We start from the raw sequence: 226601 nt of genomic DNA on the forward strand, positions 1-226601 counted from the left end.
CGTCGGCCGGATCCTGCTCCCGATGCTGCCCAGCCGCCTCAGTGGCCGGGTGGCCAGCAGGGCGGTGCGGTCCCTGGGCCGGCGCCACCGCTCGGTGGACGGCCTGCGCCGGGTCGGCTCCGCCATCGCGCGGGTCGGGACCGACCTGTTCGCGTTCGGCGACGACGTGCCGGCGGCGTACGTCGACTTCGTCGACGAGATGCTCTCGGCCACGCCGTTCGAGGTCGTGGCGGAGTTCTTCCCGAGCTTCAGCAGCCTGGACAAGTTCCACATCGTCGAGGTCCTCGGCCGCGTGCCGACCGCCATCATCTGCGGCACCGAGGACCGGCTCACCTCGCTCGGCCACAGCCGCAAGCTGCACCAGCGCATCGCCGGCTCCCGGCTGCTCGAGTGCGAGGGCGCCGGGCACATGGTCCCCCTCGAGCGCCATGACCAGGTCACCGCCGAGCTCGACCAGCTGATCACGGCCGCGTCCACGCGGCTCGCGGGCCGGTGACGCTCACCGTCCGCCGCGTCGGCCACGAGTCGGCCGAGGTGGTCCACCACATCGTCCACGAGGCCTTCGCCGGCCGGCCGCCGCTGGACCCGCCGGCCGACGCGCTCAGCGAGACCATCGACTCGATCGGGACCCGCCTCGCCCTCAACGGCGGGCTCGTGGCCCGCGTGGGCGACGAGCCCGTCGGCGCGCTCCTCTTCGACCCGGTGGGGGACTCGGTCTACCTGCGCCGCTTCGGGGTGCTGCCCGCGGCCCAGGGCCACGGTGTCGCCGCCGCGATGGTCGACGCGGCCGTCGAGGCGTGGCCCGGCAAGGCCCGGCTCTCGGTGGTGGCCCGCGAGGAGCTGCCCGCGACGGTGGCCTTCTGGCAGCGCCGCGGCTTCGCCCAGGCCGATCGCCGCTGGCCCTACGTCGAGCTCTCCCGGCCCCTGCCCAGGACCTTCGACGTCGCGAAGGCGGAGGACATGCGGGCCCTGGGGGTCCGCATCGCCGGTGAGCTGCGCGCCGGTGACCTGCTGGTGCTCTCGGGCGGCCTCGGGGCAGGCAAGACGACGTTCACGCAAGGCCTCGGCGAAGGGCTGAAGGTGCGCGGTGGGGTCACCTCGCCGACGTTCGTCATCGCCCGCGTCCACCCCTCGCTGGGGGGCGGGCCCGACCTGGTCCACGTCGACGCCTACCGCCTCGGTGGCCTGGAGGAGCTGGACGACCTGGACCTCGACACCTCGCTCGACGAGGCGGTCACGGTCGTCGAGTGGGGCGAGGGCATGGCCGAAGGGCTCTCGGACTCCCGGCTCGAGGTGCGCATCACCCGCTCCGCCGAGGCCGACGGAGATCTCGACCCGCGACGGGTCGAGGTACTCGGCGTCGGCACCCGCTGGGCCAACTGAGTAGGTTCGGTCCGTGCTGCTCGCCTTCGACACCGCCTCGCCCACCGTCGCCGTCGCCCTCCACGACGGCGAGGACGTGGTCGTGGAGCTGACCTCCGAGCGGTCGATGAAGCACGGCGAGCAGCTGGCCCCGCTCATCGAGAGGGCGCTCGAGCAGGCGGCGCTCGTGCGCCAGGACCTCACCGCGATCGCCGTCGGCGTCGGCCCCGGCCCGTTCACCGGCCTGCGGGTCGGCCTCGTGACCGCTCGCACCCTCGCCTACGTCCTCGAGCTGCCGGTCTACGGCGTGTGCTCGCTGGACGTCCTCGCCGCCGAGGCGGCCCAGCGCCTGCCGGGGCCGTTCGTGGTGGCCACCGACGCGCGGCGCAAGGAGGTCTACCTGGCGTCGTACGACGACGGTGGGGTGCGCCAGTCCGGTCCGGCCGTGGCCAAGCCGGACACCGTCGCCACCGAGCTGCCGGTGGTCGGCGAGGGCGGCGCCCTCTACCCGACGGCGTTCCCGGGCCACACCGGTCCGCTGCGGCCCAGCGCCGGCTGGCTGGCCCGCGTGGTGGCCGAGGAGCTGGCGGAGCTCTACGACCCCGACCCGCTCTACCTGCGCCGTCCCGACGCGGAGACCCCGCGGCCCCCGAAGCGGGTGTCGTGATCCGCCCCGTGATCCGCCCCGTCATCCGCCCTGCCACCGCCGAGGACGTGACGGCGATCGCCGACCTCGAGTCCGAGGCCCTCGGTGAGGACGCCTGGTCCGAGGGCCTGGTCCGTGAGGGGGTCGCGGGCAACCTGCCCACCGTGCACTACGTGGTCGCCGACGACGGCGAGCTGGCCGGGTACGCCGTCGCGAGCGTCGTGGCCGACATCGCGGAGCTGCAGCGGATCGCCGTACGCGACGACCGGCGCCGCAGCGGCGTGGCCTCCGCCCTGCTCGACGCCGTCGTGGCGCTCGCCGACGCCGGGGGAGCCGACCGGCTGTTGCTCGAGGTGCGCGAGACGAACGCGCCGGCGCGGGCGTTCTACGCCGACCGCGGCTTCGTCGAGGTCGACCGCCGCCCGCGCTACTACCGCGACGGAGCGCCGGCGCTCGTGATGCGCCGACCGCTCGGCGCGGCCGGCGGGGGAGGATGGACCCCGTGAAGCAGGAGCCACTCGTCCTCGGCATCGAGACCTCGTGCGACGAGACCGGGGTCGGCATCGTCCGCGGCCACACGCTGCTCGCCGACGCGGTCGCGAGCAGCGTGGAGGAGCACGCCCGGTTCGGCGGCGTCGTACCCGAGGTCGCCAGCCGCGCCCACCTGGAGGCGATGGTGCCCACCATCGAGCGGGCGTGCGAGACCTCCGGCATCGCGCTGCGCGACGTCGACGCGATCGCGGTCACCCACGGGCCGGGGCTGGCCGGCGCGCTGCTCGTCGGGGTCGCCGCCGCCAAGGCGCTGGCGCTGGGGCTCGGCAAGCCGATCTACGGCGTCAACCACCTCGCCGCCCACGTCGCGGTGGACCAGCTCGAGCACGGCGCGCTGCCGGAGCCGTGCCTGGCGCTGCTGGTCAGCGGCGGGCACTCCAGCCTGCTCCGGGTCACCGACGTGACGACCGGCGTCGATCCCCTCGGCACGACCATCGACGACGCGGCGGGGGAGGCCTTCGACAAGGTCGCCCGGCTGCTCGGGCTGCCCTTCCCCGGGGGGCCCCACATCGACCGGGTGGCCCGCGAGGGCGACCGCGTCGCGATCGACTTCCCGCGCGGCCTGACCGGCAGGCGCGACCTCGAGCGGCACCGCTTCGACTTCTCGTTCTCCGGCCTCAAGACGGCCGTGGCGCGCTGGGTGGAGGCCAAGGAGCGCGCCGGCGAGCGGGTCCCCGTCAACGACGTCGCCGCGAGCTTCCAGGAGGCGGTCTGCGACGTTCTCGTACGCAAGGCGCTGGACGCCGCCGCCAGCGAGGGCATCGAGGACCTGCTGATCGGCGGCGGGGTCGCCGCCAACTCCCGTCTGCGGGCCATGGCCGAGGAGCGCGCCGGCCGCCTCGGCATCCGCGTGCGGGTGCCGAGGCCCGGGCTGTGCACCGACAACGGCGCCATGGTGGCCGCGCTCGGTGCGGAGATGGTAGCCAGGGGGCGCCCCGCGTCCCCGCTAGACCTGCCCGCCGACTCCAGCCTCCCGGTCACCGAGGTCCTGGCCGGAGGGTCCTGACAGAGCGGCAGGCGCGCCCCGCTATCTGCCCCGGGAGCGTATCCCGGGGCAGATAGCGCGACGTGCCTGCCGAAGGTGGCCGTCAGTCGATGACGCCCGGCGCGGCGTCCGCGTCGTCGATCCAGTCCTGGCCATCGTCGAAGAGGTCGCGATCGCCACGACGCTCCTGCTCGTCCTTGCCGCGGCCGCGACCGGTGCCCGCCGCGGCTGCGCCACCGCGACCGCCAGCTCCGCCGCCTGCGACGCCCCGCCCGCCCGCGGCGCCGCGTCCGCCCGCGCCGCGTCCGCCCGCACCGCCGCCGGGGCTCACCGCTGCTCCGCGACCGCCGGCGCCGCGACCGGCGCCGGCTCCGCCACCGGGGCTCGCGGCCGCTCCGCGGCCGAGGGCGCCGGCGGCACCGGCACGTGAGCTGGCGCCGATCGGCCGGCCGGCCGCGGAGCCGGCAGTCGCGGCATGGACGCCCGCGACGCGGCTCATCGCCCCGCGGATGCCGGCGACAGCCGCGCCCGCGAGTCCGCCTCCCGCGATCGCCCCGGCGGCCGCCGACGGGAAGCCGCCTGAGCCGCCACCGCCGCCGATGGCTCCGGGCCCGCCCGGAGTCGTGGGGACGGCGCCGGGCGGCAGCCCCGGAGGCTGCGTCGTCGTGGGCGTGGGCTGGAGGCCGGGAGGCTCGGTGGGCGGCTCGTGCACCGGCACCTCCTGGATCGGCGGCGGGGGGAAGCCGCAGATGTTGTCATCCGGGGGGACCACCTGGATCCCGTGGTGCGGGTTGCTGCCGATGGAGGCGTGGTCGGTGGTACGCGGCGGGCGCGTGCTGCCACCGGGGGGCAGGCCGCCGCTGGGAGGCACGTACGGCGAGGGGTCCGCCGGAGTGGCGGGCTGCTCGGGGTCCGGGATGCCGTGGATGGCCTTCATCGTCTCCGTGGCCGAGCCGAAGTCCGTGTCGATCCGGTCGGCCAGCTGGCGCGCGATGTTCTCGCGCGCCTCGAAGGCGTCGCTGAACGACTGCATCTTCTCCTGGTGCTGAGTCTGTGCCGGGAGGTCGGAGCCGTCCTTGGGTCCCGGCGGCGGCCGGTACGGGCCGGGGTTGGGCGGCTGCGGGTAGTAGTGGTTCATCTCGGACTTGCCGACCCGGGCGGCGACGATGGCGCCGTGGGCCACGCCGAGCGCCTCGTTGCCCATGATCAGCTCGTCCTGCTTGGCGCGCATGCCCTTCGCGGACGTGCGGAAGGCCTTGGCCATCGCGGGGCCGGTCTGGCCGCCCAGGCTGCTCTCGAGCCCGGAGGCGTGCTCGAGAGCCATGGCGACGCTGTTGAGCAGGTTCGCGCACCGGCGCCACTCTCGGGCGCTGGCGGCCACCACGTCCTCGGACGCGCCGGCGAGGGCCGTCTCGAGCCGCTGCTGCTGGGGGCCGGTGACCATCAGCCGTCCTCCTTGGGTGCCGCGCAGGAGTTGTTGGTGGTGACGTCGGGCGCCGTGAGGCACGGCTGATAGGCCTCGACCGTGCTGAGCAGGGTGCTCGAGGCGCTCGCCGACGCCTCGTCGGCGTTCGCGAAGCTGGCCACGTAGGTCTCGATGCCCTGCCGGTAGCCGTTGAGCCCGGTCATCATGTCGTGCATCGCCTGGCGCACCTTGGCGTGCGCGAGCTCGGTGTGGTGCGCGAGCTCGCTGCCGCTCTGGGAGCCGCCGAACGCCCCGGGAGGCACGTCGTCGAAGGGGGCACTGCTCAGCCCCTCGACCCCGCTGTCGAGGATCGAGACGATGGCCTTGATGGTGGCGTCGTCCACCTCGATGACTTGCAGGAGGCCTGCGATGCCGCCGACAGCCGGAGCGATCCCGACGGCGTTGACGGCCGTGGTGGCCGCCATCAACCCAGTGGTGGCCTGGGTGTAGTCACCCTGTGCTGCCATGACCTTCTCCTCGGTCTGGGGTGTGTCGTGAACGGTGTCAGCCCCGCCTACCCGCCCCGGAGCGCACTCAAACGTGATCGACCCAGGGTCTCCCGGCAGCGGAGTAGGGAGCGCGGTCGACGGCCCGCCTACGAGCCTCGGATCCGGCTAGCATGTGCGCCCAACGCCAACGAAGGAGTGTCGAGTGGTGCGCAATCTCGGATCCGTGACGGCCCTGGCCGTCGTCCTGATGCTGGCCGCCGGCTGCTCCGACGACGAGCCATCGGCCGCTCCGGACCCGTCGCCCACGGTGTCGGGCAGCGAATCCGGCGCGGTCAGCCCCTCGCCGACCCCGCCCTCGCCCAGCGTGGAGCCGGCGGCCGGGCCGGAGCTGCGCGTGAAGCGGTTCAGCGTGCGCGCACCCGAGGGCTGGGAGATCAGTCCCGAGGGCGATCCCTACACGGCCCAGGCCTTCGCGACCGGGGGCATCGACACGCTGTTCATCGGCGAGTACCCCGACCTCGCCCAGGGCACCATGAGCGTCGAGGACTCGGCCCGGGCGCGCATGCGCAGTGCGGTCTACCGCCAGCAGCCGAAGCTCCAGCCGTACGTCACCGTCGGCGGAGACAAGTGGTACCACATCGCCGGGCAGATCGATGCCGCCTCCTACCTGCTCGACTACGGCACCGTCAAGGACGGTCTGAGCCTCTCGGTGGTGCTGACCTTCACCCTCGACGTCCCGGCGGAGGAGCGCGAGCGGATCGCCCAGGCCGTGCTCGCCACCGTCACCGTCGACTGAGGAGGGCTCACCCGAGCAGCACGTAGTCGCTGAAGTCCTGAGTGCCGGGGCCACCGGCGACGACCTTCTCGACCGTGCCGTCGCCGCGAAGGCGCCAGATGCTCCACGCGCCCGGGTCGCGCTCGAACACCGTGGCCACGAGCGAGCCGTCGTCGGCCCAGTCCTCGTCGGCCACGACGCCGTCGGGGTCGAGCCGGGCTGCCAGCTCGCCGCCCCCGTCGATGATGCCGACGTACGGACGGCTGAGTCCGTCGTGGTAGGCCTCCGAGACGGCCACGAGGTCACCCGTGGGGTCGAGGTCGAGCAACGAGTAGGCGCACGTGTCGTAGGTGTAGCCGGTGGTCGCGGTGCCGTAGAGCGCGTAGCAGGCCTCGGCGCCCTCGGCGGACAGCTGCACCGCCACCGTCCCGTCCTCGGCGGCGTCCGCCACGTCGATCGGCGCCGGGTCGGCGTCCACCGCGTCGCGCAGCGAGCCGTCGGCCCCGAGCACCTGCGCAGGCCCGCCGCTGCCGTCGGTGAGGTAGAGCCGGCACCCGGTGTCGTCGCGTCCGCAGTCGCCGACCAGCGCGGTCGGGCTCAGGTCGGCCTCGAGGCCACGGGCGACGGTCCGGCTCCGGCCGTCCGAGCGCACGACCAGCTCGCCCGCGGTCGTGAGGTAGGCGATCGCGGTGCTCTGCTCGTTGGCGACGGGGCCCGAGAGCACGCCGCGCACGGTGTCGGTGACCTCCCCGTCCTCGTCCACCAGCTCGAGCACGTCGATGCCGGTGTCGTCGTCGTTGCGGGCGCCGACCAGCAGGCCGTCGAGCACGACGCCGAACGAGTAGGCGGAGGGGACCTCGACCGGGGGAGCCTCCGAGCGCACCCAGGTGCGGCCGTCGAGGTAGTCGACTCCGAGGCCCGAGCCGCCGGTGTCGACACCCTCGGAGGGGGGCAAGGTGGGGTCGGCACTCTGGCTCGCGGGCGGCAGGTCGCGGTCGGTGCGGCCGGTGAGGCCCTGCCCGGCCACGACGGCGAGCGGCACCAGGACCGCCGCGACCGCCAGGACGCTGGCGGCGGCGAGACGCCGGGTACGCCTGATGCGCGAGGCGCGGCCCTTCACCTGATCGAGGGAGAAGGGGGCGTCGTCGAGGCCCCGCACGCGGTCCCCCAGCTCACGGCGCACCTCGGACTCCCAGCGGTCGATGCTCATTGCTCCTCCTCCCGGTGGGCAGGGCTCAGGTCGGACGGGACGCGGTCACGCAGCGCGGCGAGCGCACGACTGCACTGCGACTTCACGGTGCCGACCGAGATGCCGAGGATGTCGGCGGTCTCGGCCTCCGTCAGCTGCTCGTAGTAGCGCAGCACCACCACGGCGCGGGCCTTCTGCGGCAGGGTCTGCACGACGTCCCACAGTGCGGAGCTCAGCCCCTCGTCGTAGGCGTCGCTGACGGCGCGGTCCGGGATGGTCTCGGCGGCGAACTCCCGGCGCTTCCAGCCGCGGCGCCACAGCGAGTTGTTCTCGTTGACCATGATCCGGCGGACATAGGCGTCCACCGAGCCGCGGTCGCGCACCTTGTCCCAGGCCAGGTAGAGCTTGGCCAGCGAGGTCTGCAGGACGTCCTCGGCCTGGTGCCGGTCTCCGGTGAGCAGGTACGCCGTCCGCAGGAGCTGCGGCTGGCGTGCGTTCAGGTACGCCGCGAACTCCTCGTCACGGTCGGCCGAGCGGGCGCTCATGCGCCCAGTCTCGGGGGTTGGCCGCGCCGAGAGCGGCACGGTCGTCGCGGCGTGGTCCACGTGTCGAAGACGCCAACCGCCCCGAGATGGTTGCAATCTCCCGGAAGTGGCCGGGATGGACGTGCGCGTCCTCACGTCCGCCTCCGCACCCCACCCTGACCGCGGGGCCCTTACGGTTGCAGGGAGCACGAGCCCACCACAGGGACAGGACGAAGGAGCACGGATGCAGCAGGTCAAGGCGGTCGTCGCACGAGCCAAGGGTCAGCCCACCGAGGTGGTGACCATCAACGTGCCCGACCCGGGGCCGGGCGAGGCGCTGGTGAAGGTGCAGGCGTGCGGGGTGTGCCACACCGACCTGCACTACCGCGAGGGCGGGATCAACGACGACTTCCCGTTCCTGCTCGGCCACGAGGCCGCGGGCGTGGTCGAGGCCGTGGGCCCGGACGTGACGACGGTGGCGCCGGGGGACTTCGTGGTCCTCAACTGGCGCGCGGTGTGCGGCGACTGTCGTGCGTGTGACCGCGGGGAGCCGCAGTACTGCTTCGCCACCCACAACGCGACGCAGAAGATGACGCTCGAGGACGGCACCGAGCTGAGCCCCGCGCTGGGCATCGGCGCGTTCGCGGAGAAGACCCTGGTGGCGGCCGGCCAGTGCACCAAGGTCGACCCGTCGGCGCGCCCGGCCGCGGCCGGCCTGCTGGGCTGCGGCGTCATGGCCGGCATCGGCGCGGCGATCAACACCGGTGCGGTGACCCGGGGCAAGACCGTCGCGGTCATCGGCTGCGGCGGTGTCGGGGTGGCCGCGGTCGCCGGGTCGGCGCTGGCGGGCGCGTCGAAGGTCATCGCCGTGGACATCGACCCGAAGAAGCTCGAGAAGGCAAAGGAGCTGGGCGCGACGCACACCGTCGACTCCTCGCAGGTCGACCCGGTGACGGCGATTCAGGAGCTGACCGGCGGCTTCGGCGCCGACGTCGTGATCGAGGCCGTGGGCCGCCCGGAGACGTGGAAGCAGGCGTTCTACGCGCGCGACCTCGCCGGGACCGTCGTCCTGGTCGGGGTGCCGACGCCCGACATGGTGATGCCCGAGATCCCGCTCATCGACGTCTTCGGCCGCGGCGGCTCGCTCAAGTCCAGCTGGTACGGCGACTGTCTGCCGAGCCGCGACTTCCCGCTGCTGGTCGACCTCTACCAGCAGGGCCGGCTCGACCTGGACGCCTTCGTGACCGAGGAGGTCGGCCTCGGCGACGTCGAGGCGGCGTTCGAGCGGATGCACCGCGGCGACGTGCTGCGCAGCGTGGTGATCCTGTGAGCGAGGCGAGAGCGCGCATCGACCACGCCGTCTCGTCGGGCACGTTCAGCCTGGACGGGCAGACCTTCGACGTCGACAACAACATCTGGGTGGTCGGCGACGACACCGAGTGTGTCGTCATCGACGCGCCGCACTCGGTCGAGGACATCCTCGCGGTCGTGGGGGAGCGCACGGTCAAGGCGATCCTGCTCACCCATGCCCACGACGACCACTGCCGGGTCGCACCGGCGCTGCGCGAGCGCGTCGTCGCGCCGATCATGCTGCACCCGGACGACAAGCCGCTCTGGGAGCTCACGCACACCGACGAGCTCTGGGACCTCGACCTGGCCGACGGGACCGAGATCGAGGTCGCCGGGACGACCCTGCGGGTGCTGCACACGCCGGGGCACGCGCCGGGCGCGGTCTGCTTCTACGCGCCCGAGCTGGGCTGCGTGTTCACCGGTGACACCCTCTTCCACGGCGGGCCCGGGGCGACCGGCCGCTCGTTCAGCGACGAGGACCTGATCGTGGACTCGATCCGCACCCAGCTCTTCGCGCTGCCCGACGACACCGTCGTCCACACCGGCCACGGCGATGACACGACCATCGCAGCCGAGAAGGCGGCGCTGGCCTGACCCGGCCCGTCCCGCCGGCCGCAGAGGTCCCGGCGGGACGGGACCATCGTCCTTCGGGATGCTGGACCTTCAGCACTGAGCACCGGCCTCCGGGATCCGTAGATTTCGTGGTGTCGCGAATGACATCAGGTCTTCGCAAGCAACAGGAGGACGTCATGCGCTCCACTCTCGACAAGTTGATCTCCGGTACCGGCCTGCTCCTCGCGGCCGTGCTCCTCGTCGCGGGAGGCCTGCTCACGTGGGCGAACGTGTTCATCGGAGACCAGGTCGAGGAGCAGCTGCTGGCCCAGGACATCGTGATGCCCGAGGGTCCCGCCCTCGGCGGCCTGAGCGACGAGAGCGTCGAGGCGCTCGAGGAGTTCGCCGGCTCGCCGATGGACACCGGTGCCGAGGCTCGTGCCTACGCCGACCACTACATCCAGTCCCACATGAACTCCAGCGGCGAGGAGCTCGCGGGCGAGCCGCAGACGTACTCGGAGGCCAGCAACAAGGCTCGTGAGCTCGGCGCCGCCCTCGCGGAGAACCCCGAGGCCAGCCAGGAGCAGATCGACGAGGCGGCCGCCTGGGGCGAGCTGCGTGAGTCGCTCTTCATGGGCAGCACGCTGCGCGGCCTGCTCCTCTACGCCTACGCCTTCGCCACCATGGGCGTGATCGCCGGGTACGCCGCCGTCGCCTCCTTCGTCGGCGCGGGTGTCCTCCTGGTCCTGGGCCTGCTGGGCCTGCGGCACGCCGGCCGGATCAAGGCGAACGAGGCCACCGCCACCGCCTGACCACTGCGCTCGACCACGGACCTGTCGCCCTCACGGGCGGCAGGTCCGTTGCGGTTGCGGTGGTGGTTGCCGGTGACGTGGGACTTGCGTCGCCGCCGCCCTGCCCGGCTCAGAACGGGTCGACGAGCAGGGCCGTGCCCTGACCGCCCACGCGGGTCAGCACGATGGTGGCCTCGTCGTCGCCGACCAGCGCCAGCCGCTTGCGCAGCTGCTCCGGGACCACCTCGACGCCCCGCTTCTTGATCGTGAGGCGGCCGATGCCCCGCTCGCGCAGGGCGGCGCGCAGCGCCTTCTCGCGGTACGGCAGCTCCGCGACGACCCGGTAGCCGCGCGCGAACGGCGTACGGAAGGAGCCGTCGGAGGTGACGTAGGCGATGTGCTCGTCGAGCAGCCCGCCGTCCACGCCGGCGGCGACCGCGGTCACGAGCCCGGCGCGGATGACGGCACCGTCCGGCTCGTACAGGTACTCGCCGACGGCGCGGACCTCGCCGCCCGGGTCGTCCTCGTCCGTGAGGGTCGCCAGCCCGCCGCGCCCGATCACGGTGGCACGGCGGCGTACGGTCGCCAGCCGGCCCGACCAGAGGGCCGCCTCCTTGACCTCACCGTGGTCGCTCACCCACTCGGCCTCCACGCCCTCGGGCACGAGCGCGTGCGGGATGCCGGGCGCGACCTTGACGCAGGAGTCGCGGCGCAGGAGCCCTTCGACGAACGGCCACGGCGGCGCCCAGTCGTCGACGTCGAACGTCCGGCCACGCGCGGTACGGCGGGCCGGGTCGGCGAAGGCGACGTCGAAGGGGCGGGTGTCGATCTCGGTGGCGTCGGCCACCGCGACGGCGCCGCCGAGGTCGAGGGCGGCCAGATTGGCCTCCGCCACCGCCACCCGGACCGGGTCGAGATCGACCCCGGCGCACACGATGCCGACCCGCGCGGCGGCGAGCAGGTCGCCGCCGATGCCGCAGCCGAGGTCGACGAGGCTCTGGGCGCGAAACGCCGCCAGGCGTCCCGCGCGGTGGTCCGCGACCGCCGCACGCGTGGCCTGCTCGAGGCCGTCCGGGGTGAAGTACATCCGTGCGGCCAGGTCGCCGAACTTGGCCACGGCCCGCTCGCGCAGCCGCACCTGTGTCAGTGCGGCCGCGGCGTGCTCGGCGCTCGCCGAGCGTCGCAACGCGGTCTGGGCGCGCAGCGGGTCCGGCTCGTCGAGCGCGCCCGCCGTGGCCAGCAGCCGCTGGCCCGGCTCGGTGAGCAGCCAGCGAAACGAGTCGAGGTCCACCCCGTGATCCTGTCAGGCCGGGTCTGCCGCGGCGACGGCAGCGGAACCTTCTGCGCGGACCCGACTCCTGCTGCGCCGGCGTCCCGTGCGCTCAGGAGGCGATTCGGGCGCCGCCGTCCATCGTCAGGATCTCCCCGGTGACATAGGCCGCGTGGTCGCTGGCGAGGTAGACGATGCCGCTCGCCACCTCGGAGGCCTTGGCCAGGCGCGGGATCAAGGTCTTGTGGCCGAGCACGGACTTGTCGTCCAGGCCGATGATCCCCTGCATCATCGGGGAGTCGGGCGCCGTGCGGCTCCCGGAGCTGACGTGCGCCGGGTCGTCGGGCCGCGTGCCGTAGGGCGAGACCGCGTTGACCGTGATGCCGTGCGCCGCGGTCTCCCTGGCCAGGGTCCGCGTGAAGGTGTGGATCGCGCCCTTGGCCGCCGAGTACACGGACATGAGCGAGTCACCGATGTCGGCCGCGGTGGAGCCGACGTGGACCACCCGCCCACGGCCCTGCGCGATCATGTGGGGCAGCACCGCCTGCGTGACGTGCAGGACGCTGGTGAGGTTCCACGAGAGGTCGAGCTCCCACGTGGCGGGATCGCTGTCGACGAAGGCGGCCACCGAGGCGATGTTGCCCGCGGCCGTCACCAGCACGTCGATGGCTCCGAACCGCTGCACCGCAGCCTCGACCATCGCGTCCACCTGGGCGCGGTCGGTGACGTCGCAGGAGACCCAGAGCCCCTGGCCGCCGGCCCGCTCGACGTCCGCGACCACCTCGAGCCCCTTCTCCTCGTTGCGCCCGACCACGACGACGTTCGCCCCTTCGGACGCCAACGCCGTGCAGGTGGCGCGCCCGATGTTGGCGGTGCCGCCCGTGACGACGGCCGTGCGGCCACTCAGTCCCATGTCCATGACGTCTCGGTTCTCCCAAGCCTTGAGCGGGGACGGTTCCGCGACCTCGTCGACATCCGTCCGCGAATAGGTACGCGGTCTCCACCAGCTCGATCCGGATGCCGTCCGGGCCGAGCAGGCACAGCACCCGCAAGCTGTCGTAGGTGCCCAGACCCTACGTCTCCGGCTCGCCCACCGCGGGTACGTCCACGCCGAGGGAGTTGCGGGCCTCGGGCAGCCCCCTTCTGGCACTCTCCTGGCCTGAGTGCTAGTTTCGTTGTTGGCACTCTCACCATGAGGGTGCCAGAGCTTGCAGTGTGGTGCGACCCCCGCGACGGCGTACCTCCCCGCAAGCCCCAACGTGGGGAGGACGCCGTCCTCCCGGTAGAGCAACCCAGAGTCAGAGAAAGTGGAGGTCGACACCGTGTCGGTCAACATCAAGCCTCTCGAGGACCGCATCGTCGTGAAGCCGCTCGACGCCGAGCAGACCACGGCGTCCGGCCTGGTCATCCCGGACACCGCGAAGGAGAAGCCCCAGGAGGGCGAGGTCGTGGCCGTAGGCCCCGGCCGCTTCAACGAGGACGGCGACGAGCGCATCCCCATGGACATCTCCGTGGGCGACAAGGTCATCTACAGCAAGTACGGCGGCACCGAGGTCAAGTACGGCGGCGAGGAGTTCCTCATCCTCTCCGGCCGCGACGTCCTCGCGATCGTTTCCTGATTTTCTTCCGGGTCGTGTGCCTGAGGACGCGCTCAGGCGCGCTCCTCGGCACACGACCCGATTTCATTTGACCTAGGAGAACCATGCCCAAGATCCTGGAGTTCGACGAGAACGCCCGCCGCTCCCTCGAGCGCGGCGTCGACGCTCTCGCCAACGCCGTCAAGGTGACGCTCGGCCCCAAGGGCCGCTACGTCGTCCTCGACAAGAAGTGGGGAGCCCCCACGATCACCAACGACGGCGTCACCGTCGCCCGTGAGATCGAGCTGGACGACCCGTTCGAGAACCTGGGGGCGCAGCTCACCAAGGAGGTCGCCACCAAGACGAACGACATCGCCGGTGACGGCACCACGACGGCCACCGTGCTGGCGCAGGCGATGGTCCACGAGGGCCTGCGCGCCGTCGCGGCCGGTGCCAACCCGATGAGCCTCAAGCGCGGCATGGACAAGGCGACCGCCGCGGTGGGCGAGGCCCTGCGCGAGGCCGCCCGCGAGGTCGACTCGGTCGAGGACATGGCCTCGGTGGCCACGATCTCGAGCCGTGACGCCCACATCGGCGACCTGCTCTCGCAGGCCTTCGACAAGGTCGGCAAGGACGGTGTCATCACCGTCGAGGAGTCCAACACCATGGGCACCGAGCTGGACTTCACCGAGGGGATGCAGTTCGACAAGGGCTACATCTCGTCGTACTTCGTCACCGACACCGAGCGCATGGAGGCCGTCCTCGACGACCCCTACATCCTCCTGCACCAGGGCAAGATCTCGGCGATCGCCGAGCTGCTGCCGCTGCTGGAGAAGGTCATCCAGGCCGGCAAGCCGCTCTTCATTCTGGCCGAGGACGTCGACGGGGAGGCGCTGTCGACCCTGGTGGTCAACAAGATCCGCGGCACGTTCAACGCCGTGGCGGTCAAGGCACCGGCCTTCGGTGACCGTCGCAAGGCGATGATGCAGGACATCGCGACCCTGACCGGCGGTCAGGTCATCGCGCCCGAGGTCGGCCTCAAGCTCGACCAGATCGGCCTGGAGGCGCTCGGCACCGCGCGCCGCGTCGTCATCACCAAGGACGACACCACGATCGTCGACGGCGGCGGCGACGCCTCCGAGGTCGAGGGCCGCGTCAACCAGATCAAGGCCGAGATCGAGAACACCGACTCCGACTGGGACCGCGAGAAGCTCCAGGAGCGTCTCGCCAAGCTCGCCGGCGGCGTCTGCGTCATCAAGGTCGGCGCGCACACCGAGGTCGAGCTCAAGGAGAAGAAGCACCGCATCGAGGACGCCGTCTCCGCGACGCGCGCCGCGATCGAGGAGGGCATCGTCGCCGGTGGCGGCTCGGCCCTCATCCACGCGGTCAAGGTCCTCGAGGACGACCTCGGCCTGACCGGCGACGAGGCGGCGGGTGTCCGCATCGTCCGCAAGTCGGCCGACGAGCCGCTGCGCTGGATCGCCGAGAACGGCGGCGTCAACGGCTACGTCGTGACCACCAAGGTCCGCGAGCTCGGCGTCGGCAACGGCTACAACGCCGCGACCGACGAGTACGGCGACCTGGTCGCCCAGGGTGTCCTGGACCCGGTCAAGGTCACCCGCTCGGCGCTCGTCAACGCCAGCTCGATCGCGGGCATGCTGCTCACGACCGAGACCCTGATCGTCGACAAGCCCGAGGACGAGGACGACGCTCCGGCCGCCGGCCACGGGCACGGCCACGGCCACTGATCCACCGCACCTCCCGCTGACCCGTCAGAAACTTTCTGACGGGTCAGCGGCATTTCGGTGCAGTTGGTGACGGGTCGGCGTGGACGGGTGGAGACGTAGCGCCGGTGAAACAGGACGGACGCCGTCCGGCAACCTGCGCCGGGCACAGTCGGGCCATGTTGTGGAGAGTGCGAGCGACACTGCCCGAGCGGCCGGGGGCCCTCGCGGCGCTCGCGGCGGAGTGTGGAGCGGCGGGCGTGAACATCCTGGGGGTGCAGGTGTTCCCCGGCGTCGAGGCGGTGACCGACGAGCTGGTCCTGAGCACGCCCGACTCCTGGGACGAGGCGGACCTCACCGGGCTCGTCGGCCGCGCCGGCGGGCTGTCCGTGAGCGCGGCCACCTGCACGGAGGCGGCGCTCACCGACCAGCCGACCCGCTACGTGCAGGCCGCGCGCGGGGTGCTCGAGGCGCCGTCGTCCTTCCCGGAGGTGGTTGCGGCGCTCTTCGACGCGGATGTCGTGCCGAGCGGCAGCGCCCAGGACGTCATGGAGATGGCCGTGGGGGACGTGCAGGTGCAGATCCGCCGCAGCGCCCCGTTCACCGCCACCGAGCACGCGCGCGGCGCGGCGATGGCCGACCTGGTCAGCGACGTGCTCGCCCGGGAGCACCATCCGTCGCCCCGGCTCTCCGACCACCGACGGATGGGCGAGGGCAGCCTGCCCGACTACCACGTGGAGGGCCGCTCCGCGGTGGCCACCATCGAGGGCACCCGGGTCGGCGTCGCCACCCTGCTCGCCGCCGAGCCGGACCTGCCCGACGTACTGCCGGTCGACCTGGAGGTCGACGCGGCGTGGCAGCGTCGCGGCATCGGCACCCGCCTGCTCGGGGACGCCGCCAGGCTCGCCAACGGCCTGGGCGCCGAGGCCATCCTGCTCACCACTCGCTCGGACAACCAGGCCGTCATGCCGATGGTGATGGCCGCCGGGATGCGGGGGCGGATCCGGATGGCCGGCGAGGTGCTGACGGTGCGGATCACCGTGCGTGATCTGCGTCCCCTGGCGGTCACCCGGCCGTGAGCCGCCCTCGCGGAGGCGGACTAGACTGCGATGGTGGAACTCCCTGACAAGTTCGCCGCGCTGGGCCTGACCTACGACGATGTCCTCCTGCTGCCGGGCCACTCCGACCTGGCGCCCGACGAGATCGACACGAGCACCCGCCTCACCCGGGAGCTGACGATCCAGGTCCCGCTCGTGAGCGCGGCCATGGACACCGTCACCGAGTCGCGCATGGCCATCGCGATGGCCCGCCAGGGCGGCTTGGGCGTGCTGCACCGCAACCTGTCCATCGAGGACCAGGCCTACCAGGTCGACCTCGTGAAGCGGACCCAGACCGGGATCATCTCCAACCCGGTCACGATCGGTCCGGACGCGACGCTGGAGGAGCTCGACGCCATCTGCGGCGAGTACCGCGTCTCCGGGCTGCCGGTCGTCGACACCGACAACCGCCTGCTCGGGATCTGCACCAACCGCGACCTGCGCTTCACCCCCGTGGCGGAGTGGGCCACCACCAAGGTCGACGAGGTCATGACGCCGATGCCGCTCGTGACGGGCCACGTCGGGATCTCGCGGGAGGACGCGACCATGCTGCTGCGCCAGCACAAGCGCGAGCGGCTCCCGCTGGTCGACGACCAGGGACGTCTGGGCGGGCTCATCACGGTCAAGGACTTCGTGAAGTCCGAGCAGTTCCCGAAGGCCTCCAAGGACGGCGACGGTCGGCTCATGGTCGGGGCCGCGATCGGCTACTTCGGTGACGCCTGGCAGCGCGCCACCACGCTCATCGAGGCGGGCGCGGACGTGCTCGTCGCCGACACGGCCCACGGCTACGTCCGGATGCTTCTCGAGATGGTCGAGCGGCTCAAGAAGGACCCCGCCACCCGCCACGTGCAGGTCATCGGCGGCAACGTCGCCACCCGCGAGGGCGCCCAGGCTTTCGTCGACGCCGGCGCGGACGCGATCAAGGTGGGCGTCGGGCCGGGCTCGATCTGCACCACCCGCGTGGTCACCGGTGTCGGCGCCCCCCAGGTCACCGCGGTCTACGAGGCCTCGCTGGCTGCCAAGCCCGCCGGCGTACCGGTCATCGCCGACGGCGGCATGAAGCACTCCGGCGAGATCGCCAAGGCCCTGGTCGCCGGCGCCGACACGGTGATGCTCGGCTCGCTGCTGGCCGGCTGCGAGGAGAGCCCGGGGGACCTGGTCTTCGTCAACGGCAAGCAGTACAAGTCCTACCGCGGCATGGGATCGCTCGGAGCGATGTCCAGTCGTGGGAAGAAGTCCTACTCTAAGGACCGCTACTTCCAGGCCGAGGTGCTCACCGACGACAAGCTCGTGCCCGAGGGCATCGAGGGCCAGGTCGCCTTCCGCGGGCCGCTCGCGGCGGTCGCCCACCAGCTGATCGGCGGTCTCAACCAGTCGATGTTCTACGTCGGCGCCCGCACCGTCCCGGAGCTCCAGGAGAAGGGCCGGTTCGTGCGCATCACCTCGGCCTCCCTCAAGGAGAGCCACCCGCACGACGTGCAGATGACCGTCGAGGCGCCCAACTACTCGGGTCACTGATTCGGCGGATCCTCGCCGGCCGGGCACGGGAGATCGCCGACATGGGCGACGCGACTCGGCCAGTGCGGCGGACCCGTGGGAAACTTCGGCCATGACCGAGATCCAGATCGGCCAGGCCAAGCGCGGCCGGCGTGCCTACTCCTTCGACGACATCGCGATCGTCCCCTCGCGCCGCACGCGAGACCCCGAAGAGGTCAGCATCGACTGGCAGATCGACGCCTACCGCTTCGGGCTCCCGGTCCTCGCCGCGCCGATGGACTCGGTGATGTCGCCGGAGACGGCGGTGGCGCTGGGCCGGTTCGGTGGCCTCGGGGTGCTGAACCTCGAGGGGCTGTGGACGCGGTACGAGGACCCGCTCTCGCTGCTCGAGGAGGTGTCCGGCCTCCAGGGCATCGACGCCACGGCGCGGATGCAGGAGATCTACGCCGAGCCGGTCAAGGCCGAGCTCATCACGCACCGGCTCCGCGAGGTCCGCGACGCCGGGGTCACGGTCGCCGGATCCCTGTCGCCGCAGCGCACCAAGGAGTTCGCCAAGGTCGTGGTCGACGCCGGCGTCGACATGTTCGTCATCCGCGGTACGACGGTCAGCGCCGAGCACGTCTCGTCCCAGGCGGAGCCGCTGAACCTCAAGGAGTTCATCTACGAGCTCGACGTACCGGTCATCGTGGGCGGCTGCGCCACCCACCAGGCCGCCCTGCACCTGATGCGCACGGGCGCCGCCGGCGTACTGGTGGGCTTCGGCGGCGGCGCCGCCCACACCACGCGCACGGTGCTCGGCGTGGCCGTGCCGATGGCCTCGGCCGTGGCCGACGTCGCCGCCGCCCGCCGCGACTACCTGGATGAGTCCGGAGGCCGCTACGTCCACGTGATCGCCGACGGCTCGATCGGCAAGTCGGGCGACATCGCCAAGGCGATCGCGTGCGGGGCCGACGCGGTCATGGTCGGCTCGCCGTTCGCGCGGGCCACCGACGCCCCCGGCGGCGGCTTCCACTGGGGCGCCGAGGCGCACCACGCGGACCTGCCGCGCGGCCAGCGCGTGGAGTTCGACCGGGTCGGCACGCTGGAGGAGATCCTGTTCGGCCCCTCGCGCGTGGCCGACGGCACCATGAACCTGATCGGCGCCCTCAAGCGCGCCATGGCCACGACCGGGTACACCGACCTCAAGGAGTTCCAGCGCGTCGAGGTCGTCGTCGAGTAGTGAGCGCCCCCGCACCGGTCGTCATCCACACCGACGGCGCCTGTATCCCCAACCCCGGCCCCGGAGGCTGGGGAGCCCTGCTGCAGCAGGGCAGCCACGAGCTCGAGCTCTGCGGTGGCGAGGCCGGCGAGACGACGAACAACCGCATGGAGCTCATGGCACCGATCCGGGCACTGGAGGCCCTCAAGCGGCGATCGGTCGTGCAGATCCACACCGACAGCACCTACGTGCGCAACGGCATTACGAAGTGGGTGGTCGGCTGGTCCGGCAACGGCTGGAAGACCTCGGCCAAGCAGCCGGTCAAGAACGTCGACCTCTGGCAGCAGCTCGTCGCCGCGTGCGCCGAGCACGAGGTCGAGTGGCACTGGATCAAGGGGCACGCCGGGCACGAGGGCAACGAGCGCGCCGACCGCCTCGCCGCCCGGGGGCTGACCGAGGCGGTCGCGGCCGCACGCGGCAGCTGACCGCCCCTGCCGCCCACCGGCGTCATACGTCCGTCATCTGCCCCTTGCGACAATGGGGGCATGAGCCCGCCTCTCGTACCTCCGTCCGCGCTCGGCCCGGAGGCCCGCGACCGGTCGCTGGCCGCGATGAGTGGCCTCGCAGGCGAGGCCGAGCTCGACGTGCTGGTGGTCGGTGGTGGCGTCGTGGGGGCTGGCACCGCCCTGGACGCCGTGACCCGCGGGCTGAGCACCGGCCTGGTCGAGCAGCGCGACCTCGCCAGCGGAACCAGCAGCCGCAGCAGCAAGCTCGTCCACGGTGGCCTGCGCTACCTGGAGATGCTCGACTTCGGGCTGGTGCGCGAGGCGCTGCAGGAGCGAGGCCTCCTGCTGACCCGCCTCGCCCCGCACCTGGTGCGGCCGGTGTCGTTCCTCTACCCACTCACCCACCGCGGTTGGGAGCGCCCGTACGTCGGCGCCGGCCTGGCGCTGTACGACGGCATGGCGATGCTGGGCAGCTCGGACATGGGCGTGCCGCGCCACCGGCACCTCTCGCGCAAGCAGGTCAGCCGGATCGCACCCGACTTCAGGCCGGACGCGCTCGCCGGCGCCATCCAGTACTGGGACTGCCAGGTGGACGACGCCCGGTTGGTGCTGTCGCTGGCCCGCACCGCGGCGGGGCTCGGTGCGCACGTGGCCACGCGGGTCCGCGTCACCGGCTTCCTCCGCGAGGGCGAGCGGGTCGTGGGCGTGACGGCGCGGGACCTGGAGGCCGGACGCGAGCTGGAGATCCGCGCCCGCGTGGTCGTCAACGCCGCCGGGGTCTGGACCGACGAGATCCAGGACCTCGTCGGCGGTCGCGGCGCGCTGCGCGTCCAGGCCAGCAAGGGCGTGCACATCGTCGTGCCCAGGGACCGGATCCGGTCCGAGGCCGGGTTCATCGTGCGCACCGAGAAGTCGGTCCTGTTCGTGATCCCCTGGGGCCGGCACTGGATCATCGGCACCACCGACACCCCCTGGGACCTCGACAAGGCCCATCCCGCCGCCAGCCGGGCCGACATCGACTACATCCTCGACCACGTCAACGCGATTCTGCGTGAGCCGCTGGACCATGACGACGTGGTGGGAGTCTGGGCCGGGCTGCGCCCGCTGCTGTCCGGCGAGTCCGAGCCCACCTCGAAGATCTCGCGCGAGCACACCGTCGTCACGCCGGTCCCGGGCCTGGTGATGATCGCCGGCGGCAAGCTCACGACGTACCGGGTGATGGCGCGCGACGCCATCGACGCCGCCGCCCACTCGCTGCGCACCACGGTCAACCTGACCGTGCGCCAGTCGATCACCGACCGGGTGCCGCTGCTCGGCGCCGACGGGTTCGAGACCCGCTCCAACCAGCGCGTCCTCCTGGCGCGCCGCTCCGGGCTGCACGTCGCCCGCATCGACCACCTCCTCGGCAGGTACGGCGGTCAGGTCGACGACCTGCTCGCGCTGGTCGCCTCGGACCCGGCGCTCGGCGAGCCGCTGACGGGAGCCGAGGACTACCTCGCGGCCGAGGTGGTCTACGCCGTCACCCATGAGGCCGCACGCCACCTCGACGACGTCTTGACCCGGCGTACCCGGATCTCCATCGAGACCTTCGACCGCGGCGTCGCCGCCGCCCCCCACGCCGCCCGGCTCATGGCCGGTGCCCTCGGCTGGGACGACGCCCGCGTCATCGACGAGGTCGACCACTACCTGCGCCGCGTCGAGGCCGAGCGCCGGAGCCAGCTCATGCTCACCGACCAGGAGGCTGACGAGGCGCGGGTGCGCGCGCCGGACATCGTCTGAGCAGGGTTATCAGCATCTGCTGGGATCCCGGCGCTGCTGGGCCAGAAAAGCACCCCAGAAGCACCGGGTTATCAGCAGATGCTGATAACCCTGCCCGGCGCACCCCGTTGACAACTAGAACACGTTCCACCCATGCTGACGGGTGTCAAGTGAGACCCACGTCACAGGGGAGTGCGAGTGAGCCAGGTGCCACCGCCCGCGGACATGACGTTGCAGCGCTCGAGCCGGGACGCCACCTCGGTACCGACGGCGCTCGCGGGCTGGCTGGCCACACTGCTCGTCGACGGCGCCGAGCCGCGCGTGACGCTGCACTCCGGCGTCGACGCCAACGGGATGTCCTCGGAGACGCTGCCACTCGACGTGGACTGGAGCGAGGACGGCGCTGCGCGCCACGGCGAGTACGTCGCCCGGGTCGCGCCGGCCGCGGCGGACTTCCCGGTCTTCCCCAGGTACGAGCTGCAGGACCAGTACGACGCGATGCGGATCGTCGCCGAGCGCTCGGAGGTGCCGGTGCCGGCCGTGAGGTGGATGGAGCCGACGGGAGCGGTGCTGGGCACCCCGTTCTTCCTGATGGACCGCGTCGACGGGTTGATCCCGCAGGACGTGCTGCCCTACAACTTCGGCGACAACTGGCTCCACGACGCCGGCGAGGACGACCAGCGCCGGCTGCAGGACGCCAGCGTCGGGCTGCTGGCGGGCCTGCACGCCATCCCCGACCCGCAGACCACCTTCGCCTTCCTCGACCCGGCCCGCCATGGCCACGAGGGCGGATCCCTGCTGGAGCGGACCCTCGCCCGGACGGTGGCCTGGTACGACTTCGCCCAGGCCGACATCGGCCCCAGTCCTCTGGTGGAGCGCGCGCTCGCGTGGCTGCGGCTCCACCTCCCGACAGCACCGGACGGCGAGGCAGTCCTGTGCTGGGGCGACGCGCGCATCGGCAACACCATCTACCGCGACTTCACTCCGGTCGCGGTGCTCGACTGGGAGATGGCCGCGATCGGCCCGCGCCAGCTGGACGTGTCGTGGATGCTCTTCGCCCACCAGGTCTTCGAGACGATCACCGGGATGCTCGGGCTGCCGGGCATGCCGCACTTCCTGCGCGAGGAGGACGTCGTCGCCGAGTACGAGCGGCTCACGGGCGCGAGCCTCGGCGACCTCACCTGGTACCACGTCTACAACGGACTGCAGTGGTGCATCGTCTTCATGCGCACCGGCGCCCGGCAGATCCACTTCGGCGAGATCCAGCGTCCCGAGGACATCGAGACGCTCTTCCACTGCAAGCCTCTGGTCGAGCGCATCCTCGACGAGGCGGGGGCGTAACCGGCCATGGTCAGCCACCTCGACGAGTATCCGATCCACCAGGCGCCGTTGCCCGTGACCTGGGCGGCGAGCAGTGACCGGAACTTCTACGACCGCTGCTACTTCAACGCCCACGACCGCACCGGCGACATCTTCGTCATCACCGGTGCCGGCTACTACCCGAACCTCGGCACCAAGGACGCCTTCGTCCTGGTCCGTCGCGGCGACGAGCAGACCGCCGTGCACCTGGGCGACGCGATCGACGACGACCGCCTGCACCAGCACGTCGGTGGCTACCGGATCGAGGTGGTCGAGCCGCTGCGCAGGCTGCGGCTGGTCCTCGAGGAGACCGAGGGCGTCGCGATGGACCTGACCTGGGAGGGCTCCTTCGAGGTCCTGCAGGAGCAGCCGCACATCATGCGCGCCGGCAGCCGGGTCACCTTGGACGCCCAGCGGTTCGCCCAGGTCGGGACCTGGGAGGGGTCGATCTCGATCGACGGCGAGGACATCGCCGTGGACGCGAACCGCTGGGTCGGCACCCGGGACCGGTCCTGGGGGATCCGGCCGGTGGGGGAGGCCGAGCCGCCGGGCCGGCCCGCCGACCCGCCGTTCGAGGGCCTGTGGTGGCTCTACGTGCCGATGCGCTTCGACGACTTCGCGATCATCCTGATCCTCCAGGAGGACCCCAGCGGCCACCGGGTCCTTAACGACTGCACCCGGGTCTGGAAGGACGGCCGGGTCGAGCAGCTGGGCTGGCCGCTGGTGACGGTCCGCTACGCCTCGGGCACCCGGATCCCCACCGGTGCGACCATCCGCTGCACGACCCCCGACGGCAAGCCGCTCGACCTCGAGGTCGAGTCCCGGCTGGCGGTGCCGCTCCACGTGGGCGGCGGCTACGGCGGCGACTCGGACTGGACCCACGGCATGTGGAAGGGCCCCGGCTTCACCGAGCGCCGTACCTATGACCTCACCGCCGACGACGTGGCGAGCCGGGTGATGTTCGGCGTGATCGACCACGTCGGGCGTGCCACCTGCGACGGCGCCGAGGGCTGGGGCCTCTTCGAGCACGGCGCGATCGGGCGGCACGACCCCAGCGGATTCGCCGACTTCTTCACCCTCGCCCCCTGACCACACACCAGGACCTCGAAGGACATCTGATGACGAGCTTGGACCGCGACAGCTTCTTCATCGACGGCGGCTGGGCCGCTCCGACCGGCAGCGGGCTGCTGGAGGTGGTCTCGCCCCACTCCGAGCAGGTCGTGGCCACCGTGCCTGAGGGGACGACCGCCGACATCGACGCCGCGGTCGCGGCAGCGCGGCGCGCCTTCGACGAGGGTCCCTGGCCGCGGATGAGCCCGGCCGAGAGGATCGCCGTGGTCGAGGCGTTCTCGGGCCTCTACGCCGGGCGGCTGGCCGAGATGGCCGACCTGATCACCCTCGAGATGGGCTCGCCGACGTCGTTCTCCAACCTGGCGCAGTCGCCGGCGCCGTGGATGCAGATCGAGGCGTTCCTGGCCATCGCGCGCGAGTTCGGCTGGGAGGAGACCCGGCCGGGCGCCCTCGGCACGCCCGTGATGGTGCGTCACGAGCCGGTGGGGGTGGTCGCGGCGATCGCGCCGTGGAACGTCCCGCAGTTCACGATCATGTCCAAGGTCGTCCCGGCGCTGCTCGCCGGCTGCACGGTGGTGGTCAAGCCGGCGCCGGAGACACCGCTCGACACCTACCTGATGGCCGAGCTGCTGCAGGAGGCCGGCGTTCCCGCCGGTGTGGTCAACATCGTCGCCGCCGGGCGCGAGGTGGGCGAGCACCTGGTCGCCCACCCCGGCATCGACAAGGTCGCCTTCACCGGCTCGACCGCGGCGGGGCGCAGGATCGCGTCCGTCTGCGGCGAGCAGCTCAAGCGGGTCAGCCTCGAGCTCGGGGGCAAGTCGGCCGCGATCGTCCTGGACGACGCCGACCTGGCCGCCACCGTCGAGGGGCTGAAGTTCACCGCGCTCATGAACTCCGGGCAGGCCTGCGTCGCGCAGACGCGCATCCTCGCCAGCCGGGCCCACTACGCCACCGTCGTCGACGCCCTCGCCGAGGCCGTGTCCGGGATGCAGGTCGGCGACCCCGCGGACCCCGCCACGGAGGTCGGGCCGATGGTCGCGCAGCGCCAGCAGGAGCGGGTGGAGAAGTACATCGCGCTGGGTCAGGAGGAGGGCGCCCGCCTCGTCGTCGGTGGCAACGGCATGCCGGAGGGGCTCGACCGCGGCTGGTACGTCCGGCCCACCGTCTTCGCCGTCGTCGACAACCGCATGCGCATCGCCCAGGAGGAGATCTTCGGGCCGGTGCTCTCGGTGATCGCCTACGACGACGTCGACGATGCCGTACGGATCGCCAACGACTCCGACTACGGACTGGCCGGCACGGTCTGGACCGGCGATCGCGAGGCCGGCCTCGACGTCGCTCGTCGGGTGCGGGCCGGCACCTACGGCGTCAACACCTACACGATGGACTTCGCCGCGCCCTTCGGTGGCTTCAAGGCCTCGGGCGTGGGTCGCGAGTTCGGTCCGGAGGGCCTGGCTCAGTACACCGAGCTGAAGTCGGTCTACCTGGAGTCCTGAGCGGCCGGCCGGCTTTGTAACTCACCGTTACGACCTCTGTCATGCCCGCACAAGGGTGCGGAACAGGAAGTAACGGTGAGTTACAAGCGAGGCGGCCGGCTCGCCGGCGGTAGGCAGGGAGACGCCCCTCACATACCCTCGGTACATGAGCGCCTCTGAACCCCAGTCCACCGGCGGGGTCGGCCCGATCACCACGGGCCCTGCGGACCCCGAGCACGACCCGACCGCCTCCTACGCACTGGAGCGGGGGTACGTCGACTCGCTCACCGCGCGCCTGTGCGCCACCTCGGGCGAGTCCCTGGCGGTCTTCTCCCCGCTCAACGGCGCGCCCCTGGCCTCCATCCCGCAGTCCTCCGAGGACGACGTCGCCGAGGCGTTCTCCCGGGCCCGGCGGGCCCAGGAGGCGTGGGCGCAGACCCCGCTCGACCACCGCGCGGCGATGCTGCTGCGGCTGCACGACCTGGTCCTGGACCGCCAGGAGGAGATCATCGACCTGATCGTGTGGGAGTCGGGCAAGGCCCGCAAGCACGCGTTCGACGAGCCGCTCCACATCGCGCTGACCGCGCGCTACTACGCGCGCACCGCCCACCAGCACCTCGGCACCAAGCGCAGGCTCGGGGTCGTGCCCGGCCTCACCCGCGTCGAGGTCAACCAGGTGCCCAAGGGCGTGGTCGGCGTCATCTCGCCGTGGAACTACCCCTTCACGATGGCCCTCTGCGACGGGCTGCCCGCCCTGCTCGCCGGCAACGCGGTCGTCGTCAAGCCCGACGCCCAGACCATGCTGTCGGCGCTGCTGGCGGCGCGCCTGCTCGACGAGGCCGGGTTCCCGGCCGACCTGTGGCAGGTCGTGGCCGGCCCGGGCTCCGAGGTGGGCCCGCAGCTGATCGCGCGCGCCGACTACATCTGCTTCACCGGCTCGACCGCCACCGGGCGGTCCGTGGCCAAGGCCTGCGCGGAGCGCCTGATCGGTGCCTCGCTGGAGCTCGGCGGCAAGAACCCCCTGCTGGTGCTGCGCGACGCCGACCTGGAGAAGGCCGCGGAGGGCGCGGTCCGGGCCAGCTTCTCCAACGCCGGCCAGCTCTGCGTCTCGATGGAGCGGCTGTTCGTGGCCGACCAGGTCTACGACCGCTTCGTCGACCGCTTCGTCGCCCGCACCGAGGCGATGACCCTGGGCGCGACCCTCGACTGGGGCAACGACATGGGCTCGCTGGTCTCGCAGGCCCAGCTGGACGCGGTCGTCGCCCACGTCGACGACGCGGTCGCCAAGGGCGCACGAGTGCTGGCCGGTGGCCGTGCCCGCCCCGACCTCGGGCCGTACTTCTACGAGCCGACGATCCTCGAGGGCGTCACGCCCGACATGGCGTGCTTCGGGCGTGAGACCTTCGGACCGGTCGTGTCGCTGTACCGCTTCCACGACGAGGCCGACGCGGTGGCGCGCGCCAACGAGGGGGAGTACGGGCTCAACGCCTCTATCTACAGCCAGGACGGCGCCCGGGCGCGTGCGATCGCCCGCTGGATCAAGTGCGGCACGGTCAACATCAACGAGGCCTTCGGTGCCACGTTCGCCAGCATCGACTCCCCGATGGGCGGGATGCGCCAGTCGGGCGTGGGGCGGCGCCAGGGCAGCGAGGGCGTCCTGCGCTACACCGAGTCGCAGTCCGTCGCGACCCAACGGCTGGTCCGCTTCGCGCCCATGCTGGGGATGTCCGATGAGACCTACGGCAAGGTCATGACGGCCAACCTGCGCCTCATGAAGAAGCTGGGCCGCGCATGACCCAGGACGGGTACGACTACGACGTCCTGGTCATCGGCTCCGGCTTCGGAGGATCCGTCGCCGCGCTCCGGCTCACGGAGAAGGGCTACCGCGTCGGCGTGATCGAGGCCGGCCCCCGGCTCGAGGACCACGACTTCTCCTCGGGCACCCTCGACCTGAAGCGCTACCTGTGGGCCCCGGCCCTCGGGATGTACGGCATCCAGCGCATCGACGCGGTCCGGGACACGATGATCGTGGCGGGCGCCGGCGTGGGCGGCGGCTCGCTCGTCTACGCCAACACGCTCTACGAGCCCCTCCAGCAGTTCTACGACGACCCGCAGTGGGCGGGCATCACGAGCTGGAAGGACGAGCTCGCGCCGTACTACGACCAGGCCAAGCGGATGCTGGGCGTCGTCGAGAACCCCGTCCACACGGCCGCCGACGAGGTCATGCACCAGGTCGCCGAGGAGATGGGCGTGGCCGACACCTTCCACCCCACCCCGGTCGGGGTCTTCTTCGGTGGGCCCGGCCAGGAGGCCGGGACCTCGGTGGCGGACCCGTTCTTCGGTGGCGAGGGGCCGGAGCGCAGGACCTGCCTCAACTGTGGCGAGTGCATGTCCGGCTGCCGGCACAACGCCAAGAACACCCTGGTCAAGAACTATCTCTACCTCGCAGAGAAGCGCGGGGCGAGGGTGCTGCCGCTCAGCACCGTCACCCGGCTCCGCCCGCGTGAGGGCGGCGGCTACGAGGTGCGCATCAAGTTCACCAAGGCGCGCCGGGCCACCGCCCGGACGACGCGCACGCTCACCGCCCAGCACGTCGTCATGGCCGCCGCCGCGCTCGGCACCCAGAAGCTGCTGCACCGGATGAAGGACGAGGGCCACCTTCCGGACCTCTCCGACCGCCTCGGCTACCTCTCGCGCACCAACTCCGAGTCGATCCTCGGCGCGATCGCACCGAAGAGCCGGGGCACCGACTTCACCCACGGCGTCGCGATCACCTCGAGCTTCCACCCCGACGAGCACACCCACGTCGAGCCGGTGCGCTACGGCAAGGGCTTCAACACCATGTCGATGCTGCAGACCGTCCTGACCGACGGCGACGGCAACGGTCCCCGGTGGCGCACCTGGCTCAAGGAGATCTGGACCCAGAAGGCCAACGTCCTCGAGCTCTACGACCTGGCGCACTGGTCCGAGCGCACGGTCATCGCCCTGGTGATGCAGAGCCTGGACAACTCCATCACCACCTTCGGCAAGCGCGGCCGGCTCACCGGCCGCTGGCGCATGTCGTCGCGGCAGGGCCACGGCGCCCCCAACCCCACCTGGATCCCCGTGGCCAACGAGGTCGTACGGCGCATGGCCGCGGTGCTGGGGGGCACGCCGGGCAGCAGCATCGGGGAGCCGTTCAACATGCCGCTGACCGCCCACTTCATCGGCGGCTGCGCGATCGGGACCGAGCCCGACAACGGCGTGGTCGACCCCTACCAGCGGGTCTTCAACTACCCGGGCCTGCACGTGGCGGACGGGTCGGCCATCTCGGCCAACCTGGGCGTCAACCCCTCGCTGACCATCACCGCCCAGGCCGAGCGGGCGATGGCGCTGTGGCCCAACAAGGGCGAGACCGATCCGCGCCCGGAGCTCGGCGGCGACTACGTCCGGGTCGACCCGGTGGCGCCGGTGGCTCCCGCCGTGCCGGCGAGCGCGCCGGCCGCGCTGCGACTGCCGATCGTCCAGGTCACCTGAGCCGGGCCCGGGCCGCCCTGCGCACACGACCCAGGGCCCGGCCGGGGAGGGAGGGTGGCCGGGCCCTGGTCGTCCGCGCTGCTGCGCTGCAGCGCCGGGACCGCGGAAGCCGGCCGTGGAGGGAGCCGTTCGGGCCGGGTTCCATCCCTCCAACGACGTGGCGCAGGGCTGGTTACGTCGCGGGGAGGCGTCGACCCCGCCGGGCGAGCCCCCGGCCACCGAGCACGCTCGATACGCTGGCCCCATGACGCAGCCCGCGGAGCACGATCTGGTTCTGGTGGTCGACTTCGGGGCGCAGTACGCGCAGCTGATCGCCCGCCGCGTGCGTGAGGCGCGCGTCTACTCCGAGATCGTGCCGCACCACATGCCGGTCGCCGACATGCTGGCCCGCAACCCGAAGGCGATCATCCTCTCCGGCGGCCCGGCCTCGGTCTACACGCCAGGCGCCCCTCAGCTCGACCCCGCGCTCGTCGACGGCCGGGTGCCGGTCTTCGGCATCTGCTACGGCTTCATGGCCATGGCCCAGGCGCTCGGCGGCACGGTGGCTCACACCGGCCAGCGCGAGTACGGTCGCACCGAGGTCGAGGTGCTCGAGCCCGGCACGCTGCTGGGTGCCGTGCCTGCCACGCTCACCTCCTGGATGTCGCACGGCGACGAGGTCGTGGCGGCGCCCGACGGCTTCACCGTCAACGCCCGCTCGCCGCGCGCCACCGTGGCGGCGTTCGAGCACGTCGAGCGTCAGCTCGCCGGGGTCCAGTGGCACCCCGAGGTGATGCACAGCGAGCACGGCCAGGCCGTGCTGGAGCACTTCCTGATCGACATCGCCGGCTGCCGGCCCACCTGGACGATGGTCAACATCGTCGAGGAGCAGATCGAGTCGATCCGGGCCCAGATCGGCGACCGCGGCCAGGCCATCTGCGGGCTCTCGGGCGGCGTCGACTCCGCCGTCGCGGCCGCGATCGTGCAGCGCGCGATCGGTGACCGCCTGACCTGCGTCTACGTCGACCACGGGCTGATGCGCAAGGGCGAGACCGAGCAGGTCGAGCGGGACTTCGTCGCCGCGACCGGGGTCGACCTCAAGGTCGTCGACGCCGAGAAGCAGTTCCTCGACGCGCTGGTCGGGGTCAGCGACCCGGAGCAGAAGCGCAAGATCATCGGCCGCGAGTTCATCCGGGTCTTCGAGGCGGCCGAGGCCGAGATCCTCGCCGACGCGGTCTCCGGCGACGACGGCGACAAGGTCGCGTTCCTGGTGCAGGGCACGCTCTACCCCGACGTCGTCGAGTCCGGCGGCGGTGCGGGCGCCTCCAACATCAAGTCGCACCACAACGTCGGCGGGCTGCCCGACGACCTCGAGTTCGAGCTCGTGGAGCCGCTACGGACCCTGTTCAAGGACGAGGTCCGGCTGATGGGGGAGCAGCTGGGGCTGCCCGCCGAGATCGTGCACCGTCAGCCGTTCCCCGGCCCCGGGCTGGGCATCCGGATCATCGGCGAGGTGACCCGCGAGCGCCTGGACCTCCTGCGCGAGGCCGACGCCATCGCCCGCGAGGAGTTGACGCGCGCAGGGCTCGACCGCGACATCTGGCAGATGCCGGTCGTGCTGCTCGCCGACGTCCGCTCGGTGGGCGTCCAGGGGGACGGCCGGACCTACGGGCACCCCGTCGTGCTGCGCCCCGTCACCTCCGAGGACGCGATGACCGCCGACTGGGCGCGGCTGCCGTACGACGTGATGGAGCGGATATCGACCCGCATCACCAACGAGGTGAGCGAGGTCAACCGGGTCACCATCGACATCACGTCGAAGCCGCCCGGCACCATCGAGTGGGAGTAGCAACCGCAGTCGTCCGCCGCGTGTGAGTTGAGCGATCCCGCCCCGCGTCTCGCTCGATCCGATAGCGTGGCGGGCATGTCGCTCCCTCGATTCAGGTCCTCGCGCGCCCTCGTGATCGCGGCGGTGGCGGCCCTCGCGGTCGCGCCGGCCGTGGCGAACGCCGCCATGATCAACGGCTCCAACACCGCCAACAAGCTGGTCGGGACGCCCCGCGCCGACCGGATCAACGCCCAGGGCGGCAGCGACACGGTCAAGGCGCGCGGCGGCAACGACACCCTCAACGGCGGCCCCGGCAACGACAAGCTCTACGGCGAGGGCGGCGCGGACAAGTTCAGCGACACCTCGGGCGACGACCTCCACGTGGGTGGGCCCGGCAACGACAAGTTCATTGACAAGCGTGGCAACGACACGATGAAGGGCGGCGGTGGCAACGACCGGATCGCCTCGGGTCCGGGCCGCGACCTCCTGACCGGCGACGCCGGCAACGACTTCCTCAACGGCGGCGACGGCGACGACCGCCTCGACGGCGGCGTGGGCGACGACACACTCACCGCCAGCACAGGCGCCGACACCCTGCTCGGCGGTGCGGGCAACGACCGCGCCGACGCCGGTCCCGACAACGATGCGGTGGACGGCGGCGCGGGTGTCGACCGGCTGTTCGGCCAGGCCGGCAACGACGTCATCCACGCCGGGCCGGGGGACGACCGCGGTCCGCGCAGTGGCAACGCCGGCACCGACTTCGCGACGCGCGTCAACGGCGGCGCTGGCAACGACCGGCTCTACGGAGACGACGGCAACGACGGCATGGCCGGCATGGCGGGCGATGACATGCTCGACGGCGGGACCGGCGAGGACCAGCTGATGGGTGGTGCGGGCGTCGACCGGATCTTCGGTGGAGACGGGCGCGACGAGCTCGACGGCGACGCCGGCCACGACATCCTGGACGCCGGCCCGGGCGACGACTCGTGCCCGGGGTTCGACGCGAACTACGAGCCTCAGCCCAACGTCTGCGACCTCAACACCACCGGCGATGAGGGCGACGACATCATCTACCCGGGCTCGGGCGTTGACAACGTCTTCGGGGAGCAGGGCTTCGACACCATCGTTGTGACCAACGACGGGGCCTATGACCGGCTGTTCTGCGTCGACGGCGCGTCCGAGCCGAACCTGCCCCCCAACGGTGGCCGGCTCCTGGCCATGGGCTCGCTGGACCCGCTCGACGACCCCAGGCGCTGTGAGGTGGACGTCATCGAGACCCGCGAGGAGGCCGTGGCGAAGAACGTCGCCGTGCTGTGGGACCACGCCATGGGCGTCTCGACGCGCACCAGCGCCCGTGCCCAGCTCTGGGCCGCCAGGCACGCGTACCTCGGGTGACCCCGCTGCCGGGATGACCGTTTGTCCCGGCTCGGGGAGGGGCACCGGGTCGGCATGACCCAGCAACCCCACCCGGCGTCCGAGGAGCCGATCGGCGCCCTGGTGCACCGCCTGTCCGAGCAGATCCCGGACCTGGTCCGCAGCGAGCTGCGCCTGGCACAGGTCGAGCTGGCCGAGAAGGGCAAGCGCGCCGGTGCCGGCGCCGGGTTGTTCGGCGCCGCGGGGCTGCTGGCCCTCCTCGGGGCCGCGACCCTGGTCGCCACCGCGGTGCTCGCCCTCGACCTGGTCCTGCCGGCCTGGGCGGCCGCCCTCATCGTCGCGGTCGTGCTCCTCGCGGCCGCCGGTGTCGCCGCGCTGGTCGGCAAGAAGGAGATCCAGACCGCCACGCCCGCCGCCCCCGAGCGGGCGATCGCCGGCGTCAAGGAAGACGTCGCCGTCGTGAAGGGACAGCACTGATGTCCGACAACGGCCCTACCCCCGAGGAGATCGAGGCCGACATCGCGCGCCAGCGCGAGGCCCTGGCCGAGACCGTCGACGCGCTGCAGCACAAGCTCGACGTCAAGACCCGCGCGAAGGGCAAGGCCACCGAGCTCAAGGAGCGCGCGACCACCGACACCGGCGCCGTGCGCCCGGACCTCGCCGCGGGCGCCGCGGCGGGCGTGGTCCTGCTCGTCGCCCTCGTGGTGTGGCGCCGCCGTCACCGCTGACCCGGATTTGCCCCACCCCTCGAACGAAGGAGCACCCCCCCATGAAGAAGATCCCTCTCCTCGCCGCCGCCGCGGTCGGCTACGTCCTCGGCAGCAAGGCCGGCCGGGGTCGCTACGAGCAGATCCGCTCGGGCGCGCAGAAGATCGCCGAGAACCCCAAGGTCCAGGCGGCCACCTCCAAGGCGCAGGAGGCCGTGGCCTCGCAGGCCGCGGCGGCCGCGGACGTCGCCAAGGAGAAGGTCACCGACGTCGCCTCCGCGGCCGCCGACAAGGTGCGTCACGACACCTCGGTCAACCCGGCGCCCTGAGTCGGTTCAGCGGCCGGCGCCGCCGAGCAGGGGCGAGGCCGAGAGCCGCTCCACCAGGTCGCCCGGCGTGTCGTAGACCTCGGTGCACCCGGCCTCGCGCAGCTCGGCCTCGGTGATGCCGCCGGTGAGGACGCCGATGCACGCCACTTTGGCCTCGGCCCCCGCACGCGCATCCCACACGGCGTCGCCGATGAGGACGGCGCACTCGGGGGCGGCGCCCACGGCCTGCAGGGCCTGGCTCACCAGGTCACCGGCGGGCTTGCTGTGCTCGGCGTCCGAGCCCGACACCGTGTCCATCAGCAGGCGCTGGGCTCCCTCGACCAGGTCGAGCATCGGCTGGGCCTGGTCGCGCTCGCCCGAGCTGGCCAGGACCAGCCGCAGGCCCCGGTCGTGCAGGGCCTCGAGCATGGCGGCGGCCCCCGGGGTCGCGGTGATCTCGCCGAAGCGCTGGCCCAGGTGGTGGGCGTGCCGCCGGCGTACCTCGTCGCCCATCGCCCGCTCGACGGGGTCGCCCGCGACGTGGGCGACGAGCCGGTCGCTGCCCATGCCGATGGCGCGGTGGATGTGGTGCGAGGCGACGTGGACGCCGACGTCGCGGAACGCCGCGTGCCAGCAGAGGGCGTGCACGTAGACCGAGTCCACGAGGGTCCCGTCCAGGTCGAGGACGACGGTGTCGATGGTGCTGTTCAATGAATCCTCCTGTGGTCGACGGCCGACTCTTCCACGGTGGGTCCGCGAGCAGGTTCACCCCGAACGGTGGTGTCGCCCGCAGGGGCCCCCTGGCTAGGTTCAAGGGAGTCGATGAAGGGAGCTGCCATGCCGGCGGACAAGAAGCCCGGGCCCAGCGTCAAGGACGACGAGCTGTACGAGAAGCTCCGCGACGAGGGCAACAGCAAGGAGAAGTCGGCGCGCATCGCCAACGCCGCCGCGGCCTCCTCGCGCTCGGAGGTCGGACATCGCGGTGGGCAGTCGGGCTCGTACGACGACTGGACGGTCGACGACCTGCGCAAGCGGGCCGCCGAGCTGGACGTCGAAGGCCGGTCCTCGATGTCGAAGGACGAGCTGATCGACGCGCTGCGCCACCACTGATCGTGCCGGCGCGGGCCGAAGGGCTGACGGCCGCCGCCGTGGGGTACCGGACGGCATGGACACCGAGAAGCTGCAAGCAGTGCAGGCCGTCGTCGACCGCGTCACCTCCTGGCAGGACGGGGCCACCGAGGGCACCGTCGAGGAGGAGCTGCGCAAGGGGGCCGGCGAGGTCGGCGTCGAGCTCTCCGAGGACGAGGTGAGCCAGCTCGCCGATGCCATCGAGTCCCGGCACGGGGCGGTCCAGGCCTCCGAGGTGCTCTCCTGATCGGCCCGGACCCGGACCACGTGCGGCCCGAGGCGGCGTCTTGGACGCCACCGTCGGTGCCCTCGGCAGCCTCTCGGAGGCGCTCGAGGCGGTGGAGGCCGCCCGAGGGCACCTCTACGCCTTCCACCGCCTCTGCGGCACCGCGGACCTCACCCTCGGGGACGCCGTCGAGAAGCTGCGCGAGGCCGGCCACGGCGACCTGGCCGACCGGGTCGCCGACGAGCTGGTCGGCCGCAACGTCCTGGAGGGGCGGTGGTCGTTCCAGATCGTCGAGGACTACGACGACCACTACTGGTCGGCGTTCCGTGAGATCGAGCGCGCCGCGCGCGAGGAGCTCGTGCAGGGCCGTCGACACCTGTACGAGTCGGAGATGAAGGAGGACCGCCGCACCCACGGGCGGCGCCACCACGAGTCCCGCCCCGGCGACGCCGTCGAAGCGTAGGGTGCAGCATGACCCGCGCGATCCACCATCTCGACCTCTGGGTCAGCGACCCCGAGCGGGCCGCCGACGAGTGGGGCTGGCTGCTCGGCGAGCTGGCCTGGGAGATCGACATCGAGGGCTCGTCGTGGGTCCACCCCGACGGGACCTACCTCTTCCTGGAGCGCTCGGCCGATCAGGTCGACGAGCCGCACGACCGGCTTCGTCCCGGGCTCAACCACATCGCGCTGCACATCGAGAGCCGTGAGCGGCTGGACCGCGTGCGGTCCGAGTCGTCGGCGCACGGCTGGCACGAGCTGTTCGCCGACCGCTACCCGCACGCCGGTGGGGAGCAGCACGTGGCGCTGTACGTCGAGAGCTCTGAGGGCTTCGAGGTCGAGATCGTCGTCGCCGAGTGAGACCTACCAGCGACGGGTCGCGGTGCGTGACGCGCGACCCGGCGCCGGACCGGCCTAGCTGTTGAAGATGCTGTATCCGCCGGGGCCGACCGCGAGGCCGACGATGATCAGCACGATGCCCCACAGGGTCTCGCCCTTGAACAGCTGGAAGATGCCGGCGATGACCAGGATCACCGCGAGGATCCAGAGGATGAAACCCATGACTTGCTCCTGACGTTGGTGGTGCGCGGACGCGATCGTCGCGGTCCCGTCCGTCAGTACCCGCGCCGCTCCAGACGTAGTCAGGATGACCCTTGACTTAAGTTCGAGTCGCGTACTTAATGGGGGGCATGACTCTGGTGCTGGGCGTCGACTCCTCGACGCAGTCGACCAAGGCGGTCCTGGTGGACGCGGCCGACGGCACCGTCGTCGCCGAGCGCTCCGCCCCTCACCCCGACGGCACCGAGGTCGACCCACGCGCCTGGCTGGCGGCGTACGACGACGCCACGGCCGGCCTCGTGGAGCGGGCCGAGGCGCTCGCGGTCGGCGGCCAGCAGCACGGGATGGTGGCGCTCGGGAAGGACGGACAGCCGGTCCGGGACGCCCTGCTGTGGAACGACACCCGCTCGGCCGACGCCGCGCGCACGCTGGTGGGGGAGATGGGTGGGCCGGACGCCTGCGCCGCAGCGGTCGGCAGCGTCCTGGTGGCCTCGTTCACGGCGAGCAAGCTGCGCTGGCTGCGCGACCACGAGCCCGAGGCGGCGGCCGCCGTACGCGAGGTCCTGCTGCCGCACGACTACGTCTCCCGCCACGCCGCGGCGCCCGGCACGCCCGCCTTCACCGACCGCGGCGACGCGTCCGGGACCGGCTACTTCGACGCCACGACCGGCGCCTGGCGCCGCGACCTGGCGGCCGCCGCGCTGGGTCACGAGGTGGGACTGCCCCGCGTCGCGGCCGACGGCGCGGCCGCCGCCGAGACCGCCGCCGGTCAGAAGCTCGGCCCCGGCACCGGCGACAACATGGCAGCCGCCCTGGGCCTGGGCCTCGGTCCGGGCGACGTACTGGTCTCGATCGGCACCTCCGGGGTGGCCTCTGCCGTCAGCGCGACCCCGGTCGCCGACGGCACCGGCACGGTCACGGGCTTCGCCGACGCGGCCGGCGGCTACCTGCCGATGGTCACCACGATGAACGCCGCGCGGATCCTCTCGCTGCAGGCGCGGTGGCTCGGGGTCGACCTGGATGCCCTCGCCGACCTGGCGCTGGCCTCCGAGCCGGGGGCGCGAGGCGTGACCCTGCTGCCGTACTACGGCGGCGAGCGCACCCCCAACCGTCCGACCGCGGTCGGCACCTGGACCGGGCTGAGCGACGCCACCACCCGCGAGGACCTGGCCCGCGCGGCGTTCGAGGCGCTCCTGTGCTCGCTCGCCGACGCCGTGGACCACCTCGCCGCCGCCACGGGCGTCCAGCCGGCCCGGGTGCTGCTCGTCGGCGGCGCGACCCGCAGCCCGGCGGTCCGCGCGCTCGCGCCGGCCATCCTGGGCCGGCCGGTGACGCTGCCCCCGGCGGGGGAGTACGTCGCCCGCGGCGCCGCCCGGCAGGCCGCCTGGGCACTGGCCGGTACCTCCGCCCCGCCGTCCTGGGCACTGGCCGACACCGTCGAGCTCGAGGCCGAGTCCACCCCGCACGTCCGCGACACCTACGCCCGACTCCGTGACCGCACCGGCACGTGGTCCTGATCCCACCCAGCACACGAGAGGCACTCTCATGACGACCCAGATCCCCGCCCCCACCCCCGAGGACAAGTTCTCCTTCGGGCTGTGGACCATCGGCTGGACGGCCCGCGACCCGTTCGGCGACGCGACGCGCGCGCCGATGGACCCCGTGCACGCGCTCGAGAAGCTCGCCGGCCTCGGCGCCTACGGCGTGAACTTCCACGACGACGACCTGATCCCGTTCGGCAGTGACGACGCCTCGCGCGCGGCCATCATCGAGCGGTTCAAGAAGGGCCTGGCCGACACCGGTCTGGCCGTGACCACGGCCACCACGAACCTGTTCACCCACCCGGTGTTCAAGGACGGTGGCTTCACCTCCAACCTGCGCGACGTACGCCGCTTCGCGATCCGCAAGGTGATGCGCAACATCGACCTCGCCGCCGAGCTGGGCGCGGAGATCTACGTGGCGTGGGGCGGTCGTGAGGGCGCGGAGTACGGCGCCTCGAAGGACGTCGCCGCGGCGCTCGACCGCTACAAGGAGGCCTTCGACGTGCTCGGTCAGTACGTCGTCGACCAGGGCTACGACCTCCGGTTCGCGATCGAGCCCAAGCCCAACGAGCCGCGCGGCGACATCCTGCTGCCGACCATCGGGCACGCACTGGCCTTCATCGAGACCCTCGAGCGCCCCGAGCTGGTCGGCGTCAACCCGGAGATCGGGCACGAGGAGATGGCCGGGCTCAACGCCGCCCACGGCTACGCGCAGGCGCTGTGGCAGGGCAAGCTCTTCCACATCGACCTCAACGGCCAGCACGGCCCGAAGTACGACCAGGACCTGCGCTTCGGCGCCGGCAACGTGCGGGGCGCCTTCTGGGTCGTCGACACCCTGCTCGCCGGCGGGTACGACGGCACTGTCCACTTCGACTACAAGCCGACCCGCACCGACGGCGAGGGGGGCGTCTGGGCCTCGGCCGAGGCCTGCATGACCAACTACCTCATCCTGCGCGAGAAGGCGCGGGCCTTCCGCGCCGACCCGGAGGTGCAGGAGGCCCTGGCCGCCGCCGCGCTGCCCGAGCTCGCGCAGCCCACGATGGGCGAGGGCGAGAGCTGGCAGCAGCTGCAGGAGTGGGAGCTGCCCGACGTCGAGGCGCTCGCTGCGCGCGACGCCGGCTTCGAGCGCCTGGACCAGCTCGCGCTGGAGCACCTGTACGGCGTGCGCGGCTGAGGATGGGGCCTGCGACCGGGTCGGACCTCCCGGCCAGCACCGAGGGGCTCCGGCGCCGCAACACCTCGCTGGTGCTGCGCAGCCTGCGCCAGCAGGGCCCGGCGACCCGCGCGGAGCTCGCCAAGCGCACCGGCCTGGCCAAGGCGACGGTCGGGGTCATCGTGGGCGGGCTCGCCGACGTCGCCGCGGTCGACGAGTCCGACTCCGTGCCGGGCGGCCGGGGCCGTCCGGGCCGCCCGGTCACCTTGACCGGCGGAGGACTGCTCGGCCTCGGGCTGGAGCTCAACGTCGACTACGTCTCGGCGGTGCTGCTGGACCTCGGCGGTCGGGTGCGCCTCAGCGAGACCCGGCCGGCCAGCGACGCCGCGCGGGTCCCGGCTCTGCTCGACCTCGCCCGTGACGTCGTACGGCGTGAGCCGGCGGGGCGGATCGTGGGCGCCATGGTCGCCGTACCCGGACTCGTGCGCGGTGACGACCGGTCCGTGGCCTGGACGCCGAACCTGGACGCGACCGGGCTCGCCTCCGACGTCGAGGCCGCGCTGGGTGGCCGGTGCCCGGTGTCAGTGGGCAACGACGCCAACTGCGCGGCGTACGCGGAGTCCCACCACGGGGCGGCCACCGGCGTGGCGCACGCGCTCTACCTCACCGGCACCGTCGGGATCGGCGCCGGGATCGTGAGCGACGGTCGGCTCCAGCGGGGCTCGACCGGCTTCGCGGGGGAGGTGGGCCACATGCCGATCGGCGACTCCACCGCCGTGTGCGGCTGTGGCCGGCGCGGGTGCTGGGAGGCGTCGGTGGGCCTGCACGCGATGCTCGCGGCCGTCGGCATGCCCGAGCTCGACACCCCCGTGCGCTCCGCGGAGGCGGTCGCCGCGCGCGCCGCCGACGACCCCGGCGTGCGTCACGCCCTCACCCGGCTCGGGGAGGACCTCGGGCTCGGCCTGGCCATCCTCGCCAACGTGCTCGACCCCGAGGTGGTCGTGCTCGGCGGCTACTTCGTGCCGCTGGGCGAGCACGTGCTCGCTCCTGCCCGCCGCTCGCTCGACGAGCGGCTGCCCTCGGCCGCGCAGCGCCGCCCCGACCTGCGCCTGAGCACCCTGGGCATGGAGGCCGCCGCCCTCGGTGCCGCCGAGCTCGCCCTCGAGGGCGTCTTCGCCGGCGATGTCCCCGTCACCTGAGCGGGTCAGCCGGCGAGGGTGGGGCCGACGCCGGTGAGGGCGGTGCCGAGACCGGCGACGGGGTCGACGAAGAGCGGCTCGAGGGCGATCTCGGCGGCGCCGAGCAGGACCGAGTCGGCGCCGAGGCCGGGCAGGGTCAGGGTGACCGACTCCAGGGGAGCGGGCAGTGAGCGCTCGGCCAGCGCGACGTGGACGTCGCCGCGCACCAGTCGGAACAGCTCGCGGAAGTAGCCGCCCAGCACGACCACGCGCGGGTTGAAGGCGTTGACGATGCTGGCCAGGCCGTGGCCGAGGTGGGTGCCGATGACGCGCAGCTCGGGGGTGGGCTCGCGGAACGCCTCGAGCGCCTCGCCCAGCTGGGCGACCTGGTGCTGGGGGTAGCCGATCGCGGTCGCGATGGCATGCGCCCCGACCTCGGTCTCCCAGCAGCCGAGGTTGCCGCAGTGGCAGAGCTGGCCGGAGGGGTTGAAGCTCAGGTGGCCGACCTCGCCGGCGTACCCGCCCGCACCCTCGAGCCGGAACCCTCCGGTGATAACGCCGGCACCGACGCCGACGTTGCCGGAGACGTAGATGAGGTCGTCGATGCCGACCCCCGCGCCGCGGTAGTGCTCGGCGAGCGCACCGAGGTCCGCGTCGTTGGCGACCAGCACCGGGACGTCGACGCCGAGCGCCGCCAGGATGATCGACCCGAACGACACGTCGTGCCACTCCAGGTTGGGCGCCAGGCGGATCAGCCCGTCGCCGCGGCGGACCAGGCCGGGCACGCTGACGCCGATCCCTACTAGCGGTGCCTTGTCGGGGGCGTCGGCGACGACCTCGCGGATCAGGGAGGCGACGGTGCCTCCGACCTGCCAGGCCTCGCTGCCGTCCGTGATCGGGGCGCCCGTGCGCTGCTGGATGACGCCGCCGAGCCCGACCCGGGCCACCACGACGCGGTCGACCCCCAGGTCCACGGCGATCACGAACGGGCCGCACTCCGAGAGCCCGACGCCGGCCGAGGGACGACCGGCGCCGGTGCGCGGATGGGCGGGCAGGGCCCGCTCGGTCACGCCCAACGACTCCAGCTCGCCGACCAGCCCCGCGATGGTGCTGCGGTTCAGCCCCATCTGCAGGGTCAGGTCGGCCCGCGACATCGTGCCCGCACGGTGGACGTGGCGCAGCAGGGTGCCCAGGTTGTGTCGCCGGACCCCCTCCTGGTTCGTCCCGAGTCCGGAGCGCTGACGGCTCATGATGTCGGCCTAGACGCCCGCCGCGGAGCGACGGCGGCGCGAGATGGCGTCCACGCTGGCCGCCAGCAGCAGCACCCCGCCGGTCACCAGGAGGTTGATGTAGGCCGCCTGGTTGAGCAGCCCCAGCCCGTTCGGGATGGACGCGATGACCAGACCGCCGATGACGGCGTCGATCGCCCGGCCGCGACCCCCGAAGAGGCTGGTGCCGCCGATGACGGCGGCGGCCACGGCGTACAGCAGCTCGTTGCCGCCGCCCGAGCCCGGCGAGACCTTGCCGGTGTACGACGCCGACAGGATCCCGCTGACGGCGGCCATGCCCGAGCAGATGACGAACGCGGAGATCTTGATGCGGGTCACGTTGATGCCGGCGCGGCGCGCCGCCTCGGCGTTCCCGCCCACCGCGTAGAGGTGCCGCCCGAAGCGGGTCCTGGTGAGCACGAAGGTCCAGAACAGCAGCAGCGCGACCACCACTGGCAGGACCCAGGGGATGCCGCTGATGTTGAACAGCCGGGGGTTGGGGGCGCGGTTGGTGCTCAGCAGCGCGGTGACCCCGAGCACGATCACGGCGAGGACGACGATCTGGAGGATCACCAGGGGCAGGGGCTGGTGCACCAGGCCTTGGGCCGAGCGGGACCGGTAGCGCCACAGGGCGAGAGCTGCGAAGCCGAGGACGATCACCACGGCCGCGATCCAGCCGGCCGTCACCGGCACGTTCTTGATCGACAGGCCGCGCAGCACCTCGTCGTTGAAGCGCAGCGAGCCGCCGGAGCCGATCAGCTTCAGCGGGACGGCCTGGAGGGCGAGGAAGAAGGCCAGGGTGACGACGAACGAGGGGATGCCCAGGAGTGCCACGAGCGACCCGATCGCCACGCCGATGACGGCACCGACCGCGATGCCGGCGAGCGTGGCCAGCCACCACGTCCAGTCGTGGTCGATCAGAACCAGCGCCGTGACGGTGGCGGCGGCGCCGCCCGCCACGCCGGCGGACAGGTCGATCTCGCCCAGCAGCAGGACGAAGACCAGGCCCATGGCCAGCACGATGATGGAGGCGGCCTGGATGGCCAGGTTGCCGAGGTTGTACATCGTGAGGAAGCGGTCGTGCAGCGACGAGAACACCACGAAGAGCACCAGCAGCCCGAGGACGGCGGGCAGCGAGCCCATGTCGCCGCCCCGGAGGCGGTTGAGGTAGTCGCGCGCCGAGTCGGCGACGGTCACCGCCTGGCGGGTGTCGCTGGAGAAGGCGCCGTCGTCGGCCTTCGCGGGCGTGTCGGATTCGACAGTCATGATGAGTGGTCTCCTGGTCAGACGGTCGCGGTCGCGGGGTTCTCGGCGATGCCGAGGTTCCCGGAGCGCCCGGCGGTGATGAGCTCGACGATCTGCCCGTGGGTGACGTCCTTGACGAGGACGTCGGCCGCCACACGGCCGAGGTAGAGGGCGGTGAGGCGGTCGGCGACCTCCATGACGTCGCCCATGTTGTGCGAGATCAGCACCACGCCCAGGCCGCGGTCGGCCAGACGACGGACCAGGTCCAGGACCTGGCGGGTCTGCGCGACTCCGAGGGCGGCGGTCGGCTCGTCGAGGAGCACGACCTTGGAGTTCCAGAGCACGGCCTTGGCGATGGCGACGGTCTGGCGCTGGCCGCCGGAGAGGCTGGCGACGTGCTGGCGCACGGACTTCACCGTGCGCACCGAGAGCGACGACAGGGTCTCGCGTGCGCGAGACTCCATGGACACCTCGTCCAACACGATCCCGTGGGTCTCCTCGCGGCCCAGGAACATGTTCTCGACGATGTCGAGGTTGTCGCACAGTGCGAGGTCCTGGTAGACGATCTCGACGCCGAGAGCGGCGACGTCACGGGGGCCGTGCACGGCGACCGAGTGGCCCTCGAACAGGTACTCGCCGGTGTCGCGGCCGTAGATGCCGGCGATGATCTTGACCAGGGTCGACTTGCCGGCTCCGTTGTCGCCGACGAGGGCGGTCACCTGGCCGGGGTAGACGGCGAAGTCGACGTCGTGCAGCACGTGCGCGACGCCGAAGCTCTTGTTGACCCCGCGCAGCTCGAGCAGCGGTTGTGTCATGCCCACTCTCCTCAGAAGCGTTGTTCGGTGAGCCGATCGGCGTCCGGGCCGAGTGTGGCCCGGACGCCGATCGGTGCAGGTGCCCCGGCGGTGGCCAGGACGTCCTTCAGGTCAAGCGGTCAGGAGATCCCGGCCTCGGTGCACATCGCGGCGTACTCGCCGGAGCACACGTCCTCCATCTTCTGTCCACCGTCGGCGATCACGTCACCCACGTTGTCCTTGGTGATGGACTGCGGCTCCAGCAGGATCGAGGGGACCTCGCTGTCGTCGGAGGAGTCGACCGTGGTGCCGGTGGTCTCGGCGTCCTCGCCGTTGACCAGCGCGATGGCGGTCTCGGCCAGCGCGTTGGCCTCCTGCGTGGCGGACTTGTAGACCGTCATGCACTGGGTGCCGGCGAGGACGTTCTGCAGGCCCTCGACGGTGGCGTCCTGACCCGTGACCGGGACCTTGCCGGCCAGTCCGTTGCCCTCGAGGATGCCGATGGCGGCGCCACCGAGACCGTCGTTGGCCGCGAGCACGCCGTCGACCTTGCCGTCAGCGGCGGTGTAGAGCTGCTGGAAGATCGTCGCCGCCTGCTCGTTGTCCCAGTCGGGGACGGCCTGCTCGCCGACGACCTTGAAGCTGGTCATCTCGTCGAGCACGCTGTGCGCGCCCTCGGCGAAGAGCGTGGCGTTGTTGTCCGTGGGCGAGCCGTTGAGGTAGACGATGTTGGCGGCCTTGTCACCGAGGCAGTCCGCGAGACCCTGACCCTGCAGTTCGCCGACCACGGTGTTGTCGAACGACACGTAGTACTCCGCGGAGCCGCCCAGCGTGAGGCGGTCGTAGTCGATGGTCGCGACACCGGCGGTCTTGGCCTTCTCCTGGATGGCGGCGCCTGACTCGGAGTCGAGGTTGACGATCGCCAGCACGGTCACGCCGTCGCCGATCATGGTGTCCGCGATCTGGGTCATCTTCCCCGCGTCGCCCTCGGCGTTCTGGATCACCGCGTCGACTCCGGCCTCCTCGAAGGCCGCCTCGAGGGCCGGCCGGTCCGCGGTCTCCCAGCGGACCGAGGACTCGGTGTCGGGCAGGATCACGCCGACCTTGCCCTCGGCGGCGCTGCCGCCCCCGCCGCCCCCGCTGTCGTCCGAGGCCCCGTCGTCATTGCCGCACGCCGACAGGGTGAGGGCGACGCCCATGAGCCCTGCGACTACCAAACTGTGCTTTCGCTTCACGCGAACCGCCTCCTCGCGGTGTTGGGCGCGGCCTCCCCCAAAGAAAGTTGCGCCTGTTTGTTGTCTCGCACAACATAAAGAGTGATCGCGGTCACGTCTACCCGCGCCCCAGAACGTGTCCGATTTGTGTCCTGGCGCGGGGGAGCGCTGGTCTGGACCGCCCTGGCGCGGTCGACCGTGGTCGGCTAGTGCGGTCGAGTTTGTTGTCTGCTACGCCGATGGGACGGCGGCGACGGGGCGCTCAGCGTGACGCGTAGAGCGTCGTGCGCTCGCGGACCGGGCGGCCGATGCCGGCACCGATCTCCTGGAGCTCGGCCACGGTCTTGGCCGAGCCGTGCTCGGAGCCCGCCATGCGGGAGATGGTCTCCTCCATGAGGGTCCCGCCGACGTCGTTGCACCCGGCGTTCAGCATGGCCTGCGTGCCCTCGGTGCCGAGCTTGACCCACGAGGTCTGGATGTTCGAGATCCGCCCGTGCAGCAGGATCCGGGCCATCGCGTGCACCGCGAGGTTGTCGCGCATGGTGGGCCCGGGCCGGGCGACACCGGCGAGGTAGATCGGGGAGGAGGTGTGCACGAACGGCAGCGGGACGAACTCGGTGAACCCGCCCGTCTCGTCCTGGATCCGGGTGAGCACCCGCAGGTGGTTGACCCAGTGGCGCGGATTGTCGACGTGGCCGTACATCATCGTCGAGGTGGTCGGGATGCCGACCCGGTGCGCGGTGGAGACCACCTCGATCCAGGTCCGGGTGGGGAGCTTGCCCTTGGTCAGCACCCAGCGGACCTCGTCGTCGAGGATCTCCGCGGCGGTGCCGGGCAGCGATCCGAGTCCGGCCTCACGAGCCTTGATCAGGAAGTCCTCGATCGACAGGCCGGTGCGCGCGGTGCCGTTGACGACCTCCATCGGGGAGAAGGCGTGCACGTGCATGTCGGGGATGCGGCGCTTGACCGCGGCCACCAGGTCGAAGTACGCCGTCGCCGGCAGCTCGGGGTCGATCCCGCCCTGCATGCAGACCTCGGTCGCGCCCAGGTCCCAGGCCTCGGCGGCGCGGTCGGCGACCTCGTCGAGGGACAGCGTGTAGGCGTCGGCGTCGGTGCGGCGCTGGGCGAAGGCGCAGAAGCGGCACCCGACGTAGCAGACGTTGGTGAAGTTGATGTTGCGGTTGACGACGTAGGTGACGGTCTCGCCCACCGCCTCGCGGCGGAGGTCGTCGGCGAGCCGGGTGACCTGCTCGAGCAGCGCCCCCTCGGCGCTCATCAGCGTGTAGGCGTGCTCGTCGGAGAGGCCGCCCGGGTCGGCCTCCGCGGCGGCCATCGCCTCGCGGCCCTCGGCGTGCAGCACCGCCGGCGCCCCGGTCGTCCCGGCCGCCTCCTTGACCGAGCCCCAGTCGCCGTAGACGTCGGCGAAGTCGGAGCGGCGGTCCTCGCTGCGGCCCCCACCGGGTCCCTGCGCGTCGACGGCGACATGAAGGTCGGTGCGCCCCACGCTCGCGAAGCCTCCGTCGGGCTCCTGCCACGGCAGCCCGACCGGCCGCGCGCCGGGCCGCGCGAGGCCGTCCTCGGTCGCCAACGCGGCCACGTGGGCCGAGACCCGCGGGTCCAGCCACGGCTCGCCGGCGCGGACGTACTCGGGGTGCACGGTCAATCGGGCCTGCAGCTCGAACCCGCACTGCGCCGTGATCTCCCGCAGCCGCTCGAGCGACGGCCAGGGGCGCTCGGGGTTGACGTGGTCGGGCGTCAGCGGCGAGACCCCGCCCCAGTCGTCGACCCCGGCGGCGAGCAGGGCCCGGCACTCGGCCAGGTCGACGAGGTTGGGCGGCGCCTGGACCCGCGCCTTGGGTCCGAGCACGAGGCGGGTGACCGCGATGACCGCGCGGTAGTCGTCGAGCCCGAGGTCGTCGGCGTGGCGCATCGCGGTGTCGGGCTTGGCGCGGAAGTTCTGGACGATGACCTCCTGCACGGCCCCGAACTGGGTCGAGACCTTGCGCAGCGCGAAGATCGTCTCGGCCCGCTCCTGGAGCGTCTCGCCGATGCCGACCAGCAGTCCGGTCGTGAACGGGATCGAGAGCCGGCCGGCGTCCTCGAGGACCCGCAGTCGGACCGCGGGGTCCTTGTCCGGGGAGCCGTAGTGCGCCTCGCCCTTGGTCTCGAACAGCCGCCGGCTGGTGGTCTCGAGCATCATCCCCATCGACGGCGAGACCGGCTTGAGCCGGTTCATCTCCTCCCACGACATGACGCCGGGGTTGAGGTGGGGCAGCAGGCCGGTCTCCTCCAGCACCCGCACGGCCATCGCGCGGACGTAGGCGAGCGTGGAGTCGTAGCCCTGGGAGTCCAACCACTCCCGGGCCTCGGGCCAGCGGTTCTCGGGGCGGTCGCCCAGCGTGAACAGCGCCTCCAGGCAGCCCAGCTCGGCGCCCTGACGCGCGACCTCGAGGATCTCGTCGGGGGACAGGAACATCTCGTGGCCGGCCCGACGCAGCTGGCCCGGCGACTCCACGAACGTGCAGTAGTGGCAGCGGTCGCGGCACAGCTTGGTGACCGGGATGAAGACCTTGGGGGAGTACGTGACCACCCCGCGCCCGTCCGCCTGGCGGCCGGCCGCGACCAGGCCGGCGTCGCGCACTCGCCCGGCCGCCGCGGTCAGCCGGTCGAGGTCCTCGCCGCGTGCCGCCAGCAGGACCGTCGCCTCCGCCACGTCCAGCGCGGCCGCCCGCTCCGCGCGCGCCAGGGCGCGACGGATCTGCTGGGGGGTCGGCTGCTCGGTCACTGCGCCCAGGATAGGCACGCGCGGGCTGGGGGAGACCCCCGGCCCACCGGCTGGAACCGGGCGCCTGTCGTTCAGACCGGGACCTTCTCCGTCGCCCCCGGCGCCTCGGCCGTGGTGACCTCGTGGCCGGCTCGGTCCAGCGTGCTCGGCCACCAGATCCTTCCCCCCAGATCGAGGTTGATGGCGGTGACCAGGACCGAGCGGACGATCATGGTGTCCAGCAGGACCCCGAGGGCGACCGCCACCCCGAGCTGGGCCAGGAAGACCAGCGGCAGCGAGCCGAGGACCAGGAAGGTCGCCGCGAGCACCACGCCCGCGGAGGTGATCACCCCGCCGGTCGAGGAGAGGGCGATCAGCGAGCCGCGCCTGGTCCCGTGCTTGACGGTCTCCTCGCGGACCCGGGTCATCAGGAAGATGTTGTAGTCGATCCCGAGGGCGACCAGGAAGACGAAGGCGAACAGGGGGAACCCCGGGTCGGCGTGGGCGAAGCCCTCGTTGACCTCGAACAGCCCGATCCGGGTGAACACCTCCGAGAAGATCAGGGCGGAGATCCCCAGGGCGGCGCCGAACGACAGGATCACGGTGCCGATCAGGATCAGCGGCGCGACCAGGGCTCGGAGCAGGATCATCAGGATCAGCAGCACGACGGCCAGGACGATCGGGATGATCACCCGGTTGTCGCGCTCGGAGGCGATCTTGGTGTCGAGGTAGAAGGCCGAGCCGCCACCCACCAGCGCGTCGGCCCCGTCGATGCTCGACGCGGCCTCGCGCGCCGCCTCGACGGCGTCGAAGGAGGCGGTCGAGGACATGTCGCTCTCCAGCGTGGCGGTGAAGAACGACCGGCCGTCCCCGATGTCCTGGGGCTGGCCGGCGTCGCCCAGCCCGTCGACGTCGGACAGGGCCTGGGCCACGTCCGGCGCCCGGTCGCTGTCGGCGACGACCTGCACGGTGTTGGAGGTGTCGGCGAGGCCGTGCTCCGCGAGCAGGCTCTGGCCGGCGATGGAGTCGAACTCCTGGGTGTACTGCTCGTCCTGGGCCAGACCCGACGGGTCGAGCTTGAACAGCCCGAGGCAGGCGAGCAGCAGCAGCCCGGTCGTCACCATCCACACCCGGCGGGGGTGCGGGCGGATCCAGCGGCCGACCTTGGCCCAGAACCCGGTGCCGGTGGGCTCGGCGGAGCCGAAGGTGGGCCGTCGTGGCCAGAAGATCCACCGGCCGCAGATCACCAGGAGGGCCGGCAGCAGGGTCACCATGACCAGGAAGGTCACCGACACCCCGACCGCCAGCACCGGACCGAGACCAGCGGTGGAGTTGAGGTCGGAGAAGACCAGGCACAGCAGGCCGATGACCACGGTGGCGGCGCTGGCCAGGATGGCCGGGGTGGCCCGGTGCAGGGCGACGGCCATGGCCTCGTGGCGGTCCTCGTGGCGGCGCAGCTCCTCGCGGTAGCGCGCGACCAGGAGCAGCGCGTAGTCGGTGCCGGCGCCGATCACCAGGATGCCGAGGATGGCCTGGCTCTGGCCGTTGACCGTGAGGTCGGCGTACTTGGCCAGCAGGTAGACCACCCCGCCGGAGATCATGTACGCGAAGACGGCCGAGATGATCGGCAGCAGCCACAGGACGGGGCTGCGGTAGGTGAACAGCAAGATGACGACCACCACGATCAGGGTGGCGAAGATCAGGTTGGTGTCGATGCCCTCGAAGGCCTCCGACGCGTCGGCGGCCTGCCCGCCCGAGCCGGCGAGGTGCACCGTCACCCCGTCGAGCTGGGCGATGTCGCGCACCTCCGCCGCGGCGTCCGGCATCTTCATCCAGCCGTCGTCGCCGAAGTTGAACGTGAACGCCAGGTTGGCGACCTCGCCGTCCTCGGCCACCAGCTGGACCGGCGCGCCGGCCTGCTCGGCGGTGTTGGGCGAGAGCACCCCCGCGTCGGTGACCCCGTCGATCTCGGCGATCTCGGCCGCCTGCTCGTCCATCGCCGCGAGGTCCTCGTCGGTGAGCCCGCCCTCGCGGTGGTAGACGACCAGGGTCTGGATGTCGTTGGGGTCGACGGTGCCGGTGAGCTCCTCCAGCACCTTGGTCGACTCGGCAGACTCGGGCAGCCAGGAGGAGGCCTCGTTGTTCTGCACGTCGATGAGCTGGGCGTTGAGCGGGGCCATCAGCCCGACGATGACGACTGCTCCGGCGAGCACGATCCACTTGGTGACCTTGCTGGTGAGCCTGCCGGCGATCTGACGATGCATGAGGGGGAGCCTCTCAGTGGGCGCGGACGGTCCGCATCAGGGATTTCCCCGATCTGACTCCGGGGTCGCCGCCAACTCATCGGCGACCCCGCCTGTGACCTGCGGTTGTTCTCCTGACACCGGGGGCGGTCACGCTGGGACCCGCCCGCCGCACTGGTCTGGACCAGTCGGGCCCTCAGCCGTAGAGGCGCTCCAGCACGTCGGAGTACTTCTGGTTGACCACCCGTCGCTTGAGCTTGAGGGTCGGGGTCAGCTCCTCGGACTCCGCGGTCCACTCCACGGGCAGGAGCTCGAAGGCCTTGACCTGCTCGGGTCGCGAGAGCCGCTCGTTGGCGGAGTCGACGGCCGCCTGGGCCATCGCCAGGATCTCCGGCCGCTGCGCCAGGTCGGCCAGGTCCTGGAACTCCACGCCCAGCTGCTGGGCCACCGCGGGTGCCACCTCGGAGTCCAGCGTGAGGATGGCGACGACGTACGGCCGGGCGTCGCCGACGGCCATCGCGTGGCCGATGATCGGCGACTCCTTGAGGTAGTTCTCGATGTTGGACGGCGCGATGTTCTTGCCCGCGGAGGTGATGATCAGCTCCTTCTTGCGGTCGACGATCGAGAAGAACCCGTCCTCGTCGACGGTGCCGATGTCGCCGGTGTGGACCCACCCGTCCTCGTCGATCAGCGCGCGCGTCGCCTCTTCCTGCCGGTGGTAGCCGGAGGTGTTGACCGGGCCGCGGACCAGCACCTCGCCGTCGTCGCCGAGGCGGAGCTCCATGCCGGGCGTGGCCCTGCCGACGGTGCCGAGCTTGAAGCCGCTGGGACCGTTGGCCGTGACGGCACCGCAGGTCTCGGTCATGCCGTAGACGTCGTAGACCTTGAGCCCGAGGCCGGCCATGAACCTGGCGACCTCGAGCGGCATCGGGGCGGCTGCTGAGGCCGCCCAGGTCACCTGGTCGAGGCCGAGCAGCAGCTTGAGGAAGCCCAGGATCGCGGCGTCGGCGGCCTGGTAGGCCTCGTCGATCTCCGGGGTCATCGTGGCGCCGTACTCCTGTGCCTCCACCCAGGCCAGCGCGGCGGCCATCGAGTCCTGGACCATCTTCACGTTGGCGGGGTCGGGGTCGGCCGCGAGCTTCGCGGACAGGCCGGTCTTGATCTTCTCCCACACCCGCGGCACGCCGAAGAACGCCGTCGGGTGCACCTCGCCCAGGGCGGCGAGGAGCTCGCTGGGATCGCCGATGCAGTGGATGTGGCCGCCGACGAACTGGGGACCGTAGATGCCCAGCACCCGCTCGGCGATGTGGGCGAAGGGCAGGTAGCTGACCTGGCGCTGACCGCCCTCCAGGCCGGCCGCCTCGAGGGTGCTGAGGGCCTCGTAGAGCACGTTGAAGTGGCTGAGGACCACGCCCTTGGGGTTGCCGGTCGTGCCCGAGGTGTAGAGGATCGTCGCCGCCGAGTCCGGGGTCAGCTCGCCTCGGCGGGACTCGACCTCCTCGGCGTGGTCGGCGCGGTAGGCCCTCCCGGACGCGACCAGGTCGTCCCAGGTCGTGAAGCGGTCACCCTGGGGCGCGGCGGCGGCGTCGATCAGGACCACCCGGCGAACGCTTGCGGACTCGTCGAGGGCGCGACCCCAGCGGGCGAGGTGGTCGGCGTTCTCGAGGATCACGACGGTGGGCTCGGCGTGGCCGGCGACGAAGGCGACCTGCTCGGCGGAGAGCGTGTTGTAGATCGACATCGGGGTCGCGGCGGCGTGCACGCTGCCGAGGTCGGCCAGCACGTGCTCGATGCGGTTGGTCGCCATCACGGCGACTGTGTCGCCGCGGGCCACGCCGAGCTCCATCAGCCCGGCGGCGACGTCCAGGGCGCCCTCGCGGACCTCGCGCCACGTGAGGGTGCGCCAGGCCTCGTCGCCGACGCGGTGGTGCCGGTCGGAGTACGCCGGCTGGTCGGCGTACTGGGTCACCGTCCGCAGGAGGGCGTCGGCCAGGGTCTGGCCGGCGATGGCCGCCTCGATGCGTGCGCGCTCGGCCAGGACGTCGTTGCTCATCGGGTCTCCTCGGGGTCGGCTGCCGCCAGTGTGGCCTGCGCCACACTCCCGGACAAGGCTCGCCGAGGAACCGCGCTCAGATGCCGAGGCTGCGCCCGATGATCTCCTTCTGGATCTCGGTGGTGCCGCCGTAGATGGTCTGGATCCGGCTGTCCACGAAGGCCCGCGCGATCGGGTACTCCATCATGTAGCCGTAGCCGCCGTGCAGCTGGACGCCGCGGTCGACGATCTTGGTCTGGAGCTCGGTGGTCCACCACTTGGCCATCGAGGCCAGCGTGGTGTCGACGTCGCCGGCGTTGAGCCGCATCACGCAGTCGTTGACGAAGACCCGGGCGATGTGGGCCTCGGTCGCCATCTCCGCGAGCATGAAGCGGGTGTTCTGGAACTTGCCGATGGGCCGGCCGAAGGCCTCGCGCTCCTTGGCGTAGTCCAGGCACAGGCGCAGCACGTGCTCGCAGGCCGCCACCGCCATCGTGGCGATGGAGATCCGCTCCTGCGGCAGGTTCACCATCAGCGAGATGAAGCCCGAGCCCTCCTCGCCGAGGAGGTTCTCCTTGGGCACCTCGACGTCGTTGAAGAACAGCTCGGCGGTGTCCTGCGCCTTCATGCCGACCTTGTCGAGGTTGCGGCCGCGCTCGAAGCCGGCCATGCCCCGCTCGACCACGAGCAGGCTGATGCCCTGGTGCCCGGCCTCGGGGTCGGTGCGGCAGACCACGATGACCAGGTCGGACAGGATGCCGTTGCTGATGAAGGTCTTGGAGCCGTTGAGGACGTAGTGGTCGCCCTTGTCGACGGCGCTGGTCCGGATGCCCTGCAGGTCCGAGCCGGCACCGGGCTCGGTCATGGCGATCGCCGAGATCAGCTCGCCGCTGACCAGGCCAGGCAGCCAGCGCCGCTTCTGCTCCTCGGTGCCGAGCTGGCTGATGTACGGCACGATGATGTCGGTGTGGACCGGGAAGCCGGGTCCGCTGGCGCCGACGCGGCACATCTCCTCGGCGACGATCATGTTGTAGCGGAAGTCCTTGACCCCGGCGCCGCCGTACTCCTCCTCGACGTCGAAGCACAGCAGCCCCTGCTGGCCGGCCTTCGCCCACACCTCGCGGCTCACCTGGCCGTCGCGCTCCCACTCCTCGTGGTGGGGGACGACCTCCTTCGCCAGGAAGGAGCGCACGGTGGCGCGGAAGTCCTCGTGCTCCTGCTCGCAGATCGTCGGGCTGTCGGGCATCGGGGCCTCCGGGGAGTGGCGGATGGTCGGTTCCAGCACCACTGTGACAGCAACACTGTCAGCATTCAAGGCGCGTCTCGACGACTCGCCCGCCGCGCTGCTCATCGTCGACGAGCTCGCCGCCCGCGGGGTGGAGGAGCTCCAGCTCGAAGAGGCTGGCCGGCGCCGGCACTCCGACGAGGACGCGGCCCGTCTGGAGCACACCGCCAACCCGCCTGCGCCGGCCGACGCTCGAGGCAGTCGTCTCCGGCTTCCAGCGGCCGCCACCGAGGTCATCACCCGCTCCCGGCGCCGCGAGTAGCGCATACTGGCTCCTCCGAACGGCTCGGGATGCGCGACGGCCCGGGCGCTGCGAGGGACGAGCGAGGAGAGTCGGGTCTTTGAGCCGCGTGAGCGAGCCCCACCGGGGCAGGGTCGTGGTCATGCTGGTGCGCGGCGACGAGACGTCGGTTGCCGAGCGGCTCGCCCGCACCGAGTACGCCGAGGGCCGGGTGCTGACGGTGGCGGGCGTCGAGGCCCACGAGCGACTGCGACGGCTGCCGCGCGTCGACGTCGTCGTGGACACGCGCAGCGACCGGCCCCTGGTGCAGTGGCGGTCCTGGAGACGGTTGTTCTTCCACCTGGTGCACGACGGCGAGTGGGTCGTCGCGCGGCGCGAGGGCGACGAGGTGTTCTCGGACCGCCTCGCGCACCTGCTGCTCCGCGAGGGGCTGCGCCGACAGCGCGCGGAGCTCGCTCGCGCCGTCGGAGCGATCCGAGCGACCCCCACCCGGGTGGTCCTCACCAAGGCCGGTGACCACTGGTTCAAGCTGCGCGACGCCGAGGCGCAGGAGGTGCTGCGCGAGCGCGCCCCTGACCTCGCCGTGACCGAGCTGGCCCATCGCCCCGGCGGTCGCCTGGAGTCCCGCTCCACCAGCCACGGCTTCGACGAGGAGGGCTTCGCCGCGCCGATCGAGTACCCGCCGCTCCTCCTGCGGCGCTACGACGGCGCGTTGTCGCTCGGCGAGGGCGTGGTGCCCCGGCACGGCCGCTCCCTGCTGCCGGACGCATACCGCTGGCACCTGCAGGACGTCCCGGTCAACAAGCGGCTCGTGGACATCGACGCCGACTGGGCCCGTCCCCGGCCCGAGGACCTGCGCGAGGGGCCTCGGCTGGACGGCAGCTTCTACTACCTGGACTACAAGAACCCGGGGCACTACGGACACCTGATGACCGAGGCGGTCTCACGGCTGTGGGGCTGGGACGTCGCCAAGCAGGACGACCCGGACCTCCGGCTCCTGCTCCGCCGCGGCCCCAAGCACCCGCAGGCGGTCGAGGACCGTCCCGAGTCGACCATCCTCGCGGCCTACGGCGTGGCCGCGTCCGACGTGACGTGGGTCGAGGGCTCGGTGTCGGTGGAGCACCTGGTGGGCCTGACCCCCATGTGGCACAACAAGTCGCCCTACTCCGCGCACCCGGAAATCCGCGCGGTCTGGGAGCGGATCGCGGACGGGCTGGCGGCCGCCGAGCCCACCGCGGTGGCGGGACTGCCGGCGCGCCGGATCTTCGTGACCCGGCACGAGGGCAAGCGACGGTGCCGCAACGTGGCGGAGGTGGACGCGTTCTTCGAGGCTCACGGGTTCACCCTGGTCCGTCCCGGCACGATGTCGCTGGCGCAGCAGGCCGCGACCTTCGCCGCCGCGGAGGTGGTGGCCGGCTTCGGCGGCACCGGCATGTTCAACCTGTGCTACGCGCGGCGCCTTCAGCACCTGGTGGTGCTCAACCACACGTCGTACGACGCCCGCAACGAGCAGTTGTTCGCCGCCGTGCACGGTGCCCGCTCGGACTTCTTCTGGAGCGAACCGGACATCCCGCACCCAGAGAGCGGCTGGTCCTACGAGGCGTTCCAGTCCCCGTGGGCCTTCGACCTCGACCGCAACCGGGCAGCCCTGCAGGCCGTCCTGGACTCGCCGGCCTGACGCCGCGTGTGGCCTGGTGCCCGGCGCCCGGTTAGGGTCCGGCCGTGAAGACGTTCCTCCTGGGACCCGGCTGCCAGAAGGGCGGGACCACCTGGCTGTACCAGTACCTCAAGGCGTCGCCGCAGTTCGCGCACGGATACCGCAAGGAGTACCACGTCTTCGACGCCCGGGACCTGCCCTCGGAAAGCCGGACCCGCGAGAAGGTCATCCGGCTGGCGGAGGAGTCCATCGAGCTCCTACGCCGGGGCGAGACCGGTGCCGCCGACGTGCTGCACCGGCTGAGCATGGTCGCCAACCCGCGCTTCTACTTCGACTACTTCACCGGGCTGCTGCACCAGCGAGACGACCACCTGGTGACCGGCGACTTCACGCCCGACTACGCCCTGCTCTCGGTGGCCCAGATGCGGACCATCCGCCGGGGCTTCGAGCGACGGGGCGTCCGCGCGGCTGCGGTGTTCCTGCTGCGCGACCCGGTCGAGCGCACGTGGTCCCAGGTGCGGATGCAGGACGCACGCGAGCCGGGTCGCTTCTCGGAGCCGAGCGAGGTGGTGCTGCAGCGCCGGCACGCGGACCCCGTCTACGCGCTGCGCAACCAGTACCAGGACACGGTGCGCGTCCTCGACGAGGTCTTCGGCGAGGACGTCCACTACGAGTTCTACGAGCGCCTCTTCACCGACCGCGCCGTCGGCGCGATCTGCCGTTTCGCCGGGATCGACCAGCATCCCGGCGACTTCGGCACGGTGCTCAACAGCGCCGGGCGGTCGACCGCTGCCGTCCCGGAGGACATCACCCGCGAGGTGGCCGAGCGCTACCGGCACGTCTACACCGCGGTTGCCGCGCGGTTCCCGGACACCGACCTGCGCGAGCTGTGGCCGAGTGCGCGCTTCGTGCTCGACTGACGCGCGCGGCCCCTGGGTCAGCTCACCCACTCCTTGACCTGGGCGATGGTGGCGGCCGGGTCGTCGGAGGCGGGGGAGACCGAGAGGCTCGTGACGCCGGCCTCGGCGAAGGCGGCGATGCGCTCCTTGACGTACGACGCCGGGCCGACCAGGTTGCCGGCCTCGAGCCACTCGAGGGGCACCAGGGCCTCGGCGTCGCGCTTGTGGCCGTCGAGGTAGAGGTCCTGGATCTGCTTGGCCTCCTTCTCGTAGCCGTACTGGCAGGCGAGGTCGTTGTAGAAGTTCTTGCCGCGGGCGCCCATGCCGCCGACGTACAGCGCGTACATGGGGCGCATGAAGTCGAGCATCCCCTTCACGTCGTCGCCGATCGCGACCATGCCGCCCGCGTTGATCTGCAGCGGGCCGAGCTCGGGGGAGCGCTTCGCCGCGCCCTTGGCGAGGGCGTCGCCCCAGACGTCCTTGGCCTTCTCGGGGTGGAACAGGAACGGCAGCCAGCCGTCGGCGACCTCGGCGGCCATCGCGACGTTCTTGTCACCCAGTGCCGCCACCCACAGCGGGACCGAGGACCGCTCGGGCCGGTTGAGGAGCTTGAGCGGCTTGCCGAGACCGAGGCCCTGGTCCGCGGGGAGGGGGAGCGTGAAGATGCCGTCGTGGACGAGGGCCTCGCGTCGCAGGCCCATCCGGATGATCTCGATGATCTCGCGGGTCCGGCCCAGCGGCTTGTCGTAGGGCAGCCCGTGGAAGCCCTCGATGACCTGCGGCCCGGAGGCGCCGAGGCCGATGACGGCCCGGCCGCCCGACACGTTGTCGAGACCTGCCGCGGTCTGCAGCAGCGCGCCCGGCGTGCGCGAGTAGACGTTGAGGATGCCCGCGCCGATCTCGACGGTCTCGGTCTTGGCCGCCAGGTAGCCCATGAGGGTGGGCGCGTCGAAGCCGTAGGGCTCGGCCACCCAGATCGTGTCCAGCCCGGCCTTCTCCAGCGACGCCACCTGGTCGGCGGACTCGCGCGGGTTGCCGGCGTAGACGAGCGGCATGGACAGCTTCATGGGGTCCCCTGGGGTCGGCGTGGATGACAGCGTCACTGTGACAAGGCCGTCGTCACGATGGCAAGCCGGGGTATGCCCAGGTTCCGAGGGATGATCCGGACCGGGACGCGGGCGGGTGCGGTGAGATAGTGCAGGCCCGTCCACTGCACCTGAGGAGCCTGCCTGTGTCGACCTATCGCATCGCCGTGATCGGTGGAACGGGCCCCCAGGGCAGGGGACTCGGCTATCGCTTCGCCCGCCACGGGCACACGGTCGTGCTCGGCTCGCGCGCCGCCGAGAAGGCGGTCCCCGTCGCCGAGGAGGTCGCTGCCCGCCTGGCCGGCGTCGAGGGCGCGGGCGAGGTCACCGGGGCGGCCAACGCCGACGCCTGCGCTGCGGCCGACGTCGTCCTGCTCGCCGTGCCGTACGACGGTCACGACGAGCTGGTCGCGACGCTGCCCCTGGCCGGCAAGGTCGTGGTCTCCTGCGTCAACCCGCTGGCCTTCGACAAGCAGGGCCCGCACGGGCGGATCATCGACGACGGTGCGGGCTCCGCGGCCGAGTCGGCCCAACGGATCGCTCCCGACGCGACCGTGGTCGGTGCGTTCCACCACGTCTCCGCGGTGACCCTCTGGGGAGACCGGGAGGTCATCGACGACGAGGACGTGCTGGTGTGCGGCGACTCCGCCGACGCGAAGGCGGTGGCCATCGAGCTGGCCCGCAGCGTGACCGGCCGCGACGGCATCGACGCGGGCGCGCTGCGCCTGGCGCGGCAGCTGGAGCCGTTGACGGCCGTCCTGATCTCGATCAACAAGCGCTACAAGGTGCACTCCGGGATCCGCATCTCCGGGCTGTCGGGTCACGCCTGACCTGAGGCAACCGCCCCGGACGGGGCGTCAGTGCCGCCCGTTCCAGCTGTCCCACAGTGCGGCGTACGAGCCGCCGGCCGCCACCAGCTCGTCGTGCGAGCCCAGCTCGGAGACGACGCCGTCCTCGACGACCGCGACCCGGTCCGCGTCGTGCGCGGAGAACAGCCGGTGCGCGATCGCGATGACCGTGCGGCCCTCGAGCACCGCCGCGAGCGAGCGCTCCAGGTGCCGTGCCGCGCTCGGGTCGATCAGCGACGTCGCCTCGTCCAGCACCAGCGTGTGCGGGTCGGCGAGCACCAGCCGGGCCAGGGCGATCTGCTGCGCCTGAGCCGCGCTGACCGTCCGGCCGCCGGAGCCGACGACCGTGTCGAGCCCGTCCGGCAGAGCGTCGACCCAGTCCAGCGCGTCCACGGCCGCGAGCGAGGCGCGGATGTCCTCGTCGTCGGCCCCGGGCGGCGCCGCGAGGGCGAGGTTCTCGCGCAGGGTGCCGACGAAGACGTGGTGCTCCTGGGTCACCAGTGCGACGTGGCCGCGCAGCTCCTGCAGGGGCAGCTCGACGAGCCCGACGCCGCCCACGGTCACCGATCCGGTGCGGGGTGGGTGGATGCCCGCCAGCAGTCGGCCCAGCGTCGACTTGCCGGCGCCCGACGGACCCACCATGGCGATCCGCTCGCCGACGCCGACGCGCAGGTCGACGCCGTGCAGCACGTCGCGCCCCTCGACGTAGGAGAACCGCACGTCCCGGGCCTCCAGCTCCTCGCCGTCGGGCTGCGCGCCCGAGGCCGTACGGTCGTCGGGCACCTGCGCCACCCCGAGCAGCCGGGACAGCGAGGCGGCGCCCATCTGCAGCTCGTCGAGGATCGACACGATGCGGTCGACCGGGTCGATGAGCATCTGCACGTAGAGCGTGGCCGCGGTGACGTCGCCGAGGGAGACCTGCCCCTGGGTGTAGAGGTAGCCGCCGAAGAGGAGCGTGGCCACGGTCGGGATCAGGTAGCTGATCTCCATGGAGGGGAAGAACACCGTCCGCAGGTGCAGGGTGTAGCGCTCGGCGTCGTAGGACTCAGCGATGTCGCGGTCGACGGCGGCGATCCGCTCCTCGCCCAGGCCCAGGGCCTCGACGGTGCGCGCCCCCTCGACGGTCTCGGTGAGGGACGCGTTGATGGCGGAGTACGACGCGCTCTCGCGCAGGTAGCCGTCCTTGGCCCGGGCGAGGTACCAGCGCAGGCCGATGACCAGGGGCGGCACGCCGAGCAGGCACGGCAGCGCCACCCACCAGCCCACGCTGACGGCCGCGGCGAACGTCAGCACGGCGGTGACCACGGCGATCGTCCACTCCGGCAGGGCCATCCGCACCGACCACCCGAGCTGCTCGACGTCCCGGCTTGTGCGGGTGAGCAGGTCACCTGAGCCGGCCGACTCGACGACGCCCACCGGCAGTGCCAGAGCGTTGCCGACGAAGTCCTCGCGCAGCTCGGCGAGGACCTGCTCGCCGAGGACCTGGCTGACGTAGCGCGCGAAGCGCGTCAGCACCGTCTGCAGGATCAGGAAGCCCGCCAGCAATGCGACGACCCGGTCCACCTGACCCACGGTGGTGCCCCGCTCGACGGCCTCGACGAGGTCGCCGAGCAGGCGCGGTGCGGCCAGCGCGGCGCCAGCGGCCAGGACGTGCAGGGAGAGCGCGCCCCAGACCAGGCGGGGATGGCGGCGCACCAGCGCCCGCACGTAGCGGCGCATGACGCCGACACCCGCGATCGGCAGGGTCGTGCCGACGCTCATGGCAGCCCGCCCGCGACGACGAGCTCGGTCTCGCGCGTGACGACGGCCCGGTAGCGGGCGTGGGTGCGCAACAGCTCGCTGTGGGTGCCGGTCGCGACGACGACGCCGTCCTCCAGGAAGGCCACCTCGTCGACGGCGTCGAGCATGAGCGGGCTGCTGGAGGTGACGACGGTGGTGCGGCCGGCCCGCTGCTCGCGCAGGCGGCTCGCGATCCGGGCCTCGGTGTGCGCGTCCACGGCGGAGGTGGGCTCCACGAGCACCAGGACCTCCGGGTCGAGGGTGAGGACCCGGGCCAGCACCAGGCGCTGTCGCTGACCGCCGGAGAAGCTGCGGCCCCGCTCGGTGACCACCGTGTCGAGCCCTTCGGGCAGCGCTTCGAGGATGTCGTCGGAGGACGCCGCCGCCAGTGCTCGCGCGAGGGTGCCGTCGTGGCGCGCGGTCCCGGTCACGTCGAGCCGGTCGGCCAGTCGGCCGGAGAAGAGCGTCGCGCCCGTGTCGGACACCACGATCCGGCGGCGTACGTCGGTCCGGCTGAGGGCGGTCAGCGCGACGCCGCCGAGGCTGACGTCGTCGTCGACCTCGGCCGCGCAGAGGCCCAGCCGGTCGGCGAGGGCCGCCGAGTCGTCGGGCTGCTCGCTGACGACGGCGACCAGCGAGCCGGGGCGCACGCGCAGGCCGCTGCGGCGGTCGTGCAGCTCGCCGCCTGGAGCGGGGGGCTGCGCCGGCACCTCGGGCTCGACGACGTCCGGGGTCAGCGCCAGGACCCGGCACACCCGGCGGGCGGAGACCCGCCCGCGGATGAACTTGTTGGCGTACTCGGTCGCCGTGCGCAGCGGGATCATCAGGAAGGCGGAGTAGCCGTAGAACGCCACGAGCTCGCCCGGCGTGATCGTGCCCGCCACGGCGTACCGGGCGCCGATCCAGACGATCACCACGACGAACAGGCCGGGCAGGAAGACCTGCAGGGCCTCGAGCATCGACTGCAGCTTGGCGACCTCGACGCCGGCGCGGCGGGTGGTCTGGCTCTCGCGGCGGTAGCGGTCGTGGAAGACCTGCTCGCCGCCGATGCCGCGCAGGACCCGCAGCCCGCCGACGATGTCGGTGGCGGTGTTGGACAGGTGACCCATCAGCTCGCGCTGGCGGGTGCTGCGCCGCTGGAGGGGGGCGAGCAGCGGCCCGACCAGGAGCATCAGCAGCGGCACGCCCAGCAGCACGACCAGCCCGAGCGTCACGGAGGTCTGCAGCAGGATCACCGCGACCAGGAGGAAGGAGACGACGGCGCCCGCGAAGCGCGCGCTGACGTCCATGACCTGGCCCAGGTGGGAGATGTCGCTGGTGCCGATCGCGACGACCTCGCCGGTCGAGACCTTGCGGGGCAGCGTGCCCCCGAGGTGGACGGTGTGCCGGGCGACCAGCTGGACGGTCGTGTAGGCGGCGGTGAGCCAGTTGGTCACCGCGAACCGGTGTCGCATGATGCCGGCGGCGGCCTGCACCAGGCCGATCAGGGCGAGCAGCCCGGCGTAGCGCAGGAGAGCGTCCCCGTCGCGGTCGGCGACCCCGCGGTCGATGGCGCGGCCGATCACCGCGGGCATGACCGCCTGGGCGCTCATCCAGACGATGCCGAAGGCCATGCCGCCGGCGAGGGTGCGCCCCTGGCTGCGCGCGAGCCACCACAGGAACCGATCGGGAGACCGGTGATCCGCGATCCCGGGATGGTCGAGGGGGAGGCGGCGCACTTACCTGAGAGTACGGTCCGCGAACCCCCTTCCGCGAACCGATAAACCGCTGTCAGCGTGCGAGGTCCGTCACTGTCTCCGCGCCGGGCAGCAGGGCCAGCAGCTCGCCGGGCAGCAGCAGCTTGGAGCCCCTCGTCCCGGAGCCGATGACGGCCGTCTCGATCGCGGTCGCCCGCTCGTCCACGAGCACCCGCCACGCCTGCGGCAGGCCGAGCGGCGTGATGCCGCCGTACTCCATGCCCGACTCCGCGACCGCGCGCTCCATCGGCAGGAAGGAGCACTTGCGCACCCCGAGCAGCCGGCGCACGACGTTGTTGACGTCGGCCCGGGTGTCCGCGCGCACCACGCACGCCGCCACCCGCTCGACCCCGTCGCGGCGCCCGGCCACGAGCACGCAGTTGGCGCTGGCCCCGGGCGGTACGCCGTAGGCCTCACCGAAGGCCGCGGTGTCGGCCAGCTCCGCGTCGATCGGCGTGACCGCCAGCGAGCCCGCGTAGGGCCAGGTCCCCAGCGCCGCCGCCACCGGGGGAGCGAGCAGCTCGGGGTGGTCGACGGCCGGCAGGGGACGCAGGGTTCCGAGGGTCGGCAGGCTCACGGACCCATCCTGCCAACGCCGCCTACCGGTCGCCGTCCCCGGGCGTCACCCAGCCGCGCTGCCGAACGGCGTGGCGGCGCCTCCCGGTGACGGCCACCGCGGCCAGGCCGGCCGCTCCGGCCAGCACCCACGGGACCGGCAGCAGCCAGCGCACGTGGTCGCCCTCGACCACGTCGTTGGCGATCAGCGACCAGACCAGCGCCAGGCCCAGGAAGGCGATGCCCATGACCAGGTGGCCGACGTTGACGGGGTGCCGGCCGGACTCGGCCGGCCCGTGGGTCTCGCTCATCGGGTGCTCCTGTGGGTGTCGACCACGATCTCGCCGAAGGTGACCTCGGCGTCGAGGTGGAGGAGGGGGACGTCGTCGCCGCCGTCGTGGAAGTGGCTGTCCGAGCCGTCGTGCTCGTCACCGAAGAGGGTGGTGCGCCCCCCGGCGTCGATGACCGCGTCGGCGTCGACGTCGAGGCCGTCGGGGACCAGCACCACGATCCGGCCAAAGGTCGACTCCAGGTCGATGGTGCGCCCGTCCAGGCCGTCGAGGTCCTCGACCTCGCGCAGGTCGAGCACGATCTCACCCGCGTTGACCTGGTAGCGGTCGTCGACCTCCGCCGCGGTCTGCGGGGTGTCGCGGACGTGGCCGCCGTCGACCTCCTCGAAGACGGTCGCCGCGGCGGTGGCGAGCGCCGCGACCAGGCCGACCGCGATCAGCCCGCCGGCGCGGCCGTAGAAGGCGCCGAGCAGCAGCATCGCGCCGGTGATCCCCAGCGCCAGGGCCGGGTAGCTGGAGTCGCTGACCGTGGCGCCGGCCAGATCCACGATCCCCAGCACCCCCTCGGCGAGTGCGATCAGCGCCAGGGTGAACCAGAACAACAGCGGCCCCCGGCGGCGCGGTGGGCGCGGGTGGGGCGGCACCGGGGCCGGCACGTACGCCGGGTACGCGGCGGGCGGGTAGGCCGCCGCGGCCGCTCCCGGTGCCGCCCCGGATGCGTCACCGGGTGCGTCACCGGGCATGACACCGGGCGTGACACCGGGCCGGGCGGGGGGAGCGGCATAGGGAGGCGGGACCGGCCGGTCGCCGCGCACCGCCATGACCGCCACGGCGACCAGCCCGAGCACCGCCAGCGGCCACGGGAAGCTCCAGCCGCCGAACGATTCGCTCACCAGGGCGAGGGCCGCGACGAGGCCGGCGAGCCACAGCGCGAACGTGCGGCTGCGCTCGTCGAGCCGCACGGTCGCGTCCTGGGTGCGCTCGTCGGGGACCAGCAGCCAGCACGCGCCGTACCCGATCAGGCCGGCGCCGCCGAAGAACGACAGCACGACGAACGACACCCGCAGGATGGTCGGGTCGATGTCGAGATGGCGGGCCAGCCCGCCTGCGACGCCGGCGATCTTCCGGTCGTAGGCGGAGCGGCGCAGACGGCCCAGGTCGCGCATCTCGTCGCGGGTGACGCGCGGACCCTCATGCGGCCCGGGGTCGCTGGATCCCGAGGGCGCAACGGGTGGTGTCGTGGTCATGGCTCCAGCCTGGTGGGGATCCCGCCTCCCCGCCATCGGGGAGGCCCCTGATCCTGGCACGCCCCGAGCCCTGCGGTCTCAGGGTCGGACCGGGGTCGAACCTCATGTGGCGCAGCCGCTCGCTGTGTGACGATGAGAGCACGATGAGCACCGCCCCTGCGCCGCCCCGGCCCGAGCTCCGACCGGACGTCCGCCGCGCCTTCCGCGACACCCACGAGCCGATCATCGGCGGCGTGGCGTCCGGGCTGGCGCGCCACTTCCAGGTGCCGGTGCTCTGGGTGCGCGCCGCCTTCGTCGTGAGCGTGTTCATGGGCGGCCTCGGCATCTTCATGTACGCCGGCCTGTGGCTGATGCTGCCGGCCGAGCCGCCCTTCGCCCCGGCCGCTCCCGGCCTGGAGAGCGCGACCCGGGGCGGTCGGCGCCCCGGCCGGATCCGCCGCCTCACCGACGTCGGTCCGGTGATCGCCCTGTCCGCCCTCGGGCTGGGGCTGATCCTGGTCGTGGAGGCGGTGTTCGGCGACGGGGCGGTCGTCTGGCCGGTCGCGATCGGGATCGTCGGGGTGGCCCTGCTGTGGCGCCAGGCCGACGAGGCCCAGCGCGAACGGTGGCAGGACACCACCGGGCGGGTGGACCCGCTGCGGGTGATCTTCGGCAACGGCGGCTGGGCGTCGTACGCGCGGGTCGGGGCCGGCGTGGTCCTCCTGCTGTCGGCGTGCTTCATGTTCGGCTTCGACAACGGCTCGCTGCAGCAGGCCCGCGGTGCCCTGATCGCGGGCGGGCTCGGCCTGGTCGGGCTGCTGCTGGTGGTGGGCCCGTGGGTCTACCGGCTGACCTCCGAGCTGACCGACGAGCGCACCGAGCGGATCCGCACCCAGGAGCGCGCCGACGTCGCGGCCCACCTGCACGACTCGGTGCTCCAGACCCTCGCCCTCATCCAGAAGAACCCCGGCGACGCGGCGACCGTGGCCAAGCTGGCCCGCGCCCAGGAGCGTGACCTACGGGCCTGGCTCTACGCCGGCGAGGCCACCGACGAGCGCAGCCTGGCCAGTGCCCTGCGCGGGGTGGCCGCGGAGGTCGAGGACGCCCACGGCATCTCCGTCGACGTCGTCAACGTCGGAGACTGCGACATGGCCGAGCCGCTGCGGCCCGTCGTCGCCGCCGCCCGCGAGGCGCTGACCAACGCGGCCAAGCACGCCGGGGCGGGGCGCATCGACGTGTACGCCGAGGTCACGCCCGGCGCGGTCGACATCTTCGTGCGCGACCGCGGGCCGGGGTTCGACCCCGCCGCGGTCCCCGAGGACCGCTACGGCGTACGGCACAGCATCATCGACCGCATGCAGCGCCACGGCGGCATCGCCGAGATCCGCTCCGGTGCCGCGGGCTCCGAAGTCCGGCTGCACCTGCCACGCCCCGTCCAGGAGGAACCCGATGCTTGACCCGACCCCCGTGCGCGTTGTGATCGTCGACGACCACGCCATGTTCCGCAGCGGCGTCCGTGCCGAGCTGGTGAGCACCGGCGCCGGCCAGGTGGAGGTGCTCGCCGAGGCCGCCGACGTCGACGAGGCCATCGCGGCGGTCCTCGCCCACCGGCCCGACGTCGTCCTGCTCGACGTGCACCTGCCCGGCGGCGGCGGCGTGGAGGTCATGCGCCGGCTCGCCCTGGCCCCGACCGCCCCGACCTCCGGGGCCCCCGAGGCGCGACCGCCCCGCTTCCTCGCGTTGTCGGTCAGCGACGCCGCCGAGGACGTCATCGGCACGATCCGCGGTGGCGCGCGCGGCTACGTCACCAAGACGATCACCGGCGCCGAGCTCGTCTCCGCGATCCGGCGGGTGGCGGACGGCGACGCGGTGTTCTCCCCGCGGCTGGCCGGCTTCGTGCTCGACGCGTTCGCGGGCTCCATCGACGTCGCGGCCGTCGACGAGGACCTGGACCGCCTCACCGAGCGCGAGCGCGAGGTCATGCGGCTGATCGCGCGCGGCTACTCCTACAAGGAGGTCGCCAAGGAGCTGTTCATCTCGATCAAGACCGTCGAGACCCACATGTCCTCGGTGCTGCGCAAGCTGCAGCTCTCCTCGCGCCATGAGCTCAGCCGGTGGGCCTCGGAGCGCCGGCTGCTCTGAGGCACGCGGAGCCCTGATCGCCGCCGGGTTTTGGGGGGCGGGCGGCGGGGTATGGGGGCTTGACGCGTCGCCCGAACCAGGAGGCCCCTGTGAGCACTGCGAGTCCTGACACCACGGCAGAGCCAGACGGGGGCGAGGAGCTCAAGCGGACCATCACCGGTCGCCTTCTCTTCTTCTACACCCTGGGCGACGTGCTGGGCTCGGGGATCTACGTCCTCATCGGGCTGGTGGCCGCGGCCGTCGGCGGCGCCTTCTGGATCGCGTTCGCCCTCGGCGTGACGGTCGCGGCGATCACCGGGGCGGCGTACGCCGAGCTGGTGACGAAGTATCCCCAGGCGGCGGGTGCGTCGCTCTACGTCAACAAGGCCTTCGGCAACCGCCCGCTCACCTTCCTGATCACCGTCTCCTTCCTCGCCGCGAGCATGGCGGCATCCGGCTCGCTGGCGGTGGGCTTCGCCTCCTACTTCGACACCCTCTGGTCCGGCCCACCGGCCCTGATCGTCTCCCTGGTCTTCGTGGCGCTGCTCGTGGTGGTCAACTTCATCGGCATCACCGAGTCGGTGTGGATGAACATGCTGATGACCTTCGTCGAGGTGGGCGGCCTGGTCGTGGTGCTCGTGATCGGCATCGTCTTCATCTTCCAGGGAGATGCCGACTTCGGCGTGCTCACCCAGATCGACACGTCCGGTGACTACGGCAGCCCCGCACTGGCGGTCCTGGCCGGCATCTCGTTCTCGTTCTTCGCGATGACCGGCTTCGAGAACACCGCCAACGTCGCCGAGGAGACGGTCGACCCGTACAAGGCGTTCCCGCGTTCGCTGGTCGGCGGCATGATCGTGGCGGGAGTTGTCTACGTCCTGGTCTCGATGGCCGCCGCCCTGACCGTGCCGACCGAGACACTGGCTACGTCGGACGCGGCGCTGCTCGAGGTGGTCGAGGCTGGCATCCTGCCGATCTCCACCAGCTTCATGAGCACGCTGTTCTCCGTCATCGCGCTGATCGCCATCACCAACACCACGCTGGTCACCATCGTCACCCAGCCGCGTGTCCTCTACGGAATGGCTCGTGAGGACGTCGTTCCTGCCGTTTTCGCGAAGATCCACCCCACCCGACGCAGCCCCTGGGTGGGCCTGATCTTCTCCGGTGCCGTCGTCGGCGCGCTGCTGGTCATCGGGACCCTGCTCACCGAGGCCGGCGGCGGCATCGATCTGGTCGGTCGCCTCGCCACCGTCACGGTCGTCCTGCTGCTGGCGATCTACGCCCTCGTGATCGTCGCCTGCCTCAAGCTGCGCGGGCAGGACGAGGACGGACCGTTCTTCCGCGCCAACACCCCCCTGCTGGTCGTGGGTCTGGTCGGCAACCTGGCGATCCTCTACTTCACGATCTACGACGACCCCCACTCGCTGATCTGGTGTGCGGGCCTGCTCGGTGTCGGCCTCGTGCTCTTCCTCGCGGAGTACTTCTTCGGCAATCGAGACCGACCAAGCGACATCGAGCCCGGCACCGCCGCCGCGGACAAGGAGATCTGACATGCACGTCATCGTCGCCACCGACGGGTCCCGCCAGTCCCTGGCCGCGGCCAAGCACCTCAAGTCGTTCGCCGACCCCGACAAGATCGAGACGATCTCGGTGGTCGCCGTGATCCGCCCCTACGCCGCCGTCGCCTTCGCCGACGACCTGGCCCCTGTCGACAAGGCGGGTGGGACGTTCGACTCGCTGTCCTTCCGGGCCGCTGCCGAGAGCGCCACCCAGGCCGTCGCGAAGGTATTCGAGGGGTGGGGCCCGAAGGTGCAGACCCGCATCCGTAGCGGCTCGCCCGCGGCCGAGATCATCAAGGCCGCCAAGCAGTACGAGGCCGGCCTGGTCGTCGTGGCCGCCGGCAGCCGCGGCCTCAGCGACACGGTCCTGCTCGGCAGCACGGCCCAGCGCGTCCAGCACTCCGCGCCCTGCCCGGTGCTCGTCGTACGGCCGGCTCCACGCAAGCGGAAGAAGAAGTAGCGCGGCCGCCGTACTTGACGTGGGTCACGCGGCGGGGCCGCGGCTGGGGAGCCGCCGGCCGGCCGCCGCGGCCGATCACTAGGGTTCGGCCATGGAAACCTTGCGCCAGATCCTTCTGATCATCCACCTGCTGGGCTTCGCCGCGCTCTTCGGCGGTCTCATCGTGCAGGCCGGCTCCGCGACCAAGGTGGTCAACGGGGCCATGCGCGACGGCGCCGGCACGGCCTTCCTCGCCGGCCTGGCCCTCGTCGGCGTCCTCGAGGCCGGCGACGGCGACGTCAACCACGCCAAGGTCGGGGTCAAGCTCCTCATCGGCCTGGTCGTGCTGATCCTGGTCATGGCCAACCTCCGCAAGGAGCGGATCCCCCAGGGCCTCTGGCTCGGCCTCCTCGCCCTCTCCGTCGCCAACGTCGCCGTCGCCGTCCTCTGGTCCTCCGCGCACGCCTAGGCCCCGGAGCGCCGCCGACACCCACCCCGGGGGTGCGCGCACGTAGGCTGGAGGCAGGATGAGTACGCCGTCGTCAGCAGCAGCCCAAGCAGCCCAGTTCGCGTTCCCCGGCATGGACCGGCACACCGCGGAGGAGGCCCGCACCTCCCCTCGTGGACCCTCGCGCGAGGAGCTGCTCGAAGGGCTCAACGAGCCGCAGCGCGCGGCCGTCACCCATGCCGGCAGCCCGCTGCTCGTGGTGGCCGGGGCCGGGTCGGGCAAGACCCGCGTCCTGACCCGGCGCATCGCCTGGATCATCTCCGAGCGCAAGGCCCACCCCGGCTCGATCCTGGCGATCACGTTCACCAACAAGGCCGCGGGCGAGATGAAGGAGCGCGTCGAGGAGCTGGTCGGCAAGCGCGCGCGGATCATGTGGGTCAGCACGTTCCACTCCGCCTGCGTCCGGATCCTGCGCAAGGAGATCGACAAGCTCGGCTTCAAGTCGAGCTTCTCCATCTACGACGCCGCCGACCAGAAGCGCCTGATGAGCCTGGTCATCAAGGACCTCGATCTCGACGCGAAGAGGTTCCAGCCCGGCCCGGTGCTCCACTGGGTCAGCAACCACAAGAACGAGCTGCGCGACCCCGAGGAGTTCGCCAAGGACACCCACAACCACGTGGAGGAGCAGTACGCCGCGGCGTACGCCCTCTACCAGCGGCGCCTGCGCGAGGCCAACGCCCTCGACTTCGACGACCTGATCATGATGACGGTGCACCTCCTGCAGGCCTTCCCGGAGGTCCGCGAGACCTATCGGCGCCGGTTCCGCCACGTCCTGGTCGACGAGTACCAGGACACCAACCACGCCCAGTACGCCCTCATCCACCAACTCTGCGCCGACAACCCGGAGCTGGTGGAGGGCGAGGAGCGCGTGGAGCCGGCCGAGCTGATGGTCGTTGGCGACGCCGACCAGTCGATCTACGCGTTCCGCGGCGCCAACATCCGCAACATCATGGACTTCGAGCAGGACTTCCCCAACGCCACCTCCATCCTGCTCGAGCAGAACTACCGCTCCACCCAGACAATCCTCACCGCGGCCAACTCCGTCATCGGGCACAACAAGGGCCGCAAACCCAAGCGGCTGTGGTCCGACGCCGGCGACGGCGAGCGGATCGTCGGGTACGTCGCCGACGACGAGCACGACGAGGCGCGGTTCGTGTCGGAGGAGATCGACAAGCTCGTGGATGGGGGCGGCCGGGCCGGCGACGTGGCGGTGTTCTACCGCACCAACGCCCAGTCGCGGGTGTTCGAGGAGGTGTTCATCCGCACCGGACAGCCCTACAAGGTGGTCGGCGGCGTGCGCTTCTACGAGCGTCGCGAGGTGCGCGACGCCCTCGCCTACCTGCGGATGCTCGCCAACGCCGACGACCAGGTGTCGCTGCGCCGGATCCTCAACACCCCCAAGCGGGGCATCGGCGACCGGGCGGTCGCCTGCGTCAGCCTCCTCGCGGAGCGTGACGGCCTGACCTTCTGGGAGGCGCTGCGCCGGGCCGACCGCGCGCCGGGGCTCGCCACGCGCTCGCTCACCCAGATCAAGGCCTTCGTGGCGATGGTGGAGGAGCTGCAGTCGATGGTGGAGGCCGGCGAGCGCGCCGACGTCATCCTCGAGTCGGTGCTCGCCCGCTCCGGCTATCTCGCCGAGCTCGAGGCCTCCGACGACCCCCAGGACGCGACCCGGCTGGAGAACCTCGCCGAGCTCGTCGCGGTCGCCCGCGAGTTCTCCGACGACCCGGTGCCCGGTCCCTCCGCCGACCCCGCCGACGTCGATGCCGGTCTGGTCGCGCCCGGACTCGTGGACTTCCTGGAGCGCGTCGCGCTCGTCGCCGACACCGACCAGATCCCCGACGACGACGGAGACCAGGGCGTGGTCACGCTCATGACGCTCCACACCGCCAAGGGCCTGGAGTTCCCGGTGGTCTTCCTGACCGGCCTCGAGGACGGCGTCTTCCCGCACGCCCGCTCGCTCGGGGACCAGCCCGAGCTGGAGGAGGAGCGGCGCCTGGCCTACGTCGGCGTCACCCGCGCGCGCGAGCGGCTCTACATCTCCCGTGCCGTGGTCCGCTCCGCCTGGGGCGCCCCCTCGCACAACCCCGGCTCCCGGTTCCTCGACGAGCTGCCGGTCGACCTGGTCGACTGGCGCCGCACCGAGGCGGCCCAGACCCGCTGGGGACGGCCCAACCTCGCTGACGGATCACCGGCCAGCATGAGCTCGCCGACCGCGGCGGGGCGGCGCAACTTCTCCTCGGCCGCCGCGCGTGCCGACGCCGCGGCCAAGGCCAAGCCCGCCCGGGAGATCCCGTCGCTGGAGCCGGGCGATCGGGTCGTCCACGACTCTTTCGGCATGGGCACCGTCGTCGCGCTGGAAGGCAGTGCCGACAAGGCCGTGGCCTCGATCGACTTCGGCTCCGAGGGCGTCAAGCGGCTGCTGCTGCGCTACGCGCCCGTCGAGAAGCTGTGAGCGTGCCGAGCCTGCGAGGCACGGGCGCAGCTTGATGGTCGTCGACCGGCGTGTCGAGACGCCGTAAGCCGAAGGATCGACCCCCGGAAGGACGTCAGAAGGTCGCGCCGTGGACCAGGAAGGCCTGGTACGGGTCGACCGGGTCGCCGCCGCCCGGACGGACCTCGATGTGCAGGTGCGAGCCGGTGACGTGGCCGGTGGTGCCGACGGTCCCGATGGTCTCGCCGGCGCGGACGACGTCGCCGTCGCTGACGAAGATGTCGGTCTGGTGGCAGAACCAGATCTCGGTGCCGTCCTCGAGCGTGAGCACGGTCTTGTTGCCGTAGGCGCCGTCGGAGCCGGTGGAGGTGATCACGCCGTTGGCCACCGCGTAGATCGGGTCACCGGTCTCGCCGTTGAAGTCGAGGCCGGTGTGGTAGCTCGACCAGAGGCCGTACTCGCCGTAGCGGGCCGTCAGGCTGATGTTGTCGAGCGGCATCACCCAGCGGTTGAGCGCGATCTCGCCGGCGCGGGCCTCGGCCTGCTTGGCGAACTGCGCGAGCGCGGCGTTGCGCTGCTTGGCCTGCTGCTCGGCAGCGGCCACGAGCTCGTTGTCGGCGGTGTCGGCGAGGGCGTCGCGGCGCGAGTCACGGCTGACCTGCTGCTCGCGGTCGCCGAGGAACACGCTTCCGGTGCCGCTGGCACCGGACAGGGCGCTGGCCTGACGTACGCCGGTGTCGGCGCTGGCGGCCAGGTCGGGACCGGTCGAGGTGAGGGCGCCGCCCACGGCGACGGCCAGGGTGGCGACGCCGACCAGCACCGGGACCGAGGGGAGGCCCTTGTACAGGGAGCCACGGGATCCGGCGTGCTTGACCGCCTTGCGGGAGCCGGGCGCGCGGCGGACCACCACGACGGGGAGCTCGGCGGTGGTCGCGGCAGCGGCCTCGACGGCCACGGACGCGAGCACCTGGGTGCGGAGCTCGGCCTGGGCGACCGGCTCGACCGGGCGCGCGACGCGGCGACCGACGTAGGTGCTGGGCCCGTCGACGGCCGGCGACTCACCAGACTGGCTGGAGTGGCTGCTGGAATGACTCGTGGGAGTCCCCGAGGGTCGACGGCGCGAGCCGCTTCGATCCGCCCGGTGGCTACCCATGAATAGTCGCTCCGTGTCGTTGAGGGGTGTCGCGCTCGGTCATTGGCGCGCACCTGATGGGGCCCGGCGAGCGCGGAAGCCAGAACTGTAACGGATGGCTCAGGGACCCGAAAATCCCGCCGGGACCAGTGTGGAGAACTCCCGGCGTCCTGTCTGGAGAACGGCCCAGCCGGTGTCTTGTTACCCGTCGGTCGTATGCCCCGCATCACGTCGGGCGGGCTCGTCGTAGGGCCGGGGGCGGGACTAGGGTGCCGGGGATACCCCAAGCACGGCGAGCAGCCGGCCAGGCTACCCGCTCAATACGAGGACACGGTGGATCAGTGGATCTGATGGAATTTCAGGCGAAGGAGCTCTTCGCCAAGCACGACGTCCCGGGCACGCCCGGCATCGTCGCCACGACGCCCGCCGAGGCACGCGCGGCCGCCGAGAAGCTCGGCGTCTGCGTCGTCAAGGCCCAGGTCAAGGCGGGCGGTCGCGGCAAGGCCGGCGGCGTCAAGCTCGCCAAGACCCCCGATGAGGCCGAGGAGCACGCCACGGCGATCCTGGGCATGGAGATCAAGGGCCTCACGGTCCACCGCGTGCTGATCGCCCCGGCCGCGAGCATCCAGGAGGAGTACTACTTCTCCTTCCTGCTCGACCGCGCCAACCGTCAGTACCTCTGCATCGCCAGCGTCGAGGGTGGTGTCGAGATCGAGGAGGTCGCGAAGACCAACCCCGACGCCGTCAAGCAGATCCCGATCAACGCCGGCACCGGCGTCGACGAGGCCAAGGCCCGCGAGATCGTCGCGGAGGCCGGCTTCCCGGAGCCGCTCGTCGAGCAGGCCGTGACCACGGTCCTGAACCTGTGGAAGGTCTTCGTCGAGGAGGACGCGACCCTGGTCGAGGTCAACCCGCTCGCCCGCCTCGAGGGCGACGTGCTGGAGGCCCTCGACGGCAAGGTGTCGCTGGACGAGAACGCCGAGTTCCGCCACGAGGACCACGCGCAGTTCGAGGACAAGGACGCCGCGGACCCGCTCGAGGCCAAGGCGAAGGCCAAGGGCCTCAACTACGTCAAGCTCGACGGCGAGGTCGGCATCATCGGCAACGGCGCGGGCCTGGTCATGTCGACCCTCGACGTCGTCGCGTACGCCGGTGAGGGCCACGGCGGCGTCAAGCCCGCCAACTTCCTGGACATCGGCGGCGGCGCCAACGCGCAGGTCATGGCCGACGGCCTGGACGTGATCCTGAACGACTCACAGGTCAAGAGCGTGTTCGTGAACGTCTTCGGCGGCATCACCGCCTGTGACGAGGTCGCCAACGGCATCAAGGGCGCGCTGGAGATCCTCGGCGACGAGGCCACCAAGCCGCTGGTCGTCCGGCTCGACGGGAACAACGTGGAGGAGGGCCGCCGGATCCTCGACGAGCTCAACCACCCGCTGGTCACCCAGGTCGACACGATGGACGGAGCGGCCGACAAGGCCGCCGAGCTCGCGAACGCGTAAGGACGAAGACATGTCTATCTACCTCAACAAGGACTCCAAGATCATCGTCCAGGGCATGACGGGCGGCATGGGCTCCAAGCACACCACCCTGATGGTCCAGGCCGGCTCGAACATCGTCGGCGGCGTCAACGCGCGCAAGGCCGGTACGTCGGTCGAGCTCGCCGGCCAGGAGCTGCCGGTCTTCGGCAGCGTCGCCGAGGCCATGAAGGAGACCGGCGCCGACGTGTCGGTCGTCTTCGTGCCGCCGGCGTTCACCAAGGACGCCTGCATCGAGGCCATCGACGCGGGCATCGGCCTTCTCGTGGTCATCACCGAGGGCGTGCCGGTGCAGGACACGGCCGAGGTCTGGGCCTACCTGGACGGCAAGTCCACGCGGATGATCGGCCCCAACTGCCCGGGCATCATCACCCCCGGCGAGTCGCTGGCCGGCATCACCCCGCACACCATCGCGGGCACCGGCCCGGTCGGCCTGGTGTCGAAGTCCGGGACGCTGACCTACCAGATGATGTACGAGCTGCGGGACTTCGGCTTCTCCACCGCCATCGGCATCGGCGGCGACCCGATCGTCGGGACCACCCACATCGACGCCCTCGCGGCGTTCGAGGCGGACCCGGACACCAAGGCGATCGTCATGATCGGCGAGATCGGCGGCGACGCCGAGGAGCGCGCCGCGGCGTACATCAAGGACCACGTGACCAAGCCGGTCGTCGGCTACGTCGCGGGCTTCACGGCCCCCGAGGGCAAGACCATGGGCCACGCCGGCGCCATCGTCTCCGGCTCCTCGGGCACCGCGCAGGCCAAGAAGGAGGCCCTCGAGGCCGTCGGCGTGAAGGTCGGCAAGACGCCCTCCGAGACCGCCCAGCTCATGCGGGACATCCTGCAGAGCCTGTAGCACCGCCCGACCCGCTGACCCGTCAGAAACTCATCTGACGGGTCAGCGGCATTTTGCGATAGTTGGTGACGGGTCGGCCGGCGGTGCGGTCACGGCGCACAACGCGGCGACGACGTCCTGGAGCCCGGTGGGTCGCCGTACGACGCCGGGCGCCTCGTAGGTGCTGAAGGTGGACGCGGCCAGCAGGGCGGGTCCCACCCGGGTGAGGTGCACGACCTCCGCGCCGGGGCTGCTGGTGTAGGTGCGGACGGCGACGATGCCGTCCTGACCGGCCCGCCACGGTGAGACCGTGGTGATGGTCTGGTGCTCGGCTCCTGGTCCGGACTCGACCCGCGGACAGTCCAGGGCGGAGTCGGTCAGGTTGTCGAGCACGCGGGCGGCGGCCGCCTCGTCGGGGTACAGGACGACCTCCCGCGTCTCCTCGAGCCTGCGGCCGGCCGCGAAGGCCGACAGCGAGTCGGCGCGCCCGTCCTCCGCGAACGGCGAGCCGGTGCCGCAGAAGTCCAGGACGGACAGGCCCAGCCCGCCGCGCTCGGCCGTCACCGGCTTCCCGCGCTCGTCCTCGCCCATGCCGACGGTGAGGTCGAGCCCGTCGGGCAGGCGCGGAGCCTCGGCCGTGCGGGCCGGGGAAGGGGCGACGGGGTCCCGCTCGGAGCGAGTCTCGCCGCCGGCGAGGACGGCGCCGCCCGCGGCGACCACCACGACCGCGGCGGCCGCGGCGAGCGCGGCGCCCGCCGTACGACGGCGCCGGTGGCGCTCGCCGAGGCGCCGCACCTCGGCGGGCGGCAGGGGGTTCCGGGGAGCTCCCGGGTCGAAGCTCTCGAGCTCGTCGATGGGGTCACGCACGGGTCACTCCCTCCTCGAGGCCGCCGGGGCCGTGTGGCTCGTCGGCGAGCAGTGCCGCGAGGGCCGCGCGGCCCCGGCTGAGCCGGGCCTTGATGGTGCCCTCGGGGACGCCGACCTCGTGGGCCACCGCCTGGACCGGCAGGTCCGCGAGGTGGTGCAGGACGAGGGCCTGGCGCTGAGCCTGCGGCAGCCGCCTGAGCGCCGCGACGAGCGCGACGTGCGACTCATCGGGCGGCGGCGCCTGGGTGGCGGCACCGAGCGCCCGGTCCGGTGGTCGGCGCGAGCGCGTCGTACGCCGCCAGCGGCTCACCGCGAGGCGGTAGGCGGTGGTGCGGACCCACGCCTCGGGAGAGCGCGCCGTCTCGAGCTGACGACGATGTGCCCAGGCCCGGACGAAAGCCTCCTGGACACACTCCTGCGCCTCGTCACGGTCTCCGATCATCGCGTAGAGCTGAGCGGTAACGCGCGTGAACGACGCCGAGTAGAGGTCGTCGAACTGACGCTCGTCCATCGACTGTCCCGTCTCGCGCTGCCTGGTGGTGCGGTCGGGAGGGATACGCCCTCGAGGTCGCCACGGTTGCATGCCGGCCCGGGGAATCCCCGGATCAGGTGCGGTCGGGGGCGGGCAGCCGGCCCAGGCGGTCGAGCGCCCGCTCGGCCAGGCCGACGAAGGTGCCGTCGGCCATCTGGGCTCCCCGGGCCGGGACGAAGCCGAGCTGGGCGACGGCGGTGCCGTGGCGCAGGACGGCCATCCAGTAGGTCACCGACTCGGAGTCGGAGATCTCCGTGGTGAGCTGCCAGACCGACAGGTCGGTGGTCGCGGTGTCGCGGTGGGCGACCCGGGTCACGTCGGTGCCGAGGTCCTCGTCCGGGCAGGCCGCCAGCCGGGTACGGATCTGCTCCACGAACCTCCCGGCCCGCTTGAGCGGCAGCGCGCCCACGGTCTCGGTCAGGCCGAAGCGGTCGGGCAGGCCGGCCTTGGGGATCACGAACGTGCGCGTGGCGGTGTTGCTGAACTTCGCACCCTCGAACGCGCCGCTGAACCGGGCACTCTCGCACCTGGTGGCGGCGGGGTTCTCGTCGGCGCGCACGGGCGGGGTGCCCGCCCAGGGTCGGTCGACGCCGCCGACCGGCGGCAGGTCCAGCTCGGCCAGCATCGCGGGCAGCCTGCCGACCGGCAGCGGCGGCACCGGGACCAGCCGCGCCCGCTGCGTGCAGGCGCCGGCCTCCGGCAGCGCGCACAGCCCGCTGACGGCCGACCCGAGCAGCCGGCCCCCCGCGTCCACATCGGGGCGGGCGTCGTCGCGGATCCGAGAGGAGATCGTCGTCACGTAGCGTCCGGTGCGGGCGACGCCGACCGTGACGGTCTCCACCGGCCGCGCCCACGAGCGCAGGGTGAACAGCATCGCCTGGTCGCCGACGCCCTCGACGCGGCGCGTGGAGAGCAACTGGACGCGCTCGACCCGGCAGCCGGCATACCAGCCGAGGGCCGTGCGGTAGGCCGCGACGGCGGCCTTGGGGGAGCGCGACGCCTCCGCGACCTGGACCACCGAGGCCGGCGGGCGCTTCTGGGTGCGCGGGGCGGTGAAGGTGCGCACCAGCGCGGCCCGGCCGCGGGGGTCGGCGTAGCGCTCGCGCTGGCAGAGGGTGGCCATCCCGGTGCCCTCGGAGTTGTCCGTGGTCTCGCCCTCGGTCCAGCTGCGACGCTCCTGGCCCACGGAGGCCTGGGCGACGGTGAGCAGGCTCTCGGGGGGCAGCACCACCTCCGGTGGCCCGCCGCCGAGCTGGGGTCGGTCGGGGCCTGCTGCGCCCGTGCGGTCGAAGTCGAGCGAGGGACGCACGCCGGTGGCGTCGGTGATGAGGGAGCCGCTCAGCAGGAACGCCGCGACGAGGGCGACGACGCCGGCCGTCGTGTGCGTGCGCCGCCGGGCCGCACCTGCCCGCCGTACGATCGGCGCCCGCGGGAAGCGCACCGCGCTCACGATCGGTGCGAGGCCCTGCAGCATCAGCGGGATCTCGCCCGCGGCGACCTCGCGCGCCAGCGCGAACTGCGCGGCGCCGCTCTGCAGCTCCCGCTCGGCCTGCTCGAGCGGTACCCCGATCTCGCGGGCCATCTGGGGCATGGACACGTCGGCGAGCTGGGTGAGCAGGAGCGCCTTGCGCTGCAGGACCGTCAGCGTGGCGAGGGCGTCCAGGGTGGCGCGCACCTCGGGGTCGATCTGCTTGTCGCGGTGCCACAGCCGCGCGGTGTGGCGGCGCTGGGCGTGCCGCCACGCGTGCGGGCGGACGGCCGCCTCCGGGTCGTCGAGCTGGGAGATCTTGCGCCAGTGGTGCCAGGCCACGATGTAGGAGTCGCGCACGGCCGTGCGGGCCGCGGTGAGGTCGCCGGTCAGGGCGTACGTCTGCAGCAGCAGTCGCTCGCCGGTCTCGCGGTAGAACGCGTCGAACGCGTCAGGGTCCCTCATGGCCGGACAACCGTACGCGAGCCCGGGTGGCCCGCCAAAGTGCCCGGGGTCGGCGTGGGAGCGCGGTACGCCGTGGCGCCCGCGTGATGATGAAACGGCCATGACCTCACTGCTGCCCTCCACGCGAAGTTCGTCGACCCGGGACCGCAGACGCTCCGAGGCCGAGGTCGCCCGCGACCTGGCCACCCGCCGGCCGCTGGTCCTGCTGGCCGCGCTGGGCGGGATCGCCGCCGCCGTCAGCACCCTCCTGGTGTGCCTCGCCGTCGGCGTCGTCGGCTGGTTCCTGACCGACGCCGGGGCCCATGGCACCCCGCGCGACGGGCTGCGCTCCGGCGCCCTGGGCTGGCTGCTGGCGCATGGGTCCGGGGTGAGCGTCCAGGGCGCGGTCGTCACCGTCGTGCCGCTCGGCGTCACCCTGCTCTGTGCCTGGGCGATCTGGCGGGTCGGGCACCGGGTCGGGGAGTCGGTCTCCGGGCACGGCCCGGACGCCACCCGGATCGCCGACGGCGAGCGGGACCTCACCGTCCCGGTGGCCGCCATGGTGTTCGCGCTGGGGTACGTCGCCACCGCTCTCGTCGCGGTCCGGCTGGCCGGCACTCCGGCGACCGCACCCGACACCGGCCGGGTGGTGCTCTGGTCGCTGGTGCTCACCGTGCTCGCGGGCGGCTCTGCGATCGCCGTCGGCTCCGGACGGGCCGCGATCTGGGCCTCGTTCGTGCCGGCGTGGGCGCGTGCGGCGCTCGCGGGCTGCCGGCGGATCCTGGTCACCTGGCTGGTCGTCTCGCTCGCGACGTTCGCGGTGGCGCTGGCGCTGGACTTCAGCACGGCCGTCAACGTCATGTCGCAGCTGCACACCGACGCCGGCGACGCGACCCTGTTCACCCTGCTCAGCGCGATGCTGCTGCCCAACGCCACGATCTTCTCCGGCGCCTACCTGCTGGGCCCCGGCTTCACCGTCGGCGTCGGCACCCTGGTCTCGCCGGGCGCCGTCGTGGTCGGGCCGCTGCCGATGTTCCCGCTGCTGGCCGCCCTGCCCGACGCGGGGCCGCCGGCGGGCTGGACGACGTACCTCGTGGCCGTGCCGGTCCTGGTCGCCGCGCTCGGCGCCGCCTGGGCGCAGCGCCGGGTGCCGACCCTGCGCTGGGAGGAGGGCGCCGTGCGCGGCCTCGCCGGCGGCGTCCTGGCCGGGCTGGTCTTCGGCGTCCTGGCCGCCGTCGCCGGAGGCGCGGCCGGACCGGGCCGGATGCGCGACGTCGGCCCGCTCGCCTTCGACGTGCTCGTCTACGCCGTCGCGGCGTTCGGCATCGGCGCGCTGCTGGGCGGACTGGCGACGACCTGGTGGCAGCGCCGCGGGGCGGACGCCGACGAGCCCGCCTGAGCCCGGCGCTCTAGGATCGGGCGCGTGCCAGCCCCCGCCCGTCTCGTCGTGCTCGTGTCGGGCTCCGGCACCAACCTGCAGGCGCTCCTCGACGCCTGCCAGGATCCCGCCTACGGTGCGCGGGTGGTCGCGGTCGGCGCCGACCGCGACGACATCGAGGGTCTGGCCCGCGCCGACCGCGCCGGCGTCCCGACCTTCGTCAAGCGGGTCCAGGACTTCTCCACGCGCGAGCACTGGGACCGCGCCATGGCCGAGACCGTCGCGGCCTTCGAGCCCGACCTGGTGGTGCTCGCCGGGTTCATGAAGCTGGTGGGCCAGGAGTTCCACGACCGCTTCGGTGGGCGCGTCGTCAACACCCACCCCGCGCTGTCGCCGTCCTTCCCGGGGATGCGCGGCCCCGCCGACGCCCTGGAGTACGGCGTGAAGATCACCGGCTGCACGCTGTTCGTCGTCGACGACGGGGTCGACACCGGTCCGATCGTGGCGCAGCGTGCGGTGGAGGTGGCCGACGACGACACCGTCGAGTCGCTGCACGAGCGGATCAAGGGCGCGGAGCGGGGGATGCTCGTCGAGACCGTCGGCCGCATGGCGCGCGAGGGGTACACCGTCGAGGGCCGCGCGGTGCGGTTCGGCGGAGCGGGCTCATCCCGATAGGCTGCTGCCACACGACTGGCGCGGGTGGGCAACCACCGGGGAGTGATCGTGGTACGGCCATCGTCCGCCTGGGTGGCCCTCCTTTCTCTCGACCGAGGAGTGCACCCTGTGAGCGACGACCTGCAGATCCCCATCAGGCGGGCCCTGATCTCCGTCTACGACAAGTCCGACCTCGAGGAGCTCGTCCGCGGGCTGCACGACGCCGGCGTGGCCCTGGTGTCGACCGGCGGCTCCGCGGCGCTCATCGACGGCCTCGGGCTGCCGGTGACCAAGGTCGAGGACCTCACCGGCTTCCCCGAGTGCCTCGACGGCCGGGTCAAGACCCTGCACCCCCGCGTGCACGCCGGCATCCTCGCCGACCGCCGCCTGGAGTCCCACGTCGCGCAGCTCGCGGAGCTCGACGTCGAGCCCTTCGACCTGGTCGTCGTCAACCTCTACCCGTTCCGCGAGACCGTCGCGTCGGGCGCCTCGCCCGACGAGGTCGTCGAGCAGATCGACATCGGCGGGCCCTCCATGGTCCGCGCCGCCGCCAAGAACCACCCGTCGGTCGCCGTCGTCACCTCGCCCTCCGCCTACGGCGACGTGCTGTCCGCGGTCGGTGCCGGCGGCTTCACGCTGGCCCAGCGCAAGCGGCTCGCGGCCGAGGCCTTCGCCCACACGGCGTCGTACGACGTGGCGGTGGCGAGCTGGTTCGCCTCCGGCTACGCCGGCGGCGACGACGCCTGGCCGGCGTTCGCGGGGGAGACCTGGACCCGGTCCGCGGTCCTGCGCTACGGCGAGAACCCGCACCAGGGCGCCGCGCTCTACGTCGACGGCACCGGCGGCCTCGCGGGCGCCGAGCAGCTGCACGGCAAGGAGATGTCCTACAACAACTACGTCGACACCGACGCCGCGCGACGTGCCGCCGCGGACTTCGACGAGCCCGCGGTCGCGATCATCAAGCACGCCAACCCGTGCGGCATCGCGGTCGGCGCCGACGTGGCCGAGGCGCACCGTCGTGCGCACGCCTGCGACCCGGTCTCGGCGTTCGGCGGCGTGATCGCGGCCAACCGCCCCGTGTCCGTGGCGATGGCCGAGCAGGTGGCCGAGGTGTTCACCGAGGTCATCGTGGCGCCGGCGTACGAGGACGGCGCGGTGGAGGTGCTGCAGGGCAAGAAGAACATCCGGATCCTGGTCTGCGAGCAGCCCGCCGGCGAGCGGCGCACCGAGCTGCGCCAGATCAGCGGCGGCATGCTCGTGCAGGAGCGCGACCACGTCGACGCCGACGGCGACGACCCGGCCGCCTGGACGCTCGCGGCCGGCGAGGCCGCCGCGCCGGAGGTGCTGGCGGACCTGGCGTTCGCCTGGAAGGCCTGCCGGGCGGTGAAGTCCAACGCGATCCTGCTGGCCAAGGACGGCGCCTCGGTCGGCGTCGGCATGGGGCAGGTCAACCGCGTCGACTCCTGCCGCCTCGCGGTCGAGCGCGCGGGGGAGCGGGCCGCCGGCTCGGTCGCCGCCTCCGACGCGTTCTTCCCGTTCGAGGACGGGCCGCAGGTGCTGATCGACGCCGGCGTCACGGCCATCGTGCAGCCGGGCGGGTCGATGCGCGACCAGCTCACCATCGACGCGGCCACGGCCGCCGGCGTCACCATGTACTTCACCGGCACCCGGCACTTCTTCCACTGAGGGGCGACAGCAGATGACCGCACAGCGACTGGACGGGTCCGCGACCCTCAAGGTGATCAAGGCCGAGCTGACCGAGCGGGTGCGCGTGCTCAACGAGCGTGGCGTCTTCCCCGGTCTCGGTACGGTGCTGGTGGGCGACGACCCGGGCTCGCACTGGTACGTCGGCGCCAAGCACAAGGACTGCGCCGAGATCGGCATCGAGTCGATCCGCCGCGACCTGCCGGCCACCAGCACCCAGGCCGAGGTGGAGGCGGTGATCGACGAGCTCAACGCCGATCCCGCCTGCACCGGCTTCCTGGTCCAGCAGCCGACCGGCCTCGACGAGTTCGCGCTGCTCTCGCGCGTCGACGCCGACAAGGACGTCGACGGGCTGCACCCGATGAACCTCGGCAAGCTGGTGCTCGGTGAGTCCGGCTCGCTGCCGTGCACGCCGATCGGCTGCATCGAGCTGCTGCGCCGCCACGGCGTGCAGCTCAACGGTGCCGAGGTCGTCGTGGTGGGGCGTGGACTGACGGTCGGCCGACCGCTGGGGCTGCTGCTGACGCGGCGCTCGGAGAACGCCACCACCACCCTGTGCCACACCGGCACCCGCGACCTCGCCGCGCATGTCCGGGGCGCCGACGTGGTCGTCGCGGCCGCCGGCGTACCGGGGATCATCACCGGCGACATGGTCAAGCCCGGCGCCGCCGTGCTCGACGTCGGGGTGTCGCGCGTCGACGGCAAGATCGCCGGCGACGTGGCCGAGGACGTGTGGGACGTCGCGGGCTGGGTCTCGCCCAACCCCGGGGGCGTCGGGCCCATGACGCGCGCCATGCTGCTGACCAACATCGTGACGATGGCCGAGAAGGCTGCCGGACTGTGACCGAGGGCCCGCTCCCCGACGACCGCCTCCCGCAGGAGCCGGTCGACGCGGACGAGCCCCCAGCGGCATCCGACGAGCGCCGCTACCCGTCCACCATCGGCGGTGCGTTCTACCTCGTGATCCTGCTGACGACCGCGGTCGGGTTCGTCATCGTCGTCACCGGCGACTGGCGGGTGGGCATCCGGTGGCTGGCCCTGTCGCTCGTCGCCGCATCGGCGGCCCGGCTGGTGCTGCCCGAGCGCGACGCCGGCATGCTCGCCGTACGCGACCGCTGGTTCGACTGCGTGCTCCTGGCCGGCGTCGGTGCCGCCCTGCTGTTCCTGGCGCAGACGATCCCTGACCAGCCGGTCTGAGCGGCGAAGGCGTGAGTTTCACCGGGTGCCCGGTGAAACTCACGCCTTCCTGATGAAACTTCGTACGGGAGGCACCAGATTCACCGGGTGCCCGGTGAATCTCGGGGCCGATGGGTCAGATGAGACCCAACTCGGTGACGGCCTGGCGCTCGTCGTCGAGCTCGGCGGTGGACGCGTCGATGCGTCCGCGCGAGAACTCATCGATCTCGAGACCCTGGACGATCTCCCAGTCGCCGTCCTTGGTGGTGACGGGGAACGAGGAGACCAGGCCCTCCGGGACGCCGTAGGAGCCGTCGGAGACGACGGCCATGGAAACCCAGTCGTCGGCGGCGGAGCCGAGCAGCCAGTCGCGGGCGGCGTCGACGGTGGCGGAGGCGGCCGAGGCGGCCGAGGACGAGCCGCGGGCCTCGATGATCGCGGCGCCGCGCTTGGCGACGGTCGGGATGAAGTCGTTCTCGATCCAGGCCTGGTCGCCCACGACCTCGGCGGCGTTGCGGCCGCCGATCTCGGCGTGGAACAGGTCGGGGTACTGGGTCGCGGAGTGGTTGCCCCAGATCGTCATCTTCTTGATGTCGGTGACGGCCGCGCCGGTCTTGGCCGCGAGCTGGGAGATCGCGCGGTTGTGGTCCAGGCGGGTCAGCGCCGAGAAGCGCTCCTGCGGGATGTCGGGGGCGTTCTTCAGCGCGATGAGCGCGTTGGTGTTGGCCGGGTTGCCGGTCACGCCGATGCGCACGTCGTCGGCGGCGACGGCGTTGAGCGCCTTGCCCTGGGCGGTGAAGATCGCGCCGTTGGCCGAGAGCAGGTCGCCGCGCTCCATGCCCGGGCCGCGGGGGCGGGCGCCGACCAGGAGGGCGAGGTTGACGCCGTCGAAGATCTTCTCGGCGTCGTCGCCGATCTCGATGCCGGCGAGGTTCGGGAAGGCGCAGTCGTCGAGCTCCATCACGACGCCCTCGAGCGTCTTCAGCGCGGGCGTGATCTCGAGCAGCCGCAGCTCGATGGGGCGGTCGCCGAGCAGCGAGCCGCTCGCGAGACGGAAGAGCAGGCTGTAGCCGATCTGGCCGGCGGCACCGGTGACGGCGACCTTCAACGGGGCTGAGCTCACAGGGACTCCTAGGCGAGGACGAGGAAGGGGAACCCTTCCGACGCTAGCAGCGGTGAGGCGCCCCGAGTGACCGGGGTCGCAGCCGTGAGAGACGATGGCGCCATGACTCGCGCGGCTCCCCGACACGCCGTACGGCGCACGCTCGCGACCGCGGCGTCCCTGGCCGCGCTCGCCACGGTGGGACTGGTCTCCGGCTGCAGCAGCGCCTCGCCGTCCAGCCCGCCGGCTGGGGTCGACGAGCTGACCGTCCCCACGCCGAGCCCCGACCCCGACGACTTCGTCGACGTGATCGACAACCCGTGGCTGCCGCTGGCCGCGGGCGCGCAGTGGTCCTACGACCTGGCTGACGCCCCCGGGGGAGTGCGGGTCCGGGTGACGGAGGAGACCCGCACGGTCGCCGGCGTCGAGGCGACCGTGGTGGAGACCGTGTCCACGCTCAGCGACGCACCCTCGGACGCCGGCTGGACCACGGTGGACAGCACCGACTACTACGCCCAGGACGACGCCGGCAACGTGTGGTGGCTGGGCCGCGAGGGGGAGTGGCAGGCCGGTGAGGCCGGCGCCGAGGCGGGGATCGCGATGCTGGCGACGCCGCGTGTCGGCGACGGCTACGCGCAGGCCGAGCCCGGTCCGCGCGCCGAGGTGCTGGCGCTGGACGGTGAGGTCGAGACCCCCGCCGGCGCCTTCGAGAGCCTGGTGGTCGTCGAGACGACCGAGGTCGGCGGGCGGGTGCTGCGGTCCTACTACGCACGAGGCGCCGGCCTGGTCTCACTGGAGACCGAGACCGGCGCCCCGGAGGAGACGCTCGAGCTGACCCGGAGCGACCTCGTCGCTCCCTAGGGTTTGCGGCTGCTAGACGCCGTCGGGCGGGCGGACCTGGGTCTGGCCGCCGCCGGCGTCGGGGTGGGGCCACTGAGCCTGCGGGGCCTGGGGCGCCTGCTGCTGGGCCGGGATCCACTGCTGGGCCTGGGGGTCCCACTGCCAGCCGTCCTGGATGATCGGCTGCTCCCCCCAGCCGCCCTGCTGGGCGGAGGCCTGCTGCTCGGCCGGCGCGGCCGCGTGGGCGGCCGGGTAGGCGGGGTTCTGCTGGTTCCACTGCTGCTGGTACTGGTCGGGCATGCCGTAGCCGGGCACGGCCGCCACGCCGGGCCGGCCGAAGTTCAGCCCGGAGCCGGGGACCGGGTCGGTGGCGCGCCCGAAGATCGCGGGGTAGAGCAGACCGGCGGCCGCGGCGCCCAGGAGCGGGCCGAGGATGAAGACCCAGACCTGGATGATCGGGTCGGTGCCGGAGAAGAGGGCCGGGCCGATGGAGCGGGCGGGGTTGACCGACGTGCCGGTGGCGGGGATGGCGACGAAGTGGATGGCCGCCAGCGTCAGGCCGATCACCAGCGGCGCCATGCCGGGGTGCTCGTTGCGCTCGTCGGTGACGGCGAGGATGACCAGCACGAAGATCGCGGTGAGGACGAGCTCGATCAGCAGCGCGGCCCACAGCGCGTACCCGGTGCCGTCGTCACCCCAGCCGTTGGCGCCCAGGCTGGTGTCGAAGGCCTCGAAGCCGTCGAACCCGAGGCCGAAGACCAGCAGCACACCGCCCGCGACGATCGCCCCGAGCAGCTGGCCACCGATGTAGACGGGGGTCTGGCTCCACGCCATGCGGCCGCTCAGGGCGGCGCCGACGGTGACGGCCGGGTTGAAGTGGCCGCCGGAGATCCGGCCGAAGGCGTAGATCATGACGGCTACCGCGAAGCCGAAGGACAGGCCGATGGAGGTGATCAGCAGCAGCGACGCGTCGGCGAACTCGGAGCCGTAGCGCTGGCTGGCGATCAGGAAGGAGCCGCAGCCGAAGAGGACGAGCACGAAGGTGCCGAGCGTCTCCGCTGCGAACTTCTGGCCGGTCGTCGGGGGTGCGGGAGCTGGGGGTGCGTCGGTCTGTGACATGGCGGTCTGTTGCCCTTCAGCGGGGTGGTCGAAACCTGCGGATCGATCCACTCTAGACCGGCCGGGTGCCAGCGCGCGGCCTCGCCGTTGCCGCTCGGGGCCCGTGGTGCGAGGCTGGCCGGGTCCGACGACGGTCGCCGCGTCAGGTATCTTGACGTCAAGGAACTTCCGTCCCACTCGCCACCGTTCAGGAGCCGCAGGACATGGCCAAGATCATCTACACCCACACCGATGAGGCGCCGCTGCTGGCGACGTACTCCTTCCTGCCGATCATCGCGGCGTACGCCGCCAAGGCCGGCGTGGACGTCGAGACGCGGGACATCTCCCTGGCGGGCCGGATCCTCGCGCAGTTCCCCGACCGCCTCACCGACGAGCAGCGCGTCGACGACGCGCTCGCCGAGCTCGGCGAGCTGGCCACGACGCCCGAGGCCAACATCATCAAGCTGCCCAACATCTCCGCCTCCGTGCCGCAGCTCAAGGCCGCGATCAAGGAGCTGCAGGAGCAGGGCTACGACATCCCGGACTTCCCCGAGAGCGCCGACTCCGACGAGGACAAGGCCGCGCGCGCCGCCTACGACAAGGTGAAGGGGTCCGCGGTCAACCCGGTCCTGCGCGAGGGCAACTCCGACCGCCGGGCTCCGGCCTCGGTGAAGAACTACGCGAAGGCGCACCCGCACCGCATGGGCAAGTGGAGCCCCGACTCCAAGACCAACGTGGCCACGATGGGCAAGGACGACTTCTTCTCGAACGAGAAGAGCGTCGTCGTCGAGAAGAACGACACGCTGCGCATCGAGCACGAGGCCGCCGACGGCACCGTCACGGTGCTCAAGGAGTCGGTGCCGGTGCTCGCCGGCGAGGTCGTCGACGGCACCTTCATGAACGTGGCGGCGCTGCGCCGCTTCCTGACCGAGCAGATCGCGCGGGCCAAGGCCGACGACGTGCTGTTCTCCGTGCACCTCAAGGCCACCATGATGAAGGTCTCCGACCCGGTCATCTTCGGCCACGCCGTGCAGGCGTTCTTCCCCACGCTCTTCGAGCAGTACGGCGAGCAGCTCGCCGCCGCGGGGATCTCGCCCAACGACGGTCTGGGCGCCCTGCTCGACGCGACCGCCTCGCTGCCCGAGGGCGACGCCATCAAGGCCGCCGTCCAGCAGGGGCTCGCCGACGGCCCCGCGATGGCGATGGTCGACTCCGACAAGGGCATCACCAACCTGCACGTGCCCTCCGACGTCATCATCGACGCCTCGATGCCGGCGATGATCCGCCAGTCCGGCCACATGTGGGGCCCCGACGGCGAGGAGGCCGACACCCTCGCGGTGATCCCGGACTCCTCCTACGCCGGCGTCTACCAGACCGTGCTCGACGACTGCCGCGCCCACGGCGCCTTCGACCCCGCCACGATGGGCTCGGTCCCCAACGTCGGCCTGATGGCCAAGGCGGCGGAGGAGTACGGCTCCCACGACAAGACCTTCGAGGCGCCCGCGGCCGGGACGATCCGGGTCGTCGACGGCTCCGGCACCACGCTGATCGAGCACACCGTGGAGCCCGGCGACATCTGGCGCGCCTGCCAGACCAAGGACGCCCCGATCCGCGACTGGGTGAAGCTCGCCGTGACCCGCGCCCGGGCCACCGGCTCGCCGGCCATCTTCTGGCTGGACGAGAGGCGCGCCCACGACGCGAACCTGATCGCCAAGGTCACCGAGTACCTCGCCGAGCACGACACCGAGGGTCTGACCATCGAGATCATGCCGCCGGCCGAGGCGACGGCGTACTCCCTGGAGCGCATCCGCCGGGGCGAGGACACGATCTCGGTCACCGGCAACGTGCTGCGCGACTACAACACCGACCTCTTCCCGATCCTGGAGCTCGGCACCTCGGCCAAGATGCTCTCGGTCGTGCCGCTCATGAACGGCGGCGGCCTGTTCGAGACCGGTGCCGGCGGCTCCGCGCCCAAGCACGTCCAGCAGCTGGTGAAGGAGAACTACCTGCGCTGGGACAGCCTGGGCGAGTTCTTCGCGCTGGCCGCGAGCCTGGACCACCTGGCCGACTTCGCGGACAACAAGGGCGCCAAGGTGCTCGCGGCGACGCTCGACAAGGCGACCGAGACCTTCCTCAACGAGGACAAGTCCCCGACCCGCAAGATCGGCGGCATCGACAACCGCGGCTCGCACTTCTACCTCGCCCTCTACTGGGCCCAGGAGATCGCGGCCCAGACCGAGGACCCCGACCTGGCCGCGGTGTTCAAGCCGTTCGCCGAGTCGCTGGCGGCCAACGAGGACAAGATCGTCTCCGAGCTCAACGCCGTCCAGGGCAAGCCCGCGGACATCGGGGGCTACTACCGCCCCGACGACGCGAAGGCCGAGGCCGTCATGCGCCCGTCCAGCACCTTCAACGAGGCCCTCGCCGCACTCTGAGAGCTTCGCGAGCGCGGCACCACCGCTGACCCGTCAGAAACTTTCTGACGGGTCAGCGTCGTTCACACCCGGTGGGCGGGACCGGCCCAGCTTGAAATGCGGTGGTCGGCATGCGCAGGGTGGGGGCATGACCACCGACGGAAAGATCACTGTCCAGCGCACGATCGACGCCTCCACGAGCGCGGTGTTCGACGTCTTGTCGAACCCCGCCCGGCATGCCGAGCTCGACGGGAGCGGCTTCGTCCTCAGCGACGAGCGCAGCGACCGGATCACCGCCAACGGCCAGAAGTTCCGGATGAACATGACCGGGGAGCACATGGGCGGCGACTACCAGACCGACAACCTGGTCACGGCCTACGACCCGAACAAGATGATCGGCTGGCAGACCGCGCCCGCCGGCCAGGAGCCTCCGGGCTGGGAGTGGCTGTGGGAGCTCCAGGCCCAGGGCGCCGACAGCACCGACGTACGCCTGACCTACGACTGGAGCAAGGTCACCGACCAGGCGCTGCTGCAGAAGGTCGGCTTCCCGCTCGTCTCCCAGGCCCAGCTCGAGGACTCGCTCGGCAACCTGGCCTCCGCGGTCGCCGGGTGAGGATGCGGACCGCCGCGGCGGCTCTGGCCGCCGTGCTGTCCCTGGTGCTGGCCGGCTGCTCGGACGTCGAGGACGCCGCCAAGGACGCCGCCGGCGACGCGGCGTGCTCGGTGGCGCGGCAGGCCATGGACGAGGCCGCCACCCAGGCGAAGCAGGCCGTCGGCGACCTCGGGGCCGATCCCGCGGCCGCCAAGCGCGAGCTGACCGCTCTGCGCGACGCGCTGAAGACCCTGGAGGGGCGCGTGGACGGTGAGTCCGGTGGCAAGGTCACCCAGGCCCGCAAGGCGCTGGATCGTCTGGTGACCCAGGCGGACGCCGCACGGGCCGGGACCCCGGTGGACCGGCAGGCCGTCGACGACGCCCAGTCGGACCTGGACTCCGCGGTCGAGGACTTCCGCGACGTCTGCTGAGGAATAGGCGTCCGCCGGGGGCGGGTTGGACAATGAGTGACGATGACCAGCACCCTCGGCGCGACGCCCGCCGCACCGCCCCGGGCCACGCACGCCGGTCTGGCGCTGCTCGCGCTGGCGATGGGCGGCTTCGCCATCGGGACGACGGAGTTCGTCACGATGGGGCTGCTGCCCCAGATCGCCGAGGGCGTGGACGTCTCGATCCCGACCGGGGGGCATCTCATCTCGGCCTACGCCCTGGGCGTGGTCGCGGGGGTGCCGGTCCTGGCGCTCTTCGGCGCCCGGCTGCCACGGCGAGCCCTGCTGATCGGGCTCATGGCGGCCTACGGGCTGTTCAACGTGCTGACCGCGGTGGCATCGAGCTACCACCTGGTGCTCGTGGCCCGCTTCCTCGACGGGATGCCGCACGGCGCCTACTTCGGCGTCGCCTCGCTCGTCGCCGCCAGCCTGGCTCCTCCGGGCCGCACCGGGCGCTGGGTCGCGGCCGTGATGCTCGGGCTGTCGTTCGCCAACGTGCTGGGGGTGCCGGCCGCGACCTGGCTGGGGCAGCAGGCCGGCTGGCGGGCGGCGTACGCCGCCGTGGCGGTCATCGCGGCCGTCACCGTCGCCATGATCCTGGCGTTCGTGCCGTCGTGCCCCGGTGACGCCGAGGCGACCGGGCGCCGCGAGCTGTCGTCGTTCATGCGCAACGGCCAGGCCTGGCTCACGCTGCTGGCCGGCGCCGTCGGCTTCGGCGGGCTGTTCGCCACGTACTCCTACATCGCGCCGATCGTCACCGACGTCGGCGACCTCGGCGAGGGCACGGTGCCGGTCTTCGTGCTGGCCTTCGGCCTCGGGATGGTCGCCGGCACCTGGCTGGCCGGCGAGCTCGCCGCCTGGTCGGTGTTCGGGTCGCTGATCTGGTCGGGCGTGGGCTCGGCGGTCGTGATGCTCGTCTTCTGGCTCGTGGCGCCCTACGGCTGGTGGCTGCTGCCGGTCGTGTTCTCGGTCACCGCCCTCGGCTCGATCCTCGTCGTCAACCTGCAGCTGCGGCTGATGGACGTCTCCGGCGACGCCGCCACGCTCGGCGCGTCGATGAACCACGCCTCGCTCAACGCCGCCAACGCGCTGGGCGCCTGGATCGGCGGCGTCACGATCGCCGCCGGCTACGGCTACCGCTCACCGGCGCTGGCCGGCTTCGGCCTCTCGCTGCTGGGCATCGCGGTGCTGCTGTGGTCGGCCGTGGCTCACCGACGCGGCGCGACTGCCGAGGCCAGCACGTCGTAGAGGGCCATGTCGGCGCGGCCGTCGCGGACGAGGGCCCCCAGGCGCTCGACGCCGAACTGCCGGTAGCCGTTGGCCTCGATGACGCGCCGTGACGCCGTGTTGTCCACGGCGGCGTACGCCGTCACGCGGGCCACGCCAGGGTCCTGGAGGACATGCCGGGTGAGGAGACCCATGGCCCGCGTCATCAGCCCGCGACCGCGCGCGTCCGGGTGGGTCCAGTAGCCGATCTCGCACTCGGCGCCGGGCGTCCAGTTGAACCACCCGATGGTGCCGAGCAGCCGGTCGTCGTCGGGTGCGGTGACCGCCCAGGTGACGCCGGTGGCCTCGGCGAGCTGGGAGGTGCGCGACTCCACGTAGGCGTGGGCGTCCTCGAGCGTGTAGGGGCTGGGCAGCTGTCCGAGCCAGTGCTGGGTGCGCTCCTCCGCGCAGGCCTCCTGGATGCGGGGAGCGTCGTCGGGGACGAGCGGTCGCAGGCGGACGCCGTCGCCGGTGAGCACCGGGCACTCCAGCCACGTGGACCGGGGCTCGCGCGGGTCCTCGCGCAGCAGCGTGCCTACCCAGGCGTCGTGGATCTCGTCGCGCTGGGTGAGCCAGCGCCGTACCGTGCCGTCCACCTGGAAGCCGAGCCGCCAGGCGGTCCGGCGCGAGGCCCAGTTGCCGCGGTGGGACCACCAGATGACCGCGGTGAGGCCCTGGGTGTCGAAGCCCCAGTCGAGCAGCAGCCGCAGCGCCCGGTGCACGTGGCCCGTGCCGCGGATCCACGGGTGAGCGCCGTACGCGATCTCGGCGCGGCCGGCGCCCTCGTTGCGGAGCGACACCGTGCCGCCGAAGCGGCCCTCCGCCTCGATGGCGAAGGACCACTCGGTGTCAGCGAGCCAGCCCAGCGCCACGGTCTCGTCCACGTAGGCCTCCGCCTCGGCCAGCGAGTAGGGGACCGGCACCGACGTCCACCGGACCGACAGGGGGTCCTGGCACTGCTCGAGCACTCCCGGGGCGTCGTCGTGGCGGTGCGGGCGGAGCGTCACGACGCCGTCGGTGAGCGTCACGGGCACAGGCATGCGAGCACCCTGCCAACCCGCGCTGCCTGCGGCAAACCGATAACCGGCCCTGGCCCGGGCGGCCCGGAGACGATCGGGAAGAATGCCGGTCATGACCACGATCCAGCCCCAGGTCGACGTGCCCGCCGCAGCCTCGGGCGGGGCGCGTCCGCGGGTGCTGTCCGGCATCCAGCCGACCGCCGACTCCTTCCACTTCGGCAACTACCTCGGGGCGCTGCGGCAGTGGGTGGACCTCCAGCGTGACCACCAGCCGTTCTTCTTCATCGCCGACCAGCACGCGATCACCGTCGAGCAGGACCCCAAGGTGCTGCGCGAGCGCACGCTGCGCGCGGCCGCCCAGCTGATGGCGATGGGCATCGACCCCGAGCGCTCGGCGATCTTCGTGCAGAGCCAGGTCCCCGCCCATGCCCAGCTCGCCTGGGTGCTCAACTGCCTGACCAGCGTGGGCGAGGCGCGCCGGATGACGCAGTTCAAGGACAAGGCGGCCAAGGGCGGCGAGGGCGCGGCCAGCGTCGGCCTGTTCACCTACCCGATCCTGCAGGCGGCCGACATCCTTCTCTACCGCCCGCACTACGTGCCGGTCGGTGAAGACCAGCGCCAGCACCTCGAGCTGACCCGGGACCTGGCCCAGCGTTTCAACCACCGCTACAAGAAGACGTTCCGCCTGCCTGAGCCCTACATCCTCAAGGCCACCGCCAAGATCGGCGACCTGCAGAACCCCACCGCCAAGATGTCGAAGTCCGCGTCGTCGCCGGCCGGCATCATCGACATGCTCGACGAGCCGCAGGTGAGCGCCAAGAAGATCCGCTCCGCGGTGACCGACTCGGAATCGACGGTCCGCTTCGACCCCGAGGAGAAGCCCGGCGTCAGCAACCTGCTCACGATCTTCTCGTCGCTGACCGGCGAGGGCGTCGGCGAGCTCGAGGAGCGGTACGCCGGCAAGGGCTACGGCGACCTCAAGAGCGACCTGGCGGAGGCGGCGGTGGAGTTCGTGCGGCCGTTCCGCGAGCGCACGCTGAGCCTGCTCGACGACCAGGCGCACCTGACCGCCGTACTCAAGCAGGGTGCGGAGCAGGCAGGCGAGGTGGCGGAGGCGACGCTGCGCGACGTCTACCAGCGCGTCGGCTTCGTGACGGCCGCCCGCTAGCCGCCCGCCCGCACCAGTAGAGTCGACCAGATGCCGACAATCGGAGTGGCCGTAGCGATCCCGGAGCCCTGGGCTACCGAGCTGCAGGACTACCGGACCTCCGTCGGCGACGCCACGGCCACGATGATCCCCACGCACATCACGCTCGTGCCGCCCACCGAGCTCGACGACGACGGTCTCGCGATCGTCGAGGAGCACCTCGCCCGCGCCGCCGAGAAGGTGCCGGCGTTCACCGTGCACCTGCGCGGCACCGGCACCTTCCGCCCGGTCTCGCCGGTGGTCTTCGTGACCCTGGTCCGCGGCATCTCCGAGTGCGAGCTGCTCGCCGACGCCGTACGCCAGGGGCCCCTGGCCACCGACCTGGAGTTCCCGTTCCACCCCCACGTCACCGTCGCGCACCATCTCGACGACGACCGCCTGGACCAGGCCTTCGCCGAGCTGTCGGGCTTCGAGTGCGAGTTCGACGTGCACGAGTTCCACCTGTACGTGCACGACACGGAGCACGGGTGGCGTCCTACCCGGCAGTTCCAGCTGTGCCCGGCAGACTGACCGCTCCCGATCCCGGCAGGTGATGGTGCATGGCCTCCTTCAAGGAACGACTCTCCGCGCGCATGACGCGCGTGCGCGAGCGACGTCCGATCATCGACCACCTGGTGCGCATGCAGGAGCACTACGGCGGGGTGAAGGCCGGGCAGCAGGCGGGGGCCGTCACCTACTTCGGCTTCCTGTCCTTCTTCCCGATCCTGGCGCTGTCCTTCGCGGTGGTCGGCTGGATCTCGAAGGTCTACCCCGACGCGCGTGACACCACCGTCGAGGCGATCCAGTCGGTCTTCCCCGGGATGATCGGCAACGGCGAGGGCCAGATCGCCCTGGCCGACATCGAGGGCGCCGCCGGCGCGGCCGTGGGCTTCGGGCTCCTCGGCGTCGCGTACGCCGGCCTGGGCTGGCTCTCCAGCCTGCGCGACGCCCTGCTGGTGACCTTCGAGATGCCGAGCTTCGAGCAGCCCAGCTTCGTGGTCGGCAAGCTCCGTGACGTGGTGACGCTGGTGGCCGTCGGCGTCACCCTGCTGCTGAGCGTGGCGATCTCCGGGGTGGTGGCGGGCGGGTCCGAGCAGGTGCTCGAGTGGCTGGGCCTCGGCGTGGCGCTGAAGCCGCTCCTGTGGGTCCTCGGCGTGGTCGTCGGACTGCTCGCCAGCACCGTGCTGTTCCTCGCCCTGTTCCGGCTGCTTGCGGACCCGCACACGCCGAAGCGCTCGCTGGCGTCGGGCGCTCTGCTCGGTGCGGTCGGCTTCGAGATCCTCAAGCTGTTGTCGAGCACGCTGCTCAAGACGACCCAGGGGCAGCCGGCCTTCCAGGCGTTCGGGATCGCGCTGATCCTGGTCGTCTGGATCAACTACTTCTCGCGGGTCGTCCTGTACGCCGCCGCCTGGGCGCACACCTCACCGGCGGCCCGGGCCGCCCGCGTCGAGGAGCCGGTGGCCGTGCAGGGGCCGCAGGTGCCGTCCCTGACCGATCTCCCTGCGACGTCCGTCGCGGGGGAGCGCCCGCCGGGTGCAGGCTCTTGGAAGGGCCCGTTCGTCGCCGGGGCCGGCGCCATGCTGGCCCTGACCGCTGTCATGAGGAAGAAGGAGCATCCATGAGGTTCGAGCGCAAGCACGCCGTCCTGCTGCTGGCCGTCGCGGCGTGGAACGTCGTCACCTTCGGCCAGTTCGCCCGCAACCTGTGGTCGGCCTACGACTCCGGCGAGGACCGCGCCACCGGCTACTGGGTCGCGCACTCGGTCCTGATCGTCGTCAACATCGCCATCGCCGCCATCCTGGGCTCCCTCGGCTGGAAGGCCCTGCGCGCCACCCGCAGGTGACCCGCTCGGTGGTCGAGGTGCGAAGGCGCCCTGGCGCCTGAGCCTCGAGACCCGGTGAGACGAAGAAGGGCGGTGACCTGTGGTCACCGCCCTTCCTTCGCTTACGGGGTTTCGGCGCGCTCGCGCGGCTTCGTCCCTCAGCCGCGTCGCTTGCTCAACCTTCGCGCGCCACGCGCCGCGCTCCTGCGTCGCGCGCCGCTGCTCACTTGCCGTGGCGGAGGGCCGCGTGGAGGTCCCAGTTGAGGCGGGAGATCACGTCGAGGGGGATCTCCTTGGGGCACGAGGCGGTGCACTCGCCGATGTTGGTGCAGCCGCCGAAGCCCTCGGCGTCGTGCTGGGCGACCATGTTGACGACGCGGGTGTCGCGCTCGGCCTGGCCCTGGGGCAGCTCGCCGAGGTGGGTGATCTTCGCGCCGACGAACAGCGAGGCCGAGCCGTTGGGGCAGGCCGCGACGCAGGCGCCGCAGCTGATGCAGGTGGCGACGTCGAAGGCCCGGTCGGCCTTGTCCTTCGGCACCGGGGTGGCGTGGGCGTCGGGCGCCGCTCCGGTGTTGACCGAGATGTAGCCGCCCTGCTGGATGATCCGATCGAAGGCGCTGCGGTCGACGATCAGGTCCTTGATGACCGGGAACGCCTCGGCGCGCCACGGCTCGATGGTGATCGAGTCGCCGTCCTTGAAGGAGCGCATGTGGAGCTGGCAGGTGGTGGTGACCTCGGGCCCGTGGGCCTCGCCGTTGATCATCAGCCCGCAGCTGCCGCAGATGCCCTCGCGACAGTCCGAGTCGAACGCGACCGGCTCCTCGCCCTTGGCGTTGAGGTCCTCGTTGAGGACGTCGAGCATCTCCAGGAAGGACATGTCCTCCGAGACCTCGTCGAGCTCATAGGTGTGGATCCGGCCGGCGGTGACCGCGTCAGGCTGGCGCCAGATGTTCAGAGTGAATTTCACTTGTAGCTCCGCTGCTTCATCTCGACGAACTCGTAGGTCAGGTTCTCCTTGTGCAGGACCGGCTTCTCGTCGGGCCCGGCCCACTCCCACGCCGCGACGTAGGCGTAGGTGTCGTCGTGGCGCAGCGCCTCGCCGTCCTCGGTCTGCGACTCGGCCCGGAAGTGCCCGCCGCAGGACTCGCGCCGGTTGAGCGCGTCGATGCACATCAGCTCGCCCAGCTCGAAGAAGTCCGCGACGCGGTTGGCGCGCTCCAGCGACTGGTTCAGCGTCTCCGCCGAACCCAGCACCTTCACGTTGCGCCAGAAGTCCTCCTTGAGCGTGCGGATCAGGTCGATGGCCTTCTTGAGGCCGTCGGCGCTGCGCTCCATGCCGCAGTACTCCCACATGATGTTGCCGAGCTCGCGGTGGTAGGAGTCGACGCTGCGGGTGCCGTTGGTGTTCAGGAGCTGGTGCATGCGCGCGCGCACCGACTCCTGGGCCTCGACGACGGCCGGGTCGTCCTCGGCCACCTTCTCGAACGGCCCTTCCGCGAGGTAGTCGCGGATGGTGTTGGGCAGCACGAAGTAGCCGTCGGCCAGGCCCTGCATCAGCGCCGAGGCGCCGAGGCGGTTGGCGCCGTGGTCGGAGAAGTTGGCCTCGCCGGTGACGAACAGGCCGGGGATCGTCGACTGCAGGTCGTAGTCGACCCACAGGCCGCCCATGACGTAGTGGACGGCCGGGTAGATGCGCATCGGCACCGTGTACGGGTCCTCGCCGGTGATCCGGGCGTACATGTCGAAGAGGTTGCCGTACTTGGCCTCGATCGCGTCGCGACCGAGCCGACCGATGGCCTCCTCGAAGTCGAGGTAGACGCCACGGCGGACGCCCTCGACCTCGGGCCCGACGCCGCGGCCCTCGTCGCACATGTTCTTGGCCTGGCGGCTGGCGATGTCGCGGGGGACCAGGTTGCCGAACGCCGGGTAGATCCGCTCGAGGTAGTAGTCGCGGTCCTCCTCGGGGATGTCGCGCGGGTCCTTGTCGCAGTCGGCCTTGTTCTTCGGCACCCAGATCCGGCCGTCGTTGCGCAGCGACTCGCTCATCAGCGTCAGCTTGGACTGGTGCGCGCCCGAGACCGGGATGCAGGTCGGGTGGATCTGCGTGTAGCAGGGGTTGGCCATGTAGGCGCCCTTGCGGTGTGCGCGCCAGCTCGCGGTGACGTTGGAGCCCATGGCGTTGGTGGAGAGGAAGAAGACGTTGCCGTAGCCGCCGTTGGCGAGCACCACCACGTCGGCGAAGTAGGTCTCGATCTCGCCGGTCACGAGGTCGCGCACGATGATCCCGCGCGCCCGGCCGTCGACGACGATGAGCTCCACCATCTCGTGGCGGGTGTAGCACTTGACGGTGCCGGCGGCGACCTGGCGCTCGAGCGCCTGGTAGGCGCCGATCAGCAGCTGCTGGCCGGTCTGGCCGCGGGCGTAGAACGTGCGGGAGACCTGCACGCCGCCGAAGGAGCGGTTGTCCAGCAGCCCGCCGTACTCGCGGGCGAAGGGGACGCCCTGGGCGACGCACTGGTCGATGATGTTCCGGCTCACCTGCGCCAGGCGGTAGACGTTCGACTCGCGAGCGCGGTAGTCGCCGCCCTTGATGGTGTCGTAGAAGAGGCGGAAGACCGAGTCGCCGTCGCCCTTGTAGTTCTTGGCCGCGTTGATGCCGCCCTGGGCGGCGATCGAGTGCGCCCGGCGCGGGGAGTCCTGGTAGCAGAAGGACTTCACGACGTAGCCGGCCTCGCCGAGCGTGGCCGCCGCGGAGGCGCCGGCCAGGCCGGTGCCGACCACGATCACCGAGAGCCGGCGACGGTTGGCCGGATTGGCGATGCGGGCCTCGAACTGTCGGGTGTCCCAGCGCTCCTCGAGCGGGCCACCCGGTGCCTTGGTGTCGGCGATCGGGTCCCCGGGCACGTAGTAGCCGGCGGCGTCGTCGTAGTCGTCGTCCAGCTGCCCGGTGTGGGAGGAGTCGAAGGTGTTGGTGGTGTCGGGCATGTCAGTCACGTCGCTGCACCTTCCTTACTTGGTGATGACGCCGGCGAGGATGAAGATCGGGACCAGGGAGAAGCCCCCGGCGATCACGATCGCGAGGATCGCGCCGAGCGTCTTGGCGTTGCGCCGCGCCTTGTCGTTGTTGGTCAGACCCAGGGTCTGGGCGGCGCTGAAGACGCCGTGGTGCAGGTGCATGCCGAGGGCGACCATGGCGACCAGGTAGATCGCCGTCAGCCACCACACGTCGAAGCTGTCGACCATGAGGTTGTAGGGATCGTTGGTCGGTCCGCCCTGGACGTTGATCTTGCCGATCGTGAAGTTCAGCAGGTGCCAGATGATGAAGAAGAGCAGGGTCAGGCCGCCCCAGCGCATCGTGCGCGAGGAGAGCGTCGAGCCCTTGCTCTTCTTGACGACGTACTTGACGGGGCGGGCGTGGTTGGCACGTCGCCACAGCGCCGCGGCGCTCGCCACGTGGACGACCAGTGCGACGATCAGCACCACGCGGATGATCCAGAGCGCGCCCTCGTAGGGGAGCAGCGGCACGCCGATCTCCCGGATGTGGTGGGCGTACTCGTTGAACGAGTCGTGCCCTCCGAAGGCCTTGAGGTTGCCGTACATGTGCATCAGCACGAAGCCGATGAACACCAAGCCGCTGACGGCCATGAGCATCTTCAGTGCGATCGTCGAGCGGGATGCGCGCGCGCCCTTCACGAGGGCGGGCGGAGTCGTGGTTGGCACAAGAACGCACTTTACGGCTGCTACGCACGGGTAATGACCGTGGGTGGTGTGACTTAGCCCCCGTAAGGCTACCCTTACCCGCCCTCGATCTCAGCCGAGTGTGGCGCTCACCGGGCCGCCACGCGCTCCAGCACGTCCGGGTCGCGCAGGGGCGGGCCGTGTCCGAACAGCGCCAGAGAGGGCCGCAGCGCGGCCAGCCGGCGCATCGAGGCGCGGTTGACGGCCACGTCGGCGGTGAGGAAGGACCACGGGGCGCTCACGCGCCCGAGGTGGAAGAAGACGTCGCCGGCGATGAGGACCCGGTCGGACTCCCGCCACAGCGCGATGTGGCCGGGGGAGTGGCCCGGCACCTCGAGGACCTCGAAGCCGGCCACCTCGTCGCCCTCCACGAGCCCGCGGGAGACGGCGTACGACGGCACCTGGGGCAGCTTGGCCAGCACCTGGGGGAGCAGGCCGGGCCCGATCACCGGGGTGGCGGTCTCGATGGCCTCGGCGTCCGCGGCGCCGCACCACAGCGGCAGGCCCATGGCCTCGCACACCGCTCGGCTGGACCCGAAGTGGTCGGGGTGGGCGTGGGTGACGGCGTGCGCGGTGACCAGATGGCCGGAGAGCTCGCGCAGCAGGCGTCTGCGCGCGCCCGGCGTGCCCGCGTCGACGAGGACGTCGCCGACGAGGTAGCAGTTGACCAGGTGGGGCGGGCGTCCCCTCAGGAGCTGGACGCCGGGCGCGATCTCACGCACAGGCGGATCATAGGCGCGCGAACGCCCCTCGGCCCGGACGAAGTCCGGCGCACGGGAAGGGTGAAGGTTCAACCAGCGTTGGGGCAGGCATGAAGAAGATCGGCTTCCTGTCCTTCGGCCACTGGTCGTCCACGCCGCACTCGCAGGCCCGCTCGGCCTCGGACGTGCTGCTGCAGTCGATCGACCTGGCCGTGGCCGCCGAGGAGCTCGGCGCGGACGGCGCCTACTTCCGGGTGCACCACTTCGCGCAGCAGCTGTCCTCGCCGTTCCCGCTGCTGGCCGCGGTCGGCGCGCGGACGAGCCGGATCGAGATCGGCACCGGCGTCATCGACATGCGCTACGAGAACCCGCTCTACATGGCCGAGGACGCGGGCGCCGCGGACCTGATCTCCGGTGGCCGCCTGCAGCTGGGCATCAGCCGCGGCTCACCGGAGCAGGTCATCGACGGCTACCGCTACTTCGGGCACGAGCCCGGCGAGGGCAAGGACCACGCCGCGATGGCGCGCGAGCACACGAGGGTCCTGCTGGAGGTGCTGCGCGGGGAGGGGTTCGCCGAGCCGAACCCGCGCCCGATGTTCCCCAACCCGCCGGGACTGCTGCGCATCGAGCCGCACTCGCCGGGGCTGCGTGAGCGCATCTGGTGCGGTGCGGGGACCCGGGACACCGCGGAGTGGGCGGCGCGCCAGGGCATGAACCTGATGAGCTCGACCCTGCTGAGCGAGGACACCGGCGTGCCGTTCCACCAGCTGCAGGCCGAGCAGATCGAGCGGTTCCGTGCCGCCTGGGCCGAGGCCGGGCATCCCCGGGAGCCGCGGGTCTCGGTCAGCCGCAGCATCTTCCCGGTCGTCAGCGACCTGGACCGCGCCTACTTCGGTCGCGAGGGCGGCGGCGGGGACCAGGTCGGCTACCTGGACGGCGGCAAGGCGCGCTTCGGCAAGACCTACGCCGGCTCCCCGGAGCGCCTCGTCGAGGAGCTGGCCCGCGACGAGGCGGTCGCGGCGGCCGACACCCTGCTGCTGACCATCCCCAACCAGTTGGGCGTCGACTACAACGCCCACGTCCTGGAGACCGTCCTGAGCGACCTGGCGCCGGGGCTCGGCTGGCGCTGACCCGCTCCGGGGGAGCGGGAGGGAGCCGAATCTCGTCGGTGTGGGCTCTTTCACATCCGCCGGATTCTGTGCAGACTCAGGCCCGGACTCCACGGAGGTGGGCATGACGACTGGCGTGCACGGGCCGAGCAGGGCCGAGATCGACGAGAGGACCCTGCGCCCGGACCGGTGGTGGCTCTCGCCGCTCACCACGTTCGTGGTCTTCAGCGCGTTCGTGGTCTACGCCACCGTCCGGGCCTTCATGGGTCGCGACTACTACGCCTCGCCGTACCTCTCGCCGTTCTACTCGCCGTGCCTCGGCGACTGCGTGAGTGGCGCCTCCGACTTCGGCCAGCCGTTTCGCGCGTGGCCTCTCTCGGCGGCGCTGCTCATCCTGATCTTCCCGCTTGGCTTCCGGATGACCTGCTACTACTACCGCAAGGCCTACTACCGGGCCTTCTGGCTGTCCCCGCCGGCGTGCGCAGTGGCGGAGCCGAAGGCCAAGTACACCGGTGAGACGCGCCTCCCGCTCCTGCTCCAGAACGCCCACCGCTACTTCTGGTACGCCGCCGTGCTGGTCGGCCTGGTGCTGAGCTTCGACGTGGTGCTGGCCTTCCGCAACGAGGATCACGAGTGGGGCCACATGGGCCTCGGCACCCTGCTCATGCTGATCAACGTGGTGCTGATCTGGCTCTACACGCTCTCGTGCCACTCCTGTCGCCACACGGTCGGGGGCCGGCTGCGGCACTTCTCCCAGCATCCGGTCCGCTACAAGCTCTGGACCTGGGTCTCCCGCCTCAACCAGGACCACGGGCGCTATGCCTGGTACTCGCTGTTCTCGGTGGCGCTGGTCGACCTCTACATCTTCCTGATCGCCAACGGCACCATCGAGGATGTGACGTTCTTCTGATGAGCACCCCCGTGAACGACCGGCACCCGATGACGGGCAACGAGATGTCCGGCGAGGCCGCCGGCGGCATGGAGCGCCACACCTACGACGTCGTCGTGGTCGGTGCCGGCGGCGCCGGCCTCCGCGCCGCCATCGCCGCCCACGAGGCCGGAGCCCGCACCGCGCTGGTCTGCAAGTCCCTGCTCGGCAAGGCCCACACGGTCATGGCCGAGGGCGGCATCGCCGCCGCCATGGCCAACAGGTGGCCCGAGGACAACTGGGAGGTGCACTTCCGCGACACCATGCGTGGCGGCAAGATGCTCAACAACTGGCGGATGGCCCAGCTGCACGCGCAGGAGGCGCCCGAGCGGGTCATGGAGCTCGAGGACTGGGGCGCGCTCTTCGACCGCACCGACGACGGCCTGATCTCCCAGCGCGACTTCGGCGGCCACAAGTACGCCCGGCTCGCCCACGTCGGCGACCGCACCGGCCTGGAGATGATCCGCACCCTGCAGCAGCGCGCGGTGTCGCTCGGGATCGACGTGTTCATGGAGTGCACGGTCACCGAGATCCTGCTCGACGAGGGGGCCGGTGGCGCGGTGGCCGGGGCCTTCGCCTACTGGCGCGAGACCGGCCGCTTCGTCCTCTTCGAGACCCCCAGCGTCATCCTCGCCACCGGCGGCATCGGCAAGTCCTTCAAGGTCACGTCCAACTCGTGGGAGTACACCGGCGACGGCCACGCGCTCGCGATGCGGTCGGGAGCCTCGCTGATCAACATGGAGTTCGTGCAGTTCCACCCGACGGGGATGGTCTGGCCCCCCTCGGTGAAGGGGCTGCTCGTCACGGAGTCGGTGCGTGGCGACGGCGGGATCCTGAAGAACTCCGAGGGCGAGCGGTTCATGTTCGACTACATCCCGGAGTACTTCAAGAGCGAGACGGCCGACACCGTGGAGGAGGCCGACCGCTGGTACGAGGACAAGGCGAACAACCGGCGGCCACCCGAGCTGCTGCCGCGCGACGAGGTCGCCCGGGCGATCAACTCCGAGATCAAGGCCGGCCGCGGCACCCCGCACGGCGGCATCTACCTCGACATCGCCTCGCGCCGCTCGCGGGAGTTCATCCGCAAGCGGCTGCCCTCGATGTACCACCAGTTCAAGGAGCTCGCCGACGTCGACATCACCGCCGAGCCGATGGAGATCGGCCCCACCTGCCACTACGTGATGGGCGGGGTGGAGGTCGACGCCGACACCCAGGAGAGCTCGGTCACCGGGCTGTACGCCGTCGGCGAGTGCTCGGGCGGCATGCACGGCTCCAACCGGCTGGGCGGCAACTCGCTGGGGGACCTGCTGGTCTTCGGCAAGCGCGCCGGCGAGGCCGCGACGGCGTACGTGAACGCCCTGCGTGCCTCCGGCCGCGACGTCGTGGTCGACGAGAGGGACGTCAAGGCCGCCGAGCAGAGCGCGCTGGCGCCGTTCGAGGTGGAGGGCGGGGAGAACCCCTACACGATCCAGTCCGACCTGCAGCAGTCCATGAACGACCTCGTCGGCATCATCCGCACGGCGCCGGAGCTCGAGCGGTCGCTGAGCGAGATCGAGGCGTTCAAGGTGCGCGCGGCGTCGATGAAGGTGGAGGGGCACCGGCAGTACAACCCCGGCTGGCACCTCGCGCTGGACCTGCGCAACATGCTGATCGTCAGCGAGTGCATCGCGAAGGCGGCGCTGGCGCGAGAGGAGTCGCGCGGCGGTCATACCCGCGACGACTTCCCCGGCCCCGACGAGGAGTGGGCCACCAAGAACCTCGTCGTCAACCTGAACGCCGAGGGCACCGGCGTCGATCTGTATGAGAAGCCACTCCCGGTGATGCCCGACGAGCTCCAGAAGTACTTCGAGCCCGCGACGGCCGAGCCACCCGCCGAGAGCAAGGAGGGGAAGTAGCCATGGGGTACGACCTGAAGATGCGCATCTGGCGCGGTGACCAGTCCGGCGGCGCGCTGGGCGACTACACGGTGGAGGTGTCCGAGGGCGAGGTCGTCCTCGACGCGCTCCACCGCGTGCAGGCAAGCCAGGCCGGCGACCTCGCGATCCGCTGGAACTGCAAGGCCGGCAAGTGCGGCTCCTGCAGCGCCGAGATCAACGGGCGGCCCCGGCTGCTGTGCATGACCCGGCTCTCGGACTTCGAGGAGGGTGAGACCGTCACGGTCACGCCGCTGCGGGCCTTCCCGGTGATCCGCGACCTGGTCACCGACGTCTCCTTCAACTACGAGAAGGCACGCGAGCTGCCGTCGTTCGCGCCCCCGCCGCGCGATGCGGACGGCAAGCGGCGCATGGCGCAGGTGGACGTCGAGCGCGGCCAGGAGTTCCGCAAGTGCATCGAGTGTTTCCTGTGCCAGAACGTCTGTCACGTCGTGCGTGACCACGAGGAGAACAAGCCGGCCTTCGCGGGGCCCCGCTTCTTCCTGCGCTACGCCGAGCTGGACATGCACCCACTCGACACCCACGACCGGCGCGAGCTCGCCCAGGGCGCAGCGGGTCTGGGGATGTGCAACATCACCAAGTGCTGCACCGAGGTCTGCCCGGAGGGCATCAAGATCACGGACAACGCGATCATCCCGATGAAGGAGCGCGTGGTCGACCGCAAGTACGACCCGCTGGTCTGGCTGGGCAACAAGATCGGGCTGCGCAACAAGGACATCGACGGCCGCACCTGAGCCGATTCGCCCGCCCTCGGAGTTTGGTCGTGCGTTCACCGGGTAGGAACCCGGCCTCACGTACCGCGAGTCGAAGGGCAGGGGAATGAACCAACCACACGGGCCGCAGGTCGGCGCAGAGCTGGCCGAGCTGTACCTGAAGGGCAAGAGCACCCTGCCCCTGGTGGCGGGTGAGGTCAACGGCGCCGCCGGCAACGTGCAGGGCGCCACGATCTACTCCGCGATGAGCCGCTCCGCCTCCCTGGGGCTGGGCGCGTCGGGCTGCTACGACTCGTTCTCGGCGGCGCGCAGCTCGCTGGCCGGGCGTCTGGAGACGCTGGGTCAGCAGCTCGACACCGCCGGCATCAACATCATGAAGACCGCGCGGGACCTCGCGGACGTGGACGAGGCGACCGCGACGGCGTTCCGCAACCACGGAGGGGAGTTCCCCGCTTGAGTATCATGAGCAAGGCCGCCGAGATCCAGCAGGCGCTGCGCGACGGGTGCAGCCACCCGTCGCACGACGAGGCCATCAACTCCATCCCCGGTCTCTTCGAGCCCTGGGACGACATGCCCGAGCCGAGCGAGTTCGACCCGGCCATGGACAGCCTGAGGCTGGCGATGGCGAACCTCTCGTCCGGTGAGGTCGACTCGGACCCGATCAGCAACCAGCCGGTCTCGGTGAACATGAACCTGCTCGAGATCGACAGTGTCGCGGGTGAGCTCACCGAGTGGGAGGGCGAGGCGATGGAGTCCTTCCGCGACCACGTGCAGACTCCCTTCCCCGGCGTGACCAAGAACCTCTACAACGCGGCGGCCGTGCTCTACGGCGCCGCGGAGGCAGAGAAGGCCATGTGGGAGGCGGCGAACAACGACCTCAACTCGATCGCCGACAAGGCGATCAGCGCGGCCGACAAGATGTGCGAGACCGGCAGCGGCCAGGCGTCGTTCTGGATCACGGTCACGGCCTCGGTGGTCGGCGTAGCACTCGCGGTGCCGACGGGCGGCGCCAGCGTCGCGGCCGTGGCGGGCGTCTTCGCCGTCGCCGGCTCGGGTATCGCCACCGACTGGAGCGTCGACACCCCCGAGGAGGCCGTCGAGAAGATCGCCTCTGCGCTCGAGACGCTGCAGGAGAAGCTGCTCGAGACCGAGACCAAGATCCAGGCCGCGCTCAACGGCGTGAACGCCGCCCTGACCGAGGGCGGCAACGGCTACCAGCTCCTCAGCCCGGTGTCGCTGTTCAACGGCCCCGGCGGCATCGACGGAAGAGGCTGACATGACGACCTACCCCGAGGCCGCGGCCCGCATCGAGCTCGAGGTCATGACGCCCAACGAGCAGCTGTTCGGGCGGCTGCGCGGCAAGTACGACGTCACGATCACCATCGCCCCGGGCTTCGCGGAGAGGGCCGGCGACCGCGAGACCGCCGTGCAGCTCGGCCGCCTGTGCCGGCTCATCTTCATGCACCGCGCCCAGCGCCTGGACCGCGTGGAGGAGGAGACGATGCAGCCCGGGCCGCCCGAGCCTCCGAGCGCGAAGGACCTGGAGTTCCAGCGCCGCTACGAGGAGCTCACGGTGAGTGAGACGTCCTCGGACGGCACCATGACCCTCACCGTCGTCGGGCTCTCCAACTGGACCTGGGACATCGCGTCCGGCACCGTCGACCGCCGGGGCAGCGACGGCGTGGCCGCCAACGCCACCGAGGTCGCCAACGCCGTCGCGCTGCGGCTCGCCGATGAGGTGCGCAAGCTCAACATCCGCGTCTATCACCACCATGACTGACGCCCGCCGCGCCGCAGCGGCGCTCCTCGCGTGCGTCGCCGGGCTGACGCTGGTGTCGTGCGGTGACGAGGAGGCGGCGACCGAGGTCGTCCCCGCCGCGAGCGGTGCGAGCATCGACGGTGAGCAGAGCGAGGTCCAGCTGCCGCATGGGCGGCTCACCTTCGAGGTCACCGACGCCGAGGAGGTCACCGAGGACGACGCGCCGGACGCCGGGACCTCCGGTCGCTTCGTGGGCGTGGACTGGACCTGGGAGCCGGGTGCGGGAGTGCCGCCCCTGGTCTCGGGCTTCCTCCTCGCCGACGACGTCGAGGCGGCCGTCCGCGTCCAGGTCGACGGCACGTGGCACGACCTCGGACCGGCCTACGACACCGCGGAGGGAGGGGCCGCGGGCACCGCCTTCTTCGTCCCGGCCGGCGACGACGTCACCGCCGGCGACGTCAGGCTCGCCGTGGACTTCGACGGGGTCGAGCAGACCGTCCAGGGGGACGGCTCGGGGCTCGAGGCGGGCGCCGCGGCTGCGATGTACGAGCTCACGGGTGAGCCCGTCGAGCCCGAGTGCCCCGTCGCGCTGCAGCCGCAGGGCGTGGCCGGCGAGGCGACGTGCACCGCCGCCTTCGTGGAGCTCCCGTACGTCACCGGGCTCGGCTGGGCGGCGACCGGCACGACCTGGATCGTGGCCGACCTCTCGGTCACCGCGACCGGGCTGTCCGTCGCCGGTCAGGACCAGCCGATCGTCGAGCAGACCGAGACCGCGACCCTCGACGGCGTGGAGCCAGCCTCGGTGCTGCTGGACGAGGCGAGTGGCGCTGCCCAGCGGACCCAGTCCGTTTACGCCGGGGAGCCCGGCGCCGAGCGCCGGCTGAGCTTCACGCGCAACCTCAGCTCGTCGCAGCGGGCGGTCGTCGCCAAGGCGACCGGCGAGGTCGTCGTCCCCGCCGCCTGAGCACGGTCAGGCGTCGTTCACGACGTTGGAGACGGGGATCTCGCCGCGGCGCAGGTCGTCGGCGAGGGCGTGGATGCGGATCCCGCTGGACTGCCAGTCGCCGGCCGGCTCCTCGTACCAGATGTGGAAGCCATGGCGGGCCTCGACGGTCCAGTGCTGTCCGAAGAGGGCGCGGCCCAGGAGGGCGAAGGGGACGACCAGCAGGAGCAGCAGCAGCTCCAGCGCCGCCACCAGGACCAGGATGAGGAACGGGATCATGACGACCAGGAAGACCAGCCCGATGACCATGCTGACCGGGTCGTCGCCCAGCCCCGGTCCCGAGGGCAGGTCGGACAGGGCGCCCTTGAGCCGGCGGCGCCACGGCACCCAGCGCCGGGTCACCCGCCAGGTCTGGCCCGTGGGGTCCTTCACCTTCATGCGCACAGGCTAGGCATCCGCCTCGCCGACCGGCCGCCCGAGGGGAGGGGAAAGGTCACACTCGGTGGCACCGGCTCCCGAGCGCTCCTATGGTTCGCATCATGACTGTTGAGGGGAGTGCGCCCGGCGCCGTGGCCGGGGGCCTGGACGAGCCGGAGGAGCTCGAGCCGGAGCAGGGCACGCTCGCGCTGGCCGCCGACGACGACCGACACACGGTCGCCGACTGGGAGGCGGCCGCGGCGGCGGTGCTCCGCAAGTCACGGCGGCTCAGCGACGACGACCCCGACTCGCTGGTCTGGGAGAAGCTCTCGCGCCGCACGCTCGACGACCTCACCCTCACCCCGCTCGGTACGCCGAGCCTCCTCGACGACCTGCACACCGAGGGTCGCCCGGCGCGCGCCGGCGACTGGGACGTGCGGGCGCACCTCGCCGGCGGCGATGCGACGTGGCTGAGCGAGACGGCGCTCGTCGACCTGGACGGAGGCGTGACCTCGCTGTGGCTCCAGACCGGGGGCGACACCGACCTCGCCGCCGCACTGCGGGGGGTGCTGCTCGACCTGGCCCCCGTGGTCCTGGATGCCCCGGCGGGGGAGCAGGCCGCGCTCGCCCGGGCCCTTCTCGGCGTCCTCGGCGACACCACGCCCGCCCCCGGCACGAACCTCGGCGGCTGCGGCGACGACCTCGAGGAGGTCGCCCGGCTGGCCCTCGAGCGCGGCGTTCTGGGCGTGGTCGTCGACGCGACGGCCGTGCACGACCGCGGGGCCTCCGACGCGCAGGAGCTCGGCTACTCGATGGCGCTGGCCGCGTCCTACCTGCGCCGCCTCACCGAGGCCGGCCTCGGGGTCGACGAGGCGGCGGGGCTGTTCGAGTTCCGCTACGCGGCCACCGACGAGCAGTTCCCCACCATCGCCAAGCTGCGCGCGGCGCGCCGGCTCTGGGCCCGGGTGCTGGAGCTGAGCGGCGGTGACGCCTCCGCGCCGCAGCGCCAGCACGTGGTCACCAGCAAGCCGATGATGAGTCGCTACGACCCCTACGTGAACATGCTGCGTACGACGGTCGCGGCCTTCGCCGCGGGGGTCGGAGGAGCCGACGCCGTCACCGTGCTGCCGTTCGACGCGCCCCTGGGCCGTCCGGACACCCTCGGCCGGCGGATCGCCCGCAACACCTCGGCCCTGCTCATGTGGGAGTCCCACGTCGCGCGCGTCGCGGACCCCGCCGGCGGTGCCTACGCGGTCGAGAAGCTCACCGACGACCTCGCGCTGGCCGGCTGGGCGGAGCTGGGACGCATCGAGGAGGACGGATTCGACGCGCTCGAGCAGCGGGTCGCGCAGACGGCGGCGCGCCGCGACTCCGAGGTCGCGAGGCGCCAGCGCCCGATCACCGGCCTCACCGAGTTCCCGAACCTCGCCGAGACCCTGCCCGAGCGCGAGCCGGACGGGTTCTTCGACGGGGTGCGCAGCTACGGCCACGCCTTCGAGGCGATGCGCGACGAGCCGGCGGCGACGCCGGTCTTCCTCGCCACCCTCGGCGCGGTGGCCTCCCACACCGCCCGCGCGACCTTCGCCGCCAACCTCCTCGCGGCCGGCGGCATCGCGACCGAGGTCGCGGGCGCCACGGACGGCGTGGACGACCTGCTGGCCGCGTACGGCGGGCAGCGCGTCGTGTGCCTCGCCGGCAGCGACCCGACGTACGGCGACTGGGGCGCGGCCGCGGCCCGAGCGCTGCGCGAGGCCGGCGCCTCGCATGTGATCATCGCCGGGAAGCCGAGCGAGTACGCCGACGACAGCTGCGCGATGGGCGTCGACGCCCTGGACTTCCTGACCCGGACGAGGGAGAAGCTGGCATGAGTGTTCCGAAGAGCTTCGCAGGGCTGCCGCTGACCTCCGGGGGTGGTGTCGAGACCGGCGCCGGCGCGCCCTCCTCGACCACCGCGAGCGCCTGGGCGAGCCCCGAGGGCATCGACATCCTGCCGATCTACGGGCCCGAGCACCTCGCGGGGCTCGACGCGCTGGACACCTTCCCGGGCCTCAGCCCGTTCCTGCGCGGGCCCTACCCGACCATGTACACCACGCAGCCGTGGACGATCCGCCAGTACGCCGGCTTCTCCACCGCCGAGGAGTCCAACGCGTTCTACCGGCGCAACCTCGCGGCCGGGCAGAAGGGGCTGAGCGTCGCCTTCGACCTGGCGACCCACCGGGGCTACGACTCCGACCACCCGCGGGTGCGCGGCGACGTCGGCATGGCCGGCGTGGCCATCGACTCGATCTACGACACCCGCACCCTCTTCGACGGCATCCCGCTCGACGAGATGTCGGTGTCGATGACGATGAACGGCGCGGTCCTGCCCGTGCTGGCGCTCTACATCGCGGCGGCCGAGGAGCAGGGGGTGAAGCCGGAGCAGCTCGCGGGGACCATCCAGAACGACATCCTCAAGGAGTTCATGGTCCGCAACACCTACATCTACCCGCCGGCGCCGTCGATGCGGATCATCTCCGACATCTTCAGCTACACCGCCGCGAAGATGCCGCGCTTCAACTCGATCTCGATCTCGGGGTACCACATCCAGGAGGCCGGGGCGACGGCCGACCTGGAGCTGGCGTACACGCTCGCCGACGGCGTGGAGTACATCCGCGCCGGCCTCGACACCGGCATGACCATCGACCAGTTCGCGCCGCGGCTCTCCTTCTTCTGGGCGATCGGCATGAACTTCTACATGGAGGTCGCCAAGATGCGCGCGGCCCGCGCGCTGTGGGCCCGGCTGGTGCGTGACTTCGACCCCCAGAACCCCAAGTCCCTCAGCCTGCGCACGCACAGCCAGACCAGCGGCTGGTCGCTCACGGCTCAGGACGTGTTCAACAACGTCGGGCGCACCGCCATCGAGGCGATGGCCGCCACCCAGGGCCACACCCAGTCGCTGCACACCAACGCCCTCGACGAGGCGATCGCGCTGCCGACCGACTTCTCGGCCCGGATCGCCCGCAACACCCAGCTGCTGCTGCAGCAGGAGAGCGGCACCACCGGCACCATCGACCCGTGGGCCGGCAGCTACTACGTCGAGCGGCTCACCCACGACCTCGCCGAGCGCGCGTGGGCGCACATCCTCGAGGCGGAGGCCGCGGGCGGGATGGCCAAGGCCATCGAGCAGGGCATCCCCAAGATGCGCATCGAGGAGGCGGCCGCCCGCACCCAGGCGCGCATCGACTCGGGCACCCAGAAGGTGATCGGCGTCAACACCTACCGCCTCGCGGCGGAGGACAAGCTGGACGTGCTCCGGGTCGACAACGACGACGTCTACCGCCAGCAGGTCGCCAAGCTGGAGCGGCTGCGTGCCGAGCGCGACGACGACGAGGTACGACGCACGCTCGAGGCGCTCACCAACAGTGCCGAGCGGGGTGCCGATCGCGGTGCCGAGCGCGGGGCCGGAGGCTCGCTGGACGGCAACCTGCTTGCGCTCGCGGTCGACGCCGCACGCGCCAAGGCGACGGTCGGTGAGATCTCCGACGCGCTGGAGAAGGTCTACGGGCGCCACCAGGCGGTGATCCGTACCATCAGCGGCGTGTTCAGGGACGAGTCCGGCGGCACGGGCGGCACCCTCGTGCAGCAGGTGCTGGACGAGACCGAGGAGTTCGAGGAGGCGGAGGGCCGCCGCCCCCGCATCCTGGTGGCCAAGATGGGCCAGGACGGCCACGACCGCGGCCAGAAGGTGATCGTCTCCGCCTTCGCCGACATGGGCTTCGACGTCGACGTGGGCCCGCTGTTCTCCACCCCGGAGGAGGTCGCCCAGCAGGCGATCGACGCCGACGTGCACGTCGTGGGCGTCTCCTCCCTGGCGGCCGGCCATCTCGCGCTGCTGCCGGCGCTGAAGGCCGCGCTGGCCGAGCAGGGACGCCCCGACATCATGGTCACGATCGGTGGGGTGATCCCGCCCGACGACGTGGTCACGCTGCGGGAGATGGGTGCGGCGGCGGTGTTCCTGCCCGGCACCGTGATCGCGGAGTCGGCCCTCGACCTGCTCGCGAAGCTGCGGGACCAGCTGGGCCACTAGTGGCGCGCGAGTCGGCCGAGGAGCGCGTCGCCCGGCTCGTCGCGGGCATCCGCGACGGCCGGCGGGCGTCGGTGTCGCAGGCGATCACGCTGGTGGAGTCCGCCAAGCGCGAGCACCGGCTCCAGGCCCGAGCGCTGCTGACGGAGCTGGCGTCCGGGCCACCCCGGCCCACGACGCGGGTCGGGGTCTCGGGGGTGCCCGGCGTCGGCAAGTCGACGTTCATCGAGTCGCTCGGCACCCGCCTGACGGCGGCCGGGCACCGGGTCGGGGTCCTGGCGGTCGACCCGAGCTCGGTGCGCACCGGCGGCTCCGTGCTGGGGGACAAGACCCGTATGGCGCGGCTCTCCGCCGACCCGCAGGCCTTCATCCGGCCCTCGCCCTCGGCCGGCACCCTCGGCGGCGTCGCCCGGGCCACGGTCCAGGCCATGGCGGTGCTCGAGGCGGCGGGGTACGACGTGGTGCTGGTCGAGACCGTCGGCGTCGGCCAGTCCGAGGTCACCGTCGCGGGCATGGTGGACACGTTCCTCTTCCTCACGCTGGCCCGCACCGGCGACCAGCTGCAGGGGATCAAGAAGGGCATCCTCGAGATCGCCGACGTCATCGCCGTCAACAAGGCCGACGGCGATCGCGAGCAGGAGGCCCGCTCCGCCGCCCGCGAGCTGGCCGGTGCCCTGCGGCTGGTGCGCGGCAAGGACGAGTGGGCTCCACCCGTCGTCACCGTCTCCGGTCTCACCGACGTCGGCGTGGACGACCTGTGGCAGCGCGTCCTCGCCCACCGCGAGCACCTCGGCACCGACGGGCTGGCGGCCAGGCGCGCCCACCAGCAGCTCGACTTCACCTGGGCGCTGGTCCGCGACGAGCTCGACCAGCGCCTGCGCCACTCGCCCGGGGTCCGCGAGATCCGCGACGAGGTCCGCGCGGCCGTGCTGGCCGGTGACCTGCCGGCCACCGTCGCGGCCGACCGGCTGCTCGCGGCCTACGACCGCGAGTCAGAGACGGGCGGTGGACGGCCTGGCTGATCGAGGACTCCGGTCCCGTGACGTCGAGCCAGCTGCGTCAACTAGCCTGGATGGGACATGACCGACATCACCGCTGTGATCTCCGACGTCGTCGACAAGTACGACGCCGAGCTGATCGAGCTGCGCCGCGATCTGCACGCGCACCCCGAGCTGTCCTGGGAAGAGACCCGCACCACCGACATCGTCGCCGCGAAGGTCGAGGCGGCCGGGTGGCGCGTGAGCCGGCTGACGCGCACCGGGATCGTGGCGGAGATCGGCCACGGGGAGCGCGTGGTCGCCCTGCGCGCGGACATGGACGCGCTGCCGGTCAAGGACGTGACCGGCGACCCGTGGGCCAGCACTGTGCCCGGGGCGGCCCACGCCTGCGGCCACGACGTCCACACGACCGCCCTGATCGGGGCCGCGCAGGCGCTCGGTGCGGTGGCCGACACGGGCCTCCTGCCGGGGCGCGTGCGGCTGCTGTTCCAGCCGGCCGAGGAGGTCATGCCCGGCGGGGCCTTGGACCTGATCGCCCAGGGGGCCATCGCGGGGGTCGAGCGGGTCTTCGCACTGCACTGCGACCCGGCTGTCGACGTGGGCCGGGTGGGGCTGCGCTCGGGGCCGCTCACGAGCGCCGCGGACCGGATCGAGGTGCACCTGCGGGGGACCGGCGGTCACACCTCCCGACCGCACCTGACCGGCGACCTCACCTTCGCGCTCGCCAAGGTCACCACCGAGCTCCCCGCGGTGCTGAGCCGCCGGATGGACCCACGCGCCGGTGTGAGCGTGGTGTGGGGAGTGGTCCAGGCCGGCTCGGCGCCGAACGTGATCCCCGACCGCGGCCTGGTCGGGGGGACCGTGCGGATCCTCGACGCCGTCGCCTGGAGCGAGTGCGAGACGATCATCCGCGAGGCCGTCATCGACATCGTCCGCCCCTACGGCGTCACCGCCACGCTCGACTACCAGCAGGGCGTCCCGCCCGTGGTCAACGAGGTGCGCTCCAACGAGATCCTCGCGGCCTCGGTGCACGACGTGCTGGGGCCAGGGGCCCAGGTCGAGGTGCATCAGAGCCTCGGGGGTGAGGACTTCGGCTGGTACCTGGACCGGGTGCCCGGCGCGATGATGCGCCTGGGCACCCGCACGCCGGGGGGCGCCACCTACGACCTCCACCAAGGCAACCTGCGCGTCGACGAGAGGGCCGTCGGCATCGGCGCCCGGCTGCTCGCGCGGTCGGCCACGCGTGCTTTGGTCACCGACTGGTAACAACCGTGACATTTCCCGACCTCCCGGCATGTCGGGGGAAATACGACGGCTAGGGTGCGTCGAGAGCCCGGGGTGGGCATCACCACGGTTTGACGTGCAGGAGGCACTGTGAAGAAGACGGTACGCATGGCGGCAGTCGTAGGACTGGCCGTCGCTAGCCTTGCGGCGTGCGGCGAGAAGTCCGACGACAACGACGGCGGCGACAAGGCGAAGTCGATCGACTTCAAGGCGTGCATGGTGTCCGACTCGGGCGGCTTCGACGACAAGTCGTTCAACCAGACCTCGCTGAAGGGTCTGACCGACGCCGAGGACGAGATCGGCGTGGAGGCCGCGACGGTGGAGTCGGCGAGCGACGCCGAGTACGCCGACAACATCCAGAGCCTGGTCGACGAGGGCTGCAAGGAGATCACGACGGTCGGCTTCCTGCTCGGTGACGCGACCCGTGCCGCGGCCGAGAAGAACGGCGACGTCGACTTCGCGATCGTGGACTTCGAGTTCACCGACGCCAAGACCTTCGAGCCCAACCCGCCCGAGAACGCCAAGGGCCTGATGTTCGACACCGGTCAGCCGTCGTACCTCGCGGGCTACCTCGCCGCGGGCACGTCCAAGACCGGCAAGGTGGGCACGTTCGGGGGCCTCAACATCCCGACCGTCACCATCTTCATGGAGGGCTTCCGCAAGGGCGTCGAGGCCTACAACGAGGCCAAGGGCACCGACGTCCAGGTCATCGGCTGGGACGGCAAGGACGGGTCCTTCACCGAGGACTTCGAGGACCAGGCCAAGGGCCAGCAGGTCGCCGAGCAGATGATCCAGCAGGGCGCGGACATCATCTTCCCGGTCGCCGGTCCCGCCGGGCTGGGTGGCCTCAAGGCCGCCAAGGACAACAGCGCCTGGGGCATCTGGGTCGACACCGACGGCTGCGAGTCGGCCGCGGAGTACTGCGACATCCTCCTCACCTCGGTGGTGAAGGCCATGGACGTCGCCGTCAAGGACGCCATCCAGGCCTCCGTGGACGACACCTTCAACAACGAGGTCTACACCGGCACGCTGGAGAACGGCGGCGTCGGCCTGGCCGACTTCGGGCCGGACGTGTCCGAGGAGCTTCAGTCCGAGGTCGAGGACCTCAAGGACAAGCTGATCTCGGGCGAGATCACGCTCGACTGATACCGCACGACCACTAGCCGGCCGGGACGGGGGACACCTCGTTCCGGCCGGTTTCGTTCATGGCATATTGAGGCACCGTTCGCTACCCCGGTGGGGCCAGGAGGAGTTCGATGAGGCTCGAGATCAAGGGGCTGACCAAGAGGTTCGGTTCGTTCACCGCCAACGACGGCATCGACCTGACCATCGAGCCCGGTGAGATCCACTGCCTGCTGGGTGAGAACGGCGCGGGCAAGTCCACGCTCATGAACATGCTCTACGGGCTCCTGGACCCGACCGAGGGCGAGATCCTGCTGGACGGCACCCCGGTCACGTTCGAGACGCCCGGCGACGCCATGGCGGCCGGGATCGGGATGGTGCACCAGCACTTCATGCTGGTCCCGGTGTTCACCGTCGCGGAGAACGTCATGCTCGGACGCGAGCAGACCCACGCGCTGGGGGTCCTCAACCGCAAGCAGGCCGCCGCCAAGGTGCGCGAGCTGTCGGACCGCTACCGGCTGGCCGTCGACCCCGAGGCCCTCGTGGAGAACATCCCGGTGGGCGTGCAGCAGCGGGTGGAGATCATCAAGGCCCTCGCCAACGACGCCAAGGTCCTGATCCTCGACGAGCCGACGGCGGTGCTCACCCCGCAGGAGATCGACGAGCTCATGGAGATCATGCGAGCGCTCAAGGAGCGCGGCACCTCGATCATCTTCATCACCCACAAGCTCCGCGAGGTCAAGGCGATCGGCGACAAGATCAGCGTGATCCGCCGCGGCAAGCTGGTCGGCACCGCCGAGCCGTCCGCGAGCGAGGCCGAGCTCGCCGAGATGATGGTGGGACGCGCGGTCAAGCTCAAGGTCGACAAGGCCCCGGCCGAGCCGGGCGCCACCGTCCTCGACGTCCAGGGCATGACCGTCATCGACAACCGCGGCGTCGCCGTCGTCAAGGACGTCTCGTTCGAGGCGCGGGCGGGCGAGGTGCTGGGCATCGCCGGGGTGCAGGGCAACGGCCAGACCGAGCTGATCAAGTCGCTGCTCGGGCTGCTCAAGCCGTCCGCGGGCGAGATCCTCCTCGAGGGGCAGAACATCAGTCGCCACGGCCCGAGGGAGAGCCTCGACGACGGCATCGGCTACATCCCCGAGGACCGCTCCCACGACGGCTACGTCGGACCGTTCAGCGTCCGCGAGAACCTCGTGCTGGACCTCTACCGCAACGACGAGTTCTCCCACGGGATGCGGCTGGACCTCGACGCCATGACCCGCAACGCGGCGCACCGGATCGAGGAGTTCGACATCCGCACCGAGACCATGGAGACGCCGGTCAGCTCGCTGTCGGGCGGCAACCAGCAGAAGGTGGTCGTGGCCCGGGAGTTCTCCCGCCCGCTCAAGGTCCTCATCGCCGCCCAGCCGACCCGCGGCGTCGACGTGGGCTCGATCGAGTTCATCCACCAGCGCATCATCCAGGAGCGCGACCACGGGACCGCGGTGATCATCGTCTCCACCGAGCTGGACGAGATCTTCGCGCTGTCCGACCGCATCGCGGTCATGTTCGACGGCCGCATCGTCGGCACCGTGTCGCCGGACATCAAGCGCGAGGACATCGGCCTGATGATGGCCGGCGCCCACGATCCAGAGGAGGTGTCGGCGTGACCGACGCGACGACGACCGGCCCGCCGCCGGAGGGCGAGGCCGCCCCGCCCCCGGCGAGCCCCGAGCAGCCCCGCCGGCCCGAGCGCGCCGGCGCAGCCTGGCTCCCGGACGTGACCACGACGCTCGCGGCGATCGGCCTGGCCCTGGTCATCGGCGCGCTGCTGATCGGCCTGAGCGACGAGGAGGCCGTCGAGGCGCTGCCCTACCTCTTCTCCTACCCGCAGGACTTCTTCAGCGCCGCGGGACGGGCGATCTGGGACTCCTACTCCGCGTTGGTGAGCGGCTCGGTCGGTGACCTGGACTCGATCGGCACCACCCTCGTGCGCAGCGCACCCCTGATCTGCGCCGGGCTCGGCGTGACCCTGGCGTTTCGCGCGGGGCTGTTCAACATCGGCGCCCAGGGCCAGCTGGTGGTGGGAGCGCTCTTCGCGGGGTACGTCGGGTTCACGTGGGACCTGCCCGCACCGATCCACATCGTGGCGGCGCTGCTCGCCGGCATGATCGGCGGCGCCCTGTGGGGTGCCACCGCCGGCATCCTCAAGGCGCGCACCGGCGCGCACGAGGTCATCACCACGATCATGCTCAACTACCTGGCGACGAAGTTCCTGCTCAACTACCTGCTCAGCAAGGACGCCTTCCAGCGTGCCGGCAGCGACAACGCGCAGTCGCCGGCGCCGCTGGACTCCGCGATCCTGCCGTCGCTCGGCACGGTGCACGCCGGCGTCGCGCTCGCGTTCCTGGCCGCGGTCGCGGTGTGGTGGCTCATCGAGCGCAGCACGTTCGGCTTCCAGCTCCGGGCCGTCGGTGCCAACGCGGACGCCGCCCGCACGGCGGGCATGAACGTGGCGCGCGTCTACACGATGGCCATGCTCCTCGCCGGGCTCCTCGCGGGCCTGGCTGCGACGATGAACATCCTCGGCAAGGGCGACTCGCTGAGCGGCGGCATGGCCGGCACGATCGGCTTCGACGCCATCACCGTCGCCCTGCTCGGACGGGCGACGCCGCTCGGCACCGTGCTGGCCGGCCTGCTGTTCGGGGCCCTGAGCGTCGGCGGCGTGGCCATGCAGGCCAGCGCCGGAACGCCGGACGAGCTGGCCTACGTGCTCCAGGCGCTGATCGTGCTGTTCGTCGCCGCACCCGCGCTCGTGCGCGGTGCGCTGCGGATGCGAGGACAAGGCGGGGCAACCACCGTCATGGCGAAGGGATGGGGCTCATGACCGTCACGCTCGAGACCCAGACCGGCGAGGTGGCCAAGGTCCGCGGGCCGGCCGACGTCCGCCGGCAGGTGAAGATGGTCGTCCTGTTCGCACTGGTCACCCTGGCGCTGGCGATCTTCTACCTCGACATCCAGGACCCCGCGGTCCGCTACCTCCTCGACAACACTCCGGGCGAGGAGCCGCAGGAAGCCAACGCCAAGGTCGTCGTCGCGGTCGCGTTCGCGGTCAGCCTCGTCGCCCTGGTGCTGGCGGCCCTCAACAAGCTGCCCCCGGGGGCGCTCACGGTCGCCGCCGCCGTCCTCGTCGGTCTGGCGTTCCTGGTGGGCTTCATCGTCTGGAACTACACCGACCAGAGCGGCCCCGGCCAGCTGACCATCACCAATCCGCTGCCGGGCACGGTGAAGTACGCCGTGCCGCTGGTCTTCGGGGCTCTCGCGGGCACACTGTGCGAGCGGGCAGGCGTCATCAACATCGCGATCGAGGGTCAGTTCCTCATGGCGGCGTTCTTCGCCGCGGTGGTGGCCAGCTTCGCCGGGCGAGCCGAGTACGGCCTCCTCGGGGGGATCGCAGCGGGTGTCGCGATGGCGGCGCTGCTCGCGGTCTTCGCCATGCGCTACCGCGTCAACCAGGTGGTGCTCGGGGTCGTGCTGATCGCGCTGGCGACGGGCCTGACCGACTTCCTGCTCAGCCAGATCCCCAGCGACCAGGACGTGCGCGACAAGCTCAACAACCCCCAGACGCTCGGCCCGCTCCCGGACGCCGGGATCCCGTTCCTGTCGTCGCTCGCCGACTCCCTCACCGGCATCCCGGTGCTCGGCCCCACGGTCTTCAACCAGACGCTGTTGGCCTACCTCATGTACGTCTCGGTCATCGTGGTCGCCTTCGTGCTCTTCCAGACCCGTTGGGGCCTGCGCGTGCGCTCGGTGGGCGAGCACCCCAAGGCCGCGGACACGGTCGGCCTCAAGGTCAACCGGCTCCGGTGGCAGGCGGTGCTCCTGGGCGGCGTCTTCGCCGGACTCGGCGGTGCCTACTTCACCGTCGGCTCCAACGGGGCCTTCGCCTCCGACATGTCGGCCGGCAACGGCTTCATCGCGCTCGCGGCCGTGATCATGGGGCGCTGGCACCCGGTCTACGCCACCTTCGCCGCGCTGTTCTTCGGGCTGATGACCACCTTGTCGTTCCAGCTGAAGTTCATCGAGAAGGTGCCCTCGGACCTGCTGGTCGCGCTGCCCTACCTCGCGACGATCATCGCCGTGGCCGGACTGGTGGGCCGGGTGCGGCCACCGGCCGCCGACGGCGAGCCGTACGTCAAGAGCTGACGTGGACTTCGACTGGGAGGCCCTGCGCGCCCACGCCGTCGAGATCGCCGGACGCGCGTATGCGCCCTACAGCGGCTACCGCGTCGGGGCCGCGGCGCTGGCCGACGACGGGCGGCTGCTCGTGGGCTGCAACGTCGAGAACGCGTCCTACGGTGTGGGGCTCTGCGCGGAGTGCGGACTGGTCTCGCAGCTCTCGGCCACCGGTGGCGGCCGGCTGACGCACTTCGTGTGCGTCAACGGCGAGAGCCAGGTGATCATGCCGTGCGGGCGGTGCCGTCAGCTGCTCTCCGAGCACGGTGGGCCGGAGCTGCTGCTCATGACTCCCGAGGGCGTGCGCCCGATGACCGAGGTGCTTCCCCAGGCGTTCGGTCCCGCCGACCTGACCTGAGCCGGCGTTCCCTAGGGTTGCTGGTCGGAGGTACGACATGAGTGAGCACGACGCGATCGAGGTGATCTCGGCCAAGCGAGACGGCCGAGAGCTGAGCGACAGCCAGATCGACTGGGTCATCGACGCCTACACCCGAGGCGGAGTCGCCGACGAGCAGATGGCGTCGCTGGCGATGGCGATCCTGCTCAACGGGATGAGCCGCCCCGAGATCGCCCGGTGGACCGCCGCGATGATCGCGTCGGGGGAGCGGATGGACTTCTCCAGCCTGTCCCGGCCGACCGCCGACAAGCACTCCACCGGCGGGGTGGGGGACAAGATCACCCTCCCGCTGGCGCCCCTCGTCGCCGCGTGCGGCGTGGCCGTGCCACAGCTGTCGGGACGCGGACTCGGCCACACGGGCGGCACCCTCGACAAGCTCGAGTCCATCCCGGGGTGGCGAGCGGCGCTGTCCAACGAGGAGCTGCTCGCCCAGCTCGAGTCCGTGGGTGCGGTCATCTGTGCGGCGGGTGACGGCCTGGCCCCCGCCGACAAGAAGCTCTACGCCCTGCGCGACGTCACCGGCACGGTGGAGGCGATCCCGCTGATCGCCTCCTCGATCATGAGCAAGAAGATCGCCGAGGGCACGGGCGCCCTGGTGCTGGACGTCAAGGTCGGCACCGGTGCCTTCATGAAGGACCTCGACAAGGCGCGTGAGCTCGCCGAGGTCATGGTCGCCCTCGGCACCGACGAAGGCGTGCGCACCGTCGCGCTGCTCACCGACATGAGCACCCCGCTGGGTCGCACCGCCGGCAACGCGATCGAGGTCGCGGAGTCGGTCGAGGTCCTGGCCGGTGGCGGCCCCGCCGACGTCGTCGAGCTGACGCTGGCCCTGGCCCGCGAGATGCTCGCCGGTGCCGGCCGCGAGGACGTCGACCCGGCGGACCGGCTCGCGGACGGCTCCGCCATGGACGCCTGGAAGGCGATGATCCGGTCCCAGGGCGGCGACCCGGAGGCGCCGTTGCCGGTGGCCCGCGAGTCCCACGTCGTGACCGCTCCGGAGTCGGGCACCCTGACCCGCCTGGACGCCATGGCCGTGGGGCTGGCCGCCTGGCGCCTGGGCGCCGGTCGCGCCCGCAAGGAGGATCCGGTCCAGGCCGGGGCCGGTGTCGTCTGGCACGCCCGCCCGGGCGACCGCGTCACGCAGGGTGAGCCGCTGTTCACCCTGCTGACCGACGAGCCCGACCGCTTCGAGCGCGCGCTGGCGTCGCTGGAGGGCGGCTACGACATCGGCGACGAGACGACGTACGCCGCCTCGCCGCTGGTGATCGACCGGATTAGCTGAGCAGCAGCACGATCGACTCGGCCACGCAGGCCGGCTTGTCGACGCCCTCGATCGTGATGACGTGCTTCATCGTGGCCTGCGTGCCGGCCGGCAGGTCGACCACCTCGCCCATCGTGACCGTCGACCGCAGGCGCTGGCCGACGAGCACGGGGTGGGGGAAGCGGACCTTGTTGAGGCCGTAGTTGAGCTTGGCGCCGGGCGTCTCCAGGCTGAACACCTGGCTGCCCAGGAACGGGATGAGCGAGAGCGTGAGGTAGCCGTGGGCGACGGTGCCGCCGAACGGACCGGCCTTCGCGCGCTCCACGTCGACGTGGATCCACTGGTGGTCCCCGGTCGCCTCCGCGAACTGGTCGACGCGCTCCTGCTCGATCCTCACCCACTCGCTGGTGCCGAGCTCCTCGCCTGCGGCGGCGGCGATCTCGTCGAGACTGGCGAACACGCGCATCCTGGGCCTCCTGGGGTCCGGGTCGTCGGAGGGGTGGTGATTGGATGACGAGATGACCACCACCCTCTCGGAACCTATCGCTCCGACCCGTGAGCAGGTCCGGCAGGCTCCCAAGGTCCTCCTGCACGACCACCTCGACGGCGGGCTGCGCCCGGCGACGATCATCGAGCTCGCGCGCGAGGTCCACCACGAGCTTCCGGCCGACGAGCCGGAGGCGCTGGGCCGCTGGTTCGCCGAGGCCGCCGACTCCGGCTCGCTGGTGCGCTACCTGGAGACCTTCGACCACACCGTCGCGGTGATGCAGACCGGACCCTCGCTCACCCGCGTCGCGCGCGAGTGCGTCGAGGACCTCGTCGCCGACGGGGTCGTCTACGCCGAGATCCGCTACGCCCCGGAGCAGCACGTCTCCCACGGGCTGACCCTGGACGAGGTGGTCGCGGCAGTCCAGGAGGGCTTCGACTCGGCCACCGAGGCGGCCGGCGGACGCATCGTCGTACGCCAGCTGCTGACCGCGATGCGTCACCAGGCCCGGTCGATGGAGATCGCCGAGCTGTCGATCGCGTGGCGTGACCGCGGCGTCGCCGGGTTCGACATCGCCGGCGCCGAGGCCGGCTACCCCCCGACCCGGCACCTGGACGCGTTCGAGTACCTGCAGCGCGAGAACTCCCACTTCACCATCCATGCCGGCGAGGCGTTCGGGCTGCCGTCGATCTGGCAGGCGATCCAGTGGTGCGGCGCGGACCGGCTGGGCCACGGCGTGCGGATCGTCGACGACATCACCGTCGCCGACGACGGCGCCGTGACGCTCGGCCGCCTGGCGGCCTACGTGCGCGACAAGCGGATCCCCCTCGAGATGTGCCCGGCCTCCAACGTGCAGACCGGCGCCGCCACCTCGATCGCCGAGCACCCGATCGGACTGCTCACCGACCTGCGCTTCCGGGTGACCGTCAACACCGACAACCGGCTCATGAGCCAGACCTCGATGACCGACGAGATGACCTCGCTGGTGGACGCGTTCGGCTACACGCTCGACGACCTGCGGTGGTTCACCCTCAACGCGATGAAGTCGGCGTTCCTGCCCTTCGACGAGCGGCTCGCGATCATCGACGAGGTCATCAAGCCGGGCTACGCGGCGCTGTCGGCGCGGTCGGGCCCGCCGGTGTAAGGGGCGGGGGCGGCAAGCGGCACGTTTTCCCCTCCGCGGCCGGGGAAGGATCGCGCCCATGCGTGCCTCGAGCCTTGCCGTCTTGCTGCTCCTCGCGCCGCCGCTCCTCGCGGCCTGCGGGGAGGACGAGGAGGCCCCCGAGCAGGTCGAGGCCAAGGCGCTGCCTGCCAACCTCTGCACCGCCGTGCCGGCCGAGGTGGTCGAGCGCTGGGCGCTCGTGGAGGACGTCCACGACACCACGGAGTCTGCCGACGAGAACAAGGCGACCTGCACCATGAGCGGCACCGCCCGGGGCGCGCCGGTGACCCTCGAGGTCTCCCTATCCTCCTTCGCCGCGGACGACGACGACGCGGTACGGAAGCGGATGGAGGAGGCGCTGGAGGAGCGGTGCTCGCGGCTCGAGTCGGCCGGTACCGGCCAGGTCACCGACGAGGACGGCCGGTGCGCGGTCGAGAGCCCGCCCGAGCCGGAGGGGGAGCGCGGCGCCGTCACGGAGTACTCGCTGGCGCGGGCCGCCAACGGCATCTCGTCGGTGACGATGGTGCACCACGGGCCGCTGTTCGGCTCGGTGGGCGCCGAGGTCGTGGGCATCGGCGGCACGATCTCGCAGACCGACCCCGCCGACCTCGGCTGAGGGACGCCTCAGCCGCCCGACGGGGTGACGACGAGCCACAGCCGGTCCCACCCAGCCAGGGCGAGCCGGTGTCCGGCCGCCGCGTCACGGGTCACCTCGACGACGCGGCCCGTCGAGGGCTCGTAGACGCGCAGGTGCGGCACGGCCGGCGCAGCAGGCAGCGCGAGGACCACGTGTCGCGGGCACCAGCGGCTGCCGACGTACAGCGCCGCCGCCCGCCCGGACCGGACCGCCGTACGGGCCCGGTCGAAGGCGGCGGCAGGGCGGAGCAGCGCGAGCCGGCTGGCGTAGCGCGTCGCCGGAGAGCCGGGAGACGCGAGCCTCGAGAGCTCGCGCGCCACGGCCCACGGGGGCGTACCCAGCGCGCGCGGCCATGGCAGCTGAAGGCCGGGACCGGAGACCCTGGTGACACGGCGGTGCGTGGCCAGGGCGTCGCGGGCGAAGCCGCCGGGGGTCATCGCCGCGGCGTAGTCCGCGTCGACCAGCATCCGGGCGGCCACCAGTGCGCTGGCACCGCACGAGCGCGCGTCGGGCTGGCGAAGCCCACCGCCGAGCAGGGCGGCGGGATCGCTCATCGCCGTGCGACTCCCGCGCGCAGGTCGCGCAGCGCGGTCCAGGCCTGGTCGGGGGAGACCGGGGTGCAGCCCAGGTCGACCGCGCGCTGAACCACGCGGCGCTGGCCCCGCAGCAGGGCCAGACCGCGGCGGGCCAGTACGAGCGGCGGCTTGCGGTGCTCGCGCAGGTCGCGGGTCAACCGGCGCCAGAAGGTCACGGCCGGATGTTGGCGCACGCAGTACGCCGCGGCCAGGTGTCCCTGCTCGCGGCAGCGGGGCACGATCTCCTGGGCGAAGATCCCCTCGGCGACGAAGAGCGGCTCGGGTCCGAGCTCCAGCGTCTGCCACCCGTACCGGCCGTCCTGGGCGATCTCGTAGACCGGCACCTCGGCGCGGCCGGTCTCGCAGAGCGCCTCGATCGCGGCCAGCGCCTCGTCGGACAGCCAGGAGTCGGGGTGGTCCCAGTCGACCAGGCCGGCGTTCGCACCGGTGGCGATCCGGGGCAGGGTGGGGTCGCCAGCGCTCTTGTAGAAGTCGTCGAGGCGCAGGACCGGGAGCCCGAGACGCTCGGCGAGGCGGGACTTGCCGGCCCCCGAAGGGCCGGCGAGGACGACCACCTGCGCGCGCACGCGCCCAGTCTGCCGCACCCCGCACCGGCGGGGGCAGCGGCCTCGATACGCTGCGCCCGTGGCCGCCATCGAGATCGACGACCTCGTGAAGACCTACGGCACGCTCACCGCGGTCGACAGGGTCAGTCTCCAGGTCGCGGAAGGGGAGTTCTTCGGAATCCTGGGTCCCAACGGCGCCGGCAAGACCACACTCCTGGAGATGGTCGAGGGGCTGCGCCGCCCCGATCGCGGGAGCGCCCGCGTGCTCGGAGTCCCGGTCTGGCCGCGCAACCCGGCGCTCCTGCCCCGGATCGGGGTCCAGCTCCAGGCGTCGTCGTTCTTCGAGCGGCTGACGGCGCGCGAGCAGATCCACACCTTCGCCGCGCTGTACGGCGTACCGACCGCCGCGGCCGACGACTGGCTCGAGCGGGTCGGCCTCGTCGACAAGGCCGGCACCCGCGTCGAGGACCTCTCGGGCGGACAGGCCCAGCGGCTCTCGATCGCGTGCGCCCTGGTGCACGACCCCGAGGTGGTCTTCCTCGACGAGCCGACGGCCGCTCTCGACCCGCAGGCGCGACGCAACCTCTGGGACCTGCTGTCGGGCCTCAACGACTCGGGCCGCACCGTCGTCCTGACCACGCACTACATGGACGAGGCCGAGGCACTGTGTGATCGCGTGGCGATCATGGACGCGGGCCGGGTGCTCCGCGTCGACTCGCCCGCCGCGCTCGTACGCGCCCTGGACGCGCCCGCCCGGATCACGGTGGCGCCCGGCGCGCTCGCGCTCGACGAGGCGCAGATGATCATGGGCGTCGACCGGGCGCGGGAGTCCGCCGACGGCGTCGTGCTCACCACGCGGGAGCCGGGACGGGTCCTCGCGCACCTCGCCGAGCGCGACCGGCTCGACGGCGTCCGGGTGCAGACCGGCACCCTGGAGGACGTCTTCCTTGACCTGACCGGACGGGCGTACCGCGCATGAGCAACGGCTTCCTGGCGCTCTCGCGCGCCATCCTCCTGGGGTTCCTGCGCGATCGGAGCTCGGTCTTCTTCGCCCTCGTGTTCCCGCTGATGTTCCTGGTGCTCTTCGGGGGCATCTTCAGCGACCAGGACCAGTCCCGCGTCGAGCTCATCCAGGTCGGCGACGTGGCGCTGGTCGACGACCTGCCAGGCGACGTGCGCGCGGCCTTCGACGACACCTTCGAGATCCGGACCTCCGACGACCTGGACGAGGCGCTCGACGAGGTCCGCAAGGGCGATGCCGACGTGGCCATCGAGCAGCGCGGCGACACGATGGTCGCGCACTACACGCAGACCGAGCAGGTCAAGGCGGCGATCACCCAGGGCACCCTGCGCGCGTTCATCGACGCGACCAACGTCGCCCAGCTCGCCGCGGAGAGCGGTACGCCGCCGCCGTACTCGTTCGTGGCCGAGCGGGTCGAGGACGACTCGCTGTCCACCATCCAGTTCATGACGCCCGGCCTGCTGGGCTGGGCCGTCGCGATGAGCGCGAGCTTCGGCGCCGCGGCCACGCTGCAGGGCTGGCGGCAGAGCAAGCTGCTGCGGCGCCTGCAGCTCTCCCCGCTCTCCACCCGCACGATCGTCGCGGCGCGCGTCGCGGTCACCGTGGCTATCGCCTTGGTGCAGATGGCGATCTTCGTCGGCCTCGGTGCGGCGGCGTTCGGGCTCTCGCTGACCGGGTCCTGGTGGATGGCGATCCCGCTGATCGTCGTCGGCACGCTGTGCTTCATGGCGATCGGCCTGCTGTCCGGCGCCGTCGCCAAGACGGCCGAGGGGGCCGTCAACATGGCGAACTTCCTGGTGCTCCCGATGGCCTTCCTCAGCGGCTCGTTCTTCCCCCTCGACGGGGCGCCGTCGTGGCTGCGGGTCGTCAGCGACCTGCTCCCGCTCAAGCACCTCAACGAGGGGATGCTGGACGTCATGGTCCGCGGCGAGGGGCCCTCCTCCGCGCTGCTCCCCATGGCGATCCTCGCCGGCTTCGCGGTCGTCGTCACCCTCGCCGCGGCCAAGCTGTTCAGGTGGGAGACGACCTGACGTCGTCGTCGCTGGCGAGGTCCTCGCGCACCAGCAGCGCCAGCGTGGTGTCGTCGCCGCCGACGCGGGCCGGCTCCTCGAGCCAGCCGGGCAGCCGGTCCTCGACCCAGGCCAGGCCGCGGTCGCGGACGTAGGCCACCAGCTCGGCCCCGGTCTGTCGCCACCAGCCGTCCGTGTCGACGCGGGCGGCGCTGAAGCCGTCGGTGCAGAGATAGCCCAGCGCGATGTCCTCGCCCTGGGCGTCGAGGACCGCGAGGCGCAGGGCGTCGAGGGGGTCCGGCTGGCACAGGGAGGTGGTGCGGGTGCCGTCGAGGGCCGGGTCCTCGGGGAGGGGCCGCGCGGCCACCCCGTCGGTGGTGACGACGACCGCATCGCCGTCGCCGATCTGCAGGATGCCGAGCACGTCCCCGGTGGCCACCATCGCCAGCAGCGTCGTCCCGTAGGGCTGGGTGAGTCGCGCGCGGTCGACGAGCCCGACACTCTCGGCGTCGACCGGGTGCGCCGCGAGGTGGTCCAGCACCGCGGCGGTCCAGCGCTCCACGAGAGCGGTGCCGACCTCGGCGAGCACCCCCTCCGCGGCGGGTACGGCGGTCAAGCGCGGCAGCGCGTCGGCCAGCAGGTCGACGACGATCCGGACCGCAAGCCGGGAGCCGACATCGGAGCGGAAGTGCAGGTGGTGACCGTGCCCGTCGGCGACGGCCATGATGCTCGTGCCGTCCTCGACGCGGACCAGGTGGGCGTCCTGCAGCGGCAGGTCGTCACGGACATGGACCGACCCGATGGTGCTGCCGGACAACGCCGTCCAGCGTGCGCTCATCCGAGCGTGCTCCAGATCGGGTCGCCCCCGGTCTCGGTGGGCGGGCTGACGGTCACGCCGGAGGCGCCGAGCACCGGACGCGACGCCCCGCGACTGGCCGCCTTGGACGCCCACACGACGTACTCGACGAGCTGCTGGGGGTTGTCGGCCCGCAGCAGTGGGACGTCCTCGTCACCGATGAAGCGGCGCAGCACGTGCATGTCGGCGTCGCGGCCGACCCCGAGGGCGAGCCGGACCGCGGCCGCGCCCCACCGCTCGTCGAGGACCTGCTGCAGCCCGTCGGCGAAGGTGACCCCCGTGCTGTCGGTGGGCCGCCCGTCGGAGACCAGGATCAGTGCGGGCGGGTAGGCGCTGGTGCCGTCGTCGAGGTCGTGCAGGCTGCGCGCGAGCAGGGAGAGGGCGCTGCCGAGCTCGGTGAACCCCTTGGGCGTGGCCGCGATCCGCTCCCACTCGAAGTGCTCGATCGGCGTCGGCTCCTCGACCACCCAGGTGGTCTCAGTGGCGAACGCCAGGACCCGCACCAGCAGCTGGGCGTGCGGGTTGGCCCGGGCCTCGTCTCGCAGGTGCGGGACGACCTCGGCCATCGCGTTGTTGAGGGCCTGGATGCGGCCGCCGCGGAGCATGGAGCCCGACACGTCGAGGACGAAGACGAGGTGCAGCGGCGTGCGCTGCAGGGCTCCGCCCAAGCGATCACTCATCGTCCACCCCGCCTTGCCGTCCTGGCCGTGGAGACGATATACCCTGGGCCGCCATGAGCCTCCCAGACGGGGCCGAGGTCGACCTCGGCCCGCTCGGCCGCGCGCGGGTCGTCCGTCTGCTCGGCCAGGGGGGCCAGGGTTTCGTCCACGAGGTCGTGCTCGGCAGCGGCGAGGCGCTGGCGCTGAAGTGGTACCGGCCCCAGTCCGCCTCCGCGGGGCAGTTCCACGAGATGCAGCGGCTGGTCGAGCTCGGCTCGCCGCACCCGCGCTTCCTGTGGCCGATCGCCATGGCCCGCGTCGAGGGGCAGCCGTCGTTCGGGTACGTCATGCGGCTGCGCGACCCGCGCTACCTCGAGCTCAGCTACCTGCTGGCCGACACCGACCGCGAGGGCCGGCCGCTCTCGGTCAGCTTCGACGCCACGATCGGCATCTGCCGCCAGCTCGCGTCCAGCTTCCTGCGCCTGCACGCGCGCGGCATGTGCTACCGCGACATCTCCTTCGGCAACGTGTTCTTCGATCCCCGCACCGGTGACGTGCTCATCTGCGACAACGACAACGTCGGCGTCGACGACGGCACCAGCCGGGTCCTCGGCACGCCGCTCTTCATGGCGCCGGAGGTCGTGCGCGACCTGAGCCTCCAGACCCTGCCGGGCACCGACACCGACCGGCACTCCCTGGCGGTGCTGCTCTTCTACACGCTCTTCCTGGGCCACCCCTTCGAGGGGGCCCGCACCGGCGGCGGCCTGCGCGACGAGGGCTGGATGCTCGAGCACTTCGGCACCGAGCCGGTCTTCTGCCTGCACCCCGACCGCGAGGACAACCGTCCCTCGTCGGTGGTCCAGCAGTACTGGGACCTCTACCCGCGCTTCCTCCAGGACCTCTTCGTGCAGGCGTTCGTCGCCGGCGCCGAGCGTCCGGGCCGGCGCGTCACCGAGGGCCAGTGGATCAAGGCCGTCGACCGGCTCCGCGACGGGATGGTCCGCTGCCGCGGCTGCGCGACCACCTGCTTCTGGGACGTCGCCGAGCCACAGCGCGTCTGCCGCGCGTGCGGGCGCCCGCTGCAGCCGGCGTACCTGCTGCAGGTCGGGCGCCGCACCGTGGCGGTGAACCCGCTGGCCACCCTGCGCACCGACCACCTCGCCTCGGGGGTCGACGAGTCGTCGGTCGTCGGTCGGGTCCGCGCCCATCCGCAGGCCGAGGGGCGCTGGGGGCTGCACAACGTCTCCGCCCGGCCGTGGGAGGCGACGTACGCCGAGGGCCAGCGGGTGAGGCTGGAGCCCGACCGCACCATGGAGATCGTCGACGGGGTGCGCGTGGGCGTCGACGGCGCCGTGGTGACCGCCGTGCGGACCGGGGCGGTCTGAGGTGCAGCGACTGCGGGTGGAGGTCGAGGGGCGCACCCTCGAGGTGGACGACGAGCGGGTGCTGCGCATCGGGCGCGCCGCCGGCTCCGACGTCCAGCTGAGCGGCACCGGGGTCTCCCGCGCCCACGCCGAGCTGCGACCCGACGGTGCGGGCTGGGTGCTGGTGGACGTCGGGAGCGCCCACGGCACCTTCGTCGACGGCGACCGGGTCAGCGAGCTGCGACTGACCCGATCGGTCACCGTGCGCTGCGGGTTCGGCGGCGACGATGCCACGTTCACCGTCACGCCTGTGGACGAGCTCGACGAGCTCGACGAGCGGCCGGGCTTCGAGCATACGGTCGTGCTCGCCGCCCAGCGCCCGGACGGGGGACCGGACGGCGGGCCGGACGGCGGGCGAAGCGGCCCGGACCTCATGGTCGTCGCGGAGGGTCGCGAGCACCGGTTCGCCCACCCTGCGGAGGTGAGCATCGGCCGTCGACCCGACTGCACGGTCGTCCTCACCGACCGGGCGGCCTCCCGGCTGCACGGACGACTGGCCGCCGTCCCTGGCGGGTGGACCTACACCAACGACTCCCGCGAGGGCACCTACCGCGACGGCCGCCGCGTGGAGCGCGTCGACGTCAGAGACCGGGTCGCGCTGCGCCTGGGGCATCCGGTCGCCGGCCCGGAGGTGGTCGTGGTGCCGCTCCTGTCCGCCCAGGAGGAGGAGCGCCGGATCAACCGCGGCCGCTGGGCGCGTCGGCTCCGGGTGGGCGCCGCCGCGCTGGTGGTCGCCATGCTCGTGGCGGGCGGCGGCGGCGCCGCGGTCCTCCTGGCCGACGAGGAGGACCGGCCCGGGGGCGGCGGCGGTACGGCGGTTGCCGCCGAGGTCCTGACCGCCGACGAGCTCGCCCGGGCGAAGGTGGCCACGGTGCTGATCACGGCCGACTCGGTGGACGTCGACGGCGACCCCGTCACCTGGTCGGGATCCGGGTCCATCATCGGCTCCGACGGGTTGATCCTGACCAACGCGCACGTCGCGGATCCGGAGGCCGAGGGTCTCGAGCAGCAGTACGGACCCATCCAGGACACCAACCCCGACTACCTGAAGGTCGCCCTGATCGAGGACGCCGACGACTCGCCCGCGGCGCCGGCGTACCGCGCCCGGGTGGTGGTGAGCGACGGCCTGCTCGACGCGTCGGTGATCCGCATCTACGCCACCATCGACGGGCGTGAGCTCGACGGCCGGCTGCACCTGCCGACGATCCCGGTCGGCGACTCCGACGAGCTGCGCACCGGCGACGACGTGACGGTGCTCGGCTTCCCGGGGATCTCCGGCTCGTCCGGGGTGTCGGTGACCCGCGGCGTGATCTCGACCTTCCTCGACGACCCGGTGCTGGGCAAGCGCTCGGAGATCGACACCGACGCCCGGATCGCGCCGGGCAACTCCGGTGGCGCGGCCATCGACAACGACGCCGCCATCATGGGCATCCCGTCCGCGACGTTCGCTCAGGAGGGCTCGAACGTCGTCTCGGGACGAGTCCGCTCGATCAACGCGGTCAAGCCGCTCATCGCGCGCGCCCGCGGCTGACCTGGGCGCAGGCGCTCAGCGCAGCATCGTGACGGTGGCGGTCACGCCGGCCGTGACGATCAGCGCCCGGAAGAGGGCCGGCGGGATCCGCCGTCCGACCCGCGCGCCGACGTACCCGCCGACCACCGAGCCGGCGGCGAGCAGCCCGACCGCCCGCCAGTCGACCTCGGCGACGAAGACGAAGATCAGCGCGGCCAGCAGGTTGCCGCACAGGATGGCCAGCGTCTTGAGCCCGTTGACGATGCGCAGCTCGAGGTCGAGCCCGAACCCCAGCACCGCCACCATCATCACCCCTGAGCCGGCACCGAAGTAGCCGCCGTACGCGCCCACCAGGCTGGAGAAGGCCGTGGTGACCGGCGACATCCGGGTGCGGTCCGGCCGCGCCTCGCCCTCCGGGTGGCGGCGGCGCAGCCCCCGGGAGATCGTCGGCTGCGCGCCGACGAGCAGGCAGGTGAAGAGGATCAGCCACGGCACCACGGACTCGAAGACCGACGAGGGCAGCGCCAGCAGCAGCACCGCCCCGACGGCGGAGCCGGCGGTGCAGGTGACGATCACCGTCGCGGTCACCCCCGGGTGCTCGCGCAGCTCGCGGCGGTAGCCGAAGGAGCCGCTCAGGCTCGCGGGCGTCATGCCCAGGGTGTTGCTGACGTTGGCGACCACGGGCGGCAGCCCCACCGCGATCAGGACCGGGAAGCTGAGCAGTGACGCGACGCCGACGGTCGAGGTGAGCACGCCCGCGCCGAGGCCGGTGACCAGGACGGCGAGCTGCTCCAGGCCGGTCACCGGGGAGGGCGCAGCAGGGCGACGTCGCTGACCATCGCGACGTGCTCGTGCATCGCCTCGGCGGCGCCGGCCGGGTCGCCGGCGCGGATCGCGTCGGCGATCGCACGGTGGCCGGCGAGCGAGTCCCGGGGCCGTCCGGGCTGGGAGAGGGACTCGATGCGGCTCTCCTTGATGAGGTCGCCGATCTCATCCATCAGTCGCGCCAGCAGCAGCGAGTGGGCGGCCGCGGTCACCGCCCCGTGGAAGCGCTCGTCGCCCTCGACACCGCGCCCCCCGGCCGCGATGTCGTCGGCCATCGCGTCCAGCGCGTCGTCGATGCGGGCGAGGTCCTCGTCGGTACGCCGGGTGGCGGCCAGCGAGGCGATCTTGGTCTCCAGCGCGTCGCGGGTCTCGATGATCTCCGGCAGCCGGTCGGCGTGCGAGCGGATCGCCTCGACGATGCGGGTCGCTCCGCCACCCCGCAGGACGGTGCCGTCGCCGTGGCGGACGGCGACCACGCCGATGACCTCCAGCGCGACCAGCGCCTGGCTCAGCGTCGCCCGGCTGACGCCCAGCCGGGTGGCGAGCTCACGCTCCGGCGGGAGCCGGTCTCCCTCACGCAGGTTGTTGTCGGCGATCCACGCCGTGATCTGCTCCGCGACCTGCTCGTAGAGCCGGGTCCGCAGCAGCCGTTGCGGGAAGACGGGTTCAGACATGACCCGATTCTATGGACATCCGGACCATTGACCTATTGGCTAGGCCACTGAGCCAGCGTGTGAGCCCGGTCACCCATGACCACGCCGCCGGCACCTCGGAGGGAAGACATGGGTCCGGAATGGGTGGCGATCCTCGCCTTGGTCGCACTGTTCGTGATCGGCACGCTCCTGCCGATCAACATGGGGGCGCTGGCGTACGTCGCCGCCTGGCTGGTCGGGATGTACTCCCTCGACCTCGACGAGAAGGAGATCCTCGCCGGGGTCAGCGGTGACCTCATCCTGACGCTGATCGGCGTCACCTATCTGTTCGCCATCGCGCGCAACAACGGGACCGTGGACCTGATCGTCAGATCCGCGGTGCGCAGCGTCGGCGGCCGGGTGGCGCTCATCCCGTGGGTGATGTTCGGCGTCACCGCGCTGCTGACCGCCATCGGCGCGGCCAGCCCCGCCGCGTGCGCGATCATCGGCCCGATCGCGCTCGGCTTCGCCGGTCGCTACCGGATCAACCCGCTGATGATGGGCATGTTCGTGGTCCACGGAGCCCAGGGCGGTGGGTTCTCGCCGATCAGCATCTACGGCACGATCACCAACTCGGTGATGGAGGACGCCGGCCTGCCCACGAGCGAGGTCACGGTCTTCCTGGCCAGCCTGGTGGTCAACACGATCATGGCGGTGATCCTGTTCGTGCTGCTCGGGGGCCGCGAGCTGATGACCCGCCGGATCGACCCCGACGAGCCGGACACCCTCGACGAGGACCTGCACCGCGGCGGCGCCACCGTGCCTGCCCGGGGCACGGGCACGTACGCCCCGACCGGCACCCAGGCCGTCGGCGTGCGTCGCGACCAGGTCCTGACCCTCGTCGCGTTCGTGGGCGTGGCCACGGTCGCGCTGGCCTTCGACAAGAACATCGGCTTCGTGGCCATCACGGCCGCGGTCATCCTCGCGATGCTCTCACCCGACGAGCACAAGGACGCGGTCAAGCAGATCGCGTGGCCCACCGTGCTGCTGGTGGCGGGAGTGAGCACCTACGCCGCCATCCTCACGGCGGCCGGCTCCCCGGAGTTCGTGGGGGAGTGGGCCGCCGGGTTCAGCGCGGCGATCATCGGCGCCCTGATCCTCTGCTACGTGGGCGGCGTCGTGTCCGCGTTCGCGTCGTCGACGGCGCTGCTGCCGATCATCATCCCGATCTCGGTGCCGCTGATCGCCGAGGGCGGCATCTCCGCGGCGATGTTCGTGGCGGCCCTGGCGGTGTCCTCGACGATCGTGGACGTGAGCCCGTTCTCCACCAACGGTGCGCTGATGCTGGCCAACCGACCCGACACGATCGAGGAGCCGGTGTACTACAAGCAGATCCTGACCTACAGCGTGATCGTGGTGATCGTCGGACCGGTGCTGGTCTGGGCCGCGCTCGTGCTGCCGAGCTGGTGACCGAACCGATGACGGAAGAGCTGAGCGAGCACATGAGCGGACCACTGGACGACATCCTCGTCGTCGACCTCACCCGGGCGCTGGCGGGGCCCCACGCGACCATGATGATGGGCGACCTGGGCGCCCGCGTGATCAAGGTGGAGGCCCCCGGGACCGGTGACGACACGCGTGGCTGGGGGCCGCCCTTCGTCGGCGACCCGGACGCTCGCGAGTCGACGTACTTCCTCTCGGCCAACCGCAACAAGGAGTCGATCGCGCTCGACCTCAAGGACGAGGGCGACCGCGACCTGCTGCTGCGCCTCGTCGACCGCGCGGACGTGCTGGTGGAGAACTTCCGCACCGGCGTCCTCGAGCGGCTCGGCCTCGGCATCGCGGACCTGCAGGCGCGCAACCCGCGCCTGGTCGTCCTGTCGATCACCGGCTTCGGCCACGACGGTCCCGAGGGCGGTCGCGCCGGTTACGACCAGATCGCGCAGGGCGAGGCCGGACTGATGTCCCTGACCGGCTCGGGACCCGACGACCCACAGCGCGGCGGCGTGCCGATCGCCGACCTGCTCTCGGGGATGTACGGCGCCTACGGCGTCCTCGCCGCGCTCCACGAGCGCGACCGCACCGGCCGGGGGACCGTCGTGCGCACCTCGCTGCTCGCCTCGGTCATCGGCGTGCACGCCTTCCAGGGCACGCGCTGGACCGTGGCCGGCGAGGTCGGCCGCGCCCAGGGCAACCATCACCCCTCCATCGCGCCCTACGGGCTCTTCCACTGCCGCGACGGCGCGGTCCAGATCGCGCTCGGCAGCGAGGGTCTGTGGCGGCGGTTCTGCGAGGGCTTCGGGCTGGACCCGGCGGCCGACGGTCTGGCCACCAACCAGGACCGGGTGGCCGCGCGGGAGCGGGTCATCGAGGTCGTCGAGGGCGTCTTCGCCGACTGGGACGCCGAGCCGCTGCTCGCGCGCCTGGCCGAGGTCGGCGTGCCGGCCGGCAAGGTCCGCACGCTCGACGAGGTCTACTCCTGGGACCAGACCGCCAGCCAGGGCCTGCTGGTCGACGTCGAGCACCCCACCCTGGGCCGGGTCACGCTGCCCGGCCCGCCCCTGCGGTTCTTCGACGCCGCCGGCGCCGAGGTGACCCGCCGCGACCACGCCTCCCCGCCGGTGCTCGACGAGCACGCCGGCTCCATCCGGGCCTGGCTCGAGGGCGGCGAGTGAGCCGCCGCTGGGGGGCCCAGGACCTGCTCGACCTGGTCCTCGACGACGGCTCGTTCGAGTCCTGGGACAGCCCGATCGACATCTCGCAGCAGCCTGAGGCCTACCGCCGCGAGCTCGCGGCGGCGGCGGAGAGGTCCGGTGCCGACGAGGCGGTCCTCACCGGCCGGGGACTGGTCCGCGGACGGCCGGTGGCCGTGGTCGCCAACGAGTTCCGGTTCCTCGGCGGATCCATCGGGCAGGCCACCGCCCGCCGGATCGCGTCCGCCGTACGACGAGCGACCGCGCAGGGTCTCCCGGTGCTGGCCACGACCAGCTCCGGCGGCACCCGCATGCAGGAAGGGACGCCCGCCTTCGTGCAGATGGTCGACATCTCGCGCGCGCTGATGGCGCACCGCGCTGCGGGGCTGCCGTACCTGGTGCAGCTGCGGCACCCCACCACCGGCGGGGTCTTCGCGTCGTGGGGCTCCCTGGGACACGTGACCGTCGCGGAGCCGGGCGCGCTGGTGGGCTTCCTCGGCCCGCGCGTCTATGAGGGGCTCACCGGCGAGCCGTTCCCCGAGGGGGTGCAGACCGCGGAGAACCTCGCCGCCAAGGGCATCATCGACGCCGTCGTGTCCCCCGAGGAGCTGCCCGCACTGGTCGACCTTGCCCTCGCCGTCCTGGTCGACCCGCCCGGACCGGCCACGCTGCCGCGGCGCGAGGACCGGGCAGCCGAGCGCCGCATCCCCGTCTGGGAGTCGATCACCCGCACGCGCGCCGAGGACCGCGCCGGCGTACGCGACCTGCTGCGCCACGGCGCGAACGGGACGCTGCGGCTGCGCGGCACCGACGAGGGGGAGTTCGACGACACGGTCTTCCTCGCGCTGACCCGCATCGACGGCCAGCCCTGCGTCCTGGTCGGCCAGGACCGCACCCGCCAGACTCCCGAGCAGGCGATGGGACCTGGCGCCCTGCGCGAGGCGCGACGCGCGATGAGCCTGGCCGAGGAGCTGCGGCTGCCGCTCGTGACGATCATCGACACCCCCGGGGCGGAGCTGTCGCAGCGAGCCGAGGAGGGCGCCATCGCCGGCGAGATCGCCCGCTGCATCGGCACCCTCGCGACGATGACCGTGCCGACCCTCTCGGTCCTGCTCGGCCAGGGCTGCGGCGGCGGCGCGCTCGCGCTGCTCCCCGCCGACACCGTCATCGCCGCCGAGCACGCCTGGCTCTCCCCGCTCCCGCCCGAGGGCGCCAGCGTGATCGTGCACGGCGACCCCCACCACGCCGACGAGATGGCGCAGGCGCAGCGGGTGGGCGCCGCGGAGCTGCTGGCCGACGGCACGGTCCAACGGGTCGTCCCCGAGCACGATGGCGAGCCTGCCCAGGACCTCGCCATCGCCGTCGCCGCCGAGATCGGCGCCCAGCTCCGCCGCATGACCGCCCCACCAGACGATCACCCCGCCCGCTGACCCGTCACTCACTGCACGCGATCCCCGCTGACCCGTCACAAAGTTTCTGACGGGTCAGCGGGGAATCCGGTGAATTGCTGACGGGTCGGCGTTCAGCTGGCCTTCTTGGCCGGGGTCTTCTTGGCGGCGGTCTTCTTCGTGGTGCTCTTCTTGGCGGCCGACTTCTTGGCCGGGGTCTTCTTGGCGTTGGTCTTCTTGTCGCCGGCCTTCTTCGCGGGGGCGGACTTCTTCGCGGGGGCGGCGTCCTCGCCACGGGAGGTCTTGGCGGCGTCGACCGAGCGCTGGAGCGCCGCGAGGAGGTCGACGACCTCGCCGGAGGACTTGGTCGAGGTGGCGGTCCGCTTCACCTCGCCGCCCTCGATCTTGGCCTTCACGAGCGCCTCGACCGCCTCGGCGTAGTCGTCCTCGAACTCCGCCGGGTCGAAGTCGCCGGCCAGCGTCTCGACCAGCATGTTGGCCATCTTCACCTCGTTGGCCTTGACCTCGCCGCCGTCGATGTTGAAGTCCGGCGTCCGGATCTCGTCGGGCCACATCATCGTCTGGAGCACGATCACGTCGTCGCGCACCCGCAGTACGGCGACCGACGTGCGCTGCCGCAGCGCGACGGTGACCACGGCCATCCGGTCGGCGTCGAGCAGCGCCTGGCGCAGCAGGGCGTAGGGCTTGGCGCCGGACTTCTCCGGCTCGAGGTAGTAGGACTTCTCGAACATCATCGGGTCGATCTGCTCGGTCGGGACGAACTTCTCGACCGCGATCTCGCGCGAGGAGGTCAGTGGCAGCTCGGCGAGGTCGTCGTCGCTGAGGATGACCATCTCGCCGTCCTCGGTCTCGTAGCCCTTGGCGATGTCGGCGTACGCCACCTCCTCGCCGTCGATCGAGCAGACCCGCTGGTACTTGATCCGCCCGCCGTCCTTCGCGTGGACCTGACGGAACGACACGTCATGCGACTCGGTGGCGGAGTAGAGCTTGACCGGCACGTTGACCAGTCCGAAGGACACCGCACCCTTCCAGATCGCGCGCATGCTCAAACCTCTCTCGTCGCTGACGTCGCATCAGTATCCGCGGTTACGACCCGCGACGCATCCGCCACTCATCGAAGGCCTCGCGACTCGTCCGCGTCGGCCGGTACCCGAACCGCTCCTTGAGCCGACTGTTGTCGAGCACCGGGCGGTACTGCAGGAAGAGCGTCTGCTCCGGTCCGTACGGCGTGAGGCCCAGCCGGCTGCCCACGGCGAGGGCGGCTCGCAGCACGGGCTCGGGGACGACCAGCGTCGGCTTGCCCAGCAGCGCGGCGATCTCGTCGATGGTGAGCGCCCCGTCGCCGGCGACGTTGAAGATCCCGGTCGCCTCACCGGTGACGGCGCGCTCGATGACCGCGACCACGTCGGTGTCCCAGATGAACACGAACGGGGAGTCCGCGCCGCGGATCTTGAGCAGCCGCGGCCGCTCGAAGAGCGCGGTGATCTGGTTGTCCACCGAGGCGCCCAGGATCGTCCCGATCCGGAGCACGACCTGCTCGAGCTCCGGGTGCTCCGCCCGGGCGGCGGCCAGCAGCTCCTCGACCAGCCGCTTGTGGTGGCTGTAGGCGAACTGCTCGTTGCCGCGCACCGGGTCGTCCTCGGTGAGCCAGCCGCCGTGGGCCGCGCCGTTGTCGGCGTGGTAGCCGTAGGCGGCGCCGCTGGAGGAGACCACGAGCCGGCGCACGCCGTGGGCCACGCACGCGTCGATCACGTGCCGCGAGCCGTCGACGTCCACGGCGTACTCCAGTGCCCGGGTGGACCCCTTGCCCGGGGTGACGATCGAGGCCAGGTGGACCACGACCTCGGGGGCCGCCGCGGCGATGCCCGCGTCGACCGCGGCGCGGTCGGTCACGTCCATCACGACGTGCTGCACCCCTGGCGCCGGGGTGGCCGGCAGCCGGAGGTCGGCGCTCGTGACCGTGTGGCCCGCGGCGCCCAGGCCGCGCACGACCGAGGAGCCGAGGAATCCGCCGCCGCCGGTGACCAGGACCGACGTCATGCGGCCACCTGCTCCCCGGACGGGCCCGACGGGCCGGACGGCGAGGGCGCCACGCCACGGACCCGGCGCCAGGTCGCGGCGACGGCCAGCCCCGCGATGATGTCCCAGATGCCCCACCACGCCGCGACCAGGGCCATGCCGCCGAGGCCGTCGAAGTAGGTGAAGACGAGCAGCAGGCCGAGCCCCGCGTTGCGGATGCCGACCTCGAACGTCATGGCGCGGACGCTGGCGTCGGGCAACCGGGTGGCGCGGCCGATGCCGTAGCCCAGGAGCAGCGACAACGCGTCGTGGAGGAACACCGCCAGCAGGACGATGCCGATGTAGTCCACGAAGATGTCCCAGTTGCGCGCGACCCCGATGACGATGATCGCGGCGAGACCGACGTAGGAGATCGGGCCGACGACCCGGTGGCCGGCGGCGGCCACCCGCGGCCACAGTCGCGCGATCGCGATGCCGGCGATGAACGGCACGCCGATGACCAGGCCGATCTCGAGCAGCATGTCGACGGCGCTGAGGTCGATCTCGGCGAGCAGCTTCTCGCCGGTGGGGTGCAGGCCGCCCCAGAACGCCATGTTGAGCGGCATTAGGAAGATCGCGAGCAGGTTGCTGACGGCGGTCATCGACACCGAGAGCGCGACGTCGCCGCCGGCGCGGTGGGTCAGGATGTTGGAGACGTTGCCGGGCGGGCAGCAGGCCACGAGGATCAGCCCGAGCGCCACCGAGCCGCGCAGGTCCAGCACCAGCGTCAGCACGAACGTGATCGCGGGCAGCAGCAGGAACTGCGCGACGACGCCGATGGCGATCACGCCCGGACGGCGCAGCGCCGCCGCGAAGTCCTCGGCCTTGGTGTCGAGCGCGATACCGAAGAGGATCAGCCCGATCACGATCTTCAGCGTCGTCAGCGAGCTCTCCTCGAAGACGATCCGTACGTTGTCGACGTCGGTCATGACAGCCCCTCGATCTCGGCGCGCACCGCGGAGCGGTAGGCGTCCTTGTTGACGTAGTAGGACATGCGTTCCAACCCGAGGTAGCGGTAGCCGCCCGAGAGGTCCGGGCGGGGGCCGGCCACGCGCGCCTCGAGCGCGCGGGCGGCGTCGGGGGCGTCGCGGCGTGCGCGCAGGTACGACGCCACGAGCTCGGCCTGCTCGTAGCGGCCCTGCCAGCCGATGCCGGACGCCTCGATCATGCCGAGCACGAACAGGTCGCGGTCGGCCTGGGTGAAGATGTTCAGGTACAGGTCCGGAGCGCTGCCGCGGCCGCGCCAGCGCAGCAGCGCGGGGTCGAGGAACGGGTAGTGCAGGTGGTAGCCCGTGGCCAGCACGACCAGGTCGTACGGCGAGCGGGTGCCGTCGCGGAAGGCGACGCCGTCGCCGTCGAGCCGCTCGACGTCGGGCCGCACCCGCAGGTCCCCGTGACCGAGGTGGTGCAGCACCAGCGTGTTCACGATCGGGTGCGACTCGTAGATCCGGTAGTCCGGCTTCGGGAAGCCGAACCGGGTCGGGTCGCCGGTGAACATCCGCAGCACCCGGGTGTCCACGGCCTGCTTGATCCGGGCCGGTAGCGGACGGCCCTGGTTGAGGGTGTCGGCCGGCTTGCCGAAGAGGTACTTGGGGACGAAGTAGTAGCCGCGGCGCACCGACAGGTCGACCGACGCGGCGTGGTGCACGGCGTCCACCGCGATGTCGCAGCCGGAGTTGCCGGCGCCGATGATCAGCACCCGCTTGCCGGCGAAGATCGTCGGGCTCTTGTAGGCGCTGGTGTGCAGCACCTCGCCGTCGAACTCGCCCTCGAAGTCCGGCACCGACGGCTCGCTGAGGGTGCCGTTGGCGACGAGCACGCCGGCGTGCCGGTGCTCGGTGCGCTGTCGCCCGTCCTGGCCGTCCTGCTCGACGGTGACCGTCCAGCCGCCGTCGGGGTGCGGGGCCGCGGCCACGACCTCCGCTCCGAAGCGGAAGCCGGACGTCAGGTCATGGGTGTCGGCGAAGGCGCGGAAGTAGGCCAGCAGCTCGCGGTGGGAGGGGTAGTCGGCGACGTCCTCGCCCATCGGGAACTCGGCGAACTCCGTGGTCCGCTTCGAGGAGATCAGGTGGGCCGACTCGTACACGGTGCTGCGTGGACCGTCGATGTCCCACAGTCCGCCGACCCCCTGCGCCAGCTCGTAGCCACTCCAGGGGACGCCGGCGCGCTGCAGGTTGCGGGCCGCGGCGAGTCCGGACGGGCCGGCGCCGATCACGGCATAGGTGCGTTGGTCAGTCGAGATTGGCGGCTCCACGGGAGGCATGATGTCGCTATGCGTCCCATGCTCGCCACCAAGGGTGTCCACGTGCCGTCCGGAGACGAGTGGTCCCACGAGGTGAAGTGGGACGGGGTGCGCATCCTCGCCGACACCGCCGACGGGCGCACCCGCATGTGGAGCCGGAACGAGAACGACGTCACCGTGGCCTGGCCAGAGCTGAGCGACTCGCCGCTGGACGGACGCGACCTGCTCGTCGACGGCGAGGTGATCGCCCTGAACGCCCGTGGGCTCCCCGACTTCCGGGTCCTGCAGGACCGCATGCACAACCGCAACGCCACGACCGCCCGGCGCCTGAGCCATGAGGTGCCCGCGACGTTCATGGTCTTCGACCTGCTGCGCCTCGACGGGACCGACCTCACCGACCAGCCGCTGGACCGCCGACGCGAGCTCCTCGCCGGCCTGGACCTGGCCGACTCGACGTGGCAGGTGCCGGCGGCGTACGACGACGGCCCGATGCTCTTCGACGCCACCCTTCAGCAGGGTCTCGAGGGCATCGTCAGCAAGCGCCGGTCCTCGCGCTACACCTTCGGCGCCCGCTCGCCGCACTGGCTGAAGTTCGCCCATCGGCACCGGCTGTCCTACGTCGTGGGCGGGTGGCGACCGCAGGAGGGCACGACCGACCGGCTCGCCGCGCTGCTGGTCGGCGAGCCGACCGCCGACGGGCTGCTCTACCGCGGCCGCGTCGGCAGCGGCATCGGCGGCAAGGTGGGGGCGATGCTGGGCGAGCTGCTCAAGCCCCTGGAGCGACCCGACAGCCCGTTCGCCGACGAGGTGCCGCGCGTCGACGCACGAGGCACCCACTGGGTCCAGCCGCGCATCGTCGTGGACGTCGACACCCACGGCACCGGCTACGACCGCCTCCGGCAGCCGTCCTACCAGGGCGTGCGCCACGACCTCGACGCCGAGACCCTGGGAGCGAACCCGTGAGACGGATCGAGGTGGGCCGATGAGTCCCAAGAAGGAGACCTACGACAAGCAGCAGGTGCTGGTGGACGTCGAGGGCCGCACCCTCAAGATCAGCAGCCTGGACAAGGTCCTCTACCCCCGTACCGGCACGACCAAGGGCGAGGTGCTCAACTACTACGCCCAGGTCGCGCCGGTGCTGCTGCCGCACCTGGCCGACCGGGCGGTGACCCGGATCCGGTGGCCACACGGCGTCGAGGACATGAGCTTCTTCGAGAAGAACACCCCTCCCGGCACCCCGTCGTGGGTGCGTACGGTCACGGTGCCGACGACCGGCAGCCGCTCGGGCAAGGGGGACGGGGTCATCACCTTTCCCATCGTGGAGGACCTGGCCACGCTCACCTGGCTGGTCAACCTGGCCGCGCTCGAGCTGCACGTCCACCAGTGGACCGTCGGTCGCAACGGCCGGCCCCGCAACGCCGACCGCCTGGTGATCGACCTGGACCCGGGGGAGCCGGCGGGGCTGCACGAGTGCTGCCAGGTCGCGCTGATGGTGCGCGAGAGCCTCGCCGGGCGCGGCCTGCACGGCAAGCCCGTCACCAGCGGCAGCAAGGGCCTGCACCTGTACGCCGACCTGCCGAAGCGGCTGCCGAGCGACGACTCGACGGCGCTCGCCAAGGAGGTGGCCGAGGAGCTCCAGCGCGAGCACCCGCAACTGGTGACCGCGACGATGACCAAGTCCAAGCGCGGCGGCAAGGTGTTCCTCGACTGGTCGCAGAACGCCGGCTCCAAGACCACGATCTCGCCGTACTCCCTGCGCGGGAAGGAGCGGCCCTACGTCGCCACCCCCGTGTCGTGGGACGAGGTCGAGGCCGGCGCCGAGGACCCGGAAGGCCTGGGCCAGTTCCGGCTCGACCAGGTGCTGGCGCGCCTCGCGGAGCACGGCGACCTGTTCTCCTCCTGAGCGCTGTTACCGAACGGTGGACACCGCGTTCCCCGCACGTGGCGGGCGACGCCGTAGCGTCCGAGGGTCCTCGTGGTCAGCCACGCGGGGACGGGAGGCCCCGATGGAGATCGCTCCGACGCCCGCGCGACGCCGGCGGAGGTCGCGCGCCCGGGGGTGGCTCCTGCTGGCGGTCCTCGCGCCCGTGACCATGCTGTCGCTGGTCCCCACGATGCTGGGCCTGCAGCGCTACGTGGTCGCCCAGGACTCCATGTCCGGCGGCATCTCGCGCGGATCCGTGGTGCTCGAGCGCGTGGTTCCGGTCAGCGACCTGGAGGTCGGCGACGTCATCACCTACCGACCGCCCCCCACCGCGGACGAGAAGGGTCTCGTGACCCACCGGATCGTCCACATCGACGGCTCCCACCTGCGGACCAAGGGCGACGCCCTCGAGGAGCCCGACCCCTGGCTCGTGCCGGTCGAGAACGCGTCGCTGCCGCACGTCGTGCTCGCGATCCCGTTCGTCGGCTACCCGTTCGTCGGCACCGTCGCGAGGGAGACCTGGCTGGCCGTGCTGCTCGCGCCGACGAGCGTCCTCGCCCTGCTCGCGCTCCGCGGCGCCTGGCGGCACCGCCGCGCCGACCCCGCTCCGTCCCCCGGCATTCTTCAGTCCCGGGGACCAACAGCCACTCAGCCCCTATGATGCACGACTGTGGCCCACCGAGTGCTTGTCGTCGAGGACGAGGAGGACATCGCCATCCCCCTGGTCCGCACGCTGGAGCGCGAGGGATACGACGTCCTGTGGGTCGACAGCGGGCAGAAGGCGCTCGATGAGCTGCACTCGCGCCCGGCCGACGTGGTCATCTTGGACCTCGGGCTGCCCGACATGGACGGCCTCGAGGTCTGCCGCGCCGCCCGCGATGGCGGCTACACGGGAGCGATCATGATCGTGACCGCGCGAGCCGGCGAGCTCGACCGGGTCGTCGGGCTCGACTACGGCGCCGACGACTACCTCGCCAAGCCGTTCGGCCTGGCCGAGCTGCAGGCCCGGGTCCGGGCACTGATCCGTCGCACGGCGGGCGCCACCGGCGACCCCGCCGACGAGGGCGGGCTGCGCATCGACGTCGCGGCCCGGCGGGTCTACGCCGGCGACGACGAGGTGCCGCTCACCGGCAAGGAGTTCGACGTCCTGAGCATCCTGGCCGCGCACCGCGACAAGGTGGTCTCGCGCGGGAGGCTCATGGCCGACGTGTGGGACGAGAACTGGTACGGCTCGACCAAGACGCTCGACGTGACGATCGGGCGGCTTCGCCAGAAGCTCGAGGGCGTCGGGGTCTCGGAGCGGGTGGTCGCTGTTCGGGGCGTGGGTTTCCGCCTCGAGGGCAGCACCCCCGATGCGTAGGCGACTGACCCTCGCGTTCCTGCTCGTCACCCTGTCGATGATCCTGCTCGCGGGGATCGTGCGCGCGGTCACGCTGGACGGCATGCTGCGCGAGCGCGAGGGCGAGCACCTCTTCCGCGAGGCCACCACCCTCGCGTCGGTCATCGAGGCCAACGACGAGCTCGCGCGCCCGGTCGACCGAGCGTTCCTGGAGGACTTCGTCGGTCCGGACACCGAGATCGTCTACGCCCCGGCCGACGGACCGAGGGCCGTGGTCACCGGGCCGGACTTCCGCGACGGGGACGACGGCATCACGTCCACGATCAGCCTCGACGGCGGCAAGGTCACCGTGCGCCAGTCGGCCGGGGCCATCCAGAACCTCTGGGGACGCGACTCGTGGTCGGTCGTCGCGCTCTTCGCCGTCACCGGGCTTGGCTCGGCGCTGATCGGGTTCGTCATCTCCGGCTCGCTCGCCGCGCCGTTCCAGAAGCTGGCGGTCGCCGCCAGCGCCCTCGGCCGTGGCCGCTTCGACCTCGACCTGCCGCCCAGCCGGGTGCCCGAGGCCCGGGCGATCACCGAGGCACTGCGCTCCAGCGCGACCGCGCTGCGCGAGCGGCTGACGCGTGAGCAGCAGTTCGCGCTGCACGCCTCCCACGTGCTGCGCACCCCGCTCACGACCCTGCGCCTGGAGCTCGAGGAGATGACCCTCGACGAGGACCTGCCGGCCACGGCGCGGGCCGCCGCGCAGCGCTGCATGACGGCCGTCGACGACGTCACGCTCGTCGCCTCGGACCTCGTCGACCTGTCCCGCCGCGGCCTCATCGGGGGTGCCCAGGTCCCCCTGCGCGAGCTCGCCACGTCCTGCGCGCAGCACTGGTCCGACGAGCTGGACGAGTACGACCGGCGCCTCACGGCGGCGGTCGAGGGCGACCTCGACCTCACGTTCACCCCCGGGCCCGTGGAGCAGGTTCTCGACCTGCTCCTGCGCGACCGCGTCGCCCACGGGCTGGGCGACACCCGGCTGGTCCTCGAGGGCGACCCTCGGGGTCACCTGCGCCTCCTGGTCCGCGGTGCCCGTCGGCCCGACGCCGACGACGAGCTGCTCGACGAGGCGCGCGCGGTGATCGAGGCCCTGGGTGGGCGCCTGGAGGCGGTCCGCGGCGAGGGCCACCCCGACCAGGTCGTGCTCCTGCCGCGACGCTGACCCGGTCAGTCGTGGGCGGGCTGACGTATCTCCATCTCGGGGTGGCCCGCGATCAGGTGGTCGGTCACGGCGTTCATGACCCGGCCCAGGGCGGCGAAGTCGTCGGCGTCGACCAGGTCGACGAGGTGGTCGCGGACCCCGTTGACGTGGGTGGGCGCGCTGTTCTCCAGGAGCAGCATGCCGCGGTCGGTCAGCCGGGCGACCACGCCTCGCCCGTCCTCCGGCGAGCTGTAGCGCTCGACGAGGTCGGCCCGCTCCATCCGCTTGATGGTGTGGGTCACCCGGCTGCGGCTGTGCGCGAGGGCAGCGGCGAGCTGGGCCATGCGCAGCTGGCCGCCGTTCTCGGACAGGCGCACCAGGATCTCGTACTCCGCGAGCGACAGGTCGTGGCGACGGCGCAGGTCGTCGTCGAGCCGGTCCATCAGCAGCGTGGAGCCCAGCACCAGCGCGCGCCACGAGCGCTGCTGCGACTCGTCGAGCCAGTGGGTCTCGCGGGCCGGTCCGCCGATGTCGCTCACCCGAGCAGTCTAGGGCGGCGGACCGGGCCGCGAGGCGGCCCGTAGAGCCGTGCAGTCAGAGGCGCTCGAGGATGAGCGCCATGCCCTGCCCGCCGCCGACGCACATGGTGATGAGGCCGGTCGTCTTGTCGTGCCAGTCGAGCGAGTTGAGCATGGTGTTCTGCAGACGGGCGCCGGTCATCCCGAAGGGGTGGCCCACCGCGATGGCGCCGCCGTTGACGTTGAGCCGGTCGATGTCGATGCCGAGGTCCTGGTAGGACGGCACGACCTGCGCCGCGAACGCCTCGTTGAGCTCGACCAGGTCGATGTCACCGATGCTCATGCCGGCGTAGCGCAGGGCGTTCTTGGTGGCCTCGACCGGGCCCAGGCCCATGATCTCGGGCGAGAGGGCGCTGACGCCGGTGGAGACGATGCGCGCCAGCGGGGTCAGCCCGAGCTCGGCGGCCCTGGTGTCGGACATGATCACGACGGCGGCCGCGCCGTCGTTGAGCGCGCAGCAGTTGGCCGCGGTGACCACGCCGTCGGGGCGGAAGACCGGCTTCAGGTCCTTGATGCCGTCGTAGGTGACGCCGGCGCGAGGACCGTCGTCGGCGCTGACGACGGTGCCGTCGGGCAGGGTGACGGGCGTGATCTCGCGGGCCCAGAAGCCGTCGTTGATCGCCTTCTCGGCGAGGTTCTGCGAGCGCACGCCGAACTCGTCGAGCTCCTGACGCGAGAGCCCGCGCAGCTTGGCGACGTTCTCGGCCGTCTGGCCCATGGCGATGTAGATGTCCGGCAGCCGGCCGTCCTCGCGCGGGTCGTGCCAGCCGACTCCGCCCTCGGCGGTCTTCTCGGTGCGGGCCTTGGCCTCGTCGAAGGCGTGGTTGTGGGTGTCGGGCCAGTGGTCCGAGGTGCCCTTGGCGAAGCGCGACACGGTCTCGACGCCGGCGGAGATGAAGACGTCTCCCTCGCCGGCCTTGATCGCGTGGAAGGCCATGCGCGTGGTCTGCACGGACGAGGCGCAGTAGCGGGTGATCGTGGCGCCGGGGACGCCGTCCATGTCGTTGAGCACGTTGACCACGCGAGCCATGTTGTTGCCGGACTCGCCGCCGGGCAGGCCGCAGCCGAGGTACACGTCGTCGACGGTGGTGCGGTCCAGCGCGGGGACCTTGTCCAGCGCCGCGCTCACGATGGTCGCCGCCAGGTCGTCCGGGCGCAGGTCCACCAGCGACCCCTTGTTGGCGCGGCCGATCGGCGAACGGGCGGCGGAAACGATGACTGCCTCGGGCATGGGCGATCTCCTGTCTCGTGAGTGATGCCTCGCCAGACTAGGGCAGTTCCCATAGCGCCGGCCGTGCCGTGCGGCATACCCGGTCCACGCGGGCCGAGCTGCTCGGGCGTCGGCCGCGTCTCTGAGAGCATCGGGGGGTGCGACACGTCTACGACTGCCCCATGCGCTGGGCCGACCTGGATCTGCTGGGGCACGTCAACAACGTCGTGTACGTCGACTACCTCCAGGAGGCACGGGTCGACCTCCTGCGCGCGCACGGCCCCTCGGCGACCGGCCAGCTCGCCGGCACCGTGGGGGAGGGCCTGGTCGTCGTGCGCCACGAGGTCACCTACGTCGGCGCCCTGGAGTTCCGGTTCCGGCCGGTGCGCATCGAGTGCTGGGTGACCGAGATCCGGGCGGCCACATTCACCATGGCCTACGAGATCTTTCACGACGACCCCGAGGCGGAGGGCGGCCGCCGCGTCTACCTGCGCGCCGCCACGGTGCTCACGCCGTACGTCTTCGAGACCGAGCGGCCACGGCGCCTCACGCCGACCGAGCAGCAGGCACTGGGGGCCTACCTGGAGCCGGCGTCGCGCGCCCGGCCGCCGCGGCCTGAGCCCCTCGCGCGCACGACCCACTACCCCGTGCACGTGCGCTTCTCCGACGTGGACGCCTACGGCCACGTCAACAACGTGAAGTACTTCGAGTACCTGCAGGAGGCGCGGATCCAGATGATGGCCGGCCTGAGCCGCGACCTGGGGACCCCCCGGGCGCCCATGGTGGTGGCGCAGACCGACGTCGACTACCGAATGCCGCTCGTGTTCCGGCCCGAGCCCTACGACTGCTGGTCGCGCATCGTGCGCGTGGGCCGGCGCTCGGTGACGATCGCCTCCGAGATCCGCGACGGCGAGCTGCTGATGGCGCGCGCCCAGGTGACCACGGTCTTCTTCGACCCCGAGACGGGCCGGTCGACCGACCCGCCGGCGGGCCTGCGCGCCGTGCTGGAGGCGGCGGCCGCGGCCGGGGCGTTGTCCGATCCTATGAAGGGGGCAGCCCCGCATGGGTGATCGGTCCGACGCCGGCGCCGTGGGACACCGGGAGACTGAGCGGGTGAGCAACCACCCGGGCTTCGACCTCGTGCTGCGAGGAGGGACCGTGGTGACGGCCGGAAGCCGGTCGCGCTCCGACGTCGGGATCCGCGGCGAGCGCGTGGCTCAGCTCGGAGGCGACATGGCCGGAGCTCGCGAGATCGACGTGACCGGCAGCTACGTCGTCCCCGGTGGGATCGACATGCACGTGCACCTCTCCGCGGAGCGACCCGGGCCCGACGAGCCGAACGGCTTCGTCGACGATTTCCTCAGTGGCTCGCGGGCGGCTGTGCGGGGTGGCGTGACCACCGTGGGGCAGATGAGCTTCGCCGAGGACGGCTGGCAGGTCCGCGACGCGGTCGCGCGAGACCTGCGCGCGGCCGGTGCGCAGTCGCTCGTCGACTTCGTGCTCCACGCCGGGCTGGTCAGCGTGGCCGACGACGACCTCGTGGCGATCGACGAGCTCGCCGCTCAAGGCCACATGAGCCTCAAGATCGTCACGCTGGCGCTGGACTGGGACTACGCCAACATCGTCGCCGCCGTCCGTCGCGCCGGACAGGCCGGCATGCTGACCCTCGTGCACTGCGAGGACGAGGCGCTGATCGACTTCCTGGGATCCGACCTGGTGGCGCGTGGTGAGGGTGGCCTCGCGAGCTATCCGCGCAGCCGCCCCGACTACACCGAGAGGGTCGCGGTGGACCGGGTGATCGGCATCTGCGAGGCGACCGGTGCGCCGATGCTCATCGTGCACCTGTCCTCCGCGGCCGCACTGGCCTCAGCCCGGGCCGCCCGCCAGCGCGGGCTGCCCCTGTTCGTCGAGACCAGGCCGATATATCTGCACCTGACCGACGAGGTGCATCGCCGAGCGGACGGCGGCAAGTTCATCGGGATGCCCCCGGTGCGCTCCGCGGATGACGTCGCGCAGCTGTGGCGCGGACTGGTCGACGGGTCGATCGACACCATCGCGAGCGACCACGCGCCGTGGACCCTGGAGCAGAAGCTGGACCCCACCCTGGACGTGCTCACCTCGCGCAAGGGCGTGGCCGACCTGGAGACCATGCTCCCGATGTTGTTCTCCGCCGGCGTCCTGTCCGGTCGCCTGTCCCTGGAGCGCTACGTCGCCGTGAGCGCCACCAACCCGGCCCGGCTTTTCGGGCTGTACCCGCGCAAGGGCACGATCGCCGTCGGGAGCGACGCCGACCTGGTGGTGATCGACCCGGCCCTCAGCCGGGTGGTCGATGGCGCCGCGATGGAGTCCTACGCCGGCTACTCCGTCTACGACGGGACCGAGGTGAGCGGCTGGCCTCGCTACACCATCAGCCGCGGGGAGGTCGTCCTCGACGACGGACGGGTGCAGGGGGCTCCGGGCCGTGGGTCCTGGCTGGGCCGCGGTCCCACGGTGCGTGGCCTGTGACGCCGGAGGTCGAGGCGGCCCTGCGCGAGCAGGGCGCGCGGGCCTGGGTGCACGCGGTGGACCTGGATTCGGGCGCGGAGACCGGCCTGGGTGACGACGAGCTCGTCGTCACGGCCAGCGTCTTCAAGATCCCCGTGCTGGTAGAGCTCTGCCACCAGTACGGCTCCGGGAGGCTGCGCCCCGAGCAGCGGGTCCGGCTGGCCGCCGGCGATCGGCGTACGCCCGGCGGGGTGGGCACCTCGGTCCTGCTGGACGACGTCGAGCTTTCGCTGCGTGACCTGTCGGTGCTGATGATGTCGGTGAGCGACAACCGGGCCACCGACGTGATCCTGGACCTGGTGGGCCTCGACGCCGTGAACGCCCGGATGGCCGCCCTGGGCCTGCACGAGACCGTCCTGGTGGGGGACTGCCAGCTGCTGTTCGACCAGATCGACGAGGACCTGCCGGGCGGCTACGACCACTACGTGCCGGGCGAGGAGGACCTCCGGCTGACCATGCGGACCGCGGTGCCTGCCAGCACGTCGCGCAGCACGCCGCGTGAGACCACCCGGCTGTTGGCGATGATCTGGACCGACCAGGCGACGACGCCGGACGGGTGTGCGGAGGCCCGCCGGGTCCTCGGGCTCCAGGTGTGGCCGCATCGTCTGTCCTCGGGGTGGTCCGCGGACGACGTCACGATCAGCGCCAAGACCGGCACCATCGCCGCAATCCGCAACGAGGCCGGCGTCGTGGAGCTGCCCGACGGAGGTCGGGTCGCCGTGGCGGTGTTCGTGCGCAATCGCACCGCCGCGGCCCGCAACCCGGACGCCGACCGGCTGATCGGCAGTCTGGGACGGGCCGCGGTTGACCGGGTGCGAGCGGGCGGACCGGCCTGAGCGAGGATCAGCCGCGCCGCATCTGCAGGCGCAGCGTCATCATCAGGTCGAGTCGCTGGTCCGCGTCGTCCAGATCCAGGTCGGCGATCTCGCACACCCGGCGCATCCGGTAGCGCAGGGTGTTGGGGTGCACCCCGAGGCGGTCGGCGGCGCCGGGCACGTTGCCCATCTGATCGAGCCAGGTCTCCAAGGTGCGCAGCAGCTCCGTGCCGTGTGTCAGGTCGTAGTCACGCAAGGCGACGACGGGGGAGTCCTCGAGGTCGTCGTCGCTGAGCAGGTCGGCGACCCGGAGCAGGAGCGACTCCAGGCGTACGTCGCGCAGGCGGGCGACGCGTCGCCCCGTGCGGTGGGTGCTCGTGAGCAGCACCCGCAGCACGTGGTCGGCTTCGCTGCGTGAGCGCGCCAGGTCGTGGAAGGACGGCGCGGCCTGCCCGATGGCGATCACCACGTCCATCTGGGCGCCCACCCGGTCGAGGAAGGTCTGGCCGAGCCGCATCGCCTGCGCCGCATCGTCCTCGGAGGGACCGACGGGCAGCAGCGTGTAGACGACGCCCCCGACCAGGGCCGTCGCGGAGCGCGAGTGCAGGGCCTGGAAATGGACGGCGAAAGCGGCGCGCAGCCGCTCGAGGTCGGCCTCGGCGTGGGCCCCCTCGCGGGGCAGCCGGGGTTGCGCGGCCAGCACGCGCAGCGTGCCGTCGGCGACGCCGAGGCGACTGGCCGCGGACGCCGACCGGGCCCCGCCCTCGAGCACGGTCGCCAGGAGGTCCGCCTGGAGCCGTCGCTCCACGTCGCCGCCCACCCGCAGCCGGAGCATGTGCAGGGCGACTACCCGGGCGGCCTCCCGGAAGGCTCGGGTGCGCTCCTCGCTGAGCGGTCCGTCCACCGCGGCCCACATGGACCCGAGGAGCTCCTCGCCAGCGCGCACCGCCACGGCGACGCGGGGCTTGGCGTTGCCGGGCGGGTCACCGATATAGATCGGCTCCGCCGACCGAGCCATGGCCTTGAACACCCCGCGCTGCTCGAAGACCGCGACGTACTCCTCGGGCACCTGTCGCCCCAGGATGGTCTCGATGCGACTCTCGTCCGCCTCGTCCTGGCGCCCGGAGAACGCGAGCACGCGCGAGTGCCGGTCCTCGATCGTGATCGGGCTGTCGAGCAGGGCGCTGACGGCGTTGGCCAGCGTGAACAAGTCGCCCCCGACGACCCCCGCGAGCCCGGCCACCCCCTCGGGACCCGACTCGTCGTCGGCGTCCACCATCGTGCGGACCAGCTCGGCGACTTGGACCCAGGAGGCCGCCCGCTCGAGCTGCAGGACCGCGAGACCGGTGTCGACGACCGACTCGGCGACCGGCGGTGCCTGCGCCGCAGACCCCTTCACCACCAGTCCGCTCGCGCCCGTGGGGGCGACCCGGCGGACCAGCGACGTGATCTGCTCCGGGGAGTGGAGACCGACGCCGAGCAGGAGGTCGCCCGGACCGACGAGGAGCTCGTCCTCGGCGTCGAAGATGACCACGCTGGTGACCGGAGCGTCGAGCCCGACCCCCCTCACGAGCGGGCTGACCAGGGTCGATCCCAGGTTGTCCACCAGCCGGGCGATGTCCAGCGCCCCCTTGACCTCTCGATGCGACATCGCGCTCCTTCGTGTCGCGGCGGCCCCGCGGCTCAGTATGACCTCAGACCAGGTCGACCCCGACGGTGAAGCGGTCGAGCACATCGGGCAGCACCTCCACGCCGAGGCCCGGGCATCGCGACTCGGTGCAGCTCCACCTGCTCGACCCTCACGGGGCGCCTGTTGCCGGCGTGGCGGTCGGCGTGAGCTCGTAGTAGCCGCTGCGGCTGAAGGCCGTGACCTCCCAGCCGGCGCGCATCCGGTCGCCGACGCTAGCGCGGACCGCCTCTCGCCAGGCGCTGGCCAGTGCGGGGGAGCGGGTGCGCAACCGCTCGATGTCGGCCGGCACCCGCGCCAGCACCCTCTCCCGTACCCCGCCCTGCCCATCGGCGAGCACCACAGGCGAGTCGTCGTCGTCCTCGAGCACGACGCGCCCGCCGGCCTGCATCAGGCCGGCCACCGGTGGGGCCGCGACGACGCCGTCCGCGGCGGCGACCACAACCGGGTCGAGGAGGGTCCAGGTCGCGACCAGCCGGTCGCTGCCCTGGCCGACGTTGAGGCCGTCGGTCATGTCCCCGTAGAAGTCGTTCAGGTACGCCGTCGCCCGGGCGCCCAGCTTGGTGATGTTGAAGTAGGCGTTGCGACGGACCAGGGGGTCGTAGGTCCAGGTGATGGTGGTGATCCCGTGCTCCAGGGCCCAGGCGCGCTGGTGCAGCTTGAGCGCCCGTCCCACGTGGCGCCCCGAGGTCTCGGGGACGGTCCCGGTGATGTGGGAGTGCACCAGCGGCACGGGAGGCGGGACGTGACCCAGGCCCTCCCGTGCCGCCCCGGTGCCGTGCAGCCCGAGAAACCCGACGCTCGCCCCGACCACCACTCCACCGTCCAGCGCGACGCCGCAGTAGGAGCCGGCGTGCGTCAGGGCGCGCAGCATGCCCCTGGTCACGGGCGGGTTGTCCGGCTGCGGGCGCCAGACCGCGTCGATCGTGGCGCGGGCGGCGTCGAGGTCGACGACGTCGTGTGCGAGGCGGATGTTCACGCCGGCCTCCGCGGCCGCGCGGGCGGCCGCGGCGTGGGCGCGCTCCACGTCGGCCGGCGTGGGGAGGTCGGCGCGCGAAGGCGAGGTCGTGGTGGACGTGGCGCTCATGCGGCGGGTCCTTTGGGTGTCGTGGCCACGCCGGTGGCCAGATCGAGGGTCGGCACGGCGTCGAGGAGGGAGCGGGTGTAGGCCTCACGTGGCTCGCCGAGGACCTCGAGAGTCGGCCCGGACTCCACCAGCCGGCCGTCGCGCATCACGGCGACGTGGTCGCTGATGTAGCGCACGACGGCCAGGTTGTGGGAGATGAACAGCAGCGAGAGCCCCAGCTCGCGCTGGAGCTGGCGCACCAAGTTGAGGATCGCTCCCTGTACGGAGACATCGAGGGCTGAGGTGATCTCGTCCGCGATCACGACCTGGGGGCCACCGGCCAGGGCTCGCGCCAGCGCCACGCGTTGTCGCTGGCCGCCGGAGAGGGCGCCCGGCCGCTGGCCCGACCGGTCCGGGTCCAGGTGCACGAGCTCGAGCAGGCGGCGCAGCTCGGCCCGCCGGGCGGCGCGGTCGCGCACCCCCACCATGGCCTCGGTGATCGAGGCGCCGATGGTCAGCCGCGGGTCGAGGGAGGAGTAGGGGTCCTGGAAGACCATCTGCACCGGCCGTGGACGTCCACGACGGTGCCCCGCCGTCAGGTCCGCGCCGTCGAGCAGGACCGAGCCGCCGCTCAGCGGAGCCAGGCCGACGGCGGTCCGGGCGAGTGTGGTCTTGCCCGACCCCGACTCGCCGACGAGACCGACGACGGTTCCGGGAGGCACTGTGAGACTCACGCCGTCGACGGCGGTCGCCGCCTGGGCGCCGTGTCCGTAGCGGACCCGGACGTCGCGGAACTCCAGGGTCGCCATCAGGCCGGCTCGCTCTCGTGGGGGTCCTCCACGACCCGGATGGGTCCGGACTGGGGGTGCCAGCACGCGACGAGGTGGCCCTCAGGCCCGTCCAGCGGCGGCTGCTCGGTGTGGCAGCGAGCGGTGGCGACCGGGCAACGGTCGGCGAACGCGCACCCGGGGGGCACCTCGGCCGGGCGCGGCGGGCGTCCCGGGATGCTGGCGAGCGGGCGCTCCCGGTCCGTGCCCAGGTCGGGGACCGCCGCGAGCAGCGCCCGGGTGTAGGGGTGGGCGGGCCGGCTGCGCAGGTCGGCCACGCTCAGCTGCTCGACGATCTGTCCGGCGTACATGACCGCGACCCGGTCGCAGATCCCCGTGACGACGGCGAGGTCGTGCGAGATCAGGATCAGGGCGGCGTCCGCGTCGGAGCGCACCCGCGAGAGAAGCTCGAGCACCTGGTGCTGCACGCTCACGTCCAGCGCGGTCGTCGGCTCGTCGGCGATGAGCAGCCGGGGTCGGCCCATGAGCCCGATCCCAATCATCGCCCGCTGGCGCATGCCGCCGGAGAACTCGTGCGGGTACTGCCGAGCTCGACGCTCCGCCTCCGGGATGCGCACGCCGTCCAGGACCTGGACGGCGCGTCGCAGCCCCTGTTCCTTGGTCAGCCCCTGGTGCACCTCGGCCACCTCGGAGAGCTGTCGTCCCACGCGGAGCGCCGGATTCAGCGAGCTCATGGGGTCTTGGAAGATCACCGCCATCGAGTCGGCGATCCGGGTGCGCACCTCGCGCTCGGACCCCACTCGCAGGTCGTGGCCGTCGAAGGCGAGTCGCCCGGCCTCCACCCTCAGCGGGGCCTCGAGCAGCCGGGCGATGGCCATGGCGGTCAGGCTCTTGCCCGAGCCGGACTCCCCGACGATGCCGAGTGACTCACCGGCGCGCAGCCGGATGCTGACGCCGCGCACGGGCAGGGCCGTTCCGCCAGCCGCCGGCACCTCGACGCGCAGGTCAACGACGTCCAGGACCAGGTCGTCGCCCTGCGGTGCGGCGCCTCCGGAGGCCACGCCGGACGCCTCACCGGCCCGGTGCCGGGGAGCGGCCGGCACCCGCGTGTCCCGGCTGCCGAGGGCTGAGGCGGCCACCTCGCCGGTCAGGCTGAACGCCAGGCCGGCGAAGGCGATGGCCAGGCCCGGACCCAGCGCGGCGGCCGGGTTGCTGTAGATGTTCGCGACGCCCTCGAGGAGGAGCCGGCCCCAGTCGTAGTCGGGCGGCTGGACGCCGATCCCCAGGAAGGAGAGGCCGGCGAAGGCCAGGAGATGACCGCCCGCGCCCATGGCGGCGTTGATGACGAGTGGTTCGCCGATGTTGGGCAAGATGTGGCGACGCAGCACCGTGAACCGGCCGATGCCGATCACGCGGGCGGCCGCGACGTACTCGAGCTCGAGCACCGACGCCACCAGGGTCTGGGTCAGTCGAGCGAACCACGGTGCCGCCGCGACACCGAGCGCGAGCACCGCGCCGGTCTGGCCGACACCGAAGATGATCGCGAAGAAGATGGCCAGCAGCAGGCCGGGGAAGGCCACGGCCACACTGACTGCGGCGTCGGCGAACCGGCTGACCCGGGGGCCGGCCAAGGCCCCGATGGAGCCGATGAGCACCCCCAGGACGAGGCCGATCAGGGTGGCCAGCAGCGCCAGCCCGACCGCGAGCCGGGTGGCGACCAGGACGCGGAGCAGGATGTCGCGCCCGAGGTTGTCCGTGCCCAGGAAATGCTCGGCGCTCGGCCCCTGCACGATGGCGTCGGTGTGGTATTCGGAGGCCTGGTCGCCCCAGATGAGGGGCGCCAGACCCATGAGCGCCAGCAGGAGGACCACCGAGCCGAAGGCCGCCAGGCCCAGCGGCGTGGAGAGCAGGCGGCGCATCAGCGCCCCCGCACGGTCGCTCGCGGGTCGAGCGCGGCCAGGGCCAGGTCGACGACGAGGTTGACCAGCAGGACGAGGGTGCCGTAGACGAGCACGATGCCCTGGGCCAGCGGGAAGTCCTTGTTGATGATCGAGCCGGTGAGGGTCGGTCCCAGGCCAGGCCAGGCCATGACCGTCTCGACCAGGACGGTGCCCGCGATCAGTCCGGACAGCAGCAGGCCGCTGACCGTCAGGGTGGCCGTCAGGGCGTTGGGCAGAGCGTGGCGGAGGTAGACCAGCCGCGCTGGGAGCCGTTTCGCGCGGGCGGTCCGGATGTAGTCGCGGCCGAGCACCCCCAGCATCTCGACGCGGACGATCCGGGCGACGCCGGCGGCCGGCCCGACGGCGAGGGCGAGGACCGGGATCAGGTACGAGGACGCGTCGGAGCGTCCGGCGATCGGCAGCAGGTCCCAGGAGACCGCGAAGCTGAAGACCAGCACGACGGCGACCAGGAAGTCGGGTACCGCCGAGACCAGGGTCGAGGCCGAGGTGAACGTGAGCTCCGAGCCTCGGTGTCGACCGTTGCGGGTGCGGATCGCGGCGAGCAGGCCGACGGGGATCCCGACGAGCAGAATCACCGCGAACGCGGCGGCCGCGAGGCTCAGCGTGTGCGGAAGCCGGTCGCTGATGATCTGGCCTACGGGGAGCCGGGACTGGAATGACTGCCCGAGGTCACCGGTCACCAGATGCCCGAGATAGCGCAGGTACTGGGTGAGGATGGAGTCGTCGAGGCCCAGCTCCGCCCGCCGCCCCTCGACGATCGCCGCCGACGCGCGCGGTCCCAGCGCGGCCCGGATCGGGTCGCCCGGGGTGAGGTGGATCATCAGGAAGGCGAAGGTCACCAGGACCCACAGCGAGGCGACGAAGCGGACCAGCCGTCGGGCCCCGAACCACCACCAGGTGGATGCCCAGTCCAGGCTAGTGGTTCGGGGCGCGTCGACGGCGGTCATGCGCGGGCGTCAGCCCTGAAGGAGGCGAACCGTCGAGCCCCAGATCTGACCGCCGGGCGCCGTCAGCTCCACCCGGTTGAGGTAGCTGCGGTCAACGTTGTCGAACATCGGGACCAGGTTGAGATCTGCCAGCAGGGCCTTCTCGGCGTCGGCCCAGTCGGCGCAACCGGCGTCGTTGGCCTGAGGAGTCGCCTTGGCGACGGCAGCGTCGTAGGTGGGGTTCTTGATGTTCGAGAAGTTCGCCCCACCGTCGGCGACGCCGGGCCCGGATACGAACGCCACCATCTGGGAGGGCAGGTTGAACGTGAACGGGGCCCAGGCGACGTCCCACGCGCCGGTGCCGAAGAACAGCTCGTTGAGCTGGGCCTCGGGCAGCGCCTTGAGGTCCACGTCGACGCCGAGGTCCTCCCATTGGGAGGCGAGGAACTCCGCACCGGCGGTGCGCGCCGTCAGCCCCTGGGCGTCGTAGCGGAAGTCGATGGTCAGCGGCGTCCCGTCCTTCTCCCGCACCCCGTCGGAGCCCTCGGTCCAGCCGGCGTCCTCCAGGATGGCGCGCGCCGCGTCGGCGTCGAAGTCGGGCAGGTTCCCGGTCACCGTGTCGCCGCCCGCGCACGGGTTGGGCTGAAGCGTGATGAACCCCTCTGAGGGCCGGCCGCGCCCGGCGGTGGCGACCTTGGACAGCTCGGCCAGGTCGGTCCCGACGGTCAGCGCCTTGCGTACGGCCGGGTCGGCGCCTGGGTGGCCCTCGTCGTGGTTGAACCAGGTCTCGCCCGCGGTGGAGACAGACTCGACCGCCTCCAGCTTCGCGGCGTCGAGGCGCTCGGCGTCGGAGCCCGCGACCGCGGCGTAGTTGACCTCCCCGGAGAGCAGCAGGTTGGCTGCGGTGGTGGCGCTCGGGATGATCCGCACGTTCACCTCGTCCGGGATGCCCGCTCCCTCCAGGGCGGTGTCGTCGGGTCCCCAGGTGTAGCCGTCGGTCGGGGAGAACCGGTAGTGGTCATCAGCGACGGCCTCGTCGAGCTGCCACGGACCGGTGCCGACGGTCGCGGTGGCCAGCGACTCGTGGTCGTCGAGGCCAGCTCGGCAGATCATGAAGATCCCCGACAGCTCGGCGAGCAGGAACCCGTTGGGGTCGGGGGACTCGACGTGGACGGTCCCGGCGGCGTCGTCCGCCGTGACGGTGATGCCGTCGTGAGCGAGCACGCCGTTGAGGGGCGACTGGTTGGCCGGATCGGCGATGTAGGCGATGTTGTCCGCGGCGTCCTGGGCGGTGAAAGGGCTGCCGTCCGCACAGGTGATGTCGGGCTTTAACGTGAACGTGGCGGAGGTGGCGTCGGCCTCCCAGGTCGAGGCGAGGCCCGAGACGACGGTCCCGTCCTCCTTGACGTAGACAAGGCTGTCGTAGCTGAGGCCCAGCATGCTGCGGGCCACCGAGCTCGGCGTCATGGACGGGTCGAGGTTCCCAGGGTCGCTGGCGAGGGCCATGGTGAACACGCCGCCGTCGGCGTACTCCCCGCCCGACCCACCCGGTGAGTCATCGTCACCCCCGCAGGCGGACAGGCCAAGGGCGAGCACGAGCGACGTGGCACTGCAGGCGATGACCTGTCGGCGAGGCATGACTTCTCCTTGGAGGCGCGGGGCGATGGCTCATCCTGGCGGGACTTGGCTCCACCATCGTCGTCAATCCTCACAAAGCATCGCGCCCTCCGTTGCACAACTGCACAAACACATGACGCAACGGCCCCATGTGGCGCCGCACCGGCCCACCGGTGAGGGCGGTGTCCGCTCAGCCGAGTCCGGCCGGGGTCACCGGCTGCTCCGGGGTCACGGCCGCACGGAGCCGCTTGAGGCCTCGGTGGTGCGCCACCCGGACCGCCACGGCGCTGATCCCCAGGGCCTCCGCGGTCCCGGCCACGTCCAGGCCGACGCCGTCGATGCAGGCGACGACGTCGCGCTCACGCGGCGGCAGGGTCGCCAGGGCGGACCGCACCCAGTCGCGGCCCTCGGCCTCGGCGATCACGTCGTCGGCCGGCAGCTCGAGCGTCTCCGACAGGCCGGGGTCGGTACGCCGGCGCCGGCTGCGGCGGTCGGTGGTGGCGGCCAGGTTGCGGGCGATGCCGAACAGCCAGCCCGCGAACTGCTCGGAAGTGCCGGTGAAGTCGGACACCCGACGCGCCGCGACCAGCCAGGCCTCGCCGGCCAGGTCCTCCGGAGCGACCGCCGAGTCGCCGCTGGGCCGGGTGCTCAACCACACGACGAGTCGCCCGGCGTGAGCTCGGTAGAGCTCTCGCCAGGCGTCCGGGTCACCAGTCTTCGCCCGGGAGATCTGGTCGTCGTCGCGATGCACCCTGGGGTCAGCCGCTCCCGTCCTCGGTCGGACGGTCGCCGCGACCGCCCCGGTCGCCCGGCTGCCCCTGATGACCCGGTCGACCGTCGTGTCCCTGGTGGCCCTGCTGCCCCGGGTGAGGCCCCTGGTGCCCCTGGCCGGTCTTCGGGCCGTTGCCCGAGCCATGGCCGTGACCGTGGCCATGGCGGGGGCCGTTCCCGGAGCCCGGTCCGGCGGCTCCAGGTTGCGTACCGTCCTCGGGAAGGGGCGCGGTACCACTCGCCGGACCGGGCGACTCGGGGGGAACGTCGAGCGTGCCCGACGGCGCCGGCGTGGAGGCGCCGCGCGTCGGGCTGCTCGACAGGGTGCTCGAGGGACTGCCCGACAGGGTGCTCGAGGGGCTGCTCGACGTGCCGTTGGAGGGGCTGCTCGACGTGTCACTCGAGGGGCTGCCCGAGGAGCTGTCCGACGGGCTCGGGGGCGGCGTGGACGGCCGGACCGCGGGGGGACGGTCCCGGTCGGGGAGGCCGGGAACGGAGATCGTCCCGGCCGCCCACGCGCCACCGATGCCCATGCCGACCAGTCCGGCGGTGGCCAGTGCCACCCGCCACCGCAGGAAGCGTCGGGTTCGCGGGGTCGCCTCAGAGGCGGCCGCGAGCGCCGCGAGCCGGTGGACGAGGTCGTCCTGCGGCTCGAGTGTCGGTGCGCTCAGCCCGAGCTCGGGGTGGCGGGTGGCGGTCATGCGGACTCCCGGGGCGCCGGCGCCCGGTCCGCGCGGCGGCGGAGGCCGGCCGTGCGCAGGCGAGGGCTGAGGAGCATCCGCCACCATGGCGGAGGAGAGCCGCGACGACGAGGGCGGCGCGGTGTCGCGGTGGTCATCTCGCTCCTCGGTCGGGGCCCGGTGCGCGGGCAGACGGATGGTCGGACACCTGGTACCTGTCGCGAGCGGCCCGTGGCGTTACCTCGGCTCCGCCGGTCTCGCTCAGTCGAGCGTGTTGACCATGAACTGGGCGGCGTGGGTGACGTAGTCCCAGAACCGGGCGTCCTGCTCGGGGGTGAGGTCGACCGCGTCCAGCCCCTCGCGGAAGTGCAGCAGCCAGCGGTCCTTGGCCTCCGGGTTGACCACGAAGGGGGCGTGCCGCATCCGCAGCCGCGGGTGTCCACGCTGGTCGGAGTAGGTGGTCGGGCCGCCCCAGTACTGCACGAGGAAGAGCAGGAAGCGCTCCTCCGCGGGGCCGAGGTCCTCCTCAGGGTAGAGCGGGCGCAGCACCTCGTCGCCGGCCACGCCCTCGTAGAACGTGGCGACGATGCGTCGCAGCGTCTCGAAGCCGCCGATCTCGTCGTAGAACGTGGTCACGGGCCCCATTGTGCTGGTCGCTCTCCCGTGGGCACGCACCCGGCATCGTCGTGCGGCGTGCCAGACTCGGGACGGCCCAGCCTGAGCAGGGCCCGCCCGACCCATTGCCCATCCGAACAACTGGGAGTGATCCGCATATGGCAACCACCCGCACCGCAACGACGCACTGGGAAGGCAGCCTCTTCGAGGGTGCCGGCAAGGTGACGCTCGAGTCCTCCGGGCTCGGCACGTACGACGTCTCGTGGCCCGCGCGCGCCGAGGAGCCCCAGGGCAAGACCAGCCCGGAGGAGCTCATCGCCGCGGCCCACTCGTCCTGCTTCTCGATGGCGCTGTCCAACGGCCTGGCCAAGGCCGGCACCCCGCCGACCTCGCTCGACACCACCGCCGACGTGGAGCTCACCCCGGGCACCGGCATCACCGGCATCAAGATCACCGTCCGTGGCGTCGTCGAGGGCATGAGCAACGACGACTTCGTCGCTGCCGCGGAGGCCGCCAAGACCGGCTGCCCCGTCAGCCAGGCGCTGGCCGGCACCACCATCACGCTCGACGCCGCGCTGGCCTGATCCGGCTAGGGCTGGTCGTCCCCGGCCTCGGCGGCGGGGGCGGCCGGCTCGGTGCGGTTCCACACGACGCGCTGGGGGAACGGCATCTCGATCCCCTCGTGGTCGAAGCGGGCCTTGATCCGCTGCCGCATCTCGCGGGCCACCGCCCACTGCTCCAGGGGAGCGGTCTTGAGCGTCACCCGCACCGTCACGCCGTCGATGCCGAGCTGCTCGACGCCCCAGACCTCGGGCTCCTCGATCACCACGGCCTTGTAGTCGTCGTCCTCCCACAGGTCGTGGGCGACCTCCTGCAGCACCCGGCGCACGCGCGCGAGGTCCTCGTCGTAGGCGACGTTGATGTCCAGCACCGAGCGCGCCCAGTTCTGGCTCATGTTGCCCACGCGCATGATCTCGCCGTTGGGCACGTACCAGACGGTGCCGTTGACGTCGCGCAGCCGCGTGATCCGCAGGCTGACCGCCTCGACGGTGCCGCTGGCCTCGCCGACGTCGACGACGTCACCGACGCCGTACTGGTCCTCCAGGATCATGAAGACGCCCGACAGGAAGTCCTTGACCAGCGACTGGGCCCCGAAGCCGAGGGCGAGGCCGATGATGCCGGCGCTGGCGATGATCGGGGCGATGTTGACGCCGAGCTCGCTGAGCATCATGGTGCCGAACATCGCCACCAGGACCCCGGTGATGATGCTCTTCAGCAGACTGCCGATGGTCTTGGCCCGCTGCACCCGACGGGTCGCGGTCACGACGTCCGAGGAGGCGGCGTGGCTGGCGCCCTTGCGGACCATGGAGAAGCGGCCCACCTTGTCGGGCAGCACACCGGCCTCCGCGCGCCGTACGACGCGGTCGACGACGCGGTGCAGCGCCCACCTCAGCACCAGGCCCAGGAGCAGCAGGCCGGTGAGCGCGAGGGGCTTGCCGATCAGGACATCGGCGACGTCGGCGGCGGTCGAGCTGCCCGTCCACTCGAAGGCGGCGTCGCAGACCTGCTCTCCGGCCGCGCAGGGATCCGTGGTCTCGAGAGCGAACATGCGCTCATGCATAGCATCTCGGCGCGGGCCGATCGAACCGAGCCGATAGGCTGTGGCGCGTGATCTCCCAGCTCCCGCTCGTCCTCCGCCGCAGCGTCGTGGTCCTCGTGACCGGCCTCACCTCGCTCGGCCTGTCCGTCGCGCTCGCAGCCCCCGCCATGGCCGAGCCGTCCGAGGGCTGGCCCGACGGCGAGCCGGCCAGTGCGACGCACGCGCTGCTGGTCTTCGTCGGGCTCCCGGTGCTGCTCTTCGTCGTCATCACGCTCGCCGTCCTGCTCCCGGCCCTGATCCGCGGCGAGCGGCTCGCGCCGGGCCGGCCGGTGGTCGAGAACCAGTGGCTCGGCGGGCCGCGGCGCAGCGCCGGCGAGCTCGCGGCGCCGGACGGCGAGACCTCGGAGGCTGGTGGCGCAAGTGGCCGCTGGTGACCCCTTCAGCAGCGCCGACCGCGTCGCTCTCGACGAGGCCATCCGCAAGGCCGAGCAGCTCTGCCGCGCGGAGATCTCGGTGTTCGTCGGGTCGGCGGGCCCGGAGCCGCGCCGCTTCGCGACCAGCCTGCACAACTCGCTGGTGGCCCCGGCCCGCAGCATCCTGATCATGGTGGACCCGGAGGCGCACGCGCTCGAGGTCGTGACCGGCGGCTACGTCCGGCGCACCCTCACCGACGCCGAGGTCGAGCTCGCGGTCCTGGCGATGCAGACCGACTTCGCGGCCGGCGACCTGGTCGGCGGCCTGCGCCGCGGCATCCACCTGCTGGCCGACCACGCGCGCTCCCCGGAGACCCTGCACAGCGCGTAGTCCTCGGTTCGGAAACGGTTCGTCCACAGGACCTCCACGATCCCGCCACATCCCTGGCGCGTGCCCCGGGCGCATGGTCGACTCTGCTCAGTCGACGTGGGTGGGGGCCGCCGTCGACCGTGGGAGACGTCGTCTCGGACCGCACGCACCGCGTGCGGGGATGTTTCCTCCCACGTCCATCCAGGACAAGCGTGAATCACAGGGGAGAAAACAAGCTCATGAGCAAGCAGCTCGTGCTGGCACTCGCAGCCGGCACTACCGCATTCGCCGCCGTCGTGGGGTCGGCAGCGACCCTCGGAGGCATCACCTCCGACGACCTCGGCGCAGACACCTCCGTCGTCGCCAGCTGCGACACCGACGGCATCGCCGTCAAGTACGGGACCACCTACGCCGACATGACCGGCGTCTACGAGGTCGACACGGTCACCCTCACGGGGATCGACGAAGACTGTGCGGGGCAGTCCGTCGCCGTGACCCTCGGTGGCACGATCGGCACCACCAAGCCGACGCTGGACGACGGCTCGGCGACGCTCCCTGACGCTGCCGGCCTGGCGACCGCGGGCTACAAGCACGTGGTCACCTTCCCCACAAGTGTGGCGGGGCCGCCGGCGGTGGATGGTGTGGACGCCGAGGCCGTCGAGCACATCGCCGTCGTGATCAGCGGCTGACCGAGAACTGACGATGTCCTGCTCAGCCCGCCCCTGAGGGCGGGCTGACAGGCACGCCACGACCATGAGCCCCGAGGTGATCATCGTCCGGCGGCGGGGCCGGCGCTGGTGGCGCCGGGCCCGCCGCCTGGTCGGCGTGCTCGCCTGGCTGCTCACGCTCGGGCTGGTCTACCTCGCGCTGCCCGCCCCGTTCGGGGCGAAGCTCGGCCTGACGGTGGTGTCGGGCAACTCGATGCTGCCGACCTACGAGACCGGCGACGCGGTCGTCACCTGGCGCACCGGCGACTACGAGGTCGGGGAGCCCATCGTCTACGCGGTCCCGGACGGCGAGGTCGGCGCCGGGGTCTTCGTCGTGCATCGGGTCGTCGACATCGAGGGCGACGCCTACGTCACTCGCGGGGACAACAACGACGGCGACGATAAGTGGCGGCCCACCGACCGCAACGTGCAGGGCGCGGTCGTCGCCCGGGTGCCGTACGGCGCGTTCCTGCTGAGGTGGGTGACCTCGCCGCTGTCGATGGCGGCGGCCTGCGGCATGTTCACGATGTTCGCGGTCCTGACCTCCGGGCGCGGTGGCGGCCGGCGACGCGGACCGCCCGGTGGCTCCGGGGGGCTGCCGGGCCGGCGCCGGGCGGTGCCGCACCGGCCGGTCCGCCAGCACGTGCTCACCTCCCGCACCGGTGCGGTCGCCATCGCCGGCGTCGTCGCGCTCGTGGTGGCCCCGGTGGGGACCGCTGCCACCCTGGGCGGGCTGCTGGCCGACGACCTGTACTCCACGGCACGGGCCGCGGCCTTGTCGGGCAACCCGGTCGAGGTCGTCCAGGTCATCGACTCCGACGACCCGGGGGAGTACTGCGCCACGGTCACGGTCACGAACACGTCCACGGAGTCGGTCACCTGGGGTACCACCGTGGACGTAGCGGCGCAGGGGGGCACGTCGATCGCGTCGTCGTCCGGGGTCGTCACCGTCTCCTTCACGCCGACGGCGTGGAAGGTGAAGGGGGAGCCGGGCAACGCGGTGCTGGCCCCGGGCGCGTCGACCGAGTTCGAGTACTGCGCCGCGCGGGGGGTCCCCGGCCTGACCCCGGGGACCTTCTCGCTCGTGGTCGAGGCCCAGGCCAGCCAGTACTGCGTCACCGCGACCGTCTCGAGCACGTCGGCGGAGTGGGTCCGGTGGAGCGCGACGATCACGCGTGCGACTCCCGGGCTCTCGGCTCCCGCCTACTGGCTCGCTGCCCCTCCGACGAGCAGCTGGGGGGCGACCACGGTCGACTTCGACCCGAGCACGGGCGCCTGGCTGGTCCGCGGCCCGGACGACGACAACGGCTTCGTCCGGGCGGGGAGCAGCCGGACGTTCGGCTGGTGCGCGCCCTACAACGGCTCGGCGACCCCGGGGCAGACCACGTCGTCGATGGCGGTCAGCTTCGGCCAGCAGCAGTACTGCGTGCAGGTCACCGTCACGACGACGGCCGCCGACTGGGTCCGGTGGCAGACGACGATCTCGCACACGACCCCCGGCCTGACCTCCCAGGCCTACTGGCTCGCGGCCGCACCCTCGCCCAGCAACGCGCAGACGGCGTCGTTCGACGCCACCACCGGCACGTGGGTGGTCGAGGGGATCGCCGGCAACAACGCCGTGGTCAAGGCCGGCAGTCCCGCGACGTGGAGCTACTGCGCGCCGACGGCGGCGCCCGACGTGGCCGCCGCGACGGCGACGGCGACGGTGACCAGCTTCGGCGGCACGACGTACTGCGCCGACGTGACGGTCTCGACCACGGCGACCGACTGGGTCCGGTGGCAGGCGACCATCGACCACACGACCCCCGGACTCACCGCCACGCCGTACCGGCTCGCGGCGGCCGGGTCGCCGAGCAACGCGAGCACCGTCTCCTTCAATGCCGGGGTGTGGGTCCTGCGAGGCGTGAGCCACAACGCCTACATCACGGCCGGCAGCCCGCAGACGTGGAGCTTCTGCGCACCGCTCTCCCAGGCGGTCCTCACCGAGGCGACGTCCGCGGTGACGGTCACGAGCACCGGCAACGGGCAGTTCTGCGCCAACGTCACGGTCTCGACGGCCTCCTCCGACTGGATCGCGTGGAAGAGCACGATCAGCCGCACCACCCCGGGCGTGAGCGCTGCCGGCTACTGGCTGACCGCGGTCCCCACGACGCTGACCAACGTGGCGTCGCACGACTTCGCGGCGCCGACCGGGACCTGGGTGGCCAAGGGGGTCACGCACAACGCCTACATCAAGGCCGGCTCCCCGGTGACCTGGACCTACTGCGCCCCGCTCCAGACCGGTGGCAGCGCGCTGGTCGACGCCACGGTGAGCGCCGTCGTGGACAACGCGTGGAACACCAACAGCTACTGCGCCACGGTGACCGTCACGACCACCTCGCCGACACTCGTGCCCTGGCGAGCGAAGATCGACCACAGCACACCCGGGCTGACGGCCACGAACCGTTGGCTCACCGCCCAGCCGACGAACCTCTGGAACGCCCAGTCCCAGTCGTTCCACGCACCCACGGGAGTGTGGGTCCTGGTGGGGGCGAGCCACAACGCCACCGTCTCGGCGAGCTCGCCCACCACCTTCGGCTTCTGCACGCCCTACTGACGCTCAGGCCTGCGCGTCACGCTCCTGGGCGGCGAGCGCGCGGGCCACGTCGGCGCGGCCCTCGCGCACGTAGCGCTTCGCGGCCGGGTTGGCCGGCGAGGCCTCCAGCCAGGCATCGACCTTCTCGAGCAGCTCGGGGCTGGCGAGCTGGCGCGGGAAGATGAACTCCAGCGCGGTGGAGGCCCGCTGCGTGCCGAGCCGCTCCCAGATGTCGTCGGCGGCCGCGAGGTAGGCGTCGACGTACGGCGCCAGCACCTCGTCCTGGCCGGTGCGCTGGAACGACAGGATGATCGAGCGCTGCGTCTCGTTGGGGGTGTCGGTCTTGGTGATGGCCGCCTCCCACGCCGCCGCCTTCGCCTCGGGGTCCGGGCGCGCGGCGCGCGCCGCGGCCGCGTGCTCCTGGCCGGCGATGGTGCCGTCGCGCGCCAGCTCCTCGTCGATGCGGTCGTCGCCGGCGGCGCCGGCCGCGGCGAGCGAGGTGAGCAGCACCCAGCGCAGGTCCTGGTCGACCGCCAGGCCCTCGAAGGCCAGCGACCCGTCGAGCAGGGCCTCCAGGTCGGCGATCGCCGCGTCGCTGTGGGCGATGGCGGCGTAGGAACGGGCGAAGGTGAGCTGGTGGTCGCTGCCCGGCGCGGCCGCGACGAGCAGCTCGCGCAGACCGCGCTCCCACTCCGCGCGCAGCTGCGGGCGGTGCTCCTTGGCCGAGAAGTGGTTGACCGCCTGCGCGGCGTACGTCGGGATCCGGCTGACCCCCCACGAGTCGGTCTCGGCCCCGATGTTGCGCAGCACGAGCGCGACGAAGTCGGAGGCGCGCATCTGGGCGTCGCGCGTCATGTCCCAGGCCGCGCCCCAGACCAGGGCGCGCGCGAGGGAGTCGTCGAGCTTGGACAGCCCGTCGACCACCGTTGCGAGCGAGCGCTCGTCGAGCCGGATCTTGGCGTAGGTGAGGTCGCTGTCGTTGAGCAGGAGCAGGGCGGGCTGCGCCTGTCCGACGAGCTCGGGGACCTCGGTGAGCTCGCCCTCGACGTCGGTCTCGAGGTACTCGCGCCTGACCAGGCGCCCCTCGACCTCGTCGTAGAGGCCGATGCCGATGCGGTGACGGCGCAGGGTCGGCCAGTCCGGGTGCGCGGTCTGGCGTACGGCCAGGGCGCGGTAGCGACCCTCGTCGTCGACCTCGAACTCCGGCGTCAGCGTGTTGACGCCTGCGGTCTGGAGCCACTCCTGGGCCCACCCGCCGAGCTCTCGCCCGGATGCCCGCTCGAGGGCCGCCAGCAGGTCCTTGAACTCGGAGTTGCCGTAGGCGAAGTCCTTGAAGTACTGGCGCAGCCCGGCCTGGAAGTCCTCCAGCCCGACCCACGCGACCAGCTGCTTGAGCACCGAGGCGCCCTTGGCGTAGGTGATCATGTCGAAGTTGACCTCGACCGCCTGCAGGTCGTGGTTGTCGGCGGCGATCGGGTGGGTGCTGGGCAGCTGGTCCTGGCGGTAGCCGGTCTGCTTGCGGGCGTTGGCGAAGCCGGTCCAGGCGTCGGTGTACTCGGTGGCCTCGACCTCGGCGTGGTAGCAGGCCCACTCGGCGAAGGACTCGTTGAGCCACAGGTCGTCCCACCACTTCATGGTCACCAGGTCGCCGAACCACATGTGCGCCATCTCGTGCAGGATCACGCTGCAGCGGAACTCGTAGAACGACCGCGGCTGGCGGCTGCGCGGCAGGTACTCGTCGCGCAGCGTCACGCAGCCGGCGTTCTCCATCGCGCCCATGTTGTACTCCGGCACGTAGAGCTGGTCGTACTTGCCGAACGGGTAGGGGAAGTCGAAGGCCTCCTCGAAGAACGCGAAGCCGCGCTCGGTGAGGTCGACCAGCTCGTCGACGTCGAGGAACTCCACCAGCGACTGGCGGCAGTAGTGGCCCAGCGGGATGTCGCCGTGCTTGCCTGAGTAGGTGTGCTGGACCTCGTGGTACTCGCCGGCGACGAGGGCCGTGATGTAGGTCGACATCGGCTTGGTCGGCGCGAAGCGCCACACGGCCTTGCCCTCGGCTCCCGCCACCGGCTCGGGGGTGGGGGAGGGGGAGTTGGAGACGACCTTCCAGTGGTCGGGAGCGGTGACGTTGAACGTGAACGTCGACTTGAGGTCGGGCTGCTCGAAGGTGGTGTACACCCGGCGGGCGTCCGGCACCTCGAACTGGGAGTAGAGGTAGACCCGGTCGTCGACGGGGTCGACGAAGCGGTGCAGGCCCTCGCCGGTGTGGCTGTAGGGGAGCTCGCAGAAGACCCGCAGCTCGTTGTCGGCCTCGAGGCCCTCGAGCGCCAGGCGCGAGTCGCGGTAGACCTCGGCGGGGTCCAGGCTCCGTCCGTTGAGGGTCACCTCGTGGACGGTCGCGTCGACGAGGTCGGCGAAGGTGGAGGCGCCGGGCTCCGAGCAGCTGAACCGCAGAACGGTCGTGCTCTCGAAGACCTTGTCGGACACGGTCAGGTCGAGGTCGACGGTGTAGGACTCGACGGCCAGGAGGGAGGCGCGGGTAGCGGCCTCGTCCCGAGTGAGGTTGGTTCCAGGCATGTCGTTCATCATGTCACCGGAGCCGGCGTCCACGGGTGCTGGCCTCGTGTGGGACCCGGTGCTGGTGCGGTGCGGGCCCCGCTCCCGGCCCGTCCACAGTGTGGGACAGTTGGGGCTGGCGTGAGCGGTGGGATGCGAGTTACAGATGTGAAATTCTCGCCGACACGCTGACAAGGTGCTTGACACGTGCGTAATCTCCGCTGCGTGACTCGGACCCGTCGGCTGCGCCGTGCCTGGGCGCTGGGGGCCCTGCTGGCATTGCTGGCGCCCCTCGGCGCGGCTCCTGCGACCGCCGACAACGACGGCGACAAGGACCGACTGCCCGCCCCGTCGCTGACCCGCTACGGGGCCGTCGAGCAGCGGGCGAGCGCCTACCTCTGCACCGGCTACGCGGCGTGTGCCGAGGCCGGCTACCCCCACGCCGGCTACCGCGCGGTCGCCGGCCAGATGTTCTGGCGGATGTACAGCGGGCACAACTGCACCAACTACGCGGCGTACCGGATGGTGAAGAGCGGCCTGCCCAACACGCGCCCGTGGTCCGGCGGCGGCAACGCCAGCGAGTGGGGCCTGAAGATGTCCAAGATCACCGACACGACGCCCGTCGTCGGCTCGGTGGCCTGGTGGCGCGCCAACGCGCCCGGCACCGGCTCGAGCGGCCACGTGGCCTACGTCGAGCAGGTGGTCTCCAGCACCGAGATCGTCATCAGCGAGGACAGCTGGGGAGGCGACTTCCACTGGCGAAGGCTGAAGAAGGCCGACGGCCGCTGGCCTTCGGGGTTCATCCACTTCAACGACAAGGTGCTCACCAACGTCGCGCGCCCGGCGGTCACCGGCACCCCCAAGGTCGGGGTGCCCCTCGCGGCGTCCGCGGGCACCTGGAAGCCCGCGGGCAGCTACCACTTCCAGTGGTACGCCCACGGGGTCGCGATCCCGGGTGCCACGGCCACCAGGTTCGTGCCCACCGCCCGGCAGCTGGACCGCAAGATCTCGGTCAAGGTCACGGCCACGAGGGCCGGCTACCCGGCGACGACGGTCGGATCGAACGTGATCGCGGCCAAGGTGGCGCCCGGCGACCTGCAGAACCCCCAGCCGCCGGTGATCAACGGTGTCCCCGAGGTCGACCAGGTCCTCACCGCGACCCGCGGCTCCTGGGCGCCCAACCCGAGCGCGACCACCGTCCAGTGGTACGCCGGTCCGACGCCCATCGCGGGAGCCACCGGATGGCGGCTCCGGCTGGGTCAGGCGCAGATCGACCAGCCGGTCACCGCCGTGGTCACCGCCACGGCGCCCGGCTACGTCCAGAAGCGCGTGCAGGCGCAACCCACGCCCGCGATCCTGGCAGGCACCATGGAGTTCACCCGTCCGTTCGGCGTGAGCGGGGTGACCCGTGCCGGCCGGACCCTCTCCGTCACGCCCGGCACCTTCTCTCCTGCGGACGCCGCCGTCAGCTACTCCTGGCGCCGTGACGGGGTGACGATCCCCGGCGCCGTCGGCTCGACGTACGTGCTGCAGCCCGCGGACGTCGGGGCCCGGATATCGGCCGTCGTACGGCTCGACCGCGCCAGCTACCGCAGCGCCGCCCACGAGATCCGGACGCCGACCCGGGTGTTCGCCCCGTCGTCCGTGGGCGTCCGGCCGACCGGAGCGGTGGGCAAGGCCGTCGTGGTCGTGCGGGTGACCGCGCCGGGCGTCGACGACCTCGGGGGCTGGGCCACGGTCCGGATCGGCGCCAAGAAGGTGGTCGGCAAGCTGGTCGACGGGCGCGTGCGCGTGGTCGTCCGCGGCCTGGTGCCCGGCTGGAAGAAGGTCCGGGTGCGGTACGGCGGTCAGCGCTTCGCCCTGCCCGCCGCGGGCGCCGACCGGGTCTACGTCAACCGCGCCTGGTAGCGGGGAGCACCCGCTCCGTGCCGGCGTCCCCGGCCGGTGCCAGGCTGGGGCCATGACCCGGGTCTCGCTGTCGCGCCTGCCGGGGGAGCGCGTGCGCGCGGTCGCCCCGGACGGCCAGGTCGACCTGACGCTGAGCGAGCTGTCGGCGTACGTGCGCGAGCGCGAGCGCGAGTCGCCGAGATGGGTCTGGGACGACACGGCGCGGTGGTACCCGCCCCTGCTCGCGGCGGGCGTGCGCGTCGGGCGCTGCCACGACCTGCGTCTCGCACATCACCTGCTGCGCCGGGCGCCCGCGGTCGACGGCCGGCTGCTGGAGGGGGAGGAGTCGCAGCACTGGGACGGGCTGGGGCCCAGCGCGCCCTCGCACCCGGCGCTGTTCTCGGTCGACGACACCGCCGAGCACCTGCGCGCCGACCTCGAGGACGCCCGCCAGCGCGCCGCCGTCGAGGCCTCCGCCGAGTCCGTCCGGCTCGGGCTGCTGCTGGCGGCCGAGTCCTCGGGCGCGCTGGCCGCCGCGGAGATGACGTACGCCGGGGTGCCGTGGCGCACCGACGTGCACGAGCGGCTGCTCACCGACCTGCTGGGGCCGCGCCCGCCTCGCGGTGCCCGCCCGCTGCTGCTCGAGGCGCTGGCCGGGGAGGTGCGTGCGGCGTTCGACGCGCCGGGCCTGAACCCGGACTCGCGCCCCGAGCTCCTCGCGGCGCTGCGCCGAGCCGGGCTGGAGACCGACGACACCCGCGCCTCGTCCCTGCGCGCGCTCGAGCACCCGGGCGTCGCGCCGCTGCTGCGCTACAAGCAGCTCGCGCACCTGTTCTCGACCAACGGATGGAGCTGGATCGACCAGTGGGTGCGGGAGGGGAGGTTCCGGCCGTCGTACCAGCCGGCCGGCTCCGCCACGGGGCGCTGGTCGTCCAACGGTGGCGGCGCGCTGTCCATCCCGCTGCAGGTGCGCCCCGCCGCGATCGCCGACGACGGCTGGGTGCTCGTGGTCGCCGACGTCGCCCAGCTCGAGCCGCGCGTGCTCGCGGGCATGAGCGGCGACCGGGCGCTCGCCCGGTCGGCCCGCGGCGCCGACCTCTACCAGGGCATGGTCGACGACGGCGCGGTCGCGACCCGGCAGCACGCCAAGCTCGGCCTGCTCGGCGCAATGTACGGCGCCACCAGCGGCGAGAGCGGCCGCATGGTCGCCGGGCTCACCCGTCGCTACCCCGAGGCCTTCGGGCTGGTCGAGGAGGCCGCCCGCGCCGGCGAGCGGGGCCAGGTGGTCCGCACCCTGCTCGGTCGCGGCTCACCCGGCCTCGGGGACGCGTGGGAGCGCGACCCCGAAGGCCCGCCGGCCGATCCCGAGAGCCAGGCGCGACGACGCCGTGCGTTCGGCCGGTTCACCCGCAACTTCGTCGTGCAGGGCACCGGGGCCGAGTGGGCGCTGTGCTGGGTCGCCGACCTGCGCAACCGGCTCTGGCGCCTGGGTGGGACCGGCGAGCTCACCTCGCGGCCACACCTGGTCTTCTTCCTGCACGACGAGATCGTCGTGCACACCCCGCGGGCTCTCGCGGACGTGGTCGCAGCCGAGGCCGCCGAGGCGGCGTCGACCGCCTCGTCGCTGCTGTTTCGCGACCTCGCGATCGACTTCCCGCTCAACGTGTCCGTCGTGCGCTCCTACGCCGACGCCGGCAAGCCCGGGGCGGTGGTGCCGGCGTGAGCGCGCTCAGGTCTGCGGGACCGACCCGTGGAAGTGCCCGATCCGCCACTGGTCACCCTGGCGCACCAGCCACAGCGTGAGCCGGAAGTCGAAGCGCTCGATCGTGGCGCCGTCGTCGCCCTCGACCACACCGGTCGCCGTGGCCAGCAGGTGGCCGTCGTCCTCGTGGACGACCGCCCACCGGTCGAGGAGCCAGCGGACCGCGTTGCTCTCCGCGACCAGCCGGACATAGGCGCGGGACTCATCGCCGCCGAAGTTGGCCGCCGAGGTCCCGAACAGCACGGTGTCCTCGACGCACAGCGCGTCCAGGGCCGCGGTGTCGCGGGCCGCGATGGCGGCCTCCATCCGGTCCAGCAGGCTCCGGGCCGTGGCGGCCCCCTCGGTCGTCATGCCCGGGAGGCTAGGCCAGCGCCGAGGCCGCGGCAGCGAATCGGTCACACCTGGCTCGGCTCGAGCGTCAGGCAGGTGACCGGAACGGATGGAAGGGTAGGGACCGTGGACCAGACGGAGAGCTTCGAGGCCGAGCGGCCGCGCCTCGTCACGATCGCCAGCCGCGTGCTCGGCGACCACGCGGAGGCCGAGGACATCGTGCAGCAGGCGTGGCTACGGCTGCACGGCACCGATGCCGAGATCGAGAACCTGCCGGGCTGGCTCACGACCGTGACCACACGCCTGTGCCTGGACCGGCTGCGCTCTCGCACTCCCGTGCCCGTCGAGGAGGTGGACCCCCCGGAGACGAGCGCCGACCCGGCCGATGACGTGGCGCTCGCCGACACCGTCGGCCTGGCCCTGCATGTGGTCCTCGACCGCCTGTCGCCGCGCGAGCGGGTCGCCTTCGTGCTGCACGACAGCTTCGGCTTCGAGTTCCCGACGATCGCGACGGTCCTCGACACCACCCCCGTCGCGGCCCGCAAGCTCGCCTCGCGCGCCCGGGCCAAGGTCTCCCAACCCCGGCCCGAGGACCGGCTCGCCGACTGGGAGGTGGTCGACGCGTTCATGGCCGCCGCCAAGAACGGCGAGTTCGAGCGGCTGCTGCGCCTGCTCGCCCCCGACGCCACCGTCGGCGCCGACGAGGCCGCGGTGCTCGCCGGGACGCCCAGCCGGATCGAGGGCCGCGACGAGGTCGCCACCTTCTTCAGCGGCAGCGCCCAGGCCGCACTGCCGGTCTTCGTCGAGGACCGGCCGGGCACGGCCTGGTTCCACCTCGGCGAGGCCAAGGTCGTCTTCGACTTCACCGTCGCCGACGGGCTGGTCCGCGCCATCACCTTCCGCGCCGCGCCCGACCTGCTCGCGACCGTCGTACGGCGTGACGGCGGCGAGCCGCGCACCTGATGTCACACCCCGCCCCACCAATCGAAGGAGAACGACATGAAGACCATGACCTGCCGCGATCTGGGCGGCCCCTGCGACCTGGCCCACCAGGGCGAGACCGCCGACGACGTCATCAACGCCCAGGACCAGCACCTCAAGGCGGCCGAGAAGGCCGGTGACGCCACCCACCAGGAGGCCCGCGACGCCATGAAGGGCCGCTGGCGGCACCCGAAGAAGTCGCTCGGCTGGTACCGCGACACCAAGGCGGCCTTCGCGGCGCTTCCCGAGGACTGAGCCCGTCCCCGGACGCGGTTTCTGCGCCTCGTGCGGCCTCTCCCACGCCGAAGGAGCCCCGCGAATGCCCATTGGGGGCGCGGATGCACTATCGTGGTGCTTGTTGAAGGGACGGCTGAACTAGTCGTCCTGGCCGCACACCATGTCGCGGCTTGTATCTCGTACTTCTGGTTTTCGGTTCGCTGGACATCAGTACAGGTGGATGTCTTCAGCGGCACGAGGGCACAAGGTCCTCGGCACGTTACCAAAGGAACAGATCATGGCTCAGGGAACCGTCAAGTGGTTCAACGCCGAAAAGGGTTTCGGCTTCATCGCGCAGGATGGCGGCGGCGAGGACGTGTTCGTTCACTTCTCCGCGATCCAGTCCAGCGGCTACAAGTCGCTCGACGAGAACCAGAAGGTCGAGTTCGACCTCGCCCAGGGCCCCAAGGGTCCCCAGGCTGAGAACGTTCGCGTCTCCTGACCTCATCATGACGAGCCCCGACCGCACTGCGGTCGGGGCTCGTTGTGCGTGGAGGGCTAGTCGTCCCAGCCGGCGTCGCGCCCGTCACGCGGCGCGAACGCCGTGACGGCGACGGTGTCACCGAGAGGCCGGCGGACGTAGGTGTCGGCCCACTCCGCGACGTCGGGGAACGACGATGCCGCCACCACCGCGTCGGCGAGCGCGTCGGCGTCGACCGGGGTGGTGCGGAGCTGGATGCCGGCGGCGGTGAGCAGCGCCCAGGGCAGTCCCGTGCTGCCGTAGGGCATGCCGACGCTCCCGCTGTTGACGACCCACCGCCGGTCGAGGAGCCGGGCGAAGGGCATGTGCGTGTGGCCGCACACGACCGTGCGCACCGAGGCGGGTACGTCGGCGAGGACCTCGTGCCAGCGCGATAGCCGGGTGTCGACGAGGACGACCTCGTTGTCGTCGCGCGGAGTGCCGTGGCAGAAGAGCACGTCCCCGGCGCCGTCCAGCGTGAGCACGACGGGGTGGGGGAGCGCGGCGAGCGTCGCCACGTGCGAGTCGCTGAGCTGCGCGGCAGCCCAGAGGTCGACCGGCGGCGTCCCCTCCGGCGGCTCGCCGCCACCGGCGATCGTGACCAGGTCCCGGTCGGCGTTGCCGCGCACGAGCAGGCCGCGATCGCCCAGTGCGGCGAGGCGGTCCAGCACCTGCGCCGGCTGCGGCCCCGCGGCGAGGTCCCCGGTCACGACCACGACGTCGGCGCCCGCGACGTCGGGCTCGGCGAGGACGGCCTCCAGGGCGGGCAGCACCCCGTGGACGTCGGAGAGGACGGCGATACGTTGCGGCATGCCTCAGTTGTACTGCGGGAGCCGTCACAACGGCGCGCGCAGCGGCTCACTCGCTCCTCGGTGGTCGAGGTGCGAAGGCGCCCTGGCGCCCCCTCGGTGGTCGAGGTGCGAAGGCGTGCAACGCCTGAGCCTCGAGACCCCCGCAACCCGACCGGCGTACCCCGGGGCTGCTTGTCGGGTCACCGGGCTCGAGGCTCGTCCCTTCGAGGGTCGCGGCGCTCGCATCTCAGGACCACGGGAGGTGGGGAGGGGACCCACGGGAAGGATTTCGGGCGCGAGGTGATTGGGTCAGGCATGACTCAAGCCGACTTCTGGTTCGACCCGCTCTGTCCGTTCGCCTGGATCACCTCGCGGTGGATCCTCGAGGTGGAGGAGGTGCGCGACATCGACGTGACCTGGCACGTGATGAGCCTGGCCTACCTCAACAAGGACAAGGACATCTCCGAGGAGTACCGCGAGCTGCTCGCGCCCGCCTGGGGCCCGGTCCGCGTCTGCATCGCCGCGCAGCAGAAGCACGGCCGCGAGGTGCTGCTGCCGCTCTACACCGCGATGGGCAACCGCATCCACCTGAACAAGGAGCCCATCTCGCGCGAGCTGATCGCGGGCGCGCTCGCCGACGCCGGGCTCGAGGCCGAGCTCGTGGAGGCGATGGACGACCCGTCGTTCGACGAGGCCGTCGCGAAGTCGCACCACGAGGGCATGGACCAGGTGGGCGACGACGTCGGGACGCCGACCATCGCCATCGAGGGGGCGGCGTTCTTCGGGCCGGTCCTGTCCAAGATCCCGCGCGGCGAGCAGGCCGGGGAGCTGTGGGACGGCGCGGTCGCGGTCGCGAAGTTCCCGTACTTCTACGAGCTCAAGCGCTCCCGCACCGGGGACCTCGACTTCAGCTGAGCGCCGCGGCGGTAGCCGTCACCGCGCGCTCCCGGCATCCCGCCCAGATCGACTTACCGGCGCTCAGCGCGCACAATTGATCCCCATGCGCTTCTCGGGAACTGCATCACTAGTCACAGCAGTCACATTGGCCACGGGTCTCCTGACCCTTCCGGCGGCCAACGCCGACCCCGGATCGGGCCCCGCATCGGGTCCTGCAGCGGTGTCGCGGAGCGAGGCTCCGACGATCCGCCTGCGGGCCGACGCGGGGTCGCCGGTGCGCTCCGCGGAGGTGCCGGTCACGGCGGAGACCCGGCGCCCGCAGCGGACCTCGCCGTACTCGATGCTCGGCCTCACCTGGCGCGGCGAGGACCCGTCCTCGCTGCGCTTCCGCTCGCGCGGCGCGAGCGGCTGGAGCACCTGGCGCACGGCCGAGATCCTCCGGGACGGGCCGACCGCGGGCACCGAGTCCCGTGGCCGCCGGGGCACCGAGCCGATGTGGGTCGGGCCGTCAGACGGCGTCCAGGTGGACGTGCGCGGCGCTGGCTACCGCGACCTCCGGCTGGTGCTCATCGACCCGGGCGTCCTGCCCTCGGACGCGAGCGCGAGGGCGGGCGCGGCGACAGCCTCCGGCCGGAGCTCGACGCGCCAGGTGGCGAAGCCGACCGCCGCGCCGCGCCCCCCACTGCTCTTCCGCAAGGCGTGGGGAGCCGACCCGTCGTGGCGCAACGGCAGCCCCACCTACAACCAGGGGCTGCGACAGGTGCACGTCCACCACACGGCGTCGAGCAACAGCTACACGCGCGCGCAGGTGCCGGCCATCCTGCGGGGCATGTACCGCTACCACACCGCGTCGCTGGGCTGGTTCGACCTCGGCTACAACTTCGTCGTCGACCGGTTCGGCCGCGCCTGGGTGGGCCGCTCCGGCGGACCCGATCGACCGGTGCGCGGCGCGCACACGCTGGGCTTCAACCACAACTCGGTCGGCATCGCCGTCCTCGGCAACTTCGAGGCGACGCGGCCGACCCAGAAGGTCGTCACGACCGTCGTACGGCTGGCGGCGTGGAAGCTGGACCTGCACCGCCGTCACGCAGGCGGCACGGTGGCCGTCACGTCCAAGGGGAGCGACCGGTACGCCGCCGGCGCCCAGGTTCGGCTGCCCGTGATCGACGGCCACCGCGACACCAACGAGACCGCGTGCCCCGGCGAGCACCTCTACGACCGGCTCCCCGGCATCCGAACCCGCGCGCAGAAGCGAGTCGACCGCTTCGACCCGCGTTGACCGGTCGGGGCGGGGGACCGGCCCGCCGGGAAACGGGTGGCGCCGCGACCCTAGGATCAGCGCCATGACCCATGTCCTGTCCGCCGTCGCCTGGCCGTACGCCAACGGCCCGCGCCACATTGGCCACGTGGCCGGTTTCGGCGTGCCCTCCGACGTCTTCAGCAGGTACATGCGGATGGCTGGCCACGACGTCCTGATGGTGTCCGGCACCGACGAGCACGGCACCCCGATCCTGGTGGCGGCCGACCAGCAGGGCGTCACCGCGCGCGAGCTCGCCGACAAGAACAACGCCGTGATCGTGCAGGACCTGGTCGACCTCGGCCTCTCCTACGACCTGTTCACCCGCACCACCACCGGCAACCACTACCTGGTGGTGCAGGAGATGTTCGAGACCGTTCACCGCAACGGCTACATGATCGAGCAGACGACGTACGGCGCCATCAGCCCTTCGACCGGCCGCACCCTCCCGGACCGCTACATCGAGGGCACCTGCCCGATCTGCGGCTACGCCGACGCGCGCGGCGACCAGTGCGACAACTGCGGCAACCAGCTGGACCCGACCGACCTGAAGAACCCGCGCTCGAAGATCAACGGCGAGACGCCGGAGTTCGTGGAGACCCAGCACTTCTTCCTCGACCTGCCCGCGCTGGCGGAGGCACTGCAGGAGTGGCTCGACGGGCGCGAGGCGACGGGCCTGTGGCGCCCCAACGTCATCCGCTTCAGCCAGAACATCCTCTCCGAGATCCGCCCGCGCGCGATGACGCGCGACATCGACTGGGGGATCCCGGTCCCGCTCGACGGCTGGCGCGAGCAGCCGACCAAGCGGCTCTACGTGTGGTTCGACGCGGTGATCGGCTACCTCTCGGCCTCCATCGAGTGGGCGCGCCGCTCCGGCGACCCGGACGCCTGGCGCCGCTGGTGGAACGACCCGGAGTCGCTGTCCTACTACTTCATGGGCAAGGACAACATCGTCTTCCACAGCCAGATCTGGCCCGCCGAGCTGCTGGCGTACGACGGTCGCGGCTCGCGCGGCGGCGAGCCCGGCGCCTACGGCGAGCTGCAGCTGCCCACCGAGGTGGTGTCCTCGGAGTTCATGACGATGGAGTCCAAGCAGTTCTCCACCAGCCGCGGCCACGTGATCCTGGTCGGCGACATGCTCTCGCGCTACCAGCCCGACGCGCTGCGCTACTTCATCTGCGCCGCCGGGCCCGAGACCTCTGACTCCGACTTCACCTGGGCGGAGTTCGTGCAGCGCACCAACTCCGAGCTCGTGGCCGGCTGGGGCAACCTGGTCAACCGCACCGCGACGATGATCGCCAAGAGCTTCGGCGAGATCCCGGCGGCGGGCGCGCTCGAGGAGGTCGACGAGACGGTCCTCTCCGCCGTGCGCGCTGCGTTCGGCACCGTGGGCGACCTGATCGGCCGGCACCGCCAGCGCGCCGCGATCGCCGAGGCGATGCGGGTCGTCGGCGAGGTGAACAAGTACCTCACCGTCACCGAGCCGTACAAGATGAAGGACGAGTCGCAGCGCGAGCGCCTCGCGACCGTGCTGCACGTCGCCGCGCAGTGCGTGCTCGACTGCAACACGCTGCTCGCGCCGTTCCTGCCGCACTCCTCCAACCAGGTGTGGGCGGCCTACGGCGGTCAGGGCGAGTTCATGCCGATGCCGCGTATCGAGACCGTCGAGGAGCTCGACCCGGGTCACGGCGCGGGGCTGGGCTCCTACCCGGTCATCACCGGCGACTACGCCGCCACGCCACGCTGGGAGTCGCGCCCGATCACCGTCGGGGTCAAGGTCGCCAAGCCCAGCCCGATCTTCACCAAGCTCGACCCGTCCGTCGTCGACGAGGAGCTCGCCCGGGTGGCTGGCTGATTTCAGCGCGGGAGTTTCACCGGGCACCCGGTGAAACTCACGCTTCCGGTGTGAAATGCCGGCCCAGAAGCGTGAGTTTCGCACCGGCCTGGTGACCTGTGTGACCGATGCGCCTTCGGGGCGACGGCGGGCTGGGTAGTCGGCGTACGGCGTGCGCGTGGGCGCGGTGCGTGACCGGGTGGGAGCTTCGCTGGATGAGTTTCACCGGGGGCCCGGTGAAACTCACGCCTCCGGTGTGAAGCTTCGGCGGGGAGGCATGAGTTTCGCACCGCCAGGGTGACCACTGGGATCGATGCGCCTCCGGCGACACGCGGCGACACGCGGCCGGGCAACCGGGGTAGGACGTATGCGTTGCCCGGTGCTCCCCGGGGTGCTCGCCTGCCCCGGCCGATGGCGGCGATGCGCGAGAGCTCGCGGCCGATGTCGTGCTGCCCAGCGTTCGGCCGGCGGCCGAGTCGCACCGACTCGGTCACGAGGCTGCAGACCGCACACCGGGGCGAACCGGCTGCCCTAGGCTCTGCGCATGACTGCCGACATGTACCTGCCGACGTTCTTCGTCAAGCAGAAGTTCGCGATGACCACCAACCGCTACGAGCTCTTCGCGGCCAACCCCGACGGGAGCTTCGGGCAGTCGATGGGGCTGGCGGAGCAGAAGCGCCTCGCGTTCAAGGAGGAGGTGACGTTCTACGCCGACGACACCAAGACCCGCCCGGTGTTCAGCTTCAAGGCCCGCAAGAAGATCGACCTCAACGCCGGCTACGACATCTTCGACGAGGCGCGCAACCAGATCGGCTTCTTCCGCAAGGACTTCGGCGCGAGCCTGATGCGCTCGACCTTCCACATCGAGGGCCCGGGGTACGCCGGCACCGGGCAGGAGCGCAGCCAGGCGGTGGCGCTCATCCGTCGCTTCACCGACATCCCGTTCCTGCCGATCCACTTCGACTTCGTGAGCTCGGAGGGCCAGCCGCTGCTCGGCGTCGAGCGCCAGAGCTCCGTACGCGACAAGTACACCGTGCACGTCCCCGACCAGCGCGTCGACTTCCGGGTCGCGGCGGCGGTGGCGGTCGGGCTCGACGCCCTCATGCAGCGCTGAGGGCGGAGGGCTGAGGGCGGAGGGCGGCTGAGCATGTTGCACCCGGCGGCGAGGCGCGCGGTCGAGGAGTACGCCGCGACGCCGAGGGTCTACGAGGCCGACTTCGACATCGAGGCCGACCGGGCCGCGGCCCGGTCGGCCGCCGCGGCCGAGCCGCGCGAGGACGTGGCGGAGGTCCGCGACGTCGACGCCGGGGGAGTGCGCTGCCGGCTCTACCGCCCCCAGGAGGCTCGCCCGGGCGTCGTGGTGCACCTGCACGGCGGCGGGTTCGTCTTCCACGACGTCGACGTCCACGACGGCGCCGCGCGGCGCCTGGCCAACCGCACCCGGACCGCCGTGCTCAGCGTCGACTACCGGCGCCCGCCCGAGCACCGCTTCCCGGCAGCGCCCGACGACGTCGACGCCGCGCTGGCGTGGTGGGACGAGGAGGGTCCGGTCTTCGTCCACGGCGACAGTGCGGGCGGCAACCTCGCGCTCGTGGCGGCGCTGCGCAACCCCGGTCGGGTCGACGGCGTCGTGCTCATCTACCCCTTCCTCGACCCACGCGCGGGCTTCGCCTCCTATGCGGAGGCGGAGGGCTTCGACCCGCGGGAGGCCGCCTGGTACTGGGAGCAGTACGCCGCGAGCCCGGCCGACCTGGACGACCCCGACCTCGCGCCGCTGCGCTCGGACCGGCTCACCACGCTGCCCCCGACGCTCGTGGTGACCGCCGAGCACGACCCGCTGCGCGACGAGGGCGAGCACCTGGTCTCGCTGCTGGCCGAGGCGGGCGTGACCGTGGTCGGCACCCGCTACCTCGGGCAGGTGCACGGCTTCTGGCGCCACGAGCAGGTGTTCCCCGCCGCGGAGCCGCTCATGGGGCAGGTCGCCGCCTTCCTCGAGGGGCTGCGCCGGAGCCGTCCACCCGGCCGGTGACGGACTCTGGGAGGATCGGGGCATGCGCGTCCACGTCGGATCCGACCATGCCGGCCTCGAGCTGAAGGACCACCTCGTCGGGTGGCTCCGCGACCACGGCTACGAGCCCGTCGACCACGGCCCGTTCGTCTACGACGCCCTCGACGACTACCCGGTGTTCTGCCTGCGGGCCGCCGAGGGCGTCGCCCAGGAGCGCGCGGCCGGCCAGGACAGCCTGGGCGTGGTCATCGGCGGCTCGGGCAACGGCGAGCAGATGGCGGCCAACAAGGTCCGGGGCGTGCGCTCCGCGCTGGCCTGGTCCGAGGAGACCGCCGCGCTGGCGCGCGAGCACAACGACGCCACGGTCGTCTCCGTGGGCGGGCGCATGCACTCGCTCGAGAACATGACCCGCTTCGTGGAGGTCTTCCTCACCACCGACTTCTCCGGCGATGAGCGCCATGTCCGGCGGATCGCCCAGCTGGCGGCGTACGAGAGCACCGGCGAGCTGCCGCCCCTGCCCGCCTCGGCGCGCGATGCCTGAGGGCCATACCCTCCACCGCCTCGCCCACGACCTCGACCGGGCCTTCGCCGGCCGGCTGGTGCGGGTCGGCAGCCCCCAGGGACGCTTCGAGGACGCCGCCCGGCTGCTCGACGGCCACGTCCTGGAGGGCGCCGAGTCCTGGGGCAAGCACCTCTTCGTCGCCTTCCCCGCGGAGCGTTACGTCCACGTCCACCTAGGCCTGTACGGCGCCTTCGACGTGCACCACGACCTCGGCGGCCTCGAGGAGGTGCCGGCGCCGGTGGGCCAGGTCCGGCTCCGCCTGGTCACCGCCGACGCCGGCCCGACGGCGTACGCCGACCTGCGCGGCGCCACGACCTGCGAGCTGGTCACGCGTGAGCAGCGCGACGCGGTGCTGGCCCGGATCGGTCCGGACCCCCTGCGCCCCGACCAGGACCCGGCCCGCGCCTGGGAGCGGATCCGCCGGAGCAAGGGCCCGGTCGGTGGGCTGCTGATGGACCAGTCGGTGCTGGCCGGCGTCGGCAACGTCTACCGGGCCGAGCTGCTGTTCCGCCACCGGATCCACCCGTTGCGGCCGGGCAGCACCCTGCGCGTGGGGCAGTGGCGGGCGATGTGGGACGACCTCGTCGAGCTGATGGGCGAGGGGGTGCGGACCGGGCGGATCGACACCGTCCGGCCCGAGCACACCCCGGAGGCGATGGGCCGCCCGCCCCGCCGGGACGACCACGGGGGAGAGGTCTACGTCTATCGCCGGACCGGCCAGCCATGCCTCGTGTGCGGCGCGTCGGTCCGTACGGCGGTGCTCCAGGCGAGAAACGTGTTCTGGTGTCCCCGTTGTCAGCCCACGTTCCGCTCGCGGGCCGTACCCTGCTGACACCGCCCTCGCTCATACCGTCTGGACCCCCATGACCGCCACGTACGACGCGCAGCCTGCTGCCCGCAGGTCCGCGCGCCGGAGCTGGGAGCTGTTCCGGCGCCGCGGGCTCACTCAGGAGGCCCGGATCGCGCTCGCGCTGGCGGTCGTGGCGGTCCTGATCACCGTCGTGGTGTTCGTCCTGCCCGACCGGGCGCCCCTGACCGGGCTGATGCTGCCCCTGATCGTCGCGAGCCTGTGGCTGGGGCCGCGCACGCTGCCGGCGTTCGTGGTGTTCCTGCTGGTCCTGCTCGCCGTGGGGCTGGCCGCGCAGACCGAGGTCACCCCGCGGATCATTGCGGCCACGCTGGTGCAGTTCCTGATGGGCCTGGTGGTGATCGCGACCAGCTTCCGGCGCTCGAGCCTGGGTGTCGCCGGCCTGCGCGGGGAGGCGATGCTGGTCGACCTGCGCGACCGGATCCTCACCCAGGGCGGGGTTCCCGACCTGCCGCCCGGCTGGCACGTGCAGTCGGCGCTCAAGCCGGCAGGCGGCACGCCGTTCGCCGGTGACTTCGTGGTGGCGATGCGTGGTCACGACCTCGACCACCTCGAGGTCGTGGTCGTCGACGTCTCCGGCAAGGGCGCCGACGCCGGCACCCGTGCGCTGCTCCTGTCCGGAGCCTTCGGTGGCCTGCTCGGCGCGATGCCGGCTCGCGACTTCCTGCCGGCCGCCAACGGCTACCTGCTGCGCCAGGCCTGGGACGAGGGGTTCGCCACCGCCGTCCACCTCTCCCTGAACCTGACGACCGGGGACTACGAGATCCGGACCGCCGGCCACCCGCCCGCCGCCCACCGCACCGCTGGCTCCGGCCGCTGGTCGGTCCTGCGCACGGACGGCCCGGTCCTCGGCCTGCTCGACCACGCGACGTTCACCAGCGCCGGCGGCCGGCTCGCTCGCGGCGATGCGCTGCTCCTCTACACCGACGGCATGGTGGAGGAGCCACGCCGCGACATCGACCTCGGCATCGACCAGATGCTCGGCCAGGCGGAGTCGCTGATGCGCGGCAGCTACGACGGGGCCGCGGCCCGGCTCACCGAGGCCCTCGGGTCGCGCGACGATGATCGCGCGCTGGTCATCGTCCACCGCACCTGAGCGCTGTCCGCCCAGCGGGGCCGTTTGGGGCCCGGGACCCTCGGTGTGGCACCATGGCGAGGCATATTTCGCGCTGCCGAGCGGCGCGAGACCTGCACGCGGATGTAGCTCAATGGTAGAGCTTCAGTCTTCCAAACTGACTACGCGGGTTCGATTCCCGTCATCCGCTCCAAGGAGCCCTCACCAGCACGGCTGGGGGCGTCTTGACCCGGACAAGACCATGCTTTGACGGGGCGTAGCGTAGTGGCTAGCGCGCCTGCTTTGGGAGCAGGAGACCGCAGGTTCGAGTCCTGTCGCCCCGACGAAACACCTTTCACCCAGACTGAGGAGAACACCTGTGAAGAGCGCCGTCGAGACCTTGAGCCCGACCAGGGCCAAGCTGACCGTCGAGGTGCCCTTCGAGGAGCTCAAGCCGAGCCTCGACGCGGCCTACAAGAAGATCGCCCAGCAGATCAACGTCCCCGGCTTCCGCCGCGGCAAGGTGCCCCCCATGGTCATCGACCGTCAGGTCGGCCGTGGCGCCGTGCTCGACGAGGCGATCAACGAGGTGCTGCCGGCCAAGTACATCGAGGCGCTCGAGGCCAACGACCTCCAGCCCCTGGCCCAGCCGGAGATCGAGGTGACGAAGTTCGAGGACAACGAGACCCTGGAGTTCACCGCCGAGGTCGACGTGCGCCCCGAGATCGCGCTGCCGTCGTACGAGGGGCTCGAGGCCGAGGTCGAGGACCTGGTCGTCGCCGACAGCGACGTCGAGGAGCAGGTGCAGGCCCTGCGTGAGCGGTTCGCCACCCTGAGCGACGTCGAGCGGCCCGCCGCCGAGGGCGACTTCGTCGTGCTCGACCTCAAGGCGCTCAAGGACGGCGAGGTGCTCGACGGCGCCGAGGTGTCCGCGATGTCCTACCAGGTCGGCCGTGGCGGCATGATCGAGGGCCTCGACGAGGCCCTGGTCGGCATGTCGGCCGGCGACGAGAAGACCTTCTCCTCCGAGCTCGTGGGCGGCGACCTCGTCGGCGAGCCCGTCGAGGTCCAGGTCAGCATCAGCCAGGTGCAGGAGCAGGAGCTGCCCGAGCTGGACGACGACTTCGCCCAGCTGGCCTCCGAGTTCGACACCATCGACGAGCTCACCGCCGACGTGCGCGAGCGCCTCGGCCGGGGCAAGCGCCTCGAGCAGGCCGCCGCCGCCCGCGACGCCGTCCTCGAGGTCCTCCTGGAGCGCGTCGAGGTGCCGCTGCCCGAGACGATGGTGACCGACGAGCTCAACGCCCGCCGCCAGAACATCGAGCAGCAGCTGGGCTACGCCGGCATCACGATGGAGAAGTACCTCGAGGACGAGGGGCAGACCATCGAGGAGTTCGAGGCCGACCTCGAGCGCCGGGTCCGCGACGCCGTCGCCGCGCAGTTCCTGCTCGACGAGGTGGCGAAGAAGGAGGAGCTCAGCATCGAGCAGCAGGAGCTCTCCAGCCACCTGGTGCGCCGGGCCCAGCAGTCGGGCCAGGACCCGCAGGAGTTCGCCAACCACATGTTCGAGCACAACCACATCCCCGAGCTCGTCCAGGAGATCCTGCGCGGCAAGGCCCTCGCGGCCATCGTCGAGACCGCGGTGGTCAAGGACGCCTCCGGCAACGTGGTCGAGCTGAAGAACCTGCGTCCCGACGGGACCATCGGCGAGCCCGAGCCCGAGACCGAGGCTGACACCGAGGCCCCGTCCGAGGTCGACGAGGCCAAGGCCGAGACCGAGAAGTGAGCGGTGCGCGCCGGGCGGCTGCCCGAGCGCGACCCCGATCCGCAACACCCACGCACCCTGCTCCGTCCGGTCCGCCGGCGGACAGGGTGCGTGCGTGTCTGCGGTGCGACACCCCGCCAGGTGAGTGCACAACTGTTCACCGCGCGCCTATGATCGGGCCATGACGGACCTCTCCCGCTCCGGCGCGTCCGCTGGTCCCGGCGTGCTCGACGCGCTCTCGCTGCTCTCCGAGGTGGCCGAGGAGCTGGTCGTCAAGAGCGCGCGCGACACCCACTTCGCCGTGGCGGACCGGGTCGGCCGGGTTGCCCGCCGTGGCACCGGCGGGGCGTCCACCGTGCCCGGCCTCGTGCACCGCGGCATCGCCGGAGCCGTGTACGGCGCTCTGGGGGCGGGCCTGCGGGCGGCGTCGCTCGGCCTGGACCGGCTGGGCGCCACCGGCGCCGGTCCGCGGCTGGAGGACGGTCCGCGCGGGCGCTTCGTCAGCTCCTCGGTCAACGGCCTGATCGGCGACCGGCTCGTCCGGGAGCGCCCGCACCTGGCGATCCCCATGGCGGTGCGTGCGGGCGGTCGGGACGTCGAGCCGACCCCGGAGGGTCTCGGCACGGCCTACCCGGATCCCTCCGGCCGCCTGGTCGTCTTCCTGCACGGCCTGTGCGAGAACGAGTCCTACTGGGACCTCCACCGCGAGCGCACCGGCACGACGTACCCGGAGTCGGTGGCGGCGCTCGGCTGGAGCCCGGTGCTGCTGCGGGCCAACACCGGGCTGTCGCTGCGCGAGAACGGCGTGGCGCTCTCGGCCCTGATGCAGCGACTCGTCGACGCGTGGCCGGTGCCGGTCACCCGGGTGGCCCTGGTCGGACACTCCCTCGGCGGCCTGGTGATCCGCGCGTCGGGTGCGGTCGCGGCCGAGGCGCCGGGGTCGGGGGAGCCGTGGACGCAGCGGATCAGCGACGTGGTCACGCTCGGCACGCCCCACCTGGGCGCCCCGATCGCCTGGGGCATCGGTCACGGCAGCCGGGGGCTGTCCCGCCTGCCCGAGACCGCGGCCTTCGGGCGGATCCTGGACTGGCGCTCCGTGGGCGTCCACGACCTCGTCGCCGGCCTGGCCGAGGACGTGCCCCCGCTGCCGCACGCGCGCTACCGGCTGGTTTCGGCGACGCTCACCGAGTCCCAGCGCCATCCGGTCGGCCACGTCGTGGGGGACCTGCTGGTGCGGCCGCGCTCGGCCTACGGGCGCGACAAGCGCGGCGGCGAGCTGTTCCCCGGCGCCGAGGTCCTGCACCTGGGCCGCACCGACCACTTCGGGCTGCTCAACCACCCCCAGGTGCACGCCGCGCTCGAGCGCTGGCTGGCGTGAGCACGAGGGTGCCGGCGTCCCCGGCTCCGGGGTGCCGGTCTGCGAGGATTGGCGCGTGACCGACCCGGCGGACCGCGAGCTCCGCGCCGAGGCGGTCGTCCACGCGGCGCCGGAGCGCCTCTGGGCGCTGCTCCGGGACGTGACCCAGATGGCCCGCTGGAGCCCGGAGCTCGTGCGGATGGTCGCGCTGAGGCCGGGTGGCCTTCGGGTCGGGCAGTCCTACCTGGGGATCAATCGCCGCAAGGCGGTCGTGTGGCCGACCAGGTCGGTCGTCGCCGTCCTCGAGCCCGGGCGGAGGCTCGCGTGGGACACCCGCTCGAGCGGGGCGCGGTGGGTCTGGGAGATCGCACCCGAGGGCGAGGGCACCCGGGTGGTCCACCGGCGGCCGGTCCCAGGGGCGCTCACGCTGACCAGCCGGCTGTTCGCCCCGGTGTTCCTGGGCGGGTCCGCCGGGCACGCCGACGAGCTCGAGCAGGGGATGGCCGAGACGGTGGCGCGGCTCAAGGCCGCGGCCGAGTCCTCCTGAGCGGACCCGAGAATCCGCTGTCGGCGAACAGGGGGGCGATGCCCGTGGAACTGTCGGCGCTTCGGGCTAGTGTCGGCGACGTGAACCAGAACCCCAGTCTCGCCTCCGAGCCGTCCGGCCCCTTGATGGGCGGCGGCGGGGGGCTCAACGTCCTCGACGACCACATCTACCAACGGCTGCTGCGTGAGCGCATCGTGTTCCTCGGCTCCGAGGTGCGCGACCAGAACGCCAACGCGATCTGCGCCCAGCTGCTGCTGCTCTCGGCGGAGGACCCGGAGACGGACATCTTCCTCCACATCAACAGCCCCGGCGGCTCGGTCGACGCCGGCATGGCGATCTACGACACGATGAACTACATCCCCAACGACGTGGCGACGGTGGGCATGGGCCTGGCCGCCTCGATGGGGCAGTTCCTGCTGTGCGCCGGCGCCAAGGGCAAGCGCTACGCGCTCCCGCACGCGCGGATCATGATGCACCAGCCCTCCTCGGGCATGGGCGGCTCCGCCTCCGACATCAAGATCCAGGCCCAGCAGTCGCTGCACATCAAGAAGGTGCTGCTCGAGCTCATCGCCGAGCACACCGGCCAGACGGTCGAGCAGATCGAGAACGACGCCGACCGCGACCGCTGGTTCACCGCCGAGCAGGCACTTGAGTACGGCCTGGTCGACCAGGTCATCAAGAGCGCCCGTGAAGCCGCCGACGACGGCCGCCCGGCGCGGCAGAAGGACTGACGAGATGAACTACTACATCCCCCAGTGGGAAGAGCGCACGTCCTACGGCTTCCGGCGGATCGACCCCTACGCCAAGCTGTTCGAGGAGCGGATCATCTTCCTCGGCACGCCGATCTCCGACGACATCGCCAACGCCGTCATGGCCCAGCTGATGTGCCTGGAGTCGATGAACCCCGACCAGGACATCCAGATCTACATCAACAGCCCCGGTGGCTCCTTCACCGCGCTGACGGCCATCTACGACACGATGCGCTTCATCACCCCCGACGTGCAGACCGTGTGCCTGGGCCAGGCGGCCTCGGCCGCCGCGATCCTGCTCGCGGCCGGCGCCCCCGGCAAGCGCATGGCGCTGCCCAACAGCCGGATCCTGATCCACCAGCCCTACACCGAGGGCACGTTCGGCCAGACCTCCGACATCGAGATCCAGGCCAACGAGATCCTGCGGATGCGCGAGCTGCTGGAGAAGATGATCAGCGAGCACTCCGGCCGCTCGATCGAGGAGGTCAGCCGCGACATCGAGCGCGACAAGATCCTCACCGCCGAGCAGGCCATCGAGTACGGCCTGATCGACACGGTGCTCGACTCGCGCAAGGCCTCGACGCTCGCCCTGACCTGACCCCTGAACCGACCACCCCACCTGACCGGCGGTCCAACTCGTCGGGAGGCATCTCGTGTCCGGCCCCCTCATGGGGGGCGGCACGGGGTACCTTCTGATGGTTTGCATCGTGGCACTGCACAACCCGCGTCGAAGGAGATGACCCCGTGGCTCGCATCGGTGACGGAGGCGACCTGCTGAAGTGCTCTTTCTGTGGAAAGAGCCAGAAGCAGGTCAAGAAGCTGATCGCAGGCCCCGGGGTCTACATCTGCGACGAGTGCATCGACCTGTGCAACGAGATCATCGAGGAGGAGCTGAGCGAGGGCACCGAGGTCAGCCTCGACGAGCTGCCCAAGCCGAAGGAGATCTTCGACTTCCTCAACTCCTACGTCATCGGCCAGGAGCAGGCGAAGAAGTCGCTCGCGGTGGCGGTCTACAACCACTACAAGCGGGTCGGGGCGGGTCTGCAGCCCATCGCCGGCAAGCACAGCAAGGACGAGGTCGTCGAGGTCGCCAAGAGCAACATCCTGGTGATCGGGCCCACCGGCTGCGGCAAGACCTACCTCGCGCAGACGCTGGCCCGGATGCTCAACGTGCCGTTCGCGATCGCCGACGCCACCGCCCTCACCGAGGCCGGCTACGTCGGTGAGGACGTCGAGAACATCCTGCTCAAGCTGATCCAGGCGGCCGACTACGATGTCAAGAAGGCCGAGACGGGCATCATCTACATCGACGAGATCGACAAGGTGGCCCGCAAGGCCGAGAACCCCTCGATCACTCGCGACGTCTCCGGCGAGGGCGTGCAGCAGGCGCTGCTGAAGATCATCGAGGGCACCACCGCCTCGGTACCGCCGCAGGGCGGGCGCAAGCACCCGCACCAGGAGTTCATCCAGATCGACACCACCAACATCCTGTTCGTGGTCGGCGGTGCCTTCGCCGGGCTGGAGCACATCATCGAGCAGCGCGTCGGCAAGAAGAACCTCGGCTTCACCGCCGAGGTCCGCACCGCCGCCGAGCGCGACGCCGAGGACCTCCTCTCGATGGTGCGCCCCGAGGACCTCACGAAGTTCGGGCTGATCCCCGAGTTCATCGGTCGGCTGCCGCTGATCGCCAGCGTGACCAAGCTCGACCAGGCAGCGCTGGTGCAGATCCTCACCGAGCCGCGCAACGCGCTGATCAAGCAGTACCAGAAGCTCTTCGAGCTCGACGGCGTCGACCTGGAGTTCACCGAGGACGCCGTCGCCGCCATCGCCGACCACGCCATGGAGCGCGGCACCGGCGCCCGCGGCCTGCGCGCGATCATCGAGGAGGTCCTCCTCCACGTCATGTACGACGTCCCGTCCCGCGGCGACATCGCCAAGGTGATCGTCACCGCCGAGGTCGTCAACGACGACGTCGCGCCGACCCTGGTCCCCCGCGAGCCCGAGAAGAAGAAGAAGTCCGCCTGAACGGTGGAGGCGACTTCGTCGCCGCCACCGTTCCAAGGCGGAGGTCGACCGGCGCGCGCGAGCGACGAAGGAGCTCGCGACCGCGCCTGTCGAGACCCGGCGAGCTAGGGCAGCAGGTCAGGGATGGGGCGGTCTCGACGTGCGCTCAGGCCCCAGACGGCCTTCGCTGCTCGACCACCGGGGCCGCTCACCGCTGACCCGTCAGAAACTTTCTGACGGGTCAGCGGTGGTTTCGTGCAGTTGGTGACGGGTCAGTCGGTGGGAGCCAGCTCCGCGTCGACCTTGAGCTCGGTGCCCTCGGTGCCGTCGGTGGTGGTGAAGACCAGGTCGCCGGTGATCTTGCCGGCCGCGCGCAGGTCGGGAGCGGCGAGCTCGGCGGCGCGCACCAGGGCCTCGGGACCCGAGATCTCCACCCGGGAGAGCTCGGCGCGCATCGAGACCTTGGCCTGCGACTTGGCGCCGCGGATGCCGATCAGTGCCGAGGCGACGGCGTCGACGGCGGCGGGGTCGAAGGCGGCGGCCGAGCCCAGCTCCGAGACGGCCGGCCAGGTGCTGCGGTGCACCGAGCCGGGCTGCCACCAGGACCAGACCTCCTCGGTGACGTAGGGCAGGAACGGCGCGAGCAGGCGCAGCTGGACCTGGAGGGCCAGGGCGAGGGTGGCGCGGGCCGACTCGGTGGGGGCGCCGCCGTCCTCGCGGTAGGCGCGCTCCTTGACCAGCTCGACGTAGTCGTCGCAGAACTCCCAGAAGAACTTCTCGCTCACCTCGAGCGCGGTGGTGTAGTCGAACGCGTCGAAGGCGTCGGTCGCCTTGGTGACCACCGTGGCGAGCCGCGCGAGCAGCGCGCAGTCGATCGGCTCGGTGACCTCGACCGGGTTGACCGAGCTCGCACCGATGCTGGACAGCACGAACTTCGAGACGTTGAGCAGCTTCATGGCCAGCCGTCGGCCGACCTTCATCTGCGTCTCGTCGAACGGCGAGTCCAGGCCGGGGCGGGCGATGGCGGCGCGCCAGCGGACGGCGTCCGCGCCGTACTTGTCGAGGATCTGGTCGGGGACGACGACGTTGCCCTTGGACTTCGACATCTTCTTGCGGTCCGGGTCGACGATGAAGCCCGAGATCAGCGCGTGGCTCCACGGCGCCACGCCGTTCTCGAAGTGGGCGCGGACGATGCGCGCGAACAGCCAGGTGCGGATGATGTCGTGGGCCTGGGTGGCCAGGTCCATCGGGAAGACGCGCTGCCACAGGTCGTCGTCGGACCCCCAGCCGCCGGCGATGTGGGGCGTGAGCGAGGACGTCGCCCAAGTGTCCATCACGTCCGGGTCGCCGACGAAGCCGCCCGGCTTGCCGCGCTGCTCCTCGGTGTAGCCGCCGGGCGCCTGCGTCGAGGGGTCCACCGGGAGCTCGGCCTCGCTCGGCATCAGCGGGTGGGCGTAGTCCGGCTCGTCGTCCTCGGAGAGGGGGTACCAGACCGGGAAGGGGATCCCGAAGAACCGCTGCCGCGAGATCAGCCAGTCGCCGTTGAGCCCGTTCACCCAGTTGTCGTAGCGGTGGCGCATGTGGGGAGGCAGCCACTGGATCTCCGCGCCCCGCTCGATCATCTCGGCGCGCAGGGCGGCGTCGCGGCCGCCGTTGCGGATGTACCACTGGCGGGTGGCCACGATCTCGAGCGGCTTGTCGCCGCGCTCGTAGAAGTTGGCCATGCGCTGGGTGGGGACCGGGTCGCCGACCAGGTCGCCGCTCTCGCGCAGCAGCCCGACCATCGCCTCACGAGCGGAGAACACGGTCTTGCCGGCCAGCTCGGCGTACGCCGTTGCGGCCGGCTCGTGCGCCAGCCACTCGGGCGTCTCGCGCAGGAGGCGGCCGTCACGACCGATGACGGTGCGGACCGGCAGGTTCAGCTCGCGCCACCAGGTGACGTCGGTCAGGTCGCCGAAGGTGCAGCACATCGCGATGCCGGCGCCCTTGTCCATCTCGGCGGCCGGGTGGGCGACGACGGGGACCTCCACGCCGAAGACCGGCGAGGTGACCGTCGTGCCGAACAGCGGCTGGTAGCGCTCGTCGTCGGGGTGGGCGATCAGGGCCACGACGCTGGGGATCAGCTCGGGGCGGGTGGTCTCGATCGCGACCGTCTCGCCGTCGGGACGGTGATAGGTGACGCGGTGGTAGGCGCCGGCGTAGTCGCGGGCCTCCAGCTCGGCCTGGGCGACCGCGGTCTGGAAGGTGACGTCCCAGAGGGTCGGCGCCTCCTGCAGGTAGGCCTCGCCGCGCGCGAAGTTGCGTAGGAAGGCGGTCTGGCTGACCTTCTGCGCCCGGGGACCGATCGTGGTGTAGGTCTGCTTCCAGTCGACCGACAGCCCGAGCGTGCGCCACAGCGACTCGAAGACCTTCTCGTCCTCCTCCACCAGCCGCTCGCACAGCTCGACGAAATTGGGTCGGCTGATGGGGACCTGGCGCTTGGGGTCCGGCTTCTCCGGCGGCGTGAAGCCGGCGTCGTAGGGCAGCGAGGGGTCGCAGCGCACGCCGAAGAAGTTCTGCACCCGGCGCTCGGTGGGCAGCCCGTTGTCGTCCCAGCCCATCGGGTAGAAGACCGACTTGCCGCGCATCCGCTGGTAGCGGGCGATGAGGTCGGTGTGGGTGTAGGAGAAGACGTGGCCCACGTGCAGGCTCCCGCTCACCGTGGGCGGCGGGGTGTCGATCGAGAAGACGTTGTCGCGGGGCTGGGTGCGGTCGAAGGCGTAGGTCTGGTCGGCCTTCCAGCGCGCGGCCCACTTGTCCTCGAGACCCTCGAGCGCCGGCTTCTCCGGTACGACGACCGCGCCGCTGTCGCTGCGCGTCGTGTCCGGGGCCTGGGTGTCGATGATCTCGGTCATGGTGCAAATCCTAGTGCCGGTCGTCACTCGGCCCTCCGGTGGTCGGCGGGCCCGGGCGGATGCGAGGGTGGAGCGTGCCCGACCTGGAGCTCTACGTCGACCCCGCCGCCTTCCTCCGGGACGCCGGCGCGCTGCTCGCGGCCGACCCGGTGGTGGCGACCGTGGTGTCGACCGTGACCCACCGGATCGCCGACGCGGACCGTCGCGGGGAGGTGCGCGGCGACTACCCGCACTGGTGGCTGGCCGTCCGTGAGGACGAGCAGGTCGTCGGCGTCGCCATGCGCACGGCGCCGTTCGCGCCCTACCCCCCGTACGTGCTGCCGATGCCGCAGGAGGCGGCCCGCGAGCTCGCCCGGATGCTGCACGCCCGCGGCGAGGAGGTGCTCGCCGTCAACGGCGCGCTGCCCGCCGCGCAGGAGGTCGCCGAGGAGACGGCCCGGCTGGTGGGGGGCACGGCACAGGTCCACGAGCGGATGCGGCTGTGGGAGGCGACCGAGGTGGTCGCGCCCCCGCAGCCGGCGGGCCGGCTCCGCGCGGCCCGAGCCGAGGACACCGACCTGGCCACCCGCTGGTGGAACGCGTTCGCCACGGACGCCGCCGAGCAGGCCGGGCGCTCCGCCGAGTCAGCGACGGGGGAGTACCTCGAGGAGCGCGAGATGGCGCGCCGGGTCGAGGAGGGCCTGGTCTGGCTCTGGGAGGACGAGTCCGGCCGAGTCGTCCACCTGACCGCCCACAACCCGCCGGCCTACGGCGTCGCGCGCGTCGGCCCGGTCTACACGCCCCGTGAGGCGAGAGGGCGCGGGTACGCCAGCGCCGCGGTCGCCGCAGTCACCCAGCGGCTGCTCGACACGGGCGCGCGAGCCTGCCTGTTCACCGACCTGGACAACTCGACGTCGAACAAGATCTACGAGGCCGTCGGCTACCGGCCGGTCGTCGACATGGCCAACCTGCGCATCGACTAGTCGCACCCGTGGGTTGTCACCAGACCAGGACCGGCTTGACGATCCTCCCGGCGGTCACGTCCTCGATGGCGGCGCCGATCTCGGCGAACGGGTAGCTCACCACGAGGTCGTCCACGTCGAAGCGCCCGGCGCGGTTGAGCTCGATCAGCCGCGGCACCATCTCCAGCGGGTCGGAGTCGCCCTCGACGCTGCCGCGAATCACCTTGCCGTTCTGCATGAGGTCGATCGCGTCGACGGGGAACTCCGGCGCCCCGAGCCCGAGCACCACCAGCTGCCCACGCGCGGCGAGCGACTGGGCGGCCTGCCTGAGCACCTCGGGTACGGCGGTCGTGTCGACCGCCCCGGTGGCCCCGCCGCCGGTGAGCTCCTTGACCCGCTCGACCACCTGGGTGCCGAGGTCGTTCGGCTCGAGCCGGGAGGGGTCGACCCCGACGGCGCCGTAGCGGGCGGCGACCTCGAGCCGGCTGGGCATCAGGTCGACCGCGACGATCGTGGCGACGCCCTCGGCCTGCGCCGCCGCGATCGCCGCCAAGCCGACCGCACCGACGCCGTAGACGACCAGGCTGTCCTCGGGCCCGGGCTTCAGCACGTTGAGCACCGCCCCGGCGCCGGTCTGGAAGCCGCAGCCGTAGGGGGCGATCCTGGTCAGGTCCAGGCTCTTGTCGACGACCACGCAGTTGTCGGCGTACGCCAGCGCGTGCTGGGCGAAGCTGGACTGGCCGAAGAACGAGCCGAACACCGGCGAGCCGTCGCGCGACATCGTCGTCGAGCCGTCCATGCGCATGCCCAGGTAGTTGAGGAACAAGCTGGAGTCGCAGTAGCCGACCAGGCCCGCCTCGCAGCGCGGGCAGGCGCGGCACGAGCGCAGGCTCAGCACCACGTGGTCGCCCACCTCGATGCCGTCGACGTCCGCGCCGACCTCCTCGACGACGCCGGCGCCCTCGTGGCCGAACACATTCGGGAACATCTCGGCCGGCAGCATCGTGCGCATCGTGATGTCGGTGTGGCACAGGCCGGTGGCCACGATGCGCACCAGCACCTCGTCGGCGCGCGGGCCGTCGAGGTCGACCTCCTCGAAGGCGAAGTCCTGCCCTGGCGCGTGGACGACGGCGACCGTGGTTCTCATGGCGAGCACACTAGAACCTGTTCCAGTCCGGGGTCGAGGAAGCGCGATCCCTAGACTCGACACGAGATGACTGACACCCCGCACGAGACCCCCGACTCACCCCGCCTGGCCGAGACGTTCGCCGAGGTGGAGGACGCGCTGCTGTCGCGCTGGCCCGAGACCCGCCTGGAGCCGTCGCTGGACCGGATCCGCGCGTTCGCCGAGCTGCTCGGCGACCCCCAGGCGTCGTACCCGGTCATCCACCTGACCGGCACCAACGGCAAGACCAGCACCGCGCGGATGATCGACACCCTGCTGCGCGCCCTCGACCTGCGCACGGGGCGATTCACCTCCCCGCACGTCGAGCGGATGAGCGAGCGGATCAGCGTCGACGGCGAGCCCCTCGACGACGAGGCGTTCGTACGCGCGTTCAACGACGTCGCGCCGTTCACCCACCTGGTCGACGAGTCCGAGGCGCACCCGCTGTCCTTCTTCGAGACCGTGGTCGGCATGGCCTTCGCTGCCTTCGCCGACGCCCCGGTCGACGTGGCCGTGGTCGAGGTCGGCATGGGCGGCTCGTGGGACGCGACCAACGTCGCGGACGCGACCGTCGCGGTGGTGCTGCCGATCGCGGTCGACCACGCGCAGTACCTCGGCGACTCGCCGGTCGACATCGCCGTCGAGAAGGCCGGGATCATCAAGCCGGGCTCGCTGGCCGTGCTCGCACAGCAGACCCCCGACGTCGCCCAGGTGCTGCTCGCCCGCGCGGTCGAGGTCGGCGCGACGGTCGTCCGCGAGGGCATGGAGTTCGGCGTGATCTCGCGGGTGCCCGCGGTCGGTGGCCAGGTGGTGTCCTTCCAGGGCCTGCGCGGGCGCTACGACGAGGTGTTCCTGCCGCTGTACGGCGCGCACCAGGCGCAGAACGCCGCGGTCGCCCTGGCCGCGGTCGAGGCGTTCGCCGGCGACCAGCCGCTCGACGCCGAGCTCGTGGCCGCTGCCTTCGCCGAGGTGACCTCGCCGGGCCGGCTCGAGGTCGTGCGCCGCAGCCCCACGATCGTCCTGGACGCGGCGCACAACCCGGCCGGCGCCGAGGCGGTGGCCGACGCGCTGGACGACTCGTTCGCGTTCTCGCCCCTGATCGGCGTCGTGGGAGTCATGGCAGACAAGGACCACACCGGGATGCTGTCGGCATTCGAGCCGCACTTCGCCCACATCGTCTGCACCCAGAACTCCTCCTCCCGGTCGCTGCCGGCCGACAAGCTCGCGGAGGTCGCCATCGAGATCTTCGGCGAGGACCGGGTCTCCGTGGAGCCGCGGCTGGCCGACGCGATCGACCTCGCCGCGGGACTCGCGGAGAACGGCGAGTCCGCGGGCGACTCCATCGGCTCCGGCGCGGTCCTCGTGACCGGCTCGGTCGTGACCGTCGGCGAGGCCCGGTCCCTGGTGAGGCGGCGCTCGTGAGCCAGCGCGGCCGGTCGCCCCGGCGCGGCATGTGCGCGGCGGTGCTGAGCCTCGAGGCGATCACCCTCGGCCTCACCACCCCGGTCATGATCACGATCGCCGACGTCGACGTCGCCACCGCGCTGGCCGTCGGCGTCGGGCTGATGCTGGCCTGCCTGCTGGTGGCCGGCATGCTCCGCGGGGAGTGGGCCTACGGCCTGGGCTGGGCGATCCAGGTCGCCGCGGTCGGCCTCGGCTTCGTGGTCCCGCTGATGTTCGTCCTCGGGGGGATCTTCGCGCTGCTGTGGGGCACGGCGTACCTCCTCGGGCGCAAGATCGAGCGCGAGCGCGCGGCGGCGTACGCCGCACTCGACGCCCAGATCGCCGCCGAGGGCGACGACCAGGCCTGACCTCACCCGTCGCGGACCGGCTCCTCCTCCAGGGTGAGCGCATGGCGCAGGCGCGCGAGCGCCTCGCGCGCGTGGGACTTCACCGTCCCCACCGAGATGCCGAGCAGCCGGGCGGTCTCGCGCTCGGTGAGGTCGTCGAAGTAGCGCAGCACGACCACCGCCCGCTGGCGCGGTGACAGCGCCTGCAGCGCCCGCGCCAGCTCGAGCCGGCGGTCGTGGGCGTCGGACTCGTCGCTCGTGGCCGGCTCCACCGGGAGCGCGGTCAGCGTCTCGCGCCACCGCCGGGCCCGCCACCGGTCCACGGACTCGCGCGCCATGATCCGCCGCACGTAGGGCTCCGGTCGGTCGGAGAGGCGGCGCCAGTGCGGGTAGGCCTTCGCGAGCGAGACCTGCAGCAGGTCCTCGGCGTCGTCGGGGTGGCCGGTGAGCAGGTACGCCGTGCGCAGCAGCGCCGCGCGCCGCGCGGTCACGAACTCCTCGAACGAGATGTCCTCAGGCGGGGGCACGGCGCCGCCAGATGGTCAGGACGAGGGCGCCCGCCAGCAGCACGCCGGCCGCGAGGCCGGTGCTCACCCGGGGGTCCCAGGGGTGCGGCGGCTCCGGTGCCGTGATCGTCGGGTGGTCGAACAGGTCGGTGGCGTAGTGGTCGGAGAGGAAGTTCGCCCGCCGCTCGACCGAGCTCGTGAGCACCTGCTTCTCACCGGTGCGGACGTCGACGACGACCAGGCGCGGGCTGTGCCACGACGAGGCGTCGGCGGCCTGCACGAGCACGACGTGCCGGTCGTCGGTCCAGGTCACCACGTCGAAGGTGTTCTCGCTGTCGGGGACCTCCCGCATGGTGAGCCGCCCAACCTTCCCCTGGCCTCGTGACGGAAGCCGCCCGACGAGGACGGAGTTGGGGTTCGACCCGCTCACCCCTGGTTCGTCGGAGCGACCGCTCACGACCGCGACGTGAACCCCCGACGCGTCAAGGACCGGGGAGACCGACAGGTCGTCGCCGATCGTGAAGACCCGACGGGTCGACTGCGCGGCGTCGGTCACGACATACCCCGCCAGCCGCCCGGACAGGAGCACCCGATCGTCGATGGCGTCCTCGATACGCGACCCTGGTGGCAGTGCCGAGGGGGTGGGAGCGTCGTGGCCGACGCGCCAGGTCAGCCACGGCCCCTGCATCGACGTGGACTGGTCCATCTCCGGGTCCGCGTCCCCACCGACGTACTGGCCGTAGCCGAGCCACAGGGTCTCTCGGTCCGACCAGATCAGGCCGTCGGGCATCACGCCGTGGTCGGTCTCGATCTGGTGCCGTTGCACGTCTCCCGTGGCGGAGTCGTAGACCGCCACCCCGGCCACGGGGCCGCTGTCGGAGTCGGGTGAGAGCCGGGTGTCGCCGGTGGTCCAGTACGCCACCCGTCGGCCGTCGGGGGAGATCGCAGCGCCGTGCAGCTCGTGCGGGACCGGGTCGGGCAGGTCGAGGAAGCGGTAGGCGCCGGTGGTGGCCGAGACACCGACGAGGCCGGTGTCGGTGGTGGTCCAGGTCTTCCGCTCGGCGGGCAGGATCGCGGCGAGGACGCCGAGCGGTGTGTCCCCGGTGCCGGGCAGCCACGGGCTGGGCTCGTACAGCTCGGCGGGCAAGCCCGTGGGCGCGTCCGCGGGTGCGGGCTCGACCTCGCCGCCGGACCGGGAGAGGGTTACGCCGAGGATCGCCGCGAGCGCGGCCGCGGACGCCACGAGCGTGGCCACGGTCCCGACCCGCCGCCGGCGGCGGTAGGCGCGGCCGCGAGCCACCGCCGCCTGCGCCGTGCCCGGGTCCGGGTGCTGCTCGCTCACCTCGGCCAGCTCGGCCAGCCGCTCGTGCAGGGTCGACATGGTCACGCTCCTCACCCGTCGCCCACTACACGGGTCGTGGAGCCGGAAAGGAGGGGGGCGAGCACGGCGAGGGCGGCGTCGAGCTCGGCGTCGGTGCAGCCGCCGAAGCCGACGATGAGCCCGTGCAGGGAGGCCGAGCGGCAGTAGTCGCTCAGCAACGGGACGTCGAAGCCGGCGCGGCGGGCGGCGGCATGGGCGCGTTCGGCGAGGTCCTGGGGGAGGACCACGGTGGCGTACATGCCGGCCACCGGCCCCTCGACGTACGGCGCCAGGGCGGCGGCGACGCGGTCGGCGCGGGCCGCGTAGGTGCGTCGCGCGGAGCGGACGACCCGGTCGACGTAGCCGTCGCGAAGCAGGGCCAGGAAGGCCCGCTGCACCGGCCAGGAGACGGCGTCGTGGGTGAGCTCGCGGTGGCGCTCGACCCGCTCGCGGAGCGCGGGCGGCGCGACCAGCCAGCCCAGCCGCAGGCTGGGGGCGACCGACTTGCTGGCCGTGCCGAGGTAGGCGACCCGGTCCCGGTCGAGGCTGGCAAGGGCGGGGATGGGCGCCACGTCGTAGCGGAACTCGGAGTCGTAGTCGTCCTCGACCACGATCGCCCCGGCGTCCCGGGCCGCGGCGAGGAGGGTAAGGCGGTCCCGCCCGGACATGGGCGGCCCGAGCGGGTGCTGGTGCGCCGGGGTGACGTAGGCGGCGACCACGGAGCCCAGGTCGGTGACGGGGGCCAGGGCCGGGAGGTCGGCGACGCCACGGCCGGCGGCGCGCACGGTCGCCACCGCGGCGCGGTAGCCGGGGTCCTCGACCGCGACGTCACCGGGCGGCAGCGCCGCGAGCAGGTGGCGCAGGCCGTCAGCGGTGCCGGCGGTGACGAGCACGTCGTCGGGGTCCACGTCGAGGCCGCGCAGGCGGCCGAGGCGGGCCGCAAGGGCGGCGCGCAGCTCCGGCAGGCCGCGCGGGTCGTCGTACCCGCGCGGCATCGTGGCCGCGCCCACCTCGCGCCACGCGCGCCGCCAGGCCGGGCGCTGGCGCGGGTCGATCCAGGGCGTGCCGGTGTCGAGCCGCAGCAGCGGGCGGGCCGCGGGAGCGGCCGGCCGGTGCGGTCCCGGGGGTGCCGCGGCGCCGCCGCCGGCCGCGACGTAGGTGCCGGAGCCGTGCCGGCCCTCGAGCCACCCCTCGGCGACGAGCTGGGCGTAGGCGTGCTCGGTGACCGACCGGGCCACTCCCAGGTCGCGCGCGAGCGCGCGGCTGCTGGGCAGCCGCGCGCCGGGCGGCAGCCGGCCGCCGGTGACCAGCGCGCGCAGGTGGGCGCTCAGCTGGGAGCCCAGGGGCACGCCGCTGGAGCGGTCCAGGTCGACGGCGAGGGCGTTCATAGTGTCCTGTCGAGATCGTGGGGGATTGGCTCCTGACGGCGGGCCACTTGCGGCCCACACTAGGACCATGACGACCCTCTCGCCCACCCCACGTACGACGGTCGCGCGCGGCCGGGACCGCGCGGTGACGGACCGCGCCGCGCTGCTGGCCCTGCTCGAGGACGCGCTCGTCGCGCACGTCGGGATCGACGTGGGCGACCACCCGGTGGTGCTGCCGGTGGCCTTCGCGGTGGACCCGGACGGACCCGACGAGGACGGCACCCTCTACATCCACGGATCGGTCGCGGCCCGGTGGCTGACCCGGTCGGAGGGGTCGACGGTGTGCGTGACCGTGACCGAGCTCGACGGGCTCGTGGCGGCCCGCTCGGCCTTCCACCACTCGATGAACTACCGCTCGGTGGTCGTCATCGGGGTGGCCCGCGTGGTGCAGGACCCCGAGGAGAAGGCACACGCGCTGAGCCTCACGGTCGACCACATGGTGCCGGGACGTGCGGCGACCCTGCGCCCCCACACCCGCAAGGAGGTCGTGGCGACCGCGGTGCTCGCGGTGCCCCTGCACGAGGCGTCGATGAAGGTGCGCGCCGGGGGCCCGGTGGACGACCCGGAGGACGTCGAGGCCGGTGTCTGGGCAGGCGTGATCCCGGTGCGTCGGGAGCTCGGTGCTCCGGTGCCCGCCCCCGAGTGTGCGACGGCGCCGCTGCCCACCGACGTGGTCCGGCGTGCCGGGCGGCTCGGGTAGGTGGCTAAGGTCGTAGGTATGACCGAGACCACTCGTACCCTCGTGCTGCTCAAGCCCGACACCGTCCGTCGAGGCCTCGTGGGTCAGGTGCTCTCGCGCTTCGAGGCCAAGGGCCTGCGGATCGTGGCGATGGAGCACCGCCACATCGACGCCTCCACGGCCGACGAGCACTACGCCGAGCACGTCGAGAAGGCCTTCTACCCGGACCTGCGCGAGTTCATCACGAGCGGCCCCCTGGTGGCCCTGGTGCTCGAGGGCGACTCCGCGGTCGAGGTGGTCCGCGCGCTCAACGGCGCCACCGACGGGCGGGCGGCCGCCCCCGGCACGATCCGCGGGGACCTGTCGCTGTCCAACCGCGAGAACCTCGTCCACGGCTCCGACTCCGACGAGTCCGCGGCGCGCGAGATCGCGATCTGGTTCCCCGGTCTCTGACCGGAGTTCTCCACAGGCCGGGAGTCCTCCGGTTTCCGACCTCCTGACGTGGGCAACCTCACATCATGGAGCTGCACCAGATCTCGGAACCCACCGGCGACCCGTTCTTCGACGCGCTGCGGCGTCGGCACCCCGACGTCGACGTCGTCCTGCTGCCTCCCGAGCCACCCCCCGCGCCACCGGCCGCGACCGTCGACGAGGCGGCCGCGCACGCCGCGCTGGCGCAGGTCCAGGACCTCGCCGGGCGACTGTGGTCCGGCGCGGCCCGCGACAGTGAGGAGTCGCCGCGGTCGTGCTACCGCTACGGGGCGGGCCCCGGTGCGGTGCGCGCGGTCGCCGGGGTCGCCACCCGGCGCCGCGACGGCTTCCACGTGCTCGTCGCCCTGCGCCACGCCCTCGAGTCCGACGGCTGGGCGCTCACCCGGCCACCGGGCGCGGTGGAGCGGCTGGTGGCCCACCTCGACGACCTGACGGTCACGGCGTCGTACGCCGAGGAGGCCGGCGCGCTGCTGTGCGAGGTCTCCTCGGAGTCGCTCGAGGTCGGGCCCGACGCGGCACGGCGGCTGGTCCGGGGAGGCGAGCGGTGATGGAGGTCGTTCCCCTCTCGGTCGGCGCGGCGTCGCAGTCCTGGGACGAGCAGAGCCTCGACCTCGCCTCCGCCGCCACGCTCGTCTCCGGCGCTGACACCTCCGGCTTCACCACCGCGGTGTCCGGCGCGGCCGCGCGCTTCCTCACCTCGTGGGAGCGCCACACCGGCTCCCTGGGGGACGCCGCGGAGGCCCAGGCCGACGGCCTGCGCGTCACGATCAGCGACTACGTCGGCAGCGACGAGGCGGTCGGCGCCGACGTGATGCTGCTGATGAGCTACCTGGGGGAGACGCGATGACCGTCATCCAGCTCCCGCCGCTGCCCTCCGAGGTCCCGCCGCTCACCTGCGACCCCGCCGCGATCCGCTCCTGCGGCGGCGACCTGCTCTCCGCCTCGACCCAGGTCGACGACCTCGGAACCTTCGCCGCCTCCGGCGCCCGGATCGGCGACTGGGTGGGGCTCGGCTCCACGTCCTACCACCAGGGCGTGACCCCGCTGGGCCACCGCGCCGATGCCATGTCGCTGGCCCTGCGCGGGGTCGCCCAGCGGGTGCAGGCGCATGCCGAGGAGATGCAGTCGCTGCTGGAGCGCCGGACCGACCTGGTGGAGCGCAAGACGCACCTCGCCCAGCAGGTCGCCCACCTGCGCGCCGAGGCCGCGAGCGCCACCGAGGCCGACGTGACGGCCCTGCAGGCCGACTGCGACCGCGTGGCGACGCAGGTCCAGACCTACGAGACCGACCTCACCACCTGGGCGGGCGACCTCTCCGCGGAGGAGGCGGAGATGGTGCAGGCCTTCCAGCGGGTGCTCGGCGCCGACGACGTGGAGCGGATCTACGGCGGCGTGGCCGACCCCGCCGACGGCGCCCTGGCCTCGAAGCCCGGCGGCGGGGCGAGCCCCCAGGAGGTCAACGACTGGTGGGACTCGCTCACGCGCGAGCAGCAGCAGGCGATCATCGCCGCGGCGCCCGGCGCCATCGGCAACCTCGACGGCATTCCCGCCGGGGCGCGCGACGCCGCCAACACGGTGGCGATGACCCGCGACCTCGCGGACTGGACGCACGCCGAGGACGAGGGGGTCATCACCCCCGACGAGCGCGTCTGGCTGGAGAACGTCCGCGCCGCCGACGAGGCCCGGCACAACATCGAGGACCGCACCGACCCGGTCACCGGCGAGCCCATCCAGGCCCAGGTCTACATCTATGACCCGGCGGCGTTCGGCGGGGACGGCGCCATCGCGATCTCCGCCGGCGACCTCGACACGGCCGACAACGTCGCCGTGGTCGTGCCCGGACTGGGCACCGACGGCGAGAGCGCGGGCTACCAGGCCGACCGGGCCGCGACGATGTACGAGGCGGCCCGCCACCTGGACGCCGGCGCGAGCAATGCCGCGATGTTCTGGATCGGCTACGACGCGCCCGACAACCTGCCGTGGGACGAGGGCTTCGACTGGGCCGGCGTCGCCGGGGAGTCGATGGCCACGAACGGCGGGGAGCGCCTGGCCGACACCGTCGACGGGCTCCGGGCCGGCCGCGACGGGGAGCCCGCCCACATGACCGCCGTGGGGCACAGCTACGGCTCGACCACCACCGGCCACGCGGCCTACGACCACGGCCTCGCGGTCGACGACATCGTCGTGGTCGGCAGTCCCGGCCTCGGCGGCGACACCGACCACGCCAGTGACCTCGGCCTCGACCCCGAGCACGTCTGGGCCGGTGCCAACAGTCGCGACCCGGTCGCCGACCTCGGCAACCACGGCTGGGTGCACGGCGAGACCGTGGCGGGCGCCGGGCTGGGCGACGACCCCGCCGAGGACGACTTCGGGGCCCAGCGCTTCCAGGCGGAGTCGACGACGCGCGGCGGTGCGTTCTCCTTCGACGACCACTCCAAGTACTTCGAGCACGACACCGAGTCGCTGCACAACATCAGCCAGATCGTCAACGGCAACTACGACGCCGTCCAGCACGCCGGCCACGTCCACGACCCCTGGTACGACGGCCCGCAGGACCCCGAGTACGACCGCGACCCGACCAGCCCGACGACCACGGGCATGACGCCATGAGGCGGCTGGCAGGGTTGGTCCTGGTGGCGGCCGTCCTGACCGGCTGCGGGAGTGGAGGAGACGACGTGAGCGGCGAGGAGTCGACGCGGGAGCTCGAGACCCAGCGCGAGGACGTGCGGCAGGCCGCGGCCGACCTGGTGAGGGGCGCGGTCGAGGCCCTGGACGGCACCGCGTCCCACACCAGGGGTGGCTTCGACGGCTGCGAGTCGGCGTTCCCGGACGAGTTCCGCTCCTACCAGTACAACGCCAGCGGCCGCGTCGACGTGGGGCCGGGTGCCGCCCGGCCCTTCCTCGACGCCCTGGGTCCGGTGCTCACCGCCGCCGGCTTCGAGGAGCCCGTCCTGCGCGAGCGCCCCGGCGGGCAGAGCCTGGTGGCCGAGAAGGGCCAGATCGTCGCCGGGTTCTCCGAGTTCCCCGAGCAGGGGGACTACGTCCTGGTCAACCTGCGGGGCCCGTGCGTCGAGGTGCCGAAGGACGACCGCGACAAGTGGCTCAACCGCCGCGACCCCAGCCCGTACCTCTGATCGGCGGGCGAGCGGCACCGATCACACCCGCCACACCCGACACACCAGCCTCGGCGTGCCTGCACGGATCGGCGCCGGTCCAAACCTAGGCTCGAGGAGGGTACGGCGAGGCGTGCGCGCGCTGCACCCTCTTCCCCGGGCGCACGCAACTTCGAGCTGCGAGGCGTTGGGCATGGCGAACAGCTTCATCGGCCGAGACATGGCGGTCGACCTCGGCACGGCGAACACGCTGGTGTACGTGCGCCGCAAGGGCGTGCTGCTCGACGAGCCCAGCGTCGTGGCCGTCAACGAGACGACCGGCGAGATCCTGGCCGTCGGCCACGAGGCCAAGCGGATGATCGGGCGGACCCCCGACAACATCACCGCCATCCGCCCGCTCAAGGACGGCGTGATCGCCGACTTCGAGGCGACCGAGCAGATGCTGCGCTACTTCATCCAGCGCGTCCACCGCCGCCGCTACTTCGCCAAGCCCCGGATGGTCATCTGCGTCCCGAGCGGGATCACCGCGGTGGAGCAGCGTGCCGTCAAGGAGGCCGGCTACCAGGCCGGCGCGCGCCGGGTCTACATCGTGGAGGAGCCCATGGCCGCCGCCATCGGCGCCGGCCTGCCCGTGCACCAGCCCACCGGCAACATGGTCGTGGACGTCGGCGGCGGCACCACCGAGGTCGCGGTCATCTCGCTGGGCGGCATCGTCACCTCGCTGAGCATCCGCACCGCCGGCGACGAGCTCGACCAGGCGATCGTGACCTGGATGAAGAAGGAGCACTCCCTGATGCTGGGGGAGCGCACGGCCGAGGAGGTCAAGATGACCCTCGGCTCGGCGTTCCCGTCCGCCACCGAGCCCGAGGCCGAGATCCGCGGGCGCGACCTGGTCTCCGGGCTGCCCCGCACCGTGACGGTGTCGGCCTCCGAGATCCGTCAGGCCATGGAGGAGCCGCTGCACGCCATCGTCGACGCCGTTCGCGCCACCCTCGACCAGACCCCGCCCGAGCTCGCCGGCGACATCATGGACCGCGGCATCGTGCTCACCGGTGGCGGCGCCCTGCTGCGCGGCCTCGACGAGCGGCTGCGCCACGAGACCGGCATGCCGGTCCACATCGCCGACGACCCGCTGTCCTCGGTGGCGCTGGGCGCCGGTCGCTGCGTGGAGGAGTTCGAGGCGCTGCGCCAGGTCCTCGTCTCCGACAAGAGGCGGTTCTGATGGACCTCGGACGCGAGCGCCGCTGGCGCCCCGTCGGCGACGGCGGCAAGGGCCAGCCCCCACGGTCGCTGGTCGTCGCTCTCCTGCTCTCCTGCGCGACGCTGATGACCCTCGACCACCAGAGCGGGGACAACTCGCCGGTCGACGCCGCACGCCGCGCGATGGGCGAGGTCTACGGCCCGGTCGAGGTGAGCACCGCCGTCGCGGTGCGGCCCTTCTTCGCCGTCCCCGACTGGTTCCGCACGCACGACGACATGCGCGAGGAGATCGACGAGCTCGAGGCCGAGAACGCCGCGCTGCGCAGCGAGGTCAACACCTCCGGCTACGACCGCAACAAGCTCGCGGAGTACGACGGTCTCACCGCCTCGGCCGAGAACCTCGGCTACGCGCTGGTGCCCGCGCGCGTCGTGGGCATGGGCCCGTCGCAGTCCTTCTCCAGCACCGTCACCATCGACGCCGGCTCCTCGTCGGGCCTGAGCCCGGACATGACCGTGGTCAACAACGACGGCCTCGTCGGCCGGGTCCTGCGGGTCACCCGCACGACCGCCACCGTGCTGCTGGTCATCGACGCCGACTCCGTGGTCGGCGGCCGGGTCGGCTCGAGCATGGAGATCGGGATGCTGCACGGCCGCGGCGTCCTCGGCGACGGGGGTCGGCTCGACCTCGAGCTGATCGACCAGTCCGAGGTCCCGGCCAAGGGCGACACGGTCGTGACGTGGGGCAGCCAGAGCGGTGCGCCGTACGTCGCCGGCGTGCCGGTCGGCAGCATCTCGAAGGTCTTCGCCAACGTCCGGGACGGCTCCCAGCGCGCGGTGATCGAGCCGTTCGTCGACTTCGGCGCCCTGGACCTGGTCGGGGTGGTCGTGCCGTCGGGCACCTCCAGCGACCGCGCGGTGATCGAGGCCGACGGGAGGATCCAGTGAGCACGGCTCGCGTCCTCCTCGCCTTCGTGGCGGTCTCCGTGGCGCTCGCGCTGCAGGTCTCGGTCTTCCCGTACGTCGCCTGGCAGGGCGTCGTGCCCAACCTGGTCCTGCTCGTCGTCGTGGGCGCGGCCCTGGTCCGCGGTGCGCAGTTCGCGATGGTCCTCGGCCTCGCAGCCGGCGTGCTGCTCGACCTCGCGCCACCGGCCGACCACGTGGCGGGCCGCTGGGCGCTCGCCTTCGTCGTCGTCGGGTACGTCGCCGGGCGGGTCGCGGCGGACCTGAAGCCCACGCCGACGACGGTGCTCGGCACGGTCGCGGCGTCGTCGTTCCTCGGCACCTCGCTGTTCGCGCTCAGCGGCCTGGTCCTGCGCGACCCGGCCCTGGCGGTCCCCGACCTGCTGCAGGTCGTCGTGCTCTCGGTCGCCTGGGACCTGGTCCTCACGCCGTTCGTGCTGCCGCTGGTGATGGCGATGTTCCATCGCATCGAGCCGGAGCGGGCGACGTAGTGGCCGCACGACCCACCCAGCCGGTCCAGCCGGCGGCCCAGAAGAGCCGCCTGCGGATGATCGTGCTGCAGGCCCTGGTGCTCTCGCTGTTCGCGACCCTGCTGGTCCGGCTCTACTACCTGCAGGTCGTCAGCGGCGACGAGTACCACGCCCAGGCCGCGGCCCAGTCCGTGCGCGAGATCGTCGTGCAGCCCGAGCGCGGGCTGATCGTGGACGCACAGGGCCGGCCCCTGGTCAGCAACCGCACGTCGTGGGTGGTCTCGCTGGACCGCTCGGTGCTCGACAAGATGACCGACCAGGTCCGCACCAAGCTGATCGAGCGGCTCGGCCGCACCGTCGGTGAGCGGTCGCAGCGCATCGAGCGCCGGCTGGTCGCCTGCGGCGACGAGGGCAGCGAGGTCGGCGTCTGCTGGAACGGCTCGCCGTTCCAGCCCGTGCCCGTGGCCCGTGATGTGAAGCAGAGCGTCGCGCTGCGGATCCTCGAGCAGCCGGAGGACTTCCCGGCGGTGCTCGTCGACCAGGAGACCGTGCGCTCCTACCCGCAGCCCTTCGGCGTCAACGCCGCCCACGTGCTCGGCTACCTCAGCCCGATCACCGAGGAGGAGTACGACGACGCCCAGGAGGGCGGCGACCGCTCGGTCAACGGCGCCTCGGCCGTCGGTCGCGCCGGCGTCGAGAAGCAGTACGACCGGTGGCTGCGGGGGATGCCGGGCTACCGCAGCGTGGCCGTCGACTCCATGGGCCGCGTGCTGGGCGACGACGGCGAGGTCGAGAGCCAGCCCGGAGACACGCTGGTGACCTCGATCGACGCCAAGGTCCAGGGCGTCGTGGAGCAGCAGCTCCTCGACGCGATGGAGCGCGCGCGGGGCGAGATGGACCCGGTGACCGGCCGCCTGTACGAGGCCGACTCCGGCGCCGCGGTGGTGCTCGAGGCCGACACCGGCCGGGTCGTCGCGATGGCCAGCCAGCCGACGTACGACCCCGGCGTCTGGGTCGGCGGGATCACCAAGAAGCAGCTGGCCAGGCTGTACTCCGAGAAGGCCGGCACCCCGCTGCTGGGCCGCGCCACCCAGGGCCAGTTCGCGCCCGGGTCGACGTGGAAGCCGTTCATGACCGCCGGCGCGCTCGACGCCGGCTACAGCACCGACACCTCGCTCAACTGCTCCTCGTCGCTGCGGGTCGGCAACCGCGACTTCAAGAACTACGAGTCCGGCGCCCACGGCTACATCAGCTTCGCCAAGGCCCTCGAGGTCTCCTGCAACACCTTCTTCTACCGGATCGGGCTGGACTTCTGGCAGCGCTACGGTTCCGACGTCGCCGACATCGACGCCCGCGACCCGCTCGTCGTGGCCGCCAAGCGCTTCGGCTTCGGTCGTGAGACCGGGGTCGACCTGCCGGGGGAGGCCCCCGGCCGGATCGCCGACCGCAAGTGGAAGCGCGCCTACTTCGAGTCGCAGAAGGACTACTACTGCAAGATCGCCGGCAAGCCGCAGGACGCCGAGACCAGCGACTTCGTCTACCTCTTCGCCCGGGAGTTCTGCGCGGAGGGCTACGCCTACCGCGCCGGTGACGCCGTCAACTTCTCCATCGGCCAGGGCGACACCATCGTGACGCCGCTGCAGCTCGCCCGCGGCTACGCCGCCATCGCCAACGGCGGCACCCTCTACGCGCCGCGGATCGGCAAGGCGATCGTGGGCTCCGACGGCCACGTGATCCGCCGGATCAAGCCGAAGAAGGTCGGCTCGGTCGAGCTGCCGCGGGGCACCTACGGTTACATCGACGAGGCCCTCAAGGGCGTCACCCGCCAGGGCACGATGAGCTGGCGCATGGAGGGCTTCCCGCTCGACGAGGTCCCGATCCGGTCCAAGACCGGCTCCGCGGAGGTCTACGGCAAGCAGACCACGTCCTGGGTGGCGTCCTACTCCGACGACTACGTGGTCGTGATGATGATCAGCCAGGGCGGCACCGGCTCCGGTGCGTCCGGTGAGGGCATCCGCGCGATCTGGGAGTCGCTGTACGGCGTGAGCGGCACCGAGGTCCGGCCCGCCGACGCCGCCGTCCCCGGCACCACGCCGCCGACCCGCCTGCCCAACTTCCGCCGCGACGGATCGATCCTGCCCCCGGCCCGGGAGGACCAGTGACCACCACGCCACGCGCCGCCCGCGCCCCCCAGGCGGGCCGCCCCACCCGGATCCCCGGCGTCGACTGGCTGCTGCTGACGGCCGTCCTGGCCCTCACCGTGCTCGGCGCGCTGCTGGTCTGGTCGGCCACGAGCAACCGCGAGGACCTCACCGGCGGCGACTCCTCGGCGTACCTCGCCAAGCAGGTCGTCAACATCGCGATCGGGCTGGTGCTGATGGTGGTCGTCACGGCCACCGACCACCGCTGGGTGCGGATCCTGGCGCCGCTGGTCTACGTCGCCTCGGTCGCCGGCCTGGTGCTCGTGCTCACGATGGGCACGAGCGTCAACGGGTCGCGCTCCTGGCTGATGCTGGGCGGGATGTCGATCCAGCCGTCGGAGTTCGCCAAGCTCGCCGTGGTCGTCGGGATGGCACTCGTGGTCGCCGAGCGCTCCGAGGGCCGCTGGCGCGCGCGGGTCGGGACCACCGACGTGCTCGCCATGCTGGCCGTGGCCGCCCTGCCCGCGACGCTAATCATGCTGCAGCCCGACCTCGGCACGATGCTCGTGCTCTCCGCCACGGTCTTCGGCGTGCTGGCCGCCTCCGGCGCCCGTCGGCGCTGGCTGGCCCTGCTCGCGGGCGGCGGCGTCGCGGCCGGTGCCGCCGCGGTCCTGGGCGGGCTCCTCAAGGACTACCAGGTCGACCGCTTCATGGCGTTCACCAATCCCGACCTCGACCCGCGCGGGGCCGGCTACAACGTCGAGCAGGCGCGGATCGCCGTCGGCAACGGGGGCCTGTTCGGCCAGGGCCTCTTCGACGGCTCGCAGACCCGCGCGGGCTTCGTGCCCGAGCAGCACACCGACTTCGTCTTCACCGTCGCCGGCGAGGAGCTCGGACTCGTGGGCGCCGGGCTCGTGATCGCGCTGCTGGCCATCGTCCTGTGGCGGGCGCTGCGCATCGCCGCGCGCACCGACGACGTGTTCGGCCGGATGGCCGCAGCCGGCATCGCGTGCTGGTTCGGCTTCCAGGCGTTCCAGAACATCGGCATGTGCCTGGGCATCATGCCGGTGACCGGGGTCCCCCTGCCGTTCGTGTCCTACGGCGGCAGCTCGATGTTCGCCGGAATGCTCGCGGTCGGACTGCTGCAGAACATCCAGCTGCGGACCCTGTCGTCGCCGGCCGCGCGGCTCGCGCCCACCCCGCGGGTGCTCGTCCGGTCCTGACGGCGGATGATGAGCCCCATGCCGACCGCGCGCGTGGTGCCTCGACGGGGCCTGCTGCTGCGCGCGGCGCTGGCCACGCTCGAGATCATGCTCGGCACCGTGGCCGCCCACACCGCGGCCGGCGGCTCGCTGCCGTCGGGGGCGTGGACCGGCCTGGCCGCCGCGCTGGTGTTCGGCGGCAGCCTCCTCGTGCTGCGCGGCACGGTGCCGCTCGGGATCGCGGTCCCGGCGCTGACGGCGACCCAGCTGCTGCTGCACTGCTGGCTGGTCGCGCTGGGCCCGGCCCATGACATGGCCCCGCACGTCGCCGCGGGACCGCACGCCGCGGCCGTGGGTCCGCCGCTCGAGCTCAGTGCGCCGATGCTGGCCGCCCATGTGGCCGCCGCGCTCCTCACCGCCGCGGTCTGGCACGTACGCCGCCGGGCGGTCGAGGTGCTGCTGGCCTGGTCCGACCTCGCGCCGCCGGCGATCCCGGCCCGACCTGCCAGCGCCGCCCCGCGCCCCGCCGTCACCCCCCTCGGCCACGGTCTCCTCCACGCGGCCCCTCGGCGCGGTCCGCCGGCGCTGCCCGCGCCCGCCTGACCGCCGTACCGGAGGTCGGGGCGCACGCACCCCCCGACCACCGACACGAACCGAACCGAAGGACACCCCATGAACACCCGAACCGCCGCGCGCCTCGGTGCGCCGCTCGCCGCCGCCGCCCTGCTCACCCTGGGGCTCGCGGCACCTGCCTCCGCCCACGTCACCATCACTCCGAGCGAGACGGAGGCCGGCGCGTCCACCGTGCTCACCGTCAGCAACGGCCACGGCTGCGAGGGCTCGCCCACCACCGGGATCACCATCCAGATGCCCGAGCAGATCAACGCGGTCACCCCCACCCGCAACCCGCTCTACGACGTGACCAAGACGATGGAGAAGCTGCCCGAGCCGGTCACCGACGCGCACGGCAACGAGATCACCGAGCGGGTCGCCACGGTCGTCTACACCGCCAAGACCCCGCTGCCCGACGGCTACCGCGACACCTTCGAGCTCTCCGTGCAGCTGCCGGACACGCCGGGGGAGACCCTGGCCTTCCCGGTGATCCAGACCTGCGAGAAGGGCGAGAGCGCCTGGGTGGAGGTGCCGGCCGAGGGACAGGACCCCGACGAGCTCGAGCGGCCTGCGCCCACGGTGACGCTCACCGAGGCCGACGACGCGGACGGCTCCCAAGCGGCGGCCGAGGAGGAGACCTCCGTCGAGGAGGCCGACGCAACGGACGACGACGTGGACCGCGACGTGGTGGGCTACGCCGCCTTCGCAGCCGCTCTGCTGGGCATCGTGCTCGGCGGGATCGCGCTGGCCCGCGGGCGCCGCAGCTCGTGACGCACCGGGTGCGCCCGGTGGCCCGTCGGGGGGCCACCGGGCTGCTCGTGGTGCTCCTGGTCGCGCTCGCGCTCCTCGCGGGCGCGGCGCCGGCCTCCGCGCACGCGACGCTGGTCGGGAGCGACCCCGCCGAGGGCGAGGTGCTCGCCAGCGCGCCCGCCGTGGTCACCTTCACCTTCGACGAGCCGGTCTCGCTGACCGCCGACGGCGTCCAGGTCTTCGACGCCGAGGGGGAGAGCGTCGACTCGGAGTCGAGCGCCCGCGACGAGGTCGTGACCACGGACCTTCCCGCCGAGCTCGCCGACGGCACCTACGTCGTCACCTGGCGGGTCGTCTCCTCCGACGGCCACCCGATCACCGGCTCGCTGAGCTTCTCGGTCGGCTCGCCGAGCGAGACCGTCGTACCGCCGCGGGTGGACGAGTCGGAGGCCGGCGGCAAGAGCGACCTGGGCATCGCCCAGGCGCTGCAGTACGTCGGTCTGCTCCTGGCCGGGGGGCTCGTGGTCTTCCTCTGCTGGCTGGCCGGCCCGGGACTCCCCGACCGCGCTCAGCGCGCCGTCGCCATCCTGCTGCGGGCGGCCGTCGCCCTGGCGCTGGTCTCGTCCCTGCTCTGTGTGCCACTGGCGGGCGCCTACCAGCAGGGGCTGCCGTTCAAGGAGACGCTCAGCCGCCAGGCGCTCGACCTCGACCTGGTGCTCGACGACGTCGTGGTCCTGCTGCTGCAGGCGGTCGGCCTGGGGATCGCCCTGCTCCTGGCGAGCCGGCCCGGACGCCGGGAGCGGGTCGCGGCGACGGCCGGTGCGGCGCTGGCGGTGTGGTCGCCGGCCCTGGTCGGCCACACGCGCGCCTTCGAGCCGGTCCCGCTCTTGGTCGTCACCGACCTGGTGCACCTCACCGCGGGGGCGATCTGGCTCGGCGGCCTCGCCGGCCTGGCGATCGCGCTCCCGGCGGTGGCCGCACGCCCACGGCGGGTGGCCGAGCTCGTCGCCGCCTTCTCCACGCTGGGCGCCGCCGTCCTCGTGCTGCTCGTCGCCACGGGCACGCTGCTGGCCTGGCGGATCCTCGGCTCGTGGAGCGGGCTGGTCGACACCCGCTACGGCCAGCTGCTCCTGGTCAAGATCGGCATCGCCGCCCTCGTCGTCCTCCTCGCCGCCTACAACCGGTTCCGGCTGCTGCCCCAGGTGCGCTCCTCGGGGGGCCACCAGCACCGGCTCGCCCTGGCCCGCGAGGTCCGCACCACCACGCTGGCGGAGGCCGGCCTGCTGGCGACGCTGCTGCTGGTCACCGGATTCCTCGTCAACCAGTCGCCGCGCGAGGAGGCCGAGGCGGCGGCGCCCGCGCCGAGCCGGGTCGTCACCGGCTTGCTCGGCGAGAGGAAGGTCCTGGCGACCCTCGACCCGGGCACTCGGGGCCAGAACACCTTGACGATCCAGCTCCAGGACGCGACCGGGGAGCCGCTCGAGGGCTACGCCGCCCCGGAGGTCTCAGTGAGCTCCGACCGTGTGGATCTCGGGCTGGTCCCGGTCGTGCCGACCGCGTCGGGCACCTACGCCGCGGACCTGGTGCTCCCGGCCCCCGGCACGTGGCAGATCCAGGTGAGCCTGCGCGAGGACGAGTTCGTCAACCCCGTCACGACGCTGAGGATGGAGGTCAGCTGACGGTCGCGGTGAACGGCACCTGGTGCAGGAAGCCGTCCACGCGCACCTGCAGGAAGAAGCGGTAGCGCCCCGGCTCGGTGAACTCGGTGTGGAAGGTCAGCTCGTCGCCCTCCCCGGCCGGCTCCGCGGCGCCGTACGGGTGCACGTGCACGAACCGCCCGCTGCCCGCGTGGAAGCCGGTGAGGTGCGCGAACGTGCCGAGGTAGCTGCCCAGCGCCACGCGGTCCCCGTCGGCCCCCGAGACGGTGAGCGTCATCCGCTCGTCGCTCCCGGCCGCCAGGGTCTCCGGAGCTTCGACGGCCACCACGCCGTCGTCGGCGCTGGCGGCGTCGGCCACCGCCTCGGGCGTCCAGGTGCCGGGCACCAGGGCGGTGTCGCCCAGGACGACATGGCCGGCATCGGGGTCCTCGGCAGGCAGGAACTCCACGATCACCCGGTAGGAGCCCGCCGTGGGCAGCGCGACCCGGCCGGTCCAGGTGCCGTCGGGCGCCATCGTCGGGTGCAGGTGCCGGAAGTGCGCCAGGTCGGACCGCACGACGTACATGTGCAGGTCCTTGGTCTGATCGGGCACGTACGTCGTGACGGCGCGCCCGGAGCGGTCGAGGACCCGGAACGACACGTCGCCGGGACGGCCGGGCTCGGGCAGCTCGCCCACCAGCTCGAGGCGGTAGCCGCCCGCCTCCGGGGTGGTGCCCGTGCCCACCGGCGGCGCGTCGGCGCCGGTGCCGGAGTGGGTGTGGCCGGCCTCGTCGGCCGGGCTGAGCACGACCCGGTCGGAGTCGCGGGCAGGCGGGTCCTCGCTGCACCCGGCGAGGACGGCCGCGGCGAGCACCAGGGCCCCGAGCAGGCGTGCGCTCATGGCTGCATCGACAAGAACAGGAACGTCGCGAGCAGCACCAGGTGGACGAACCCCGCCAGCGCCTTGGCGCGTCCGGGCACCACGGTCAGGGTGGCGACCGCGACGGTGATCGCGAGCAGCACCATCTGGGTCGGCTCCAGGCCGAGGACGAGCGGGCCGTCGAGCCAGATCATGGCCACGGCGATCGTCGGGATGGTCAGGCCGATGGAGGCCATCGCCGACCCGAGCGCGAGGTTGAGGCTGATCTGCACCCGGTCCCGCGCCGCGTTGCGGATCGCCGCGGTCGACTCGGGGGCCAGCACGAGCAGTGCGATGACGACGCCCACGACGGCGTAGGGGAAGCCCAGGCCCTTCACCCCGTCCTCGATGGTGGGGGAGAGCAGCTTGGCCAGCCCGACGACGGCCACCAGCGAGAGCACCATGAGGACCGCGCTGATCCAGGCCTCGCGGCTGCTGGGCGGGTCGGCGTGACCGTCCTCGTCCTCGTCGACCAGGCCGGTGGCGCGGCCGTACTTGTCGCTGGTGACCGGCAGGAAGAAGTCACGGTGGCGCACCGTCTGGGTGAACACGAAGGCACCGTAGAGCGCGAGCGACGCGAGGGCCGCGAACGCCAGCTGGGAGGGCGAGTACTCGCGGCCCGCACCCGAGGTCGTGAAGCTCGGCAGCACCAGGCAGACCGCGGCGACCGCGATGACCGTCGAGAGCATCGAGCCGGTGCCGGCGGCGTTGAAGCTGACGAGGTGGTGCTTGGCGGCACCCACCAGCAGCGAGATCCCGAGGATGCCGTTGACGGTGATCATGACGGCCGCGAAGACGGTGTCGCGCGCGTAGGTGCTGGCGCCCTCGCCGCCGCTGGTCATCAGCATCACGATCAGGCCGACCTCGATCACGGTGACCGCCACCGCCAGGATCAGCGACCCGAACGGCTCTCCGACCTTGTGCGCCACGACCTCGGCGTGGTGGACCGCGGAGATCACCGACGCCACCAGGGCCACGCCGATCAGCACCAGCACCGGCCAGGCCTCGTGGCTCTGCCAGGTCGCCGCGAGCAGCAGCACGGCCACGATCGGCACGACGACGGTCCATTGGAAGCGGCCACGGATCGTCGTCGCTGTCATGGCTCCACCCTACGGAGGCGACGGGCCGAGCCCGCAGCCACCGCCGGTCAGGCGGCGGCGGGCGGGAGGTCGACGGTGGCGGTGTAGGTGACGGTCGCGGTGGGCGGGACGTCCGCGGGTCCGCTGGCGGTGTCGAGCATCACGTCGTAGTCCCGGCTCACCTCCAGGGTGGCCGGGGCGTCGGCGTCGACCTGGACGGCCAGGCTCGCCGACCAGCTGCCACCGAGCGCGTCGCCGTCCTGCGACAGCACCACCGCCTCGTCCTCGCCGGACCGGACCGTGCCCTGCTGGCGCGCGACCCGGTAGGTGGCCTCCGTGCCCTTCTCGGTCAAGGTGAAGTCGTCGCCCGGGGTCAGAAAAATGCCGAAGACCAGCCAGGTCCGGCCCTCTTCGGCCCACCCGTGCTCCGCGACGTAGGGGACCGCGGCCACCTCGGTGACCTTGCAGTCGACGTCGGCGCGCCAGCGCGCGTCGGCCGGCTCACCGGCGAGGCAGGCCGTGCGCCCGGTCCCGGTGTCCTCGTAGAACCCGTCGGCCGGGCCGGCCTCACGCTCGCCGGTGGTGAGGTCGAAGGTCTGGACCAGACCGTCGTACTCGACCTCGAGCGTGAGCCCGGGTCCGTCCTCGACCAGCGCGACCCACGCCACCCCGCTGGAGTTGAAGTCCGTCGCCGTCGGACCCGACGGGCCGAGCTCGGTCACCTCCGCCTCGTCGTCGCCCTGGACGACCCGCACCGGCGCCGGCAGCGGCTGCGTGCCGTGCAGGACCGGCCCGAACTCGGGTGGGTTGGTGTCGGAGCGCCACGAGATCCCGACGTACGACGTGGCGGAGCCGGCGTCGCCGGCCGAGTCGGCGGGCTCGCCCTCGGGGAGCTCGCCGCCGGGCTCGCTCACGGTGAACACGAAGCTCCCGTTGGGCACCAGCACCGGTATCTCGGTCCCCGCCACCGCACGAGCGTCGTTGCCCTCCAGGACGCGCAGGCCGCCCGCGCCGGCCCCCGGCCCGTCGCTGCAGCCGGTGGCGGCAGCGAGCACGACCCCTAGAAGGAGGGTCGTGCAGATGGCCTGGACCTTCATCGGGCTCCCGATCGTCGGTGACGGTGTCCAGGCATCGTGCCCCCGCGAGGGGTCTCGAAACCGGCGGGCCGGGTGTGCGCGGTTCGCGCCGCGGGGGGACCCGGACGTACTCTTGAGGGTCCCTTCCCCCTGAGCTTCTGAGGTTTCTCTGTGTCCGTGAGCGGCGTTCGCCCCGAGCCCGACCGCGAGAGCTCCGGCTCGGTCTTCCCCCGTCTCGAGCCCCGGCTGTCGTCGGTGCAGAAGCCGATCCAGTACGTCGGCGGCGAGCTCAACTCCACCGTCAAGGAGTGGGACTGCGCGCCCGAGGGGCCGACCGTCCGCTGGGCGCTGATGTACCCCGACGCCTACGAGGTCGGGCTGCCCAACCAGGGCGTCCAGATCCTCTACGAGGTGCTCAACGAGCGGGACTGGATCCTGGCCGAGCGCACCTACTCGGTCTGGCAGGACATGGAGGCGGTGATGCGCGAGGACGCCATCCCGCAGTTCACCGTCGACGGCCACCGCCCGGTGCGTGACTTCGACGTCTTCGGGATCAGCTTCTCCACCGAGCTGGGCTACACCAACATGCTCAACGCCCTCGACCTCGCGGGCATCCCCCTGCACGCGGTCGACCGCGGCGACGACGACCCGATCGTGCTGGCCGGCGGCCACGCGGCGTTCAACCCCGAGCCGATCGCGACCTTCCTCGACGCCGCCGTGCTCGGCGACGGCGAGGAGGTCGTCCTGGCGATCTCCGAGGTCGTGCGCGAGTGGAAGCAGGAGCGCCTGCGGCCGGGCGGCTCCGCCGTGACCAGGGACGAGCTGCTGCGCCGCCTCGCCGTGACCGGCAACATCTACGTGCCGAAGTTCTACGACGTCGCCTACGCCGCCGACGGCACCATCGAGGCGGTCGTGCCCAACCGCCCGGGGATCCCCTACCGGGTCACCAAGCACACCCTGATGGACCTCGACGCCTGGCCCTACCCCGCCAAGCCGCTGGTGCCCCTGGCCGAGACCGTGCACGAGCGGTTCTCGGTGGAGATCTTCCGGGGCTGCACCCGCGGCTGCCGCTTCTGCCAGGCCGGGATGATCACCCGCCCGGTCCGCGAGCGCTCCATCGAGACGATCGGGGCGATGGTCGAGAACGGCATCCGCAAGAGCGGCTTCGAGGAGGTCGGGCTGCTCTCGCTCTCCAGCGCCGACCACACCGAGATCGCGGAGGTGGCCAAGGGCCTCGCGGACCGCTACGAGGGCAGCAACGTGTCCCTGTCGCTGCCGAGCACCCGCGTCGACGCCTTCAACATCAACCTGGCCAACGAGTTCTCCCGCAACGGCCGGCGCTCCGGGCTCACCTTCGCGCCCGAAGGGGGCAGCGAGCGCCTGCGCAAGGTGATCAACAAGATGGTCACCGAGGAGGACCTGATCCGCACCGTCGCGGCGGCGTACTCCCACGGCTGGCGGCAGGTGAAGCTCTACTTCATGTGCGGTCTGCCCACCGAGACCGACGAGGACGTGCTCCAGATCGCCGACCTGGCGAAGAAGGTGATCGCCAAGGGCCGCGAGGTGTCCGGGCGCAACGACATCCGGTGCACGGTCTCCATCGGCGGGTTCGTGCCGAAGCCGCACACCCCGTTCCAGTGGGCCGCCCAGCTCGACCACGAGACCACCGACGCGCGCCTGAAGAAGCTGCGCGACGCCGTGCGCGACGACAAGAGGTACGGGCGCGCCATCGGGTTCCGCTACCACGACGGCAAGCCCGGCACGATCGAGGGACTGCTCAGCCGCGGCGACCGCCGCGTCGCCGCGGTCATCGAGCAGGTCTGGCGTGACGGCGGCCGCTTCGACGGCTGGAGCGAGCACTTCTCCTACGACCGTTGGGCCGAGTCCTGCGCCACCGCGCTGGCCGGCACCGGCGTCGACCTGGACTGGTACACCACCCGCGAGCGCGACTACGACGAGGTCCTCCCGTGGGACCACCTCGACTCCGGCCTCGACAAGGACTGGCTCTGGGCCGACTGGGAGGACGCCATCGACCCGACGTCCGAGACCGAGGTCGAAGACTGCCGCTGGACGCCCTGCTACGACTGCGGGGTCTGCCCGGAGATGAACACCGAGATCCAGATCGGCCCCACCGGCCGGCAGCTCCTCCCGCTCGCGGTCGTCTGAGGCGGCGACAGCGCCGAGTCGTCGGTCGAGCCTCTGCGGTCGGACGGCGCTACTTGGCGTCCAGCTTGCTGCCGTCGGAGTTCTCGACCAGGCAGAGGAACGCGTCGCCGGCCTCGGGGGAGAGGTCCATGGTCAGGAGCTGGACGGTGTCACCGGCCACGTCGTTGACGTCCTTGCCCGACTCGGCGTAGCGGTCGCTGCAGATCTTGCCCGGGTCGGTGGGGTAGACGGTGATCTCGTCGGCGGTGAGCTTCCCGGTGACCACGACCTCCGCATCGTGCGGCTCGCTGCAGTCCTGCTTGAGGAGGGCCACCTCGTCGGAGTCGCTGGTGTCGGTGCTGACGCACTGTCCGACCTCGGCGTTGTCGACGGTGACGACGTTGCCGAACAGCCAGAAGCCGCCGGCGACCAGCGCGGCCACGACGCCCATCACGATGATGTCGACGATGATCGCGGCGATGGCGAGGCCCTTGCCGCCCTTCTTCTTGACCAGGACGACGATCGCGAGCACGAGCGAGACCAGGTTGGTCAGGCCGCAGGGGATGAAGGCGAGCACGAGCGCCGCGATCGCCATGCCCTTGCTCTGCGGCTGCTCGCCGGGCGTGCCGCCGGGGTACGCCGCCCCGTAGCCGCCGCCGTAGCCGCCGCCGGTCTGGGTCGGCGGGGCGCCGTAGGGGCCGGACGGCTGGTCCGTGGGCTGACCCGAGGGCTGGCCGTACGGGTTGGGCTGGCCGTAGGGGTTGGGCTGGTCTCCGGGGCCGCCGGTCGGTGTGCTCACGCGCACACCCTAGGGCTCCGGTGCCGTCCGCGCGGCGCGGCCCGCCCAGTCGGTCAGCAGGAGAGCAGCAGCAGGGCGTAGTCGACGAGCACCGCGCGATGGTCGGAGATCCCCGAGCGCACCACCTGGGCCTGCTCCGGGATCCAGCCCCCGGCGCCGTGCAGCAGGTAGTCGATCCGGATCCGCGGCACCCGCTGAGGTGCGGTCAGCCCTGGGTCGGCGCCGGCCAGCGGCCAGGCGTCCAGGGCGACGCCGCGCAGGACCCGCATCGCCGGCGACCACGGCACCGCGTTGAAGTCGCCGCCGATCACGAAGGGGGAGCCGGCCTCGGCGAGCACCTCCCGGATCGCGACGGTCTGCTCCAGACGCATCGGGGCGCTGTCGTGCTGGAGGTGGGTGTTGTAGAGGTCCACGTCGTGCCCGCTCATGCGGATGGTCGCGCGCAGCAGACCGCGCTGCTGCATGCCGGGGCGGTTGGGCAGCAGCCGGTTCGACCAGCCCACGATCGGGCGGCGGCTGAGGATCGCGGTGCCGTACTCCCGGCGGGGCGCTCCTCGCGCCTGGGCGCCGTAGGTGACGTTGCGCCCGAACACCGAGTGCATGTCCAGCATCCGCCCGAGCACGGCCGGCTGGTCGTCCATGCCGGACCGCGCACGGAAGCGGTGCACCTCCTGGAGCAGGACCACGTCGGCGTCCCAGGACCGGATCTCAGCGGCGATGCCGCCGAGGTCGTAGCGGTCGTCGCCCCGGATCGCGCCGTGGATGTTGAACGTCGCGACGCGCAGCCGCACCGTCTCGCCAGGACAGCTCGGCGTGGGCGCGCCGGGCGGGGTCACCGTCACCGTCGGCGGGACCGGGGTGCTCGGGGCGGGGGTCGGCGCGCTGGTGGGGGCACTGGTCGGCGCGGTAGGCGCGGTCGGTCCGGGCTGCGGTCCCCCCTCCGGATCGGGGTCCGGGGCGAGGTAGAGCAGCGCGAGGACCACCGACAGCGCGACCAGCGCGAACCCGGCGTGCACCCAGCGGTTCATGGCCCCCCTCCCGAGCGTCGACTGTCGGCTGGTCCGGGCAGGATAGGCGGCATGCGGCACATCTCCGACACCGAGCGGCGTGCCCGACTCGGCCGGCGGCACGGGCTCGCCCCGGCCCTGCGCCTGCCGGACCCCGAGGCCGCGACCCGCGCGATGACGGTGCTCCACGCCACGGAGCCGGCGACGGTCTATCTCGCGCTGCACGCCCGGGTCGACGGGCTGCGGGTCGAGGACGTCGACCGGGTGCTCTACGACGACCGCACCCTGGTCAAGCAGCTCGCCATGCGCCGCACCCTCTTCGTCTTCCCGCGCGACCTGCTCCCCGCGGCCTGGGGCAGCGCCTCCGCGCGGGTCGCCACGGCCCTCTCGGCCCGGCTGGCCAAGGAGGCGGTGCAGGCCGGCCTGACCGACGACGGTGCCGCGTGGCTCGCGCGGGCCAGGGCCGCGACGCTCGCCCACCTCGCCGCCGCCGGGGCGCTCACCGCCGCGGAGCTGCGCGAGCAGGTGCCGGCCCTGGCGGGCCGGCTCGACACCGCGCTCGGCAAGCCCTACGGCGGCAGCTTCCCGCTCGCGCCGCGGATCCTGGGGCAGCTCGCGGTGGAGGGGCACATCGTGCGCGGGCACAACGCCGGCAGCTGGTGGACCTCGCGTCCCCGGTGGACGCTGATGCGGTCCTGGTTGGGCGACCTGCCGGCGGCCCTGCCCGAGGGCGCGGGCTACGCGGCCCTGGTCGGCCGATGGCTGGCGACGTTCGGCCCCGGCACGGTCGAGGACTTGCAGTGGTGGCTGGGCAGCACCAAGGGGGCGGTGCGCAGCGCGCTGGCCGAGGTCCGCGCGGTCGAGGTGACCCTGGACGGCGGCACCACCGGCTGGGTGCTTCCCGAGGACGTCGACGAGGTGCCGGCCACCGAGCCGTGGGCCGCGCTGCTGCCGGTGCTGGACCCCACGGTCATGGGCTGGAAGTCGCGCGACTTCTACCTCGCCGGGCACGGACCGGCGCTCTTCGACCGCAACGGCAACGCGGGCACCACCGCCTGGTGGGACGGGCGGGTCGTGGGCTGCTGGGTGCAGGACCCCGACGGTGTCGTGGAGGTGCGTCTCCTCGAGGAGGTCCCCGCCGAGGGGCGGGCCCTGCTGGAGGTCGAGGCGCAGCGGCTCACCGAATGGCTGCAGGGGCGGCGGGTCAGTACCGTCTACCCCTCCCCGGCCATGAAGGAGCCACGATGAGCGAGCAGCCCCCGCCGGCCTCGCCGTCGGTTCCTGCCCTGCGGCCACCCCCGCCGAGCAACGGCCACGCCATCGCCTCGCTCGTGCTGGGCGTCACCTCGCTCATGGGCTGCTCGTTCGTGACCGGCATCCCGGCGATGGTGCTCAGCCGCATCGCGCGCCGCGAGATCGCCGCCTCCCAGGGGGAGACGGCCGGCGAGGATCTGGCCAGGATCGGGTTCGCCCTGGGTGCCGTCGCCACCGTCATCGGGGTCCTGGCGCTCGTCGGCCTGCTCATCCTGGGTGGCCTGGGGCTCTTCGTCTTCGACGTCTGCGGAGACGGCCAGTGCTAGCAGTGACCAAGGAGCTCGACCATGCGTGACCAGCCCGAGCAGCAGGCGCCCCCCGTGCAGAAGCTGCGGATCCGCTACGCCAAGCGGGGGCGGCTGCGCTTCACCAGCCACCGCGACTTCAGCCGCGCCTTCGAGCGCGCCATCTTCCGCGCGCGGGTCCCCATGGCCTACTCGTCCGGCTTCAACCCGCACCCCCGGATCTCCTACGCCGGCGCCGCGCCGACCGGCTCGGCCAGCGAGGCGGAGTTCCTGGAGATCGGCCTCGCCGAGGTCGTCGACCCGGCGGCGGTCCACGCCTCCCTCGCCGAGGCCCTGCCCGACGGGCTGGACGTCGTCGAGGTGGTCGAGTCGCCCGGCGGCGGACTCGCCGACCTGCTGGAGGCGAGCCGCTGGCAGATCGACCTGGACCTGCCCCCGGCGGAGGCGGCCACGGCGGTCGCCGCCTTCCTGGCCGCCGAGGAGGTCATCGTCGAGCGGATGACCAAGAAGGGCCTGCGCGCCTTTGACTGCCGCGCGGCCGTGCTCTCCCTGAGCGCCGAGGTGGGGGAGCGCGGCTCGCGCCTCGACCTGGTCCTGCGGCACGGCACGCCCGCGGTCCGGCCCGACGACGTGCTGGCCGGCCTCGCGCGCACCTCGGGTCGTCCACCGGTCACCTCGCCGCTGCTCACGCGGCTCGCTCAAGGCCCCCTGGACCCCGAGACCGGCGAGATCGGCGACCCGCTTCACCCGAAGAGATAGGCCGCCGCGCCGCCCTGTGCGATACTCGCCGTGGTCGATGACCATGCGTGTGGTTCGTGAAAGGTGCCGCCGCCTGATTCGACCCGACGACATTCTCGCCGGCTCCGCACCTGTGGGTCGGCACAGTGGAGGAAGGTCGTCGCCGGACCGCGACGCGGCCAGTGGGAGTCGGTGACAGCGACCCCCGCCTGTGGCCCTGCGACCGCGGTAGGTGGCGAACCGACGTCCAGTGACGCACCTGCGGAGGGTGTCGCCGCCACCCGAAGGCTTTGCGCCGTCGGCCCTGTTTGCCGGGTCCACGGCGTCCAACACCCCCCGGACGGGCACTCCCGCCGGGTCGAGGAGAGCAACACCATGGCTGACGACACCACCACTCCCGACGCCTCCGACAGCGCAGACAGCGCGGAGGGCGCGGCCGCGCCCGACGCCGCGGCGCCGGTGAAGAAGGCCGCCAAGAGGGCGCCCGCCAAGCGGGCTGCCGCGAAGCGGACCACCAAGAAGGCGGCCGAGGCGCCCGCCGAGACGCCCGACACGCCGAGCGACGCACCCGAGGGCGACGGGACCGAGGCGGCCCCGGCGAAGAAGACCGCGGCCAAGCGGACGGCGAAGAAGGCCCCCGCCAAGCGCGCCGCCGCCAAGAAGACCAGTGCCGCGCCGGTCGATGTCGAGAGCGTCGAGGCGCCCGCCGAGCCGCCCGCCGCCGAGGCGCCGTCGTCCGACGCCGCCGCCGCGCCGATGGTGCTGTTCCAGACGCCGGCGGCGACCAAGGTCACCACCCGCACCCGCGGCCGCCGTGCGGCCGCCAAGACCGTCGAGGCACCGCCCGAGGACGAGGCCGCCCCCGCGGCGGAGTCCGCGCAGGAGCCGCAGCTCGAGGTGCCGGCCGAGGCCGGGGAGCCGGCCCGCAAGCGCACCCCCCGCAAGCGCGCGGCCAAGAAGACCGCCGCCGCACCACAGGACGACGAGGTCACCGAGGTCCCCGCGGCGCCCGAGACCCCCGAGGCGGAGGAGGCCGACGCGGCCGTCGTCTCGAGCGAGGACTCCGAGGGCACCGACAGCACCGAGGACCCCGACGGCACCGACAGCACCGAGGACACCGACGACGCCGAAGGTGGCGGTCCCCGCCGTCGCCGCCGTCGCGGCGGGCGCCGTCGCCGCAAGGCCGGTGACGGTGACGACTCCACCGACTCCGCCGACTCCCAGGACGGCGGTGACGACGCCGGTGCGAAGCAGGGCAAGGGCGCGGGTCGCGGCTCCGCCCAGGAGTCCGACGACGACGCCGGCGAGGGCGGCACCCGCCGCCGGCGCCGCCGCCGGCGCGAGGGCGACGACGGTGGCAACGGGGGAGACGACCCGAGCAACACCGTCACCCGCGTCCGCAAGGCGCGCTCGGCCGAGGACGAGATCACCGCGATCGCCGGATCCACCCGGCTCGAGGCCAAGAAGCAGCGCCGGCGCGAGGGCCGCGAGGCCGGGCGCCGCCGCGCCCCCATCGTCAGCGAGGCGGAGTTCCTCGCGCGCCGGGAGGCGGTCGACCGCGTCATGGTGATCCGCCAGCGCGAGGAGCTGACCCAGATCGCCGTCCTCGAGGACAAGGTGCTCGTCGAGCACTACGTCGCCCGCGAGTCGCAGACGTCGCTGATCGGCAATGTCTACCTCGGCCGGGTCCAGAACGTCCTGCCCTCCATGGAGGCGGCGTTCATCGACATCGGCAAGGGCCGCAACGCGGTCCTGTACGCCGGCGAGGTCAACTGGTCCGCGCTGGGTCACAAGGACGGCCAGCCGCGCAAGATCGAGTCGGTGCTCACCTCCGGCCAGTCGATCCTGGTGCAGGTCACCAAGGACCCGATGGGTCACAAGGGCGCCCGGCTCACGAGCCAGGTGAGCCTGGCCGGCCGGTTCCTGGTCTACGTCCCGGACGGCACCACCTCCGGCATCTCCCGCAAGCTGCCCGACACCGAGCGCAACCGCCTCAAGACCCTGCTCAAGGAGATCGTCCCCGACACCGCCGGGGTGATCGTGCGCACGGCCGCCGAGGGCGCCAGCGAGGAGGAGCTCACCCGCGACGTCGAGCGGCTCAAGGCCCGCTGGGAGGACATCGAGGGCAAGTCCAAGGGCCAGGCCCCGCAGCTGCTCTACGGCGAGCCCGACCTGACCCTCAAGGTCGTCCGGGACCTCTTCACCGAGGACTTCAGCAAGCTGGTGATCCAGGGCGAGGACGCCTGGAACAGCGTCCAGAGCTACGTGTCGCACATCGCCCCCGACCTCACCGACCGCGTCGAGCGCTACGACGCCGACGGTGACGCGGACCGTCCGGACGTGTTCGCGGCCTACCGGGTCGACGAGCAGATCGCCAAGGGGCTGGACCGCAAGGTGTGGCTGCCCTCGGGCGGGTCGCTGGTCATCGACCGCACCGAGGCGATGACCGTCGTCGACGTCAACACCGGGAAGTTCACCGGCTCCGGGGGCAACCTGGAGGAGACCGTCACCAAGAACAACCTCGAGGCGGCCGAGGAGATCGTGCGCCAGCTCCGGCTGCGCGACATCGGCGGGATCATCGTGGTCGACTTCATCGACATGGTGCTCGAGTCCAACCGGGACCTGGTCCTGCGCCGCATGGTGGAGTGCCTGGGCCGCGACCGCACCCGGCACCAGGTCGCGGAGGTCACCTCGCTGGGCCTGGTGCAGATGACGCGCAAGCGGATCGGCACCGGCCTGCTCGAGGCCTTCAGCGAGACCTGCGAGCACTGCCAGGGCCGCGGGCTGATCCTGCACGACCAGCCGGTCGAGGCGCGCCGCCAGGACGACGCCCCGCGCGGTGGCAGCGGGACCGGCGGCGGTGGCCGGCGTACGCGGGGCGGCCGCGGCCGCGACCGCGACGAGCAGGTCGCCCCGGCGCCCAAGGCCGCGCCCTCGCCGAAGGACATCGCGGCGATGGCCAAGCCGGAGAACGCCGCGCGCGTCGACGTCGACGCGTTGGCCGACGAGCCCGAGACCCCGCCGGTCGAGGGCGAGGTGGCCGAGGTCGTCACCGCGACCGAGGTCGAGGCGGTGGTCGAGCCCGTCGTCGAGCCCGTGGTCGAGACCGACACGGCGCCCCAGGCCGAGGAGGCGGCCGACCCGGCCGCGTCCGCCGAGCCCGAGCCCGAGCCGGCCCAGCCGGAGGCCCCGCGGGTGGTCACCCGGACCCGCCGGACCACGCGCTCGACGGCGACGATCAGCACCACGCCGGCCGAGATGCCGGTCGTGGTGCCCGCCGCCGAGTCCGCCGCGCCGGTCGAGGTCGTGTCGGCCCCGGAGCCGCCGAAGGTCGTGACCCGCTCCCGCGGGCGCAGCCGGGCGGCCAAGCCGGCCGAGGAGGCGCCCACGGACGTGGTGGCCGACGTGGACGCGGGCGAGGACGCGGACAGCGGTCCCGCGGTCGAGCACGTCCCGGTCAAGAAGCGCACCCGCAAGCGCTGAGCAGCAGACGGGGCGCCGCCCCGAGCCCGCGTTTTGCGGTGGGGGCGGCGCGTCCGTACTATTGACTCCCGGTGCGCTAGGCGTGCCCACTCAGCTCCAAACTGCCCCATCCTGCGGGCAACCCCTCCACCAGCCGGTGGTCGTGGCGTGCCGCAGCCCCGCTTGTTCAGTGAGACCTACGAAGGAGACCGCGGTGTACGCGATCGTGCGCGCAGGCGCCACCCAGCAGAAGGTCGCCGTCGGCGACGTCATCGAGATCGACAAGGTGACGACCGGCGTCGGCGAGTCGGTGACCCTTCCGGTGGTGCTGGTGGTCGACGGCGAGACCGTCACCTCGAGCGGTCTGGACAAGGCGTCGGTGACGGTCGAGGTCCTCGGCGCGACCAAGGGCCCCAAGATCATCATCCAGAAGTACAAGAACAAGACCGGCTACAAGAAGCGCCAGGGTCACCGCCAGAAGTACACCCAGGTCAAGGTCACCGACATCTCTCTCTGAGCTTCGCTCGAGACACACCCGAAGGACTACGAAATGGCTCACAAGAAGGGCGCCGCGTCCACCAAGAACGGTCGCGACTCCAACTCCCAGCGCCTCGGCGTCAAGCGGTTCGGTGGCCAGGAAGTCAACGCCGGCGAGATCATCGTCCGCCAGCGTGGCACCCACTTCCACCCCGGCAGCGGCGTCGGCCGCGGCGGCGACGACACCCTCTTCGCGCTCGTCGCGGGTGCGGTGGAGTTCGGCCGCAAGCGCGGCCGCAAGGTCGTCAACATCGTCCCGGGCGAGTGACCTGACGCTTTCCCGCACCACTTGCGCGCATAGGGCGTCCCTGGTCTCGGGGCCGCCCTTTCGCCATTTCTGCATCCTTACCCTCTGAGAGGCCACCATGGCAGTCCCCACCTTCGTCGACCGGGTCACGCTCCACGTGAGTGCCGGGCGTGGGGGCGACGGCGTCGCCTCGGTCCATCGCGAGAAGTTCAAGCCGCTCGGCGGGCCCGACGGCGGCAACGGCGGCCCCGGCGGCTCGGTCATCCTGCGGGTCGACCCGGACGTCACGACGCTGATCGACTACCACCACAGCCCGCACCGGCGCGGTGAGAACGGCGGCCACGGCGCCGGCGCACACCGCAACGGCTCGCACGGCGCCGACGTCGTCCTCCCCGTGCCCGACGGCACCGTCGTGACCGACGCCGACGGCAACGTCCTCGCCGACCTAGTCGGCCCGGGCACCGAGCTGGTCATCGCCCAGGGCGGGCGCGGCGGCCTCGGCAACGCGGCCCTCGCGAGCTCCAAGCGCAAGGCGCCCGGCTTCGCGCTGCTCGGCGAGCCGGGCGACGAGCTGGACATCGCACTGGAGCTCAAGGTGGTCGCCGACATCGGCCTGGTGGGCTTCCCCAGCGCCGGCAAGTCGAGCCTGATCGCCTCGATCTCGCGGGCCCGGCCGAAGATCGCCGACTACCCCTTCACCACCCTGGTGCCCAACCTCGGCGTGGTCACTGCCGGCGACACGACGTTCACCGTCGCCGACGTACCCGGCCTGATCGAGGGCGCCAGCGAGGGCCGTGGCCTCGGCCACGACTTCCTGCGCCACATCGAGCGCTGCGCGGCGCTGGTGCACGTGATCGACACCGCCACCATGGAGCCGGGCCGCAACCCCGTCGAGGACCTCGACATCATGGAGAACGAGCTCGCGCGCTACGGCGGCCTGGAGGACCGGCCGCGACTGGTCGCGCTCAACAAGATCGACGTCCCCGACGGCCGCGACATCGCCGACATCACCATCGAGGACCTGCGGGCCCGCGGGCTGCGGGTGTTCCCGGTCTCGGCCGCCAGCGGCGAGGGGATGCGCGAGCTGACCTTCGCGATGGCCGAGATCGTGATGGCGGCGCGTGCCGAGCGCGAGGTCGTCGAGGCGCAGCGGATCGTGCTGCGCCCGCCGAGCGCCGATGGCGGCGACGACTTCACGGTGACGCCCACCGAGGACGGGTGGCGTGTGCGCGGCACCAAGCCGGAGCGGTGGGTGCGCCAGACCAACTTCAGCAACGACGAGGCCGTGGGCTTCCTCGCCGACCGGCTCAACCGGCTCGGGGTCGAGACCCGGCTGCTGCAGCTCGGCGCCGAGCAGGGCGACACCGTCATCATCGGCCAGGACGACAACGCGGTGGTCTTCGACTTCAAGCCGGGCATCGACGCCGGCGCGGAGAACCTCGCCCGCCGCGGCGAGGACGAGCGGTTCGAGGAGAAGCGTCCCGCCCACGGCCGCCGCCGCGCGATCGAGGAGGCCATGCCCGAGCGCGGGGAGAACGAGACCCGCGCCGACGTGGCCCGCCGCCTCGACAAGCCGGAGAAGTTCGGGCCCAAGGCCTACACCATCGGCTCCGCCGACGACCCCGACTGGGCTGAGAGCGACCCCGACGCATGACCACCGGCCCGCGGGCAGTGGTGAGCGACGCCCGCCGGATCGTCGTGAAGGTCGGCTCGTCGTCGCTCACCACCGCCGCCGGCGGGATCGACCCGGCGACCGTCAGTCGCCTCGTCGACGTCCTGGCCGCGGCGCGCACCCGCGGCGCCGAGGTCGTGCTGGTCTCGTCCGGTGCGATCGCCGCGGGGCTCGCACCGCTCGGGCTGAAGCGGCGCCCACGGGCCCTCGCGGCCCAGCAGGCGGCCGCCTCGGTCGGCCAGGGGCTGCTCGTCCACCGCTACACCGAGGAGCTCGCCCGCCACGGCGTCGTCGCCGGACAGGTCCTGCTCACCCTCGACGACGTGACCCGCCGCTCGCACTACCGCAACGCCTTCTCCACCTTGGCCAAGCTGCTCGAGCTCGGCGTGCTCCCGATCGTCAACGAGAACGAC

Annotated in this window: 214 protein-coding genes, 2 tRNA genes and 1 riboswitch (2 of these 217 only partly in view); of the genes, 147 read left to right on the forward strand and 69 right to left on the reverse strand. The window is 72.2% G+C overall.

All coding sequences use genetic code 11. The features are described from left to right. The 5 genes in view from LQ940_RS04865 to tsaD are tightly spaced (at most 13 nt apart) and all read left to right on the forward strand, a layout consistent with a single transcriptional unit that may run on beyond the window. Nucleotides 1-496 carry the end of an alpha/beta fold hydrolase gene (locus LQ940_RS04865; RefSeq protein WP_231242181.1) on the forward strand. The gene continues 593 nt to the left of window position 1, outside the view, so only the last 496 of its 1089 coding nucleotides appear in the window; the start codon falls outside the window, past its left edge; its stop codon occupies nt 494-496. Next, nucleotides 493-1383, forward strand: coding sequence for a tRNA (adenosine(37)-N6)-threonylcarbamoyltransferase complex ATPase subunit type 1 TsaE (gene tsaE / locus LQ940_RS04870; RefSeq protein ID WP_231242180.1), 891 nt, complete (start codon nt 493-495; stop codon nt 1381-1383). Before LQ940_RS04865 ends, tsaE begins: the two co-directional genes overlap by 4 nt. 13 nt (nt 1384-1396) lie before the next feature. After that, nucleotides 1397-2029 carry a tRNA (adenosine(37)-N6)-threonylcarbamoyltransferase complex dimerization subunit type 1 TsaB gene (tsaB, locus tag LQ940_RS04875; protein WP_231242179.1) on the forward strand — a complete coding sequence of 211 codons (633 nt, stop codon included), beginning with the start codon at nt 1397-1399 and terminating at the stop codon, nt 2027-2029. Then, nucleotides 2026-2514: a ribosomal protein S18-alanine N-acetyltransferase gene (gene rimI / locus LQ940_RS04880; protein WP_231242178.1), complete on the forward strand. Its 489-nt coding sequence runs from the start codon at nt 2026-2028 to the stop codon at nt 2512-2514. The genes tsaB and rimI overlap by 4 nt, the downstream gene beginning before the upstream one ends. Next, on the forward strand, nt 2511-3566 hold the full coding sequence (tsaD, locus tag LQ940_RS04885; protein ID WP_231242177.1) for a tRNA (adenosine(37)-N6)-threonylcarbamoyltransferase complex transferase subunit TsaD: 1056 nt from the start codon (nt 2511-2513) through the stop codon (nt 3564-3566). The genes rimI and tsaD overlap by 4 nt, the downstream gene beginning before the upstream one ends. An 82-nt stretch (nt 3567-3648) precedes the next feature. Here the strand turns inward: tsaD and LQ940_RS04890 are convergent, their stop codons facing one another. Together LQ940_RS04890 and LQ940_RS04895 are read right to left on the reverse strand one after the other, a co-directional pair. Further along, nucleotides 3649-4989: a hypothetical protein gene (locus tag LQ940_RS04890; RefSeq protein WP_231242176.1), complete on the reverse strand. Its 1341-nt coding sequence runs from the start codon at nt 4987-4989 to the stop codon at nt 3649-3651. Next, nucleotides 4989-5477, reverse strand: a complete 489-nt coding sequence (locus tag LQ940_RS04895) for a hypothetical protein (RefSeq protein ID WP_231242175.1) — start codon at nt 5475-5477, stop codon at nt 4989-4991. Before LQ940_RS04895 ends, LQ940_RS04890 begins: the two co-directional genes overlap by 1 nt. 205 nt (nt 5478-5682) lie before the next feature. Between LQ940_RS04895 and LQ940_RS04900 the strand changes: the two genes are divergently transcribed. Further along, on the forward strand, nt 5683-6255 hold the full coding sequence (locus LQ940_RS04900; protein WP_231242174.1) for a hypothetical protein: 573 nt from the start codon (nt 5683-5685) through the stop codon (nt 6253-6255). Nucleotides 6256-6262: 7 nt separating this feature from the next. On the opposite strand, the gene LQ940_RS04905 is transcribed toward LQ940_RS04900, so the two are convergent. Beyond that, a complete protein-coding gene (locus tag LQ940_RS04905) occupies nt 6263-7444 on the reverse strand; it encodes a hypothetical protein (RefSeq protein ID WP_231242173.1) in 1182 nt (393 codons plus the stop codon). Next, nucleotides 7441-7968: a SigE family RNA polymerase sigma factor gene (locus tag LQ940_RS04910; protein WP_231242172.1), complete on the reverse strand. Its 528-nt coding sequence runs from the start codon at nt 7966-7968 to the stop codon at nt 7441-7443. The genes LQ940_RS04905 and LQ940_RS04910 overlap by 4 nt, the downstream gene beginning before the upstream one ends. A gap of 223 nt (nt 7969-8191) precedes the next feature. Here LQ940_RS04910 and LQ940_RS04915 point away from each other — a divergent pair, with 223 nt between their 5' ends. The 3 genes from LQ940_RS04915 to LQ940_RS04925 all read left to right on the forward strand — a co-directional run bounded on the left by LQ940_RS04915 (nt 8192) and on the right by LQ940_RS04925 (nt 10661). Beyond that, a complete protein-coding gene (locus tag LQ940_RS04915) occupies nt 8192-9277 on the forward strand; it encodes an S-(hydroxymethyl)mycothiol dehydrogenase (protein ID WP_231242171.1) in 1086 nt (361 codons plus the stop codon). Beyond that, nucleotides 9274-9891, forward strand: coding sequence for an MBL fold metallo-hydrolase (locus LQ940_RS04920; protein ID WP_231242170.1), 618 nt, complete (start codon nt 9274-9276; stop codon nt 9889-9891). Before LQ940_RS04915 ends, LQ940_RS04920 begins: the two co-directional genes overlap by 4 nt. 155 nt (nt 9892-10046) lie before the next feature. Further along, nucleotides 10047-10661 carry a hypothetical protein gene (locus tag LQ940_RS04925; RefSeq protein ID WP_231242169.1) on the forward strand — a complete coding sequence of 205 codons (615 nt, stop codon included), beginning with the start codon at nt 10047-10049 and terminating at the stop codon, nt 10659-10661. A 109-nt stretch (nt 10662-10770) separates the two neighbouring features. Here the strand turns inward: LQ940_RS04925 and LQ940_RS04930 are convergent, their stop codons facing one another. Next, entirely contained in the window at nt 10771-11931 is a 1161-nt protein-coding gene (locus tag LQ940_RS04930; RefSeq protein WP_231242168.1) for a class I SAM-dependent methyltransferase, read from the reverse strand. A 91-nt stretch (nt 11932-12022) separates the two neighbouring features. Further along, complete coding sequence (locus LQ940_RS04935) at nt 12023-12829, reverse strand: SDR family NAD(P)-dependent oxidoreductase (protein ID WP_231242167.1); 807 nt, start codon at nt 12827-12829, stop codon at nt 12023-12025. Between the two features lie 403 nt (nt 12830-13232). Between LQ940_RS04935 and groES the strand changes: the two genes are divergently transcribed. The 17 genes from groES (at nt 13233) to LQ940_RS05030 (ending at nt 32905) form a co-directional block, all read left to right on the forward strand. Then, complete coding sequence (gene groES / locus LQ940_RS04940) at nt 13233-13529, forward strand: co-chaperone GroES (protein WP_231242191.1); 297 nt, start codon at nt 13233-13235, stop codon at nt 13527-13529. An 83-nt stretch (nt 13530-13612) separates the two neighbouring features. Further along, nucleotides 13613-15235 (forward strand): chaperonin GroEL, encoded by a 1623-nt coding sequence (groL, locus tag LQ940_RS04945; RefSeq protein ID WP_231242159.1) that lies wholly within the window; start codon nt 13613-13615, stop codon nt 15233-15235. Nucleotides 15236-15402: 167 nt separating this feature from the next. Beyond that, nucleotides 15403-16290, forward strand: a complete 888-nt coding sequence (locus tag LQ940_RS04950) for a GNAT family N-acetyltransferase (protein ID WP_231242158.1) — start codon at nt 15403-15405, stop codon at nt 16288-16290. 33 nt (nt 16291-16323) lie between these two features. Further along, nucleotides 16324-17826 carry an IMP dehydrogenase gene (gene guaB / locus LQ940_RS04955; RefSeq protein ID WP_231242157.1) on the forward strand — a complete coding sequence of 501 codons (1503 nt, stop codon included), beginning with the start codon at nt 16324-16326 and terminating at the stop codon, nt 17824-17826. Nucleotides 17827-17917: 91 nt separating this feature from the next. After that, complete coding sequence (locus tag LQ940_RS04960) at nt 17918-19024, forward strand: GuaB3 family IMP dehydrogenase-related protein (RefSeq protein WP_231242156.1); 1107 nt, start codon at nt 17918-17920, stop codon at nt 19022-19024. Then, nucleotides 19024-19488 carry a ribonuclease HI gene (gene rnhA, locus LQ940_RS04965; protein ID WP_231242155.1) on the forward strand — a complete coding sequence of 155 codons (465 nt, stop codon included), beginning with the start codon at nt 19024-19026 and terminating at the stop codon, nt 19486-19488. The genes LQ940_RS04960 and rnhA overlap by 1 nt, the downstream gene beginning before the upstream one ends. A gap of 60 nt (nt 19489-19548) precedes the next feature. Further along, nucleotides 19549-21288, forward strand: a complete 1740-nt coding sequence (locus LQ940_RS04970; RefSeq protein WP_231242154.1) for a glycerol-3-phosphate dehydrogenase/oxidase — start codon at nt 19549-19551, stop codon at nt 21286-21288. 177 nt (nt 21289-21465) lie between these two features. Next, nucleotides 21466-22608, forward strand: coding sequence for a phosphotransferase family protein (locus tag LQ940_RS04975; RefSeq protein ID WP_231242153.1), 1143 nt, complete (start codon nt 21466-21468; stop codon nt 22606-22608). 6 nt (nt 22609-22614) lie between these two features. After that, the gene (locus LQ940_RS04980) at nt 22615-23715 is read left to right on the forward strand and encodes a hypothetical protein (RefSeq protein ID WP_231242152.1); all 1101 of its coding nucleotides are present in this window, start codon (nt 22615-22617) and stop codon (nt 23713-23715) included. A gap of 29 nt (nt 23716-23744) precedes the next feature. After that, nucleotides 23745-25193 (forward strand): aldehyde dehydrogenase, encoded by a 1449-nt coding sequence (locus tag LQ940_RS04985; RefSeq protein ID WP_231242151.1) that lies wholly within the window; start codon nt 23745-23747, stop codon nt 25191-25193. A gap of 145 nt (nt 25194-25338) precedes the next feature. After that, nucleotides 25339-26967 (forward strand): succinic semialdehyde dehydrogenase, encoded by a 1629-nt coding sequence (locus LQ940_RS04990; protein ID WP_231242150.1) that lies wholly within the window; start codon nt 25339-25341, stop codon nt 26965-26967. Beyond that, the gene (locus tag LQ940_RS04995) at nt 26964-28688 is read left to right on the forward strand and encodes a GMC family oxidoreductase N-terminal domain-containing protein (protein WP_231242149.1); all 1725 of its coding nucleotides are present in this window, start codon (nt 26964-26966) and stop codon (nt 28686-28688) included. Before LQ940_RS04990 ends, LQ940_RS04995 begins: the two co-directional genes overlap by 4 nt. 244 nt (nt 28689-28932) lie before the next feature. Beyond that, nucleotides 28933-30516, forward strand: a complete 1584-nt coding sequence (guaA, locus tag LQ940_RS05000; RefSeq protein WP_231242148.1) for a glutamine-hydrolyzing GMP synthase — start codon at nt 28933-28935, stop codon at nt 30514-30516. 75 nt (nt 30517-30591) lie between these two features. Next, on the forward strand, nt 30592-31890 hold the full coding sequence (locus LQ940_RS21725) for a calcium-binding protein (protein ID WP_269214456.1): 1299 nt from the start codon (nt 30592-30594) through the stop codon (nt 31888-31890). Between the two features lie 54 nt (nt 31891-31944). Beyond that, nucleotides 31945-32346: a phage holin family protein gene (locus LQ940_RS05020; protein WP_231242147.1), complete on the forward strand. Its 402-nt coding sequence runs from the start codon at nt 31945-31947 to the stop codon at nt 32344-32346. Further along, the gene (locus LQ940_RS05025; RefSeq protein ID WP_231242146.1) at nt 32346-32597 is read left to right on the forward strand and encodes a DUF3618 domain-containing protein; all 252 of its coding nucleotides are present in this window, start codon (nt 32346-32348) and stop codon (nt 32595-32597) included. Before LQ940_RS05020 ends, LQ940_RS05025 begins: the two co-directional genes overlap by 1 nt. Nucleotides 32598-32638: 41 nt before the next feature. Further along, nucleotides 32639-32905 (forward strand): hypothetical protein, encoded by a 267-nt coding sequence (locus tag LQ940_RS05030; RefSeq protein WP_231242145.1) that lies wholly within the window; start codon nt 32639-32641, stop codon nt 32903-32905. Between the two features lie 6 nt (nt 32906-32911). Here the strand turns inward: LQ940_RS05030 and LQ940_RS05035 are convergent, their stop codons facing one another. Continuing rightward, nucleotides 32912-33595, reverse strand: a complete 684-nt coding sequence (locus LQ940_RS05035; protein ID WP_231242144.1) for an HAD family hydrolase — start codon at nt 33593-33595, stop codon at nt 32912-32914. A gap of 126 nt (nt 33596-33721) precedes the next feature. Between LQ940_RS05035 and LQ940_RS05040 the strand changes: the two genes are divergently transcribed. From LQ940_RS05040 to LQ940_RS05055, 4 genes are read left to right on the forward strand one after another with little or no spacing between them, the layout of a single operon-like run. Beyond that, on the forward strand, nt 33722-33994 hold the full coding sequence (locus LQ940_RS05040) for a DUF7218 family protein (RefSeq protein WP_231365071.1): 273 nt from the start codon (nt 33722-33724) through the stop codon (nt 33992-33994). Between the two features lie 55 nt (nt 33995-34049). Then, nucleotides 34050-34259 carry a hypothetical protein gene (locus LQ940_RS05045; RefSeq protein ID WP_231242142.1) on the forward strand — a complete coding sequence of 70 codons (210 nt, stop codon included), beginning with the start codon at nt 34050-34052 and terminating at the stop codon, nt 34257-34259. A gap of 40 nt (nt 34260-34299) precedes the next feature. After that, nucleotides 34300-34701, forward strand: a complete 402-nt coding sequence (locus tag LQ940_RS05050; protein WP_231242141.1) for a hypothetical protein — start codon at nt 34300-34302, stop codon at nt 34699-34701. Between the two features lie 8 nt (nt 34702-34709). Next, nucleotides 34710-35096: a VOC family protein gene (locus tag LQ940_RS05055; RefSeq protein WP_231242140.1), complete on the forward strand. Its 387-nt coding sequence runs from the start codon at nt 34710-34712 to the stop codon at nt 35094-35096. A gap of 54 nt (nt 35097-35150) precedes the next feature. On the opposite strand, the gene LQ940_RS05060 is transcribed toward LQ940_RS05055, so the two are convergent. Beyond that, nucleotides 35151-35297, reverse strand: a complete 147-nt coding sequence (locus LQ940_RS05060) for a GPGG-motif small membrane protein (protein WP_231242139.1) — start codon at nt 35295-35297, stop codon at nt 35151-35153. A gap of 128 nt (nt 35298-35425) precedes the next feature. Between LQ940_RS05060 and LQ940_RS05065 the strand changes: the two genes are divergently transcribed. From LQ940_RS05065 to LQ940_RS05075, 3 genes are read left to right on the forward strand one after another with little or no spacing between them, the layout of a single operon-like run. Next, nucleotides 35426-36811, forward strand: a complete 1386-nt coding sequence (locus LQ940_RS05065) for an FGGY family carbohydrate kinase (RefSeq protein WP_231242138.1) — start codon at nt 35426-35428, stop codon at nt 36809-36811. 28 nt (nt 36812-36839) lie between these two features. After that, nucleotides 36840-38009: a xylose isomerase gene (gene xylA, locus LQ940_RS05070; protein ID WP_231242137.1), complete on the forward strand. Its 1170-nt coding sequence runs from the start codon at nt 36840-36842 to the stop codon at nt 38007-38009. 2 nt (nt 38010-38011) lie between these two features. Then, complete coding sequence (locus LQ940_RS05075) at nt 38012-39187, forward strand: ROK family protein (protein WP_231242136.1); 1176 nt, start codon at nt 38012-38014, stop codon at nt 39185-39187. Nucleotides 39188-39192: 5 nt separating this feature from the next. On the opposite strand, the gene LQ940_RS05080 is transcribed toward LQ940_RS05075, so the two are convergent. The 8 genes from LQ940_RS05080 to LQ940_RS05115 form a co-directional block, all read right to left on the reverse strand. After that, nucleotides 39193-40416, reverse strand: coding sequence for an ROK family protein (locus LQ940_RS05080; protein WP_231242135.1), 1224 nt, complete (start codon nt 40414-40416; stop codon nt 39193-39195). 9 nt (nt 40417-40425) lie between these two features. After that, on the reverse strand, nt 40426-41700 hold the full coding sequence (locus LQ940_RS05085; RefSeq protein WP_231242134.1) for a sugar ABC transporter permease: 1275 nt from the start codon (nt 41698-41700) through the stop codon (nt 40426-40428). A gap of 17 nt (nt 41701-41717) precedes the next feature. Continuing rightward, nucleotides 41718-42494, reverse strand: coding sequence for an ATP-binding cassette domain-containing protein (locus LQ940_RS05090; protein ID WP_231365072.1), 777 nt, complete (start codon nt 42492-42494; stop codon nt 41718-41720). A gap of 119 nt (nt 42495-42613) precedes the next feature. Beyond that, complete coding sequence (locus tag LQ940_RS05095) at nt 42614-43672, reverse strand: sugar ABC transporter substrate-binding protein (protein ID WP_231242132.1); 1059 nt, start codon at nt 43670-43672, stop codon at nt 42614-42616. 277 nt (nt 43673-43949) lie between these two features. Continuing rightward, nucleotides 43950-46472: a bifunctional FO biosynthesis protein CofGH gene (locus tag LQ940_RS05100; RefSeq protein ID WP_231242131.1), complete on the reverse strand. Its 2523-nt coding sequence runs from the start codon at nt 46470-46472 to the stop codon at nt 43950-43952. Nucleotides 46473-46543: 71 nt separating this feature from the next. Next, nucleotides 46544-48715, reverse strand: coding sequence for an MMPL family transporter (locus LQ940_RS05105; protein WP_231242130.1), 2172 nt, complete (start codon nt 48713-48715; stop codon nt 46544-46546). 175 nt (nt 48716-48890) lie between these two features. Then, on the reverse strand, nt 48891-50747 hold the full coding sequence (locus LQ940_RS05110; RefSeq protein WP_231242129.1) for an AMP-dependent synthetase/ligase: 1857 nt from the start codon (nt 50745-50747) through the stop codon (nt 48891-48893). 76 nt (nt 50748-50823) lie between these two features. Continuing rightward, nucleotides 50824-51972, reverse strand: a complete 1149-nt coding sequence (locus tag LQ940_RS05115) for an acyl-CoA dehydrogenase family protein (RefSeq protein ID WP_231242128.1) — start codon at nt 51970-51972, stop codon at nt 50824-50826. Nucleotides 51973-52015: 43 nt separating this feature from the next. Between LQ940_RS05115 and LQ940_RS05120 the strand changes: the two genes are divergently transcribed. The 3 genes from LQ940_RS05120 (at nt 52016) to LQ940_RS05130 (ending at nt 54829) form a co-directional block, all read left to right on the forward strand. Next, entirely contained in the window at nt 52016-52273 is a 258-nt protein-coding gene (locus LQ940_RS05120) for a hypothetical protein (protein ID WP_231242127.1), read from the forward strand. Nucleotides 52274-52361: 88 nt separating this feature from the next. Further along, nucleotides 52362-53930, forward strand: coding sequence for a glycosyltransferase family 61 protein (locus LQ940_RS05125; protein ID WP_231242126.1), 1569 nt, complete (start codon nt 52362-52364; stop codon nt 53928-53930). Between the two features lie 44 nt (nt 53931-53974). After that, nucleotides 53975-54829 (forward strand): sulfotransferase, encoded by an 855-nt coding sequence (locus LQ940_RS05130; protein WP_231242125.1) that lies wholly within the window; start codon nt 53975-53977, stop codon nt 54827-54829. 17 nt (nt 54830-54846) lie between these two features. Here LQ940_RS05130 and LQ940_RS05135 read toward each other — a convergent pair whose 3' ends face one another. Next, nucleotides 54847-55875: an LLM class F420-dependent oxidoreductase gene (locus tag LQ940_RS05135; RefSeq protein WP_231242124.1), complete on the reverse strand. Its 1029-nt coding sequence runs from the start codon at nt 55873-55875 to the stop codon at nt 54847-54849. A 164-nt stretch (nt 55876-56039) separates the two neighbouring features. Here LQ940_RS05135 and npdG point away from each other — a divergent pair, with 164 nt between their 5' ends. Further along, nucleotides 56040-56723, forward strand: coding sequence for an NADPH-dependent F420 reductase (gene npdG, locus LQ940_RS05140; RefSeq protein WP_231242123.1), 684 nt, complete (start codon nt 56040-56042; stop codon nt 56721-56723). 27 nt (nt 56724-56750) lie between these two features. Here the strand turns inward: npdG and LQ940_RS05145 are convergent, their stop codons facing one another. The 5 genes from LQ940_RS05145 to LQ940_RS05165 are packed head-to-tail and all read right to left on the reverse strand — an operon-like array spanning nt 56751 to nt 62348. Continuing rightward, a complete protein-coding gene (locus tag LQ940_RS05145; protein WP_231242122.1) occupies nt 56751-58502 on the reverse strand; it encodes an ABC transporter ATP-binding protein in 1752 nt (583 codons plus the stop codon). Further along, nucleotides 58499-60238, reverse strand: a complete 1740-nt coding sequence (locus LQ940_RS05150; RefSeq protein WP_231242121.1) for an ABC transporter ATP-binding protein — start codon at nt 60236-60238, stop codon at nt 58499-58501. Before LQ940_RS05150 ends, LQ940_RS05145 begins: the two co-directional genes overlap by 4 nt. 52 nt (nt 60239-60290) lie before the next feature. Continuing rightward, the gene (locus tag LQ940_RS05155; protein WP_231242120.1) at nt 60291-60833 is read right to left on the reverse strand and encodes a YbaK/EbsC family protein; all 543 of its coding nucleotides are present in this window, start codon (nt 60831-60833) and stop codon (nt 60291-60293) included. A gap of 22 nt (nt 60834-60855) precedes the next feature. After that, entirely contained in the window at nt 60856-61122 is a 267-nt protein-coding gene (locus LQ940_RS05160; protein WP_231242119.1) for a hypothetical protein, read from the reverse strand. Further along, nucleotides 61119-62348, reverse strand: coding sequence for a PspC domain-containing protein (locus LQ940_RS05165; protein WP_231242118.1), 1230 nt, complete (start codon nt 62346-62348; stop codon nt 61119-61121). Before LQ940_RS05165 ends, LQ940_RS05160 begins: the two co-directional genes overlap by 4 nt. Before the next feature lie 143 nt (nt 62349-62491). Here LQ940_RS05165 and LQ940_RS05170 point away from each other — a divergent pair, with 143 nt between their 5' ends. The 6 genes from LQ940_RS05170 to pcrA all read left to right on the forward strand — a co-directional run bounded on the left by LQ940_RS05170 (nt 62492) and on the right by pcrA (nt 69409). Continuing rightward, complete coding sequence (locus LQ940_RS05170; protein ID WP_231242117.1) at nt 62492-63784, forward strand: ATP-binding protein; 1293 nt, start codon at nt 62492-62494, stop codon at nt 63782-63784. After that, nucleotides 63777-64469 carry a LuxR C-terminal-related transcriptional regulator gene (locus tag LQ940_RS05175; protein WP_231242116.1) on the forward strand — a complete coding sequence of 231 codons (693 nt, stop codon included), beginning with the start codon at nt 63777-63779 and terminating at the stop codon, nt 64467-64469. Before LQ940_RS05170 ends, LQ940_RS05175 begins: the two co-directional genes overlap by 8 nt. An 89-nt stretch (nt 64470-64558) precedes the next feature. Next, a complete protein-coding gene (locus tag LQ940_RS05180; RefSeq protein ID WP_231242115.1) occupies nt 64559-65998 on the forward strand; it encodes an APC family permease in 1440 nt (479 codons plus the stop codon). Between the two features lies 1 nt (nt 65999). Next, nucleotides 66000-66467 (forward strand): universal stress protein, encoded by a 468-nt coding sequence (locus LQ940_RS05185; protein ID WP_231242114.1) that lies wholly within the window; start codon nt 66000-66002, stop codon nt 66465-66467. A 91-nt stretch (nt 66468-66558) separates the two neighbouring features. Further along, nucleotides 66559-66915, forward strand: coding sequence for a hypothetical protein (locus LQ940_RS05190; RefSeq protein WP_231242113.1), 357 nt, complete (start codon nt 66559-66561; stop codon nt 66913-66915). 112 nt (nt 66916-67027) lie between these two features. Further along, nucleotides 67028-69409, forward strand: a complete 2382-nt coding sequence (gene pcrA, locus LQ940_RS05195; RefSeq protein WP_231242165.1) for a DNA helicase PcrA — start codon at nt 67028-67030, stop codon at nt 69407-69409. Nucleotides 69410-69503: 94 nt separating this feature from the next. Here the strand turns inward: pcrA and LQ940_RS05200 are convergent, their stop codons facing one another. Further along, on the reverse strand, nt 69504-70541 hold the full coding sequence (locus tag LQ940_RS05200; RefSeq protein WP_231242112.1) for a M23 family metallopeptidase: 1038 nt from the start codon (nt 70539-70541) through the stop codon (nt 69504-69506). Between the two features lie 320 nt (nt 70542-70861). Here LQ940_RS05200 and sucC point away from each other — a divergent pair, with 320 nt between their 5' ends. Beyond that, nucleotides 70862-72022: an ADP-forming succinate--CoA ligase subunit beta gene (sucC, locus tag LQ940_RS05205; protein ID WP_231242111.1), complete on the forward strand. Its 1161-nt coding sequence runs from the start codon at nt 70862-70864 to the stop codon at nt 72020-72022. Between the two features lie 10 nt (nt 72023-72032). Continuing rightward, on the forward strand, nt 72033-72914 hold the full coding sequence (gene sucD, locus LQ940_RS05210) for a succinate--CoA ligase subunit alpha (RefSeq protein WP_231242110.1): 882 nt from the start codon (nt 72033-72035) through the stop codon (nt 72912-72914). Nucleotides 72915-72956: 42 nt separating this feature from the next. Here sucD and LQ940_RS05215 read toward each other — a convergent pair whose 3' ends face one another. The 3 genes from LQ940_RS05215 to LQ940_RS05225 form a co-directional block, all read right to left on the reverse strand. Continuing rightward, nucleotides 72957-73760 carry a hypothetical protein gene (locus tag LQ940_RS05215; RefSeq protein ID WP_231242109.1) on the reverse strand — a complete coding sequence of 268 codons (804 nt, stop codon included), beginning with the start codon at nt 73758-73760 and terminating at the stop codon, nt 72957-72959. After that, nucleotides 73753-74271: an RNA polymerase sigma factor gene (locus LQ940_RS05220; RefSeq protein WP_231242108.1), complete on the reverse strand. Its 519-nt coding sequence runs from the start codon at nt 74269-74271 to the stop codon at nt 73753-73755. Before LQ940_RS05220 ends, LQ940_RS05215 begins: the two co-directional genes overlap by 8 nt. Before the next feature lie 94 nt (nt 74272-74365). Further along, nucleotides 74366-76225, reverse strand: coding sequence for a hypothetical protein (locus tag LQ940_RS05225; protein WP_231242107.1), 1860 nt, complete (start codon nt 76223-76225; stop codon nt 74366-74368). 100 nt (nt 76226-76325) lie between these two features. Here LQ940_RS05225 and LQ940_RS05230 point away from each other — a divergent pair, with 100 nt between their 5' ends. The 5 genes from LQ940_RS05230 to LQ940_RS05250 all read left to right on the forward strand — a co-directional run bounded on the left by LQ940_RS05230 (nt 76326) and on the right by LQ940_RS05250 (nt 81137). Continuing rightward, nucleotides 76326-77603 (forward strand): cell division protein PerM, encoded by a 1278-nt coding sequence (locus LQ940_RS05230; protein ID WP_231242106.1) that lies wholly within the window; start codon nt 76326-76328, stop codon nt 77601-77603. Between the two features lie 15 nt (nt 77604-77618). Continuing rightward, nucleotides 77619-78257 (forward strand): phosphoribosylglycinamide formyltransferase, encoded by a 639-nt coding sequence (purN, locus tag LQ940_RS05235; protein ID WP_231242164.1) that lies wholly within the window; start codon nt 77619-77621, stop codon nt 78255-78257. Between the two features lie 5 nt (nt 78258-78262). Beyond that, nucleotides 78263-78338: riboswitch (ZMP/ZTP riboswitch) on the forward strand. 27 nt (nt 78339-78365) lie between these two features. Beyond that, a complete protein-coding gene (purH, locus tag LQ940_RS05240) occupies nt 78366-79922 on the forward strand; it encodes a bifunctional phosphoribosylaminoimidazolecarboxamide formyltransferase/IMP cyclohydrolase (protein ID WP_231242105.1) in 1557 nt (518 codons plus the stop codon). Nucleotides 79923-79935: 13 nt separating this feature from the next. Beyond that, complete coding sequence (locus LQ940_RS05245) at nt 79936-80784, forward strand: bifunctional methylenetetrahydrofolate dehydrogenase/methenyltetrahydrofolate cyclohydrolase (protein ID WP_231242104.1); 849 nt, start codon at nt 79936-79938, stop codon at nt 80782-80784. Continuing rightward, nucleotides 80781-81137, forward strand: coding sequence for a DUF3017 domain-containing protein (locus LQ940_RS05250; protein ID WP_231242103.1), 357 nt, complete (start codon nt 80781-80783; stop codon nt 81135-81137). Before LQ940_RS05245 ends, LQ940_RS05250 begins: the two co-directional genes overlap by 4 nt. A 115-nt stretch (nt 81138-81252) precedes the next feature. Here LQ940_RS05250 and LQ940_RS05255 read toward each other — a convergent pair whose 3' ends face one another. Continuing rightward, the gene (locus LQ940_RS05255) at nt 81253-82239 is read right to left on the reverse strand and encodes a malate dehydrogenase (protein WP_231242102.1); all 987 of its coding nucleotides are present in this window, start codon (nt 82237-82239) and stop codon (nt 81253-81255) included. 102 nt (nt 82240-82341) lie between these two features. Between LQ940_RS05255 and LQ940_RS05260 the strand changes: the two genes are divergently transcribed. Then, entirely contained in the window at nt 82342-83079 is a 738-nt protein-coding gene (locus LQ940_RS05260) for a hypothetical protein (RefSeq protein ID WP_231242101.1), read from the forward strand. A gap of 12 nt (nt 83080-83091) precedes the next feature. Here the strand turns inward: LQ940_RS05260 and LQ940_RS05265 are convergent, their stop codons facing one another. Next, nucleotides 83092-84177, reverse strand: coding sequence for an MIP/aquaporin family protein (locus LQ940_RS05265; protein ID WP_231242100.1), 1086 nt, complete (start codon nt 84175-84177; stop codon nt 83092-83094). Between the two features lie 203 nt (nt 84178-84380). Here LQ940_RS05265 and LQ940_RS05270 point away from each other — a divergent pair, with 203 nt between their 5' ends. The 4 genes from LQ940_RS05270 to LQ940_RS05285 all read left to right on the forward strand — a co-directional run bounded on the left by LQ940_RS05270 (nt 84381) and on the right by LQ940_RS05285 (nt 88859). Next, a complete protein-coding gene (locus LQ940_RS05270; protein ID WP_231242099.1) occupies nt 84381-86591 on the forward strand; it encodes an NADP-dependent isocitrate dehydrogenase in 2211 nt (736 codons plus the stop codon). A 127-nt stretch (nt 86592-86718) separates the two neighbouring features. Next, entirely contained in the window at nt 86719-87183 is a 465-nt protein-coding gene (locus LQ940_RS05275; protein WP_231242098.1) for an SRPBCC family protein, read from the forward strand. Further along, nucleotides 87180-87593 carry a hypothetical protein gene (locus LQ940_RS05280; protein ID WP_231242097.1) on the forward strand — a complete coding sequence of 138 codons (414 nt, stop codon included), beginning with the start codon at nt 87180-87182 and terminating at the stop codon, nt 87591-87593. The genes LQ940_RS05275 and LQ940_RS05280 overlap by 4 nt, the downstream gene beginning before the upstream one ends. A gap of 42 nt (nt 87594-87635) precedes the next feature. Then, entirely contained in the window at nt 87636-88859 is a 1224-nt protein-coding gene (locus LQ940_RS05285; protein WP_231242096.1) for an MFS transporter, read from the forward strand. Here LQ940_RS05285 and LQ940_RS05290 read toward each other — a convergent pair. Beyond that, the gene (locus LQ940_RS05290; RefSeq protein ID WP_231242095.1) at nt 88820-89917 is read right to left on the reverse strand and encodes a GNAT family N-acetyltransferase; all 1098 of its coding nucleotides are present in this window, start codon (nt 89915-89917) and stop codon (nt 88820-88822) included. The genes LQ940_RS05285 and LQ940_RS05290 overlap by 40 nt on opposite strands. Before the next feature lie 91 nt (nt 89918-90008). Between LQ940_RS05290 and trpS the strand changes: the two genes are divergently transcribed. Genes trpS through LQ940_RS05310 form a run of 4 tightly spaced genes read left to right on the forward strand, consistent with a single transcriptional unit; the run spans nt 90009 to nt 92925 of the window. Continuing rightward, complete coding sequence (gene trpS, locus LQ940_RS05295; protein WP_231242094.1) at nt 90009-91064, forward strand: tryptophan--tRNA ligase; 1056 nt, start codon at nt 90009-90011, stop codon at nt 91062-91064. A gap of 30 nt (nt 91065-91094) precedes the next feature. Beyond that, nucleotides 91095-91613, forward strand: coding sequence for a 2'-5' RNA ligase family protein (locus LQ940_RS05300; protein ID WP_231242093.1), 519 nt, complete (start codon nt 91095-91097; stop codon nt 91611-91613). Between the two features lie 29 nt (nt 91614-91642). Next, nucleotides 91643-92704 carry a YihY/virulence factor BrkB family protein gene (locus tag LQ940_RS05305; protein ID WP_231242092.1) on the forward strand — a complete coding sequence of 354 codons (1062 nt, stop codon included), beginning with the start codon at nt 91643-91645 and terminating at the stop codon, nt 92702-92704. Beyond that, entirely contained in the window at nt 92701-92925 is a 225-nt protein-coding gene (locus tag LQ940_RS05310; RefSeq protein ID WP_231242091.1) for an SCO4848 family membrane protein, read from the forward strand. Before LQ940_RS05305 ends, LQ940_RS05310 begins: the two co-directional genes overlap by 4 nt. Nucleotides 92926-93127: 202 nt before the next feature. On the opposite strand, the gene LQ940_RS05315 is transcribed toward LQ940_RS05310, so the two are convergent. The 4 genes from LQ940_RS05315 to LQ940_RS05330 form a co-directional block, all read right to left on the reverse strand. Next, nucleotides 93128-93871 (reverse strand): succinate dehydrogenase/fumarate reductase iron-sulfur subunit, encoded by a 744-nt coding sequence (locus LQ940_RS05315; protein WP_231242090.1) that lies wholly within the window; start codon nt 93869-93871, stop codon nt 93128-93130. Continuing rightward, nucleotides 93868-95889 carry a fumarate reductase/succinate dehydrogenase flavoprotein subunit gene (locus tag LQ940_RS05320; protein ID WP_231242163.1) on the reverse strand — a complete coding sequence of 674 codons (2022 nt, stop codon included), beginning with the start codon at nt 95887-95889 and terminating at the stop codon, nt 93868-93870. Before LQ940_RS05320 ends, LQ940_RS05315 begins: the two co-directional genes overlap by 4 nt. A gap of 24 nt (nt 95890-95913) precedes the next feature. Then, on the reverse strand, nt 95914-96624 hold the full coding sequence (locus LQ940_RS05325; RefSeq protein WP_231242089.1) for a succinate dehydrogenase cytochrome b subunit: 711 nt from the start codon (nt 96622-96624) through the stop codon (nt 95914-95916). Between the two features lie 107 nt (nt 96625-96731). Then, on the reverse strand, nt 96732-97364 hold the full coding sequence (locus LQ940_RS05330; protein ID WP_231242088.1) for an MBL fold metallo-hydrolase: 633 nt from the start codon (nt 97362-97364) through the stop codon (nt 96732-96734). Between the two features lie 89 nt (nt 97365-97453). On the opposite strand from LQ940_RS05330, the gene LQ940_RS05335 reads away from it, so the two are divergent. From LQ940_RS05335 to LQ940_RS05370, 8 genes are all read left to right on the forward strand, one after another. Next, complete coding sequence (locus LQ940_RS05335) at nt 97454-98473, forward strand: LLM class flavin-dependent oxidoreductase (RefSeq protein ID WP_231242087.1); 1020 nt, start codon at nt 97454-97456, stop codon at nt 98471-98473. 103 nt (nt 98474-98576) lie between these two features. Continuing rightward, nucleotides 98577-99362, forward strand: a complete 786-nt coding sequence (locus tag LQ940_RS05340; protein ID WP_231242086.1) for a hypothetical protein — start codon at nt 98577-98579, stop codon at nt 99360-99362. Beyond that, nucleotides 99362-101275: a fumarate reductase/succinate dehydrogenase flavoprotein subunit gene (locus LQ940_RS05345; protein ID WP_231242085.1), complete on the forward strand. Its 1914-nt coding sequence runs from the start codon at nt 99362-99364 to the stop codon at nt 101273-101275. The genes LQ940_RS05340 and LQ940_RS05345 overlap by 1 nt, the downstream gene beginning before the upstream one ends. Before the next feature lie 2 nt (nt 101276-101277). After that, on the forward strand, nt 101278-102048 hold the full coding sequence (locus tag LQ940_RS05350; protein ID WP_231242084.1) for a succinate dehydrogenase/fumarate reductase iron-sulfur subunit: 771 nt from the start codon (nt 101278-101280) through the stop codon (nt 102046-102048). A gap of 85 nt (nt 102049-102133) precedes the next feature. Continuing rightward, nucleotides 102134-102484 carry a hypothetical protein gene (locus LQ940_RS05355; protein ID WP_231242083.1) on the forward strand — a complete coding sequence of 117 codons (351 nt, stop codon included), beginning with the start codon at nt 102134-102136 and terminating at the stop codon, nt 102482-102484. A gap of 5 nt (nt 102485-102489) precedes the next feature. Beyond that, on the forward strand, nt 102490-103302 hold the full coding sequence (locus LQ940_RS05360; protein ID WP_231242082.1) for a hypothetical protein: 813 nt from the start codon (nt 102490-102492) through the stop codon (nt 103300-103302). 1 nt (nt 103303) lies between these two features. Further along, nucleotides 103304-103807, forward strand: a complete 504-nt coding sequence (locus LQ940_RS05365; RefSeq protein WP_231242081.1) for a hypothetical protein — start codon at nt 103304-103306, stop codon at nt 103805-103807. Continuing rightward, complete coding sequence (locus LQ940_RS05370; protein ID WP_231242080.1) at nt 103800-104750, forward strand: hypothetical protein; 951 nt, start codon at nt 103800-103802, stop codon at nt 104748-104750. Before LQ940_RS05365 ends, LQ940_RS05370 begins: the two co-directional genes overlap by 8 nt. 6 nt (nt 104751-104756) lie before the next feature. On the opposite strand, the gene LQ940_RS05375 is transcribed toward LQ940_RS05370, so the two are convergent. Next, entirely contained in the window at nt 104757-105167 is a 411-nt protein-coding gene (locus tag LQ940_RS05375; protein ID WP_231242079.1) for a hypothetical protein, read from the reverse strand. Nucleotides 105168-105268: 101 nt separating this feature from the next. Here LQ940_RS05375 and LQ940_RS05380 point away from each other — a divergent pair, with 101 nt between their 5' ends. The 10 genes from LQ940_RS05380 (at nt 105269) to LQ940_RS05425 (ending at nt 118510) form a co-directional block, all read left to right on the forward strand. After that, nucleotides 105269-107014, forward strand: coding sequence for a methylmalonyl-CoA mutase family protein (locus LQ940_RS05380; protein ID WP_231242078.1), 1746 nt, complete (start codon nt 105269-105271; stop codon nt 107012-107014). Further along, a complete protein-coding gene (scpA, locus tag LQ940_RS05385; protein WP_231242077.1) occupies nt 107011-109212 on the forward strand; it encodes a methylmalonyl-CoA mutase in 2202 nt (733 codons plus the stop codon). The genes LQ940_RS05380 and scpA overlap by 4 nt, the downstream gene beginning before the upstream one ends. Then, entirely contained in the window at nt 109212-110231 is a 1020-nt protein-coding gene (meaB, locus tag LQ940_RS05390; protein WP_231242076.1) for a methylmalonyl Co-A mutase-associated GTPase MeaB, read from the forward strand. Before scpA ends, meaB begins: the two co-directional genes overlap by 1 nt. A 57-nt stretch (nt 110232-110288) precedes the next feature. Further along, complete coding sequence (locus LQ940_RS05395; RefSeq protein WP_231242075.1) at nt 110289-111473, forward strand: amidohydrolase; 1185 nt, start codon at nt 110289-110291, stop codon at nt 111471-111473. A gap of 108 nt (nt 111474-111581) precedes the next feature. Beyond that, a complete protein-coding gene (locus LQ940_RS05400) occupies nt 111582-112637 on the forward strand; it encodes a BMP family lipoprotein (protein WP_374229511.1) in 1056 nt (351 codons plus the stop codon). Between the two features lie 110 nt (nt 112638-112747). After that, nucleotides 112748-114265 carry an ABC transporter ATP-binding protein gene (locus tag LQ940_RS05405; protein WP_231242073.1) on the forward strand — a complete coding sequence of 506 codons (1518 nt, stop codon included), beginning with the start codon at nt 112748-112750 and terminating at the stop codon, nt 114263-114265. Further along, nucleotides 114262-115482, forward strand: coding sequence for an ABC transporter permease (locus LQ940_RS05410; protein WP_231242072.1), 1221 nt, complete (start codon nt 114262-114264; stop codon nt 115480-115482). The genes LQ940_RS05405 and LQ940_RS05410 overlap by 4 nt, the downstream gene beginning before the upstream one ends. Beyond that, nucleotides 115479-116801, forward strand: coding sequence for an ABC transporter permease (locus LQ940_RS05415; RefSeq protein WP_231242071.1), 1323 nt, complete (start codon nt 115479-115481; stop codon nt 116799-116801). The genes LQ940_RS05410 and LQ940_RS05415 overlap by 4 nt, the downstream gene beginning before the upstream one ends. A 1-nt stretch (nt 116802) precedes the next feature. Beyond that, nucleotides 116803-117189: a cytidine deaminase gene (locus LQ940_RS05420; RefSeq protein ID WP_231242070.1), complete on the forward strand. Its 387-nt coding sequence runs from the start codon at nt 116803-116805 to the stop codon at nt 117187-117189. 37 nt (nt 117190-117226) lie between these two features. After that, the gene (locus LQ940_RS05425; RefSeq protein WP_231242069.1) at nt 117227-118510 is read left to right on the forward strand and encodes a thymidine phosphorylase; all 1284 of its coding nucleotides are present in this window, start codon (nt 117227-117229) and stop codon (nt 118508-118510) included. Here the strand turns inward: LQ940_RS05425 and LQ940_RS05430 are convergent. Further along, entirely contained in the window at nt 118503-118955 is a 453-nt protein-coding gene (locus tag LQ940_RS05430; protein ID WP_231242068.1) for a MaoC family dehydratase, read from the reverse strand. The two genes, LQ940_RS05425 and LQ940_RS05430, sit on opposite strands and share 8 nt — an antisense overlap. Nucleotides 118956-119007: 52 nt before the next feature. Between LQ940_RS05430 and LQ940_RS05435 the strand changes: the two genes are divergently transcribed. Then, nucleotides 119008-120120, forward strand: a complete 1113-nt coding sequence (locus LQ940_RS05435) for an adenosine deaminase (protein WP_231242067.1) — start codon at nt 119008-119010, stop codon at nt 120118-120120. 58 nt (nt 120121-120178) lie between these two features. After that, nucleotides 120179-120754, forward strand: a complete 576-nt coding sequence (locus LQ940_RS05440; RefSeq protein ID WP_231242066.1) for a hypothetical protein — start codon at nt 120179-120181, stop codon at nt 120752-120754. Between the two features lie 8 nt (nt 120755-120762). On the opposite strand, the gene LQ940_RS05445 is transcribed toward LQ940_RS05440, so the two are convergent. Together LQ940_RS05445 and LQ940_RS05450 are read right to left on the reverse strand one after the other, a co-directional pair. Further along, complete coding sequence (locus LQ940_RS05445; protein WP_231242065.1) at nt 120763-121329, reverse strand: hypothetical protein; 567 nt, start codon at nt 121327-121329, stop codon at nt 120763-120765. After that, the gene (locus tag LQ940_RS05450; RefSeq protein ID WP_231242064.1) at nt 121326-121937 is read right to left on the reverse strand and encodes an ATP-binding protein; all 612 of its coding nucleotides are present in this window, start codon (nt 121935-121937) and stop codon (nt 121326-121328) included. The genes LQ940_RS05445 and LQ940_RS05450 overlap by 4 nt, the downstream gene beginning before the upstream one ends. Before the next feature lie 58 nt (nt 121938-121995). On the opposite strand from LQ940_RS05450, the gene LQ940_RS05455 reads away from it, so the two are divergent. Then, entirely contained in the window at nt 121996-122895 is a 900-nt protein-coding gene (locus LQ940_RS05455) for an ABC transporter ATP-binding protein (protein ID WP_231242063.1), read from the forward strand. After that, the gene (locus LQ940_RS05460) at nt 122892-123968 is read left to right on the forward strand and encodes an ABC transporter permease (RefSeq protein WP_231242062.1); all 1077 of its coding nucleotides are present in this window, start codon (nt 122892-122894) and stop codon (nt 123966-123968) included. Before LQ940_RS05455 ends, LQ940_RS05460 begins: the two co-directional genes overlap by 4 nt. Here LQ940_RS05460 and LQ940_RS05465 read toward each other — a convergent pair. Both LQ940_RS05465 and LQ940_RS05470 read right to left on the reverse strand, forming a co-directional pair. Further along, entirely contained in the window at nt 123949-124785 is an 837-nt protein-coding gene (locus LQ940_RS05465) for a PP2C family serine/threonine-protein phosphatase (protein ID WP_231242061.1), read from the reverse strand. The two genes, LQ940_RS05460 and LQ940_RS05465, sit on opposite strands and share 20 nt — an antisense overlap. Beyond that, nucleotides 124782-125483, reverse strand: coding sequence for a vWA domain-containing protein (locus tag LQ940_RS05470; RefSeq protein WP_231242060.1), 702 nt, complete (start codon nt 125481-125483; stop codon nt 124782-124784). Before LQ940_RS05470 ends, LQ940_RS05465 begins: the two co-directional genes overlap by 4 nt. Before the next feature lie 53 nt (nt 125484-125536). Here LQ940_RS05470 and LQ940_RS05475 point away from each other — a divergent pair, with 53 nt between their 5' ends. Both LQ940_RS05475 and LQ940_RS05480 read left to right on the forward strand, forming a co-directional pair. Continuing rightward, nucleotides 125537-126847, forward strand: a complete 1311-nt coding sequence (locus tag LQ940_RS05475; RefSeq protein WP_231242059.1) for a protein kinase domain-containing protein — start codon at nt 125537-125539, stop codon at nt 126845-126847. A gap of 1 nt (nt 126848) precedes the next feature. Beyond that, the gene (locus LQ940_RS05480) at nt 126849-128417 is read left to right on the forward strand and encodes an FHA domain-containing protein (RefSeq protein WP_231242058.1); all 1569 of its coding nucleotides are present in this window, start codon (nt 126849-126851) and stop codon (nt 128415-128417) included. Between the two features lie 15 nt (nt 128418-128432). Here LQ940_RS05480 and LQ940_RS05485 read toward each other — a convergent pair whose 3' ends face one another. After that, nucleotides 128433-129200, reverse strand: a complete 768-nt coding sequence (locus LQ940_RS05485; protein WP_231242057.1) for a sulfite exporter TauE/SafE family protein — start codon at nt 129198-129200, stop codon at nt 128433-128435. Continuing rightward, the gene (locus tag LQ940_RS05490; RefSeq protein WP_231242056.1) at nt 129197-129895 is read right to left on the reverse strand and encodes a FadR/GntR family transcriptional regulator; all 699 of its coding nucleotides are present in this window, start codon (nt 129893-129895) and stop codon (nt 129197-129199) included. Before LQ940_RS05490 ends, LQ940_RS05485 begins: the two co-directional genes overlap by 4 nt. Before the next feature lie 108 nt (nt 129896-130003). On the opposite strand from LQ940_RS05490, the gene LQ940_RS05495 reads away from it, so the two are divergent. The 3 genes from LQ940_RS05495 to LQ940_RS05505 are packed head-to-tail and all read left to right on the forward strand — an operon-like array spanning nt 130004 to nt 133976. Continuing rightward, entirely contained in the window at nt 130004-131323 is a 1320-nt protein-coding gene (locus tag LQ940_RS05495) for an SLC13 family permease (RefSeq protein ID WP_231242055.1), read from the forward strand. A 32-nt stretch (nt 131324-131355) separates the two neighbouring features. Further along, the gene (locus LQ940_RS05500) at nt 131356-132528 is read left to right on the forward strand and encodes a CaiB/BaiF CoA transferase family protein (RefSeq protein ID WP_231242054.1); all 1173 of its coding nucleotides are present in this window, start codon (nt 131356-131358) and stop codon (nt 132526-132528) included. Next, complete coding sequence (locus LQ940_RS05505) at nt 132525-133976, forward strand: acetyl-CoA carboxylase carboxyltransferase subunit alpha/beta (protein ID WP_231242053.1); 1452 nt, start codon at nt 132525-132527, stop codon at nt 133974-133976. The genes LQ940_RS05500 and LQ940_RS05505 overlap by 4 nt, the downstream gene beginning before the upstream one ends. Nucleotides 133977-134068: 92 nt before the next feature. Here LQ940_RS05505 and ku read toward each other — a convergent pair whose 3' ends face one another. From ku to LQ940_RS05525, 4 genes are read right to left on the reverse strand one after another with little or no spacing between them, the layout of a single operon-like run. Beyond that, complete coding sequence (ku, locus tag LQ940_RS05510) at nt 134069-134998, reverse strand: non-homologous end joining protein Ku (RefSeq protein WP_231242052.1); 930 nt, start codon at nt 134996-134998, stop codon at nt 134069-134071. A 43-nt stretch (nt 134999-135041) separates the two neighbouring features. Beyond that, nucleotides 135042-135995 carry an SDR family oxidoreductase gene (locus LQ940_RS05515; RefSeq protein WP_231242051.1) on the reverse strand — a complete coding sequence of 318 codons (954 nt, stop codon included), beginning with the start codon at nt 135993-135995 and terminating at the stop codon, nt 135042-135044. Continuing rightward, nucleotides 135992-136942: a bile acid:sodium symporter family protein gene (locus LQ940_RS05520; protein ID WP_231242050.1), complete on the reverse strand. Its 951-nt coding sequence runs from the start codon at nt 136940-136942 to the stop codon at nt 135992-135994. Before LQ940_RS05520 ends, LQ940_RS05515 begins: the two co-directional genes overlap by 4 nt. Next, nucleotides 136939-138267, reverse strand: a complete 1329-nt coding sequence (locus LQ940_RS05525) for a flavin-containing monooxygenase (RefSeq protein ID WP_231242049.1) — start codon at nt 138265-138267, stop codon at nt 136939-136941. Before LQ940_RS05525 ends, LQ940_RS05520 begins: the two co-directional genes overlap by 4 nt. An 18-nt stretch (nt 138268-138285) precedes the next feature. On the opposite strand from LQ940_RS05525, the gene ligD (LQ940_RS05530) reads away from it, so the two are divergent. The 5 genes from ligD (LQ940_RS05530) (at nt 138286) to LQ940_RS05550 (ending at nt 142722) form a co-directional block, all read left to right on the forward strand. Continuing rightward, nucleotides 138286-139218, forward strand: coding sequence for a non-homologous end-joining DNA ligase (gene ligD, locus LQ940_RS05530; RefSeq protein ID WP_231242048.1), 933 nt, complete (start codon nt 138286-138288; stop codon nt 139216-139218). Nucleotides 139219-139237: 19 nt separating this feature from the next. Continuing rightward, a complete protein-coding gene (gene ligD, locus LQ940_RS05535) occupies nt 139238-140158 on the forward strand; it encodes a non-homologous end-joining DNA ligase (RefSeq protein ID WP_231242047.1) in 921 nt (306 codons plus the stop codon). A 103-nt stretch (nt 140159-140261) separates the two neighbouring features. Then, complete coding sequence (locus LQ940_RS05540; RefSeq protein ID WP_231242046.1) at nt 140262-140840, forward strand: signal peptidase I; 579 nt, start codon at nt 140262-140264, stop codon at nt 140838-140840. Between the two features lie 9 nt (nt 140841-140849). Continuing rightward, nucleotides 140850-141539, forward strand: a complete 690-nt coding sequence (locus tag LQ940_RS05545) for a response regulator transcription factor (protein ID WP_231242045.1) — start codon at nt 140850-140852, stop codon at nt 141537-141539. Beyond that, the gene (locus LQ940_RS05550; protein ID WP_231242044.1) at nt 141532-142722 is read left to right on the forward strand and encodes a histidine kinase dimerization/phospho-acceptor domain-containing protein; all 1191 of its coding nucleotides are present in this window, start codon (nt 141532-141534) and stop codon (nt 142720-142722) included. The genes LQ940_RS05545 and LQ940_RS05550 overlap by 8 nt, the downstream gene beginning before the upstream one ends. 5 nt (nt 142723-142727) lie before the next feature. Here the strand turns inward: LQ940_RS05550 and LQ940_RS05555 are convergent, their stop codons facing one another. Next, nucleotides 142728-143240 (reverse strand): MarR family winged helix-turn-helix transcriptional regulator, encoded by a 513-nt coding sequence (locus tag LQ940_RS05555; RefSeq protein WP_231242043.1) that lies wholly within the window; start codon nt 143238-143240, stop codon nt 142728-142730. Between the two features lie 55 nt (nt 143241-143295). Then, complete coding sequence (locus LQ940_RS05560) at nt 143296-144510, reverse strand: acetyl-CoA C-acetyltransferase (RefSeq protein ID WP_231242042.1); 1215 nt, start codon at nt 144508-144510, stop codon at nt 143296-143298. A 137-nt stretch (nt 144511-144647) separates the two neighbouring features. Between LQ940_RS05560 and LQ940_RS05565 the strand changes: the two genes are divergently transcribed. The 3 genes from LQ940_RS05565 to LQ940_RS05575 are packed head-to-tail and all read left to right on the forward strand — an operon-like array spanning nt 144648 to nt 147869. Further along, nucleotides 144648-145559 carry an acyl-CoA thioesterase gene (locus LQ940_RS05565; protein ID WP_231242041.1) on the forward strand — a complete coding sequence of 304 codons (912 nt, stop codon included), beginning with the start codon at nt 144648-144650 and terminating at the stop codon, nt 145557-145559. Nucleotides 145560-145602: 43 nt separating this feature from the next. Further along, entirely contained in the window at nt 145603-146994 is a 1392-nt protein-coding gene (locus LQ940_RS05570) for an amidohydrolase family protein (protein WP_231242040.1), read from the forward strand. Then, nucleotides 146991-147869: a serine hydrolase gene (locus LQ940_RS05575; protein WP_231242039.1), complete on the forward strand. Its 879-nt coding sequence runs from the start codon at nt 146991-146993 to the stop codon at nt 147867-147869. The genes LQ940_RS05570 and LQ940_RS05575 overlap by 4 nt, the downstream gene beginning before the upstream one ends. A gap of 7 nt (nt 147870-147876) precedes the next feature. Here LQ940_RS05575 and LQ940_RS05580 read toward each other — a convergent pair whose 3' ends face one another. The 7 genes from LQ940_RS05580 to LQ940_RS21730 form a co-directional block, all read right to left on the reverse strand. After that, the gene (locus LQ940_RS05580) at nt 147877-149499 is read right to left on the reverse strand and encodes a helix-turn-helix domain-containing protein (RefSeq protein WP_231242038.1); all 1623 of its coding nucleotides are present in this window, start codon (nt 149497-149499) and stop codon (nt 147877-147879) included. A 148-nt stretch (nt 149500-149647) separates the two neighbouring features. Beyond that, complete coding sequence (locus tag LQ940_RS05585; RefSeq protein WP_231242037.1) at nt 149648-150622, reverse strand: GNAT family N-acetyltransferase; 975 nt, start codon at nt 150620-150622, stop codon at nt 149648-149650. After that, nucleotides 150619-151410 (reverse strand): ABC transporter ATP-binding protein, encoded by a 792-nt coding sequence (locus tag LQ940_RS05590; protein WP_231242036.1) that lies wholly within the window; start codon nt 151408-151410, stop codon nt 150619-150621. Before LQ940_RS05590 ends, LQ940_RS05585 begins: the two co-directional genes overlap by 4 nt. Further along, nucleotides 151410-153308: a dipeptide/oligopeptide/nickel ABC transporter permease/ATP-binding protein gene (locus LQ940_RS05595; protein WP_231242035.1), complete on the reverse strand. Its 1899-nt coding sequence runs from the start codon at nt 153306-153308 to the stop codon at nt 151410-151412. The genes LQ940_RS05590 and LQ940_RS05595 overlap by 1 nt, the downstream gene beginning before the upstream one ends. Then, complete coding sequence (locus LQ940_RS05600; RefSeq protein ID WP_231242034.1) at nt 153308-154297, reverse strand: ABC transporter permease; 990 nt, start codon at nt 154295-154297, stop codon at nt 153308-153310. Before LQ940_RS05600 ends, LQ940_RS05595 begins: the two co-directional genes overlap by 1 nt. Nucleotides 154298-154306: 9 nt before the next feature. Next, entirely contained in the window at nt 154307-155914 is a 1608-nt protein-coding gene (locus LQ940_RS05605; RefSeq protein WP_231242033.1) for an ABC transporter substrate-binding protein, read from the reverse strand. A gap of 169 nt (nt 155915-156083) precedes the next feature. Further along, complete coding sequence (locus LQ940_RS21730) at nt 156084-156827, reverse strand: RNA polymerase sigma factor (RefSeq protein ID WP_331275726.1); 744 nt, start codon at nt 156825-156827, stop codon at nt 156084-156086. Nucleotides 156828-156937: 110 nt separating this feature from the next. Between LQ940_RS21730 and LQ940_RS05615 the strand changes: the two genes are divergently transcribed. Continuing rightward, nucleotides 156938-157435 (forward strand): hypothetical protein, encoded by a 498-nt coding sequence (locus LQ940_RS05615; RefSeq protein WP_231242031.1) that lies wholly within the window; start codon nt 156938-156940, stop codon nt 157433-157435. 170 nt (nt 157436-157605) lie between these two features. Here the strand turns inward: LQ940_RS05615 and LQ940_RS05620 are convergent, their stop codons facing one another. Then, nucleotides 157606-157989 carry a globin gene (locus LQ940_RS05620; protein WP_231242030.1) on the reverse strand — a complete coding sequence of 128 codons (384 nt, stop codon included), beginning with the start codon at nt 157987-157989 and terminating at the stop codon, nt 157606-157608. A gap of 128 nt (nt 157990-158117) precedes the next feature. Between LQ940_RS05620 and LQ940_RS05625 the strand changes: the two genes are divergently transcribed. Beyond that, on the forward strand, nt 158118-158543 hold the full coding sequence (locus LQ940_RS05625; protein ID WP_231242029.1) for an OsmC family protein: 426 nt from the start codon (nt 158118-158120) through the stop codon (nt 158541-158543). A gap of 5 nt (nt 158544-158548) precedes the next feature. Here LQ940_RS05625 and LQ940_RS05630 read toward each other — a convergent pair whose 3' ends face one another. Further along, nucleotides 158549-159568 (reverse strand): mechanosensitive ion channel family protein, encoded by a 1020-nt coding sequence (locus tag LQ940_RS05630; RefSeq protein ID WP_231242028.1) that lies wholly within the window; start codon nt 159566-159568, stop codon nt 158549-158551. A 59-nt stretch (nt 159569-159627) separates the two neighbouring features. Between LQ940_RS05630 and LQ940_RS05635 the strand changes: the two genes are divergently transcribed. The 4 genes from LQ940_RS05635 (at nt 159628) to LQ940_RS05650 (ending at nt 163645) form a co-directional block, all read left to right on the forward strand. After that, nucleotides 159628-159993, forward strand: a complete 366-nt coding sequence (locus LQ940_RS05635) for a hypothetical protein (RefSeq protein WP_231242027.1) — start codon at nt 159628-159630, stop codon at nt 159991-159993. Continuing rightward, nucleotides 159980-160363, forward strand: a complete 384-nt coding sequence (locus LQ940_RS05640) for a DUF5130 family protein (RefSeq protein ID WP_231365074.1) — start codon at nt 159980-159982, stop codon at nt 160361-160363. The genes LQ940_RS05635 and LQ940_RS05640 overlap by 14 nt, the downstream gene beginning before the upstream one ends. A gap of 218 nt (nt 160364-160581) precedes the next feature. Next, nucleotides 160582-161031: a hypothetical protein gene (locus LQ940_RS05645; RefSeq protein ID WP_231242025.1), complete on the forward strand. Its 450-nt coding sequence runs from the start codon at nt 160582-160584 to the stop codon at nt 161029-161031. 64 nt (nt 161032-161095) lie between these two features. Then, nucleotides 161096-163645 carry a signal peptidase I gene (locus LQ940_RS05650; protein ID WP_231242024.1) on the forward strand — a complete coding sequence of 850 codons (2550 nt, stop codon included), beginning with the start codon at nt 161096-161098 and terminating at the stop codon, nt 163643-163645. A gap of 3 nt (nt 163646-163648) precedes the next feature. On the opposite strand, the gene pepN is transcribed toward LQ940_RS05650, so the two are convergent. Further along, the gene (gene pepN / locus LQ940_RS05655) at nt 163649-166201 is read right to left on the reverse strand and encodes an aminopeptidase N (protein ID WP_231242023.1); all 2553 of its coding nucleotides are present in this window, start codon (nt 166199-166201) and stop codon (nt 163649-163651) included. Nucleotides 166202-166405: 204 nt separating this feature from the next. On the opposite strand from pepN, the gene LQ940_RS05660 reads away from it, so the two are divergent. Continuing rightward, nucleotides 166406-168088 (forward strand): CHAP domain-containing protein, encoded by a 1683-nt coding sequence (locus tag LQ940_RS05660; RefSeq protein WP_231242022.1) that lies wholly within the window; start codon nt 166406-166408, stop codon nt 168086-168088. A 52-nt stretch (nt 168089-168140) separates the two neighbouring features. Continuing rightward, on the forward strand, nt 168141-169790 hold the full coding sequence (locus tag LQ940_RS05665; RefSeq protein ID WP_231242021.1) for a bifunctional 3'-5' exonuclease/DNA polymerase: 1650 nt from the start codon (nt 168141-168143) through the stop codon (nt 169788-169790). A gap of 6 nt (nt 169791-169796) precedes the next feature. Here the strand turns inward: LQ940_RS05665 and LQ940_RS05670 are convergent, their stop codons facing one another. Next, nucleotides 169797-170180 carry a nuclear transport factor 2 family protein gene (locus LQ940_RS05670; protein WP_231242020.1) on the reverse strand — a complete coding sequence of 128 codons (384 nt, stop codon included), beginning with the start codon at nt 170178-170180 and terminating at the stop codon, nt 169797-169799. Nucleotides 170181-170285: 105 nt separating this feature from the next. Between LQ940_RS05670 and LQ940_RS05675 the strand changes: the two genes are divergently transcribed. From LQ940_RS05675 to LQ940_RS05685, 3 genes are all read left to right on the forward strand, one after another. Then, nucleotides 170286-171122, forward strand: a complete 837-nt coding sequence (locus LQ940_RS05675; RefSeq protein ID WP_231242019.1) for a sigma-70 family RNA polymerase sigma factor — start codon at nt 170286-170288, stop codon at nt 171120-171122. 36 nt (nt 171123-171158) lie between these two features. Continuing rightward, nucleotides 171159-171395, forward strand: coding sequence for a DUF1059 domain-containing protein (locus tag LQ940_RS05680; RefSeq protein WP_231242018.1), 237 nt, complete (start codon nt 171159-171161; stop codon nt 171393-171395). A gap of 259 nt (nt 171396-171654) precedes the next feature. Next, nucleotides 171655-171858 (forward strand): cold-shock protein, encoded by a 204-nt coding sequence (locus tag LQ940_RS05685; RefSeq protein ID WP_231242017.1) that lies wholly within the window; start codon nt 171655-171657, stop codon nt 171856-171858. 56 nt (nt 171859-171914) lie between these two features. Here the strand turns inward: LQ940_RS05685 and LQ940_RS05690 are convergent, their stop codons facing one another. Beyond that, nucleotides 171915-172688 carry a metallophosphoesterase family protein gene (locus tag LQ940_RS05690; RefSeq protein WP_231242016.1) on the reverse strand — a complete coding sequence of 258 codons (774 nt, stop codon included), beginning with the start codon at nt 172686-172688 and terminating at the stop codon, nt 171915-171917. Between the two features lie 294 nt (nt 172689-172982). Here LQ940_RS05690 and LQ940_RS05695 point away from each other — a divergent pair, with 294 nt between their 5' ends. From LQ940_RS05695 to clpX, 16 genes are all read left to right on the forward strand, one after another. Next, a complete protein-coding gene (locus tag LQ940_RS05695; protein ID WP_231242015.1) occupies nt 172983-173582 on the forward strand; it encodes a mycothiol-dependent nitroreductase Rv2466c family protein in 600 nt (199 codons plus the stop codon). A gap of 202 nt (nt 173583-173784) precedes the next feature. Beyond that, on the forward strand, nt 173785-174843 hold the full coding sequence (locus LQ940_RS05700) for an N-acetylmuramoyl-L-alanine amidase (protein ID WP_231242014.1): 1059 nt from the start codon (nt 173785-173787) through the stop codon (nt 174841-174843). Nucleotides 174844-174907: 64 nt separating this feature from the next. After that, on the forward strand, nt 174908-176716 hold the full coding sequence (gene metG, locus LQ940_RS05705; RefSeq protein WP_231242013.1) for a methionine--tRNA ligase: 1809 nt from the start codon (nt 174908-174910) through the stop codon (nt 176714-176716). Nucleotides 176717-177239: 523 nt separating this feature from the next. After that, on the forward strand, nt 177240-177809 hold the full coding sequence (locus tag LQ940_RS05710) for a hypothetical protein (RefSeq protein ID WP_231242012.1): 570 nt from the start codon (nt 177240-177242) through the stop codon (nt 177807-177809). Between the two features lie 33 nt (nt 177810-177842). After that, nucleotides 177843-178724, forward strand: coding sequence for an alpha/beta hydrolase (locus tag LQ940_RS05715; protein WP_231242011.1), 882 nt, complete (start codon nt 177843-177845; stop codon nt 178722-178724). Nucleotides 178725-178746: 22 nt separating this feature from the next. Beyond that, entirely contained in the window at nt 178747-179244 is a 498-nt protein-coding gene (locus tag LQ940_RS05720; RefSeq protein ID WP_231242010.1) for a ribose-5-phosphate isomerase, read from the forward strand. Next, nucleotides 179237-180097 carry an Fpg/Nei family DNA glycosylase gene (locus tag LQ940_RS05725; RefSeq protein ID WP_231242009.1) on the forward strand — a complete coding sequence of 287 codons (861 nt, stop codon included), beginning with the start codon at nt 179237-179239 and terminating at the stop codon, nt 180095-180097. Before LQ940_RS05720 ends, LQ940_RS05725 begins: the two co-directional genes overlap by 8 nt. Nucleotides 180098-180128: 31 nt before the next feature. After that, nucleotides 180129-181229: a PP2C family protein-serine/threonine phosphatase gene (locus LQ940_RS05730; RefSeq protein ID WP_231242008.1), complete on the forward strand. Its 1101-nt coding sequence runs from the start codon at nt 180129-180131 to the stop codon at nt 181227-181229. 98 nt (nt 181230-181327) lie between these two features. Beyond that, nucleotides 181328-181401: transfer RNA gene (locus LQ940_RS05735), tRNA-Gly, on the forward strand. 57 nt (nt 181402-181458) lie between these two features. Then, a tRNA-Pro gene (locus LQ940_RS05740) sits at nt 181459-181531 on the forward strand. 35 nt (nt 181532-181566) lie between these two features. Then, entirely contained in the window at nt 181567-182973 is a 1407-nt protein-coding gene (gene tig, locus LQ940_RS05745) for a trigger factor (RefSeq protein ID WP_231242007.1), read from the forward strand. Between the two features lie 160 nt (nt 182974-183133). Continuing rightward, nucleotides 183134-184330 (forward strand): GPI inositol-deacylase, encoded by a 1197-nt coding sequence (locus LQ940_RS05750; protein WP_231242006.1) that lies wholly within the window; start codon nt 183134-183136, stop codon nt 184328-184330. A gap of 55 nt (nt 184331-184385) precedes the next feature. Continuing rightward, nucleotides 184386-184856 carry an SRPBCC family protein gene (locus LQ940_RS05755; protein WP_231365075.1) on the forward strand — a complete coding sequence of 157 codons (471 nt, stop codon included), beginning with the start codon at nt 184386-184388 and terminating at the stop codon, nt 184854-184856. 125 nt (nt 184857-184981) lie between these two features. Next, complete coding sequence (locus LQ940_RS05760; RefSeq protein ID WP_091027005.1) at nt 184982-185587, forward strand: ATP-dependent Clp protease proteolytic subunit; 606 nt, start codon at nt 184982-184984, stop codon at nt 185585-185587. Nucleotides 185588-185591: 4 nt separating this feature from the next. Then, complete coding sequence (locus LQ940_RS05765; protein WP_231242005.1) at nt 185592-186203, forward strand: ATP-dependent Clp protease proteolytic subunit; 612 nt, start codon at nt 185592-185594, stop codon at nt 186201-186203. 146 nt (nt 186204-186349) lie between these two features. Beyond that, nucleotides 186350-187630 (forward strand): ATP-dependent Clp protease ATP-binding subunit ClpX, encoded by a 1281-nt coding sequence (gene clpX / locus LQ940_RS05770; RefSeq protein ID WP_231242004.1) that lies wholly within the window; start codon nt 186350-186352, stop codon nt 187628-187630. Nucleotides 187631-187881: 251 nt separating this feature from the next. On the opposite strand, the gene valS is transcribed toward clpX, so the two are convergent. Then, a complete protein-coding gene (gene valS / locus LQ940_RS05775) occupies nt 187882-190503 on the reverse strand; it encodes a valine--tRNA ligase (RefSeq protein WP_231242003.1) in 2622 nt (873 codons plus the stop codon). A gap of 74 nt (nt 190504-190577) precedes the next feature. Here valS and LQ940_RS05780 point away from each other — a divergent pair, with 74 nt between their 5' ends. After that, nucleotides 190578-191465, forward strand: coding sequence for a GNAT family N-acetyltransferase (locus LQ940_RS05780; RefSeq protein ID WP_231242002.1), 888 nt, complete (start codon nt 190578-190580; stop codon nt 191463-191465). Between the two features lie 16 nt (nt 191466-191481). On the opposite strand, the gene LQ940_RS05785 is transcribed toward LQ940_RS05780, so the two are convergent. After that, nucleotides 191482-192591: an NAD(P)-dependent alcohol dehydrogenase gene (locus tag LQ940_RS05785; RefSeq protein WP_231242001.1), complete on the reverse strand. Its 1110-nt coding sequence runs from the start codon at nt 192589-192591 to the stop codon at nt 191482-191484. A gap of 66 nt (nt 192592-192657) precedes the next feature. Here LQ940_RS05785 and folC point away from each other — a divergent pair, with 66 nt between their 5' ends. After that, a complete protein-coding gene (gene folC, locus LQ940_RS05790; protein WP_231242000.1) occupies nt 192658-194031 on the forward strand; it encodes a bifunctional tetrahydrofolate synthase/dihydrofolate synthase in 1374 nt (457 codons plus the stop codon). Beyond that, the gene (locus LQ940_RS05795) at nt 194028-194420 is read left to right on the forward strand and encodes a DUF4233 domain-containing protein (RefSeq protein ID WP_231241999.1); all 393 of its coding nucleotides are present in this window, start codon (nt 194028-194030) and stop codon (nt 194418-194420) included. The genes folC and LQ940_RS05795 overlap by 4 nt, the downstream gene beginning before the upstream one ends. 2 nt (nt 194421-194422) lie before the next feature. On the opposite strand, the gene LQ940_RS05800 is transcribed toward LQ940_RS05795, so the two are convergent. From LQ940_RS05800 to pdxR, 3 genes are read right to left on the reverse strand one after another with little or no spacing between them, the layout of a single operon-like run. Beyond that, nucleotides 194423-194926, reverse strand: coding sequence for a SigE family RNA polymerase sigma factor (locus LQ940_RS05800; RefSeq protein ID WP_231241998.1), 504 nt, complete (start codon nt 194924-194926; stop codon nt 194423-194425). After that, nucleotides 194913-196286: a hypothetical protein gene (locus tag LQ940_RS05805; protein WP_231241997.1), complete on the reverse strand. Its 1374-nt coding sequence runs from the start codon at nt 196284-196286 to the stop codon at nt 194913-194915. Before LQ940_RS05805 ends, LQ940_RS05800 begins: the two co-directional genes overlap by 14 nt. 11 nt (nt 196287-196297) lie before the next feature. After that, nucleotides 196298-197653, reverse strand: coding sequence for a MocR-like pyridoxine biosynthesis transcription factor PdxR (gene pdxR, locus LQ940_RS05810; RefSeq protein WP_231241996.1), 1356 nt, complete (start codon nt 197651-197653; stop codon nt 196298-196300). Between the two features lie 67 nt (nt 197654-197720). Between pdxR and LQ940_RS05815 the strand changes: the two genes are divergently transcribed. The 14 genes from LQ940_RS05815 (at nt 197721) to LQ940_RS05880 (ending at nt 210990) form a co-directional block, all read left to right on the forward strand. Continuing rightward, complete coding sequence (locus tag LQ940_RS05815) at nt 197721-198392, forward strand: pyridoxamine 5'-phosphate oxidase family protein (RefSeq protein WP_231241995.1); 672 nt, start codon at nt 197721-197723, stop codon at nt 198390-198392. Nucleotides 198393-198410: 18 nt separating this feature from the next. Then, nucleotides 198411-198824 (forward strand): nucleoside-diphosphate kinase, encoded by a 414-nt coding sequence (ndk, locus tag LQ940_RS05820; protein WP_231241994.1) that lies wholly within the window; start codon nt 198411-198413, stop codon nt 198822-198824. Nucleotides 198825-198889: 65 nt separating this feature from the next. Continuing rightward, nucleotides 198890-199411: a hypothetical protein gene (locus tag LQ940_RS05825; protein WP_231241993.1), complete on the forward strand. Its 522-nt coding sequence runs from the start codon at nt 198890-198892 to the stop codon at nt 199409-199411. Beyond that, nucleotides 199411-199710 (forward strand): hypothetical protein, encoded by a 300-nt coding sequence (locus tag LQ940_RS05830; RefSeq protein ID WP_231241992.1) that lies wholly within the window; start codon nt 199411-199413, stop codon nt 199708-199710. The genes LQ940_RS05825 and LQ940_RS05830 overlap by 1 nt, the downstream gene beginning before the upstream one ends. Continuing rightward, nucleotides 199707-201473 carry an alpha/beta hydrolase gene (locus LQ940_RS05835; RefSeq protein ID WP_231241991.1) on the forward strand — a complete coding sequence of 589 codons (1767 nt, stop codon included), beginning with the start codon at nt 199707-199709 and terminating at the stop codon, nt 201471-201473. The genes LQ940_RS05830 and LQ940_RS05835 overlap by 4 nt, the downstream gene beginning before the upstream one ends. Nucleotides 201474-201538: 65 nt before the next feature. Next, a complete protein-coding gene (locus tag LQ940_RS05840) occupies nt 201539-201997 on the forward strand; it encodes a hypothetical protein (RefSeq protein ID WP_231365076.1) in 459 nt (152 codons plus the stop codon). A 172-nt stretch (nt 201998-202169) separates the two neighbouring features. Further along, a complete protein-coding gene (locus LQ940_RS05845) occupies nt 202170-203198 on the forward strand; it encodes a rod shape-determining protein (RefSeq protein ID WP_231241989.1) in 1029 nt (342 codons plus the stop codon). Beyond that, nucleotides 203198-204121 carry a rod shape-determining protein MreC gene (gene mreC, locus LQ940_RS05850; RefSeq protein WP_231241988.1) on the forward strand — a complete coding sequence of 308 codons (924 nt, stop codon included), beginning with the start codon at nt 203198-203200 and terminating at the stop codon, nt 204119-204121. Before LQ940_RS05845 ends, mreC begins: the two co-directional genes overlap by 1 nt. Then, nucleotides 204118-204627 carry a rod shape-determining protein MreD gene (gene mreD, locus LQ940_RS05855; RefSeq protein WP_231241987.1) on the forward strand — a complete coding sequence of 170 codons (510 nt, stop codon included), beginning with the start codon at nt 204118-204120 and terminating at the stop codon, nt 204625-204627. Before mreC ends, mreD begins: the two co-directional genes overlap by 4 nt. Beyond that, entirely contained in the window at nt 204627-206768 is a 2142-nt protein-coding gene (mrdA, locus tag LQ940_RS05860) for a penicillin-binding protein 2 (protein ID WP_231241986.1), read from the forward strand. Before mreD ends, mrdA begins: the two co-directional genes overlap by 1 nt. Then, complete coding sequence (gene rodA / locus LQ940_RS05865) at nt 206765-207970, forward strand: rod shape-determining protein RodA (RefSeq protein ID WP_231241985.1); 1206 nt, start codon at nt 206765-206767, stop codon at nt 207968-207970. The genes mrdA and rodA overlap by 4 nt, the downstream gene beginning before the upstream one ends. 18 nt (nt 207971-207988) lie before the next feature. Then, complete coding sequence (locus tag LQ940_RS05870) at nt 207989-208552, forward strand: hypothetical protein (RefSeq protein ID WP_231241984.1); 564 nt, start codon at nt 207989-207991, stop codon at nt 208550-208552. Between the two features lie 69 nt (nt 208553-208621). Next, on the forward strand, nt 208622-209332 hold the full coding sequence (locus LQ940_RS05875; RefSeq protein WP_231241983.1) for a YcnI family copper-binding membrane protein: 711 nt from the start codon (nt 208622-208624) through the stop codon (nt 209330-209332). Nucleotides 209333-209349: 17 nt separating this feature from the next. Further along, the gene (locus LQ940_RS05880; protein WP_231241982.1) at nt 209350-210990 is read left to right on the forward strand and encodes a copper resistance CopC/CopD family protein; all 1641 of its coding nucleotides are present in this window, start codon (nt 209350-209352) and stop codon (nt 210988-210990) included. Here LQ940_RS05880 and LQ940_RS05885 read toward each other — a convergent pair. Genes LQ940_RS05885 through LQ940_RS05895 form a run of 3 tightly spaced genes read right to left on the reverse strand, consistent with a single transcriptional unit; the run spans nt 210983 to nt 214043 of the window. Next, a complete protein-coding gene (locus tag LQ940_RS05885) occupies nt 210983-211849 on the reverse strand; it encodes a hypothetical protein (protein ID WP_231241981.1) in 867 nt (288 codons plus the stop codon). The genes LQ940_RS05880 and LQ940_RS05885 overlap by 8 nt on opposite strands. Next, nucleotides 211846-212967, reverse strand: a complete 1122-nt coding sequence (locus LQ940_RS05890) for a calcium:proton antiporter (RefSeq protein ID WP_231241980.1) — start codon at nt 212965-212967, stop codon at nt 211846-211848. Before LQ940_RS05890 ends, LQ940_RS05885 begins: the two co-directional genes overlap by 4 nt. 47 nt (nt 212968-213014) lie before the next feature. Further along, complete coding sequence (locus LQ940_RS05895; protein ID WP_231241979.1) at nt 213015-214043, reverse strand: hypothetical protein; 1029 nt, start codon at nt 214041-214043, stop codon at nt 213015-213017. A 156-nt stretch (nt 214044-214199) separates the two neighbouring features. On the opposite strand from LQ940_RS05895, the gene LQ940_RS05900 reads away from it, so the two are divergent. Further along, nucleotides 214200-216188, forward strand: a complete 1989-nt coding sequence (locus LQ940_RS05900) for a TIGR03960 family B12-binding radical SAM protein (RefSeq protein WP_231241978.1) — start codon at nt 214200-214202, stop codon at nt 216186-216188. A 49-nt stretch (nt 216189-216237) separates the two neighbouring features. On the opposite strand, the gene LQ940_RS05905 is transcribed toward LQ940_RS05900, so the two are convergent. Then, on the reverse strand, nt 216238-216966 hold the full coding sequence (locus LQ940_RS05905) for a PT domain-containing protein (protein WP_231241977.1): 729 nt from the start codon (nt 216964-216966) through the stop codon (nt 216238-216240). A 53-nt stretch (nt 216967-217019) separates the two neighbouring features. Continuing rightward, the gene (locus LQ940_RS05910) at nt 217020-217994 is read right to left on the reverse strand and encodes an endonuclease/exonuclease/phosphatase family protein (protein ID WP_231241976.1); all 975 of its coding nucleotides are present in this window, start codon (nt 217992-217994) and stop codon (nt 217020-217022) included. 51 nt (nt 217995-218045) lie between these two features. Between LQ940_RS05910 and LQ940_RS05915 the strand changes: the two genes are divergently transcribed. From LQ940_RS05915 to proB, 8 genes are all read left to right on the forward strand, one after another. Continuing rightward, nucleotides 218046-219221 (forward strand): winged helix DNA-binding domain-containing protein, encoded by a 1176-nt coding sequence (locus LQ940_RS05915; RefSeq protein WP_231241975.1) that lies wholly within the window; start codon nt 218046-218048, stop codon nt 219219-219221. Further along, nucleotides 219218-219553, forward strand: coding sequence for a DUF4190 domain-containing protein (locus LQ940_RS05920; RefSeq protein WP_231241974.1), 336 nt, complete (start codon nt 219218-219220; stop codon nt 219551-219553). Before LQ940_RS05915 ends, LQ940_RS05920 begins: the two co-directional genes overlap by 4 nt. Nucleotides 219554-219574: 21 nt before the next feature. After that, nucleotides 219575-220291 (forward strand): TIGR03936 family radical SAM-associated protein, encoded by a 717-nt coding sequence (locus LQ940_RS05925; RefSeq protein ID WP_231241973.1) that lies wholly within the window; start codon nt 219575-219577, stop codon nt 220289-220291. Between the two features lie 354 nt (nt 220292-220645). Then, nucleotides 220646-223753, forward strand: coding sequence for an Rne/Rng family ribonuclease (locus LQ940_RS05930; protein WP_231241972.1), 3108 nt, complete (start codon nt 220646-220648; stop codon nt 223751-223753). 193 nt (nt 223754-223946) lie between these two features. Beyond that, nucleotides 223947-224249 (forward strand): 50S ribosomal protein L21, encoded by a 303-nt coding sequence (rplU, locus tag LQ940_RS05935; RefSeq protein WP_231241971.1) that lies wholly within the window; start codon nt 223947-223949, stop codon nt 224247-224249. A gap of 33 nt (nt 224250-224282) precedes the next feature. Beyond that, a complete protein-coding gene (gene rpmA, locus LQ940_RS05940) occupies nt 224283-224537 on the forward strand; it encodes a 50S ribosomal protein L27 (RefSeq protein WP_091027082.1) in 255 nt (84 codons plus the stop codon). Nucleotides 224538-224634: 97 nt separating this feature from the next. Next, complete coding sequence (obgE, locus tag LQ940_RS05945; protein ID WP_231241970.1) at nt 224635-226170, forward strand: GTPase ObgE; 1536 nt, start codon at nt 224635-224637, stop codon at nt 226168-226170. Continuing rightward, nucleotides 226167-226601 carry the start of a glutamate 5-kinase gene (gene proB / locus LQ940_RS05950; RefSeq protein WP_231241969.1) on the forward strand. It continues 687 nt past the right edge of the window, so 435 of the gene's 1122 nt are visible here — the first part of the coding sequence; its start codon is at nt 226167-226169; its stop codon lies beyond the right edge, outside the window. The genes obgE and proB overlap by 4 nt, the downstream gene beginning before the upstream one ends.

The sequence above is a fragment of the Nocardioides sp. cx-173 genome, from assembly GCF_021117365.1.
Taxonomy (GTDB): Bacteria; Actinomycetota; Actinomycetes; order Propionibacteriales; family Nocardioidaceae; genus Nocardioides.

Excerpts from the sequence above, each read along its gene's own strand:
- LQ940_RS05060 (WP_231242139.1), bottom strand. The coding sequence starts at position 35,297 with ATGGGTTTCATCCTCTGGATCCTCGCGGTGATCCTGGTCATCGCCGGC.
- LQ940_RS05915 (WP_231241975.1), top strand. The coding sequence starts at position 218,046 with ATGCGGCACATCTCCGACACCGAGCGGCGTGCCCGACTCGGCCGGCGG.
- LQ940_RS05190 (WP_231242113.1), top strand. The coding sequence starts at position 66,559 with ATGGAAACCTTGCGCCAGATCCTTCTGATCATCCACCTGCTGGGCTTC.
- LQ940_RS05175 (WP_231242116.1), top strand. The coding sequence starts at position 63,777 with ATGCTTGACCCGACCCCCGTGCGCGTTGTGATCGTCGACGACCACGCC.
- LQ940_RS05620 (WP_231242030.1), bottom strand. The coding sequence starts at position 157,989 with ATGGGGCCCGTGACCACGTTCTACGACGAGATCGGCGGCTTCGAGACG.
- LQ940_RS05890 (WP_231241980.1), bottom strand. The coding sequence starts at position 212,967 with ATGACAGCGACGACGATCCGTGGCCGCTTCCAATGGACCGTCGTCGTG.
- LQ940_RS05895 (WP_231241979.1), bottom strand. The coding sequence starts at position 214,043 with ATGAAGGTCCAGGCCATCTGCACGACCCTCCTTCTAGGGGTCGTGCTC.
- LQ940_RS04990 (WP_231242150.1), top strand. The coding sequence starts at position 25,339 with ATGAGCGCCTCTGAACCCCAGTCCACCGGCGGGGTCGGCCCGATCACC.
- ligD (WP_231242048.1), top strand. The coding sequence starts at position 138,286 with ATGCGTCCCATGCTCGCCACCAAGGGTGTCCACGTGCCGTCCGGAGAC.
- LQ940_RS05085 (WP_231242134.1), bottom strand. The coding sequence starts at position 41,700 with ATGACTGTCGAATCCGACACGCCCGCGAAGGCCGACGACGGCGCCTTC.
- LQ940_RS05105 (WP_231242130.1), bottom strand. The coding sequence starts at position 48,715 with ATGCATCGTCAGATCGCCGGCAGGCTCACCAGCAAGGTCACCAAGTGG.
- trpS (WP_231242094.1), top strand. The coding sequence starts at position 90,009 with ATGACCACGATCCAGCCCCAGGTCGACGTGCCCGCCGCAGCCTCGGGC.
- LQ940_RS04935 (WP_231242167.1), bottom strand. The coding sequence starts at position 12,829 with ATGGACATGGGACTGAGTGGCCGCACGGCCGTCGTCACGGGCGGCACC.
- LQ940_RS05460 (WP_231242062.1), top strand. The coding sequence starts at position 122,892 with ATGAGCAACGGCTTCCTGGCGCTCTCGCGCGCCATCCTCCTGGGGTTC.
- LQ940_RS05550 (WP_231242044.1), top strand. The coding sequence starts at position 141,532 with ATGCGTAGGCGACTGACCCTCGCGTTCCTGCTCGTCACCCTGTCGATG.
- LQ940_RS05920 (WP_231241974.1), top strand. The coding sequence starts at position 219,218 with ATGAGCGAGCAGCCCCCGCCGGCCTCGCCGTCGGTTCCTGCCCTGCGG.
- pdxR (WP_231241996.1), bottom strand. The coding sequence starts at position 197,653 with ATGAACGCCCTCGCCGTCGACCTGGACCGCTCCAGCGGCGTGCCCCTG.
- LQ940_RS05875 (WP_231241983.1), top strand. The coding sequence starts at position 208,622 with ATGAACACCCGAACCGCCGCGCGCCTCGGTGCGCCGCTCGCCGCCGCC.
- LQ940_RS04995 (WP_231242149.1), top strand. The coding sequence starts at position 26,964 with ATGACCCAGGACGGGTACGACTACGACGTCCTGGTCATCGGCTCCGGC.
- LQ940_RS05930 (WP_231241972.1), top strand. The coding sequence starts at position 220,646 with ATGGCTGACGACACCACCACTCCCGACGCCTCCGACAGCGCAGACAGC.
- LQ940_RS05335 (WP_231242087.1), top strand. The coding sequence starts at position 97,454 with ATGAAGAAGATCGGCTTCCTGTCCTTCGGCCACTGGTCGTCCACGCCG.
- LQ940_RS05650 (WP_231242024.1), top strand. The coding sequence starts at position 161,096 with ATGAGCCCCGAGGTGATCATCGTCCGGCGGCGGGGCCGGCGCTGGTGG.
- LQ940_RS05220 (WP_231242108.1), bottom strand. The coding sequence starts at position 74,271 with ATGGACGAGCGTCAGTTCGACGACCTCTACTCGGCGTCGTTCACGCGC.
- mreC (WP_231241988.1), top strand. The coding sequence starts at position 203,198 with ATGGACCTCGGACGCGAGCGCCGCTGGCGCCCCGTCGGCGACGGCGGC.
- sucD (WP_231242110.1), top strand. The coding sequence starts at position 72,033 with ATGTCTATCTACCTCAACAAGGACTCCAAGATCATCGTCCAGGGCATG.
- LQ940_RS05245 (WP_231242104.1), top strand. The coding sequence starts at position 79,936 with ATGACCGCACAGCGACTGGACGGGTCCGCGACCCTCAAGGTGATCAAG.
- LQ940_RS05225 (WP_231242107.1), bottom strand. The coding sequence starts at position 76,225 with ATGAGGGACCCTGACGCGTTCGACGCGTTCTACCGCGAGACCGGCGAG.
- LQ940_RS05405 (WP_231242073.1), top strand. The coding sequence starts at position 112,748 with ATGAGGCTCGAGATCAAGGGGCTGACCAAGAGGTTCGGTTCGTTCACC.
- metG (WP_231242013.1), top strand. The coding sequence starts at position 174,908 with ATGACCCATGTCCTGTCCGCCGTCGCCTGGCCGTACGCCAACGGCCCG.
- LQ940_RS05435 (WP_231242067.1), top strand. The coding sequence starts at position 119,008 with ATGACCACCACCCTCTCGGAACCTATCGCTCCGACCCGTGAGCAGGTC.
- valS (WP_231242003.1), bottom strand. The coding sequence starts at position 190,503 with ATGACCGAGATCATCGACACCCAGGCCCCGGACACGACGCGCAGCGAC.
- LQ940_RS05425 (WP_231242069.1), top strand. The coding sequence starts at position 117,227 with ATGAGTGAGCACGACGCGATCGAGGTGATCTCGGCCAAGCGAGACGGC.
- LQ940_RS05370 (WP_231242080.1), top strand. The coding sequence starts at position 103,800 with ATGACTGACGCCCGCCGCGCCGCAGCGGCGCTCCTCGCGTGCGTCGCC.
- LQ940_RS05590 (WP_231242036.1), bottom strand. The coding sequence starts at position 151,410 with ATGGCGACCCTGGAGTTCCGCGACGTCCGGGTCCGCTACGGACACGGC.
- LQ940_RS05080 (WP_231242135.1), bottom strand. The coding sequence starts at position 40,416 with ATGAGCCGTCAGCGCTCCGGACTCGGGACGAACCAGGAGGGGGTCCGG.
- LQ940_RS05710 (WP_231242012.1), top strand. The coding sequence starts at position 177,240 with ATGACTGCCGACATGTACCTGCCGACGTTCTTCGTCAAGCAGAAGTTC.
- LQ940_RS05430 (WP_231242068.1), bottom strand. The coding sequence starts at position 118,955 with ATGCGCGTGTTCGCCAGTCTCGACGAGATCGCCGCCGCCGCAGGCGAG.
- LQ940_RS05415 (WP_231242071.1), top strand. The coding sequence starts at position 115,479 with ATGACCGTCACGCTCGAGACCCAGACCGGCGAGGTGGCCAAGGTCCGC.
- ndk (WP_231241994.1), top strand. The coding sequence starts at position 198,411 with ATGACCGAGACCACTCGTACCCTCGTGCTGCTCAAGCCCGACACCGTC.
- LQ940_RS05600 (WP_231242034.1), bottom strand. The coding sequence starts at position 154,297 with ATGACCGCCGTCGACGCGCCCCGAACCACTAGCCTGGACTGGGCATCC.
- LQ940_RS05355 (WP_231242083.1), top strand. The coding sequence starts at position 102,134 with ATGAACCAACCACACGGGCCGCAGGTCGGCGCAGAGCTGGCCGAGCTG.
- groL (WP_231242159.1), top strand. The coding sequence starts at position 13,613 with ATGCCCAAGATCCTGGAGTTCGACGAGAACGCCCGCCGCTCCCTCGAG.
- LQ940_RS05360 (WP_231242082.1), top strand. The coding sequence starts at position 102,490 with ATGAGCAAGGCCGCCGAGATCCAGCAGGCGCTGCGCGACGGGTGCAGC.
- LQ940_RS21730 (WP_331275726.1), bottom strand. The coding sequence starts at position 156,827 with ATGGCCACGGTCACGGCCATGGCTCGGGCAACGGCCCGAAGACCGGCC.
- LQ940_RS05230 (WP_231242106.1), top strand. The coding sequence starts at position 76,326 with ATGACCTCACTGCTGCCCTCCACGCGAAGTTCGTCGACCCGGGACCGC.
- LQ940_RS05285 (WP_231242096.1), top strand. The coding sequence starts at position 87,636 with ATGACCAGCACCCTCGGCGCGACGCCCGCCGCACCGCCCCGGGCCACG.
- LQ940_RS04905 (WP_231242173.1), bottom strand. The coding sequence starts at position 7,444 with ATGAGCATCGACCGCTGGGAGTCCGAGGTGCGCCGTGAGCTGGGGGAC.
- LQ940_RS05310 (WP_231242091.1), top strand. The coding sequence starts at position 92,701 with ATGAGGTTCGAGCGCAAGCACGCCGTCCTGCTGCTGGCCGTCGCGGCG.
- LQ940_RS05695 (WP_231242015.1), top strand. The coding sequence starts at position 172,983 with ATGACTCAAGCCGACTTCTGGTTCGACCCGCTCTGTCCGTTCGCCTGG.
- LQ940_RS04890 (WP_231242176.1), bottom strand. The coding sequence starts at position 4,989 with ATGGTCACCGGCCCCCAGCAGCAGCGGCTCGAGACGGCCCTCGCCGGC.
- LQ940_RS05025 (WP_231242146.1), top strand. The coding sequence starts at position 32,346 with ATGTCCGACAACGGCCCTACCCCCGAGGAGATCGAGGCCGACATCGCG.
- LQ940_RS05490 (WP_231242056.1), bottom strand. The coding sequence starts at position 129,895 with ATGTCTGAACCCGTCTTCCCGCAACGGCTGCTGCGGACCCGGCTCTAC.
- LQ940_RS04915 (WP_231242171.1), top strand. The coding sequence starts at position 8,192 with ATGCAGCAGGTCAAGGCGGTCGTCGCACGAGCCAAGGGTCAGCCCACC.
- LQ940_RS05275 (WP_231242098.1), top strand. The coding sequence starts at position 86,719 with ATGACCACCGACGGAAAGATCACTGTCCAGCGCACGATCGACGCCTCC.
- LQ940_RS04980 (WP_231242152.1), top strand. The coding sequence starts at position 22,615 with ATGGTCAGCCACCTCGACGAGTATCCGATCCACCAGGCGCCGTTGCCC.
- LQ940_RS05645 (WP_231242025.1), top strand. The coding sequence starts at position 160,582 with ATGAGCAAGCAGCTCGTGCTGGCACTCGCAGCCGGCACTACCGCATTC.
- LQ940_RS04970 (WP_231242154.1), top strand. The coding sequence starts at position 19,549 with ATGAGCCCGCCTCTCGTACCTCCGTCCGCGCTCGGCCCGGAGGCCCGC.
- LQ940_RS05725 (WP_231242009.1), top strand. The coding sequence starts at position 179,237 with ATGCCTGAGGGCCATACCCTCCACCGCCTCGCCCACGACCTCGACCGG.
- obgE (WP_231241970.1), top strand. The coding sequence starts at position 224,635 with ATGGCAGTCCCCACCTTCGTCGACCGGGTCACGCTCCACGTGAGTGCC.
- LQ940_RS05825 (WP_231241993.1), top strand. The coding sequence starts at position 198,890 with ATGGAGCTGCACCAGATCTCGGAACCCACCGGCGACCCGTTCTTCGAC.
- LQ940_RS05495 (WP_231242055.1), top strand. The coding sequence starts at position 130,004 with ATGGGTCCGGAATGGGTGGCGATCCTCGCCTTGGTCGCACTGTTCGTG.
- LQ940_RS05845 (WP_231241989.1), top strand. The coding sequence starts at position 202,170 with ATGGCGAACAGCTTCATCGGCCGAGACATGGCGGTCGACCTCGGCACG.
- LQ940_RS05305 (WP_231242092.1), top strand. The coding sequence starts at position 91,643 with ATGGCCTCCTTCAAGGAACGACTCTCCGCGCGCATGACGCGCGTGCGC.
- LQ940_RS05605 (WP_231242033.1), bottom strand. The coding sequence starts at position 155,914 with ATGCCTCGCCGACAGGTCATCGCCTGCAGTGCCACGTCGCTCGTGCTC.
- LQ940_RS05690 (WP_231242016.1), bottom strand. The coding sequence starts at position 172,688 with ATGCCGCAACGTATCGCCGTCCTCTCCGACGTCCACGGGGTGCTGCCC.
- LQ940_RS05160 (WP_231242119.1), bottom strand. The coding sequence starts at position 61,122 with ATGAGCGAGACCCACGGGCCGGCCGAGTCCGGCCGGCACCCCGTCAAC.
- rpmA (WP_091027082.1), top strand. The coding sequence starts at position 224,283 with ATGGCTCACAAGAAGGGCGCCGCGTCCACCAAGAACGGTCGCGACTCC.
- LQ940_RS04910 (WP_231242172.1), bottom strand. The coding sequence starts at position 7,968 with ATGAGCGCCCGCTCGGCCGACCGTGACGAGGAGTTCGCGGCGTACCTG.
- LQ940_RS05585 (WP_231242037.1), bottom strand. The coding sequence starts at position 150,622 with ATGAGCGCCACGTCCACCACGACCTCGCCTTCGCGCGCCGACCTCCCC.
- LQ940_RS05290 (WP_231242095.1), bottom strand. The coding sequence starts at position 89,917 with ATGCCTGTGCCCGTGACGCTCACCGACGGCGTCGTGACGCTCCGCCCG.
- LQ940_RS04985 (WP_231242151.1), top strand. The coding sequence starts at position 23,745 with ATGACGAGCTTGGACCGCGACAGCTTCTTCATCGACGGCGGCTGGGCC.
- LQ940_RS05260 (WP_231242101.1), top strand. The coding sequence starts at position 82,342 with ATGACTCGCGCGGCTCCCCGACACGCCGTACGGCGCACGCTCGCGACC.
- ligD (WP_231242047.1), top strand. The coding sequence starts at position 139,238 with ATGAGTCCCAAGAAGGAGACCTACGACAAGCAGCAGGTGCTGGTGGAC.
- LQ940_RS05670 (WP_231242020.1), bottom strand. The coding sequence starts at position 170,180 with ATGACGACCGAGGGGGCCGCCACGGCCCGGAGCCTGCTGGACCGGATG.
- LQ940_RS05715 (WP_231242011.1), top strand. The coding sequence starts at position 177,843 with ATGTTGCACCCGGCGGCGAGGCGCGCGGTCGAGGAGTACGCCGCGACG.
- pepN (WP_231242023.1), bottom strand. The coding sequence starts at position 166,201 with ATGCCTGGAACCAACCTCACTCGGGACGAGGCCGCTACCCGCGCCTCC.
- LQ940_RS05115 (WP_231242128.1), bottom strand. The coding sequence starts at position 51,972 with ATGCCCGACAGCCCGACGATCTGCGAGCAGGAGCACGAGGACTTCCGC.
- LQ940_RS05625 (WP_231242029.1), top strand. The coding sequence starts at position 158,118 with ATGGCAACCACCCGCACCGCAACGACGCACTGGGAAGGCAGCCTCTTC.
- LQ940_RS05785 (WP_231242001.1), bottom strand. The coding sequence starts at position 192,591 with ATGAGAACCACGGTCGCCGTCGTCCACGCGCCAGGGCAGGACTTCGCC.
- LQ940_RS05465 (WP_231242061.1), bottom strand. The coding sequence starts at position 124,785 with ATGAGCGCACGCTGGACGGCGTTGTCCGGCAGCACCATCGGGTCGGTC.
- LQ940_RS05040 (WP_231365071.1), top strand. The coding sequence starts at position 33,722 with ATGCCGGCGGACAAGAAGCCCGGGCCCAGCGTCAAGGACGACGAGCTG.
- LQ940_RS05540 (WP_231242046.1), top strand. The coding sequence starts at position 140,262 with ATGGAGATCGCTCCGACGCCCGCGCGACGCCGGCGGAGGTCGCGCGCC.
- LQ940_RS05030 (WP_231242145.1), top strand. The coding sequence starts at position 32,639 with ATGAAGAAGATCCCTCTCCTCGCCGCCGCCGCGGTCGGCTACGTCCTC.
- LQ940_RS04925 (WP_231242169.1), top strand. The coding sequence starts at position 10,047 with ATGCGCTCCACTCTCGACAAGTTGATCTCCGGTACCGGCCTGCTCCTC.
- folC (WP_231242000.1), top strand. The coding sequence starts at position 192,658 with ATGACTGACACCCCGCACGAGACCCCCGACTCACCCCGCCTGGCCGAG.
- LQ940_RS05145 (WP_231242122.1), bottom strand. The coding sequence starts at position 58,502 with ATGAGCGTCGGCACGACCCTGCCGATCGCGGGTGTCGGCGTCATGCGC.
- LQ940_RS05665 (WP_231242021.1), top strand. The coding sequence starts at position 168,141 with ATGACCCGGGTCTCGCTGTCGCGCCTGCCGGGGGAGCGCGTGCGCGCG.
- LQ940_RS05750 (WP_231242006.1), top strand. The coding sequence starts at position 183,134 with ATGACGGACCTCTCCCGCTCCGGCGCGTCCGCTGGTCCCGGCGTGCTC.
- LQ940_RS05055 (WP_231242140.1), top strand. The coding sequence starts at position 34,710 with ATGACCCGCGCGATCCACCATCTCGACCTCTGGGTCAGCGACCCCGAG.
- LQ940_RS05200 (WP_231242112.1), bottom strand. The coding sequence starts at position 70,541 with ATGGGTAGCCACCGGGCGGATCGAAGCGGCTCGCGCCGTCGACCCTCG.
- xylA (WP_231242137.1), top strand. The coding sequence starts at position 36,840 with ATGACGACCCAGATCCCCGCCCCCACCCCCGAGGACAAGTTCTCCTTC.
- LQ940_RS05595 (WP_231242035.1), bottom strand. The coding sequence starts at position 153,308 with ATGCGCCGCCTGCTCTCCACGCCGCTGGGCCTGGCGGCCTTCGGCTCG.
- LQ940_RS05345 (WP_231242085.1), top strand. The coding sequence starts at position 99,362 with ATGAGCACCCCCGTGAACGACCGGCACCCGATGACGGGCAACGAGATG.
- LQ940_RS05110 (WP_231242129.1), bottom strand. The coding sequence starts at position 50,747 with ATGAGCAACGACGTCCTGGCCGAGCGCGCACGCATCGAGGCGGCCATC.
- LQ940_RS05350 (WP_231242084.1), top strand. The coding sequence starts at position 101,278 with ATGGGGTACGACCTGAAGATGCGCATCTGGCGCGGTGACCAGTCCGGC.
- LQ940_RS05065 (WP_231242138.1), top strand. The coding sequence starts at position 35,426 with ATGACTCTGGTGCTGGGCGTCGACTCCTCGACGCAGTCGACCAAGGCG.
- LQ940_RS05090 (WP_231365072.1), bottom strand. The coding sequence starts at position 42,494 with ATGACACAACCGCTGCTCGAGCTGCGCGGGGTCAACAAGAGCTTCGGC.
- LQ940_RS05560 (WP_231242042.1), bottom strand. The coding sequence starts at position 144,510 with ATGCCCGAGGCAGTCATCGTTTCCGCCGCCCGTTCGCCGATCGGCCGC.
- LQ940_RS05765 (WP_231242005.1), top strand. The coding sequence starts at position 185,592 with ATGAACTACTACATCCCCCAGTGGGAAGAGCGCACGTCCTACGGCTTC.
- LQ940_RS05445 (WP_231242065.1), bottom strand. The coding sequence starts at position 121,329 with ATGAGCGATCCCGCCGCCCTGCTCGGCGGTGGGCTTCGCCAGCCCGAC.
- LQ940_RS05520 (WP_231242050.1), bottom strand. The coding sequence starts at position 136,942 with ATGACCGACGTCGACAACGTACGGATCGTCTTCGAGGAGAGCTCGCTG.
- LQ940_RS05835 (WP_231241991.1), top strand. The coding sequence starts at position 199,707 with ATGACCGTCATCCAGCTCCCGCCGCTGCCCTCCGAGGTCCCGCCGCTC.
- LQ940_RS05165 (WP_231242118.1), bottom strand. The coding sequence starts at position 62,348 with ATGACCACGACACCACCCGTTGCGCCCTCGGGATCCAGCGACCCCGGG.
- LQ940_RS21725 (WP_269214456.1), top strand. The coding sequence starts at position 30,592 with ATGTCGCTCCCTCGATTCAGGTCCTCGCGCGCCCTCGTGATCGCGGCG.
- LQ940_RS05580 (WP_231242038.1), bottom strand. The coding sequence starts at position 149,499 with ATGTCGCATCGAGAGGTCAAGGGGGCGCTGGACATCGCCCGGCTGGTG.
- LQ940_RS05870 (WP_231241984.1), top strand. The coding sequence starts at position 207,989 with ATGCCGACCGCGCGCGTGGTGCCTCGACGGGGCCTGCTGCTGCGCGCG.
- LQ940_RS05805 (WP_231241997.1), bottom strand. The coding sequence starts at position 196,286 with ATGTCGACCCTGCACGAGCGGCTGGCCGAGCTGGCCGAGGTGAGCGAG.
- LQ940_RS05760 (WP_091027005.1), top strand. The coding sequence starts at position 184,982 with ATGGGCGGCGGCGGGGGGCTCAACGTCCTCGACGACCACATCTACCAA.
- LQ940_RS05830 (WP_231241992.1), top strand. The coding sequence starts at position 199,411 with ATGGAGGTCGTTCCCCTCTCGGTCGGCGCGGCGTCGCAGTCCTGGGAC.
- LQ940_RS05440 (WP_231242066.1), top strand. The coding sequence starts at position 120,179 with ATGCGTGCCTCGAGCCTTGCCGTCTTGCTGCTCCTCGCGCCGCCGCTC.
- LQ940_RS05730 (WP_231242008.1), top strand. The coding sequence starts at position 180,129 with ATGACCGCCACGTACGACGCGCAGCCTGCTGCCCGCAGGTCCGCGCGC.
- LQ940_RS05375 (WP_231242079.1), bottom strand. The coding sequence starts at position 105,167 with ATGAAGGTGAAGGACCCCACGGGCCAGACCTGGCGGGTGACCCGGCGC.
- LQ940_RS05720 (WP_231242010.1), top strand. The coding sequence starts at position 178,747 with ATGCGCGTCCACGTCGGATCCGACCATGCCGGCCTCGAGCTGAAGGAC.
- LQ940_RS05185 (WP_231242114.1), top strand. The coding sequence starts at position 66,000 with ATGCACGTCATCGTCGCCACCGACGGGTCCCGCCAGTCCCTGGCCGCG.
- LQ940_RS04895 (WP_231242175.1), bottom strand. The coding sequence starts at position 5,477 with ATGGCAGCACAGGGTGACTACACCCAGGCCACCACTGGGTTGATGGCG.
- LQ940_RS05270 (WP_231242099.1), top strand. The coding sequence starts at position 84,381 with ATGGCCAAGATCATCTACACCCACACCGATGAGGCGCCGCTGCTGGCG.
- LQ940_RS05680 (WP_231242018.1), top strand. The coding sequence starts at position 171,159 with ATGAAGACCATGACCTGCCGCGATCTGGGCGGCCCCTGCGACCTGGCC.
- LQ940_RS05340 (WP_231242086.1), top strand. The coding sequence starts at position 98,577 with ATGACGACTGGCGTGCACGGGCCGAGCAGGGCCGAGATCGACGAGAGG.
- pcrA (WP_231242165.1), top strand. The coding sequence starts at position 67,028 with ATGGACCGGCACACCGCGGAGGAGGCCCGCACCTCCCCTCGTGGACCC.
- LQ940_RS05910 (WP_231241976.1), bottom strand. The coding sequence starts at position 217,994 with ATGAACCGCTGGGTGCACGCCGGGTTCGCGCTGGTCGCGCTGTCGGTG.
- LQ940_RS05475 (WP_231242059.1), top strand. The coding sequence starts at position 125,537 with ATGAGCCTCCCAGACGGGGCCGAGGTCGACCTCGGCCCGCTCGGCCGC.
- scpA (WP_231242077.1), top strand. The coding sequence starts at position 107,011 with ATGAGTGTTCCGAAGAGCTTCGCAGGGCTGCCGCTGACCTCCGGGGGT.
- LQ940_RS05470 (WP_231242060.1), bottom strand. The coding sequence starts at position 125,483 with ATGAGTGATCGCTTGGGCGGAGCCCTGCAGCGCACGCCGCTGCACCTC.
- LQ940_RS05300 (WP_231242093.1), top strand. The coding sequence starts at position 91,095 with ATGCCGACAATCGGAGTGGCCGTAGCGATCCCGGAGCCCTGGGCTACC.
- guaA (WP_231242148.1), top strand. The coding sequence starts at position 28,933 with ATGACGCAGCCCGCGGAGCACGATCTGGTTCTGGTGGTCGACTTCGGG.
- LQ940_RS05170 (WP_231242117.1), top strand. The coding sequence starts at position 62,492 with ATGAGCACCGCCCCTGCGCCGCCCCGGCCCGAGCTCCGACCGGACGTC.
- LQ940_RS05075 (WP_231242136.1), top strand. The coding sequence starts at position 38,012 with ATGGGGCCTGCGACCGGGTCGGACCTCCCGGCCAGCACCGAGGGGCTC.
- LQ940_RS05380 (WP_231242078.1), top strand. The coding sequence starts at position 105,269 with ATGACTGTTGAGGGGAGTGCGCCCGGCGCCGTGGCCGGGGGCCTGGAC.
- LQ940_RS05045 (WP_231242142.1), top strand. The coding sequence starts at position 34,050 with ATGGACACCGAGAAGCTGCAAGCAGTGCAGGCCGTCGTCGACCGCGTC.
- LQ940_RS05515 (WP_231242051.1), bottom strand. The coding sequence starts at position 135,995 with ATGACGTCGGTCCTGGTCACCGGCGGCGGCGGATTCCTCGGCTCCTCG.
- LQ940_RS05265 (WP_231242100.1), bottom strand. The coding sequence starts at position 84,177 with ATGTCACAGACCGACGCACCCCCAGCTCCCGCACCCCCGACGACCGGC.
- LQ940_RS05020 (WP_231242147.1), top strand. The coding sequence starts at position 31,945 with ATGACCCAGCAACCCCACCCGGCGTCCGAGGAGCCGATCGGCGCCCTG.
- LQ940_RS05395 (WP_231242075.1), top strand. The coding sequence starts at position 110,289 with ATGACCGACATCACCGCTGTGATCTCCGACGTCGTCGACAAGTACGAC.
- LQ940_RS05685 (WP_231242017.1), top strand. The coding sequence starts at position 171,655 with ATGGCTCAGGGAACCGTCAAGTGGTTCAACGCCGAAAAGGGTTTCGGC.
- LQ940_RS05095 (WP_231242132.1), bottom strand. The coding sequence starts at position 43,672 with ATGGGCGTCGCCCTCACCCTGTCGGCGTGCGGCAATGACGACGGGGCC.
- LQ940_RS05885 (WP_231241981.1), bottom strand. The coding sequence starts at position 211,849 with ATGAGCGCACGCCTGCTCGGGGCCCTGGTGCTCGCCGCGGCCGTCCTC.
- LQ940_RS05500 (WP_231242054.1), top strand. The coding sequence starts at position 131,356 with ATGAGCGGACCACTGGACGACATCCTCGTCGTCGACCTCACCCGGGCG.
- LQ940_RS05815 (WP_231241995.1), top strand. The coding sequence starts at position 197,721 with ATGACGACCCTCTCGCCCACCCCACGTACGACGGTCGCGCGCGGCCGG.
- LQ940_RS05365 (WP_231242081.1), top strand. The coding sequence starts at position 103,304 with ATGACGACCTACCCCGAGGCCGCGGCCCGCATCGAGCTCGAGGTCATG.
- LQ940_RS05925 (WP_231241973.1), top strand. The coding sequence starts at position 219,575 with ATGCGTGACCAGCCCGAGCAGCAGGCGCCCCCCGTGCAGAAGCTGCGG.
- LQ940_RS04960 (WP_231242156.1), top strand. The coding sequence starts at position 17,918 with ATGACCGAGATCCAGATCGGCCAGGCCAAGCGCGGCCGGCGTGCCTAC.
- ku (WP_231242052.1), bottom strand. The coding sequence starts at position 134,998 with ATGCGCGCGATCTGGAAGGGTGCGGTGTCCTTCGGACTGGTCAACGTG.
- LQ940_RS05320 (WP_231242163.1), bottom strand. The coding sequence starts at position 95,889 with ATGCCCGACACCACCAACACCTTCGACTCCTCCCACACCGGGCAGCTG.
- LQ940_RS05630 (WP_231242028.1), bottom strand. The coding sequence starts at position 159,568 with ATGTTCGCTCTCGAGACCACGGATCCCTGCGCGGCCGGAGAGCAGGTC.
- LQ940_RS05135 (WP_231242124.1), bottom strand. The coding sequence starts at position 55,875 with ATGAAGCTGTCCATGCCGCTCGTCTACGCCGGCAACCCGCGCGAGTCC.